The sequence below is a fragment of the Isoptericola sediminis genome, from assembly GCF_013085345.1.
Classification (GTDB): Bacteria; Actinomycetota; Actinomycetes; order Actinomycetales; family Cellulomonadaceae; genus Isoptericola; species Isoptericola sediminis.
The window spans coordinates 1-190,459 of record NZ_JABFAJ010000019.1 but is presented as its reverse complement, the minus strand read 5'-3'; the positions used below and the strand labels follow the sequence as shown (position 1 = coordinate 190,459).

Annotated in this window: 182 protein-coding genes, 7 tRNA genes, 1 other RNA gene and 1 pseudogene; 78 read left to right on the top strand and 113 right to left on the bottom strand. The window is 72.8% G+C overall.

Annotation, left to right across the window (positions count from 1 at the left end; all coding sequences use genetic code 11):
- Window positions 1–60: 60 nt before the first annotated feature.
- On the bottom strand, window positions 61–1,476 hold the full coding sequence (tig, locus tag HLI28_RS11165; RefSeq protein ID WP_171247641.1) for a trigger factor: 1,416 nt from the start codon (window positions 1,474–1,476) through the stop codon (window positions 61–63).
- A 223-nt stretch (window positions 1,477–1,699) separates the two neighbouring features.
- Window positions 1,700–2,125 (bottom strand): DUF4190 domain-containing protein, encoded by a 426-nt coding sequence (locus tag HLI28_RS11160; RefSeq protein ID WP_171247616.1) that lies wholly within the window; start codon window positions 2,123–2,125, stop codon window positions 1,700–1,702.
- Between the two features lie 64 nt (window positions 2,126–2,189).
- Here HLI28_RS11160 and HLI28_RS11155 point away from each other — a divergent pair, with 64 nt between their 5' ends.
- The 5 genes from HLI28_RS11155 to HLI28_RS11135 all read left to right on the top strand — a co-directional run bounded on the left by HLI28_RS11155 (window position 2,190) and on the right by HLI28_RS11135 (window position 6,760).
- Window positions 2,190–2,648 (top strand): YidH family protein, encoded by a 459-nt coding sequence (locus HLI28_RS11155; RefSeq protein WP_343035798.1) that lies wholly within the window; start codon window positions 2,190–2,192, stop codon window positions 2,646–2,648.
- Complete coding sequence (locus HLI28_RS11150) at window positions 2,645–2,995, top strand: DUF202 domain-containing protein (RefSeq protein WP_171247615.1); 351 nt, start codon at window positions 2,645–2,647, stop codon at window positions 2,993–2,995. Before HLI28_RS11155 ends, HLI28_RS11150 begins: the two co-directional genes overlap by 4 nt.
- 74 nt (window positions 2,996–3,069) lie before the next feature.
- Window positions 3,070–3,855, top strand: coding sequence for a methyltransferase domain-containing protein (locus HLI28_RS11145; RefSeq protein ID WP_171247613.1), 786 nt, complete (start codon window positions 3,070–3,072; stop codon window positions 3,853–3,855).
- Complete coding sequence (locus HLI28_RS11140) at window positions 3,852–5,525, top strand: FAD-dependent oxidoreductase (RefSeq protein ID WP_171247612.1); 1,674 nt, start codon at window positions 3,852–3,854, stop codon at window positions 5,523–5,525. The genes HLI28_RS11145 and HLI28_RS11140 overlap by 4 nt, the downstream gene beginning before the upstream one ends.
- The gene (locus tag HLI28_RS11135) at window positions 5,522–6,760 is read left to right on the top strand and encodes a cytochrome P450 (protein ID WP_171247610.1); all 1,239 of its coding nucleotides are present in this window, start codon (window positions 5,522–5,524) and stop codon (window positions 6,758–6,760) included. Before HLI28_RS11140 ends, HLI28_RS11135 begins: the two co-directional genes overlap by 4 nt.
- On the opposite strand, the gene HLI28_RS11130 is transcribed toward HLI28_RS11135, so the two are convergent.
- Window positions 6,703–7,113, bottom strand: a complete 411-nt coding sequence (locus HLI28_RS11130) for a hypothetical protein (RefSeq protein ID WP_171247608.1) — start codon at window positions 7,111–7,113, stop codon at window positions 6,703–6,705. The genes HLI28_RS11135 and HLI28_RS11130 overlap by 58 nt on opposite strands.
- Before the next feature lie 41 nt (window positions 7,114–7,154).
- Here HLI28_RS11130 and HLI28_RS11125 point away from each other — a divergent pair, with 41 nt between their 5' ends.
- Entirely contained in the window at window positions 7,155–8,282 is a 1,128-nt protein-coding gene (locus HLI28_RS11125; RefSeq protein ID WP_171247607.1) for a lycopene cyclase family protein, read from the top strand.
- A 239-nt stretch (window positions 8,283–8,521) separates the two neighbouring features.
- Here HLI28_RS11125 and HLI28_RS11120 read toward each other — a convergent pair.
- Window positions 8,522–8,598 (bottom strand) — tRNA-Pro (locus HLI28_RS11120).
- A gap of 161 nt (window positions 8,599–8,759) precedes the next feature.
- Here HLI28_RS11120 and HLI28_RS11115 point away from each other — a divergent pair.
- The 5 genes from HLI28_RS11115 (at window position 8,760) to HLI28_RS11095 (ending at window position 12,465) form a co-directional block, all read left to right on the top strand.
- Window positions 8,760–8,830: transfer RNA gene (locus HLI28_RS11115), tRNA-Gly, on the top strand.
- 506 nt (window positions 8,831–9,336) lie between these two features.
- Window positions 9,337–10,269 (top strand): cysteine synthase A, encoded by a 933-nt coding sequence (gene cysK, locus HLI28_RS11110; protein ID WP_171247605.1) that lies wholly within the window; start codon window positions 9,337–9,339, stop codon window positions 10,267–10,269.
- A 5-nt stretch (window positions 10,270–10,274) separates the two neighbouring features.
- Window positions 10,275–10,907: a serine O-acetyltransferase gene (gene cysE / locus HLI28_RS11105; RefSeq protein WP_171247603.1), complete on the top strand. Its 633-nt coding sequence runs from the start codon at window positions 10,275–10,277 to the stop codon at window positions 10,905–10,907.
- Window positions 10,908–11,098: 191 nt separating this feature from the next.
- Window positions 11,099–11,455: a GntR family transcriptional regulator gene (locus HLI28_RS11100; RefSeq protein ID WP_171247601.1), complete on the top strand. Its 357-nt coding sequence runs from the start codon at window positions 11,099–11,101 to the stop codon at window positions 11,453–11,455.
- Entirely contained in the window at window positions 11,452–12,465 is a 1,014-nt protein-coding gene (locus tag HLI28_RS11095; RefSeq protein WP_171247600.1) for a DUF1648 domain-containing protein, read from the top strand. Before HLI28_RS11100 ends, HLI28_RS11095 begins: the two co-directional genes overlap by 4 nt.
- A gap of 3 nt (window positions 12,466–12,468) precedes the next feature.
- On the opposite strand, the gene HLI28_RS11090 is transcribed toward HLI28_RS11095, so the two are convergent.
- Window positions 12,469–12,858, bottom strand: a complete 390-nt coding sequence (locus HLI28_RS11090) for an MmcQ/YjbR family DNA-binding protein (protein WP_171247599.1) — start codon at window positions 12,856–12,858, stop codon at window positions 12,469–12,471.
- 108 nt (window positions 12,859–12,966) lie between these two features.
- Between HLI28_RS11090 and HLI28_RS11085 the strand changes: the two genes are divergently transcribed.
- Window positions 12,967–13,998, top strand: a complete 1,032-nt coding sequence (locus HLI28_RS11085; RefSeq protein ID WP_171247639.1) for an LLM class F420-dependent oxidoreductase — start codon at window positions 12,967–12,969, stop codon at window positions 13,996–13,998.
- Window position 13,999: 1 nt separating this feature from the next.
- Here HLI28_RS11085 and HLI28_RS11080 read toward each other — a convergent pair whose 3' ends face one another.
- Window positions 14,000–14,329 (bottom strand): MGMT family protein, encoded by a 330-nt coding sequence (locus HLI28_RS11080; protein ID WP_171247597.1) that lies wholly within the window; start codon window positions 14,327–14,329, stop codon window positions 14,000–14,002.
- A 64-nt stretch (window positions 14,330–14,393) separates the two neighbouring features.
- Between HLI28_RS11080 and HLI28_RS11075 the strand changes: the two genes are divergently transcribed.
- The gene (locus HLI28_RS11075) at window positions 14,394–15,701 is read left to right on the top strand and encodes a GNAT family N-acetyltransferase (RefSeq protein WP_171247596.1); all 1,308 of its coding nucleotides are present in this window, start codon (window positions 14,394–14,396) and stop codon (window positions 15,699–15,701) included.
- A 9-nt stretch (window positions 15,702–15,710) separates the two neighbouring features.
- Here the strand turns inward: HLI28_RS11075 and HLI28_RS11070 are convergent, their stop codons facing one another.
- Both HLI28_RS11070 and HLI28_RS11065 read right to left on the bottom strand, forming a co-directional pair.
- Window positions 15,711–16,709, bottom strand: a complete 999-nt coding sequence (locus HLI28_RS11070) for a DNA-formamidopyrimidine glycosylase family protein (RefSeq protein WP_171247594.1) — start codon at window positions 16,707–16,709, stop codon at window positions 15,711–15,713.
- Window position 16,710: 1 nt separating this feature from the next.
- Complete coding sequence (locus tag HLI28_RS11065; RefSeq protein ID WP_171247592.1) at window positions 16,711–17,172, bottom strand: ribose-5-phosphate isomerase; 462 nt, start codon at window positions 17,170–17,172, stop codon at window positions 16,711–16,713.
- A 74-nt stretch (window positions 17,173–17,246) separates the two neighbouring features.
- Here HLI28_RS11065 and HLI28_RS11060 point away from each other — a divergent pair, with 74 nt between their 5' ends.
- A complete protein-coding gene (locus tag HLI28_RS11060) occupies window positions 17,247–19,259 on the top strand; it encodes a M13 family metallopeptidase (RefSeq protein ID WP_171247591.1) in 2,013 nt (670 codons plus the stop codon).
- A 90-nt stretch (window positions 19,260–19,349) separates the two neighbouring features.
- On the opposite strand, the gene HLI28_RS11055 is transcribed toward HLI28_RS11060, so the two are convergent.
- The gene (locus HLI28_RS11055; protein WP_171247590.1) at window positions 19,350–20,390 is read right to left on the bottom strand and encodes a hypothetical protein; all 1,041 of its coding nucleotides are present in this window, start codon (window positions 20,388–20,390) and stop codon (window positions 19,350–19,352) included.
- Between the two features lie 210 nt (window positions 20,391–20,600).
- Between HLI28_RS11055 and pepN the strand changes: the two genes are divergently transcribed.
- Window positions 20,601–23,174 (top strand): aminopeptidase N, encoded by a 2,574-nt coding sequence (gene pepN, locus HLI28_RS11050; protein ID WP_171247589.1) that lies wholly within the window; start codon window positions 20,601–20,603, stop codon window positions 23,172–23,174.
- A 242-nt stretch (window positions 23,175–23,416) separates the two neighbouring features.
- Here the strand turns inward: pepN and malQ are convergent, their stop codons facing one another.
- Complete coding sequence (gene malQ, locus HLI28_RS11045; RefSeq protein ID WP_171247587.1) at window positions 23,417–25,591, bottom strand: 4-alpha-glucanotransferase; 2,175 nt, start codon at window positions 25,589–25,591, stop codon at window positions 23,417–23,419.
- 152 nt (window positions 25,592–25,743) lie between these two features.
- Between malQ and HLI28_RS11040 the strand changes: the two genes are divergently transcribed.
- Window positions 25,744–26,742 carry a mechanosensitive ion channel family protein gene (locus HLI28_RS11040; RefSeq protein WP_343035797.1) on the top strand — a complete coding sequence of 333 codons (999 nt, stop codon included), beginning with the start codon at window positions 25,744–25,746 and terminating at the stop codon, window positions 26,740–26,742.
- Window positions 26,743–26,817: 75 nt separating this feature from the next.
- Here the strand turns inward: HLI28_RS11040 and HLI28_RS11035 are convergent, their stop codons facing one another.
- Window positions 26,818–27,057, bottom strand: coding sequence for a PTS sugar transporter subunit IIB (locus HLI28_RS11035; protein WP_171247583.1), 240 nt, complete (start codon window positions 27,055–27,057; stop codon window positions 26,818–26,820).
- 126 nt (window positions 27,058–27,183) lie between these two features.
- Here HLI28_RS11035 and HLI28_RS11030 point away from each other — a divergent pair, with 126 nt between their 5' ends.
- The 3 genes from HLI28_RS11030 (at window position 27,184) to HLI28_RS11020 (ending at window position 30,266) form a co-directional block, all read left to right on the top strand.
- Window positions 27,184–27,567 (top strand): globin, encoded by a 384-nt coding sequence (locus tag HLI28_RS11030; protein WP_171247582.1) that lies wholly within the window; start codon window positions 27,184–27,186, stop codon window positions 27,565–27,567.
- Window positions 27,568–27,686: 119 nt separating this feature from the next.
- Window positions 27,687–28,583 (top strand): acyl-CoA thioesterase, encoded by an 897-nt coding sequence (locus HLI28_RS11025; RefSeq protein WP_171247580.1) that lies wholly within the window; start codon window positions 27,687–27,689, stop codon window positions 28,581–28,583.
- A gap of 69 nt (window positions 28,584–28,652) precedes the next feature.
- Complete coding sequence (locus HLI28_RS11020) at window positions 28,653–30,266, top strand: DUF2867 domain-containing protein (RefSeq protein ID WP_171247578.1); 1,614 nt, start codon at window positions 28,653–28,655, stop codon at window positions 30,264–30,266.
- Between the two features lie 100 nt (window positions 30,267–30,366).
- Here HLI28_RS11020 and HLI28_RS11015 read toward each other — a convergent pair whose 3' ends face one another.
- From HLI28_RS11015 to HLI28_RS10980, 8 genes are all read right to left on the bottom strand, one after another.
- Window positions 30,367–30,864: an acyl-CoA thioesterase gene (locus HLI28_RS11015; protein WP_171247576.1), complete on the bottom strand. Its 498-nt coding sequence runs from the start codon at window positions 30,862–30,864 to the stop codon at window positions 30,367–30,369.
- 37 nt (window positions 30,865–30,901) lie between these two features.
- A complete protein-coding gene (locus HLI28_RS11010; RefSeq protein ID WP_171247574.1) occupies window positions 30,902–32,578 on the bottom strand; it encodes a GTPase in 1,677 nt (558 codons plus the stop codon).
- Window positions 32,575–34,638 (bottom strand): dynamin family protein, encoded by a 2,064-nt coding sequence (locus HLI28_RS11005; protein ID WP_171247572.1) that lies wholly within the window; start codon window positions 34,636–34,638, stop codon window positions 32,575–32,577. Before HLI28_RS11005 ends, HLI28_RS11010 begins: the two co-directional genes overlap by 4 nt.
- Window positions 34,639–34,822: 184 nt before the next feature.
- On the bottom strand, window positions 34,823–36,505 hold the full coding sequence (gene ettA / locus HLI28_RS11000) for an energy-dependent translational throttle protein EttA (protein ID WP_171247571.1): 1,683 nt from the start codon (window positions 36,503–36,505) through the stop codon (window positions 34,823–34,825).
- 83 nt (window positions 36,506–36,588) lie between these two features.
- Window positions 36,589–37,098 (bottom strand): single-stranded DNA-binding protein, encoded by a 510-nt coding sequence (locus HLI28_RS10995; protein ID WP_171247570.1) that lies wholly within the window; start codon window positions 37,096–37,098, stop codon window positions 36,589–36,591.
- A gap of 53 nt (window positions 37,099–37,151) precedes the next feature.
- Window positions 37,152–38,735 (bottom strand): GTP-binding protein, encoded by a 1,584-nt coding sequence (locus tag HLI28_RS10990; RefSeq protein ID WP_171247568.1) that lies wholly within the window; start codon window positions 38,733–38,735, stop codon window positions 37,152–37,154.
- Window positions 38,732–40,387, bottom strand: a complete 1,656-nt coding sequence (locus HLI28_RS10985; protein ID WP_305065886.1) for a GTPase — start codon at window positions 40,385–40,387, stop codon at window positions 38,732–38,734. Before HLI28_RS10985 ends, HLI28_RS10990 begins: the two co-directional genes overlap by 4 nt.
- Window positions 40,388–40,469: 82 nt before the next feature.
- Window positions 40,470–40,790 (bottom strand): DUF3467 domain-containing protein, encoded by a 321-nt coding sequence (locus tag HLI28_RS10980; protein WP_171247566.1) that lies wholly within the window; start codon window positions 40,788–40,790, stop codon window positions 40,470–40,472.
- A 132-nt stretch (window positions 40,791–40,922) separates the two neighbouring features.
- On the opposite strand from HLI28_RS10980, the gene HLI28_RS10975 reads away from it, so the two are divergent.
- The 8 genes from HLI28_RS10975 (at window position 40,923) to HLI28_RS10940 (ending at window position 46,237) form a co-directional block, all read left to right on the top strand.
- Window positions 40,923–40,996 (top strand) — tRNA-Arg (locus tag HLI28_RS10975).
- A gap of 659 nt (window positions 40,997–41,655) precedes the next feature.
- Window positions 41,656–42,294 carry an oligoribonuclease gene (orn, locus tag HLI28_RS10970; RefSeq protein WP_171247564.1) on the top strand — a complete coding sequence of 213 codons (639 nt, stop codon included), beginning with the start codon at window positions 41,656–41,658 and terminating at the stop codon, window positions 42,292–42,294.
- 58 nt (window positions 42,295–42,352) lie between these two features.
- A tRNA-His gene (locus tag HLI28_RS10965) sits at window positions 42,353–42,428 on the top strand.
- Window positions 42,429–42,521: 93 nt separating this feature from the next.
- Complete coding sequence (locus tag HLI28_RS10960; protein WP_171247562.1) at window positions 42,522–42,998, top strand: GyrI-like domain-containing protein; 477 nt, start codon at window positions 42,522–42,524, stop codon at window positions 42,996–42,998.
- Window positions 42,999–43,094: 96 nt separating this feature from the next.
- Entirely contained in the window at window positions 43,095–43,928 is an 834-nt protein-coding gene (locus tag HLI28_RS10955) for an ABC transporter ATP-binding protein (protein WP_171247561.1), read from the top strand.
- Window positions 43,925–44,563 (top strand): ABC transporter permease, encoded by a 639-nt coding sequence (locus HLI28_RS10950; protein ID WP_171247560.1) that lies wholly within the window; start codon window positions 43,925–43,927, stop codon window positions 44,561–44,563. The genes HLI28_RS10955 and HLI28_RS10950 overlap by 4 nt, the downstream gene beginning before the upstream one ends.
- 1 nt (window position 44,564) lies before the next feature.
- Entirely contained in the window at window positions 44,565–45,248 is a 684-nt protein-coding gene (locus tag HLI28_RS10945) for an ABC transporter permease (protein WP_171247559.1), read from the top strand.
- Window positions 45,249–45,322: 74 nt separating this feature from the next.
- Window positions 45,323–46,237, top strand: coding sequence for an ABC transporter substrate-binding protein (locus tag HLI28_RS10940; RefSeq protein WP_171247557.1), 915 nt, complete (start codon window positions 45,323–45,325; stop codon window positions 46,235–46,237).
- 93 nt (window positions 46,238–46,330) lie between these two features.
- Here HLI28_RS10940 and HLI28_RS10935 read toward each other — a convergent pair whose 3' ends face one another.
- Window positions 46,331–47,245 carry an ATP-grasp domain-containing protein gene (locus tag HLI28_RS10935; protein WP_171247555.1) on the bottom strand — a complete coding sequence of 305 codons (915 nt, stop codon included), beginning with the start codon at window positions 47,243–47,245 and terminating at the stop codon, window positions 46,331–46,333.
- Window positions 47,246–47,310: 65 nt separating this feature from the next.
- Window positions 47,311–48,795 carry a dihydrolipoyl dehydrogenase family protein gene (locus tag HLI28_RS10930; RefSeq protein ID WP_171247553.1) on the bottom strand — a complete coding sequence of 495 codons (1,485 nt, stop codon included), beginning with the start codon at window positions 48,793–48,795 and terminating at the stop codon, window positions 47,311–47,313.
- A gap of 215 nt (window positions 48,796–49,010) precedes the next feature.
- Between HLI28_RS10930 and HLI28_RS10925 the strand changes: the two genes are divergently transcribed.
- From HLI28_RS10925 to HLI28_RS10905, 5 genes are read left to right on the top strand one after another with little or no spacing between them, the layout of a single operon-like run.
- Window positions 49,011–49,604, top strand: coding sequence for a biotin transporter BioY (locus HLI28_RS10925; RefSeq protein ID WP_171247552.1), 594 nt, complete (start codon window positions 49,011–49,013; stop codon window positions 49,602–49,604).
- A complete protein-coding gene (locus HLI28_RS10920) occupies window positions 49,605–51,020 on the top strand; it encodes an AMP-binding protein (protein WP_171247551.1) in 1,416 nt (471 codons plus the stop codon).
- Entirely contained in the window at window positions 51,017–52,114 is a 1,098-nt protein-coding gene (locus HLI28_RS15985) for a thiolase family protein (RefSeq protein ID WP_216077614.1), read from the top strand. Before HLI28_RS10920 ends, HLI28_RS15985 begins: the two co-directional genes overlap by 4 nt.
- Window positions 52,111–52,803, top strand: coding sequence for an energy-coupling factor ABC transporter ATP-binding protein (locus tag HLI28_RS10910; protein WP_171247549.1), 693 nt, complete (start codon window positions 52,111–52,113; stop codon window positions 52,801–52,803). Before HLI28_RS15985 ends, HLI28_RS10910 begins: the two co-directional genes overlap by 4 nt.
- Window positions 52,800–53,405, top strand: a complete 606-nt coding sequence (locus HLI28_RS10905; protein WP_171247548.1) for an energy-coupling factor transporter transmembrane component T family protein — start codon at window positions 52,800–52,802, stop codon at window positions 53,403–53,405. The genes HLI28_RS10910 and HLI28_RS10905 overlap by 4 nt, the downstream gene beginning before the upstream one ends.
- 1 nt (window position 53,406) lies before the next feature.
- Here HLI28_RS10905 and trmB read toward each other — a convergent pair whose 3' ends face one another.
- From trmB to HLI28_RS15795, 5 genes are all read right to left on the bottom strand, one after another.
- Window positions 53,407–54,213 carry a tRNA (guanosine(46)-N7)-methyltransferase TrmB gene (gene trmB / locus HLI28_RS10900; RefSeq protein ID WP_171247547.1) on the bottom strand — a complete coding sequence of 269 codons (807 nt, stop codon included), beginning with the start codon at window positions 54,211–54,213 and terminating at the stop codon, window positions 53,407–53,409.
- 35 nt (window positions 54,214–54,248) lie between these two features.
- The gene (locus HLI28_RS10895) at window positions 54,249–54,656 is read right to left on the bottom strand and encodes a pilus assembly protein CpaE (protein ID WP_171247546.1); all 408 of its coding nucleotides are present in this window, start codon (window positions 54,654–54,656) and stop codon (window positions 54,249–54,251) included.
- A gap of 103 nt (window positions 54,657–54,759) precedes the next feature.
- Complete coding sequence (locus HLI28_RS10890; protein WP_171247544.1) at window positions 54,760–55,392, bottom strand: hypothetical protein; 633 nt, start codon at window positions 55,390–55,392, stop codon at window positions 54,760–54,762.
- Window positions 55,393–55,467: 75 nt separating this feature from the next.
- Window positions 55,468–56,334 (bottom strand): hypothetical protein, encoded by an 867-nt coding sequence (locus HLI28_RS10885; protein WP_171247543.1) that lies wholly within the window; start codon window positions 56,332–56,334, stop codon window positions 55,468–55,470.
- Between the two features lie 251 nt (window positions 56,335–56,585).
- A complete protein-coding gene (locus tag HLI28_RS15795) occupies window positions 56,586–57,290 on the bottom strand; it encodes a CPBP family glutamic-type intramembrane protease (protein ID WP_171247542.1) in 705 nt (234 codons plus the stop codon).
- Between the two features lie 36 nt (window positions 57,291–57,326).
- Between HLI28_RS15795 and HLI28_RS10875 the strand changes: the two genes are divergently transcribed.
- Both HLI28_RS10875 and HLI28_RS10870 read left to right on the top strand, forming a co-directional pair.
- A complete protein-coding gene (locus tag HLI28_RS10875) occupies window positions 57,327–57,971 on the top strand; it encodes a DUF2975 domain-containing protein (protein WP_171247540.1) in 645 nt (214 codons plus the stop codon).
- Window positions 57,968–58,261 (top strand): helix-turn-helix domain-containing protein, encoded by a 294-nt coding sequence (locus tag HLI28_RS10870; protein ID WP_171247538.1) that lies wholly within the window; start codon window positions 57,968–57,970, stop codon window positions 58,259–58,261. The genes HLI28_RS10875 and HLI28_RS10870 overlap by 4 nt, the downstream gene beginning before the upstream one ends.
- Before the next feature lie 48 nt (window positions 58,262–58,309).
- Here HLI28_RS10870 and HLI28_RS10865 read toward each other — a convergent pair.
- The 3 genes from HLI28_RS10865 to HLI28_RS10855 all read right to left on the bottom strand — a co-directional run bounded on the left by HLI28_RS10865 (window position 58,310) and on the right by HLI28_RS10855 (window position 58,919).
- Window positions 58,310–58,385, bottom strand: a tRNA-Lys gene (locus HLI28_RS10865).
- 71 nt (window positions 58,386–58,456) lie between these two features.
- Window positions 58,457–58,532, bottom strand: a tRNA-Lys gene (locus tag HLI28_RS10860).
- A gap of 90 nt (window positions 58,533–58,622) precedes the next feature.
- A complete protein-coding gene (locus HLI28_RS10855; RefSeq protein WP_171247537.1) occupies window positions 58,623–58,919 on the bottom strand; it encodes a GroES family chaperonin in 297 nt (98 codons plus the stop codon).
- 178 nt (window positions 58,920–59,097) lie between these two features.
- Here HLI28_RS10855 and bcp point away from each other — a divergent pair, with 178 nt between their 5' ends.
- The 4 genes from bcp (at window position 59,098) to HLI28_RS10835 (ending at window position 62,576) form a co-directional block, all read left to right on the top strand.
- Complete coding sequence (gene bcp, locus HLI28_RS10850; RefSeq protein ID WP_343035796.1) at window positions 59,098–59,580, top strand: thioredoxin-dependent thiol peroxidase; 483 nt, start codon at window positions 59,098–59,100, stop codon at window positions 59,578–59,580.
- Between the two features lie 36 nt (window positions 59,581–59,616).
- Window positions 59,617–59,701 (top strand) — tRNA-Leu (locus HLI28_RS10845).
- A gap of 90 nt (window positions 59,702–59,791) precedes the next feature.
- Window positions 59,792–60,049, top strand: coding sequence for a DUF6221 family protein (locus tag HLI28_RS10840; protein WP_171247534.1), 258 nt, complete (start codon window positions 59,792–59,794; stop codon window positions 60,047–60,049).
- Window positions 60,050–60,260: 211 nt separating this feature from the next.
- Window positions 60,261–62,576 carry a glycosyl hydrolase gene (locus HLI28_RS10835; protein WP_171247533.1) on the top strand — a complete coding sequence of 772 codons (2,316 nt, stop codon included), beginning with the start codon at window positions 60,261–60,263 and terminating at the stop codon, window positions 62,574–62,576.
- A 72-nt stretch (window positions 62,577–62,648) separates the two neighbouring features.
- Here HLI28_RS10835 and trxA read toward each other — a convergent pair whose 3' ends face one another.
- On the bottom strand, window positions 62,649–63,026 hold the full coding sequence (gene trxA, locus HLI28_RS10830; RefSeq protein WP_171247532.1) for a thioredoxin: 378 nt from the start codon (window positions 63,024–63,026) through the stop codon (window positions 62,649–62,651).
- Window positions 63,027–63,170: 144 nt separating this feature from the next.
- Between trxA and HLI28_RS10825 the strand changes: the two genes are divergently transcribed.
- Window positions 63,171–63,740 carry an NUDIX hydrolase family protein gene (locus HLI28_RS10825; RefSeq protein WP_171247531.1) on the top strand — a complete coding sequence of 190 codons (570 nt, stop codon included), beginning with the start codon at window positions 63,171–63,173 and terminating at the stop codon, window positions 63,738–63,740.
- A gap of 27 nt (window positions 63,741–63,767) precedes the next feature.
- On the opposite strand, the gene HLI28_RS10820 is transcribed toward HLI28_RS10825, so the two are convergent.
- The gene (locus tag HLI28_RS10820) at window positions 63,768–65,393 is read right to left on the bottom strand and encodes an ATP-binding cassette domain-containing protein (protein WP_171247530.1); all 1,626 of its coding nucleotides are present in this window, start codon (window positions 65,391–65,393) and stop codon (window positions 63,768–63,770) included.
- 148 nt (window positions 65,394–65,541) lie between these two features.
- On the opposite strand from HLI28_RS10820, the gene HLI28_RS10815 reads away from it, so the two are divergent.
- Together HLI28_RS10815 and HLI28_RS10810 are read left to right on the top strand one after the other, a co-directional pair.
- A complete protein-coding gene (locus HLI28_RS10815) occupies window positions 65,542–66,486 on the top strand; it encodes an ABC transporter ATP-binding protein (protein WP_171247529.1) in 945 nt (314 codons plus the stop codon).
- Complete coding sequence (locus tag HLI28_RS10810; RefSeq protein WP_343035795.1) at window positions 66,483–68,120, top strand: ABC transporter permease; 1,638 nt, start codon at window positions 66,483–66,485, stop codon at window positions 68,118–68,120. The genes HLI28_RS10815 and HLI28_RS10810 overlap by 4 nt, the downstream gene beginning before the upstream one ends.
- 76 nt (window positions 68,121–68,196) lie before the next feature.
- On the opposite strand, the gene HLI28_RS10805 is transcribed toward HLI28_RS10810, so the two are convergent.
- The 3 genes from HLI28_RS10805 to HLI28_RS10795 all read right to left on the bottom strand — a co-directional run bounded on the left by HLI28_RS10805 (window position 68,197) and on the right by HLI28_RS10795 (window position 70,807).
- On the bottom strand, window positions 68,197–68,718 hold the full coding sequence (locus HLI28_RS10805) for a DUF1697 domain-containing protein (protein ID WP_171247528.1): 522 nt from the start codon (window positions 68,716–68,718) through the stop codon (window positions 68,197–68,199).
- Window positions 68,719–68,810: 92 nt separating this feature from the next.
- Entirely contained in the window at window positions 68,811–70,487 is a 1,677-nt protein-coding gene (locus tag HLI28_RS10800) for a VC_2705 family sodium/solute symporter (RefSeq protein WP_171247527.1), read from the bottom strand.
- Window positions 70,484–70,807, bottom strand: coding sequence for a DUF4212 domain-containing protein (locus HLI28_RS10795; RefSeq protein WP_171247526.1), 324 nt, complete (start codon window positions 70,805–70,807; stop codon window positions 70,484–70,486). Before HLI28_RS10795 ends, HLI28_RS10800 begins: the two co-directional genes overlap by 4 nt.
- Before the next feature lie 275 nt (window positions 70,808–71,082).
- On the opposite strand from HLI28_RS10795, the gene HLI28_RS10790 reads away from it, so the two are divergent.
- The 7 genes from HLI28_RS10790 to rdgB all read left to right on the top strand — a co-directional run bounded on the left by HLI28_RS10790 (window position 71,083) and on the right by rdgB (window position 77,181).
- Window positions 71,083–71,544 carry a hypothetical protein gene (locus HLI28_RS10790; RefSeq protein ID WP_246246648.1) on the top strand — a complete coding sequence of 154 codons (462 nt, stop codon included), beginning with the start codon at window positions 71,083–71,085 and terminating at the stop codon, window positions 71,542–71,544.
- A 62-nt stretch (window positions 71,545–71,606) separates the two neighbouring features.
- The gene (locus tag HLI28_RS10785) at window positions 71,607–71,936 is read left to right on the top strand and encodes a hypothetical protein (RefSeq protein ID WP_171247525.1); all 330 of its coding nucleotides are present in this window, start codon (window positions 71,607–71,609) and stop codon (window positions 71,934–71,936) included.
- Window positions 71,933–73,627: a sodium:solute symporter family transporter gene (locus HLI28_RS10780; RefSeq protein ID WP_171247524.1), complete on the top strand. Its 1,695-nt coding sequence runs from the start codon at window positions 71,933–71,935 to the stop codon at window positions 73,625–73,627. The genes HLI28_RS10785 and HLI28_RS10780 overlap by 4 nt, the downstream gene beginning before the upstream one ends.
- Window positions 73,614–74,948: a histidine kinase gene (locus tag HLI28_RS10775; RefSeq protein WP_171247523.1), complete on the top strand. Its 1,335-nt coding sequence runs from the start codon at window positions 73,614–73,616 to the stop codon at window positions 74,946–74,948. The genes HLI28_RS10780 and HLI28_RS10775 overlap by 14 nt, the downstream gene beginning before the upstream one ends.
- Window positions 74,949–74,953: 5 nt before the next feature.
- On the top strand, window positions 74,954–75,745 hold the full coding sequence (locus HLI28_RS10770; protein WP_171247522.1) for a response regulator: 792 nt from the start codon (window positions 74,954–74,956) through the stop codon (window positions 75,743–75,745).
- A gap of 34 nt (window positions 75,746–75,779) precedes the next feature.
- Entirely contained in the window at window positions 75,780–76,517 is a 738-nt protein-coding gene (gene rph / locus HLI28_RS10765) for a ribonuclease PH (RefSeq protein ID WP_171247521.1), read from the top strand.
- Between the two features lies 1 nt (window position 76,518).
- Complete coding sequence (rdgB, locus tag HLI28_RS10760; protein ID WP_171247520.1) at window positions 76,519–77,181, top strand: RdgB/HAM1 family non-canonical purine NTP pyrophosphatase; 663 nt, start codon at window positions 76,519–76,521, stop codon at window positions 77,179–77,181.
- 91 nt (window positions 77,182–77,272) lie between these two features.
- Here rdgB and HLI28_RS10755 read toward each other — a convergent pair whose 3' ends face one another.
- The 5 genes from HLI28_RS10755 to clpS form a co-directional block, all read right to left on the bottom strand.
- Window positions 77,273–77,644, bottom strand: a complete 372-nt coding sequence (locus HLI28_RS10755; protein WP_304603536.1) for a DUF3054 domain-containing protein — start codon at window positions 77,642–77,644, stop codon at window positions 77,273–77,275.
- 26 nt (window positions 77,645–77,670) lie between these two features.
- Window positions 77,671–78,477 carry an MBL fold metallo-hydrolase gene (locus HLI28_RS10750; RefSeq protein ID WP_171247519.1) on the bottom strand — a complete coding sequence of 269 codons (807 nt, stop codon included), beginning with the start codon at window positions 78,475–78,477 and terminating at the stop codon, window positions 77,671–77,673.
- A complete protein-coding gene (gene murI / locus HLI28_RS10745) occupies window positions 78,474–79,277 on the bottom strand; it encodes a glutamate racemase (RefSeq protein WP_171247518.1) in 804 nt (267 codons plus the stop codon). Before murI ends, HLI28_RS10750 begins: the two co-directional genes overlap by 4 nt.
- Window positions 79,278–79,370: 93 nt before the next feature.
- Window positions 79,371–80,051: a DUF2017 family protein gene (locus HLI28_RS10740; protein ID WP_171247517.1), complete on the bottom strand. Its 681-nt coding sequence runs from the start codon at window positions 80,049–80,051 to the stop codon at window positions 79,371–79,373.
- Window positions 80,048–80,362, bottom strand: coding sequence for an ATP-dependent Clp protease adapter ClpS (gene clpS / locus HLI28_RS10735; RefSeq protein ID WP_171247516.1), 315 nt, complete (start codon window positions 80,360–80,362; stop codon window positions 80,048–80,050). The genes HLI28_RS10740 and clpS overlap by 4 nt, the downstream gene beginning before the upstream one ends.
- Window positions 80,363–80,459: 97 nt before the next feature.
- Here clpS and HLI28_RS10730 point away from each other — a divergent pair, with 97 nt between their 5' ends.
- The gene (locus HLI28_RS10730; RefSeq protein ID WP_171247515.1) at window positions 80,460–81,890 is read left to right on the top strand and encodes a nicotinate phosphoribosyltransferase; all 1,431 of its coding nucleotides are present in this window, start codon (window positions 80,460–80,462) and stop codon (window positions 81,888–81,890) included.
- Window positions 81,891–81,920: 30 nt separating this feature from the next.
- On the opposite strand, the gene HLI28_RS10725 is transcribed toward HLI28_RS10730, so the two are convergent.
- The 9 genes from HLI28_RS10725 to HLI28_RS10685 form a co-directional block, all read right to left on the bottom strand.
- Complete coding sequence (locus HLI28_RS10725; protein ID WP_246246667.1) at window positions 81,921–83,702, bottom strand: DEAD/DEAH box helicase; 1,782 nt, start codon at window positions 83,700–83,702, stop codon at window positions 81,921–81,923.
- A 65-nt stretch (window positions 83,703–83,767) separates the two neighbouring features.
- Window positions 83,768–84,085: a DUF3039 domain-containing protein gene (locus HLI28_RS10720; RefSeq protein ID WP_171247513.1), complete on the bottom strand. Its 318-nt coding sequence runs from the start codon at window positions 84,083–84,085 to the stop codon at window positions 83,768–83,770.
- Window positions 84,086–84,503: 418 nt separating this feature from the next.
- Window positions 84,504–85,286 (bottom strand): glucosamine-6-phosphate deaminase, encoded by a 783-nt coding sequence (gene nagB, locus HLI28_RS10715; RefSeq protein WP_171247512.1) that lies wholly within the window; start codon window positions 85,284–85,286, stop codon window positions 84,504–84,506.
- 22 nt (window positions 85,287–85,308) lie between these two features.
- Window positions 85,309–86,622: an extracellular solute-binding protein gene (locus HLI28_RS10710; RefSeq protein ID WP_171247511.1), complete on the bottom strand. Its 1,314-nt coding sequence runs from the start codon at window positions 86,620–86,622 to the stop codon at window positions 85,309–85,311.
- Window positions 86,623–86,704: 82 nt separating this feature from the next.
- Entirely contained in the window at window positions 86,705–87,700 is a 996-nt protein-coding gene (locus HLI28_RS10705) for an ROK family protein (protein ID WP_343035793.1), read from the bottom strand.
- A gap of 1 nt (window position 87,701) precedes the next feature.
- Window positions 87,702–88,607, bottom strand: coding sequence for a carbohydrate ABC transporter permease (locus tag HLI28_RS10700; protein WP_171247510.1), 906 nt, complete (start codon window positions 88,605–88,607; stop codon window positions 87,702–87,704).
- Window positions 88,604–89,545, bottom strand: coding sequence for a carbohydrate ABC transporter permease (locus tag HLI28_RS10695; protein ID WP_246246646.1), 942 nt, complete (start codon window positions 89,543–89,545; stop codon window positions 88,604–88,606). Before HLI28_RS10695 ends, HLI28_RS10700 begins: the two co-directional genes overlap by 4 nt.
- Before the next feature lie 99 nt (window positions 89,546–89,644).
- Window positions 89,645–90,991, bottom strand: coding sequence for an extracellular solute-binding protein (locus tag HLI28_RS10690; RefSeq protein ID WP_171247508.1), 1,347 nt, complete (start codon window positions 90,989–90,991; stop codon window positions 89,645–89,647).
- A 74-nt stretch (window positions 90,992–91,065) separates the two neighbouring features.
- A complete protein-coding gene (locus tag HLI28_RS10685) occupies window positions 91,066–92,220 on the bottom strand; it encodes an ROK family transcriptional regulator (protein WP_171247507.1) in 1,155 nt (384 codons plus the stop codon).
- Between the two features lie 175 nt (window positions 92,221–92,395).
- Here HLI28_RS10685 and HLI28_RS10680 point away from each other — a divergent pair, with 175 nt between their 5' ends.
- The gene (locus HLI28_RS10680; protein ID WP_171247506.1) at window positions 92,396–93,364 is read left to right on the top strand and encodes a DUF4349 domain-containing protein; all 969 of its coding nucleotides are present in this window, start codon (window positions 92,396–92,398) and stop codon (window positions 93,362–93,364) included.
- 185 nt (window positions 93,365–93,549) lie between these two features.
- On the opposite strand, the gene HLI28_RS10675 is transcribed toward HLI28_RS10680, so the two are convergent.
- From HLI28_RS10675 to HLI28_RS10625, 11 genes are all read right to left on the bottom strand, one after another.
- Window positions 93,550–95,358, bottom strand: a complete 1,809-nt coding sequence (locus tag HLI28_RS10675) for a BCCT family transporter (RefSeq protein ID WP_171247505.1) — start codon at window positions 95,356–95,358, stop codon at window positions 93,550–93,552.
- A gap of 199 nt (window positions 95,359–95,557) precedes the next feature.
- Window positions 95,558–95,926, bottom strand: a transfer-messenger RNA (tmRNA) gene (gene ssrA / locus HLI28_RS10670).
- A gap of 143 nt (window positions 95,927–96,069) precedes the next feature.
- Window positions 96,070–96,576 carry an SsrA-binding protein SmpB gene (smpB, locus tag HLI28_RS10665; RefSeq protein WP_171247504.1) on the bottom strand — a complete coding sequence of 169 codons (507 nt, stop codon included), beginning with the start codon at window positions 96,574–96,576 and terminating at the stop codon, window positions 96,070–96,072.
- Between the two features lie 98 nt (window positions 96,577–96,674).
- Window positions 96,675–98,219, bottom strand: coding sequence for a peptidoglycan DD-metalloendopeptidase family protein (locus HLI28_RS10660; RefSeq protein WP_171247503.1), 1,545 nt, complete (start codon window positions 98,217–98,219; stop codon window positions 96,675–96,677).
- Between the two features lie 6 nt (window positions 98,220–98,225).
- Entirely contained in the window at window positions 98,226–99,137 is a 912-nt protein-coding gene (gene ftsX, locus HLI28_RS10655) for a permease-like cell division protein FtsX (protein ID WP_171247502.1), read from the bottom strand.
- A gap of 3 nt (window positions 99,138–99,140) precedes the next feature.
- Window positions 99,141–100,043, bottom strand: a complete 903-nt coding sequence (ftsE, locus tag HLI28_RS10650) for a cell division ATP-binding protein FtsE (protein WP_171247501.1) — start codon at window positions 100,041–100,043, stop codon at window positions 99,141–99,143.
- A gap of 259 nt (window positions 100,044–100,302) precedes the next feature.
- A complete protein-coding gene (gene prfB / locus HLI28_RS10645) occupies window positions 100,303–101,412 on the bottom strand; it encodes a peptide chain release factor 2 (protein ID WP_171247500.1) in 1,110 nt (369 codons plus the stop codon).
- 22 nt (window positions 101,413–101,434) lie between these two features.
- Complete coding sequence (locus tag HLI28_RS10640) at window positions 101,435–101,803, bottom strand: ankyrin repeat domain-containing protein (protein WP_171247499.1); 369 nt, start codon at window positions 101,801–101,803, stop codon at window positions 101,435–101,437.
- Window positions 101,804–101,862: 59 nt separating this feature from the next.
- On the bottom strand, window positions 101,863–103,080 hold the full coding sequence (locus HLI28_RS10635; protein WP_171247498.1) for a globin domain-containing protein: 1,218 nt from the start codon (window positions 103,078–103,080) through the stop codon (window positions 101,863–101,865).
- A 44-nt stretch (window positions 103,081–103,124) separates the two neighbouring features.
- Window positions 103,125–103,580, bottom strand: a complete 456-nt coding sequence (locus HLI28_RS10630; protein WP_171247497.1) for an RrF2 family transcriptional regulator — start codon at window positions 103,578–103,580, stop codon at window positions 103,125–103,127.
- Between the two features lie 84 nt (window positions 103,581–103,664).
- The gene (locus tag HLI28_RS10625; RefSeq protein WP_171247496.1) at window positions 103,665–104,780 is read right to left on the bottom strand and encodes a magnesium and cobalt transport protein CorA; all 1,116 of its coding nucleotides are present in this window, start codon (window positions 104,778–104,780) and stop codon (window positions 103,665–103,667) included.
- 112 nt (window positions 104,781–104,892) lie between these two features.
- Here HLI28_RS10625 and HLI28_RS10620 point away from each other — a divergent pair, with 112 nt between their 5' ends.
- The 3 genes from HLI28_RS10620 to HLI28_RS10610 all read left to right on the top strand — a co-directional run bounded on the left by HLI28_RS10620 (window position 104,893) and on the right by HLI28_RS10610 (window position 106,820).
- On the top strand, window positions 104,893–105,654 hold the full coding sequence (locus HLI28_RS10620) for an HNH endonuclease family protein (protein WP_171247495.1): 762 nt from the start codon (window positions 104,893–104,895) through the stop codon (window positions 105,652–105,654).
- A 52-nt stretch (window positions 105,655–105,706) separates the two neighbouring features.
- Entirely contained in the window at window positions 105,707–106,396 is a 690-nt protein-coding gene (locus HLI28_RS10615; protein ID WP_171247494.1) for a hypothetical protein, read from the top strand.
- 70 nt (window positions 106,397–106,466) lie between these two features.
- Window positions 106,467–106,820, top strand: a complete 354-nt coding sequence (locus tag HLI28_RS10610; RefSeq protein ID WP_171247493.1) for a hypothetical protein — start codon at window positions 106,467–106,469, stop codon at window positions 106,818–106,820.
- A gap of 96 nt (window positions 106,821–106,916) precedes the next feature.
- On the opposite strand, the gene HLI28_RS10605 is transcribed toward HLI28_RS10610, so the two are convergent.
- The 7 genes from HLI28_RS10605 to HLI28_RS15980 form a co-directional block, all read right to left on the bottom strand.
- Complete coding sequence (locus tag HLI28_RS10605; protein ID WP_171247492.1) at window positions 106,917–108,638, bottom strand: vWA domain-containing protein; 1,722 nt, start codon at window positions 108,636–108,638, stop codon at window positions 106,917–106,919.
- 159 nt (window positions 108,639–108,797) lie between these two features.
- A complete protein-coding gene (gene cysM, locus HLI28_RS10600) occupies window positions 108,798–109,712 on the bottom strand; it encodes a cysteine synthase CysM (protein WP_425483391.1) in 915 nt (304 codons plus the stop codon).
- Entirely contained in the window at window positions 109,709–110,329 is a 621-nt protein-coding gene (locus HLI28_RS10595; protein WP_171247491.1) for a GyrI-like domain-containing protein, read from the bottom strand. Before HLI28_RS10595 ends, cysM begins: the two co-directional genes overlap by 4 nt.
- Before the next feature lie 121 nt (window positions 110,330–110,450).
- Window positions 110,451–113,297, bottom strand: a complete 2,847-nt coding sequence (locus HLI28_RS10590; RefSeq protein ID WP_171247490.1) for a hypothetical protein — start codon at window positions 113,295–113,297, stop codon at window positions 110,451–110,453.
- Window positions 113,298–113,462: 165 nt separating this feature from the next.
- Window positions 113,463–114,290: a hypothetical protein gene (locus HLI28_RS10585; RefSeq protein WP_171247489.1), complete on the bottom strand. Its 828-nt coding sequence runs from the start codon at window positions 114,288–114,290 to the stop codon at window positions 113,463–113,465.
- 270 nt (window positions 114,291–114,560) lie between these two features.
- The gene (locus HLI28_RS10580) at window positions 114,561–115,343 is read right to left on the bottom strand and encodes an FAD:protein FMN transferase (protein WP_171247488.1); all 783 of its coding nucleotides are present in this window, start codon (window positions 115,341–115,343) and stop codon (window positions 114,561–114,563) included.
- A 5-nt stretch (window positions 115,344–115,348) separates the two neighbouring features.
- Complete coding sequence (locus tag HLI28_RS15980; RefSeq protein ID WP_343035792.1) at window positions 115,349–115,573, bottom strand: FMN-binding protein; 225 nt, start codon at window positions 115,571–115,573, stop codon at window positions 115,349–115,351.
- Between HLI28_RS15980 and HLI28_RS15975 the strand changes: the two genes are divergently transcribed.
- Window positions 115,563–115,871, top strand: a complete 309-nt coding sequence (locus HLI28_RS15975; RefSeq protein WP_343035791.1) for a hypothetical protein — start codon at window positions 115,563–115,565, stop codon at window positions 115,869–115,871. The two genes, HLI28_RS15980 and HLI28_RS15975, sit on opposite strands and share 11 nt — an antisense overlap.
- 65 nt (window positions 115,872–115,936) lie before the next feature.
- On the opposite strand, the gene HLI28_RS10570 is transcribed toward HLI28_RS15975, so the two are convergent.
- From HLI28_RS10570 to HLI28_RS10485, 19 genes and pseudogenes are all read right to left on the bottom strand, one after another.
- The gene (locus HLI28_RS10570) at window positions 115,937–117,349 is read right to left on the bottom strand and encodes a ferredoxin reductase family protein (RefSeq protein WP_171247486.1); all 1,413 of its coding nucleotides are present in this window, start codon (window positions 117,347–117,349) and stop codon (window positions 115,937–115,939) included.
- Window positions 117,350–117,447: 98 nt separating this feature from the next.
- On the bottom strand, window positions 117,448–117,873 hold the full coding sequence (locus HLI28_RS10565; RefSeq protein ID WP_171247485.1) for a hypothetical protein: 426 nt from the start codon (window positions 117,871–117,873) through the stop codon (window positions 117,448–117,450).
- Window positions 117,874–117,899: 26 nt separating this feature from the next.
- Window positions 117,900–118,382 carry a pilus assembly protein gene (locus HLI28_RS10560; RefSeq protein WP_171247484.1) on the bottom strand — a complete coding sequence of 161 codons (483 nt, stop codon included), beginning with the start codon at window positions 118,380–118,382 and terminating at the stop codon, window positions 117,900–117,902.
- The gene (locus HLI28_RS10555; RefSeq protein ID WP_304603508.1) at window positions 118,379–118,729 is read right to left on the bottom strand and encodes a TadE/TadG family type IV pilus assembly protein; all 351 of its coding nucleotides are present in this window, start codon (window positions 118,727–118,729) and stop codon (window positions 118,379–118,381) included. Before HLI28_RS10555 ends, HLI28_RS10560 begins: the two co-directional genes overlap by 4 nt.
- Before the next feature lie 68 nt (window positions 118,730–118,797).
- Window positions 118,798–118,992 carry a hypothetical protein gene (locus HLI28_RS15570; RefSeq protein WP_246246658.1) on the bottom strand — a complete coding sequence of 65 codons (195 nt, stop codon included), beginning with the start codon at window positions 118,990–118,992 and terminating at the stop codon, window positions 118,798–118,800.
- Between the two features lie 633 nt (window positions 118,993–119,625).
- Window positions 119,626–120,687, bottom strand: a pseudogene (locus HLI28_RS15565) (recombinase family protein); the annotation flags it as partial.
- Window positions 120,687–121,007 carry a hypothetical protein gene (locus HLI28_RS10545; RefSeq protein ID WP_171247481.1) on the bottom strand — a complete coding sequence of 107 codons (321 nt, stop codon included), beginning with the start codon at window positions 121,005–121,007 and terminating at the stop codon, window positions 120,687–120,689. The pseudogene HLI28_RS15565 and the gene HLI28_RS10545, both read right to left, overlap by 1 nt.
- Window positions 121,008–121,022: 15 nt before the next feature.
- The gene (locus HLI28_RS10540) at window positions 121,023–121,205 is read right to left on the bottom strand and encodes a hypothetical protein (RefSeq protein WP_171247480.1); all 183 of its coding nucleotides are present in this window, start codon (window positions 121,203–121,205) and stop codon (window positions 121,023–121,025) included.
- Window positions 121,206–121,359: 154 nt separating this feature from the next.
- A complete protein-coding gene (locus tag HLI28_RS10535; protein ID WP_171247479.1) occupies window positions 121,360–121,611 on the bottom strand; it encodes a hypothetical protein in 252 nt (83 codons plus the stop codon).
- A 357-nt stretch (window positions 121,612–121,968) separates the two neighbouring features.
- Complete coding sequence (locus tag HLI28_RS10530) at window positions 121,969–122,211, bottom strand: hypothetical protein (protein ID WP_171247478.1); 243 nt, start codon at window positions 122,209–122,211, stop codon at window positions 121,969–121,971.
- A 203-nt stretch (window positions 122,212–122,414) separates the two neighbouring features.
- A complete protein-coding gene (locus tag HLI28_RS10525) occupies window positions 122,415–123,686 on the bottom strand; it encodes a hypothetical protein (protein ID WP_171247477.1) in 1,272 nt (423 codons plus the stop codon).
- The gene (locus HLI28_RS10520) at window positions 123,683–123,895 is read right to left on the bottom strand and encodes a hypothetical protein (RefSeq protein ID WP_171247476.1); all 213 of its coding nucleotides are present in this window, start codon (window positions 123,893–123,895) and stop codon (window positions 123,683–123,685) included. Before HLI28_RS10520 ends, HLI28_RS10525 begins: the two co-directional genes overlap by 4 nt.
- 208 nt (window positions 123,896–124,103) lie before the next feature.
- On the bottom strand, window positions 124,104–126,125 hold the full coding sequence (locus HLI28_RS10515) for a bifunctional DNA primase/polymerase (RefSeq protein ID WP_171247475.1): 2,022 nt from the start codon (window positions 126,123–126,125) through the stop codon (window positions 124,104–124,106).
- Window positions 126,125–126,523 (bottom strand): hypothetical protein, encoded by a 399-nt coding sequence (locus tag HLI28_RS10510; protein ID WP_171247474.1) that lies wholly within the window; start codon window positions 126,521–126,523, stop codon window positions 126,125–126,127. The genes HLI28_RS10515 and HLI28_RS10510 overlap by 1 nt, the downstream gene beginning before the upstream one ends.
- Window positions 126,520–126,666: a hypothetical protein gene (locus HLI28_RS10505; protein ID WP_171247473.1), complete on the bottom strand. Its 147-nt coding sequence runs from the start codon at window positions 126,664–126,666 to the stop codon at window positions 126,520–126,522. Before HLI28_RS10505 ends, HLI28_RS10510 begins: the two co-directional genes overlap by 4 nt.
- A 767-nt stretch (window positions 126,667–127,433) precedes the next feature.
- Window positions 127,434–128,000 (bottom strand): DUF4145 domain-containing protein, encoded by a 567-nt coding sequence (locus HLI28_RS10500; RefSeq protein WP_171247472.1) that lies wholly within the window; start codon window positions 127,998–128,000, stop codon window positions 127,434–127,436.
- Window positions 128,001–129,260: 1,260 nt separating this feature from the next.
- The gene (locus HLI28_RS10495) at window positions 129,261–130,139 is read right to left on the bottom strand and encodes a type II secretion system F family protein (protein WP_171247471.1); all 879 of its coding nucleotides are present in this window, start codon (window positions 130,137–130,139) and stop codon (window positions 129,261–129,263) included.
- Window positions 130,136–130,993, bottom strand: coding sequence for a type II secretion system F family protein (locus HLI28_RS10490; RefSeq protein WP_171247470.1), 858 nt, complete (start codon window positions 130,991–130,993; stop codon window positions 130,136–130,138). The genes HLI28_RS10495 and HLI28_RS10490 overlap by 4 nt, the downstream gene beginning before the upstream one ends.
- A complete protein-coding gene (locus HLI28_RS10485) occupies window positions 130,993–132,255 on the bottom strand; it encodes a TadA family conjugal transfer-associated ATPase (RefSeq protein WP_343035789.1) in 1,263 nt (420 codons plus the stop codon). Before HLI28_RS10485 ends, HLI28_RS10490 begins: the two co-directional genes overlap by 1 nt.
- Window positions 132,256–132,473: 218 nt before the next feature.
- Here HLI28_RS10485 and HLI28_RS10480 point away from each other — a divergent pair, with 218 nt between their 5' ends.
- The gene (locus tag HLI28_RS10480; protein ID WP_171247469.1) at window positions 132,474–133,019 is read left to right on the top strand and encodes a hypothetical protein; all 546 of its coding nucleotides are present in this window, start codon (window positions 132,474–132,476) and stop codon (window positions 133,017–133,019) included.
- Window positions 133,020–133,163: 144 nt separating this feature from the next.
- Window positions 133,164–134,375: an aminotransferase class I/II-fold pyridoxal phosphate-dependent enzyme gene (locus HLI28_RS10475; RefSeq protein ID WP_171247468.1), complete on the top strand. Its 1,212-nt coding sequence runs from the start codon at window positions 133,164–133,166 to the stop codon at window positions 134,373–134,375.
- A 222-nt stretch (window positions 134,376–134,597) separates the two neighbouring features.
- Here HLI28_RS10475 and HLI28_RS10470 read toward each other — a convergent pair whose 3' ends face one another.
- From HLI28_RS10470 to HLI28_RS10460, 3 genes are read right to left on the bottom strand one after another with little or no spacing between them, the layout of a single operon-like run.
- Window positions 134,598–135,215, bottom strand: a complete 618-nt coding sequence (locus HLI28_RS10470; protein ID WP_171247467.1) for a LysE family transporter — start codon at window positions 135,213–135,215, stop codon at window positions 134,598–134,600.
- A gap of 28 nt (window positions 135,216–135,243) precedes the next feature.
- Window positions 135,244–136,584: an LCP family protein gene (locus HLI28_RS10465; protein ID WP_343035788.1), complete on the bottom strand. Its 1,341-nt coding sequence runs from the start codon at window positions 136,582–136,584 to the stop codon at window positions 135,244–135,246.
- Between the two features lie 56 nt (window positions 136,585–136,640).
- Complete coding sequence (locus HLI28_RS10460) at window positions 136,641–137,870, bottom strand: multidrug effflux MFS transporter (RefSeq protein WP_171247466.1); 1,230 nt, start codon at window positions 137,868–137,870, stop codon at window positions 136,641–136,643.
- 96 nt (window positions 137,871–137,966) lie between these two features.
- Here HLI28_RS10460 and HLI28_RS10455 point away from each other — a divergent pair, with 96 nt between their 5' ends.
- The gene (locus HLI28_RS10455; RefSeq protein ID WP_171247465.1) at window positions 137,967–138,749 is read left to right on the top strand and encodes an SOS response-associated peptidase; all 783 of its coding nucleotides are present in this window, start codon (window positions 137,967–137,969) and stop codon (window positions 138,747–138,749) included.
- 4 nt (window positions 138,750–138,753) lie between these two features.
- Here HLI28_RS10455 and HLI28_RS10450 read toward each other — a convergent pair whose 3' ends face one another.
- Both HLI28_RS10450 and HLI28_RS10445 read right to left on the bottom strand, forming a co-directional pair.
- Window positions 138,754–139,794, bottom strand: a complete 1,041-nt coding sequence (locus HLI28_RS10450; protein WP_171247464.1) for an adenylate/guanylate cyclase domain-containing protein — start codon at window positions 139,792–139,794, stop codon at window positions 138,754–138,756.
- A 65-nt stretch (window positions 139,795–139,859) separates the two neighbouring features.
- On the bottom strand, window positions 139,860–140,720 hold the full coding sequence (locus HLI28_RS10445) for a biotin--[acetyl-CoA-carboxylase] ligase (protein WP_171247463.1): 861 nt from the start codon (window positions 140,718–140,720) through the stop codon (window positions 139,860–139,862).
- 134 nt (window positions 140,721–140,854) lie between these two features.
- On the opposite strand from HLI28_RS10445, the gene HLI28_RS10440 reads away from it, so the two are divergent.
- The 12 genes from HLI28_RS10440 to HLI28_RS10385 all read left to right on the top strand — a co-directional run bounded on the left by HLI28_RS10440 (window position 140,855) and on the right by HLI28_RS10385 (window position 153,250).
- On the top strand, window positions 140,855–142,432 hold the full coding sequence (locus tag HLI28_RS10440; RefSeq protein ID WP_343035787.1) for an acyl-CoA carboxylase subunit beta: 1,578 nt from the start codon (window positions 140,855–140,857) through the stop codon (window positions 142,430–142,432).
- A gap of 25 nt (window positions 142,433–142,457) precedes the next feature.
- Window positions 142,458–143,000, top strand: coding sequence for a hypothetical protein (locus tag HLI28_RS10435; RefSeq protein WP_171247462.1), 543 nt, complete (start codon window positions 142,458–142,460; stop codon window positions 142,998–143,000).
- On the top strand, window positions 142,997–143,236 hold the full coding sequence (locus HLI28_RS10430) for an acyl-CoA carboxylase epsilon subunit (RefSeq protein ID WP_171247461.1): 240 nt from the start codon (window positions 142,997–142,999) through the stop codon (window positions 143,234–143,236). Before HLI28_RS10435 ends, HLI28_RS10430 begins: the two co-directional genes overlap by 4 nt.
- Window positions 143,233–143,790, top strand: coding sequence for a hypothetical protein (locus tag HLI28_RS10425; protein WP_171247460.1), 558 nt, complete (start codon window positions 143,233–143,235; stop codon window positions 143,788–143,790). Before HLI28_RS10430 ends, HLI28_RS10425 begins: the two co-directional genes overlap by 4 nt.
- A 38-nt stretch (window positions 143,791–143,828) precedes the next feature.
- Window positions 143,829–144,611: a tyrosine-protein phosphatase gene (locus HLI28_RS10420; RefSeq protein ID WP_171247459.1), complete on the top strand. Its 783-nt coding sequence runs from the start codon at window positions 143,829–143,831 to the stop codon at window positions 144,609–144,611.
- The gene (locus tag HLI28_RS10415) at window positions 144,608–146,356 is read left to right on the top strand and encodes a DUF885 family protein (protein ID WP_171247458.1); all 1,749 of its coding nucleotides are present in this window, start codon (window positions 144,608–144,610) and stop codon (window positions 146,354–146,356) included. The genes HLI28_RS10420 and HLI28_RS10415 overlap by 4 nt, the downstream gene beginning before the upstream one ends.
- Window position 146,357: 1 nt before the next feature.
- The gene (locus HLI28_RS10410) at window positions 146,358–147,278 is read left to right on the top strand and encodes an AEC family transporter (protein WP_171247457.1); all 921 of its coding nucleotides are present in this window, start codon (window positions 146,358–146,360) and stop codon (window positions 147,276–147,278) included.
- Window positions 147,279–147,383: 105 nt separating this feature from the next.
- Window positions 147,384–148,046 carry a Maf family nucleotide pyrophosphatase gene (locus tag HLI28_RS10405; RefSeq protein ID WP_171247456.1) on the top strand — a complete coding sequence of 221 codons (663 nt, stop codon included), beginning with the start codon at window positions 147,384–147,386 and terminating at the stop codon, window positions 148,044–148,046.
- 158 nt (window positions 148,047–148,204) lie between these two features.
- Window positions 148,205–150,013, top strand: coding sequence for an ATP-binding protein (locus HLI28_RS10400; protein WP_171247455.1), 1,809 nt, complete (start codon window positions 148,205–148,207; stop codon window positions 150,011–150,013).
- Window positions 150,014–150,025: 12 nt separating this feature from the next.
- A complete protein-coding gene (locus HLI28_RS10395) occupies window positions 150,026–150,526 on the top strand; it encodes an NUDIX domain-containing protein (protein WP_343035785.1) in 501 nt (166 codons plus the stop codon).
- Window positions 150,523–152,541, top strand: coding sequence for an endonuclease/exonuclease/phosphatase family protein (locus HLI28_RS15970; RefSeq protein WP_171247454.1), 2,019 nt, complete (start codon window positions 150,523–150,525; stop codon window positions 152,539–152,541). Before HLI28_RS10395 ends, HLI28_RS15970 begins: the two co-directional genes overlap by 4 nt.
- A 184-nt stretch (window positions 152,542–152,725) precedes the next feature.
- Window positions 152,726–153,250: a hypothetical protein gene (locus HLI28_RS10385; RefSeq protein ID WP_171247453.1), complete on the top strand. Its 525-nt coding sequence runs from the start codon at window positions 152,726–152,728 to the stop codon at window positions 153,248–153,250.
- Window positions 153,251–153,380: 130 nt separating this feature from the next.
- On the opposite strand, the gene HLI28_RS10380 is transcribed toward HLI28_RS10385, so the two are convergent.
- Window positions 153,381–154,829, bottom strand: a complete 1,449-nt coding sequence (locus HLI28_RS10380; RefSeq protein ID WP_246246645.1) for an NAD(P)H-quinone dehydrogenase — start codon at window positions 154,827–154,829, stop codon at window positions 153,381–153,383.
- A gap of 59 nt (window positions 154,830–154,888) precedes the next feature.
- Here HLI28_RS10380 and HLI28_RS10375 point away from each other — a divergent pair, with 59 nt between their 5' ends.
- Both HLI28_RS10375 and HLI28_RS10370 read left to right on the top strand, forming a co-directional pair.
- The gene (locus HLI28_RS10375; protein WP_171247451.1) at window positions 154,889–155,740 is read left to right on the top strand and encodes a purine-nucleoside phosphorylase; all 852 of its coding nucleotides are present in this window, start codon (window positions 154,889–154,891) and stop codon (window positions 155,738–155,740) included.
- 13 nt (window positions 155,741–155,753) lie between these two features.
- Window positions 155,754–157,520, top strand: coding sequence for a phospho-sugar mutase (locus HLI28_RS10370; RefSeq protein WP_171247450.1), 1,767 nt, complete (start codon window positions 155,754–155,756; stop codon window positions 157,518–157,520).
- Between the two features lie 153 nt (window positions 157,521–157,673).
- Here the strand turns inward: HLI28_RS10370 and HLI28_RS10365 are convergent, their stop codons facing one another.
- From HLI28_RS10365 to HLI28_RS10310, 12 genes are all read right to left on the bottom strand, one after another.
- Window positions 157,674–158,492 (bottom strand): siderophore-interacting protein, encoded by an 819-nt coding sequence (locus HLI28_RS10365; RefSeq protein ID WP_171247449.1) that lies wholly within the window; start codon window positions 158,490–158,492, stop codon window positions 157,674–157,676.
- A 53-nt stretch (window positions 158,493–158,545) separates the two neighbouring features.
- Window positions 158,546–159,283, bottom strand: coding sequence for a deoxyribose-phosphate aldolase (deoC, locus tag HLI28_RS10360; RefSeq protein ID WP_246246644.1), 738 nt, complete (start codon window positions 159,281–159,283; stop codon window positions 158,546–158,548).
- A complete protein-coding gene (locus tag HLI28_RS10355) occupies window positions 159,280–160,383 on the bottom strand; it encodes an adenosine deaminase (RefSeq protein WP_171247448.1) in 1,104 nt (367 codons plus the stop codon). Before HLI28_RS10355 ends, deoC begins: the two co-directional genes overlap by 4 nt.
- Window positions 160,384–160,446: 63 nt before the next feature.
- A complete protein-coding gene (locus HLI28_RS10350) occupies window positions 160,447–160,695 on the bottom strand; it encodes a hypothetical protein (protein WP_171247447.1) in 249 nt (82 codons plus the stop codon).
- A gap of 41 nt (window positions 160,696–160,736) precedes the next feature.
- Entirely contained in the window at window positions 160,737–162,032 is a 1,296-nt protein-coding gene (locus tag HLI28_RS10345) for a thymidine phosphorylase (protein ID WP_171247446.1), read from the bottom strand.
- Complete coding sequence (locus tag HLI28_RS10340; RefSeq protein WP_171247445.1) at window positions 162,029–162,424, bottom strand: cytidine deaminase; 396 nt, start codon at window positions 162,422–162,424, stop codon at window positions 162,029–162,031. Before HLI28_RS10340 ends, HLI28_RS10345 begins: the two co-directional genes overlap by 4 nt.
- A 4-nt stretch (window positions 162,425–162,428) precedes the next feature.
- Window positions 162,429–163,724 (bottom strand): ABC transporter permease, encoded by a 1,296-nt coding sequence (locus tag HLI28_RS10335; protein WP_171247444.1) that lies wholly within the window; start codon window positions 163,722–163,724, stop codon window positions 162,429–162,431.
- A complete protein-coding gene (locus tag HLI28_RS10330; RefSeq protein WP_171247623.1) occupies window positions 163,721–165,007 on the bottom strand; it encodes an ABC transporter permease in 1,287 nt (428 codons plus the stop codon). Before HLI28_RS10330 ends, HLI28_RS10335 begins: the two co-directional genes overlap by 4 nt.
- Window positions 165,008–165,063: 56 nt before the next feature.
- Window positions 165,064–166,584: an ABC transporter ATP-binding protein gene (locus tag HLI28_RS10325; protein WP_171247443.1), complete on the bottom strand. Its 1,521-nt coding sequence runs from the start codon at window positions 166,582–166,584 to the stop codon at window positions 165,064–165,066.
- 116 nt (window positions 166,585–166,700) lie between these two features.
- Window positions 166,701–167,801, bottom strand: coding sequence for a BMP family lipoprotein (locus HLI28_RS10320; RefSeq protein WP_171247442.1), 1,101 nt, complete (start codon window positions 167,799–167,801; stop codon window positions 166,701–166,703).
- 174 nt (window positions 167,802–167,975) lie between these two features.
- On the bottom strand, window positions 167,976–169,154 hold the full coding sequence (locus HLI28_RS10315) for an amidohydrolase (protein WP_171247441.1): 1,179 nt from the start codon (window positions 169,152–169,154) through the stop codon (window positions 167,976–167,978).
- Window positions 169,151–170,266 carry a mannose-1-phosphate guanylyltransferase gene (locus HLI28_RS10310; protein ID WP_171247440.1) on the bottom strand — a complete coding sequence of 372 codons (1,116 nt, stop codon included), beginning with the start codon at window positions 170,264–170,266 and terminating at the stop codon, window positions 169,151–169,153. The genes HLI28_RS10315 and HLI28_RS10310 overlap by 4 nt, the downstream gene beginning before the upstream one ends.
- A 169-nt stretch (window positions 170,267–170,435) precedes the next feature.
- On the opposite strand from HLI28_RS10310, the gene sdhC reads away from it, so the two are divergent.
- From sdhC to HLI28_RS10290, 4 genes are read left to right on the top strand one after another with little or no spacing between them, the layout of a single operon-like run.
- Complete coding sequence (gene sdhC / locus HLI28_RS10305) at window positions 170,436–170,816, top strand: succinate dehydrogenase, cytochrome b556 subunit (protein ID WP_171247439.1); 381 nt, start codon at window positions 170,436–170,438, stop codon at window positions 170,814–170,816.
- Entirely contained in the window at window positions 170,816–171,268 is a 453-nt protein-coding gene (locus tag HLI28_RS10300; RefSeq protein ID WP_171247438.1) for a succinate dehydrogenase hydrophobic membrane anchor subunit, read from the top strand. The genes sdhC and HLI28_RS10300 overlap by 1 nt, the downstream gene beginning before the upstream one ends.
- A gap of 58 nt (window positions 171,269–171,326) precedes the next feature.
- Window positions 171,327–173,162 carry a succinate dehydrogenase flavoprotein subunit gene (gene sdhA / locus HLI28_RS10295; protein ID WP_171247437.1) on the top strand — a complete coding sequence of 612 codons (1,836 nt, stop codon included), beginning with the start codon at window positions 171,327–171,329 and terminating at the stop codon, window positions 173,160–173,162.
- Complete coding sequence (locus tag HLI28_RS10290) at window positions 173,162–173,935, top strand: succinate dehydrogenase iron-sulfur subunit (RefSeq protein ID WP_171247436.1); 774 nt, start codon at window positions 173,162–173,164, stop codon at window positions 173,933–173,935. Before sdhA ends, HLI28_RS10290 begins: the two co-directional genes overlap by 1 nt.
- Before the next feature lie 69 nt (window positions 173,936–174,004).
- Here HLI28_RS10290 and HLI28_RS10285 read toward each other — a convergent pair whose 3' ends face one another.
- From HLI28_RS10285 to sigE, 7 genes are all read right to left on the bottom strand, one after another.
- A complete protein-coding gene (locus HLI28_RS10285) occupies window positions 174,005–175,015 on the bottom strand; it encodes a YihY/virulence factor BrkB family protein (RefSeq protein WP_343035783.1) in 1,011 nt (336 codons plus the stop codon).
- 67 nt (window positions 175,016–175,082) lie between these two features.
- A complete protein-coding gene (locus tag HLI28_RS10280; RefSeq protein WP_171247435.1) occupies window positions 175,083–175,646 on the bottom strand; it encodes a 2'-5' RNA ligase family protein in 564 nt (187 codons plus the stop codon).
- Complete coding sequence (gene trpS, locus HLI28_RS10275) at window positions 175,643–176,698, bottom strand: tryptophan--tRNA ligase (RefSeq protein ID WP_171247434.1); 1,056 nt, start codon at window positions 176,696–176,698, stop codon at window positions 175,643–175,645. The genes HLI28_RS10280 and trpS overlap by 4 nt, the downstream gene beginning before the upstream one ends.
- An 80-nt stretch (window positions 176,699–176,778) precedes the next feature.
- The gene (locus tag HLI28_RS10270) at window positions 176,779–177,243 is read right to left on the bottom strand and encodes a twin-arginine translocase TatA/TatE family subunit (protein ID WP_171247433.1); all 465 of its coding nucleotides are present in this window, start codon (window positions 177,241–177,243) and stop codon (window positions 176,779–176,781) included.
- A gap of 48 nt (window positions 177,244–177,291) precedes the next feature.
- A complete protein-coding gene (locus HLI28_RS10265; RefSeq protein WP_171247432.1) occupies window positions 177,292–178,650 on the bottom strand; it encodes a S1C family serine protease in 1,359 nt (452 codons plus the stop codon).
- Entirely contained in the window at window positions 178,647–179,540 is an 894-nt protein-coding gene (locus HLI28_RS10260) for a zf-HC2 domain-containing protein (RefSeq protein WP_171247431.1), read from the bottom strand. The genes HLI28_RS10265 and HLI28_RS10260 overlap by 4 nt, the downstream gene beginning before the upstream one ends.
- Window positions 179,537–180,091: an RNA polymerase sigma factor SigE gene (sigE, locus tag HLI28_RS10255; protein WP_246246643.1), complete on the bottom strand. Its 555-nt coding sequence runs from the start codon at window positions 180,089–180,091 to the stop codon at window positions 179,537–179,539. The genes HLI28_RS10260 and sigE overlap by 4 nt, the downstream gene beginning before the upstream one ends.
- An 83-nt stretch (window positions 180,092–180,174) precedes the next feature.
- Between sigE and HLI28_RS10250 the strand changes: the two genes are divergently transcribed.
- A complete protein-coding gene (locus HLI28_RS10250) occupies window positions 180,175–180,825 on the top strand; it encodes a class I SAM-dependent methyltransferase (RefSeq protein ID WP_171247620.1) in 651 nt (216 codons plus the stop codon).
- Between the two features lie 98 nt (window positions 180,826–180,923).
- Here the strand turns inward: HLI28_RS10250 and HLI28_RS10245 are convergent, their stop codons facing one another.
- From HLI28_RS10245 to HLI28_RS10235, 3 genes are all read right to left on the bottom strand, one after another.
- The gene (locus tag HLI28_RS10245; RefSeq protein WP_171247429.1) at window positions 180,924–181,091 is read right to left on the bottom strand and encodes a DUF3117 domain-containing protein; all 168 of its coding nucleotides are present in this window, start codon (window positions 181,089–181,091) and stop codon (window positions 180,924–180,926) included.
- A gap of 102 nt (window positions 181,092–181,193) precedes the next feature.
- Window positions 181,194–182,126 (bottom strand): dihydropteroate synthase, encoded by a 933-nt coding sequence (folP, locus tag HLI28_RS10240; protein WP_343035782.1) that lies wholly within the window; start codon window positions 182,124–182,126, stop codon window positions 181,194–181,196.
- Window positions 182,123–182,902, bottom strand: a complete 780-nt coding sequence (locus HLI28_RS10235; protein ID WP_171247428.1) for an LOG family protein — start codon at window positions 182,900–182,902, stop codon at window positions 182,123–182,125. Before HLI28_RS10235 ends, folP begins: the two co-directional genes overlap by 4 nt.
- 154 nt (window positions 182,903–183,056) lie before the next feature.
- On the opposite strand from HLI28_RS10235, the gene HLI28_RS10230 reads away from it, so the two are divergent.
- Window positions 183,057–186,134, top strand: coding sequence for a prealbumin-like fold domain-containing protein (locus tag HLI28_RS10230; protein ID WP_171247427.1), 3,078 nt, complete (start codon window positions 183,057–183,059; stop codon window positions 186,132–186,134).
- 308 nt (window positions 186,135–186,442) lie between these two features.
- The coding region (locus HLI28_RS10225; protein WP_171247426.1) for a prealbumin-like fold domain-containing protein at window positions 186,443–190,459 on the top strand (4,017 nt) is incomplete at its 3' end.

Sequence of the window (190,459 nt, the reverse complement as noted above, 5' to 3'; positions counted from 1 at the left end):
GACGACGGCCCGTACCCTCCGCGCGGAGGGTACGGGCCGTCGTCGTGCGGTGCGGGACCGTCAGGCCTTGGCGGCCTCGTCCGCGGACTCGCCGGAGTCCGCCGAGTCGGGCGAGTCGGCCGACGCCGCGGAGTCGCCGGACTCCGCGTCGGCGATCTCGGACTGCGCCGCCTCGGTGGCGGCCGCAGCGGCCTCGTCGTCCTCCTCGGAACCGATGAACTCGGTCAGGTCGACGACGTTGCCCTCGGAGTCCTTGACCTCGATGTCGCGCAGGGCGACGGCGAGCGCCTTGGACCGCGCGACCTCACCGACCATGGCCGGGATCTGACCGGACTGGTCGAGAGTCTGGATGAACTGCTGCGGCTCCATGCCGTACTGCTGCGAGGCCTGCACCAGGTACTCGATCAGCTCGCCCTGGCCCACCTGGACCTCGAGCTTCTCGGCGAGGGTGTCGAGCAGGATCTGGTTCTTGATCGCCTTGGTGGCGTCCTCGGTGACCTCGGCGCGGTGCTCGTCGTCCTCGAGGCGACCCTCCTGCTCGAGGTGACGGTTCACCTCGGCCTCGACGACACCGGACGGCACCGGCACCTCGACGGCGTCCAGCAGCTTCTCCAGCAGGGCGTCGCGGGCGGCGACGGCCTGGTTGGAGGACTTCGACGACGCGACCTGCTCGCGCAGGTCCGCCTTGAGCTCCTCGAGGGTGTCGAACTCCGAGGCCATCTGGGCGAAGTCGTCGTCCGCCTCGGGCAGCTCGCGCTCCTTGACGGAGGTGGCGGTCACCGTGACGGTCGCCTCCTCGCCCTGGTGGTCGCCACCGGCGAGGTTGGTGGTGAAGGTGGTGGTCTCGTCGGCGGAGAGACCGGTGAGGGCCTCGTCCAGGCCGTCCAGCATGTTGCCGGCACCGATCTGGTAGGAGACGCCGGAGACCGAGTCGACCTCCTCGTCGCCGACGACGGCCTTGAGGTCGATGACGACGTAGTCGCCCTCGACGGCCGGACGGTCGACGCCCACGAGGGTGCCGAAGCGCTCGCGCAGCGAGTCGAGGCGCTCGGCCACGTCCTCGTCGGAGACCTCGGTGGAGTCGACGGTCAGCTCCATGGCGGACAGCTCGGGCAGCTCCAGCTCGGGACGGACCTCGACGTGGGCCACGAACTCGAGCTGGCCCTCGCCGGCCTTCTCGGGGATCCCGGTGACCTCGACCTCGGGCTGACCCAGCGGGCGCAGCTCCTCGGCGCTGACGGCGTCGCGGTAGAAACCGGAGAGGCCCTCGTTGACGGCGTGCTCGATGACGGCACCCCAGCCGACGCGCTGGTCGATGATGCGCGGGGGGACCTTGCCCTTGCGGAAGCCGGGGATGTTCACCTGCTCCGCGATGTGCTTGTAGGCGTGGTCGATGCTCGGCTTGAGCTCGTCGTACTCCACCTCGACGGTCAGCTTGACCTTGGTGGGCTCCAGGGTCTCGACGGCGCTCTTCACTTCGATGGTCTCCAACTGTCGGGTGCGTGCGCGCGCGTCGTGCCGGAGCGGGCCGGCGCGGTGTGCTGCGGCGCGGGGATGCTTGCGATGCTTGTCGAACGACGCCCGGAGGACGGGCGCACGGGCAACCCGACGATCATACGCCACGCGCCCCAGGGGACGACACCGCCGGTCCAGTGGCACACCCCACGGTGTGGCGCCCCGCCCCCCCGGGAGACGGCCCTCAGAGGCCGACCGGCGCCAGGGCGACGGGGACGAGGAAGAGCATCATGAGACCGAGCGTCGCGACGCCGACCCACCCGAGCACGACGCCGGCGATCGCGATGCCACGGCCCTCCTGCGGGGCGTGCGGGGGCGCGTTGCTGATCTGTCGCAGCGCCACGTGACCGAACACGACGGCCAGGACGCTGCCGACCCAGCCGAGCCACAGGATGCCCAGGACCAACGAGGCGACCGCCAGGCCGTTGGTGCGGCGCACCGGGTAGTGCCAGCCGGCGCCGGGATGGCCCGGCGCCGGACCGGCGGGGCTCGGGTACGACGGCGGTGCGGCGGGCGTGGCCGACGAGTGCGGCGGCACCGGCCGCGTCGGGCGCTGCTGCGGGTGCTCGCCGCCGTCGGGTACGGCGTACGGGTCGTTCGGCACGGTCACGACGTCGACCCTAGCGGTCGCGACGGTCCAGCGGTGCGGCACCCCGCGCCGGTGGACCGTCCGGGTGCCACGATGGCCGGGCACGCCCGCTCCCGACCCGGAGGCCACGTCGACCATGCCGCACGAGAACAGCTCGGACGAGCGCCGCGACGCCCGGCGTCCGCGCACCGAACGCTTCCCGCGGTGGGTCTACGCCCGGGGCGACGAGCCGGACGCGCGCTTCTCCCTGGCGAACGAACGGACCCTGCTGGCCTGGATCCGCACCTCGCTGGGCCTGATCGCGGCGGGAACGGCTCTGGAGGCCCTCGACCTGCCGATGGAGCCGCACCTGCGGCTCGCCGCGGCGGTGGTGCTGCTGCTCGCCGGTGTCGCCGTCCCCCTGGTGGCCGCTGTCGAGTGGGCCCGGACCGAGCGGGCGATGCGACTGAGCGGCGAGCTGCCCGGCGCGACGACCGGGTTCCTGCTCGTCGTGACGATGGCCGTCGTCGGCGTGCTCCTGCTGCTCGCGCTGCTCCTGCGATGAGCGCCCCCTCCGCCCCGGATCCGGCGGGACCGGAGGTCCCGGGCCGCTGGGCCGAGCGCACGGCGCTCGCCTGGCGGCGGACCCTGATGTCCTTCGCCGCGGCCACGCTCGTGGCGATCCACGCCTTCCCCGCCGTCCAGGGTGCCAAGGCGCTGGCCGGAGCCGCCGTCGTCGCCCTCGTGCTCGTCACGCCGGGCTGGTGGTTCACCGCGCGTCACGCCCGCCACACGCGGGCCGGTCTGGAGCAGGAGGTTCCCCGGCTGCGGCACGGGCGCCGGATCGTGACCGTTTGCGCCGCCACGAGCCTGCTCGCCCTGGGCGCGCTGCTGCTCGTCCTGCTCGCCTGAGGAGGTCGCGGACCGTGAACCGGACACGTCCGCAGGAGCCCGGACATCACGGACCGACGCCGTAGGCTGAGCCCGTGCTACGCAAACGCCCCGCCGCCGTAGGCCCTGTCGAGACGCGCGGAGCGCAGCTCGCCGACGAGTTCGACCGCGCCGCCGACCGCTACGACCTGCTGACCCGGCTCAACCCGGGCTACCACGACGCCCTGCACGCCGCGGCGCGCGAGATGGTCTCGCTGCTGCCGCGGCGCTCCCGCGAGGAGCCGCTCGTGCTCTGGGACCTGGGGTGCGGTTCCGGGCTGTCGACGCGCGCCGTGCTCGACGCGGCCGGCGAGGACACCCGCGTCGTCGGGCTGGACGCCTCCGCCGGGATGCTGAGCCGCGCCCGGGCCAAGGCCTGGCCGCAGGGTGTGCGGTTCGTGCAGGCGTTCGCCCAGGCCCTGCCCGAGGTGGCGAGCGACCACGGCCAGCGGGACGCGGACGGCGCGTTCGCCGCCTACCTCCTGCGCAACGTGCCCGAGGACCAGCGCGACGAGGTCGTGGCCGCGATCCACGACGAGGTGCGGCCCGGCGGCTGGGTCACGCTGCAGGACTACCACGTCAAGGGCGACCGCGTGGCCCAGGCCGTCTGGACCGCCGTCTGCTGGGCGCTCGTCATGCCCCTGGCCGTCGTCCTGCGCGGCAACCCGTCGATCTACCGCTACCTGTGGCGCAGCGTCGTCGACAACGACAGCACCGCCCAGCTTCAGGCCCGCCTCGAGCGGGCCGGCCTCACCGACATCCGCTGGCGCACCGGCACGGGATGGCAGCGGGGCATCCTGCACACCGTCCTGGCCCGCCGACCCGAGAAGGACCTGACATGACCCGGCCCGTCCCGCCCGGCCGCGACGGCGCGGCCGTCCTCCACCCGGCAGCATCCGGCGCCGAGCGCGTCGCCGACGACCAGCACGTCGTCGTCGTCGGGGGCGGCATCGCCGGCCTCGCCGCGGCCGCGATCCTGGCCGAGCGGGGTGCGCGGGTCACGCTGCTCGAGGCCTGCGACCAGCTCGGCGGCCGGGTCCGCGCGTGGCCCGTCCAGGAGCACGCCGAGGACCCGGAGGGGCCCGCGGACGGCGACGGCCGCACGATGAGCCGCGGCTTCCACGCCTTCTTTCGGCAGTACTACACGCTGCGTGCGCTGCTGCGCCGCTCCGACCCGGAGCTCGACCACCTGGTGCCCGTCGCGGACTACCCGCTGCGCCGCGGCGACGGCCTGACCGACAGCTTCGCGGCGCTGCCGCTGACCCCGCCGGTCAACCTCGCGGCCTTCGTCGTGCGGAGCCCCACCTTCCCGGTCTCGGCGCTGCCCAAGGTGCACCTGCCGAGCGCCATCGAGCTCGTCTCGGTCTCCTACCCCGCGAGCCACGAGCGCTACGACGGCGAGTCCGCCCAGGACTTCCTCGACCGCCTGCGCTTCCCCGAGGGCGCACGACACCTCGCCCTGGAGGTGTTCGCCCGGTCCTTCTTCGCCCATCCGACCGACTTCGGTGCCGGCGAGCTGGTGGGCATGTTCCACACCTACTTCGCGGGGTCGTCGGAGGGTCTGCTCTTCGACGTCCCGGACGACGACTACGACACCGCGTTGTGGGCCCCGCTCGGCCGCTACCTCGCCGGGCTGGGCGTCGACGTCCGCACGGGCACCCGTGCCGAGTCGCTGGCGCGGGCCGAGGACGGCACATGGCACGTGCACGCCACCTCCGGGGACCTCACCGCGGACGCGGTCGTGGTCGCCACCGATCCGCGGGTGACCCGCGAGCTGCTGGCGCCGCTGGCCGACGAGGCGGACGGCGGCGCCGGGACCCCGGAGCGCCAGGACTGGCACCGCCGGGTGGCCGCGGGCCGCAACGCACCGCCCTTCGCGGTGCTGCGACTGTGGCTGGACGGCACGGTCGCGCCGGAGCGGGAGGCGTTCCTGGGCACCAGCGGCTACGACCTGCTCGACAACGTCACCGTCCTGGAGCGCTTCGAGCAGGGAGCGGCCGACTGGAGCCGTGAGCACGGGGGCTCGGTCGTGGAGCTGCACGGCTACGCCGTCGACCCGGAGCGGGACCCCGACCTGGCCGGCGACGGGCCGCGCGGGCTGGACACCGAGCGGCTGCGCACCCGGCTCCTGGAGGCCCTGCACGAGGTCTACCCCGAGACGCGCACCCTGCAGGCGGTCCACGAGGAGCTCCTCGTCGAGGACGACTGCGGGCTGGTCGGCACGGGCCCCTGGCGCGACCGGCTGACCGTCGACACCCCGTACCCGGGCCTGGCCCTGGCCGGGGACGGCCTGCGCGTCGACTGGCCGATCGCCCTCATGGAGCGCGCCGCCGTGACCGGTGTGCTCGCGGCCAACCACCTGCTGCAGGGCTGGGGCGTGCGGGGCGAGGACGTCTGGACCGTCCCGCTGCAGGGCGTGCTCCGGCGTCGACCGGACCTGTCGGCCGCGGGCGCCGCCGTCGCCCGGACCGCGCGGGCCGTGCGTGACCGCCTCCCCGTCGGGCGGCGATGACGGCGCGACGGCGGGCGGTGCGCCCGGGCGAGCCGAGCTCACCCCGCGTGGAGCGGCAGGGCGCCGACGGCAGCCCCGGGGTGAGCACCGTGTGGCGTATCCGGTCGCTGGAGGCCGCCCGGCAGGTGCTGCGCGCCCGGCACGCCACGACCCAGGCCGGCTTCACCGCGGAGGCGATCCCCCAGGGCCGGCTCAAGCACCACCCGATCCTCGTCTCCGACGGGCCGCTGCACGACGAGCAGCGCCGCAAGGTCGCCCGGTTCTTCGCTCCCGTGGTCGTGGCCGAGCGCTACACCCCGCAGATGGAGGAGTGCGCCGACCGCCTGCTCGGCCAGACCCCGCCGGGCGGCCGCCTGGAGCTCGACGAGCTCGCGCTGCACTACACCGTCGAGGTCACCGCCGAGGTGGTGGGGCTCACCGAGTCGTCGGTGCCGCGGATGTCGCGCCGCCTGGTGAGCTTCTTCCGCCAGCCGCCCTTCGACATCACCCGCCGCGACCTGGGCCGCACCCGACGCCAGTGGATGCGGGCGGCGTTCAACGGGCTGCTGCCGATCGGGCGCTTCTTCCTGGCGGACGTGCGCCCGGCCATCCGGGAGCGCCGCCGCGAGCGCCGCGACGACATCATCAGCCACCTGGTCGACGAGGGCTACACCGACGTCGACATCCTCGTCGAGTGCGTCACCTACGGCACGGCCGGCATGGTGACCACGCGCGAGTTCGTCACGATGGCCGCCTGGCACCTGCTGCGCGACGACGCGCTGCGCGAGCGGTACGCGGTCGCCGGGCAGGAGGAGCGCTTCGCGATCCTGCACGAGATCATCCGGCTGGAGCCGGTCGTCGGGCACCTGTACCGGCGCGCGCAGGACCCGATCTGCGTCACCGACGGCGACGGCTCGTGGACGATCGAGGCCGGGGACCTCGTCGACGTGTGCGTCCGGTCCGCCAACGCCGACCCGCAGGCGCAGGCTCCGGACGAGGACGGCCTGGACCTGTGCCCGGGCCGCTCCCTGCCGCGCGGCGTCAACGCCGCGGGGCTCAGCTTCGGCGACGGCGCCCACAAGTGCCCGGGCCAGCCGCTGGCGATCCTGGAGTCCGACGTGCTGCTCACCCGGCTCCTGGCACGCTCACCGCGTCTCGTGCGGGAGCCCGAGGTGGGCTGGGACGACCTCATCGAGGGCTACACGCTGCGGGGGCTGGAGCTGGAGCTGCCGGCCACCTCCTCCGGCAGCCGGTGACGGTAGGTCCACGACGTCAGGGCCGTCACGAGCACCGCGAGCAGCACGCCGACGAAGATGTGCAGCGCCCGCAGGTCCCCGCCGAGCCGGCCGAGGGTGAACTGCACGGTCACCAGCACCGCCACCGCCAGGGCCAGCGCCACGTTGACCGGACCCGCGGAACGCCGGAGCACGAGGTAGACCACGACGGCCAGCCAGGCGACCCCCAGGGTGACCCAGGCGCCCACCCGGTGCTGGTCGAGGTAGCCCGGCTCTCCGCCGAGGTAGGCAGAGGCCCAGCCGGCCTGCGCGATGACGCAGCTGATGAGCACGGTCGCGGCGCTGCGCAGCCAGATCAGGTGCGGGTGGGGCATGGCGATCTCCTGTCGACATAGGGTGTGGCCCGGAGGTGGACATGGCGGACGTGGCAGTGGTCGGGCTGGGCCCGGCAGGGCGTGCCCTCGCCTCGCGGTGCGCGGCCCGCGGCCTGTCGGTGATCGCGGTCGACCCGCGGCCCACCGCGACGTGGACGCCGACGTACGGCCTCTGGGCCGACGAGCTCGGCGACCTGCCCTCCTCCGTGGTGCGCGCACGCGCCGAGAACCCCGAGCTGAGGGCCCTCGGCGCGCATCCGCTCGAGCGCGCGTACCTCGTCCTCGACAACGCGGCGCTGCAGACGGCCCTGCCCCTGGACGACGTCGAGGTGCGCGCCGGACGACTCGACGACGCGCAGGTCGGCGCCCTGCGCGCCGAGGCCGCGGTGGTCGTCGACGCGCGCGGCGCGCGACCCGGGGGCCTGCGCCCCGACGACCCGGCGCCGATGCAGACCGCCTACGGCGTCGTCGTGCCGGACGAGGCTGCCGAGCCGGCCCTCCAGGGTGCCGAGTCGCTGCTGATGGACTGGCGCACCGACTGGTCGGCGCAGGAGCGACCGACCGCCACCCCGACCTTCCTCTACGCCATCCCGGTGGGTGCCGGCCGGATGCTGCTCGAGGAGACCTGCCTGGCCGCCGCGCCGGGGCTGCCCGTCGCCGAGCTGCGGACGCGGCTCCGACGGCGCCTGCTGGCCCGCGGCGTCGACCCGGCCGTCGTGGACCACCCGCTCGACCGGGAGGTCGTGCGCATCCCCATGCGCGGCCGCGACGCTCCCCCACCGCCGGGGGTCCTGGCGGTCGGGACCGCGGGACGCGGCGGGCACCGCATCACCGGCTACTCCGTCGCGCACTCGCTGCGCCGCGCCGACGAGCTCGCGGGGGCCCTGGCGCAGGGGGACGTGCCGGACGAGGCCGACCCGATGGACGCCGCCGAACGCCTCCGCGAGGTCGGCCTGAACGCGCTGCTGCGGCTGAGCACGCAGGGCACGCTGGAGCTCTTCGAGGGTTTCGGCCGCCTCCCCGCCTCTCGGCGTCGCGAGCTCCTCGCCCGCAGCTCCGGCGCGGGCGAGCTGGCGCGCACCATGTGGGGGATGTTCACGCACATGCCGTGGGCCGCCAAGGGAGAGCTGGTCCGCGCCTCGCTGGGCACCACGCGGCCGCGCGGCTGACCCACGCTCCGTCGCGCACGTCGTCGCCGCGTCACCGATGCCGAGGACCTCGTCGGCTGCGTCCACACCCCGCTCCTCGCTCTCGGGCCCAGCCTTGCACACGGCCGTCCCGGAACGCGGCACGGGTCGCGGCGGTGCCACGATCTGCCGAGCATGCACCCGACCTGGTCTCGATGCCCGCGGAGACGCGTGAAGGGCCGCCGGCCCTCCACGACGCAGGTCGACGGCCCTTCGCTGTCTGGTCGGGGTGACAGGATTCGAACCTGCGACCCTCTGCTCCCAAAGCAGATGCGCTACCAAGCTGCGCCACACCCCGTGGTACCCGTCCGCCCGGGGACGGCGGGTCCGGTGGGTCAGTGTAGTGCGCGACGGCGGCACACCCGCCGCCGTACCGCGTGCGGAGGTACGGGTGCGACTTTGCTAGGCTGGCGCCCGCCGTCCGACGGGTTCGCCGTCGCGACCTGCTGTCGGACCGGTGCGGGCGTAGCTCAATGGTAGAGCCTCAGTCTTCCAAACTGATTACGCGGGTTCGATTCCCGTCGCCCGCTCGCTGACGTCGGAACGGCCCCGGTCACCGCGGTGACCGGGGCCGTTCTGCGTCCCGGCCCCCTCCACGCATGCGTGGGCGGACGTCGCCGGGTGCCGCTGGAACCCATCGAACCGCTCGATATGTGAGCGTGATCTTGTCGATCGGACCGTAGATGGTTAGGCTCGTCACTGCGGGACGTCCGACGCCCGCCGGAGCACTGCGCCACCGCACACCGCGCGCGAGGAGGAGGGACGCACGATGACCATCGCACCCTCCCCCGTCTCCGGCCCTGACACCTCCGCCGCCGCTCTGCCCGAGCGGCGGCCGACGTGCGTCCGCCCCGCTGCCTGCTGCTGTCGGTAGAGCGTCCGCCTCACGCCTGACCCCCCGGGGTCGTGGCGACCGCGCGACGCTCGCAGCCCGCTGGCCCCTGGAGACACCCCGGACGGCCCCGGCCGACGGCGACCTGCCGTCGGCGACCGGACACGACCACCGCATCACCCGACAAGTGAGGAACCTCCACCCATGACCATCTACGAGGACGCGACGAAGCTCATCGGCCGGACCCCGCTGGTGCGGATCAACCGCCTCACCGAGGGCGCCGGGGCGACCGTCGCCGCCAAGCTCGAGTTCTACAACCCGGCCAGCTCGGTCAAGGACCGCATCGGCGTCTCGATCATCGACGCGGCCGAGGCCTCCGGCGAGCTCCAGCCCGGCGGGACGATCGTCGAGGGCACCTCCGGCAACACCGGCATCGCCCTCGCCTTCGTCGGCGCCGCCCGCGGCTACCACGTCGTCCTGGCGATGCCCGAGACCATGTCCAAGGAGCGCCGCGCGCTCCTGCGCGCCTACGGCGCCGAGCTCGTCCTGACCCCCGGCTCGGAGGGCATGAAGGGCGCCGTCGCGGCGGCGGAGAAGATCGCGGCGGAGCGCCCCGGCGCGGTCCTGGCCCGGCAGTTCTCCAACGAGGCCAACCCGAAGATCCACCGGGAGACCACGGCCGAGGAGATCTGGGCCGACACGGACGGCGAGGTCGACATCGTCGTGGCCGGCATCGGCACCGGCGGCACCATCACGGGTGTCGGCCAGGTCCTCAAGGAGCGCAAGCCCGAGGTCCAGATCATCGCGGTCGAGCCCGAGGAGTCCCCCATCCTCAACGGCGGCGCCCCCGGCCCGCACAAGATCCAGGGCATCGGCGCGAACTTCGTCCCGGAGATCCTCGACACCGAGATCTACGACGAGGTCATCGACGTCAACGCCGAGACGGCCGTCGAGTGGGCACAGCGCGCCGCCCGCGAGGAGGGGCTGCTCGTCGGCATCTCCTCCGGTGCGGCCCTGGCCGCCGCCGCCCAGGTCGCGAAGCGCCCGGAGAACGCCGGCAAGACGATCGTCGTCATCATCCCGAGCTTCGGCGAGCGCTACCTGTCCACCGTGCTGTTCGCGGACCTGCTGGACTGATCCCCATGTCCGACTCCCCGGCGCGCGCGTTCCTCCGCCTCCTCCGCGAGGACGCGGAGGTCGCGCGCGCCCAGGACCCGGCGGCGGACTCCCTCGTCTCGGTGATGCTGACGTACCCGGGCGTGCACGCCGTGTGGCACTACCGGATCGCCCACGTGATGTGGCAGTCGCCCGGCCTGCGCATGCCGGCGCGGCTGCTGTCCCTCGCCTCCCGGCTGTTCACCGGTGTCGAGATCCATCCGGCGGCCCGGATCGGGCGGCGACTGTTCATCGACCACGGCATGGGCGTGGTCATCGGCTCCACGGCCGAGGTCGGCGACGACTGCCTGCTCTTCCACGGGGTCACCCTCGGCGGGCGGACCATGAATCCCGGCAAGCGGCACCCCACGCTCGGCGACCGGGTCATGGTGGGTTCGGGCGCGAAGGTGCTCGGACCCCTGTGGATCGGCGACGACGCGAAGATCGGCGCCAACGCCGTGGTCACCAAGGACGTCCCGCGCGGTGCCGTGGCCGTGGGCGTGCCCGCCCGCAACAAGGTCCCGGCCCCGCCGGTGCCCGACACGTCCTCGAACGGCGAGTCCCGCAGCGTGCCGCGGGTGATCGAGGACCCGTCCCAGCTCATCGAGTACGTCATCTGATTGCGATTCGGCAACGGGACTTGAACGTCTGTGGCCCGTGCCACTAAGAAGGAAAGTGGTGCGGCGCAATGGCGCGTTGCACCACTTACCTGTCTGACGCCCCAACGAGGCATCAGCCCCCTCCTGACGTCAAGAAGTCGTCACGTGAGCATCGCTTGTTCTAGTTGTCATAGAACTAGTATGCTCGTGCCGTGCTCTGGACCATCGACACGGGAAGCGACGAACCGCTGTACGCCCAGCTCGTCGCGCAGACCCATCTCGCCGTCGCGCGGGGCGATCTCGCGCCCGGCGACCGACTGCCCGCCGCCCGTGAGCTCGCCACGTCGCTCGAGCTGAACGTGCACACGGTGCTGCGCGCCTACCAGCAGCTGCGGGACGAGGGACTCGTCGACCTCCGGCGCTCCCGCGGCGCGGTGATCACCGCCGCCGCCGCGCGGGACCTGACCGCCGTCGAGGACGCCCTGCGCGCGTTCGTCGCGGCCGCCCGCGAGGCGCGCCTCTCCCCCGAAGCCACCACCACCCTCCTCCAGGAAGAGCTGAAGCGATGACCACGCCCCTCGACACGGTCCGCACCGACTGGCACGGACGCGCACGCCGCTCGACCCTCTGGTCCTCCGTGGCCGGGCTGGGGCTGACCCTCACGGCAGCGGCCGTCGTGCGGAGCTGGCGGGACGACCTGCCCGCCCGGGTCGCCACCCACTGGGGTCCTGACGGCACCCCGGACGCCACGATGACGGTCACCGGACTCGTGACGGCCGTGCTCGCGCTCACCGTCGGGCTCCTCGCCCTGTTCGCCGTCGTCGGACTGGTCTGGGGCAGCAGCGCCTCGACCCGCCGGATGGCGGCCGGTTCCGCCGTCTGGTCCGGGGGTCTCGGCGCTACCCTGCTGCTGGTCGGCGCCGGCGCCCAGCGCGGGCTCGACGACGCCTCGTCGGCGACCCTGTCGGGCTGGGCGGTGGCGGCGACGATCCTGCTGCCGCTGGTGCCGGCCGTCGTCGCCGCCCTGGTCGTCCCGGGCGACGCCCGGCAGCCCGCCGACGCCCCCGTCCCGCCGGAGGCCGCTCGCGCGCGCCTGGGCACGGACGAGCGGGCCGCGTGGCTGCGGACCGCGCAGGGCGGCACGGGCCTGGCGGTCGGCGCGGCAGCCGTCGTCGGCACGACCGTCCTCGCGGTGCTGACCCGCCAGTGGCCGTTGCTGCTCGTCCCGGCCGTGCTGACCCTGCTGTTCGCCGCGATGTTCGCGTTCCGGGTGCGCGTCGACGCCACCGGCCTCACCGCGCGCTCCGTCCTCGGGTGGCCGGGGACCCACGTCCCGGCGGACGAGGTCGTGGCGGCCTCGGTCGTCCACGTCGACCCCTTCCGCGAGTTCGGGGGCTGGGGCTGGCGCGTCGGGTTCCGGGGCGGACGGATCGGGATCGTGCTGCGCGCCGGTGAGGCCCTGCTGGTGGAGCGCACCGGGGAGCGGTCGCTCGTCGTCACCGTCGACGACGCGGCCACCGGCGCCGCGCTGCTCAACACCCTGGCCGACCGGTCCCGCCAGAACCGCACGCCCCACTGACGGTCAGCGATCAGGGCGGTACCGGGCGACCGTCGAGCGCGGGGCCCGGGCCGCCCACGCGTCCTCGACCGTCTCGGCGAGCACGTCGTCGTCCACCGTCTCCAGACGCACGAGCACCGCGGCGTACCCCTCGAAGTGCGGGATGGTGAAGTGCGACCCGGGATGCTCCGCCAGGACGGCCTGCTTCTCGCCCAGGTCCTCGACGGCGGCCGCGAGGATCGGACCGGCGGGCACCGGATCGTCGCCGAACCGGCGCAGGTCCGCCTTCCGGAACGGTCGCTCCCAGACGAACTGGCGGCCCTCGACCTTCCACACCCGCCACCCGCGCGAGGTGACCTCGGTGGTGCCCGGCAGGTCGAGCGCCGTGCGCGCCACGTCGTCGAGGGTCGCCATCACTCCAGGGTGCGAGGCGCGGGCCGCACGCGCACCTCGGCTACAGTGACTTGTCCGAGACCGCACGTCCCGGATAACACCGACTCGACGAGGAGCCCCATGACCACCCTGCGCATCGGCATCCAGACCGGCTACTGGTCCCGCAAGCCGCCGGCGGGCATCGTCGAGGCCCTGCAGCAGGCGGAGGCCGCCGGTCTGGACTCCGTGTGGACCGCCGAGGCCTACGGCTCCGACGCGTTCACCCCGCTGGCGTGGTGGGGGTCGCACACCTCGCGGCTGCGGCTCGGCACCGGCATCGCGCAGATGGCCGCCCGCACCCCCACCGCCACCGCGATGCAGGCGATCACGCTCGACCACCTCTCCGGCGGGCGCTTCGTGCTCGGTCTCGGCGCCTCGGGTCCCCAGGTCGTCGAGGGCTGGTACGGCCAGCCCTACAAGCGGCCGCTCGCCCGCACCCGCGAGTACGTCGACATCGTGCGCGAGGTGATCGCCCGCGAGCGCCCCGTCACGTACGACGGGGAGTTCTTCACACTGCCTGTCGGCGAGGAGACGCCCGGGGCGACCGGTCTCGGCAAGGCGCTCAAGCCGACCGTGCACCCGCTGCGGTCCGAGATCCCCATCCTGCTGGCCGCGCAGGGGCCCAAGAACGTCGCCCTCGCGGCCGAGATCGCCGACGGCTGGATGGCGGGCTTCTACGCCCCGAGCGCGGACGCCGAGCACCGCGAGCTCCTCGAGGCCGGGTTCGCCCGCCGCGCCGAGGAGCGGTCCCGGCCCGAGGACTTCGAGGTCGCGGCCACCATCCCGGTCGTGGTCCGCGACGACGTCGAGGCCGCGGCCGACCTCGTGCGCCCGCACATCGCCCTGTACGCCGGCGGCATGGGTGCCAAGGGCGCCAACTTCCACAAGGCGTCGCTGGACCGGCTCGGTTACGGCGAGGTCACCGACGAGGTGCAGCGGCTGTACCTGGAGGGCCGCAAGGAGGACGCGGCCCGGGCGGTACCCACGGAGATGGTCGAGGAGGTCGCCCTGGTCGGGCCGCCGGCCAAGGTCCGCGCGGACCTCGCCCGCTGGGAGCAGACGGCGCTGACGACGCTGCTGGTCCAGGGCGACCCGGCGTCCGTGGCGGTCCTGCTCGGCTGACTCAGGGCAACCAGACGGCGCGGCGCAGGTCCACCCGGCGTCCGTCGCGGGTCATCGGGCAGCCCTCGGCGCGCAGCTCGGTCAGGGCCTCGTCGAGGTGGTGGGCCGGCGGCGACCCGGCCGCGTTGACCACCCGCCACCACGGCAGGCCGCCGCCGGCCCGCGCCATGACCTGACCCACCTGTCGCGGCCCGCCCCGGCCGAGGACCTCGGCGACCGCCTCGGCGACGAGCCCGTAGGTCGTGGCGCGGCCGGGCGGGACCCGCTCCACGACCGCGAGCACCTCGGCGAGGTACTCGTCGGCGGGGCTCGGTCCGGTCGCGGTGGCCATGGCGCGAGGCTACCGGTGGGGATATCCCCTGGCGTGCCCCGGAGGGTCGGGCGAGGATCGAGCCATGCGCCTGGACACCCCCCTCCCGGACGGCTACCGCTTCCGGCCGCTCACCGCCGACGACCACCACGACGTGCTCGACCTCGACGCGTGGGCCTTCCCGGTCCCGGTCGAGACCGAGGAGATGGCGAAGATGCCCTCGCCCCTGACCTGGGAACGCGCCGTCGGCGTACAGGTCGACGGGGACACCCCGGACGGCTCCCCGCTGGCGGCGATGCACGCCTCCTACCCGTTCACGCAGTTCCCGGTGCCGGGAGGCACCCTGCCGACCGCCGGGCTGACCTGGGTCGGCGTCCACCCGCAGCACCGACGGCGGGGTCTCGCCTCGGCGATGATCGACCTGCACCTGGCCCGGTGCCGCGAGCGCGGGGAGCCGCTGTCGGCGCTGTACGCGGCGGAGTACGCGATCTACGGACGCTTCGGCTACGGGCGGGCCGCCGACGACGTCCGGGTGACCCTCCCCCGCGGGGCGGCGCTGCGGGACGTTCCCGGCGCGTCCGAGCACAGCGTGCGCATCGAGCACGCGAACGCCGAGCGCCACCGGGACCTGGTGCTCGGCATCCACCGTGCCGCCGGGCAGGACGTCGGCGGGCTCGGGCTGAACCGGCCGGGCTGGGCCGGCCCGGAGACCGCGGAGCTGCAGGCGCACCGCTGGTATGACCCGGCCGCCTTCCGCCAGGGCTTCGAGTCCCGTCGGCTGGTCGTCGTCGAGCGCGACGGCGAACCCCGCGGCTACGCCCTGCTGCGGCGCAAGCTCGACTGGGACGTGACCGGACCCCGCGGCACCGTGAACGTGGCGGAGGCCGTCGCGCTGGACACCGCCTCCTCCCGCGCGCTGTGGGGCGTGCTCGTGGACCTGGACCTCATGAGCGAGACCAAGCCGTTCCTCGTCGCCCCCGACGACCCTCTGCTCAGCCTGCTCGTGGACCGTCGCGGTGCGGACCTGCGGGTCTCGGACAACGTGTGGGTACGGGTCGTCGACGTCCCGACGGCGCTGGCCGGCCGCCGGTACGCGGCCGACCTCGACGTCACCCTGGCCGTCACCGACACCCGCCTGCCGGACAACGAGGGCGTCTGGCACCTGCGGGCCGAGGCCTTCGGCCCGGCGTCCTGCACGGCGTCGGAGACCGCTGCCGAGGACGCCGACCTGGCCCTGGACATCCGTGAGCTCGGCGCCGCCTACCTGGGGGGCACGGCGTTGACGGCGCTGGCGGCCGCCGGGCTGGTCACGGAGCGGACCACCGGGTCCCTGGCGCGGGCGTCGACCGCGTTCGGGTGGCCGGTCGCGCCGATGTGCTCCTGGGTGTTCTGACCGGGCCGCTCAGGCCTGGCAGACCCCGCACCAGTACAGGGTGCGCCCCGCCAGCTCCTTGAGCAGCACCGGCGTCGCGCAGACCCGGCACGGCAACCCGTCGCGGTGGTAGACGTAGAACGCCTGCTCGGCAGGCACCGCGTCCGGGTCGTCATCAGTGTTCTGCCGGGTCCGCCCCCGCGCTCCCGCCCCGGGCGCCGGGGGCGCGCCGGGCGGGGTGTCCCGGTCCCCGGGACGCGTCGTGACGATCCGCCCGGTGCCGGCGCCGTCGCGCATCAGCACCACGAGGTCGTCCCAGATCGCGGTGAGCGTCTCCGCCGGGACCTCGCGGCCCGGCCGCAGCGGGTCGAGGCCGGCCCGGAAGAGCGCCTCGGCCCGGTAGATGTTGCCGACGCCGGCGATCACCGCCTGGTCCATGAGCTGCTGGCCGACCGTGACGCGCGAGCGCCGGACCCGGGCGACGAACGCCTCGCGGGCGGCCTCGGCGGACGCCCGGCCGCCGTCGGACCGGATCGGGTCCGGCCCCAGACGCGCCACGACGTCGTCCTTCTCCGCCGCGGTGAGCACCTCGCAGGCGGTCGGGCCGGTCAGGTCCGCCACCGCGTGCGCACCCAGCAGCCGCACCCGGACGGCGCCGCGGGGCGCGGGCGGGGTCCACTCCCCCGCGGACGTCCGGTCGGGCGGCCCCGCGGGGGTGCTGTCCCGCTCGCCGATCCGCCGGCGAGGCGCCCCGATGGCGTGCACGACGTCGGCGCTGCCGTCGCCGGCGAAGGTCCAGGCGCCGTAGAGGCCCAGGTGGACCCGGAGCCAGCGGTCGTCCCCGGCCCCGGCGTCGAAGCGGCAGAACAGCTGCTTGCCCCACGCCTCGGCTCCCGCGAACGGCACGCCGTCGAGCAGCGCGGCGCCCGCGTCGAACCGCCCCTGCGGGCTGCTGACGGCGACCTGCTGCCCGGCGAAGAGCTCGTCGAGCGTCCGGGCCAGCCGGTGGACGGTGTGCCCCTCGGGCACGTCAGGACGCGGTCGGCCGGGCGGCCTCGTAGGCGGCGAGCTGGTCGATCCGGCGCTGGTGGCGGGCGTCGCCGGAGAACGGCTCCGCGACGAACGCCTCGACCAGCCCGGTCGCCTCGTCGAGGGAGTGCATGCGACCGCCGACGGCGACGACGTTCGCGTCGTTGTGCTGTCGGCCCAGACGTGCCGTCTCCGTCGACCAGGCGAGCACCGCGCGCACGCCCGGCACCTTGTTCGCGGCGATCTGCTCCCCGTTGCCGGACCCGCCGATGACGACGCCGAGCGACCCCGGCTCGGCGACGACGGCCTCACCGGCCGCGAAGCAGAACGCGGGGTAGTCGTCCTGCGCGTCGTAGGTGTGTGCCCCGTGGTCGACGACGTCGTGCCCGGCGGCGCGCAGGTGCTCGACGAGGTGGGACTTGAGCTCGAATCCGGCGTGATCGGCGGCGATGTGCAGACGCATGGCCCCATTGTCCACGACGAGGGCCACGGAGGACGCCGCGTCTCGCCGCCCGGGCGGCCGCGTAGTGTGGCGACATGACGACCGACGCGACCGGGCTGAGGTCCGGCATCGACACCGCTGCACTCGACGAGAACGTCCGGCCCCAGGACGACCTGTTCCGCCACGTCAACGGGCGCTGGCTCGCCTCGCACGAGATCCCGGCCGACCGCGCCATGGACGGCGCGTTCCGGGAGCTGCACGACCAGGCCGAGGACCAGGTCCGCGACATCATCACGGACGCCGGCGAGGCCGTGCGGTCCGGGACCGCCACCGGACCCCAGAAGCAGATAGGCGCGCTGTACGCCGGCTTCATGGACACCGAGCGCATCGAGGAGCTCGGCACGACCCCGATCGTCCAGGAGCTCGCCGCCGTCCGCGACGCCACCGACCGCGAGGGCCTGACCCGGGTCCTGGGCGCCCTGCAGCGCACCGGGGGCGGCGGGGCCGTCGCCTTCGGCGTGGACAACGACGCCAAGGACCCCGAGCGGTACGTGACGATCATGGTCCAGGGCGGCCTCGGCCTGCCCGACGAGGCGTACTACCGCGAGGACCAGTACGAGCCGGTCCGGGCCGCGTACACCCCGCACGTGGCGCGGATGCTCGCGATCGCCGGCGTCGGCACCGACGACTGGGGCGTCAGCCCGCAGGAGGCCGCCGAGCGCGTGGTCGCCCTGGAGACCCGGCTCGCCACGCACCACTGGGACGTCGTCCGCGACCGTGACGCGACGCTCACCTACAACCCCATGTCCTTCGCCGACCTGGTCGAGTCGGCGCCCGGGTTCGACTGGGCGGCCTGGGCCGACGCGCTCGGCGCCCCCGCCGGGGCGATGGACGCCCTGGTCGTGCGCGAGCCGTCGTTCGTCACCGGCCTGGCCGAGCTGTGGTCGAGCCTCCCGCTGCAGGACTGGCAGCTCTGGGCGGCGTACCATCTGGTCACCGCCCGGGCCCCGTACCTCAGCGACGACATCGTCCAGGCGAACTTCGACTTCTACGGCAAGGTCCTCTCCGGCGCCGAGCAGGTGCGCGAGCGCTGGAAGCGTGGCGTGAGCCTCGTGCAGGGCGCCCTCGGCGAGGCCGTCGGCCAGGAGTACGTGGCCCGGCACTTCCCGCCGGAGCACAAGGAGCGCATGGACGTCCTGGTCGAGCACCTCATCGCCGCGTACCGCGAGTCGATCGAGAACCTCGACTGGATGACCGAGGAGACCAAGCAGCGTGCGCTGACCAAGCTGGCGAAGTTCACCCCGAAGGTCGGCTACCCGGTCAAGTGGCGCGACTACAGCGGCCTGGAGCTGTCCGCTGACGACCTCGTCGGCAACGTCCGTCGGGCCCACGCCTTCGAGCAGGACTACGAGCTGGGCAAGATCGGCAAGCCGCTGGACCGCGACGAGTGGTTCATGACGCCGCAGACCGTCAACGCCTACTTCAACCCGGGGATGAACGAGATCGTCTTCCCCGCCGCGATCCTGCACCCGCCGTTCTTCGACCCGGAGGCCGACGACGCCGTGAACTACGGCGGCATCGGTGCGGTCATCGGGCACGAGATCGGCCACGGGTTCGACGACCAGGGTTCGAAGTACGACGGCGACGGCCGCCTCGAGGACTGGTGGACCGAGACCGACCGCACCGAGTTCGAGAAGCGCACGAAGGACCTCGTCGCCCAGTACGACCAGTTCCGCCCGGCCCAGCTCGGCGAGGACGGCCCGACCGTCAACGGCTCGCTGACCATCGGCGAGAACATCGGCGACCTGGGTGGCCTGTCCATCGCGATCAAGGCGTACCGGATCGCACTGGGCGGCTCGCTCGACGACGCCCCCGTCATCGACGGCTACACGGGCCTGCAGCGGGTGTTCCTGTCCTGGGCGCAGGTGTGGCAGGCCAAGGGCCGCGACGCCGAGGTGGAGCGCCGCCTGGCCACCGACCCGCACTCCCCCAACGAGTTCCGCTGCAACGGGGTGGTGCGCAACGTCGACGAGTTCTACCGCGCCTTCGACGTCACGGCCGACGACGCGCTCTTCCTGCCCTCGCAGGAGCGCGTCAGCATCTGGTGACGGCCACCGGCTGACCACCGCGGCGGACGCACCGACGCCCCGGACCCTCAAGGGTCCGGGGCGTCCGTCGTCGTGCCGGAGAGCTACCGGTCAGAACGTCCCGACGCCGGCCCGGGCCAGGGAGAACCCGTTGCCGCTGGGATCGTGCTGGCAGTACATGCCGTCGGTCTCGCTGGTGCAGGTGAAGTCGCCCTCGGTGCGGGACTCGCCGTAGGGCAGCTGCTCCATGTTCTTCGGCGCCTTCTTGGGCTTCTCCCCCTTGGCCAGGCACGGCAGCGAGACCTCACCGCCGCCGGTCAGCGTGACGGCGTACCCGCTCGTCCCGTCGCAGTCCTCCACCGGGACGGGCTGCTGGTCCCGCTCGGCCAGACCGCAGGTGACCTGGTCGGCGTAGACCTCGCAGGTGATGTTGCGCGACGGCGAGGCGAACTCGGTCACCAGCTCGCCCGGCCCGGAGTCGGCGTCCTGCTCGGCACCGTCCTGACCGTCGCCGTCGCCGTTCGCAGCGCCCTCGCCGGCGGCCTCCGCGGTGCCCTCGGCCTGGGTGTCGGGGAGGTCCGATCCGCCCAGCGCACCCACCGCGAACACGAGGGCGACGACGAGGAGGACGGCGTCCAGCGCGATGAACGCGATCCAGCCGGCGCTGAGCCGACGGCCCCGCCCGCCGACGGACGGCTGCTGCGTCGTCCCGGACGGCGGGGTGCCGCCGGGTGCGGCCGACGGCTGCTGGTAGGCGTACTGCTGCGGCGTGTAGCCGTACCCGTACTGCTGCGGAGGCATCCCCGCGGGAACCCTCGACGGGGCCTGCTGCGGGGGCACGGGAGCCGAACCCGCCACGGGGGCGGTCGCGTTCCACGCGGTCGTCTGCGCGGCGTGCGGGGAGGGGGACGCGGGCGAGGCCGTGGACGGCGAGGACGCCCCCGGGGCCGGGGGCACGGGGGCGTGCGGACGGGTCGCCTGCTCGTCCGGTGTCGCCGTCGTCTCCCGCCGACCGGCGCCGCGCGGCGCGAACGACGGCGGCGCCGCCGGGGCGGCGGAGGCCCGTCGGGACGCCGCGGCGGGCGAGGACGCGCCACCGGGCTCCTGGGGACCAGGGCCGGGCGGCGGGGGTGGCGGCACCGTGCCGGACATCAGCTCTCCCTCCCGCGCCGGTCGGTGCCGACGCGTCACATGCACCGAGCAGGATGTCACGATCGCGTGTCGGGGGTCGAACCCTTCCCCCGGACACCGGCTGAAACCTCGCGAATCCGTTCGGTCGGGCACCCAGGAAGTGGCATGATCGTCGGCGTGCCGCGACGACCTCGCGACACGCCGCCACGACCACCATGCGAGGGAGCACCCGTGCCCGGAGAGAACCTGACCCGTGCCGAGGCGATCGCACGTGCCGACGTCGTCACCGCCGTCGAGTCCTACGCGATCGACCTGGACCTGACCACCGGACCCGACACGTTCGCGTCGACCACCGTCATCCGGTTCTCGGCCACCGAGGGTGCGGGCACGTTCCTCGACCTCGTCGCCCCGCGGGTGCACGAGATCGTGCTGAACGGCCGCTCGCTCGACGTCGACGCGGTGTTCACCGACTCGCGGATCGCCCTCGACGGCCTGGCCGCCGAGAACGAGGTGCGCGTCGTCGCCGACTGCGCCTACATGAACACCGGCGAAGGCCTGCACCGGTTCGTCGACCCGGTCGACGACGAGGTCTACCTGTACACCCAGTTCGAGGTCCCGGACGCGCGCCGCGTGTTCGCCACCTTCGAGCAGCCCGACCTCAAGGCACCCTTCCAGCTGTCGGTGACCGCACCCGCCCGCTGGCAGGTCGTCGCCAACCAGCCGACCCCCGAGCCGACCCCGGCCACGCACGCGACCGACACCGGCGTCGAGGCGGCCCGCTGGGAGTTCGGGCCGACCCCGCGCATCTCCACCTACCTCGTGGCACTCGTCGCGGGCCCCTACGCCGTCGAGCGCGGCGAGGCGACGTCGTCGGACGGCCGCGTGGTCCCGCTCGGCGTCTACTGCCGCGCCTCGCTCTCCGAGCACCTGGACGCCGAGGCGATCATGGAGACCACCCGGCAGGGCTTCGGCTTCTACGAGGAGACGTTCGGCGTCGCCTACCCGTTCGACAAGTACGACCAGCTGTTCGTGCCCGAGTACAACATGGGCGCGATGGAGAACCCGGGCTGCGTCACCTTCACCGAGTCCTACGTGTTCCGGTCCCAGGTCACCGACGCGATCCGCGAGCGCCGCGTCGTGACGATCCTGCACGAGCTGGCGCACATGTGGTTCGGCGACCTCGTCACCATGAAGTGGTGGAACGACCTGTGGCTGAACGAGTCGTTCGCCGAGTACGCCTCCACCCTCGCCACCGCCGAGGCCACCGAGTGGGAGGCGGCGTGGACCACGTTCAACGCCATGGAGAAGACCTGGGCCTACCGCCAGGACCAGCTGCCGTCGACGCACCCGATCGTGGCACCGATCAACGACCTGGAGGACGTCCAGGTCAACTTCGACGGCATCACCTACGCCAAGGGCGCGTCGGTGCTCAAGCAGCTCGTGGCGTGGGTCGGCCGTGACGAGTTCGTCGCGGGTGTCTCGGCCTACTTCCGCAAGCACGCCTGGGGCAACACCGAGCTGCGGGACCTGCTGGTCGAGCTCGAGGCCACCAGCGGCCGCGACCTGTCCGCGTGGTCGCAGGCCTGGCTGGAGACCGCCGGGGTGAACACGCTGCGCCCGGCGATCGAGCTGGACGCGCACGGCCGCATCACCTCGTTCGTCATCGAGCAGTCGGCGCACGAGGACTACCCGACGATCCGCCCGCACCGGCTCGGGATCGGCTTCTACGACTTCGACACCGCCGGGAACGTGGTGCGGACGCGGTCGGTCCAGGTGGACGTCGACGGCGAGCGGACGGAGGTGCCCGAGCTCATCGAGCTCGACCGGCCGGCCCTGGTGCTGATCAACGACGACGACCTGGCCTACGCCAAGGTGCGGCTGGACGACGCCTCGTTGACCTTCGCCGTCGAGAACCTGTCGCGGATCGCCGACCCGCTGGCCCGCTCGCTGGTGTGGAGCTCGGTGTGGGACGCGGTGCGCGACGGCGAGACGCCGGCCTCGGCGTACGTCGACCTGGTGCTGGGCAACATCGCCGCCGAGACCGAGTCGACGACGGTGCGGACGACCCTGGCGCAGCTCGGCCTGGCCACCCGCACGTACGTGGCGCCGGAGCGGCGTGCCGCGACGCTCCAGCGGGTCGGCGACACGTTGTGGGCCCTCGCCCAGAAGGCCTCGCCCGGCTCCGACCTGCAGCTGCAGCTCGTGAAGTACTTCTCGGCGCTGGGGTCCACCGAGGACCACGTCGCACCGCTGCGCGGCCTGCTGGACGGGTCGGTCGTCCTCGAGGGGCTGTCGGTGGACACCGACCTGCGCTGGGAGCTGCTGCAGGGACTGGTGCTGCTCGGCGCCGCCGACGAGGCGGAGATCGACACCGCCCAGGCCGCGGACGACACCGCGACCGGTCGTCAGGCCGCGGCCCGGGCCCGTGCGACGATCCCGACGACCGCCGGCAAGGAGCGCGCCTTCGCCTCCGTGGTCGACGACTCGGACGCACCGAACGCGATCATCCGCGCCACGGCCTCCGGGTTCGTGCACGTGACGGACCCGGCGGTGCTGGAGCCGTTCGCGCAGCGTTACGTCGACGCCCTGCTGCCGATCTGGGACAGCCGCAGCTACCACATCGCCGAGGAGCTCGTGGAGGGTCTCTACCCGGCCCCGCTGGCCTCGGTCGAGCTGCGGGACACCGTCCGCGGCTGGCTCGAGACGCACCCCGACGCACCGGCGGCGCTGCGCCGCATGGTCGTCGAGGGGCTCGCCGGTACCGAGCGGGCCCTGGCCGCGCAGGCGGTCGACGCCGCCTCCTGACACCCCTCCGTGGAGGAGGACGCGGGCTCGGCCGGATCGCTCCGGCCGGGCCCGCGTCCGTCACCGCGAGTCAGCGCGATTCCTCGCGAGTCAGCACGTCGAGGGCCGAGTCAGGACGCCGCGGCCGAGGCCCGCGTCCGCACCCTCGCCGGTCTGACTCGTCGAGAACCGTCCTGACTCGCCGCCCGCGGCGCTGACTCGCGGGAGCCGGTGCTGACTCGCGACGGGTGGTGGCGACCTGCCTAGCGGGCGGAGGCCACCGCGGCGAAGAGCGAGCGGAGCCGGGCGTTGTCGAACAGGTCCTCGACCAGCACGTTGTTGCCCGCCGAGTCGCCGAGCGGCACCTTCCAGTTCGGGTACTCGGTGTCCGTGCCCGGCTGGTTCTGCGAGCGCCGCTCCCCCACGGCGTCGACGAGCTGCACCCCCACCAGGGCAGCGCGTGACCGGCGCAGGTACCGGTGCAGCCCCTCGACGACCTCGCGCTCGGACGGCGAGTCCCCGACCAGTCCGCGCTGGGACAGGGCCACCACGGCCGCCTGCCGTTCCGCCCGCGCCTGCGCCCGCAGGACCTGGGGGTCCTCCGTGAGCAGTCCGAGCCGGTCGCGCAGGTCGACGTGCTCCCCGGCGAGGTACCCGGCCGTGGGCGGCATGTCGTGCGTGCCGACGGTGGCGAAGGTCAGGTGCCGGTAGTCCTCCGGAGGGGTGGGCCGCCCGTCGGACTTCTCGAACCAGAAGACCGAGGTACCCAGCACCCCGCGCGAGGCGAGGTAGTCACGGACCCACGGTTCGAACACGCCCAGGTCCTCGCCGATGACGACGGCGCCGGCCCGGTGGGCCTCGAGGCAGAGGATCCCGACCAGGGCGTCGTGGTCGTAGCGCACGTAGGTGCCCTCGGTCGGGCGCATGCCGTCCGGCACCCAGAAGAGCCGGAACAGGCCCAGGACGTGGTCGACGCGCAGGGCGCCGGCGTGCCGCAGCGCCGTACGCAGCATGTCCCGGTACGGGGCGTAGCCGGCCTTGGCGAGCATCCGCGGGTTCCACGGCGGCTGGGACCAGTTCTGCCCCTGCTGGTTGTACATGTCGGGCGGGGCGCCGACGCCCACGCCTCGCGCCAGCACGTCGCCGAGGGCCCAGACGTCCGCGCCGTCGGGGTGCACACCCACGGCGAGGTCGTGCATGATCCCGAGCCGCATCCCGGCCTCGAGGGCGGTGCGCTGCGCGGCGTGCTTCTGCTCGTCGAAGACCCACTGCAGCCAGCAGTAGAAGTCGATGCGCTCGGCCAGCCGCTCGCGGGCCGCCGCCACGGCCGACGACGCCGGGTCGCGCAGCTCGTCGGGCCACGGGGCGCCGGCCAGCTCCTCGGTCAGGGCGCACCACGTGGCGAAGTCCTGCAGCCCCTGCCCCTGCGAGGCGACGAACGCCTCGTAGGCGGCCTGCCGGGCCGCCCGGCGGGGGGCGGTGTGCACGACCTCGAGGGCTGCCTTCTTCGCCTCCCAGACCGCGTCCCGGTCCAGCGCGCCGGCGTCCGTGTCCAGGTCGCGCACCGGGTCGGCGGCCCACTCCACGAGCGACCGGTCCGCCGCGGAGAGGTAGGCGGTCTCGAGGATGTCCTCGACCCGGACGTAGATCGGGTTGCCGAACCGGCGCGACGTCGGCAGGTACGGCGACGGCGTCATGGGGACCGTGGGTTCGGCCGCAGACAGGGGGTTCACCGCGACGAAGTCGGCGCCGGCCTGGTGCGCCGTCAGCCAGGCCAGGTCGGCCAGGTCCGCCAGGTCGCCCATGCCCCACGAGGTGCGGGACCGGACGGAGTAGAGCTGGGCGAGGACACCCCAGGCCTGGTGCTGCTCCAGGTCGTCGCCCAGCTCGAGCCGGGCGGGGGTGACCACCAGCGTGGCGGACCACTCCTGCCCCTCGGTCAGGGCGTGCAGGGTGTGCCAACCGAGCGGCAGGCCCTCCGGCACGGCGAAGGTCGCGCGCCCGACCGGGCGGCCGTCGACCTCACGCGGCGGGACGAAGACGTCACGCTGCTCCAGGTCCCGGCGACGCCGCAGCTCGTGCGGCCGGGCCTCGGGCTCGGCCCCGTCGAGCTCGACCCAGACGTGCACGGACGCGCCGTCGCTGACGTGCACGGCGACGTCGCGCGGCTCGCCCTGGCGCACCACGACGGTCGGGGGCAGCACCGCGCGCCACTCCTCGTCGCGGGCCCGGCGCAGGCTCTGGGACACCTCCTGGCGCGTCGTCGCGGCGATGCCCAGCGCGGTCAGCACCGCGACGAGAGTGGCGTCGGAGACGTGGGCGACGCCGCCGCCGAACTGGTGGTACTCGGTGAGCACACCGTGCGCCGCGGCGAGCTCGTGCAGCTCGCTGGGCGCATCGTCGTCGGAAACGGCCGAGGTCTGGTCGTCGAGGCTCACACGACGATCCTGCCACCATCGGCCCGGCCAGGCCGACACCGCGCGCCGATCGAGGCGCTTCCGCCCAGGTCGGCCGACCCGTCTGGCCGCCGGGACGGCCTACCGAGCCGCGTCGGCAGGACGTTACCGTGTCCTGCGTGCGTGATGAATCCGTGATCTTGTCCCTGTCGTCCGACACCACCCCGGCGCCCGAGCCCAGCACCTCCGAGGGGGTGCTGGAACTGACCCAGGAGGCCGGCAGCTCCTTCTGGCAGTGGTTCACCGGCTGGCCGCTGCAGGTCGTCCTCATCCTGCTGGTCGGCACGATCGTGCTGGTGGCGCTGCGCCGCGTCATCCGGCACACCGCCGAGCGCATCGCGACCGGCGGCGACAAGGCCCCCGCCACGTCGCAGCGCGACGCGAAGAGCTGGTTCGGCTCCCCGCTCGTGGAGGACGCCATGACCGTGGCGAACCCGCTGTCCAACGCACGGCGCGCCCAGCGTGCCCGCACCGTGGGATCGGTGCTCACCTCCACGGCGAACATCGTCGTCGGCGTGGTGGTGCTGCTCAGCGTGCTGTCGGTGGTGGGCTTCGAGGTGGGACCGCTGCTGGCCTCCGCCGGTGTGGTCGGTGTCGCCATCGGTTTCGGCGCCCAGTCGCTGGTGCGCGACTTCATCTCCGGCATCTTCATCCTCATCGAGGACCAGTACGGCGTGGGCGACTGGGTGGACCTCGGGTCCGGCGCCGAGGGCGAGGTCGAGGAGGTCCAGCTGCGGACGACCAAGCTGCGCGCGCTGGACGGCACGCAGTGGTGGGTGCGCAACGGCGAGATCCTGCGCGCGGGCAACCGCACGCAGCGCTGGTCGCGCGCGCTGGCCGAGGTGCACGTGCCGGTGGATGCCGACGTCGACGGGGTCCGGGCGGCGCTCGGCCGGGCCGGCGACACCGTCGCGCGCAGCGAGGAGCTCGGTCACGAGCTGCTCGAGCAGCCGTCGGTGCGCAGCGGCGTGGACTCGGTGTCGGACTTCTCGATGTCCTTCACGATCATGGCGCAGACGCGACCGGGCGCCCAGTGGACCGTGTCCCGGGCGCTGCTGCGGGCCGCGCAGGACGAGCTGCACACGATGGGCGCGGTGCGCGGCGAGCGCGTCGACGCCCCCGACAAGGCCTGATCGCAGACTGCTGCGGGCGGGTCCGGACGTCGCGACGACGCCGCGCCGGACCCGTCCGCCGGGGTCGCCGTGCCGTCAGGCCGAGGCGAGCCGTCCGTCGAGCTCGGCCGCGAGGTTGTCGGCCTCCGGGCCGACGATGACCTGGATGATCCGACCGGACCGCACGACGCCGAACGCCCCGGACTCCTTGAGCGCCGGCTCGTCGACCTTCCCCGGGTCAGACACCTGGACGCGCAGCCGCGTGATGCACGGCTCGAGCTCGACCACGTTCGTGGTCCCGCCGAGTGCTGCGAGGATGTTCTCCGCCTTGCTCATTCGGTCTCTCCCCAAGGTGTCGTCGGATTGCGCCGTTGCAGTTCCGTGATCAGCCTAACCCCTCGCCGCCTCCGACGGTGACCTCGGCCACGGTGGCACGGCCCCGTCGTCTGGGAAGATGTGCGCGTGACGACCCCCACCTTCTACGACGACGTCGGCGGACACGAGACGTTCGTCCGGCTCGTCGACGTGTTCTACGAGGGCGTGGCGACCGACGAGGTGCTCCGCCCGATGTACCCCGAGGAAGACCTGGGCCCCGCGAAGGAACGTCTGACGATGTTCCTCGAGCAGTACTGGGGCGGGCCGACGACGTACAGCCAGCAGCGGGGACACCCCCGGCTGCGGATGCGCCACGCGCCGTTCAAGGTGAACCCCGACGCCCGGGACCGCTGGCTGGCGCACATGCGCACCGCCGTCGAGTCCCTGGACCTGGCACCGGCCCAGGAGTCCCAGCTGTGGGACTACCTGGAGCGCGCGGCGTTCAGCCTCATCAACACCTTCGAGGAATGATGCGGAGCGAGGCGAGGGTGGGCCCGAGGAACGAGGGCCCGTCCCGACCCGAGCACAGCAGCATCCCGAGCAGCACCCGGCACCACCCCGCCCCGACGACCCGAGGAATGTGAACGAGCGTGAGCGACGCCCCCCACGGCCCCCTGGACCGGCTCCTGGCCGCCCTCGACCTGCGCGAGATCGAGGGCTGGGGCCCACGCGGCGAGGAGGACGTCTGGCGGGGTGAGTCCGTGCCCGGTCCCGGGCGCCGGGTCTACGGGGGCCAGGTCCTGTCCCAGGCGCTGCTGGCCTGCGGCCGCACGGTGGAGGACGACCGGCTGCCGCACTCCCTGCACGCCTACTTCCTGCGGGAGGGGGCGCTGGACTCGCCGATCGACTTCGCCGTCGAGCGGCTGCGCGACGGCCGGTCCTTCAGCGCGCGCCGGACGCACGCCATCCAGGCGGGCCGACCGATCCTGTCGCTGACGGCGTCGTTCCAGGTGGACCAGCCCGGCTACGAGACGCAGGCCGCCATGCCCGCCGACGTCCCACCGCCGGAAGAGGTGACCTCGGCGTTCGAGGCCCTGCGCGGCATCGACCACCCGGCGGCGCGGTACTGGGCGTTCGACTCGGCCTTCGAGCTCGCGCACATCGGGGGTGCGCTCTACGTGGGGCCCGCCGACGACCCCCGACCGGAGCAGATGGTCTGGATGCGAGCACGGCACGCGATCGACTCGGACGACCTGCTGCTGCACCGGGCGCTGCTGGCGTACGGCTGCGACCAGGTCATGCTGGAGCCGGTCCTGCGGGCCGCCGGCAAGTCCTGGGCGGACGTCGGCGGCACCGTGCCGATGGCGTCGCTGGACCACGCGATGTGGTTCCACCGGGACGCCCGGGCCGACGAGTGGCTGCTGTACGTCCAGGAGTCGCCGGGGGCGCAGGGCGGTCGCGGCCTGGGCCTGGCCCGCGTCTACGACCGCGCGGGCGCCCTGGTGGCCACGATCGCCCAGGAGGGCATGGTCCGCCTGCCCGCCTGATCCTCACCGCGTCGCGGCCGGCGCAGCGTTCAGGCTGTGCCCGAGGCGTTCGGGCGGCAGACTGACGAGGTGCGAACCGACGACTCCCCTGCCCCGGACCCGGTGACGGCCGCGGTCCCGACCGCCACCCCCGCCACCGTCGCCGTCACCGGCGTGACCGGTTACGTCGGCGGACGGCTGGTGCCCGAGCTCCTCGAGGCCGGGTACACGGTCCGCGCCCTGACGCGGAACCCCGACCGGCTCGCGGGCCGCCGCTGGGCCGACGACGTCGAGGCGGTGCGCGCGGACGTCTCCGACCTGGATGCGACGCGGCAGGCGCTCGACGGCGTCGACGTCGCCTACTACCTGGTGCACTCCCTCGGGACCGGGCGCACCTTCGAGGTGCGCGACCGCCGCAACGCCCTGACGTTCGCGCGCGCCGCCCGGGAGGCGGGCGTCGGACGGATCGTCTACCTCGGAGGTCTCTACCCGGACGTGCCCGAGGGTGAGCTGTCGCCGCACCTGTCCTCCCGCAAGGAGGTCGAGGAGATCCTGCTCGCCTCCGGGGTGCCGACGACGGTGCTGCGGGCCGCGGTGATCCTCGGCTCCGGGTCGGCGTCGTTCGAGATGATGCGCTACCTGACCGAGCGACTCCCCGCGATGACGACGCCCCGCTGGGTGGACAACCGCATCCAGCCGATCGCGATCCGTGACGTGCTGCGCTACCTGGTCGGAGCGGCCGCCATGCCCGCCGACGTCTCCCGCGGGTTCGACATCGGCGGCCCGGAGATCGTCACCTACCGGGAGATGATGCAGCGCTACGCCGAGGTGGCGGGTCTCCCCCGGCGTCTCATCGTCGGCGTCCCGGTGCTGACACCGCGGCTGTCGAGCCACTGGGTCGGGGTCGTGACGCCGGTGCCGTCCGGGATCGCGCGGCCCCTGGTCGAGTCGCTGCAGCACGAGGTGGTGTGCCTCGAGGACGACATCCGCCAGTACGTCCCCGACCCGCCCCACGGACGACTGGACGTCACGCGCGCCCTCGAGCTGGCCCTGACGCGCATCCACGACGGCGAAGTGACGACCCGGTGGACGTCGGCCTCGGTCCCGGGCGCGCCGTCGGACCCGTTGCCGACGGACCCCGACTGGGCGGGCGGGTCGCTCTACGTCGACGAGCGCAGCACGGTCGTCGAGGCGCCGAGCGAGGTGCTGTGGCAGGTCATCGAGGAGATCGGCGGCCAGGACGGGTGGTACTCGTGGTCGCTGGCCTGGAGGATGCGGGGCCTGCTGGACCGGATCGTCGGCGGGCCGGGACTGCGCCGCGGCCGCCGCGACGAGCACCGCCTGCGGGTCGACGACGCGCTCGACTTCTGGCGGGTCGAGGCCCTGGAACCGGGCCGTCGGCTGCTGCTGCGGGCGGAGATGCGGCTGCCCGGACTGGCCTGGCTGGAGCTCCGGGTCGACGAGTCGGCTGCCGAGATGACCGACGAGGACACGACGGGGCCTGCTCCCGAGGAGGCCGACGGACCGCACCGGACGTACTTCGCCCAGCGGGCGCTGTTCTACCCCCACGGCCTGCTCGGCCAGGCGTACTGGTGGTCCGTGGCCCCGTTCCACGGGATCGTGTTCGGCGGCATGCAGCGCAACGTCGCCCGGGCCGCCGAGCAGCGGGCCGCGAAGCAGCGGGACGCCGACGCGGGCGCCTGAGCGCCCCGCGAGCGCCGGCCCGCCGCGTTGTGGGCATGAAATCTGCAGCTCCGGACAGGTCCAGAGCTGCAGATTTCATGCCCACAACGGGTGGGGTGGGTCAGCGGCGTCGGCGGAACTCGATCGGGTCCTCCGCGAACCGCTCGAAGACGGCCCGCTCCTCGGGCGTGATCCGCCGCGGCCGACCCGAGGCGGCGTCGATCACCACGATCGTCGTCGTGGCCCGGGTGTAGGGCTCCAGCCCCGACGCGGGACCCGTCCGCGGGAAGCCGCCGTGCGCCCCGTCGTACACCTCGTAGCAGACCTCGAGGGACGCACCCCCGATCGCACCGATCCACATCTCCACGCGGACGGGGTCACGCGTGAATCCCAGCGGACGCAGGTAGTCGGCCTGCTGGCCGGCCACCAGGGTGTGCGAGGTCGCGTGCGGACCGGTGGCCAGAACCGCTGTCGGCCACGGGTCCTCGGCCTCCGGGTGCCGCCAGAACGCGGTGATCCGCGCGTCCTCGAGCAGCCGGAGCATCGCGACGTTGTTGACGTGCTGGTAGGCGTCGAGGTCCGACCAGCGCAGCGAGACGGGGACGTGCAGACGAGTCATGGCGGCATCGTCGCACGCTGACGGCAGGCGGCCGACCTCAGGCGGCGGCGACCGCCGCCGCCTCCCGGCACGTCGCCAGCGCCTCCATCTCGGCCGCCACCGGGCGGCGGACCTCGGTCTCGGCGACCTCGCTGACCGCGGCCCGGAGCCGCCGCCGGACCCGACCGGCGCGCCGTCGGGCACCCAGGGCGCCCGCCCCGCGGGAGAGCAGGGCGAGCAGCAGGCCGGCCACGATCCCCCCGAGGGCCAGTGCCGTGGGCCACGGCAGCTCGAAGGTTCCGCCGCCCCGGTCCGTGAGGTCCACGGTCAGGTCCGGCACGAGCAGCGGCGGCAGCTGGAAGTACGACAGCGCGGCCGCGAGTCCGAGCCAGCCGAGCCCCACCACCGCCGCGGCGAGCAGCAGCCACTGCAGCACCCCGACGACCCGCCACCACAGGGGACGACGTTCCTCCTCGAGACGCGTGCCCGCGACGGCCTGGTCCAGGGAGTCGGGCAGGCGGTCGATCGCCGTCGACCCGCGGTCCCGGGCGGCCAGCACCCAGGCGTCCGGCGCCCCCTCGGTGACGTGGTCGACGTAGGAACGCACCGCGGTCGCGGTGGCCGCCCGCACGCTCGGCCGGGTCTGCGGCAGGGACGTGCGCGCGAGATCCGGACGGTCGACCGGAACGCGCAGGTCGTCGCGTCGCAGTCCGAGCCGGCGCAGGGGGTCGTGGCGAGTCCGCCCGATCCAGCGGGTGACCGGCCAGCCGGTGGCCAGCCGCGCGTCCCGACGCGCCGACCTCCGCACCGCCTCGACCACGGTCGTCGCCCCGGCCGCGTCCTCGAGAGCGTCCACGAGCGCGCCCTGGGCACGGTCGGCGGCCCGGGCCGGCGGGGCCTGCCCGCTCGCGTCGAGGACCCGTCCGGCCACGGCTCGCACGTCGGCGGTCAGCCGGGCGGTGGACGCCTCGCGACGACGCGCCGCCTCGGCCAGCAGACCGCGCAGCGCGTCGATCCCCTGCCCGGTGCGGGCCGACACCGGCAGCACCCGGGCGCCACCCAGACCGTCGGCGGCCACCAGACGACGCAGGTCCGCGAGGAGAGCGTCCGTCTCCGCCGACGACAACCGGTCGACCTGGTTCAGCGCGATCACGACCACCTCGGACCGCCCCGCCAACGCGCGCAGGTATCGCTCGTGCAGCGCGGCGTCGGCGTACTTCTGCGGGTCGACGACCCACACCAGCAGGTCGGCCCGTTCCACGAGACGCTCGGCACGCACCCGGTGCTCGACCACCACCGAGTCGTGGTCGGGCAGGTCGAGCAGCACGAGACCCGTCGAGATGCCGGCCGGCCGGGTGCGACGCAGCACGCCGGTCGCCGGCGCCTGGCCCTCGACGGGTTCCATCTCGTGCCGACGCGGCACGTCCAGCCAGTCCAGCAGCTCGTCGGCGCCCTCGCCCCAGACCGCGGCGAGCGCGTGCGCCGTCGTGGGCCGCTGGACGCCCGGCTCGGCGACGTCGGCGCCGGCGACGGCGTTGAGCACGCTCGACTTGCCGGACCCGGTGGCTCCGGCGAGCGCCGCGACGGTGTGCTCGGCGCTCAGCCCGCCGCGTTCGCGGGCACGCTCGACCACGCCGCGCGCCGAGTCCGCCAGCTCGCGGTCCAGCCGCCCCTGCCCGGCCTCGACGGCACGGTCGAGCGCCGCGGTCCGGGTCGACAGGTCGGGGGCCTTCATGCACGGTCCTTCCGTCGCCAGCGCTTCCAGAACGGTCGGCGGGGTTCCTCCCCGGACGCCGTGGCGCCCGTGTCCCGCCCGGCGAGCGTCCCCGGCACGCGGGGGACCCCGTCGGGACCGGTCGGGGGGCGCAACGTCCCGGCACCCCGCAGCAGGCCCCCGCTCCAGGGCCGGGTGAGCCCGTCGGCCGGGCGCTCGCGCCCCGAACGTTCCGTCCGCGACGCCTCCGCGACGTCCTGCGCCGCGTCCCGGAGGCGCCGTCCGTCGGCCCGGTCGGCGCCGAGGGCGTCGAGCTGGGCGGTGTAGCGGGCCGCCTGCCCGCGCAGCACGGTGTCCACGCGAGCGGTGAGCCGTTCCTTGGCCTGCGCCGCCAGTCGCCGCACCGCGTCGTCGCCGAACACCGCCTCGAGCAGCTTCTGCCCGGCCACGGCCGTGCCGCCGGCGATCCCGATCTCCAGGCCGGTCAGCCCGGCGGTCGAGGCGAAGACGACCACCATGAGGCTCACGCCGAGGGCGTTGACACCGAAGGACAGGGCGCGGGCGGTTCCCCGGCGCCCCTCCCCCTGCTCGCGCACCAGGGCCAGGACGTCGCCCTGCCAGCCGCGGATGGCCTCGGCCACCTCGGCGCGCAGGTTCGGGGCGGTGCGGGACAGCTCGAGGCCGTCGAGCAGGGCGGAGCCGGCGACGTCGTCGCGCCAGTCCGCGTAGGTGCGTTCGGCAGCCTGCTCGGCCCCGTCGAGGAGCACGGACTCCAGGCCGTGGGCGATGGCCTGCTCGACCTGCGGCGCCTCCTTGGGCCGGCCCCGGAAGAACCGGCCGACGGCGTCGCGGACCTTGCCGACGCCGGCCTCGAGCGACCGGAAGAACTCGCCGGTGCCGATGAAGTCCTGCCACCGGGCGAGGACCTCCCCGCGCAGCAGGGCGCCGTCGGACGTGGCGGCCTCCACCTGGCGCAGCGCCTCGCGGTGGTGCCGCTCGACGGCGCCGCGCAGTCGGGCGTCGGCCGCCTGCTGGGCGTCGGCGGCGTCGGCCAGGGCGTTGGTGCGGCGCACGAGGTCGTCCACCACGCCGTCACGGGTGGCGGTGATGACGCGGGCGCGCGAGTCCGGGTCCCCGCCGACGCCGGACAGCCAGGTCGCCAGCTCGCTCACGGCGGACTCGGGCAGCAGCCCGTCGATCATCCGCTCCTCGCCGACGGCGCCCGTCTCGGGCACGACGAACAGCGACGCCTCGCCCAGGCCGTGCTCGGTCATGAGGCGCCGCAGGTCGGCGGCGACCTCCTCCGTCCCCGGGTCGACACGGTCGAGCACGAGGGCGACCTGCGCCCGCCGCGACGCGGCGGTGGTCAGCAGCTCCCAGGGGACGGCGTCCGCGTACCGCGCCGCGGTGGTGACGAACAGCCACAGGTCGGCCGCGCCGAGGAGCTGGCCGGCGAGCTCGCGGTTGGCCTCCTCGACGGAGTCGACGTCCGGGGCGTCGAGCAGAGCCAGCCCCTGGGGCAGGTTGGCGCTGGGCACCAGGCGCAGGGTCCGGGTCCGCGCCCCGGCCCCGTCGTGGTCCGGGGACGCCTCGGTCGACCCGCCGTGCGTCGCGACGCGTGCGAGCCCGGGCAGCACGCGGTCGGCACCGAACCAGCGCGCGTCCAGAGGATGGTGGACGAGCACCGGTGACCGGGTGGTGGGTCGCAGCACGCCGGGTGTCGTGACCTGTTCGCCGAGCAGGGAGTTGACCAGGGTGGACTTGCCCGCGCCGGTCGACCCGCCGACGACGGCGAGCAGGGGTGCGCGCTCGGCCCGGAGCCGGGGCAGCAGGTAGTCGTCGAGCTGGTCCGTGGCCCGCGCCAGGTCCTCGCGGGCGTGGGCAGCCCCCGGGACCTCCAGGGGGAGCCGCAGCGCGCCGAGCCGGGCGCGCAGCCCCTCGAGCGCGTCGACGAGGGCGGCGGTGGTCGCGTCCGAGGTCAGCGCCGAGCTCGCCGAGACCGGCTGCTCGGCGGGTGCGGTGGTGTCCTCGAGGGTCGACGACGGCTCGGCGGGTTCCTCCTGCGGGCCGGTCTGCGTCATGTGCCCAGTCTGCACACTCCGGACGTTCGGTGCAGGGACGTCCCGGTGTCCGTGTCGTCCCCTGCTGCGGCCCACCGGGTGACGATGCTGGTCAGGAGCGTCGTCGCTGCTCCGTGACCCCGAGCACGGCGAAGCCCGTGACCCGACGTCGTCGAGGTCACGGGCTTCGTCCGCGAGGGGAGGATCAGTCGCGGGTCAGGCGACGGTAGGTCACGCGGTGCGGCCGGGCCGCCTCGGCGCCGAGCCGCTCGACCTTGTTCTCCTCGTAGGAGGCGAAGTTGCCCTCGAACCAGTACCAGTTCGCGGGGTTCTCCTCGGTGCCCTCGTAGGCCAGGATGTGCGTGGCCACGCGGTCGAGGAACCAGCGGTCGTGGGACACGACGACGGCGCAGCCGGGGAACTCGAGCAGCGCGTTCTCCAGCGAGCCGAGGGTCTCGACGTCCAGGTCGTTGGTGGGCTCGTCGAGCAGCAGGAGGTTGCCGCCCTGCTTGAGGGTCAGCGCCAGGTTCAGACGGTTGCGCTCACCACCGGAGAGCACCCCGGCCGGCTTCTGCTGGTCGGCGCCCTTGAAGCCGAAGGACGCCACGTAGGCGCGCGACGGGATCTCGACGTTGCCGACCTGGATGAAGTCCAGACCATCCGAGACGACCTCCCACAGGGACTTGTCCGGGTCGATGCCGCCGCGGGACTGGTCGACGTAGGAGATCTTGACCGTGTCGCCGACCTTGAGGTCGCCACCGTCGAGGGGCTCCATGCCGACGATCGTCTTGAACAGCGTCGTCTTGCCGACGCCGTTGGGCCCGATGACGCCGACGATGCCGTTGCGCGGCAGCGTGAAGCTCAGGCCGTCGATGAGCTGGCGGTCGCCGAAGCCCTTCTGCAGGTTCTCGGCCTCGAGCACGACGTTGCCCAGGCGCGGGCCGGCCGGGATCTGGATCTCCTCGAAGTCGAGCTTCTTGGTTCGCTCGGCCTCGGCGGCCATCTCCTCGTAGCGGGCCAGCCGCGCCTTGGACTTGGTCTGGCGGCCCTTGGCGTTCTGCCGCACCCACTCCAGCTCGTCCTTGAGACGCTTGGCGAGCTTCTGGTCCTTCTTGCCCTGGACCTTCAGACGCTCCTGCTTCTTCTCCAGGTAGGTGGAGTAGTTGCCCTCGTAGGGGTAGAGCCGGCCGCGGTCGACCTCGCAGATCCACTCGGCGACGTGGTCGAGGAAGTAGCGGTCGTGGGTCACCGCCAGGACGGCGCCCGGGTAGGTGGCCAGGTGCTGCTCCAGCCACAGGACGGACTCGGCGTCCAGGTGGTTGGTGGGCTCGTCCAGCAGCAGCAGGTCGGGCTTCTCGAGCAGCAGCTTGCACAGCGCGACGCGGCGGCGCTCACCACCGGAGAGCACCGAGACCTCGGCGTCCGGCGGGGGGCAGCGCAGCGCGTCCATCGCCTGCTCGAGCTGGCTGTCGAGGTCCCAGGCGTCGGCGGCGTCGATGGCCTCCTGGAGCTCACCCATCTCGGACATCAGGGCGTCGAAGTCCGCGTCGGGCTCGGCCATGAGAGCGGAGATCTCGTTGAACCGGTCGACCTTCGCCTTGATCGGGCCCACGCCCTCCTCGACGTTCCCGAGGACGGTCTTGGACTCGTTGAGCGGAGGCTCCTGCTGCAGGATGCCGACCGTGTAGCCCGGGGAGAGGCGCGCCTCGCCGTTGGAGGGCTGGTCGAGCCCGGCCATGATCTTGAGGATCGTCGACTTCCCGGCGCCGTTCGGGCCGACGACGCCGATCTTGGCGCCGGGCAGGAAGTTCAGCGACACGTCGTCGAGGATGACCTTGTCGCCGTGCGCCTTGCGCGCCTTGTACATGGAGTAGATGAACTCAGCCACTGGCTTGCTTCCACCGTTCGATCGCGCTTCGTCTGGGGTTCCGGCAGGCACGCCGCCTCGCGGCGTGCGGCCGGTGACCCAGCCTACGCGACGGCGGCCTCCGCGGCGGGATCGAGGGCCTCATCGGGGTCGTCGGCCCCGTCGCGATCCGCCGCCGCGTCGGAACCGTCGTCCCACGGGTCGGCGGAGGCCGTCGGGCCGGCCGGCGCCCGCTCCGTGGCCGGGTCGTCGTGGGTCACCTTGGTGAACCGCGTCAGGCCGCGGGTCGCGTCGGGGCCGACGGCGTCGGCGTCGATGATCAGCGCGTACCGGTCCCGGCCCTCCTTGTCGACCCACTCCTCGGTCGAGGGGCGGCCCGTGACGACGACGGGCTGTCCCGGCGTGATCGACTCGCAGATCGTGCGCGCCGCACCGCGGAAGGCCTTGACGGTGAACCACGTGGTCCGTCCGTCGCGCCACTCCCCCGTGGCGGCGTCACGCAGCCGCCGGGTGCTGCCCACCCGGAAGCTCGTCCACGGCACGTCGTGGGCCGACAGGTGCAGCACCGGGGTCGTCCCGACGTAGCCGGTCACGGTCACCTTCGCGTCGCTCATCGCGTCCTCCTGGGATCCTCGGGCCGGCGCGGTGCCGGCCGTCCGCCCCAGGTTCACGTCACCGCGCCGGCTCGGTCCCCCTCGTCGGTCGCGTCGGTGGACGACGCGGCGATCTCGTCCGCTGTGGGTAGCCGGTGGCTCCCGGTCAGCGGTGCCGCCGACGGCAGCTCCCGCACGGACAGGGCGCGCTCGCGCACCTGTCGGTGCTCGCCGAGCACGCGCTCGGTGGGCTCGCCCAGCCGGGCCACCAGCACGTCCCGGACGGCTCGTCGCCCTTCGGAGCGCACCTCCTCCTGCCGACGCCGAGCCTTGCGACGACGCTGCACCACCCGCACGACCGCGAGCACCCCGGCCGCCACCACCAGGGCACCGCCGGACGCCGCCAGCACCAGCCCCCACGGCTGGGCCAGGGACAGGACGTCGCCGAGCGCGAGCCCACCGACCACCCCGAGCACGACGCCCAGGGCGAGGCAGACCCACGCCACCCGGCGCAGCGTCCGCGCGTGCCGCGGGCCGCTCACGTCCAGGTCGACCTCACGCAGCGCCGCGGTCACCGCGGCGCGCAGCTGGTCGGCGGAGGCGGCCGACTCGGCCAGCGACCGCTGCCACCCGGGACGCAGCGACGCCCCGGCGCGGGTCAGCCAGCGTGCGCGCGCCAGGGCGATCGCGTCCCGGTCCGGCGCGGGCAGCTCCGGCATCCCGTACCGGTTGCGCACCGCGGCACCCACCTGGCTGGCCACGGCGTCGAGACCGGTCGCGGCCACCACCGGTTCGAGCTCACGGTCGACCGCCGCGTCGAGCCGCCAGGGCACGTCCGCCGGCGTCTGCGCCAGCAGCGCGGCCCCGGCGGCGTCGAGCTCGGCCGCGGCCCGCCCGGCCGCGACGGACCGGCGCGCGCAGGCCTCCTCGAGCACCTCGCGCACCCGGGCGACACCTTCACCGGTACGCGCGGAGACCGGCTGGACGAAGACGTCGTGCAGGCCGTCGTCGGCGAGCAGCCGCTCCAGGTCCTCCACCAGGTTGTCACGCTGGGAGTCCGGGACGGTGTCGACCTGGTTCAGGACCACGACCATCGAGGACTCCGAACCGACCTGGGCACGCAGGTAGCCGGAGTGCAGGGCGTCGTCGGCGTACTTCTGCGGGTCCACGACCCACACCAGCAGGTCGACCAGCGGCAGCACCCGGTCCACGACCTCCCGGTGGGCCGGCTCGACGGAGTCGTGGTCGGGCAGGTCGAGCAGCACCAGACCCGCCATGGCCCCGGCGCCGTCCCCCTCGAGGACCTCGGAGTGGGTGATGCGCCGCTCGCGGTCGACGCCGACCCAGTCCAGCAGCGGATCGGCCTCGTCGGACCACGAGCAGGCCGTCACGCGGGCGGTCGTCGGCCGCTTGACGCCCACGTCGGCGAACGACAGCCGGGAGATCTTGTTGAACAGGCTCGACTTGCCCGATCCGGTGCCGCCGGCGAGCGCCACCACGGTGTGGTCGACGCCGAGGTCGAGGCGTTGCCGCACTCCCTCGACCGCGGTCCGGACCCGCTCGGCGGTCGCGGCGTCGAGACGCGGGCCGGCGAGGTCGAGGGCCCGGGCGAGGTCCTCGGTGCGGGCCCGCAGGGTCGCGTCGTGCGAGGGGTTCACGTGAGCCTCCTCAGCTCGGCGAGGCGCAGGCGCAGCGGGGACGCAGCGTCGTCGGCCAGGTGGGGTGAGTCCAGGCCCTCCAGGACGGCGTCGACCTCGCGGTCGACGACGGCGGCGGCCCGGTCGGCGAGGTCGTCGCGCAGTGCGTCGACCTGGTCGTCCAGCACGTCCCCGAGCACGCGGTCCAGCAGCCGGCGCGCGTCGTCGCTGCCGGCCGCCGCGGCGAGCAGCAGGGTCGCCAGACCGCGCTCCCCGAACGCCCGGGCGGCCGCGGTGACGGGCCGGGACGGCTCGGCGCCGAGGACGTCGGCGACCCGACGGTCGGCCTCGTCGGCCCAGGCGGAGACCGTCGCGGGGACGGCCTGCTCGCGGTCGGTCGCCCGGTCGTCGGCGTCCGGCAGTACGGCCGCGCCACCGGGCGGCGCGGCCGGACCGTCCAGCACGGCACGCAACCGGTCGGCGACACGAGCTCCGGAGGCCGTGAGGGTGTGCTCGGCGGCCTGCCGGATGTCCTCGCGCAGCAGGTCCAGCCCGGCTGAGCGGATCCGCCCGGCACGACGCGTGCTGCGGACGTGGTCACCGCGGAACTTCAGCCGGTCGATCCGGGCCGTGCCCGACAGCTCGCGCCACCGTGCCTCGACCGCGGCCCCCGCGACGACGCCGGCGCCGACGGCGTCCCGGGCGAGCCCCCGGGCGGCGGGCACCTCGGCCTCCACGGTGCGACGGAGCGTCGTCGCGGCCGCGGCCTGCGCCTCGACGGCGTCGGCCAGGGACGTCACCCAGCCCGGCAGGGCGTTCAGGGATCCCTTGAGCGTGCGCACCACGACGGCACGGGACCGCTCCGGCCCGGCCAGCATCGTGAGCCAGCGCTTGACCTGGGCGACCGGCTTGTCCTCGAGCAGCCCCTCGTGAGGGCCGACGTCGGGCACGACGAACAGCGGCGTGTCGACCATGCCGTGCGCACGGAGCCGGCTCATGAGGTCCCCGCGGATGGTGACCAGGTCCTCGCGCGGGACGCGGTTGAGCACCATCGCCACGGAGGCGCCGCGTTCGGTCGCCCGCGCCAGGGCCTGCCAGGGCAGCGCGTCGCCGTACCGGGAGGCCGTGGTGACGAACAGCCACAGGTCGGCGGCCTCGAGGAGCTGCTGGGCCGTGGACCGGTTCTCCTGGACGAACGAGTCGAGGTCGGGGGCGTCGAGCAGAGCCGTGCCGCGGGGCACGCCCTCGTGGTGCACGACCCGGGACAGCTCGGTGACCGGCCCCTCGGCGATGACGTCGGCGTCGGCCGGGTTGAAGGCGAGCACCGGTTCACGGGTGGTCGGACGCAGCACGCCGGCGGCGGAGATCTCCTCCCCCAGCAGCGAGTTGTACAGCGTCGACTTGCCGGCGCCGGTGGAACCCGCGACGACGACGATCGCGGGCGAGCTGAGCTCGGCCATCCGCGGCAGGAGGTGCTCGTCGAGCTGGGCGAGCAGGCGGTCGCGCGAACCCTCCGCCTCAGCGGCTCCGTCGAGGGGCATGGGCAGCCGCACCGCGGCGACGTCGCGCCGCAGGTCCTTGGCGACGTCGTAGACGGTGAGACCGATCTCCGCGTCCGCATCGGCGCCGGACCGTCCACCGAGGAACCGGCTCGAGCGCATGGAGGTAGTCACGCCAACATCCTGGCCTGCCGGGCGGTCGGTGCCAAACGCGCGCGCCGACCGGCCGACGTTTCCGCCGTCCGGACCAGGGCGGTCAGTCCTTCGGGCCGGACCCGTCCGCCTTGTGACCCGTCTCCCGCTCCCACGCGTCGAGCTGCTGGGTCAGGGCGCGCGCCAGCTCGAACACCTGCTGCGGCGGGATCCGCACGCGGGAGACGACCCGGGCGGGCATCACCCTCCCGCCCGTCTCGGCCCCGGTCGTCTTGTCGACGGCCGCCTTGGCCGGGGACTTCGCGGCGACGAAGTCGAGGACGAACGAGGCCGACGTGTGCCACACGGAGGCGAAGTCGGCGGGCACCCCCGTCTCGTGCTCGGTGGGCAGGTCGACCTGGAGCCGGAGCTCGCTGCTGGCCATGACGGTCCTCTCGCGACAGGGAGTCGGTCCCCTCGACCGTACCCGCCCGGACCCCCGACGACGGGGACCGACGGACCGGGAGACCCCGGCCGCGCCGGCCCGTCCCGGCCCTCGGCTAAACTCGGCACGCTTGCCTCCGTAGCTCAGCTGGACAGAGCGGGTCACTTCTAATGACTAGGTCGCGGGTTCGAATCCTGCCGGGGGCACCGACACCGCGACGCACGACGTCGTCGGCTCACCGACCGCCCTCGTGACCGGGACATCCCGGCCATCACCTCTCCTCGGCGCCGGGCGCACCATCCCCGTCGCACGCCGGCTGCCGGGCGCCACCCCGGCCGGCCGCGGTGGGTGAAGTCGGGCCCGCAACGTACTCCGGACGCCTCCCTCGGCTCCCTGTCAGAAAAGACCGTGCATGCGGTCCACCCCTCGAGGCATCCTCGAACCACACCGCGGTGACGTCGTCCGGACCCTTCCGGGCGCACGGGTGGCCCCTGGCCCGGGCCATGTCTCCCCACGTCACGAAAGAAGTCGATCCATGCATCCCCTCGAAGCACATGCCGTCGCCCGAGCCCTCCACGAGGAGCGGCAGGCGGAGGCAGCACGTGCCCGGCATGCCCGGGAGCGGCGCGCCGCCCCGCAGGCGTCAGCATCCCCGCGGCGGCCGCGACTGCGGCACCTGTTCCCGGTGCGGCGGCCGTCCGTCGGCCACGTGTCCGGCGCCCGCGTGGCATGACGCCCCGGCACGACCACCCGTCCACCGAGCCCCGGCGGACCGCGACCTCTCCGAGCGTCCGGACCGCCGGGGCTCCCTGCTGCGGCGGGCCGCTCCCCCGACCCGTGCCGCGCGGAACGTAGGCTGATCCCCGTGAGCCCGAGCAACCCGAACGACCGCATCGTGTGGATCGACTGCGAGATGACCGGCCTCGACACCCGGGCGGACGCCCTGGTGGAGGTGGCCGCCGTGGTCACCGACTCCGAGCTCAACGTGCTCGGGGACGGCGTCGACGTCGTCATCCGACCGCCGGCCGAGGCCCTGGAGCAGATGAACGACTTCGTGCGCGAGATGCACACGACGTCCGGCCTGCTCACCGAGCTGGACGCCGGCACCACGCTGGCCGACGCCGAGGCCCGCGTGCTGGCGTACGTCCGCGAGTACGTGCCCGAGGTCCGCAAGGCGCCCCTGGCCGGCAACTCCGTGGGCACCGACAAGGTGTTCCTGGAGCGGGACATGCCCGAGCTGACGGGCCACCTGCACTACAGGATCGTCGACGTGTCCTCCGTCAAGGAGCTCGCCCGCCGCTGGTACCCGCGGGTCTACTTCGCCTCCCCGCCCAAGGACGGGGGCCACCGCGCGCTGGCGGACATCCTGGAGTCGATCGACGAGCTGCGGTACTACCGCGAGGCACTGTTCGTGCCCCAGCCCGGTCCGGACACCAAGACCGCACGCCAGGTCGCTGCCCGGATCAAGGAGACCTCGGTCACGAACTCGACCTCGATGTCCTGATCACGTCCCTGACCATGTACACTTTTCGACGGCCGCAAAGCTCTGCGCGGCGGCCGTGGTGGCTATAGCTCAGTCGGTAGAGCGCCTGGTTGTGGTCCAGGAGGTCGCCGGTTCAAGCCCGGTTAGCCACCCCATCGAGACGGTCTCGGCGCGACGCGCCGGGACCGTCTCCTCGTCTCCCGGCTCGCTAGGATCGATCCCACGCACCGACGCGAGGGAGTCCGACCATGTCCGCACCGTCGTTCACCGACCCCACGATCGAGACCCGCGGCGAGCAGCACCTCGCCGTGGTCCGCGAGACGGTCGCCCTCGCCGACATCCCCGCTCTCTACGACCGGGCCCTCCCGCTGATCTTCGCGGCCCTGGGCCGCGCGGGCGTCGAACCCGTCGGGCCGCCGCTGGGCATCAGCCACCGCATGCCCGCCGAGACCCTCGACCTGTCGGTCGCCGTGCCGGTCGCGGAACCGTTCGCCGACGACGGCGAGGTCGCCGGCGAGACCCTGCCCGCCGGCCGGGCGGCCACGGTGCTGGTGCGCGGCGAGTACGACCAGATCGCGCCCGCCTACGAGCACCTCTTCGGCTGGGTCGCCGCCCAGGGCCTCGTCCCGACCGGGATCGCCTGGGAGCAGTACCTCACCGAACCGTCGCCGGGCGGCGACCCGTCCCGCACCGAGACGCTCGTCGGCGTCGATCTCGTGGGCTGAGAGCCGCCGCGACCGGCGGGTTCGCTCGCACACCGCGCCCAGGTGTGATCGGCTGGGGCCGGTATCCCCGCGAGCGCCCGGAGGCGAGCAGACCCGATGATCGAGTTCCGGTCGGTCACCAAGACCTATCCCGACGGCACGCACGCCGTGGACGACTTCTCCCTGGTCGTGCCCGCCCACACCACGACGGTGCTGGTCGGTTCCTCCGGCAGCGGCAAGACCACCCTGCTGCGGATGATCAACCGCATGGTGGAGCCGACGTCGGGCACCATCGAGATCGACGGCGAGTCGATCGCGGAGCGCGATCCCGTGCGGCTCCGGCGCAGCATCGGGTACGTGCTACAGAACGGCGGCCTGCTCCCCCACCACCGCGTCGTCGACAACGTCGCCACCGTGCTGCGGCTGGAGGGCACGCCCAAGCAGCAGGCCCGGGACCGCGCGATGGAGGTGCTCGACGTCGTCGGCCTGGACCGCTCGCTGGCCACCCGCTACCCGAGCCAGCTCTCCGGGGGCCAGCAGCAGCGCGTCGGGGTGGCGCGCGCGCTGGCCGCCGACCCGAACATCCTGCTCATGGACGAGCCGTTCGGCGCCGTCGACCCGATCGTGCGGGCCGAGCTGCAGACGGAGACGCTGCGCCTGCAGCAGGAGCTGCACAAGACCGTCGTGTTCGTCACCCACGACATCGACGAGGCGTTCCTGCTCGGGGACCAGGTGGTGATCCTCGAGACCGGTGCGCAGGTCGCCCAGATCGGCTCCCCGAGCGAGATCATCGAGAACCCGGCGAGCGAGTTCGTGGCCAGCTTCATCGGCACCGAGCGGGGGGCGCGGGCGCTGCGCACCAAGGAGACCGGTCACGGCACGGTGCTGGTGGACGCCACGGGTCGCACCCAGGGCCGGCTGGTCGGGGACGACGACGAAGGCACCGCATGAGCTGGGTCGTCGAGAACCTCGACCTCATCGGTCGGCTGACGGTCGAGCACCTGCGGCAGAGCGCGCTGCCCATCGTCCTGGGGCTGCTGCTGTCGATCCCGGCGGGCTGGTTCGCGTTCCGCTTCCGCCTCACCCGCGGCGTGGTGCTGACGGCCGTGGGCCTGCTGTACACGATCCCGTCGCTGGCGCTGTTCGCGCTGCTGCCGCCGCTGCTGGGCATCAGCTTCCTGTCGGAGGTCAACCTGATCGTCGCGCTGACGATCTATGCCGTGGCGATCATGACCCGGTTCGTCGCCGACGCGCTGTCCTCCGTCGAGCCGTCCGTGCGGCAGGCGGCCGACGCCGTCGGGTACGGCACGTGGCGGCGGTTCTGGCAGGTGGACCTGCCCCTGGCCGGCCCGGTCGTGCTGGCCGGCCTGCGGGTGACCGCGGTGTCGACCATCTCGCTGTGCACCGTCGGCATCCTCATCGGGATCGACAACCTCGGCTACCTGTTCACCAACGGCTACCAGCGCCAGATCATCCCCGAGATCCTCGCCGGCGTGGTCGCCGTCGTCGTCATCGCGCTGCTGGTGGACTGGCTGCTGGTGCTCGCGGGGCGGGCGCTCATGCCCTGGACCCGGAAGGGGGCGTGAGATGGACCTCTTCGCCGACGCGATCGCCTGGATCTTCTCCCCCGAGGCGCAGTCGGGTTCGCTGCCCCTGTCCGAGGCGATCTGGACGCACCTGGCGTTCACGTTCGTGTCCGTGCTCATCGCCGCGGCCGTGGCCGTCCCGGCCGGCTGGCTCGTCGGGCACACCGGCCGGGGTCGCGAGGCCGCGGTCGCGCTGTCGGGCGCGGCGCGGGCGGTGCCGTCGTTCGGTCTGGTGCTGCTGCTCGTCCTGGTCTTCGGGGTCACCCACAAGGTGGGGGCGTCGACGACGGCGTTCGTGCTGCTGGCGATCCCGCCGATCCTCGCGGGCGCCTACTCCGGCGTGGAGGCCGTGGAGCGCCGGGTGGTCGACGGCGCACGGGCGGTCGGCATGACGTCCCGCCAGGTACTGGGCAAGGTCGAGATCCCGCTGGGTCTGCCGCTGCTGATCGGCGGCCTGCGCTCGGCGACCCTGCAGGTGGTGGCCACGGTGACGCTCGCCGGGTACGTCGGGAGCTGGGGGCTGGGCTTCTACATCGTCCAGGGCATCCAGATCCGCGACTTCGCGCAGATCCTCGGCGCGGCGCTGGTCATCGTCGTGCTCGCCGTCGTGCTCGACCTGCTGTTCGCGCTGCTGGAGCGCGCGGTCGTGCCGCACGGCGTCGCGGCCCGACGCTCCGCCGACTGAACAGGACGAACCGGGCACCCCGTGCTTGACTGGGACGGCCCACGCCGACCTGGCACCTGGAAAGAGGCACACAGATGCGCACCACCCGACGCACCACCGCACTCGTGGCCGGCGCAGCAGCGGCACTGCTGACCCTCACCGCGTGCGGAGGCGACTCGGACCCGCTGGAGCAGGACACGGGCGACGGCGGCGAGGAGACGTCCTCCGACACGATCGTCGTCGGCTCGCAGGCCTACTACTCGAACGAGATCATCGCCGAGATCTACGCCCAGGCCCTGGAGGCCGACGGCTTCACCGTCGAACGCAACTACTCCATCGGCCAGCGGGACGCCTACATGCCGGCGCTCGAGGCCGGCGAGGTGCAGGTCTTCCCGGAGTACACCGGCAACCTGCTGCAGTACTACGACCCGGAGACGACCGCGACCTCGGCGGACGACGTCTACGCCGAGCTCGCCGACGCCCTGCCGGAGTCGCTGACCGTGCTGGACCAGTCACCGGCCACCGACCAGGACTCCTACAACGTGACGGCCGCGTTCGCCGAGGCCGAGGGGCTGACCTCGATCGGCGACCTCGCCGGCCTCGACGACCTCACGCTCGGCGGTCCGGCCGAGCTCGAGGAGCGCCCGTACGGTCCGCAGGGGCTGTCGGAGGTCTACGACGTCGACGTCGCGTTCGAGGCCACCGGTGACACGACCGTGCAGGACCTGGTGGCGGGGACGGTGGACGTCGCGAACGTCTTCAGCGCCGACCCGCGCATCCAGACCGAGGACCTCGTGACGCTGGAGGACCCCGAGGGTCTGTTCCTCGCCTCCAACGTCGTGCCGCTGGTCAGCACCGACGTGGCCGACCAGGTGGCGGACGTGATCAACCCGGTCAGCGCCGCCCTGACCCCGGAGGGTCTGGTCGACCTCAACGTCCAGTCCACCGAGGAGCAGCGCTCCAGCGAGGACATCGCCGCCGACTGGCTCAGCGAGAACGGTCTCGCCTGACCGTCCCGCACGCACATCGAGCGTGCTCCCCGGGCCCTCATTCGCTCAGGAAAGGGCCCGAGTGAGCACGCTCGATGCGTGTCCGGGGTGGCCTCAGCCGAGGCGGGCGACGATCGCGTCGGCGAGACGCTCCGCCGTGCCGGCGTCGCCGGCGTGCTTGAGCCACAGCGACGGCTCGGTGAGTTCCAGCTCGATGACGGTCGGGGTGCCGTCCTCGCCCGTGACGAGGTCGACCCGGGCGTAGAGGAACGGCTTCGTCACCCCGAGGCGGTCGTGCGCCACGGCGATCGCCCGGCGGGCCACGTCGACCTGCGCCGCGGTGGGCTCGACCGGCTCCATCTGCTCCTTGCGGTACAGCCCCGCGGTGGGCCGGCTCGGACCGGTCAGCAGCGCGTTCTTGCGCACCGCGTGCTGCACCTCGCCGTCGACGAAGACCAGGCAGGTCTCCCCGGCGGTGTCGACGCTGGTGACGTAGGGCTGGATCATCACGGCACGGCCGTCGTCGAGCAGCGCCTTGGCGTGCTCGATCGCCAGGGCCCGCGACTCGGCGCTCACCGGCTGGTAGCGGCCGGTGTCCTTCGCGCCCGCGGACACGACCGGCTTGACCACGAAGTCGCCGAAGGCCGGCATCCGGGTGTGGATGGCGCGCTTGCCCAGGTGGCGCTCGGGGTCGAGCCAGATCGTGGGGATCACCGGGACGCCCGCCTCGTCGAGGGTCTGCAGGTACGTCTTGTCGGTGTTCCAGGCGATGACGTCGGCGGCGTTGGCCAGGTTCGGCACCGACCGGGCCCACTCGATGAACTCGTCGCGGCGCGGGGAGTAGTCGTAGGTGGATCGCACCACGACGAGGTCGTAGGACGACCAGTCGACGTCCGGGTCGTCCCACACGACCGGCTCCGCGGTCACGCCGCGTGCGGCGAGCGCGGGGAGGATCGGACGGTCGTCCGCGTCGAGGTCGGGCAGGACGGAGCAGGTGGCGAGTCCGACTCGCTTCGTCGTGGTGGTCACGGGCCCCAGGATATCGGGGCCTCGCGGGACCGGGCGCGACCGACCGGCAGGCGGACCGCCCCGGCTCACAGGCCGTAGGCCTCCAGCAGGCGCAGCCACATCTCGCTGACCGTGGGGAAGGCGGGCACCGCGTGCCACAACGTGCCCAGCGGCACCTCAGCCACGACGGCGATGGTGGCGGCGTGCAGCATCTCGGCGGCGTCCGGCCCGACGACGGTCGCCCCGACGATCACCTCGCGCTCGCTGTCGACGAGCACCTGGACGCGTCCGCCGTAGTGCGGCGAGGTGACCGCGGCGCCGGCGACGCCGCCCAGGTCGACGGAGACGGTCCGCACCGGCAGGCCGGCACGGGTCGCCTCGGCCTCGGTCGGACCGACCCAGGCGACCTCGGGGTGCGCGAACACGACGTGCGTGCGCGCCCCGTGGTCGGCCCGGGCGGCGTACCGGCTCCACCCGGTGCCCGGCGACGCGGCCGCCGCCTCGCCGTCCCCGCCGGACCCGTAGAGGGCGGCGATCACGTCCCCGGCCACGCGCGCCTGGTACTTGCCCTGATGGGTGGTCCCGACCCGCCCCGTCACGTCGCCGCACGCGAACAGCCACGGGTGCCCGACGACGTCGCCTGCGACGCCCTGGACGGCGGTCGAGTCCTCGATCGTCAGGGGCGTGCCCGGCTCCAGCCCGACGCTGTCCAGCCCGACGTCCCCGGTGCGGGGGCGCCGGCCGGTGGCCACGAGCAGCTCGGCCCCGGTGACGGTCCCGGGCCCGTCGTCACCGGCGACCGTCACGGTGACGGGCCCTCCGGGTGCGGGCCGCTCGACCCGCTGGGCCTCGACCCCGAGGCGCACGTCCACCCCGGCGGCACGCAGCGCGTCGGCCACCATCTCCCCGGCGAAGGGTTCGGCGCCCTCGAGCAGCCCCTCCCGGGCGAGCAGGGTGACCCGCGCGCCGAGGTCGGCGTAGGCCGTCGCCATCTCGACCCCGACGACGCCCCCGCCGAGGACCACCAGGGACTCGGGCACGGCCTCGGCCGCGGTGGCCTCGCGCGAGGTCCACGGGTTGGCGGCGGCGAGTCCGGGCACGTCCGGGACCACCGGCGCGCTCCCCGTGGAGACGACGACGGCGCAGCGCGCGGCCAGCCGGTGCGTCTCCCCCTCGGCGTCGTCGTCGACACCGGTGGCCGGGACCACCTCGACGAGACGTTCACCGACGAGACGGCCGTGGCCCCGCACCAGCGTGATGCCCACCGAGGCGAGCCAGTCCTCCTGGCCGGAGTCGTCCCCCTCCCCGGTCATCTCGTCGCGCCGGGCGAGCACCGCCGACACGTCCAGCGGGCCGGGGTCGGCGACGCCGGCCGCGTCGCGCGCCACCTGCCGAGCCGCCCCGGGGTGCAGCAGCGTCTTGGAGGGGATGCATGCCCAGTACGAGCACTCCCCACCCACCAGCTCGGCCTCGACGACCGCGACGGACAACCCGCCGCGCGCCGCCCGGTCGGCCGCGTTCTCCCCGACGGGGCCGGCCCCGATGACGATGACGTCGTAGGTCTGCTCCATCGGTGCATCGTGTCGCGTCGCGGCGGGTTCCGCAGCGTGAGTCGTGCTGCGGTGTCCCACCACCCGGGGACCGCGAGGTTGGGCGAACCCGACAACCGCTTGTGGGATTCGTGCACGATGGTAGGGCCGGGCTGGCCGACCGGACCGGCGCCCCGCACGCGGCGGGGACAGCAGAGTGGGATCGCCCCCGCACCGCGCACGACGAAGGAGCGCCGTTGACCGACACCGTCGCCGGGACCACGACCCGGACCACCACCACCGCCGACGCCGCGCGGATCGCGACCTTCGCCGCCCTCCTCGCCGTCCTCGGCCTGCCGGGGTCGATCGCGCTGTTCGGCAACGCCGTCCCGATCACCCTGCAGACGCTGGGGGTCATGCTCGCCGGGGCGATCCTGGGCGCGCGGCGCGGTGCGCTGGCCGTGCTGACGCTGCTCGCCCTCGTGGCGGCCGGGCTGCCGCTGCTCGCGGGGGGCCGCGGCGGGCTGGGCGTGTTCGTCGGCCCCTCGGCCGGATACCTCGTCGGGTTCGTCGCGGGCGCCTTCGTCGTGGGCTGGCTCGTCGAGCGGCAGCGCCGCGTGACCTTCCTCGGGGTGCTGGCCGCCGCGCTCGCCGGCGGGGTGGGCGTCGTCTACGCCGTCGGGATCCCCGTCCAGGCCGCGCTGACGGGCGTCCCCCTGCCCGAGACGGCGATGCTGTCGCTGGCCTTCCTCCCCGGGGACGTGCTCAAGGCGCTGGCCTGCGCCGCCGTCACCGCCGCCGTGGCACGGGCCTACCCGTCGGCGCTGCGCCGGCCGGGTCAGGAGGGCTGAGTGCCGGTCGCCCACCACGTCCTGCGCCACGCGCACGGCCCCGCCGCCGACCGGGTCGCCGTGCGCGGCGGCGAGCGCAGCCGCACCTACGCCGAGCTCGCGGCCGACGTCGTCGCGGGGGCCGGGCACCTGCGGGCCACCGGCACGGTCACCGGCGACCTCGTGGTGCTGTCGCTCCCCGACCCGCTGGACACCCTGGTCGCGCTGCTGGCCGTGGACCACGCGGGCGGCGTCGGACTGGTCGGCGACCCCGCCTGGCCCGGGCACCAGCGGTCCGAGGTGCTGCGCGCCCTGGCTCCGGCCACCGAGGTGCGCACCCCGCTCCCCCGCGGCCACGGCGGTCCTCCCCCGTCCCCCGGGCCCGCGCCGGACGCCTCGACCCCCGCCTGGGCCGGGTTCTCCTCGGGCAGCACCGGGCGCCCGCGGGCGGTGGTGCGCAGCCGCGGGTCGTGGACGGCGTCGTTCGAGCACGTCTCCCGGCTGACCGGGACCCGCCCCGAGGACACGGTGCTGGTCACCGGGCCGCTCACCAGCTCGCTGCACTGCTTCGCCGCGGTGCACGCCCTGGCGACCGGTGCCGGCGTGACGCTCGCACCCTCCGCCCCCGCCACGACGGCGGCGCTCGCCGCGGCCGACGTCGCCCACCTGGTGCCGTCCCGTCTCGACGACGTGCTCGACGCGCTCGACGCCGGGATGCCCTCCCGGCTGCGCACCGCCGTGGTCGGCGGGGCCGGGACGGACCCCGTCCAGCACGAGCGGGCCCGCGCCCACGGGGTCGAGGTCGTCACCTACTACGGCGCGGTCGAGCTGAGCTTCGTGGCGATCGACACCGGAGCCGGGCTCGTCCCGTTCCCCGAGGTGGAGGTCCAGGTGCGTCCGCAGCCGGGCACCCGCCTGGGCGAGGTCTGGGTGCGCTCGCCCTGGACGGCGACGGGGTACCTCGCCGGCGCCTCCGGTCCGCTGCGCACGGAGGACGGCTGGTGCACGGTCGGTGACCTGGCCGACCTGCCGACCTCCGGCACCCCGTCGCTGCCCGCCGACGGCGCGCTGCGGCTGCGCGGCCGTGGTGACGGCGCGATCCTCACCGCCGGCGCCACCGTGGTCCCCGAGGACGTGGAGGCGGCGCTGCGCCCGGTGCCCGGGGTGCGCGACGTCGTGGTCGTCGGGGCGCCGCACCGCCGGTTCGGCGCGGTCGTCGTCGCCGTGGTCGAGGCCGACGACCGGTCCGGCCTGCGCGCGCACCTCGAGCGCGTCGCACGCGCGACCCTCACCCCCGCGCAACGGCCCCGCCGCTGGTACCGACTCGCTGCGATGCCCCGGACCTCCAACGGCAAGGCCGCGCGGTCCGCGCTGGGCGCGGCCGTGGCGGGACACGACCCGTCCGCGCGCGTCGGCGACCTCACGGTGCTGCGGTGAGCGTGGTCGTCGCGGCACGCCGCACCTGGGTCGGGCGTCCTGCCGCCGGGCACGCCCACGCGGACGAGACACGGCTGGCCGCCGCGGTGCTCAGCGCCGCGGCGCAGGACGCGTCCGCCGGGCGGGTGGACGACGTGGTGCTGGGCAACGCCGCCGGGCACGGCGGGAACGTGGCCCGGCGGGCGGCGCTCGCCGGCCTCGGCCTCGCCGTGCCCGGGATCAGCGTGGACCGGCAGTGCGCCTCCGGGCTGGCGGCCGTGGCGACGGGCGCGGCGCTGGTCGACGCCGGTCACGCGGACGTCGTGCTCGCGGGCGGGGTGGAGAGCACGACCCGCGCCCCGGCACGGTCGCACGGCCGCCTCGACTACCGCCGGGCCTCGTTCGCCCCGCCCCCCTGGGCCGACCCGGAAGCGGGTGAGGCCGCGGACCGGCTCGCCCGCGCTCGCGGCGTCACCCGCGAGCGCCAGCACGCCTACGCCATCGCCTCGCACCGCCGCGTGCGCGCGGCCCACGAGGCCGGGCTGTTCGGGCCGGAGGTCACCGGCGTCGGCGGCCTGGACCGCGACGAGCACGCCCGACTCCTGCCCGGCCGGGTCCTGGACCGGCTGCCGGGCGCCTTCGGCCCCGACGGGTCGGTGACGGCGGCCTCGGCGGCCCCGGCCGCCGACGGGGCCGCCGCCGTGGCGATCGTCCCCGACGGAGCCCCCGGGCTGCGCGTCCGCGGTGCGGCCACCGTCGCGTGCGGTCCGGACATGCCTCTGCTCGCGCCGGTGCGGGCGGCGCGCACGGTGTGCGAGCGCGCCGGCGTGGGCCCGGCGGACCTGGCGGCGGTCGAGGTGGTCGAAGCCTTCGCCGTCCAGGCGCTCGTGGTGGCCGAGGACCTGGGGCTGGACCCGCTGGGTGACCCGCGCTGGAACCCGGACGGCGGCGCGCTGGGGGCCGGGCACCCCTTCGGGGCGAGCGGGGCGATCGCCGTCGTGCGGCTGTACTCCCGCCTGGTCCGCGGCGGTGCACCGGCCGGGGCGCTGGGCGTGGCCACGGCCGCCGGCACCGGGGGCGTCGGCGTGGCGCTGCTGCTGGAGGTCGTGCGATGAGCGAGATCGTGCTCGACGACGTCCACGTGCGGCGCGAGGGCCGGCACGTGCTGCGCGGGGTGTCGGTGCGGCTGACCGAGCGGCGGGTGGCGGTGATCGGCGCCAACGGGTCCGGCAAGTCGACCCTGGCCCGGCTGCTCAACGGACTGGTGACCCCGACGTCGGGCCGCGTGCTGGTCGACGGGCTGGACGTGCGGCGGCACGGCCGGGCCGTCCGTCGCCGGGTCGGGTTCGTCTTCACCGACCCGGACGCGCAGATCGTCATGCCGACCGTCGCCGAGGACGTCGCCTTCTCGCTGCGCGGCTCGGGGCTGTCCCGCGCGCAGGTCCGGGACCGGGTGGCGGCCGAGCTGGCACGGCACGGGCTGGCGGACCACGCCGACCACCCGGCTCACCTGCTCTCGGGCGGGCAGAAGCAGCTGCTCGCGCTGTCGAGCGTCCTCGTGACCGCCCCCGACCTGGTGGTGGCCGACGAGCCGACGACGCTGCTGGACCTGCGCAACACCCGGCTGATCGCGGACCGGCTGGCGGCCCTGGAGCAGCAGGTCGTGCTCGTCACCCACGACCTGGACCTCGTGGACGGCTACGACCGGGTGCTCGTGGTCGACGAGGGTCGCGTCGTGGTGGACGACGTCCCGGCCGTGGCCGTGCCGGCCTACCGGACGCTGATGGCGGCGCCGGTCCGATGACCGGGACCACCTCCGCGGCCCCGACCGGCGGCTCGCCCGTGCACCGGCTCGGCGCCGGCCCGAAGCTGGTGGCGCTGTGCCTGTGCTCGCTCGCGCTGCTGGGCGTGCACGGTCCGCTCGGGGCGGGGGTCGCCGTCGTCGGTGTCGTCGCGCTGCACGCGCTCGCCCGTCTCGGCCCGCGCGTGCTGTGGGCCCACGTCCGCCCGCTGCGCTGGGTGGTCGTGTGCCTGCTGGCGGTGCAGTGGTGGCTGCTGGGCCCGGTCGAGGCCGTCGTGCTCAGCACCCGGCTCGTCGCCCTGGTGGCCCTCGCCGGCCTGGTGACGGCCACCACGGCGACGCAGGACGTCCTGGACACCCTCGAGCACGCGCTGCGGCCGGGCCGCCGGTGGGGCGTCGACCCCGAGCGGGTGGCGCTCGTGCTGGCCCTGACGCTGCGTTCGGTGCCGGTCCTGGCGGACCTGGCCGCGCGGGTCCGGGACGCCCAGCGGGCACGGGGCCGGGAGGCGGACGTGCGCGCCTTCGCCGTCCCGCTGGTCGTCGGGTCCCTGCGCCGGGCCGACGCGCTCGGCGAGGCCCTGCGGGCCCGCGGGCTGGACGACTGAGTCAGACCCGGACGTACTCCAGGTCCGTCACCGAACGGCCGGCGTTCAGGCCCTTGCGCTCGAAGCTGGTCATGACCCGGCCCTCGAAGCGCGGGGCCCGGCCGCCCGGTCCGTGGGCGTTGCGGAAGCCGTCGGCGGCGTCGCCGACCTCCAGCATGACCTCGCCGTACTCGGCCCAGTCGGTCGCCAGCCGCCACCGGCCGCCGGGCCGGATCGCGCGGGCCGCCAGCTCGGCGAAGGCCGGGGTCACGAGACGGCGCTTGTGGTGCCGCTTCTTGGGCCACGGGTCCGGGAAGAACACCCACAGCTCGTCCAGGCTGCCCTCCGGCAGCCCGTGACCGAGCAGCTCGGCGGCGTCGACCTGCATGATCCGCAGGTTGTCGAGCTCGTGCCCGGGGTCCCCGCCGGCCACCGCCGGGTCGGCACCGGCGTGCCCGGCCCGCACGATGGTCTGCGCGACACCCGGCCGGTAGACCTCGACCGCCAGGTGGTCACGCTCGGGGTGGGTCGCCGCGGCGTGCACGACGCACTCGCCGAGGCCCGTCCCGATCTCGAGCACGAGCGGGGCGGTGCGGCCGAACTCCGCGACCGGGTCGAACTGCCAGTCCGGGTGCACCGAGAGGTCCCGGTGCTCGCGCGGGACGTCCACCAGGTAGCGGTGACGGCGCGTGTCCCACGCCTTCTGCTGCCCCGGGGTCAGACGCGCGGTGCGCCGCACGAAGCTGAGCGGACGGCGATGGTGACGGGTGTCGACGGTGTCCGGAGCGTCCTGGGGGACCTCCGGCTTCTCCTGCGATGGGTTCGGCACCGGACCAGGGTAGTCGTGACCGCGGCCCGTCCGAGTCACACCGAGGACAGCCCGATGAGCGCCAGCAGCGCCTCGCCGTAGGCGTCGGACGCGTCGCGGGCCTCGAAGACGCGCTGCTCGCCGAGCAGCTCGACCTCGACGGCGAAGACCTCTCCGTCGTACCGCAGGGCCCGGAAGGTCCTGCCGAGCAGCTCGCGGAGCTGGTCCTCGCGCGGCAGCCACAGCGTGTCGTCGAGGTCGACGGAGTCCAGCGCCCACTCGGTGGTCCCGTTGAAGCCCAGGATCGTGCCGGTGTCGAAGTGGTGCGCCTCCACCACGAGCGTCGAGACCGTGAAGACGTCCTCGAGGAGGTCGGGCGCGTCGATGTGGAAGCGGTCGCCGTCGGCGGGCTTCCAGAGGAGTCCCGCGTCGCGCAACCGGGTGGCGAGCTCCGTGGAGATCATCACCCCATCGTGCACCGTCAGGCCGTGGACGCCAACGGGTCGCCGTCGGCTCGGGCGGCCCGGCCGGGGTGCGCTCCCGGCCGGGCCGCGGCTCGTCGACGGGTCAGCCCTGCGGGTGGATCCCCACCTGCTGGACGGGCTGCGGCCCGGACTCGTACAGCACGGGCTTCACAGGTCCGTGCACGAGCTCGTTGACCTGCACGTCGACCAGGTCGTGCCCCGCGACCTGCGAGACGTCCGTCAGGTGGATCCTGACCTGCACGGCGCTTCCGCGGGGCAGCCCGGTGCTCCCCGGGTCGCGCAGCACGGCCTGCCCGCTGACGACGGCCTGCTGCCCGGCACCGTCCACGACCGCGTCCGGGAAGGCCAGGTGGCCGTCATGGCCGTCATGGCCCCCGCCGTGACCGCCGCCTTCACCGCCGACCATGACGCGGTGGACCTCGAGGTCCGCCAGGCGCAGCCCGTCGGACCCGGGCGTCTGCAGGACCAGCGAGCCCCAGCAGTCGATGGTCGCGCCCTGCGGCCGGCACGACGTCACGCCGTCACCGTCCGTCCCGCTGTGCGCCGTCAGGGCGATCCGCAGCCCGCCGTCGCGCAGCGCGGACGCCGGGTTGACCGCCGTCACGGTGACCCCGGGGGTGGACTCCCCCTCCGCCGCCGCGGCCACCTGGGCGGTCGCTCCGACGAGGAGCACCGCCAGCAGGGTCCGCGACAGCCTGCTCACCATCCTGGACATGTCCCACTCCTCTCCGCCGGCCGGCCGGGTCGGGTGCCACCCGTGGCGGCACCCGACCCACGCGGCCCGGCCGGATCAGCCCCGGCCGAGGGCGTTGCCGCCGCCCTGACCGCCGTTGCCACCTCGGGGACGGTCGGCCGGCCGGCCGCCGTTGCCGCCACCGTTGCCGCCGCCCTTGTTCCCGACGTTGACCACCAGGGTGACCGTGTCGTCGACGCCGTCGCCGTCGCTGTCGCTGAGCGTGCCGGCATCGGTCGCCCCGAGCCCGACGGCCGGCGTCGTGACGGTGATCAGGTACTCACCGCCGACGGGCTTCTGCCAGTTGTAGCCGTAGACGACCCGGCCCGTGGAGTTGACCTCCGCGCCGTAGGCGATCTCGTCCGCCACCACGACCGAGCCGTCGGTGGTGCGGATGTCGAGGGTGGCCCCGCCGTCCCAGGCCCGGACCTCCGGGTACGGGGACTCCTCGACACCGAGCGTCCCGTAGTGGGACTCACGGTCCAGCAGCGTCGGGTCCAGCTTCACCACCGTGTATCCCGGCATCGGGAACGCGGTCGGGTCGGCGAACAGGCCGATCTCCACCCGGATGGGCGTCCCGGCCTTCAGGGGGGCGTTCTGCAGGTTGTCCCCCCACTCGGCACCGACGGTCAGCGTGTCGGCCGCGGCCTCGGCGCAGTCGGCCTGCCAGGTGGCGATCCCCTGGACCCAGTAGTCCAGGTGCTCGTCGGGGATCCCGTCACCGTCGGTGTCGACGCCCTTCGTCCCGGCCGGGTCGACCGAGTCGTCGCCGTCCGTGCAGGTCCCGCCGAACGGCGACCCGGCCGAGCCGGGCACGAAGACGGTCGGGACGGACAGGTTGTTGGCCCCCAGCTCGCCCTCGTCGCCCGGGGGATGGGGCGGGCCGCCGCCCCCGGGCGCCGCCTGGACGCCGGTGATGCTCATCGTCGTCAGCAGGACCGCTCCCGCGACAGCTCCGACGCCACGTCGCGTCGACCTCGTCATCATGATCGTTCGCCTCGCTCCCGTGCGCGGGATCTCGACCACCGAGGGGCCACGCTGGTCCGGGGCGGCACCGGATCCCTGAGATGTCCTTCGATCGTCGCGCCGGACATCCCTGTCCGTACAGTGCAGGACGACCCCGTGCGACCGGGACCTTGGACGCTGACCCGACAATGCGGTCACGGCGGTCCGGGTCACCCGTGCTGGACCACCAGGGCCACGATCACGGTGGCGTTCCAGCACGAGTGCGCCACCACCGGCGCGGTGAGGCGCCCCGTGCCGACGAAGAGCGCCGTGTAGGTCGCCCCGGCGACGAGGATCGAGACCAGGTCGGGCACGGTCGCCGGCAGGTGCAGCACGGCGAAGAGCGCGACCGAGACCACGACGGCCACGGCCCGGGCCCGACGACGGTCGGCGAACACCTGCGGGACGGCACCGACGAGGACGCCGCGGAACCACAGCTCCTCGGCCAGCCCGCCACCCACCACGCCCAGGACGAGCGCGCCCACGACCGCCGACCAGCCGCCCGACGTCAGGCGCAGGACCTCCTGGACGCCCTCGTTCGCCACGCCCCCGGCCAGCGGGACGAGGACGCCCAGCTCGAGCGCCAGCCGGGGCGGGACCGTCGCCAGGGCCAGCAGCGTGTCGCGCCGCCACCGACCGGCCCCGATCCCGACGGCGGCGGGCCCGACCCCGCGGCGTCGCAGCCACCACGCGGCCGTCCCCGCCGCCCCCGCGAGCTGGACGGCGGCGAGGCCGACCAGCACGACCGGTCCGAGGTCGGTGAGGACGCCGACGACGATCGGCGCGCCCACGAACCACAGCAGGCAGCCGACGAGGAAGAGGGTGACGGTTCCGGCCCGGGTCCGGGCGCTGGTGCGGGAAGGGACGGTCGACATCAGGCACCTCACTGGCATATCGATTATCGTGATGCCATGACCCTAGCGTATCGATTGTCGATATGGCGTCGTCGGCGGACCGACGACGCCTCCACACCACGACGGACGGCCTCGCGCGCCGTCACCCTGCTGACCGTGCTGGCCGCCGTGGCCGCCCTGCTCGCCGGGACCGGTGCGCTCGTCGCGGACAACCTGCTCGTCCCCGTCACCTGGCAGGCGACGACCACCGCGAGCGACGACGGCCGCCACCTGCTGGGCGGGACCACGACCTCGACGCTGACGATCGTCGAGCCCACGGCTGGCGAGCGCCTGTGGGTGTTCGCCCCCGCCGTGGCGTGGTGCCTCACCGCGGTCGCCTGCGGGCTGCTGCTGCGCCGGGTCGTCCGGACGACCGAGACCGGCGACGCCTTCCACCCCGACAACGCGCGGCACCTGAGGCAGGTCGGCACGGTCGTGCTGAGCGGGGGCCTGCTGGCCGCGGCCGTCGCGACGGCCGGCCATCTCGTGCTCGTGCGCGGCGCCGTCGCCGCCGGCTCCCTCACGGCACCGGGGGCGACCGACCCGGCGGGCGAGGTCGTGGTGCCCGTGACGGCGTTCGCGGTGGCCGCGACCCTCTGGGGGGTGGCGGTGCTGCTGCGGCACGGGGCCGCCATGCGGGACGAGCTGCGAGGACTGGTGTGACACCACGCGACGACGCCACGGACGGCCCCCCGCACCGCGTGGTGGCCCACCTCGACCGGCTCCTCGAACGTCGTGGGCTGACCCTCGCCCAGCTCGCCGAGTCCGCGGGCGTCACGGTGGCGAACCTCTCGGTGCTCAAGAACAACCGGGCCCGGGCGATCCGCTTCTCGACGCTCACGGCGGTCTGCGACGCGCTCGGGTGCCAGCCCGGCGACCTGCTCAGCGTGGACCCCGGCCCGGACGGCGACGGTGACCGCCAGGCCGGCACGGACGGCACGGACGGCGCCTAGGGGACAGCACGAAGGCCCCCGGCGCCGGAGCGACGGGGGCCTTCGCGGTGGTGCGCCATCAGGGACTCGAACCCCAAACCCGCTGATTAAGAGTCAGCTGCTCTGCCAATTGAGCTAATGGCGCGACACGACGGCGTCGAGTGCTCGATGCCGGCCGCTGTGCACGCGGAGACCACGTGGTGAGCTCCGCGTGCGTGGTGCGCCATCAGGGACTCGAACCCCAAACCCGCTGATTAAGAGTCAGCTGCTCTGCCAATTGAGCTAATGGCGCGTAGCGGTATGGAACTCTACCAGCACCGCGGCGCGGGGTGACAACCGGATCTCGCCGCGCGGTGTGTGACCTCCGCGACAGCGGCGCAGGTCACAGGTACAGACCCGTCGCCCCGCCGTCGTCGGACCGCTCGGCGACGGCGTGCACGTCGCGCTCGCGCAGCAGCACGTAGTCGGTGCCACCCAGGTCGACCTCGGCACGCTCCTCGGGGTCGTAGAGGACCCGGTCGCCGACCTCGACCTGGCGCACGTGCTCGCCCTTGGCCACGACCTTCGCCCAGGCCAGCCGCTTCGGACCGCTGGCGGTGGCCGGGATGACGAGCCCGGCCGAGGACTGCCGCTCGGCCGAGTCGATCTCGGGGTCGACCAGGACCCGGTCGTGGAGCATGCGGATCGGCAGCGGTTCGACGGCCTGCTCGCCGTCCCCGGCCGCGGTGGGAGGTGCTGCGGGACTCACGGGGTCCACGCTACGCGAGAACCGTCCGCGCACCGCATCGCCCGACGTCGTCGCGCGACCTGCGGATAGGCTGAGCGACGGTCCCGTCCCCGCAGCACCAGGAGCACCCGTGACCCGTCTCGCCACCGGCGACACCGCCCCCGACTTCACCCTCCCCACCGCCGACGGCAGCACCGTGTCGCTGGCCACGCTGCGCGAGAGCGCCGAGCAGGGTGTCGTCGTGTACTTCTACCCCGCGGCGATGACGCCGGGGTGCACGAAGGAGGCCTGCGACTTCCGCGACTCCCTGGAGGCGCTGCAGGGGGCCGGGTACGCCGTCGTCGGCATCTCCCCCGACGAGCCGGCCAGGCTCGCCGCCTTCGCCGAGCGCGACGGCCTGACGTTCCCGCTGGCCTCGGACCCGGACCACGAGGTCCTGGAGGCCTACGGCGCCTGGGGCGAGAAGAAGAACTACGGCCGGACCTACGTCGGCGTCATCCGCTCGACGGTGGTGGTCGGCACCGACGGGACCGTCGAGCTCGCCCAGTACAACGTCAAGGCGACCGGGCACGTGGCACGGCTGCGCACGAAGCTGGGGATCGACGCCGCCTGACCCGGGCACGCCGCCCCGTAGGATCGGGGTGGCCACGCGCGAGTGGCGGAACAGGCAGACGCGCCAGGTTTAGGTCCTGGTGTCCTCGGACGTGCGGGTTCGACTCCCGCCTCGCGCACCATCCCGCGCCGCGCGGGCCGTCGCGGCGTACCGTCGAGGATGACGGCGCGCACGCGGCGCGAGCCGTCGCGGCGGTGAAGGGAGCGACGTCATGTCCACGCTGAGCGCATTCCTCAAGGCCCGGATCTCCGAGCTGCTGGAGCACGAGGGCAAGCACCGCGGGGAGCACGGTCACGTCCCGCTCACCCCCGAGCGCGAGGCGGAGCTGCGCGAGCTCCACGCCCACGCCGACCAGTACGAGCAGGGCCTGTTCGGTCCCGCGCAGGCCTCCTGGGCCGAGGGGCTGATGCGCGAGAGCGCGGCAGACTTCTCCGACCACCCCGACTACCGGGACGAGTGGCGACCCTGACGAGCCGCTCTCGAGCCGGGTGGCGCCCCGACGGGTCCGCCGCACCCTGCTGACCTGCACGCTCCCAGGGACTGAGACATTGGTTGCACGTGTCACCACCGTGTCACTAGGGTCGTGGGATCGCTCCCACGCGATCGTTCGGAGCCGGTGACGACGCCGGCGAGGCTGCCGACGGTCGTCGAGGCCGAGCGACCGACCGATGAGGTGAACGATGACGTTCTGGAACTCCGCCCGGCGTCGGCGCACTGCACGGATCGCGGTGCCCGCGCTCCTGCTGGCCGGCATCGTGTCCGCCACCGCTCCCCCGGCCTCGGCCGACGTCGTGGACGTGGGGTCGGGCAGCTACACGACCGACCCCGTCGGGCCGACGCCCGAGGGCTGCGCCGCCGTGACCGCTGACGCCCGCGCCTTCGTCACGCCGGACGCGCCCAGCACGCCGCTGCCCACCAACGACTGGTGGTCGTCGCTGGCGTACAAGTTCTCCGACTGCCGCTTCAGCACCCCGCTGCACGCCCACCCGGCGTCGTTCAAGCCCACGAACACGGGCCTCGGCATCGGCTACACCACCGAGCCCACCCTGAGCACCAACGAGTACCACTACGCCTACTCCCAGGACGTGCTCGCGGGCGTCAGCGGGCTCTCGGCCCAGGACGTCAAGGTGGCCGACTGGACCGACTGGACCGTGACCCCCGTGTGGGACGACGGGCAGCAGGCGCTGCGCGCGACCATCGGCCACGGGCTGCCGATCTCCTGGTTCGAGGCGACCGGCGGCGACGCACAGCTGACCACGCAGGGCCCGGCGTCCGTCTGGCTCGACGAGCCCGGCCGCATCGGGTTCACCTCCGGCGGCAGCGACTACCTGGCGGTCGCACCCGAGGGCGTGAGCTGGAGCGTGCGCGGCCGCTCGGTCACCGCGCCGACGCAGCGGTACGCGATCGCCGTGATGCCGGACGTGAGCCCGGCGCAGCGCGACGCGCTCGTGGACGACTACACCGCGGCGGGGCGCGCCCCGGTCACGTCGACCCGCATGGACTACAGCTACGACGAGGCCGCCGGCCAGGTCACCACCACCTACACCTTCGAGACGACCCCGTGGCCGGGTGCCACCGACGCCGGCACGGTCGCCGCGCTGTACCCGCACCAGAGCGCGTACCTGCAGGGTGCGACGCCCGCGACCGGCACCTACACCTCGGCGCGCGGTGACATGACCGTGCTCACCGGCGTCGACTCGTTCACCACGGCCACGCCGTTCGGCGGCGTCCTGACGGAGGTCCCCGCCGTCGCGACGGGCACCGGGGCCGAGCAGGCGGAGCTCGAGGCGCTGCTGGACCAGATCTCCGACCCGCTGGACCTCCAGCGGACCGACACCTACTGGACGGGCAAGGCGCTCGGCCGGGCGACCCGTGTGATCGAGATCGCCGACCAGCTCGGCCGCACCCAGCAGCGTGACGAGGCCCTGGCCTCGGTGCGCTCGGTGCTCACCGAGTGGTTCACCGCGACGCCCGGCAAGACCGAGCAGGTGTTCGGCTACGACGCCGAGTGGGGCACGCTCATCGGCTACCCCGGGTCGTACGGCTCGGACACCGAGCTGAACGACCACCACTTCCACTACGGCTACTACATCGCGGCCGCGGCGACCCTCGCCCGGTTCGACCCCCAGTGGGCGGCCGACTACGGCGGCATGGTGGACCTGCTCATCCGGGACGCGAACAACTACGACCGCACCGAGAAGCGGTTCCCGTACCTGCGCGACTTCGACATCTACGCGGGTCACGACTGGGCCTCCGGGCACGCCGGCTTCAACGCCGGGAACAACCAGGAGTCCAGCTCCGAGGGCATGAACTTCGCCGGTGCCCTGGTCCAGTGGGGCGAGGCCACGGGTGACACCGCGGTCCGCGACGCCGGCGCCTACCTCTACGCCACGCAGGCCGCGGCGATCGAGCGGTACTGGTTCGACTCCGAGGGCACCACGTACCCCGACGCGTTCGGGCACCCCGTGGTCGGGATGGTCTGGGGCGACGGCGGCGCCTACGCCACGTGGTTCAGCGGCGAGGCCGAGATGATCCAGGGCATCAACACCCTGCCGATCACCGGGTCCCACCTCTACCTCGGCACCTCGCCCGAGACGGTGCGCGCCTCGTACGACCACCTGGAGCAGGTCAACGGCGGCCCGCCGACCGTCTGGCAGGACATCCTGTGGCAGTACCTGGCCCTCGGCGACGGGGACCGGGCCCTGTCCCTGCTGCAGTCGACGACGTTCACCCCCGAGGAGGGCGAGACGCCCGCGCACACCTACCACTGGATCGCGAACCTGGCCGCGCTCGGCACGGTGGCGACCGACGTGCACGCCGACGACCCGATGGCGGCGGCCTTCGACGGGACGGGCGGCCGCACCTACGTGGCGTCGAACGTCACGGCGACGGACCAGACGGTGACCTTCTCCGACGGCACCGTCGTGGACGTGCCGGCGGGCCAGGTCGTGGCCACCGGCGCCCGGTCGTTCAGCGGGGGCGGCTCGACTCCCTGACGCCACTGCGCTGAGACGACGAACGGCCGCCCCGGGACCTGTCCCGGGGCGGCCGTTCGTCGTGCGGTGGTCTCAGTTCTGCTGCTGACCGTTCTCCGCGGCGGCGATCTGGGCGCGGACGTCGTCCATGTCCAGGTCCTTGACCGCGTCGACGACCTGCTTGAGGGCGGGCGCGGGAAGCGCACCGGCCTGGTTGAAGACCATGATGCCCTCGCGGAACGCCATCAGGGTCGGGATGGCGCTGATGCCGGCGGCAGCGGCGATCTGCTGCTGAGCCTCGGTGTCGAGCTTGCCGTGCACGACGTCCGGGTGCTCCTCGCTCGACGCCTCGTAGACGGGCGCGAACTGGCGGCACGGGCCGCACCAGGAGGCCCAGAAGTCGACCAGCACGATGTCGTTGTCCTTGATCGCCTGCTCGAAGGTGGAGTCGGTGAGCTCGACGGTGGCCATGCGAAGTCCTCTCGTTGGGATGTGCTGCTACGGGTGCGAGCAATAAAACCCCACTGGGTATTCCCGGCCCGTCGCGTCCGGCCTCCGACCAGCAGATCACACCTGCGCAGGCCCCAGCCACCGCGCGACTGGTAGAAACGAGGGGTGACCGACACCGCCGAGTTCCCGCCGGACGACGACAACGGGCCCGAGTCCGCCCCCACCGGCTGGCTGACGCCCGAGGACCTCGCCGCCGTGCGCGCGCAGCTGCCCCTGGTGTACGTCGACGCCGTCCCGGTACGCGTCGACGACTCGGGCGACGTCGTGGCCGTCGGGCTGCTGCTGCGCGCCAGCCCGCTGGGCAACATGACCCGCGCTCTGGTCACCGGACGGGTGCTGTACCACGAGCGGGTGCGCGACGCCCTGCTGCGACACATCGAGAAGGACCTCGGGCCCGTCGCGCTGCCGCGCGTGCCGGCCTCGCCGCAACCGTTCACGGTCGCCGAGTACTTCCCCACCCCCGGGATCACCCCGTTCCACGACCCCCGCCAGCACGCCATCTCGCTGGCCTACGTCGTGCCCGTCACCGGGGACTGCCGACCCCAGCAGAACGCCCTGGACCTCGCCTGGCTCACGCCCGAGGAGGCGTGCAGCGACACGGTGCAGGCCGAGATGGTCAACGGCCAGGGCACCCTGGTGCGCCAGGCGATGGCGCACGTCGGACGCCTCGACTGAGCCGGCCCGGGAACGAGCGGCCCGCCGTCAGCCGAGGTCGAGGACCGGCCAGCCGGCCAGGTCCGCGCGCATCCGCCGGTCGTGGGTGGCCACGACGACGGCCGCCGGGGTGCGCTGCAGCGCCGGCGTCAGGGCGTCGACCAGGTCGACGGACAGGTGGTTCGTGGGCTCGTCGAGCACGAGCAGGTGGGGGGCGTGCAGCAGCGCCAGCGCCAGGTCCAGACGGCGCTGCTGCCCCACGCTGAGCTCGGTCACCGGCCGGTCCAGCTCGTCCTCCGTGAGCAGCCCCAGCGCCGCGACGGGCACCACGTGGTCCGGGTCGAGCTCGCCGCGGTCCAGGAGCGTCAGCGCCTCGGCCGCGTAGGTGTCGAAGCCGCTCCGTGCGCCGTCGGGCACCCGCCCCTCCTGGGCGACGGTGCCGAGACGCACCCCCGGCCGCAGCGTGCGGGTACCGCGGGCCAGCGTGCCCGTCCCGGTGAGCGCCGACAGCAGGGTGGACTTGCCCGTGCCGTTGGGCCCCACGACGAGGAGCCGGCCCGACGGCGGGACCGCCAGCCGCGTCCCGGGCAGGTCGAGCATCAGGCCGCCGTCCGGGGCCACGACCCGGGGCGAGCGCAGCTCGACCAGCGGGTCGCCGGGGTCCCAGCCCGGCGACATCGCCGGCAGGTCCGGGAAGGCCAGCTCCAGCGGCGGGGGCGGGACGTCGAGCGCCTCGGCCTCCAGCTGCTCCACGAGGCGGTCGGCCGCCTTGACGTGGATGCGGGCTCGCGTCCCGCGGCGGTGCTTCTGGGAACCCTTGGGCGGGCGCCACTCGTCGGAGAGACCCTCGTAGGACCTGTCCCGGCGGAACCACAGCGTGGCGGCGCGTTCCTGCTCCGCCCGGTAGCGCTGCTGCCAGCGGGCGAGCATCTGCGCCTTGCCGAACCGGTAGGCGTGGTAGCCGGGCTGCCCGTACAGCACGGGCCGGCCGTCCATCGAGGGGTCGAGGTCGTAGACGGCGGTCGCGACGTCGTCCAGCAGCTGCCGGTCGTGCGTGACCAGCACGACGCCGCCGCGCCACGTCCGCAGCTGCTCGGTCAGGTAGTCGACGCCGGAGTCGTCGAGGTGGTTGGTGGGCTCGTCCAGCAGCAGCAGGTCGGCCCGTTCGACGAGCCGGCACGCCAGCCGTACGCGGTAGCGCTGCCCGACCGACAGCGTGTCGAGCCGGCGGGCGTGGTCGCGGACGGCACCCAGCCGGGTCAGCGCCTCGTCGACGCGGCGGTCGGCGTCCCACGCCGCGAGGTGCTCGACCCGGCCCAGCAGCTCCCCCAGCGCGCGCAGGTCGCCACGGTCGTGGTCGAAGGCCTCGGCGGCCCGCTGCAGGTCGGTGGCGAGCGCCCGCAGGTCGGCGAGGGTGTCGGCGACGAGGTCGCCGACGGTGCGGCCCGCCGCCTCCGTGAGCTCCTGGGTCACCAGCGCCGCCGACCCGTGCCGCTGGAGTCGTCCGCCCTGGAGCGGCAGGGTGCCGGCGAGCAGGTGCAGCAGCGTGGACTTGCCGGACCCGTTCTCCCCCACGACGCCCAGGCGCATGCCGTCGGAGACGCGCAGGTCCACGCCCCGGAGCACGGGGTGCTCCGGGTAGGCGTAGGAGAGGTCGGACGCGACGAGCTGCACCGGACCAGCCTAGGCACCTCGACGTGGGCACCCGACCGCTCGGCGGGCCGGCGACCGCTCGCAGGTCGGCGATGCGAGTGTCCCGGTGATGGAGTGTGCTGTGGTCAGGCCGCCGTGTCCGGCGGCAGGCACCCGAGAGGACCAGCACATGAGCGGATCGGACCCGGTGATCGAGGTCGTCGGGCTGACCAAGTCCTACGGCAGGTTCCCGGCGCTGCGGGGACTGGACCTGCAGGTGGAGCGGGGCCAGGTGCACGGTTTCCTGGGCCCGAACGGTGCCGGGAAGTCCACGACGATCCGGGTGCTGCTGGGTCTGCTGAAGGCGGACGGCGGCACCGTCCGGATGCTGGGGCAGGACCCGTGGTCGGACGTCGTCGCGCTGCACCGGCGCCTCGCCTACGTGCCCGGCGACGTGTCGCTGTGGCCGGGCATGACCGGCGGCGAGGCGATCGACCTGCTCGGCTCGATGCGGGGCGGCCTGGACGAGACGCGGCGCACCGACCTGGTCGAGCGGTTCGAGCTGGACCCGACCAAGCGGGGCCGGCAGTACTCGAAGGGCAACCGGCAGAAGGTCGCGATCGTCGCGGCGCTGGCCTCGGACGTCGAGCTGCTGATCCTCGACGAACCCACCAGCGGCCTGGACCCGTTGATGGAGGCCGTGTTCCAGGAGGTCATCAGCGAGGCCGGGCAGCGCGGGGCGACCGTGCTGCTGTCCAGCCACATCATGGCCGAGGTCGAGACGCTGGCCGACCGGCTCAGCATCATCCGCGAGGGACGGATCGTGCAGACCGGCACCCTCAAGGAGCTGCGCGGAGACGTGCGCACGACCGTGCGCGCCGTGCTCGAACGGGCTCCCGCCATCGACGAGCTGTCCTCGCTGCACGACGTCCACCTGGACGGCGACCGACTCACGGCGACGGTGGAGTCCACCCGGATCGGCGAGGCGATGACCTTGCTCACCGGGTACGGTCTGGTCTCGCTCACCGTCGAGCCGCCGTCGCTCGAGAGCCTGTTCCTGCGCCTGTACGAGGACGAGCAGGCGTCCGCCCCGACCGGGACGACGACCAGCGGCGAGACCGGGACCGCACCGTGAGCACGACGGCCACGGCCCACCACCCGGCGCACGCACAGCCCCGGGGCGGCCACCTGACCGGCACCGCTCCGCTGCTGCGCACGTCGCTGCGGCACGACGGGCGGCTGCTCGCCCCGTGGATCGCGATCGCCACCCTCTTGTCCGCCTCGTCGGTGCTGGTCTACCCCTGGGTGTTCCCCACCCAGCAGAGCCGTGAGGGTCTGGCGGCCGCCGTGGGGTCCAACCCCGCTCTCGGCCTGATCTTCGGCCCGGCCTACGACCTGTCCACCGCGGACGGTTTCAACGCCTGGCGCGCCCTGGCCCTCGGCGGCTTCCTGTCCGCCCTCGGTGCGATCTTCGCGGTGATCCGGGCCACCCGGGCCCAGGAGGACTCCGGCCAGGCCGAGCTGCTCGCGTCCGGCGTGCTGGGGCGCGGCAGCCGGCTGCTGACGGGCGCCGCGATGGCGTTGATCGGCTCCCTCGTGCTGGGCGTGGTCGCCGCTCTGGTCACCGTGCTGTGCGGCGGCGGGTGGGAGGCCACGCTGCTGCTGGGTGCCACCTTCACCGCGACCGGCTGGATGTTCACCGGCGTCGCCGCGGTGACCGCGCAGCTCGGTGCCGACGCCCGCACCGCCAGCTCGATGGCCGTGGGCACCCTCGGGGTGCTGTTCGTGCTGCGCGGTTTCGCCTACTCCGTCGACGCCCCGGGGTGGACCTCCTGGGTCAATCCCCTGTCGTGGATGACCGAGACCCGTCCCGCCAGCGGGAACACCTGGTGGCCGCTGTCGCTCGCCGTCGTCCTGACCTTGGTGCTCCTCGCCGTCGCGTTCACCCTCCAGGCCCGTCGCGACTTCGGCCAGGGCACGATCACGCCCGGCCCCGGCCCGGCCCGCGGGAAGGACACCACGGCCTGGCGCCTGGCCGTGCGGCTCAACCGCGGCCCCCTCGTCACCTGGGCCCTCGCGTCCCTCATGCTCGGTGTCGTCTTCGGCTACCTCGCCACCTCGATCACGGACATCTTCGGCGCGGACCCGGCCGTGCAGCAGATCCTCGCCGCCGGCGCCACGAGCCCCGACGAGCTCACCTCGGCGTTCGTCGTCACGATCCTCAGCCTGGTCGGCATCATCGCCGCCGTCCCCGGTGTGCAGATCATGCTCAAGGTCCGCAGCGAGGAGACGGTCGACCGCGTCGAGCCGATCCTGGCCACCGCCGTCTCACGGACCCGCTACTACGCACGTCACGTGCTCCTCGCCCTGGGGGCGTCGAGTCTGTACGTCCTGGTCGCGGGGGCGGTCATCGGATGGCTCGCCGGCACCGCCGACATCGGCGTCGGCGTCGGCGACGTCCTGCGCCAGGCCGTGGCCACCGTGCCCGCCGTCTGGACGGTCGTCGCGGTGTCCGTGGCGGTCGTCGGCGCCCGGCCGGCCGTCGCCCTCGTCGCCTGGGTCGGCGTCCTCGTCTCGTTCCTCCTCACCCTGCTCGGCCCGACGTTCGGCCTCGACGACTGGGTGCTCGGTATCAGTCCCTTCTGGCACGTCCCGGACGTCAGCGCCGCGGACGTCGACCTCACGGGGCTGGGCTGGATCAGCCTGGTCACCGTGGGGTTCCTCCTCGTCGGGTTCGTCGGCTTCCGCCGGCGGGACCTGGCCCGGTGACCGCCCGCGTCGAGGATCCCGCGGCGCCACGATCCGCCCGTCCGCGCGACGCGGACCTGGACGCGGCGTCCCGGGATCAGCCGCCGAACCGCTCCACGAGCCCGGCCAGGGTCGGCACACCGCGCGACGTGGCGCGCCGGGCCCCGGCCGCCTCCAGGGCCGGTGTCCCGTTGCTCTGCCGGTCGCGGTCGTTGTGCACGACCGCCCAGCCCGGTCCCCGGTCCACGACGGCGCACCGGCGGCGTCCCGCCTCGTGGGCCAGGACGTCGTCGGCGATCACCACGGTGCCCGGGAACAGGGTCAGCTCGCGGCGGTGCGCGTCCGGTCCGGCGTGCCGGTCCACGACCTGCTCGAGGAACGCGAGGGGGCGCACCAGGACCAGGTCGTCGTAGGGGGTGCGCACGGCCAGCGCGGTCAGGACGTCGTCCACCACGGCGTCGGGGTCGTCGCCCGCGAAGACCATCGTGCCGTTCGACCGGTACGGCTCGGCCACGGCCGCGCCGGCCTCGGCGAAGGCCGCCCGCAGGTCGGCCGTGGTGGGCTGCGAGCGCTGACCCTGGTTCAGGTTCCGGAAGAAGGCCACGTGCACGTGATCCATCCTGCCTCAACGGTCCGCTCTGACCCGACGCGTCCGGGCCCGGACCCCCCGTGGGGTCCGGGCCCGGACGTCGAGCACGGGGACGACGTCCCCTACTCGGTCTCCGCCACGGGGGACGTCACCCGGCGCGCCGGGTACCGCAGCTCCTCGACCATCTCCTGCACGTGCTCCGTCGGTGGCGTCGTCAGCTTCGAGACGACGACCGTGACGACCACGTTCACCAGCGCACCCAGCGCGCCGATGCCCTCCGGCGAGATGCCGAACAGGAACTCGTGCGACGACGTCCCGAACACCTCGAGGGTGTAGATCATGTACGCCCCGGTGAACGCCAGGCCGGAGATCATGCCGGACGCCGCCCCGACGGCGTTGGCGCGCTTCCAGAAGATCCCCAGCACGAGGATCGGGAAGAACGTCGACGCCGCCAGCCCGAAGGCGAAGGCGACCACCTGGGCCACGTACGCCGGCGGGTTGATGCCGCCGTAGATCGCCACCAGCACCGCGGCACCCATCGCGATCCGCCCCACGAGCAGGCGGCGCGAGTCCGACGTCGGCTTCTTCACGACCCGGAAGTACAGGTCGTGCGACACCGAGGAGGAGATGACGAGCAGCAGACCGGCCGCCGTCGACATCGCGGCGGCCAGGCCGCCGGCCGCGACCAGCCCGACGATCGGTGCGGGCAGCCCGGCGATCTCCGGGGTGGCCAGCACCAGGATGTCGTTGTTGACGATCAGGTCCGCACCCGAGGCGGGGTCGTTGCTCAACGTCGTGATCGTCGACGCGGAGTCGGAGACCGTCACCAGCCCCGTGGCGGCCCAGTTGTTCACCCAGGCCGGCAGGGCGTCCACCGCCACCCCGTTCACCGACTGCATGAGGTTCAGCTTGGTGAACGCCCCCACGGCCGGGGCCGTGGTGTACAGCAGGCCGATGAACACCAGCGCCCACAGCGCGCTGAACCGGGCACCGCGCACCGACTTCGTGGTGTAGAAGCGGATGATGACGTGCGGCAGACCCGCCGTGCCGATCATCAGCGACAGGGTCACCAGGAACACGTCGAGCTGGGGCCGCACGGCGAACGCCTCGGTGTACTGCTCGAGGCCGAACTCCTGGCTCAGCGCGTTCAGCTCGTCGAGGATCTGCCCGAACGTCACCTGCGGCACCGGGAAGCCGGTCATCTTCTGCGCGATCGTCCACGCCGGGATGAGGTAGGCGACGATCATCACCGTGTACTGGGCGACCTGGGTCCAGGTGATGCCCTTCATCCCGCCCAGCACCGCGTACAGGAAGATGACGCCCGCGGCCACGGCCACGCCGCCCTCGATCGTGAGGTTGAGGAACCGGCTGAACACGATGCCGCCGCCGCGCATCTGACCCACCACGTAGGTGAAGGACACGATGATCGCGGCCACCGCCGCGATGAGCCGCACGTACTCCGAGTACCGGTCCCCGACGAACTCGGGGACGGTGAACTTGCCCCACTTGCGCAGGTACGGGGCGAGCAGCAGCGCCAGCAGCACGTAGCCGCCCGTCCAGCCCATGAGGTAGACGGAGCCGTCCGACCCCAGGAAGGCGATGAGGCCCGCCATGGAGATGAACGACGCCGCGGACATCCAGTCGGCGGCGACGGCGGCACCGTTCGCCACGGCGGGGATGCCCTGGCCCGCGACGTAGAAGCCCTTGGTCTCGCGGACGCGGCTGCGCCACGCGATGGTCAGGTAGGTCCCGAAGGACAGACCCACGAAGACGAGGGTCCAGATCTGGATGTCGCTCACAGCCGCCGGCCCTCCTCGTCACGCTCGGCCACGCCGTACTCGTCGTCGAGCCTGTCCATGCGCAGCGTGTACACGAGGATCAGGACGATGAACGTGTAGATCGAGCCCTGCTGGGCGAACCACAGCCCCAGGGGGAAGCCGAAGACCTCGATCGTGTTGAGCTGCTCGATGAACAGGATCCCGCACACGAACGAGACCAGGAACCAGATGCTGAGCAGCACGATCATCAGCCGCAGGTTCTTCTTCCAGTACTCCTGGCGCCACCCGTTGTCGGGCGGTGGCCCGGGATCCGGCGAGCTGCCTCGCTCGGTGTCGACCATCGGACGCTCCCTTCGTCGCGTTCCCCCGGACGTCGTCGTCCGGGGCACGTCCGTCCTCGTACGCACCCGAGCGAAGCGCAGCGGTGACCGCGGTCACAAGACCTTCACACCCCGGCGGCAGGGTCCGTCCCGCGAACGGTCGGCAGACGGCGCCCACCGGTCGCCCCCGCGCGACCGCACCGCTCGGGCGGCCCGACCGACCGCCCGCGGGACGAACCGTGCCGCTCACCGACTCCCGGGCTCCCTCCCGCCGTCCGGGACCTACAGTCGGACCCATGGCCTCGACGACGAGCACCTCCCTGGGCAACCTGCTGCGCGCCGGCGGACGCACGCCGGCCCGACGGACCCGGGTCTTCCACCCGGGCAGTCTGGGCATGCTGCTCGGGGCGCTCGCCGTGATCGTCGGCAGCCTCCTGCCCTGGGTCATCACCCCGGTCGGCACCCTGAGCGGCACCGCCGGCCCCGGGCTGTGGACGCTGTGCGCAGGCTTCGTCGCCGTGGCCGGCGCGGTGATCCCGCGCCGCTGGGTCGCGATCTCCCACAGCCTCGTCGCCGGCACCTCCGTGGCCTTCGTGGTGGGCTGGCAGCTCGTGCGGCTCGGCGAGGTCAGCGCGGCCACGGACTCCTGGGGCCAGGCCATGCCCGGCATCGGCCTGGTCATGGCGGCCGGTGGTGCCGTCGTGCTGCTCGCCACGGGTGTCCGGGTGCTGCGCTCCCCCGCCGTCGCCGCGTCATGACCCGGCGGGGCGCCCCGTCCGGCTCTTCCCCGCCGGCCCGGCGCTCCGTACAGTGCTCGGTCATGGACGACGACGTCGGCACGCGGGACACGCCCGCCGAGGTGGATGCGACCTTCCGCACCCTGCGACGCGTCGCCGTCGGCTACTTCGTCGTGTTCCTGCTCGGCGTCGCGGCCTTCCCGGTGCTGACGCTGACCCTCGACTGGTGGTCGCAGGCACGCCTCGTCGGCGGCATGAGCCCGGGCTTCCTCGTGGCTGCCTTCGGGCTGTACGGCTTCTTCGCCGTGCTGGGGATCGCGGCCGCCCGGCTGTCCTCGGCCGTGGAGCACCGGATGCTGGGCGAGGCCGCCCAGCCCGCGGACGACACCGTGGACGAGGAGGACGCCCGGTGACGCTGGCCAGCGGTCTGACGCTCACCGTCGTCCTGGCCCTCGTGTCGGTGGTCGCGCTGGTGATGCGCCCGCGCGGGACGTCGACCGTCGACTTCTACCTCGCCGGGCAGCGCGTGGGCGTGGCGACGAACGCGTGGGCGATCTGCGGCGACTACTTCTCCGCCGCCTCGTTCCTGGGCGTGGCCGCCGCGGTGTACGCCACGGGCCTGGACGGCGCCTGGTACGCCGTGGGCTTCGCCGCCGGGTTCGTCCCGGTGCTGCTGTTCGTCGCCGCCCCGCTGCGCCGGTTCGGCGAGTTCTCCATCCCGGACTTCCTCGGCCGGCGGCTCGGCTCGGAGCGGGTGCGGCTCGTCGCGGTCGGCGTGGTCCAGCTGGTGATCCTGTCCTACCTGGTCCCCCAGACGGTCGGGTCCGGCATCACCTGGGAGCTGCTGGTCGGTCAGGGCGTGGCCGGGCTGAGCCCGTACGCCACCGGCATCGTGGTGTCCACGGCGGTGGTGGCCGCCCTCGTCTCGTTCGGGGGCATGCGGGGCACCACGTGGACGCAGGCGGTGCAGTTCCTGCTGCTGCTCGGGGCGCTGCTGTGGCTCGCCGCGACCGTGATCGGCGAGGGCTTCCACTACGGCGACGCCGTGGAGCAGATCTCCACGGCGCCGCTGGGGAACCCGGCGCCGGACGGCGGGCTGGCCACGGAGCCCAACGCCCTGCACCCGGGCGAACCCGCGGTGTTCGGCGAACCGGGTGCCCGCTACGACGTGCTGGGCCAGATCGCGCTCATGGTCACGCTCGCGATGGGCACCGCCGGGCTGCCGCACGTGATGAACCGGTACTTCACCTCCCCCACCGGCAGCGCCGCCCGCACCACCACCGTGTGGGTGCTGTGCCTCGCCGGGGTGTTCTACGCCGTGGCGGTCATGCTGGGCACCGCGGCCCGCGAGATCGTCCCTGGCGCCGTGGCCGACAACCCGTGGCTCGACGAGCTCACCGTGGACGGCGTGCTGACGGTCCCGGAGCACGCGCTGCCGGTGCTGGGGCGGATCTACGGCGGTGACGCGGGGCTCGGCGTCGTCGCGGCCGGTGCCCTCATCGCCGTGCTGTCGACCATCGCCGGTCTGCTGCTCGCCGCGGCCGCGTCCTGGGGCCACGACGTCTACGAACGCCACCTCAACCCCCGCGCCACCCAGCGGCAGGCCGTGCGCGCCGGGCGCATCACCACCCTGGTGACCGCCGGCACGGCGGCCGGGATCGGGCTGGTGCTGAGGCCCGAGGCCTTCGCCGCCTCGACCCCCTCGATCGTGGCCACGATGGTCACCTGGGCGTTCGCGGTGGCCGGCTCCGCGCTGACCCCCGTGTTCCTGCTGTCGATCTGGTGGCGCCGCACCACGGCGGCCGGCGCCGTGGCCGGGATGACCACCGGCGTCGTGGTCGTGATCGCGATGCTGACCGCCGGGACGGTCGCCGACGGCTCCCCGTGGCCCGACCTGCTGCTCGCCCCGACCCTGCTGGCCGCACCGCTGACCACCGTGGTGACGGTCGTCGTCTCCCGGTCCACCGCGCCGCCGCCCGACGTCGAGCGGTCGTGGCTGATCATGCACGGCACGGCGGCCGACCGGCACACGCAGGCACTGGCCCGGCTCGTCCTCGCCGAGTCGCGCCGACGGCGCCGGGAGGTGCGACGTGCGCGGCGGTAGCTGGCTGCTGGCGGCGGTGCTCGTGGCGGCCTGGGGGCTGGTGTACCTGGTCACCCAGGTGCTGGTCACGCCCCCGCTCGGCGTGCTCGCGACGATGGTCGCCGGTCTCGTGGTGAGCACCGTCGTCGTCCTGGGCTACCCGTCGGCCCTGCGCGGACCGCGGTCCGGGTCCGGCACCCGCACGCGGGCCTGGCGCCCGGCCGCCCGGCCGCAGGACCCCCGCGGCCTGCGCGACGGTCTGACGATCGCCGCGGCGGGCCGGTCCGTCCCGCTGCGGAACGGGCTGACCCGGGACGCGGCACGGCGCACCGCCCAGCTCATCCGGCCGCTGCTCGGCGGGGACTCGATCGCCATCACCGACACTGAGCAGGTGCTCGCGTTCGTCGGCCCGGGCAGCGACCACCACAAGGTCGGCCAGGCGATGCAGACCCGCGTCTCCCGGCTCGCGCTCGGCAAGGGCCGCACCGTCGTCGTCCACGCCCGCGAGGGCATCGGCTGCCCCGAGCCCGGTTGCCCGCTGCGCACCGCCGTCGTCGCCCCGCTGGCGGTCGCCGACCGGATCGTCGGCACCCTGAAGGTCTACCGCACCCAGGACGAGCCGGCCCCGCGGGTGCTGGTGGACGACATGGCCTCGATGCTCTCCCTGCACCTGGAGCTGGCCGAGATGGACCGCGAGCGCCACCTGGCCTCCGACGCCCAGCTCGACGCCCTGCGGGCGCAGATCAACCCGCACTTCCTGTTCAACATCCTCAACACCATCGCTTCCAAGTCCCGCACGGACCCGGACGAGGCCCGTCAGCTCCTGCTGCGGCTGAGCGACTTCTTCCGCTACGCCGTCCGCCAGGACGGGCACTTCGCGGAGTTCAGCCAGGAGTACTTCTTCGTGCGCACCTACGTGTCGCTGGAGCAGGCGCGGTTCGGCGACCGGTTGCGGGTGCGCTACGACATCGACCCGCAGGTGCTGACCTCCCGCGTGCCGGTGCTGGTCATCCAGCCGCTGGTCGAGAACGCCGTCAAGCACGGGATCGCCGACTCCGTCTCGGGCGGCACGGTGCACCTGCGGGCCCGCGTGGACCCGCTGACCCGCACGACCTCGATCCGGGTCAGCGACGACGGCGTCGGCATGCCGCCGGAGACGCTGGAACGCCTCCTGGCCGGCCGGCGACCCGACCCCGCGGCGTCGGGCGCGCACCACTCCGGGGTGGGGATGTGGAACATCTCCCAGCGCCTCGACGCGTTGTTCGGGGACCGGTACTCGTTCGACGTCGCCTCGCGGCCGGGCAAGGGCACGACCGTCGACCTGCGGATCCCGCTAAGGTGACGCCCGTGCGACCGAAGGCGCTGATCGTGGACGACGAGGCCCCCGCCCGGGCCGAGCTGCGCTACCTGCTCGAGGAGGTCGGCCAGGTCCAGGTCGTCGGTGAGGCCACCAACGGCGAGGAGGCCCTGCTGCTGCTGGACTCCCTCGACTACGACCTCGTGCTGCTGGACGTGCGCATGCCCGGCGGCTCCGGCCTGGAGGTCGCCGCCGCCCTGCGGGACCGTCCCCGCCCGCCCAAGGTCATCTTCACCACCGCCTACCCGGACCACGCCGTGGACGCCTTCGACCTCGCGGCCGTGGACTACCTGCTCAAGCCGTTCGACGCCGACCGGCTGCAGCGTGCCCTGGAGCGCGCCCTGCGCACCGACGGCGGAGGCACCGTGGAGCCGGCCGCCGACCGGGGCGACGACAGCGCGACGAGCCCGCCGCCCGGTCCGCGCCCGCCGTCGGGCGGCGACGCCGACACCCTCGTGCGCATCCCCGTGCAGCGCGACGGCCGCACCGTCCTGGTCGACGGCGCCTCGATCGTGTACGCCAGCGCGGCCCGCGGCTACTCCTACCTCAAGCTCGCCGACGAGCGGCTGCTGGTCACGATGTCGCTCAACGAGCTGGAGCGACGCCTGCGCGGGCACTTCTTCCGGGCCCACCGGTCCTACCTGGTCAACCTCGACCACGTGCGCGAGCTCGTCCCGGACTTCCAGGGCTCTCTCGTGGTCGTCATGGACGACCGGCAGCGGTCCCGGGTCGAGGTCTCGCGGCGTCACGCCCGCGAGCTGCGGCGACGGTTCGGCATGTGACGGGTGCCCGGCCCGCCCCGTTAGGGTGAGGGCCATGACCACGCGTGCAGACGGCCGTACCCCTGACCAGCTCCGCCCGGTGACGATCACCCGCCACTGGAGCGAGAACGCCGAGGGCTCGGTGCTCATCGAGTTCGGCAAGACCCGCGTGCTGTGCACCGCGTCGCTGACCGCGGGCGTTCCGCGCTGGAAGAAGGGTTCCGGCGAGGGCTGGGTGACCGCCGAGTACGCGATGCTGCCGCGTGCGACCAACGAGCGCAGCCCGCGCGAGTCCGTCAAGGGCAAGATCGGCGGCCGCACGCACGAGATCTCGCGTCTCATCGGCCGCGCGCTGCGCGCCGTCGTCGACGTCTCGGCGCTGGGCGAGAACACGATCGTGCTGGACTGCGACGTGCTGCAGGCCGACGGCGGCACCCGCACCGCCGCGATCACCGGCGCGTACGTGGCGCTCGCCGACGCCGTGGAGTGGGGCACCCGGCACGGCGTCATCACCCCGGGCGGCAAGACGGTGCTGACCGGGTCCGTGGCGGCGGTGAGCGTCGGCATCATCGACGGCACCCCGATGCTGGACCTGCCCTACGTCGAGGACGTGCGCGCCGAGACGGACATGAACGTCGTCACCACCGGTGACGGCGCCTTCGTCGAGGTCCAGGGCACCGCGGAGGGCGTCCCCCTCCGCCGCGACGAGCTGGACGCGCTGCTCGACCTCGCGGTGGCGGGCACCACCGAGCTCACCGCCGCCCAGCAGGCGGCGCTGGCCGAGGGCGCCTGAGGTGGCCGGCGCCCCGGCGTCGGCCCGGCTGGTGCTGGCCACGCACAACCGCAAGAAGCTCGTCGAGCTGCTGGCGATCCTGCGCGCCGAGCCCGGGCTGGCCGACCTGCCCGACGACGCGGTCGTCACCGCCGGGGACCTGGACGCCCCCGAGCCGGTCGAGGACGGCGTGACCTTCGCCGAGAACGCGCTGATCAAGGCGCGCGCCCTGGCGTCCGCGACGGGGCTGCCCGCCGTCGCGGACGACTCCGGGCTCAGCGTCGACGTGCTCGGTGGCGCCCCGGGGATCTTCTCGGCCCGCTGGGCGGGCCGCCACGGTGACGACGCGGCGAACCTGGAGCTGCTGCTCGGTCAGCTCGGCGACGTGCGCGACGAGCACCGTGCGGCGGCGTTCGTCTGCGCGGCCGCCCTGGTGACCCCCGACGGCCGCGAGGAGGTCGCGATGGGCGAGATGCCCGGGGTGCTGGTGCGCTCCCCGCGCGGCACGGGCGGGTTCGGGTACGACCCGATCCTCGTGCCGGTCGAGCAGCCGGCCGGCCCGGACGGGACGCCGGGCAGGCGCACGTCGGCGGAGCTGAGCGCCGCCGAGAAGAACGCGATCTCCCATCGCGGCAAGGCGCTGCGCTCCCTGGCTCCGGCCATCGCGGCGGCGCTGCGCCCCTGACCCTGTCCGCCCGTCACCGTTGTGGGCATGAAATCGGCAGCTCGACCCGGGGGTCGAGCTGCCGATTTCATGCCCACAGCGTCCCGGGTGGTCAGGACGTCTGGCGGCGGCGCTGGGCGAGAGCGGCCAGCAGCCGCCAGCCGATCATCGTCAGCGCCAGGAACACCGCGGTGACCAGGCTGAACGACCAGGCGAAGCCCCCGGTGAACAGCGGGCGCAGCAGCAGGCCGAGAGCCGCCGTCGCGAACCAGATCGCCACGCCCGTCGGCCACGGCTGCGCGGGCGCCCGCCACCCGCGGGTCGCGAGCCAGCCGACGGCCAGCCCGATCACGAACGGCGCGGCCACGGCCACGACGTGACCGGCCGACCCCGCCGAGGCGTGGCTCGCCGTGCCGACGAGGGTGAAGGCCAGCACGCACACGAGGTCGGCGATCACGGCCGGCCAGACGGGAAGCTTCTGCACGGCGTCGAGCGTACCCACCCGCCGGCTCAGAGCGTGTGGACGCCGCCGGCGACGGCGAGCTCCGTCGGGCCGTCGAACACGCCGCGGGCCTCGGCGAGCGTGTCGGCCGGGTCCGTCCACGCGGGCAGGTGCGTCAGCAGCAGCCGGCCGACAGCCGCCTCGGCGGCGACCTTCCCGGCGCGCCGGCCCGTGAGGTGGATGCCGCGCTCCACGCCGTCGTCACGTCCCTCGAGGAACGCCGCCTCGCACAGCAGCAGGTCGGCGCCCCGTGCCCCCTCGACCAACCCGGGGCACATGTCCGTGTCCCCGGAGAACACCAGGGTCGCGGACTCCCCCGCACGGTCCGACGACGGCCCGGTCACCCGCACGCCGTAGGCCTCGACCGGGTGGTTGACCCGGAACGGCTCCAGCGTCATCGGGCCGACCCGGACCGGCGACCCGGGCTCCCAGGTGCGGAAGGCGTACTCGGTGGCCATGTCCTCGCCCGGTTCGAGCCCGTACATCGCCGCGGCCCGCTCGCAGGTCGCGGACGGCCCCAGCACCGGCAGCTCGCGCGGGACCCCGGTGCGGACGACGCCGCGCTCCGGGTGGTACTTGAGGTACACGTACAGCCCGCTCAGGTCCGAGCAGTGGTCGGGGTGCAGGTGGGACAGGCCGATCGCGTCGAGGTCGGCCGGGTCCACGTGACGCTGCAGCGGACCCAGCGCACCCGACCCCAGGTCGAGCACCACGTTCCAGGTCCGCTCCGCGTCGTCGGCCTGCACCAGGTAGCAGGACGCGGGCGAGTCCGGCCCCGGCAACGAGCCGGAGACACCGACGGTCACGAGTCTCATGCAGCCTCCACGAGGTCGACCTCCGGTCCGAGGAACCGGCGGGCCAGGTCCGCGAACGGTGCCGGGCTCCCGGTCGCGGCGAAGCGGTGCTCCGGCGCGGGAGCGTCCAGCGACCGCTCCAGGTCGTGCGCCACGAGCTTGCGGTACACGTCCAGGGCCGTCTCCTCCGCCGAGGACACCAAGGTCACGTCCTGTCCCATCACGTACGAGATCGGGCCCGCCAGCAGCGGGTAGTGCGTGCAGCCCAGCACCAGCGTGTCCACGCCGGCCGCCCGCACCGGGGCGAGGTACTGGGTCGCGATGTCGAAGACCTCCGGTCCCGACGTCGTGCCCTCCTCGACCAGCCGGACGAACTCCGGGCACGCCTGGCTCGTCACCTCGATCCCGGGGGTGACGGCGAAGGCGTCGTCGTAGGCCAGCGAGTCCACCGTCGCCTTGGTCCCGATGACACCGATCCGACCGGAGCGGGAGGCGACGACGGCCCGGCGCGCCGCCGGCAGGATCACCTCGACCACGGGGATGCCGCGGCGGACGGTGTACCGCTCGCGCGCGTCCCGCAACGCCACCGCCGAGGCGGAGTTGCAGGCGATGACGAGCATCTTCACGCCGTCGTCCACCAGCCGGTCCATCACGGCGAGCGCCATGGCACGCACGGCGGCCAGCGGCTTGGGCCCGTACGGGCCGTTCGCCGTGTCGCCGATGTAGTGCAGGCGTTCGTGCGGGAGCTGGTCGAGGATCGAGCGGGCGACGGTGAGACCGCCCACCCCGCTGTCGAAGATCCCGATCGGGGCGTCGTTCACGGCTGGCAGCCTAACGTCGCGACGTCCTGAGCACCGGTTTCGTGATCGGAGCCACGCGTGGCACGCACCACAGCACCGGGCCGCCGACAGCCCTCAGTCCGTGCCGCGGCGGGCCCTGAGGTCGGCGAGGAGCTCGTCCATCAGGGACTCCTGGGCGAACCCGGCCGCGACGAACACCCCGCCCCAGTAGACGCGCTGCTCGGCGTCGAACCCCGACGCCTCGTCCGGGTCCCCGTCGTCGCCGTCCTCGTCCTCGTCCTCGTCCTCGTCCTCGGACATCAACCCCGACATGACCTCGTCGTGCAGCCGTTCGACGTCCCCGTCGTCGTCGAGGCCGAGCCGCTCGGCGAGCACGAGCCGCACGTCCGTCAGGGCGGCGGCGAAGTCCTGGGCGCCGTCGCGCTCGACGAGCACCTGGTCGCCGTCCCCCGGGTCGGTGACCGGTTCGACGGACGGGTCGACGGTCTCGGCGAACCCCCGCAGCCGGGCGACCTTGCCGGCGGCCAGGTCCGTCTGGGTCAGGTGGCGGAACTCGGCGGCGACCTCCTCGTCCTCCCGGTGGGCGTCCGGCAGCAGCCGCTGGACGGCCGGGTCGCGCGGGACGCGAGCGACCCCCGTGAAGGCGACCTCGGCGGACTCCGCGGCGTCCTCGGGCAGCCCCGAGTCCGCGCTGAGCAGGTCGGCGACGTCGCGGGCGACGCGCGCCAGCACCTCGCGCTCGACGGGCTCCCAGGTGGCGACGTACCCGGCAGGGGTGGACCGGAACGGCGTCATGCCCCCTCCCCTGCCGCGCCCGGCGCGTCCGACTGCTGCATGGTGGCCCACAGGCCGAACCCGTGCATCGCCTGCACGTCGACCTCCATGCGCTCCTTCGGGCCGGTCGACACGACCGCCCGGCCCTCGTGGTGCACCTGCAGCATCAGGGTGCGTGCCTTCGCCTCGGGGTACCCGAAGTAGCTCTCGAAGACGTACGAGACGTAGCTCATGAGGTTGACCGGGTCGTTCCACACGATGGTGACCCAGGGGTCGGCGAGTCCGAACACCTCCTCGGTGCTGGTGTCCTCCTGCGTCGCCGCTTCCGTCATGCCACCACCCTACGGGGACGGCCGCGCGGGGGCGGGACCGCACGCGCCGCACCCGTTCCTCCTGCCCGAAGCGGCGCGCGCGCCGTACCGTAGGGGCATGACCGACGAGCGACGGGCCGACGACGACCCGGCGACGAGCCCCCTGACCGTCCCGCCGTCCTCCTCGGACGTCCCCCTGACCGCACCCCGGCCCTCGCTCGGGCTCCTCACCGACCGGTACGAGCTGACGATGCTCGCGGCGGCGCTCGCCGACGGGACCGCCCACCGCCACTGCGTCTTCGAGGTGTTCACCCGTCACCTCCCGGCCGGCCGACGGTACGGCGTGCTGGCCGGCACGGGCCGGCTGCTCGAGGCGCTGCCCGCCTTTCGTTTCGGGGACACCGAGCTCGACTTCCTGGCCCGGCAGCGCGTGGTCGACGACCGGACCCTGGAGTTCCTGCAGGACTTCCGGTTCACCGGGACCGTCACCGGCTACGCGGAGGGCGAGACGTTCTTCCCGGGGTCGCCCGTGCTGCAGGTCGAGGGCACCTTCGCCGAGGCGGTGGTGCTGGAGACGCTGGTGCTGTCGATCCTCAACCACGACTCCGCCATCGCCTCGGCCGCGTCCCGGATGACCAGCGCCGCGGTGGACCGTCCCGTGATGGAGATGGGCTCGCGGCGCACGCACGAGGTCGCCGCTGTCGCCGCCGCCCGGGCCGCCGTCGTCGGCGGGTTCGTCGGGACGTCGAACCTCGAGGCCGGCTACCGCTACCGGCTCGAGACGATCGGTACCGCCGCCCACGCGTTCACGCTCCTGCACGACGACGAGAGCTCGGCGTTCTCCTCCCAGGTCTCGTGGCACGGGGTCGGGACGACGTTGCTGGTGGACACCTACGACGTGCGGCGCGGCGTGGACCGGGCGATCGAGGCGGCCGGCACCGGGCTGGGGGCCGTCCGGCTGGACTCCGGCGACCTCGGGGCGATGGCGATCGACGTCCGGGCCCGGCTCGACGAGCTCGGGGCCACCGGCACCAAGATCGTGGTGACCTCCGACCTGGACGAGCACGCCATCGCCGGCCTGGCCGCCGCACCGGTGGACGCCTACGGCGTCGGCACCGCGCTGGTGACGGGTTCGGGCGCCCCGACCTGCGGGATGGTCTACAAGCTCGTGGCGCGCGCCGACTCGGCGGGCCGGCTGCAGGCGGTGGCGAAGGCCTCGGCGCACAAGTCGACCGCGGGCGGGCGCAAGGCGGCCGCCCGTCGGCTGGACGAGGACGAGCGGGCCGTCGAGGAGGTGCTGTTCACGGGTCCGGACGAGGACGTCGTGGCGTGGGAGCCGCCCGAGGAGGCCGCCGACGGCGGCCGACTGCGCCCCCTGCAGGTGCCGCTGGTCACGGACGGAGCGATCGACTCGCGGTGGGTCGGCGCCCACGGGGTGAGCACGGCGGCCGAGCAGCACACCAGGTCCCGCAACGAGCTGCCCCGGGGAGCCCGGCGGCTCTCGGCCGGCGACCCGGCGATCCCCACGGTCACCGAGTCGTTGTCCTGACCGGCCGCAGCGGGACCGCGGGAACGCGCGTCAGCGCTTGCCGACGAACCAGCCGCGCACGGTCTCGACCCGGGCGTCGAGCTGGTCGGCGGTGGCCAGCGGCACCTCGGGACCGCCGCAGCGCCGACGCAGCTCGTTGTGCACCTTGCCGTGCGGGGTCCCGCTCTTGCGCGCCCAGGCGGAGACCAGCTTCGACAGCTCCTTGCGCAGCGCCGCCGCCCGGCGGTGCTCCTGCTCGGACTGCTCCAGGACGGCCTCGCCGCTGGTGGCGCCGTCGCGGCCGCGGGTCTGCGCCGCCTGACGCTGTCGCAGCAGCGTGGAGACCTGGTCGGCGTCCAGCAGCCCGGGGATCCCCAGGAAGTCCTGCTCGGCGTCCGAGCCGATGTCGCCGCCGGTGCCGAACTCGCCGCCGTCGAACAGCACACGGTCGAAGGAGGCCTGCGCGTCCAGCGCCTCGAAGGAACCCGTCAGCTCGCCGGACGCCTTCTCCTCCTTGTTGGCCGCGGCCAGCAGGGCGGCCTCCGGGTCGTACTCGATCCCCTGCTCCTCGGCCGTCTGCGGGCGGTCGAGGGCGTGGTCGCGCTCCGCCTCCAGCTCGTTGGCGAGGCCGAGCAGCAGCGGCACGCTCGGCAGGAACACCGACGCGGTCTCGCCGCGCTTGCGGGCGCGGACGAACCGGCCCACCGCCTGGGCGAAGAACAGCGGCGTCGAGGTGCTCGTGGCGTAGACGCCCACGGCCAGCCGGGGCACGTCGACGCCCTCGGAGACCATGCGCACCGCCACCATCCAGCGGTCCGTCCCGGCGGAGAACTCGTCGATGCGCGCCGAGGCGCCGTCGTCGTCGCTGAGCACGACCGTCGGCGAGGTCCCGGTGATGCGGGCCAGGTGCCCGGCGTAGGCGCGGGCGTCGGCCTGGTCGGTGGCGATGACGAGGCCGCCGGCGTCCGGGACGGAGCGGCGCATCTCGGTCAGCCGCCGGTCGGCCGCCGCCAGCACCGAGGGGATCCACTCGCCGCGCGGGTCCAGGGCCGTGCGCCACGCCTGGGAATGCATGTCCTTGGTCATGTCCTCGCCGAGGCGTGCGCTGACCTCGTCCCCGGCGCGGGTCCGCCAGCGCATCTCGCCGGAGTAGGTCATGAACAGCACCGGGCGCACCACGTGGTCGCGCAGCGCGTCGCCGTAGCCGTAGGTGTAGTCGGCCCTCGAGCGCCGGATGCCCTCGGCGTCGGCCTCGTAGGTGACGAACGGGATCGACGCCGTGTCCGACCGGAACGGGGTGCCGGTGAGCGCGAGACGTCGCGTGGCGTCCTCGAACGCGTCCCGGATGGCGTCGCCCCAGCTCAGGGCGTCACCCCCGTGATGCACCTCGTCGAGGATGACGAGGGTGCGGGCGGCCTCGGTGCGCGCCCGGTGCAGGGCGGGCTTGGCGGCCACCTGGGCGTAGGTCAGCGCGACGCCGTCGTAGTGCGACCCGTGCTTTCCCTGGGCGTTCTTGAACGACGGGTCGATCCGGATGCCCACCCGCGCGGCGGCGTCCGCCCACTGGTGCTTGAGGTGCTCCGTCGGCGCGACGACCGTCACCCGCCGGACCACGCCGGCGTCGAGCAGCTCGGTGGCCACCCGCAGGGCGAACGTGGTCTTGCCGGCGCCCGGCGTGGCGACGGCGAGGAAGTCGCGGGCCGAGCGCTGGTGGTAGAGCTCCAGGGCCTCGGCCTGCCACGCCCGCAGGTTCGACGCCGTGCCCCACGGGGCACGACGCGGGTATGCGGGGCTGAGGTGGGAGGCGGCCGAGACCGAGGGCGACTGCGGCAGCGGTTTGGCCGGCTCGGCGGCGGCGGCGAAGAGGTCGACGGACTCCGACTCGGGGACCGGCAAGCTCACGACTCGGAGTCGGAGTTGCCGTCGTCGCCGTCCTGCGGGTCACGCAGGCCGTCGTAGATCTCCTTGCAGATCGGGCACACCGGGAACTTCGCGGGGTCGCGGCCCGGCACCCAGACCTTGCCGCAGAGCGCGATCACGGGCTTGCCGGACATCGCCGACTGCATGATCTTCTCCTTGCGCACGTAGTGCGCAAACCGCTCGTGGTCACCCGGCTCCGCCGACTGCTCCCGCGTGTCGGGGCGCTCGAGCACGCTCGTCCCCGACCCGGTGTCCTGCGAGGGGTCGGCCGGCGGGGTGGAGAGGGGCTCGCTCATGCGCCCCATCCTACGTGCCGGACATCGTGGGTCGAGGCGAACCGGCACCTCCACCGAGGCGTCCCGGACGGGTCACGAGTCAGGTCCGCACGCGCCGGGTCAGGGCACGTTCCGCCGAATCAGGGCGCTGCTGCGCGAGTCAGGACGGTCCTCCGCGAGTCAGGGCGGGCGGGACGAGGAGGTGCGCCCGCCGACGGTTCGGCCCGGGCGCACCGGGGCGCAGCGCGCGGAACGTCACACCGTGACGTGCTCCGCACTGCCGACCCCTGACCCGCGGCAAAGAGTCCTGACCCGCGACCGAGCATCCTGACCCGCGACCGGTCGCCCTGACCCGCGACCGATGGCCCTGACTCGCGGCGGAGCGTCCTGACTCGCGGCGGAGCGTCCTGACCCGCGACCAGGCATCCTGGCCCGCGGGTCAGAGGCCCTGCCAGGCCGGCTTGGAGTCGTACGTCTGCCGGTAGTAGCTCGCGAGCTGGAGCCGCGAGGCCGCGGCCTCGTCGACGAGCACCGTGGCGTGCGGATGGAACTGCATCACCGTCGCCGGCCACAGCGCCGAGACCGGCCCCTCGACCAGCTGGTGCACGGCCTCGGCCTTGTGCCGGCCCGTGGCCAGCAGCACCAGGTGCCGGGCCTCCATGATCGTGCCCAGCCCCTGGGTCAGGCAGTGGGTGGGCACCTGCTCGACGTCCCCGTCGAAGAACCGCGCGTTGTCCACCCGCGTCTGGGTCGTCAGCGTCTTGATCCGCGTCCGCGAGGCCAGCGACGACCCCGGCTCGTTGAAGGCGATGTGCCCGTCCGTCCCGATCCCGAGCAGCTGCAGGTCCACTCCCCCGGCGTCAGCGATCGCCCGCTCGTACGCCGCGCACGCGGCCGAGAGGTCCGACGCGAGCCCGTCCGGTCCCTGCACCTGGTCCGCCGGCCAGTCCACCCGCTCGGCGATGTCGGCGGCGATGACGTTGCGGTACCGCTCCGGGTGGTCGGCGGCCAGCCCCACGTACTCGTCGAGCATGAAGCCGCGGGCCTGGGCGAACGACAGCCCGCTCTCGGTGTGGCGTCGCGCCAGCTCGTCGTACACCTGCGAGGGGCTGGACCCCGTGGCCAGCCCGAGCACCGCCTGCGGCCTGCGCCGCAGCAACGCCTCGATCGCCTCGGCGGCCAGCACCGCCAGCTCCTGGGCGGGAGCGATCACGACCTCCATCGAGGTCTCCTTCCTGCGTCGGTCATGCGCCGTCGTCGGCCGTGCCGTCGAGCAGCGGGGTGATGAGCGCGTCGTACTCCCGGGCGACCGCGGCGACGTCGCCGCCGCGCGCGATCTCCTCGAACAGGTCCTCGTAGAGACCTCGGGACTCGATCTCCGCCCAGCCGGGCGCCGCCGGGGTGAGCCGTGAGGCCTCCGCCGTCGCCACCAGTGTGCGACCGAAGACGTCGTCGGTCATCAGGTCGGTGAACCGGGTGTCGGCGGGGCCCAGCCCGGACTCGGCGAGCATCGTCTGGTACGCGTCCGAGTAGACGACGCGCAGCAGGTCCTCGGAGAGCGCGGCGTTGCGGGTCAGCGACGAGATCGCCAGGTTCGAGCCGCCGGCGAACACCGGCGCGACCCCGCCGTCGACGCCCGGCAGCGCGAACACCCCCCACGTGTCCTCGTCGGCCATGCCGTCGCGGACCTCGACGCCCTGGTCGTCCCGGACCAGGTCCCCCATCTCCCAGCGGGCCCACGAGGGGGCCATCATCGCGGCCGCCGCCGGGACGCCGGACTCGACGCCGTCGTTGAGGTACTCCCAGTAGCCGGTGTCGACCTCGGTCGTGGGCAGGAACGAGGCGTGCCGGTAGACGTCCTGCCAGGCCTCGAGCCCGGCCACCGTGTCCGGGTCGGACAGCGTCGAGACCCACGAGCCGTCCCGTTCGACGGCCAGGTCGCCGCCGTGGGCGAACACCCAGGAGATCCCGTTGCGCCAGTCCTGGCCGCCCAGGGCGAACCCGGCACGACTGCCCGTGGTGAGCGTCGTGACGGCGTCGCCGAACTCGCCCAGCGTCTCGGGCACCTCGACCCCGGCGCGGCGCCACACGTCCTTGCGGTAGAAGACGTGGCGGGAGCCGAAGTAGTACGGCAGGGCGTACACGGTGCCCGCGACCGACCCCGCCTCGACGAAGGACGGCAGCAGGTCGTCCCCGCCGAGATCGGCGTACAGCGCCGGCGAGATCTCGCGGAACGCGCCCGCATGGGTGAACGTGGGGGCCTGCGTGTTACCGAGCTCGACGACGTCGGGGGTGGCGGAGGGATCGCCCAGGGCCCGGTGGAGGTCGTCGACGAGGGTGGGCCACTGCTTCTCCTCGATGGTCAGCGTCGCGCCGGGGTTCCGTCGCTCGAAGGTGGTCACGAGGTGGTCGCGCAGCTCGTCGCCGGTGTCGGCACCCACGAGCCACAGGACGATGTCGTCCGAGACCTCCGGCTCGGCCTCGCCCGCCCCGCACCCGGCGGTCAGCGTGGCGAGCACGACGGCGGTCGTCGCGGCCAGGGCGCGGCGGAGTCGCACGGTCGACGGTTCCTCTCGGTCGTGCCCGCGTCGGTGGTGTGCCGGACGGGCGGGGGTGTCGGTGGGCCGGTCGGGACGCGCCTCAGCGCAGGTCGGGCACCCGGGCGGCGTGCCCGCGCCCGACGACGGCGGCACCGACCGCTCCCACCGGGACCCGGCCGGGGGCCAGGCGGACGCGGCCGGGCAGGTCCAGGCTGCGCAGGAACCCGGAGGCTGCGGACTCGTCCTCGAGGGCCTCCTGCACGGCCTCGAGCAGCGGTTGCCCGAGCTGGGAGACGCCGCCGCCCAGGACGACGTAGCGCACGTCGACGCTGAGGACGAGGAGGCGGACGGCGGCCGCGACGGCGCTCGCGTACCGGTCGCGCACGGCGACGGCCCGCGGGTCCCCGGCCTCGGCCGCCTCGAACAGCTCGACCGGGGCGGGCCGGCCCGACGTCGTCGGCCAGACGGCGCTGATCGCCGAGCCCGAGGCGTAGAGCTCGAGACAGCCGCGCTGGCCGCACGCGCACGGCGGACCGGCGGGGTCGACGGGGACGTGACCGATCTCGCCGGCCGCCCCGTGGCTGCCGCGTCGGAGCCTGCCGTCCAGCACGACCCCGGCGGCCAGACCGGTGCCGAGGGCCAGGAAGGCCAGGTCGACCGGACCGGAGGCCGGGTCGGCGACCTCGAGGAGGTGGGCGGCCCCGACGGCGGCGACGTTCAGGTCGTTCTCGACGCCGACGCCGATCCCGCCGAGCCGCGCGGAGAGCAGCGTCGCGAGCTCGAGGGCCTCCCCGTCCAGGCCGAGGTTGACCGCGTGGCGCACGCTGCCGTCCACGGCGTCCACCAGACCGGGGATGCCGACGCCCACCCCGGTGACGTCCTCGACCGGGACGTCCGCCGCGCGGGTGACACCCTCGACGGCGCGCACGGCGCCGTCGAGGACGCCGCGGGGCCCGGGGGCCGTCGGGAGGCGCGTCTGCGCCGCGACGGTGCCGTCGGGGGCGAGCAGGACGGCGAGCGTCTTGGTGCCGCCGATGTCCAGGCCCACGCTGGGTCCGGGCGACGCCGGAGGCGTCGCCGTGCCGTTCTCGTCCACGTCAGCCCTTCACCGCCCCGGAGACCAGACCCGAGGTCATCCGCCCCTGCACGAACAGGAAGAAGACGATCACCGGCACGGCGATGAGCGTGGAGGCCGCCATGACCTCCGCCCAGTTGATGCCCCGGTTGGCCGACGCCGACAGGAAGCTGCGCAGCCAGATCGGCAGCGTCTGCGCCGACTCGGCGGGCAGGATCACCAGCGCGGTCGTGAACTCGTTCCACGCCTGCAGGAACGCGTACACCCCGGAGGCGACGAGCCCGGGGGCCAGCAGCGGGAACGTGATCCGCAGGAAGGCGCGCGGCCGTGAGAGCCCGTCGACCATCGCGGCCTCCTCCAGCTCGATCGGGACGCCCGCGACGAACCCGCGCAGCATCCAGACGGTGAAGGGCACGAGCATGGCCACGTACAGCACCGAGATGCCGATGACCTGGTTGAGCAGACCGAGGCTGGACATCATCTGGTACTGGGCGATGAACAGACCCTCGGCCGGCAGCATCTGGATGAACAGCACCGCGAGGATGAAGCTCGTCCGGCCCCGGAACCGCCACCGGCTGATGGCCAGGGCGGCGAGGAACGCGAAGGCCAGCACCAGCGTGATCGTCAGGAACGTCACCATGACGCTCATGCCGAGGGCGTTGAGGAACCCGGAGTCGGTGAGCACCGATCGGAGGTTGGTCAGCGTGAAGCTGACGGGCAGGAGCTGCGGGGTGTCGGCACCGAGGATCGCGTCCGGGGTGACCGCCGAGTTCATCATCCAGTAGACGGGGAAGACCCACACCAGGGCCATCAGCAGGCCGAGGGCGCTCAGCAGGATCTTGCCCGGCCGGATCCGACGACGGCGCACGGGACGTCGCTCCCCGGTACGTGCCGCGGGGGCTGCGGTGTCCGCAAGGACGGCGCTCATGCCGCGTCCTCCTTCATGAGATAGCGCACGTACGGGCCTGACAGGACCATCGTGAGCACCAGGACGAAGAGCGAGACGGCGGCGGCGCCGGCGAAGTCCTGGCTGCCCACCCCGAGCTCGTAGATGTAGTTGCCGAGCAGGTTCGTCTCGGAGATCGGGGCGCCGGCGTCCTGCAGGAGCCGGATCTGGGCGAAGACCCGCAGGTCCCAGATGATCTGCAGCAGCAGCACGATCGCGATGACCGGCCGCACGAGCGGCATGATGATCCGCCACAGGATCTGCCGCGAGCCCGCACCGTCGATGCGGGCGGCCTCGAGCACCTCCTCGGAGACCTGGGTGAGCCCGGCGTAGATGGACAGGGCCACGAACGGCACCGACATCCAGATGACGACCAGCGATGCCACCAGGAAGAACGTCCAGACGTTGCCGAGCCAGTTGTACCCGTCGAGGTTCTCCCGGCCGAGCTGGACGAACATCCAGTTCACGACGCCGTTGCGGTCGTCGAAGAGCCAGCGGAACACGGTCACGGCGGCGACCAGCGGGGTGGCCCAGGCCAGCAGCAGGGTGATCTGCATCGACATGCGCACCCAGCCGGGCACCGCCCGCATCAGCACCGCGAGGCCGAGGCCGAGACCGACGGTCACCAGGGCGTTGACGAGGCAGAACGCGATGGACTTCGCCACCACGGACCAGACCTCGGGGTCGGTGAAGATCCGCGTGTAGTTGTCCAGGCCGATGAACTCCGGCGGGGCACCGAACTGCTGCATGAGCCCGAACTCCTGCAGCGAGGTGATGATCTGCCAGTAGACGGGGTAGCCGAGGCCGACCAGGAGGGCGGCGACCGCGGGGATCAGCAGGAGATAGGGGGTGGCCGGCGTGCGCCGACGGCGGATCGCGATGCCGTCCGATCCGGCGGTCCTGCCAGTGGTCAGGGTCATGCGGTCCTCCTTCCCGGTCATGGGACGAGCGGGGTGGCGGCCTGGTCGTGCGGCGCCACCCCGCCCGTCAGGGTGTTGCGTGCGGTGACGAGCCGGTCGTCAGCCCGCCTGGCCGTTGAGCATCGGCGTGATCGTCTCGTCGTACTCGGCGGCGAGCTCGGCCACGTCACCGCCCTCGGCGATCTTCTGGAAGAGCTCCTCGTAGACCGAGGCACCCTCCACGGCGGCCCAGCCCGGGGCGGCCGGCGTCAGCTTCGAGTTCTCGGCGGTCTCGACGGTGACCTCACCGAACTTGTCGGTCTCCATCACCGAGGTGAACTCCGTGTTGGCCGGCCCCAGGCCGTTCTCGGCGAGCATCGTCTGGTACTCGTCCGAGTAGATGACCCGCAGGAGGTTCTCGGCCAGCTCGGGGTGCTGCGACTGGGCCGAGACCGCCATGTTCGAGCCACCGGCGAAGACGGGGGCCACGCCGCCGTCGACGCCCGGCAGGGCGAAGATGTCGAACTTGTCAGCGTCCGCCATACCGTCGCGGACCTCCTCGCCCTCGTCGTTCTCGGTGAGGTCACCGATCGACCAGCGGGCCCAGCCCGGCGCCATGATGGTCGCCGCGTCCGGGGCGCCGCCCTCGGCGGTGTCGTTGAGGAAGTCCCAGTAGGCCACGTCACGGTCGGTGGCGGGCAGGTTCGAGGCGCCCTGGTAGACGTCCTGCCACTGCTCGAGACCGGCGATCGTGTTCTCGTCGGAGAGGGTGGAGACCCACTCGTCGCCCTCCTTGACGGCGAGCTCGCCGTCGTGGGCGAAGATCCACGAGATGCCGTTGCGCCAGTCCTGGCCGCCGAGGGCGAAGCCGGACATGTCGTCGGTGCGCAGCTCCTTGACGGCCTCGCCGAACTCGTCGAGCGTCGTCGGGACCTCGAGGCCGGCGTCCGACCAGATGTCCGCGCGGTAGAACATGTAGCGCGAGCCGAAGTAGTAGGGCAGCGCGTAGACGGTGCCGTCGACCGAGCCCGCCTCGACGAAGGACGGCAGCAGGTCGTCCCCGCCCAGCTCCTCGTAGAGCTCCGGCGAGATCTCGCGGAACGCGCCGGCGTTGGTGAAGGTCGGGGCCTGCGTGTTGCCGAGCTCGACGACGTCCGGGGTGTTCTCGGCGTCAGGCAGCGCGGTCGTGAGCTTGGTGACCAGGTCGCCCCAGTCCTGCTCCTCGATGGTGAGCGTCGAGCCCTCGTTCTCGGCCTCGAAGGTCTCGACGAGGTACTCGCGCAGCTCGTCGGGGGTGTCGCCACCGGCCACCCACATCGTGAGGTCGGCGGCCTCCGGTTCGCCGGCAGCCTCGGACTCCGTGCCCTCCGAGCCGGTGTCGGTGGTGTCGCTGCTGCAGGCCGTCAGCGCCAGGGTCAGGGTGATCGTCGAGGCCGCGGCGGCGGCGACGAGTCGGGTTCTCTTCACGGGATGGTTCCTTCCACGGTGTTGCGGGGACGGCTCTGTTCGCGCCGCCGATGGATGAGGTTCGGAGGGACGGGTCACGAGACGCCGAGCTGGGCGCCCAGGACGAGGACGGCCGCCCCGGCCAGGACGACGTCGTCGTCCAGGGCGGCCATGCGCAGGTCCAGTCCGGCCGACGTGGCCGGCATGGTCCGCGCGGTGATGGTCTCGAGCGCCGCGGTCCGGAGCGGTTCCGCGAGCAGCTCGGGCGGGCCGGCGAGGATGACCTCGCCGAGGTTCAACGCACCGACGACGGGTGCGAGGGTCTTGCCGAGGGTGCGGCCGACGTCGGCCAGCACGGCCTCCGCCTCGTGCGCGTCGAGCCCGTCGGTCGCGCGCCGGAGCGCCGGGGCGGACAGGACCGTCTCGAGGCAGCCGCGCCGCCCGCAGGCGCACGGCTGACCGCCCTCCTCGACGACGGTGACGTGCCCGAGCTCGCCGGCGGCGTCACCGGCACCGTGCACGCGGGCCCCGTCGACCATGACGCCGGCGCCGACACCCTTGCCGACGGTCAGCACGATCATCGAGTCGCCGCCCCCGCCGTAGGTGTACTCGGCGAGCGCCGCGGAGTTGGCGTCGTTGGCCACGTGCACCGGGAGGCCGAGGCGGTCGGTGAGCAGAGCGGCCAGGGGCAGGTCGCTCCACTCGACGTTCGGCGCCTCGACGACGCGCCCGGTGTCGTCGACGACACCCGGCGAACCGACACCGATGCCGATGACGGGGCGGGTCGCGGACGCGACGAGGCGCCGGGCGAACCGGGCCAGCAGGTCGACCAGGTCCTGTCCCCGCCGGCCGTCGACCGGCAGGACCTGGCGGTCGACGGCCTCGCCGGTGAGGGTGAGGACGGCGCCGCGCAGGACGGTGTCGTCGGAGAGGTCGAGCCCGACGATCTGGTACGCGTCGGTCCGCATCCCCACGAGGATCGCCGGCTTGCCGACGCGGCGTCCGGGCTGCGTCCCGAGCTCCTCGACCAGGCCCTCGGCGAGCAGGACGCCGACGAGGTCGGAGACCGTGACCCGGGTCAGGCCCGTGGACCGGGAGAGGCCGGCCCGCGAGGTCGGCCCCTCGTGGAACAGGTGCTGGAGCACCAGCGACCGGTTGTGCGCCCGAGCGTGCTCGGGGAGCACCTTGGAGGTCGCTCGCAGACCGCCGCCCAGGCCCCGTCGGCTGGTGCGCGTCGTTGTCGTGGTCATGTTTGTTAGTAGAGCGTCCTTACAGATCGCCTGTCTATCGTACGGAGCCCTTCGTTATTTGATCGTTACCTGCGCCGAAGTCGTCCCGGACCGGATGTCACGGTCCTGGCACGGTCGCATCACGATCGGTGCGGAGGACCGGATCCTCGCTGGTCAGGGGCCTAGAGTCGGGGTCATGCCGACCCGCGCACTCGGTCGCCGAGCCACCGCCCTCACCATCGCTGCGATCCTCACGTTCGGGCTCGCTGCCTGCACGGGCTCCGACGAGAACGTCTCCGTCGGCGTGGACACCGCCACCGACGACGCGGCGGGCGCGTCCGCCGCCGACGCCGCGGCGGTCGCCGAGGAGTCCGTCGTCACCGAGGCGGACCGGACCGCCGCCGTCGACCGCGAGGTGGTGGTCACCGGGTGGATCGAGATGACCTCCCCCGACCCCTCCCGCACGACGGCCGAGCTGACCCGGATGGTCGAGGGGGCGGGCGGACGCGTCGACCAGCTCAGCGAGTCGCCCGACCTCGACGGCGAGCCGGGCCCCGCGTCGATGACCGTGCGGATCCCGGCGGCACGGACGACCAGCGCCGTCGAGGCGCTCTCGGAGCTCGCGACCGTCCAGCACGTGGAGGTCACGAAGGACGACGTCACGAGCCAGGGACAGAACCTGGACGCGCGGATCTCGGCCCTGACGACCTCCACGAAGCGCCTGGACGAGCTGCTGTCCCAGGCGACCTCGACCGAGGACCTGCTCGAGGTCGAGCGGGAGCTCGCGGCCCGCCAGGCGGAGCTGGACTCCCTGGTCGCCCAGCGCGAGGCGCTCAGCGACCAGGTCGCGATGTCGACGCTGCACATCCAGATCACCCCCCGGACGGCTCCGGTGACGGCGCCGGCGAGCGGGTTCGTCGACGGGCTGGAGACCGGGTGGAGCGCGCTCGTGGCCGCCGCGAAGACCGTCGTGCTCGTCCTCGGCGTGCTGCTGCCGTGGCTGCTGCCGATCGGTGCCGTCGGCCTGATCGTGTGGTTCCTGCGTCGGCGGCGGTCCTCCGCTCCCCCGTCCGGGCCGGGCCGGGGCGAGGACGACCCCCGGGGTCCGGGATCGCCCGCCCCGAGCACGGGCGCGCCGGACCGCGAACCCGAGCTGGTCGGCTGACCTCAGCCGGCCACCGGGCCGGCGGACCCGGGTGCGCCGGCAGGACGACGCCCGCCCCTCGAGCAGGTCACGTGCAGGTCTGGTGCACGGCCGAACGGTGTGCACGGCCGAGGGGCCCGGGACGTCATGCCCCGGGCCCCCTCGGCCCTGCGACCTCGGCCGCGCCGCCGTGCGACGGCGACCGGTCAGTCGGTCCTGGTCCCGGTGTCCGGCTCCCCGGACCCGGTCTCGATCTCGGTCTCGGACGGCGCTGCACCGTCGGTCGCGGAACGTTCGGTCGCCGCAGCGCTCCCGGTCGTCGCCCCGGACGACACCGCGGCCCCCTGCAGCGCGGCCGCACGTGCCGACGCTCCGCGTTGCCCCGCGCCGGCGCGCCCCATGAAGCGCCATCGGGCCATCAACCCGGCGAACTGGGCCTCGACGGCGGTATGGCGTTCGGTCCGCAGCGACTTGTAGAGGCTGAAGACCATCAGGAAGTTCAGGATGAAGATCGGGAGCCCGATCACCGTGATCACCTGTTGGAGCGCGGCGAGACCGTCCCGGCCGGTCACCCCGCCGAGGATGATCAGCGACGCGGCCAGCATGCCCTCGCTGACTCCCCAGAACACGCGCTGCCGGGTGGGACCCGAGTCGGCGGTGCCCACGCAGAGCATGTCGACCACCAGGGACGCGGAGTCCGACGACGTGGCGAAGAACAGGGCGACCACGATGACGGCGATCCCCGAGACCAGGGTGGCCGCCGGGTAGTTCTCGAAGAAGGTGAACATCGCCAGTGCCACGTTGTCCGCCACGGCCTCCGAGATCGCGCCTCCGCTGCCGCCGATCCCGTCGAGCTCCATCGCCGACCAGCCGAAGATGACGAACCACACCATGGTGAACACCGACGGGGCGATGAGCACGCCGCCGACGAACTGCCGGATGGTGCGGCCCTTGGAGATGCGCGCCAGGAACACGCCCATGAACGGTGCCCACGTGACGGTCCACGTCCAGTAGAAGACCGTCCAGCCGCCCTGCCAGCCCCAGCCTCCCTCGCTGGTGAACTGCGACATCGCGTCGTTCCAGAAGGCCAGCCCGATGAGGTCCTGGGCGTAGACGCCCACGCTCTCGGGGATCTGGCGCAGCAGGAACAGGGTGTCCCCGGCGATGAGGACGAAGATCATCAGGCCGACGGCCATGAGGATGTTGATGTTCGACAGGCGCTTCACGCCCTTGTCCAGCCCGGCCACGATGGAGCTCACGGCCGTGATGGTCAGCACGGTGATGACGACGACCTGCAGCAGCGTGCCGTTCTCGATGCTCGGGAAGAGCGCGTTGACCCCCGCCCCCACCTGGGAGGTACCGAGACCGAGGGAGACCGCCAGACCGAACAGGGTGCCGAGCACCGCGAAGATGTCGATCGTCTTGCCGATCGGTCCGTGGATGCGCTCCTTGAGGAAGGGGTAGAACACGGAGCTCACGCGCAGCGGCAGCTTGTACCGGTAGACGAAGTAGCCGAAGGCCAGGCCCGGCAACGTGAAGATCGCCCAGGTGTGCAGGCTGAGGTGGTACAGCGAGATCGACATCGCGTCGCTCGCCGCCTCGGCGGAGTACGGGGCCACGTCGTCGAACGGCGGCGTCGAGAAGTGCGAGATCGGTTCCGCCACGCCCCAGAACATCAGCACCGTGCCGATGCCGCCGGCGAAGAGCATCGCGAACCACGACAGGTTCGAGTACTCGGGCCGTGATTCGTTGTCACCCAGGCGCAGGTGACCGTACTTGCTCAGGGCCACGTAGGCGAGGAACACCAGCCAGAACGTCACGCCGATGATGAAGAACCAGCCCAGGTTGGTGACGATCCACTCCCGGCCGGCTCCGAAGGCGTCACCGATCTGCGTGGGGAACACCAGCAGCAGGAGCAGGAACAGCACCATCAGGCCGGCGGAGGTGAAGAAGATCGTGGGGTTCGTCTCCAGGCCCAGCCGCCGGGCGAGCCTGTCGAGTCGTGCTTCGGCCATGGCCGACCTCTTTTCGCACTCGGGCGGGTGGTCCCCGTCACGCCGGGATTCGTCCACCTTGGCGAAGGCGGACCACGCTGTCCACCGCTAGCGCGAATTCGTCGGACTCGTCGGGCCGGCCGTCTTCCCTGACCGACCGCGGCCCCCGGGCACGACGAAGGCCCGCCTGACGTGGTGTCAGGCGGGCCTTCGTCGTGACGAGTGGAGCTGCCGGGAATCGAACCCGGGTCCGGTAGCGCTTTTCCAGGGCTTCTCCGGGCGCAGTCTGCTGCGATTTTCTCGGCCCCCGCACTCACGCAGACAAGGTGCGGACGGGCCCAGTCATCTGGAAGTCCCCGCCGCCCCGATGACGAGGGCGACGAGCAGTGGCTCTCTAGATGACGTGAGCTACCGGGTCGAGAGCGCTCCCGGGCTCACGGACTTCGGAGCTCGCTCAGGCGGCGAGGGCGAAGTCGGTGCGCTTGTTATCGGCACCTATAGGTTTGCAGGCAAGCGTTAACGAGATGAGCACTGCATCCTCGGCCCGCTTCCCCTGGAAGCACGACCACCGTCGAAACCGATCAGCCCCTATGGATTTGTCAAGATCCGCACCGGCCGTGGCGGACCACCGCCGGTCTGTCCATCGTAGTGGATGAACGCCCCAGGTCGCACAGATATTTCCGCACCGGGGCAGCGCCGCCGCGAGCCGCGGCACGGTGCGCCGCAGCGCCGTCAGCCGAGCAGCTCCTGGCGTCGCATGGCGCGCTGGGCCTCCCGCAGGTCCTGCTTCTCGCGCAGGGCCTGGCGCTTGTCGAACTCCTTCTTGCCGTGGGCCAGCGCGATCTCGAGCTTGGCCCGCCCGTCCAGGAAGTACAGCCGCAGCGGGACGATCGTCTTGCCCTTCTCCCGGGACTTGACCCCGAGGCGGTCGATCTCGTCGCGGTGCAGCAGCAGCTTGCGTCGACGGCGCGGCGCGTGGTTGTTCCAGGTGCCCTGGAAGTACTCGGGGATGTGCGCGTGCTCGAGCCAGACCTCGTCGTGGTCGACGGTGACGTAGCTCTCGGCCAGCGACGCACGCCCCATGCGCAGTGCCTTGACCTCGGTCCCGGACAGGACGATCCCGGCCTCGAGCACGTCCTCGATCACGTAGTCGTGGCGGGCCTTCTTGTTGTTCGCCACGACCTGGCGCGGATCCGCCGACTGCTGCTTCTTCTTGGCGCCCTTGGACTTGTTGGACACGGTCTCCTCCTCCCTGGGTGACGCGACGCTCCAGGATACGCGGCCCCGGACCCGGGACCAGCGGATTTTCGCTCAGGGCGGTCACGCCGCTCCGCAGGTCAGTTCAGCCAGCCCCGCATCGGGTCGACCGTGCTGCCGTTGAGCCACACCTCGAAGTGCAGGTGGCACGCTCCGGAGGACCCGCTGCTCCCGGAGTACCCGATCACCTGGCCCTTGGAGACCTTCTGCCCGACGTAGACCACGTCGCGCGACAGGTGCAGGTACCGGCTCATGACGCTGTCCCCGCGGTGCCTGCCGTGGTTGATGAGCACGTTGTTGCCGGGGCTCGACCCGTAGTAGGCCTGCTCCACGTACCCGCTCTGGGCGGCGTAGATGGGGGTGCCGCAGTAGCTGCGGATGTCCGTGCCCGCGTGCAGCCGGGTGTAGCCGTACATCGGCAGGTAGCGCATGCCGTAGCTGCTGGTCACCACCCGGTAGTTCGTCGGCCAGCCCAGGAACGGACCCGAGGGGGTCGACGAGCCGCCGGAGCTGGACCCGCCTCCGCCACCCGAGCTCGAGCCACCGCCGGAGCCCGAGCCGGAGCCGCCTCCCCCGCCGCCCGAGCCGCCGCCGGAGCCGGAGCCTCCCCCGCCGCCCTGGCCCGACCCGCCACCGGAGTCCTGCTGGCCGCGCTCCGCCGCACGCTGCTCGGCGGCGCGCTGCTCGGCCTCTCGCTCGGCCTGCCGGCGTGCCTCGGCCTCCTGGCGTCGGCGCTCCTCGGCCTCGCGACGCTTGCGCTCCTCCTCGAGCCGACGGTCGCGCTCGGCCTGCTTGGCGATGATGTCCTTGATCTCGGACTGGAGCTGGTCGCGCTCGGCCTCGTTCTCCTCGAGCTCCGCGATCGTCTCGTCCCGCTGGTCCGCGATCGTGGCCTTGAGCCGCTTCTGCTCCTCGATGAGCCGCTCCACCTCGGCCTTGCGTTCCGCCGCCTGCTGCTCGGCCTCCTGCGCGACCACGACGTTCGCGTCCGCCTCGGCCTTGAGGACCGCGATCGTCTCCCGGATCGCGTCGAGCCGCGCCTGCTGGTTGCGGGCCACGGTCTCGGCCTCCTGCAGCTCGGTCACCGAGCGGGACCGGCTGCGCGCGGCCGACGCCGTCACGGACAGGTCGTCGAGGAACTCCTCCGTGGACTGCGCCCCCGTGACCAGCCCGATGGTGCTGGCGTCGTCCCCGCGGCGGTAGGCCTCGCGCGCCATCGCGGCGACGTCGTCCCGCGCCTCCTCGACCTTGCCCTCGCCGGCCTCGATCTCCTGGGCGACGGCCTTCTCCTCGTCCTCGGCGTCGGCCAGCCGGTCGGCGAGCACCGCCGCCTTGCGGCGGGCCTCGGCGAGGGCGGCCTGCGCCTCGGCGAGCTCGGCCTGCGCCACCGGCAGACGCCCCTCGACCTCGTTGAGGTCGAGCACCGCCTGGGCGAACTTGTCGTTGGTGTCCTCGAGCTCGTGCTGCAGGTCCTGGCGCTCCTCGCGCTTCTGGCGCTGCTGCTCCTCCGCGGCGGCACGCTGGTCGTCGAGCTCGTCGGCGACGACCGGTGCCGTCGGGCCGATCAGCAGCAGTGCGGCCAGCACCCCGGCGAGGGCGCGGCGCAGGCGGACGACGTCGGGCACGGCGGATCACACCCTCGTGTAGCGGTGGAGGGTCACGGCGGAGGACACGGCGGCGACCGCCACGGCCAGGCCCAGCAGCAGCGGGGCGATGGTGAGCACGTCGGCCGGAGTCACGTGCTCGACCCAGTCCACCGACGCGGCGAGCCAGTCGACGACGAGGTACTGCACGGCCGCCCAGAGCCCGACGACCGCCAGGACGGCCCCGAGCAGTGCCGCGATGGCGCCCTCGAGCATGAACGGCAGCTGGACGAACAGGGTCGAGGCACCCACGAGCCGCATGATCCCGGTCTCGCGCTGCCGGGACACCGCGGAGAGCCGGATCGTGGTGATGATCAGCAGCGCCGCCGCGACGAGCATGACGACGGCGAGACCGACGGCCACCAGCGAGGCACGGTTCAGCGCCAGGAACAGCGGGTCGAAGATCGCCCGCTGGTCCTCGACCACCTCGACGCCGTCCCGACCGGAGAGCACCTCGTCCACGACCTGGTACTGCTCGGGGTCGGCGAGCTGAAGGCGGAACGAGGCCTGCATGTCGTCCGCGGTGAGCTGGGTGCCCTGGTAGCCGTCGGGATACTGGGCGGAGAAGGCCTCGAAGGCGTCGGACTTCGACTCGAAGTACACCGTGGACACGACGCCGTCGAGCTCGGTGCTGATCGTGCGCTCCAGGGTGCTGATCTGCTCCGGGCTGGCCTCGCCCTCGGCGCACGTCGGCTCGGTGGAACCCTCGGGGCAGAGGAAGACCGAGACCTCGACGAGGTCGTACCAGTCACCCTTGAGCTTGTCGATCTGCACCTGCAGCAGCGCGGCGGCTCCGACGAACGTCAGGGAGACGAACGTCACCAGCACCACCGAGACCACCATCGTGGCGTTGCGGCGCAGACCACGCAGGACCTCGCCGAAGACGAACTGCAGGCGCACCGCTCAGGCCTCCTCGGCCCGGGACGCCCCCGACATCGCCCGGACCTCCTCGTCGTCGGTCTCCGCCGGCGGCGGGTCCACCCCCCGGGCCGCGGCCTGGTCGGCCGCACGTTCCGCGGCGACGTCACCGGGTTCGGGGCGCACCGAGATGCGGCGGGCGGGCACCCCCCGCCCGGGAGCGTCCAGGACGGCGACGGGGCCGACCTGCGGCAGGATCTCCTCGCGGCGGCCGTAGACGGCGTCCTTCTCGTCGCGCACGACGTGCCCGGTGGAGAGCTCGACGACCCGGCGGCGCATCTCGTTGACGATCTCGTCGTCGTGGGTCGCCATCACCACGGTGGTCCCGGTGCGGTTGATCCGGTCCAGCAGCCGCATGATGCCCTGGGAGGTCGTCGGGTCGAGGTTGCCGGTGGGCTCGTCGGCGAGCAGGATCTTGGGCCGGTTGACGAAGGCGCGGGCGATCGCGACGCGCTGCTGCTCCCCGCCGGACAGCTCGTGCGGCCGCCGCTTCTCCTTGCCGTCGAGCCCGACCCACTCCAGCACCTCGGGCACGGTGGTGCGGATGTGGTGGCGTGGGCGCCCGATGACCTGCAGCGCGAAGGCGACGTTCTCGTAGACGGTCTTGTTCGGCAGCAGCCGGAAGTCCTGGAACACCATGCCGATGCCGCGGCGCAGACCGGGCACCCGCCAGGGCGAGAGCCGGGTCAGGTCGCGCCCGGCGACGTACACCCGCCCGCCGGTGGGGCGCTCCTCGCGCAGCACGAGTCGCAGGAACGTGGACTTGCCGGAGCCGGACGCGCCGACGAGGAACACGAACTCGCCCCGCTCGACGTCGACGGAGACGTCGTCGAGCGCGGGTCGCGCCCCCCGTGCATAGACCTTCGAGACGTTCTCGAACCGGATCACGGCGTACCTCCCACCGGGTGGATGCCTGCCAGGCGCAGGCGTTCACCCGATCCGAGAGTCGCACGCGAGATCCTGCCCCCGATGGCAGACACGCGGCGTGTCGCGGGCACCGGTCCGTTGCTGGCCGCAATCGTCCGGGATTGTCCGGTGGGCCGGGCCGGCACACCTCGTGCCGGGTCAGGGCGGAACGCGCCGAGTCAGGCCCGACCGTGGCGCGTCAGGGCGTAACGCGCCGAGTCAGGGCCGGGCCGGACGGACCTCAGTTCTCCGACTGGTTGCGGCGCCAGCGGATGCCGGCCTCGATGAACTCGTCGATCGCGCCGTCGAACACGGCCTGGGTGTTGCCGGCCTCGTGCTCGGTGCGCAGGTCCTTGACCATCTGGTACGGGTGCAGGACGTAGGAGCGCATCTGGTCGCCCCAGCTCGCCTTGATGTCGCCGGCGAGCTCCTTCTTCTTCGCGGCCTCCTCCTGCTGACGGAGCAGCAGCAGGCGGGACTGCATGACGCGCAGCGCCGCGGCGCGGTTCTGGATCTGCGACTTCTCGTTCTGCATCGACACGACGGTGCCGGTCGGGATGTGCGTCATGCGCACGGCGGAGTCGGTGGTGTTCACCGACTGGCCGCCCGGCCCGGAGGACCGGAACACATCGATCTTCAGCTCGTTCTCGGGGATCTCGATGTGGTCCGTCTGCTCGATGAGCGGGATGACCTCGACCGCGGCGAACGACGTCTGGCGCCGTCCCTGGTTGTCGAAGGGCGAGATGCGCACCAGGCGGTGGGTGCCGGCCTCGACCGACAGGTTCCCGAACGCGTAGGGGACGTTGACCTCGAAGGTGGCGGACTTCAGGCCCGCCTCCTCGGCGTAGGAGGTGTCCATGACCTTGGCCGGGTAGCCGTGGCGCTCGGCCCAGCGCAGGTACATGCGCATGAGCATCTCGGCGAAGTCCGCGGCGTCGACGCCGCCGGCGCCCGCGCGGATCGTCACGACGGCCTCGCGGGCGTCGTACTCGCCGCTGAGCAGGGTACGGACCTCGAGGGAGTCGAGCTCCTTGCGCAGCGCGGTGATCTCGGACTCCGCCTCGGTCAGGGAGTCGGGGTCGTCCATCTCGTGGCCGAGCTCGACCAGGGTCTCGACGTCGTCGATCCGCTGGGACAGCCGCTTGACCCGCTCCAGCTCGTCCTGCGCGTGCGAGAGCGCGGAGGTGACCCGCTGCGCGTTCTCCTGGTCGTCCCAGAGGTCGGGAGCGGCCGCCTGCTCGGAGAGCTCGGCGATCTTCGCCTCCAGGGCAGAGGGGTCGCTCACCGACTCGATGGACTCGAGGGTGGAGCGGAGCCCCTTGATCTCGGCGGGGAAGTCGATAGTGGCCACGAGGAACCAGCCTACCTTTCGCTCACGACTCCCCCGGCACCGGCTGACCGAACATCTCGGCCGTGGTCCGGGCGCTCGGCCGGCCGGCGTCGACGTCGGCCCCGGCCTCGACGAGGACGTCGATCACGTGGGGGTCGCCCTTGAACACGGCCCCGGCGAGCGGCGACTGCCCCCGCTCGTTGAGCCGGTTCACGTCCGCCCCGCGCCGGGCCAGACCGCGGACGAGGTCGGCGTGCCCGTGGTACGCCGCCAGCATGAGCAGGGTGTTGCCGTGGGCGTCCGCGTGGTCCACCGGCACGCCGGCGTCGACGAACTCCAGCAGGAGGTCGGCGCCGGCCCGGGCCAGCTCGAACATCTGGTTCAGATCGACGGGGAGCTTGTCGTCGGCCATACCTCGAGCCTAGTGGACCGGGCCGGGCCGACGGCGCCCCGCCGGCCCGGCCCGCCGGCTCAGGCGGCCGCCACCTCCTCGCCGGGACCGAACACCTCGTGGTGGATGCGGCCCGCCGGGACGCCCCTGCGCAGGAGCTCGCCGCGGACGAGGCTCATGAAGGGCAGCGGGCCGCAGACGTAGACGTCCGCGTCGGCCGGCAGGTCGACGCCGTCGAGGTCGAGGTAGCCGGGGCGCAGGCCGTCGCCGACGGGCCGGGCGCCGAGGTCCTCGTACCACCGGTGCAGCGTCGCCGAGGGAATCTGGTCGACCAGCCCGGCCAGCTCGGCCCGGTGGGCGTGGCGCGCCGGGGACCGGTCGGCGTGCAGCACCGTCACGGGGCGGTCGGTGCCGGTGCGGCGCAGGTGGTGCAGGAACCCGATCATCGGCGTGATGCCGATCCCGGCGGACACGAGGACGAGCGGCCGCGTGCTCTCGGTGAGCCGGAGCTCGCCGAAGGGCATCGAGACCTCGAGCATGTCCCCTTCGAAGACCGTGGCGTGCAGATGGTTCGACACCTCCCCGGCCGGCGCGATCCGGTCACCGTCGTGCGACGCGGGGATCGCCTTCACCGAGACGCTCCACGCGCCCGGGTCCGCCGCGCCGGTCAGGCTGTACTGCCGGATCTGCCGCGCGCCGTCGGGCAGGCGGACGGCGACCGACAGGTACTGACCGGGCCGGCCGGCGGGCAGTGCGGCGCCGTCGGGGTCGGCGAGCTCCAGCGAGATGGTGTCGGGCGACTCCTGGACCCGACGCCGCACCCGGACCGAGCGCCAGACGTCACCGGTGGCGACACCCGCCTCGTCGTAGAGCCCCTGCTCGATCTGGATGAGCGCCTCGGCCATGTGCCAGTAGACCTCGTCCCACGCCGCGGCCACCTCCGGGGTGACGGCGTCGCCGAGCACCTCCGCGATCGCCTCGAACAGGTGGTCGTGCACGATCTGGTACTGCTCCGGGAGGATCCCGAGCGAGGCGTGCTTGTGGGCGATGCGTGCGAGCACCGACCTCGGGTCCGGCCCGTCCTCGTCGACGAGGAGCGTGGCATACCCGGCGATCGAGGCCGCGAGCGCCCGCTGCTGGTCGCCCTGCGCCTGGTTGCCGCGGTTGAACAGGTCGCGTTCGAGCTCGGGGTGCGCGGCGAACATCTTGCGGTAGAACAGCGGCGTGATGTCGCCGATCGCGGCCCCGACCACGGGAAGCGTGGCACGGACGACGGCGGTGGACTCGGCAGTGAGCATCGGGAGGGATCCTTCCTCGGGTACCTGCAGGGTGGCGGGCGACGTCACGGCGTCGACCCGGCGGGCGGTCCGGCTCCGAGGGTGAGGAGGACGGACCGGGTCGGTGGGGCGGCCATGTCGGCGATCGTCAGGGGGTCGAGCACGGCGAAGAAGGCCTCGCGCGCGCGGGCGAGCGCGCCGCGCAGCCGGCAGCCGTTGCGCAGGGGGCACGGGTTCGCCCCCTCGCAGTCGACCACCTCCCCGTCGCCCTCGAGGTCTCGCGCGATGCGACCGATCGACATGCGCTCGGCGCCGTCGGCCAGTCGCAGCCCGCCGGCGCGACCGCGGCGCGCCTCGACGACGCCGAGGCGCGCGAGCCGGGTGACGACCTTGGCGGCGTGGCTGGCCGGCACGTGCAGCTCCTCGGCGAGCACGCCGGTGGTGGCGTGCTCGGCCTCGCCGAGCACGGAGAGCCTCATGACGATCCGGAGGCCCAGGTCGGTGAACGCCGTGAGCTGCATGTCCGGCACCGTATCTAAAGACGCATCTCAGATTCGCCTTTTGATCGTGTGCATCACGTCACAGGCTGCGGAGGCCGTCCCGGACTACATCCACCGGCCGCGCTTGAACACCACGAACAGCACGACGGAGAACGCCACCATCAGGGTGACCGCCATCGGGTACCCGAACACCCAGTGCAGCTCGGGCATCACGTCGAAGTTCATGCCGTAGACGGCGGCCACGAGGGTGGGCGCGAAGAGGATCGCCGCCCAGCCGGAGATCTTCTTCATGTCCTCGTTCTGCCGGTGCGCCACCAGCGTCGCGTTGACGTCGAGGATCTGCCCCAGCGCCTCGCGGTACTCCGCCACCCGCGCGGTGGCGCGGGTGAGGTGGTCCGAGACGTCCTGCAGGTAGGTCTGGAGCTCGGTCGCGATGGCGGGCTCGGCGGACCCCGCGCGCAGCGCCTCCACGACCTCCGTCATCGACGAGGTCGCGTGCTGCATGTCGATGACTTCCTGGCTGAGCCGGTAGATGCGCTCGGCCACCGCGGCGTCGCCGCTGAACACCTGGCGCTCGATCTGCTCCTTGTCGATGGCCACGCCCTGCAGCACGGGGGTGTAGCCGTCGACGATGGCGTCGAGGAACCGGTAGACGACCGCCTCCGGACCGAGCCGCAGCAGGTCCTCGCCCGGGAGCAGCGCCCGGGCCTCCTCCTCGGACCCGAACGTCGACTCGTCGAGGCGCTCGGCCGGCGTGCCGTCGATCCACCGTCCGTCCTGGCAGAGCACGGCGACGGCACCCGGGCGCACCAGCACGTGGAACTCGGCGAGGACGACGTCCTCCTCCGCGTCGACGTACCAGGCGGAGCGCACCACGAGGAACAGCAGGTCGCCGTAGCGTTCGACCTTGGGTCGCTGGCGGGCGTGCAGGAGGTCCTCGACCACCAGCGGGTGCAGCTCCCAGGCCTCGGCGAGCTCGTGGATCGCGGCCGTCGTCGGCCGTGGGTAGAGCGACATGGTCATGCGGTCGGAGGCACCGTCGGCGAACCGCAGTCCGTCGGCCACGCTCGCACCCTCGGGGGCCGGGCTCGGGCGTCCGTCCTCGACGTAGCGGGTCAGGTGCGGGACCTCCGCCACGGCGGGCGTCGCCGCGACGCCCGACCGTCGGCGCAGCCTGTCCCTCCGGCGCGACGGCGGGTCCGTCTTCTCCCCCTCGACCATGCAGCCACCCCTCTCCTCGACCGTGAGCATACGCACGAGATGTCGGCCCAGCAGGGGCGGCACCGGCGTGGGCGCCACGCCCGACGCCGCCGGACCTGCTGAGGTGTGGGGCATGCGCACCGTCCTCAGCTGGGTTGCCGTCCTTCTCGCCGCCTTCGTGCTCGTCCAGGTCACCGGGTTCGGGAAGAACCTCGACCTCGACTCCCTCGCCGACAGCGCGGGGGCCATCATCCGTGACGCCGCCGAGGACGCCGCGTCCCTGGACGACACCGAGCCGGGCTCCGGGGACGGGGGGTCCGGTGACGACGGCTCGGTGGACGTCAAGGAGGTCACCCGGCAGCTCGACGGGCTCACCGTCAAGGGCAAGGCCCCGCAGACCGGCTACGACCGCGACGACTTCGACCACTGGACCGACCCGGACGGCAACGGCTGCGACGCCCGCAACGACATGCTCGCCCGCGACCTGAGCGACGAGAAGGTGGACGACGACGGCTGCACCGTCCTGTCCGGGACCTACGACGTCGAGCCGTACACGGGCGAGAAGGACCGCGCCTTCGAGCGCGGCAGCGACGACCTGGCCGTCTCCCTGGACGCCGAGCACGTCGTCGCCCTGCAGAACGCGTGGATCTCCGGCGCCCACGACTGGAACGACAACCGCCGCGAGAAGTTCGCCAACGACCCGGCGAACCTGCTCATGGTCGACCCCGGCGAGAACCGCACCAAGGGAGCCGCGAACGCCGCCGAGTGGCTGCCGCCGAACAAGGCGTTCCGCTGCGAGTACGTCGCCACCCAGATCGAGGTCAAGGCCGCGTACGAGCTCGCGATCACCCAGCCCGAGAAGGACGCGATGAACCGGGTTCTCGAATCCTGCTGACGATCCGCCGCCGCGCCGTGCGACCGCGGGCGTTCGGAGCAGACTGGACGTCATGGGCGACGACAGCGGACAGGACGCCCCGCGGCGGGGACGACGCCGTGCACTGACGGCGGCGCTCGCGTTACCGGTCGTGGCGGGCCTCGCCGCCGGCGCGGCGGTGCTCGTCACCGGTGCGCACCGACGGCTGGGCGCCACCGAGCCCGAGACGCGCGCCTGGTTGCCCGGCGACGAGCTGATGACCGGCGGCGTCGTGCAGGCCGACCGGGCGTGCACGATCGCGGCCACCCCCGCGGAGGTCTGGCCCTGGGTCGCCCAGATCGGGCAGGACAAGGCCGGTTTCTACTCGTTCGAGGCGCTGGAGAACCTCGTCGGGTGCCAGATCACCGGTGCCACGACCATCCACCCCGAGTGGCAGGACGTCCACCCCGGCGACGCCTTCCGGCTGCATCCGGACGTCGCGCTGCGGGTGGCCGACGTGAAGCCCGGCAGCGACCTCGTCGTGACGTCCCAGGGCGCCGACGGCGCGCCCGAGGGCCACGACTTCACGTGGGCCTTCCACCTGGAACCGGTGCACGTGGGCCCGGCGCCGGCGACGCGGCTGCACCTGCGCGAGCGGTACGAGTCGGAGCGGCCGGTCGACCGGGCCGTCTCCGAGGTGCTCAGCACGGTCAGCGCGGTGATGAGCTGGCGCATGATGCACCGGCTCAGCGAGCTGGCGACCGCTCCGCCGCGGTCCGGCTGAGCCACCTTCCACGACACGAGCAGGATGCCTCGTCGACGAGCCAACGGTGACAGCGAGGAGGGTGATCGGTATGAAGGAGACCGAGGTCGAGCGACGGTTCGCCGACCATCTCACCGCTCAGGGCTGGGAGGTCACGCTGGACGACCCTGGCTATGTCGACGTCATCGCGAAGCGCCCCGAGGAGATAACGCTCGTCGCGGAGACAACAGGTCACACCAGCAGTCCCGGACTCGACGTGGACACGATGGTCGGCCAGCTGCTCCGGCGCATGACGGACCTGAGCAGTGCGACGCGCTACGCCGTCGTCGTCCCGGAGGACGTGGTGCCGAAGGTGCACCGCATCCCGCGCGAGGTGCTGCGGACGCTGCGGATCGAGGTGTGGAGCGTCCCCGCGTCGGGAGCACCCGAACGCATCGACCAATAGGTACGTCGCGGCGGATCGTGGTCGTGGCCGGTACCCGGACGGTGGCGTCCGGGTACCGGCCACGCCGGTGTCAGGCAGAGGCGGTCGAGTCGGCCGTCACTGCGGAGCGGGCGGGACCAGGCAGGCCACGGGGTCCGACAAGTTGCCGGAGCCGTCGACGGCGGTGATCTGCGCGTCGCCCTGACCCTTCAGCGCCCAGTCGACGGCACCTGAGCCGGCCTTCTCGCGGGGATCGGCCCCGTTGGCCTCGGTCCACTTGATGTTGGTCGGGTTCGCGTAAGGGCCGAAGACGGTCCCGGTGCCGTCGTCGATGACGAAGACGTCGAGGGACTCAGCGCCCCAGACGTCGTCGGTCGCCGTGACCGTGTAGAACCCGTCCTGGTTCTGTCCCTGGCCACCCTCGCCGGGGGCGGCGGGGATCTGTCCGCCCGGGTTGGGTCCGGGCTCGCACGTGGCCGTCGGCGGCGTCGTGTCCACCCACTCCTTGGTCACGTCCACCGTGGCGGAGTCACTGTTGACGGTGACCGTGGCCGAGATGGTGTCGGTGCCCAGGCTGTTCGGCTCGACCGGGACGCTGTAGGTGAAGGTCACCTCACCGTCGGCGTCGGTCTCGCACGAGGCGGGGGCGCACGTCCCGGTCGCCCCGGCGTTCTGCCCGGTCACGGCGAACTCGACCGGCCATCCCGCCAGCTTCCCGGCGGGCCCGTCCACCGTGGCGGTGACGGTGTGCTCGTTGTCCGACCCGAGCTCGTTGGTGGCGGTCTCGGGAGTCAGGGAGAACGCGTACACGTCGTAGGTCTCGCACTGCGTGACCGTCTGCTCCGAGGACGCATCGCTCTTCGGCCCCGTGCCGGTCGCGGACGCGCACACCTCGTGCGCACCCGGCGCCTGGTCGGCCGCGGTGGCCGTGAAGTCCGTGCTCCCCGGACCGTCGAACGGAGGCGTCTGCGTGAGCGTGTCGAAGGACGTGCTCACCGTGTCGACCTCGAGGGCGACGTCCGTCATCGCGGTGTCGGTGACGTTCTGGACGATGTCGGGCAGCGTGGCCGGGTTCGGCACGTTGGTGCAGGTGCCGCCGGTCGCGTCGGCCATCGCCTGGAGCGTGCCGTCCGATCCGCCGGCGCAGCTCGCACCGCTACCGACAGCGAAGGAGTAGATCGTGGCACCCGCGGAGTCCAGCGCGGCAACTGCCGCATTGAAGTTGCCGCCGCCCAGGTTGGATTCGCCGTCGGACAGGAAGACGACGTTCTTGGACGCGGCCGTGGACGCGGAGACGCTGGTGCCCGCCGCTGTCAGTCCGGCGCTGAAGTTCGTGTCGTTGGGGTTGACCGCGCGCGGGGTGTAGAGGTTGACGCCTCCGATCACGATCGAGCCGATGACGACGTCGACTCCCGGGTCGTCCGGAGCCACGATCGGCTGGTTGCCGGCGGCGCCACTCATGTCCGCGGACGCGCCGCCGCGCCCGAACACGCTGACGCCGACGTCCTTGCCGGACCCGTCGGCGACCACCGCATTGTTGAGGTTGGTGACGGCCTGCTTCTCACAGTCCAGCACGGTGCCGCCGACCGATCCACAGCCGGCGCCGGTGCTCCCGCTGACGTCGACGACATAGGTCCAGTGCACGTTCGGCTCGCCCTCGCCGATCGAGGCACTGCCTTCGACGGGGACGTCGACGGTCGTCGACCCCGTCGGGACCAGGAACGTGTCTCCCGTGGTCGGGGTACTGACCGTCACCGACAGGTCAGCCCCGTTGGCCAGCGTCGTCGAGTCGGTCCCCGCCACCGCGTAGCCGGCCATCATCACCCCCGCTGCAGCCATTCCGAGAACGGCCCCTGCACGCATCGACCGCTTCATGGGTCGGCCCTCCTTCCGAGGTTCTGAAGGCGGCCCTGCGGTCGCCCACCAACCTGGCGACCATGACCTACGCGTGCCTACGAGAGCGTCACGACAACGTCACCAGCGCGTCACGCGCGACTCTCAGGCGGGGAACACGCCGCTGGAGAGGTACCGGTCGCCGCGGTCGCAGACCACGAAGACGATCGTCGCCCCCTCGACCTCCTCGGCCACCTGCAGGGCGGTCCAGCACGCGCCCGCCGCGGAGACCCCGCCGAAGATGCCCTCCTCGCGGGCCAGCCGGCGAGCCATCTCCTCGGCGTCGGTCTGGGAGACCTCCACGGTCCGGTCCACCGCCGACGGGTCGAAGATCCTCGGCACGTACTCCGGCGGCCAGGCGCGGATCCCGGGGATCCTCGAGCCCTGCGCGGGTTGCGCCCCGACGACCTGGACACCGGGGTTGCGCGACTTCAGGAACCGCGAGACCCCGGTGATCGTGCCGGTGGTGCCCATCGCGGACACGAAGTGCGTGATCCGTCCGTCGGTCTGGCGCCACAGCTCCGGACCGGTGCCGACCTCGTGGGCACGCGGATTGTCCGGGTTGCCGAACTGGTCCAGGACCCGGCCGCGCCCCTCCCGCTCCATCCGCGTCACGACGTCGCGGGCCTCTTCCATGCCACCCTTCGCCGAGGTGAGAACCAGCTCGGCTCCGTACGCCTTCATCGTCTGGATCCGCTCGGTGGAGGCGTCCTCGGGCATCACGATGACCAGGGGGTAGCCGCTGATCGCCGCCGCCATCGCCAAGGCGATCCCGGTGTTGCCGGACGTGGCCTCCAGCAGGGTGTCGCCGGGAGAGATCTCCCCGCGCTCCTGAGCGCCCCGGATCATGCTGATCGCGGGCCGGTCCTTCACCGAGCCGGCCGGGTTGTTCCCCTCGAGCTTGGCGAGCAGCACGTTGCCGCGGCGTTCGTTCTCCGACCCCGGCAGGCGCTGCAGACGCACCAGCGGGGTGTCGCCGATGACGTCCTCCATCGTGGGGTACGTCGGTGGGTTGCTCACCCGCCGGAGTCTACGGCGGCCGAGCTCACGGGCTGCCGGATGATCGTCCGCAGCCGTTCAGGCGCCACTCGCCGCGGGTCGGACAGGTAGATCTCGTGATGACGTCCGGCCAGCGCGCGCCCGGAGCCCTCGATGAACGCATGCAGGGCGTCCACCGTCGGCGCCTCGGCGGAGTACGGGCCGACATGCAGCACCTGCGCGGCCTCGCCGTCGCCGAACTGCTCCAGGCGGACGTCCGCCGGCAGGTCGCGTGCCGCCGTCGTGCGCTCGATGATCTCGGCCGCCGGGACCGCCGAGACCTCCTCGGGCAGGCTGATCATCATGGTCCAGAGCCACGCGGAACGGGGGAGCTCGCGGAAGCGCTCGATCTCCTCGGCCCACCACAAGCCCTCCAGCGGCATGACCGTGTACGCGGTACCGGTCTCCTCCTTGACCGCGGCGCGCAGGGCATAGGCGACCGGGTAGAGGCTCGTCACCGCGTCGAGGTACGCCGTACCCCCCGGTTCCCCCGCCCCGTCGACCAGCAGGTACGGCCGCGGCGGGACGGTGAGGAACTCCGGTGCGCGCGGCGCAGAGTACAGGGCGCGCAAGGACCTCTTGAGGTCGACGGCGGTCACGGCCTCAGCGTCTCGCCCGGCGCGACGTCCCGCACGCCGCCGGTGATGACGGTGCCGGCGAAACGGCGGCCGACCCCTGCCGCATCCACGTGCGGCAGGGGTCGGTGCGAGGTCGGAGTGCCTACACCGTCGTGTCCCCGAAGTCATAGGTACCGGTGTACTCGTCCGACGAGGTCGACGTGACCGCCATGGCGTCGGCGAACCGGCCGGCCGCACCTGCGCCGGCCGCAGCCGAGGCAACCCCGTAACCGGCCTCGGCCTCCGCTTCCACCTCGGCCTCGCTCTCGCTCTCGAGGATCGAGTCGCGTCCTTCCCGCTCGGACTCGTCGGCGGCCTCGGTGTCCTCGTCGTCGATCAGCAGGGTCGGGTCGGCGGCGTCGGCGGGGTCGGTCTCGACCGACACCTCGAGCTCGACGAGACACAGGTCCTCGCCCTCTGCCTCAGCCTCGTTGTCGACGCCCGACTCGGTCGGGACCCCGGCGACGGCGATCGCCACCGCCACCCCGCGGCACTTCGGGTCCTCCGCCCGCGCGTACGCCGTCACGGTGCCCGCCTCGCCTTCCGGCGGCACCGTCAGCTCGATCGTGATGTCGGTGCCCACCGTGCTCGCGGCCGCAGCCGAGAACAGCGTGGTCTCCACCTGCGCGTCCTGGTCGAGGGTCTCGTACCCGGCACCGCTGGTCCCGGCGGCGGCCGCTCCCGCGTTCCACCCGACCTCGGCTTCCGCCTCTGCCTCGGCCTCGACCTCGAAGAGGAGGTCGGACTCGTCGACGACGGGGTTCGGGAGGCCGTTGCGGTTGCCTGCGGCGGCGGGCCCGGGACGATCGATCTCCTCGGAGGTCACCTCGCGGCCGTCGAACACCTTCGTCGACGTCGACGTCGCGGTCGCGGCCTCCGCCGGGGTGGGCAACAGGCCGTTCTCCGCCTGGGCCCCGACCGCCGCGGCGCCGGCCGCCGCCGCGTTGAAGCCGGCCTCGGCCTCGGCCTCGGCCTCGACCTCGCTCTCGATCTCGATCTCGAGGTTGCCCGGCTGCGGCACGACGTCACCGTCGGCCGCGAGCTGGGGCCTGTCGTAGGTCTCGACCTGGGGGATGTCCGCCTCGGGCGTGGTGGACTCCCGGGGTTGAGCGCCATCCTCGCTGGTCGCCTCGCGGGTCAGCTCGGCTTCGCTCGTGGCGTCGCCGGTCGCTGTGGGGTCGGCGGTGGCTGACGTCGAGGGGTCGAGGTCGGGCTCGGCGGTCGCCTCGGCGCCGGTCAGGGCCGCGGCGTCCGCCTCGGCCTCGTCCCCCTCGAACGGCACGTCGTCGGTGTTGCGCTGCTGATCCTCGTCCGTCACATGATTTCGGCGGACGGTGTCGCCGGTCTTCCCGCGGGTGCTCGTCGAGGCAGCCGTCGATCTGCTCGTCCGCGAGGTGGCGGTGAGCCCTGACGCACCGCCAGCGCCGGACGCCACCGTCGCCACGGCGGCGCTGCCGTTCCCGGTCTCGGCTTCGGCCTCCGCCTCCGCCTCGGCCTCCGCTTCGGCCTCGAACAGGCCCGCACCGGGCTTCTCCATGCCGGAGGACAGGGTCGCCGGCGCCTCCGACGTCCACGCAGTGGTCGTCGTGGTGCTGTCCTCGTCGAGGAACAGCGCTGGGGTCTCGCGGTTGACGGGTGCCGCGGAGGTGGACACGGCCGTGCCGACCCGCCCGGACGTCGTCGCGAAGTCGCCGACGCCGCTTCCGATCGCACCGCCCGTCGAGGCGGCGGCCGCCGCGCCCATGTCGACCTCGGCTTCTGCCTCGGCTTCTGCCTCGGCCTCGGTCTCGGCCTCGGTGTCGAGCTGCAGCGCAGGGGTGTCGCTCGCGGAGACCGTCTGGATGACATCTTCCTCGCCGGTCGCGTCGCCGGCGTCGTCCCCCTCGGAGTCCTTCCGCTCGTCGCGATAGCCGACCTCGGGCGAGATCGGGGCGGTGGAGCCGCTCGTCGCCGACGAGGTATCCGCTGCCCGACTGGCGTCGGCCGCCACCGGTCGTGACACGCCGTCCTCGAACAGGTACACGTCCGTGCCGACCGCACCGCTGGCCACAGCCGTCCCCGCGGCGGCACCTGCCGCGCCGTTACCGGTCTCGGCCTCCGCTTCGGACTCGACCTCCGCCTCGGCCTCACCGTCGGCAGACAAGAGAGGTGACGGCGACACGGCCGCCCAGCCGACCTCGGCGTCGGTCGAGGTGTTGGACGAGCTGATGTCCGTCGCGAACGGCGCGGGCCGGCGCGTGGTCAGCGTCGTCGACGCCGAGGTCTCGGCGCCCGACAGCGCGCTGTTCCCCGAGGCGGCCCCCGCACCCGCGACACCGACGGCACCGGCCGCCGTGCCCGGTGCCACCTCGACCTCGACCTCCGACTCGGCCTCACCCTCGGCCTCGGCCTCGAGGTCGAAGTCGGTGTTCGCCCCGGGTTCGTCGGTCACGATGAAGTTCGCGGTGACGGTCTCGCCTGCCGCGCCCGTCCCCCCGTCCTCGGCGTAAGGCGTCGCCTCCAGCAGGTACTCCCCCTCCACCAGGTCGAGTGCCAGCAGATCGGTACCGTCCTCCGGCCCGACCGTGAACGGGGCCTGGTCGTCGACCACCACGTCCCCGTTGATCTCGAACACCACCGACCCGGGCTTCGCATCGTCCTCGAACCGCGCCACGATCGTGTACGGCGGAAGGTCGTCGGTCGCGAGGACCGCGAACGCGCCCAGCTCGTCGATGAGGGCGTCACTGGTCGCGTCGACGACGTCGAACCCGTCGATCGCCACCACCGAGGAGTCCGTCGTCGTGATTTCCGTGGTCGACTCCTCGGTCTGGACCACGGCGGCGACTCCCTCCGGTCCGACGAGGAGTGCCGACGCCGCAGCGGCGATCACCGCCACAGTCAGCAATGTCTTGGGGTGCGCCGCCGCGCGTCGGGAGCGCGCGTCGAGGGTCGGGACGTCGCTGTCCACCACGGAAACCTCTTTGTCAGGATGTTGGGGAAAGATGCGCTCGAACGGGACCGAGCTTGACCGAGCGTAGCGAAGTTCACACTTTCTGCACGTTCGGCAGTCCATCCCGGGGACCAATCGCGGTCGTTACCGGGGATCAGCCACACCTGTGACCGGCGGTCGCCTGATCTACATCCCGACGAGCACCACGAGCTCGTAGACGTCGATCCGCTCGCCGTCCACCGTCAGCTCGAGCACCATTGGGCTCTCCCCCGGCGCCGTACCGGTGATGTTGAACCGCCAGGCCGGCAGGAACGAGTGCCGCACCTCCGGGTCGACCTCGCTGAAGTCTCCAGGCGAACGGGCCGGACCCAGGTCGACCGGGCCGTCGACCGCGATCACGGCGTCGTCGTGGTCGGCCACCTGCCACGCCGTGTCCGGGAACCCGGCGTTCGCGGGCAGGACCAGCTCCACTTCCTCCCCCACATCCAGGTTCACCTGCTCGCCGTGGTTCAGCGCCTGGAGGTACTGCGGCTGGTAGGAGAACAGCTCCCCGCCGCAGCGGTTGGCCACGGCGGCGGTCTCGGCCGCGCAGGCATCGTCGACCACGTCGACCGTGTACTCCGCGACGTCGACGCGTTCGCCGTCGACGACCAGCTCGAAGCGCAGCCGCGTGCGGCCCAGATCGCCTCCCACGAACCCGAAGACGGTCGTCGAGATGTGCGGGTCGCCGGGGTCGCCGGACCCTGGAGGCGGAACCTCGTGCTCGCTCGTGGTCAGCCGCAGCACCGCGTCATCGACCTCGACGAGCTCCCACGCCTGGTCGGGGTGGAGGTTGTTGCCGTCAAGACCGACCCAGAGCTCCTCCTCCGGCTCGACCGCGGCGAGCCACCCGCTGTCCCAGGCGGACAGGTCGAGCGGCAGATCGCGGTAGTCGGACCCGAGACAGCCCGCGACCAGCAGGGCCGACGCGGCCGACAGCACCAGGCCGGCAGGTCGTCCACGCGATCGGGCCACGCCCCCATCACCCCATCTGTCACGATGCGAGAGACGTCTTTGTCCGCCCTGGCACGTCAGCGTCGAACGTGCACGGTCGCCGTGTGACTCATCGTCGATGACAAAGAGGACCGAGGCGCGTTCAGCCGGGAGAAATCACCCTCATCACCCGGTGGCGCCCGGTGTGCCGGGGCCATGCGCGCAGGCGGGACATGGCGCGAACCGGATAGGCCTCTGACGCGGCCGCCCCCCACCGTGCGGCGACGTTGCCCGGCAGTCGTCCACGGCGGATCATCGGGACCCGACGGCGGCGAACGGCTCGGCACGCCCGTCCGCCCAGACCACCAGCCCCGTCTCCCCCGCCCGCGTCCGGAGCCAGTCGCGGCCGTCGGCACCGAGCGCGAAGGCACTCGTGGCGTCGATGTCCGCCCACGTCAGGCTCGGCCCGACGACGGTCACGGACGCGAGCGCCGTCGGCGTCCGCCCGGAGCGCGCATCCACGACGTGGTCACCCCGGTGCGCGAGCCCGGAGGTCGCCACGGCGCCGTCCCGCACCGGCACGACGGCGACGAGCCGCGCCGGGGCGTGCGGGTCCTCGATCCCGACCCGCCAGGGCTCGGCGTCGTCGCTGGCCACGCGGCACACCATGTCGCCGCCGGCCGAGAGGCAGAAGTCCGTTCCCTCCAGTGCGCGCAGGTGCCGGGTGGCCCGCTCGATCGCCCAGCCCTTGACGACCCCGCTCGGATCGAACGTCTCCGTGCCGTCCGGGTGCCGTTGCACGACGTCGAAGGCGCCGTCGGACGCCCGGCGCGCCTCCTCCCCCAGTGCCAGCACCTCGACCACCTCGTCCGGCAGGGCGTCGGCGTCGATCTCGCCGCGTGCCAGCCGGCTGATCACCGAGTCGGGCCGGTAGGTGCTGAAGGTGGCGTCCACGTGCTGCAGCTCGGTGACCACCAGGTCCCAGGCCAGGTCCGCCGTCGGCCCGTCGGCGTGAACACCACGCAGCGCCAGGCTGATGGGCATCCCCATGACGTGCACGACCCGGCGGCGGACCGCCGGCTGGGTGGTCGCCATGCCGCTCACAGCCCCGCCTGGTCGAGCGCGCTCTGCAGCGACTGCGTGTACCCCGTGCTCGTCACGGTGGCGCCGCTGACCATGTCGATCGAGGCGCTCTGGGCGTCGAGCGTCTCCTGGACGAGCACCGGCAGCGCGTACCCGTTGATCTGGCGGTCCTTGCCGTTGTCGTCCGGGTACAACGGGACGTCGACGGCGGTGATCTCGCCGTTCTTGACGGTGATCTCCACCTGGAGCGGGCCCCACCGGGTCTGGACGACGTCGCCGGACGCCGTCGTGCTGCCGGACCCGGACGACGACCCCGAGGAGCCGGAGCGGCCGGAGCCGGACGATCCCGAGCTGCCGTTCGAGGACCCGGACCCGTTCGAGGTGTCGGTCGACCCGGAACCCGTCGACCCGCCGCCCGAGTCCGTCGTGCCGCTGCTGGTCGACCCGGAGCTGCTCGTTGATCCCGACGTGGTCCCGGTCGCCGCCTGCACCACCGACGTCGAGGTGCTCAGCGCGTCAGGGTCGGTCGAGGTGCGATAGCCCAGCAGCAGGACCAGGACGGTGACCGTCGACAGTACCCAGAGGACGATCTTCTTCATCGCGCGTCACCATCCGAAGTCTTCGCTGTGGAGCTGCTCGGCGGGGACGCCGGCAGCGAGGGCGGCCTCGCGGACGCTCTGCGTCCAGGCGGGCGGTCCGCAGACGTACACGTCACGCTCGGCGACGTCGGGCACCCAGCCGCGCAGGACCCGCTCGTCGTCGTCGCCGTCGAACCCGGGCCCGACCCACGAGCCGTCGGCCCGGCGTCGTCCGGGCAGGCGCACCACCCCGAGCCCGCGCGTGGCGGCGAGGTGGTCGAGCTCGGCCGCGAACAGCGGGTGTTCGCGGTACCGCTCGATGAGCACGGCCTCCCCGGGGGCGTAGTCCAGGCCCTCGGCGAGCGCGCGCAGCGGTGCAAGCCCGGAGCCGGCACCGATCAGCAGCACCTTGCGCCGGGTGCGCGCGCGGCGGGTGAGGCGGCCGTAGGCTCCCTCGACGACGACGCGGGTGCCCGGCTGCAGGTCGGCGGCCGCGGTGCTGGCCGGACCGACGGCGGCGACCGTCACGCGGGCGGAGCGGGACGTCGGGGCGCTGGAGACCGAGTACGGCTTGCCCCGGGTCCAGCCCTGCTGGCCCAGGAACCGCCAGACCAGGAACTGCCCGGGCTCGACCAGTCGGTGCAGGCGCCGGCCCGTCAGGTGCACGGACACCACGCCGGGCGCCTCCGGCACGACGCCGGTGACCTGGATCTGGTGACGCCAGGTGCGCCAGGCCGGCAACGCGACCCGCCACACGAGGACGGCGGCGAAGACCAACGCCCACACCGTCCACCACACGGCGGTGACGGCGGGGCGGGCGAGGAACTGCTGCCCGGTCCAGAGCTGGTGCGGCAGGGCGAGCGCCGCCCCGAGATACCCGTACAGGTGCAGCAGGTGCCACGACTCGTAGCGCAGCCGGCGTCGGGCGGCCCGCACGCTGGTGACCACGACCAGCACCAGCGCCACGGTCGCGCCGACGGCCAGCAGCATGCCCGGGTACTGCCACATCAGCTCCCAGAACGTCGCGGGCCATGCGGTGATGCTCCCCGCGGCGTACCCCCAGGTGATGAGGACGAGGTGGGCGACGAGCAGGTTGAACGACCACAGGCCGACCAGCCGGTGGATGCTCACGAGCCGGTCGCGCCCGAACGCCGCCTCCAGCGCGGGCACCCGGGCCATGAGCAACACCTGGGCGAGCAGCAGCGCCGCCGACGCCAGCCCCGTGATCTGCCCGAGCGAGGTCAACGCGGTGTCCCAGGCCGTGAGGGCCTGCAGACCGCCGTCGGCGGCCCACATCCAGTCGACGCCGAGCAGCGCGAGCCACAGCGCCGCCACGGCGACGTACCGGACGGCCGCGTCACGCCGGACGCGGGACCGCGGAGGGTGCCGGTCCGCCACGAACGGGACGGAAGGGCCGGGGTGGCTCGTCGTCGCTGTCATAGGTCCACAGTGCGCGGCCTACCCGGGGAGAGCCTGCGACGAACCTACGAATTGCCTGGGGATCGCGGCGGCGGACGCCGACGACCGACAGAACCTGCTCAACCTGCGCGTGCCGTTGCCGTGGCGGTCACGGTGATGCCACCGCCGAAGGCTTCGGTGAACCACCGAATCAACGGCGGGTGGGAGGTGGCGACCAGGCTCACGCGGGCGCTGCGGCCGTCCGGCGTGGCGGCCTCGTGCACCCTCACGCCGCGCAGTCCCGGGGCCGAGGACGCCGGTTGCACGGCCAGGTGCTCGGCCACCGCGGCGCGCACACCGTCGTCCGTCAAGGTCAGCACGCCCGACCCGTCCGGGGCCATCGCCTCCCCGTAGTAGGTCTCCCGGGCCATCGAGTCGGCACCTGCCACCGCCAACGAGTCCGCCAGGTCGAACAGGTGCTTGCGGTCCAGGTGCACGGACGCGGCCGAGGCCACCATGCCGACCAGCATCAGCCCCACCGCGACGAAGCCCGCGGTGAGCAGCATGATCCGCCCTTCCTCGCGTGCCGCCGTCACGGCCGGGCCCCGACGTGCTCCTCGACCGGTGCGACGTGGGCCGCCTCGACCGGGATGCTCAGCGGCACCCAGTCCTGCAGCGCGGGCGGCGCCAACGGCAGCGGCACCTCGACACGGACCCGCACGCCGACCGTCGCCCCCGGTGTCAGGCACGGGTTCGCCGAGCACTCGAGCTCCAGGACATCGGCGCCGTCGACGACAAAGCCCTGATCTGCCAGCGCCACCTCCGTCGCCGCCCGAGCACGTGCGGCACCGGTCGCCGACGACTCGGCGGTCACCACGGCCCGCGCGGCATCGCGGGCCGCGCCCTCGACGGCGAACCCCGCGGCGTGGATCTGGCCGACGGTGACGACCAGGTACACGAGCGGGACGAGCAGCAGCACACCCACTCCCAGGAACTCGACCACGGCGGCACCTTCCTCCCCCGACCCGGTCGGTGACGACTCGGGGTGGTCGGGGCCGTCTGGACGCCCGGTCATGCCGACTCGTCCACGGCATGCCCCTCGACGGTCATCGCACCTGACGGGCCGAGCAGACCCACCACGGGCAGCGGCGCAGTGACCGTGACGCGGACGAGGTCCAGTCCACCGCGCCTCGTCGTGCCGACCACGACATCGCCCGCGTACCGCTCGCTCAGCGCCGACGCGAGCAGGTCCCTGGTCCGCTGGGCACCGGCACCGAGGTCGTGGTCGGTCCGCGCCGCCAGCCGTGCGCCTTCAGCCGCCGCATCGATCGCGACGGCCCGGACGTGCAACGCCAGCGCGACCTGCACGACGCCGAGGAAGAGCGCCACGAGCAGCGCCGAGACGAGAGCGAACTCCGCCACCGCCGAGCCGCGCTCACCGTCGGAACGGCCGGCCGCCGAGCCGTCGGCTCGTGCCCACGACCCGGACGTCACAGACCCGTGACGCTCTCGATCGCCTGGGTGAAGGCGTCCTCGAGCAGCGGACCCGCCAGTGCCCAGAGCGCGACGACCAGACCTGCCGTCATGAGCGTGACGAGGACCCAGCCGGGGACGTCGCCGCGTTCCGGGTCGTCGGCCTCGGGCAGGTGCCGGTCGGCCGTGCGTTCGGGCGGGTTGGTGGTCATGGTGCATCCTTTCGTCGAGGTCACAGACCGATCTGCAACGTGGCCAGGGAGGGGAAGACGGCGAAGACGACCGTGATCGGCAGGATGAGGAAGACCACCGGCACCATCGTCCCCGTCGCCCTGTGTTCCACCGCCCAGGCCACCACCCCCGCCGTCCCCGGGGCCGAACAGGCGCGGGTCCACGCTCCCGGACACCTCGAGCTGCCGCGGGACGCCGCCCTCGATCTGGCTCATCGTGACCTTCACGTCCAGCAGCGCGAGCACCTCCGCGCGACGCTCGGCAGGCAGGTTCGGCAGCCGCTGCGCCGCCCGGGTCGCCAGGGCTGCGAGGTCGGTCAGGCGCTGAGCCCGCGCTGCCGCGTCAGCCTGGACGACTCGTAGGACACCCAGCCGCTCGGACAGTTCGGCGTGCTCCCGCTCAACCTGCGCCAGCGCCTCGCGCAGCGGAGCCGGGTCCTCGGCGAGCAGCAACTCCCGCGCGGCGTTCACCCGCGCTCGCTCGAGCCGGGCTACCTGCTTCTCAAGCCGGTCGAGTTCGTACTCGCCGGACTCGTCGGGCTCGGCCTGGACCCACTGGGCGGCGAGCGTCCGCAGCCGTTCCGGGTCGCCCAGCAGCGACACGACCTGCTGCCAGACGGCCTCGTTGACCGCGTCGGCGTCGACCTGCGGGCACGAGCAGCGCTCCACCCCGACGCCGCGGTGCCGACGCCCGGTGCAGCGGTAGACGGCCCGGCCCTGGTGGGCGAGCCACGCCCCCGTGTAGTGCTTGCTGCACGCGCCGTACAGCCGCGCCGTGAGTTCGAGCGAGCGGACCCCGGAACGCGGCCTCCCAGTCGCGCGTCGGCCGAGCTGCCTCTGGATCGCCTCGAACTCCTCGCGGGTCAGTGGCGGGTCGTCCAGGAGCGTCTCGACTGGCTCCCCGTGTAGTGGCTTGCCCTCCCGGTCCAGCCGGGTGTGACGTCCGCCGCGGGCAGAGTCGGCCTGGCCCCAGACCCGGCGGCCGTCCCACAGCACCGGGTTGGAGAACGTCTTACGTACGACCTCGTAGGACCACCTGCCGCCCTTGCGCGAGCGAAGCCCGAGGTCGTTGAGCCGGTCGGCGACCTCGCCGGAGGACAGCCCGTCGCGCACGAACCACAGGTGCACGGCTTCGATGATCTGCCGCTCGCGCTCGTCCGGGACCGCGCGCGCTTCACGCTTGGAACCCTCGAGCCGCCAGCCGAACGGCGGCTGTCCACCAGGCCACCGACCCGGGGTCCGGGCTGCGGCACGCTGGCCCGCGACGGTGCGCTGCACGATCCGGTCGCGCTCGGCCTCTGCGACTGAGAGCAGCACGTTCCGGGTGAGCCGCCCCTCGATCGTCGACAGGTCCATTCGCTCCTTGACCACCGCGACGGTCACCCCGAGTTCGGACAGGGTGTCCATCTCGGCGACGCCGTCGTGGACCTTGCGGCTGAACCGGTCGAGCGCCGCGACGACCACGGCGTCGAACTTGCCCTCGCTGGCGTCCTGCAGCATCGCGCGCCAGGCCGGGCGGTCGCGGTCGGTACCGGACCTGCCGCCGTCCGTGTAGACCTCGACGACCTCCCAGCCCTGGCGTTCGGCGTAGTCGCGGCACAGCCGGTCCTGGTCGGCGAGGCTCGTGTTCTCGACCTGGTCGGCGGTCGAGACGCGCCGGTAGACGGCGGCCCTCATCACGCGCTCCTCTCGTCCTCGGAGCGGATCGACACGAAGTCGGGGGTCGTGGTGACCGCCTGGATCTGGCCGGAGGTGAGGCCGACGTAGGTGGCGGTCCGGATCAGCGCGTCGAGCGCTCCCTGGTACTGCACCACCTCCTGCAGCGTCTGGTGGCTCAGGCCCTGGGTCTGGTAGCCCTGGTCGAGGAGTTCCATCTGGCGGTTCGTGTCGTGCCGCAGGTCGCCGAGGCTCCGGCGGAGGCGGTCGGCGGCAAACTTCACGTCCTGCAGGACGTGGGCCTGCTCGACGGTCTCGACGTGAACGGTCTTGGTGTCCATCGCTCTCAGCGCTCCTCAGGAGACCCGGCTCGAGCTGGCGATCTCGAACTCGAAGTCGAGTTCGTTGAGTAGCCGCTCGGCGACGTCCCGGGCGTGCTGCGGGTCGGTCGCGTAGACCGTGATGGAACGGCCCATCTCGAAGGTCAGGTCCTCGAAGTAGACCTCGTAGTCGCCAGCGGCGACGGTCGCGGTTTCCATTGTTCTCAACTCCTGGGTGGTTCTCGTTGGAGGAATTACCTCCAATTCCAGATAACCACCTGAAATCAATTACCCACAAGATATGTTGTAGTTGTGTTCTCGGGCAGGAGCCTTCTGACAGGCCACCCCACCCAGGACACGTCGAGACCCTCTGTCAGCCGTTGCCGAACTTCGCTCGGCGCTCGGCCTCGCGCTGACGGCGACGCTCCGCGATCTCGTCCTTCTTGGTCCTGTGACCCGGCTGCTGGCGCTTGCCCGCGTCGCGCTGCTGCTGGCCGATCCGCTCCAACACGCGGTCGAGCATCCGCGACAGCGCCGCGACGTCACGCGCCGAGTTCGTCTCGTCGATCTGGCGCGCCAGCCTGTCGCGCAGCGCGACCAACGCCGCCAGCTCGTCGCCCTTCACGGCCTCCTCGAGGCTCGCTGCCCAACTCTCTATTCGTCGTCAAGTGAATCGCCTCCTACGGAATTGGGTTGCGAAGGGGTCTCCTCGGCTCTCCGTCGACCTTCCAGTTCTCGATCGGCTTCTGCGGCGTATCCGGGTAATGCGACTCACGGGAAGGCCCTCCGGCAACGACGGCCGGAATGAGACTTGAACTCAGTGGTGTGGAACGAAGTCTCGGGGGGAGATCGCAGTATCTCTCGGGTGCGTCGACGATTACGGGGGAAGGTTCCCTCCCCCTGTCAGTCGGGGACGGCGGAGTCGAAGCGGGAGCACCGTGCGGGTCGTCGGCTTGCCGGCACCCCCGCCTCGAGCGTCCGTTCACGCCTTGTCGCCGGTGTCCTCGTCCGGCGGCGTGGGCGGGTCGAACTCGATCGCCTCGGTGCGGTGGTCCAGCCGGAACGTCCCGACGTCCGGGCGTGAGGCGTAGGTCAGGTTGCCCCACCAGTCGGTCTTCATCACCGCCGGGGTCTGGTCCGGGACCTCGTGGCCCTGGTTGTCCACCTTCGGCTTCATCCGCTGCTTGATCTCGATGACTGCTTCGACGTAGCGCTTGCTCGGCATCTTGCCGCTCCTTGTCTGTGTGTTCGTGCTGGTCGGTACTGCCTGCCTGGTACTGCCTGGTGTGGGCAGGGGTTGGTGGTCTACCCACCCCTGCCCTGGTCCACCCCCGGGGAATCCCTCCCGGGTAGGCGGGCCACCACCCCCGGCCCCCGGGGTGACTGAGAGGGGGAGCCACCTCGAGGGGCTGGGAGCCGGGGCGGTCCTCACTTGAGGTACTGCGGCTTGCGCGCGTCCTTGACCGACTTCTTCACCGCCGCCTGGGCTTCCAGCGCCGCGGCTTCCTTCTCGGCCCGGGCCTGGGCGACGGCCTCGAAGGCCTGCGCCTCCTGCTGAGCCGCGGCCTGCGCCGCCTGCTGAGCCGCCGCGGCCGGGTACTCGTCGTACAGGCTCGCGACGACCCCCAGCAGTTCGACGACGCTGACGCCGCCGGTGTCCCGGTCGAGCTGCTTGATCGGCAGGTCGTCGGTCTCGATCACCGGGTTGCCCGCGAACCGGTTGTTGAAGGGCTGACCGGTCGTGGCCCACGTGGCCATCTCGTCCACCTCGTCGGCCTGGACGATCGCGTCGATCAGGGCCTGGGCCGCCGTGTGCACGTTGGCGCGGGCCTGGTCGTGCTGGGTCTGCCAGGTCGGGTCGGCCGCGACCTTCAGGTACTCGCGGTGGTAGTCGGCCGAGATCAGGCTGGCCTGGTCCTCGGCGGTGTCCAGGAACGCCCGGGCAGCGTCGCGGCGAGCCACCACCGCGTCGTAGTTCGGCGTCGGGTCGGTGGGGTACTCGCCGGTGTCGCGCAGGATCTGCGCGGCCCTGCGCCGGTCGGCCTGCTTCGCCTCGACCATCGCGGCCGAGCCGTCGCCGGTCGCGTCCAGGTCCTTGACCGCGGCCTTGTACTTGGCCTTGAACTGGTCCCACTCGTCCACGAGCGGCTGCAGGGCCGCCGGGACCTTCCCGGCCGGGGGCCGGTTGGAGGGCTCGAGCGCGGGGGCCGCACCGAGCGGACCGGAGCCGGAGCGGAGCTGGCTGTTCGGACGGTACTTCATGGTTGTTCCCTTTCGTTGCGTCGCCGGTGTCTCCGACGTCGCGGTGGTGGTGAGCGGTTCGACCTGCAGCGTCCGGCCGCAGGAGGTCTCGACTTCGCGTCCGGCAGCGCCGGGTGCGAACAGGTGGTGGCCGCAGTCGCCGGGGCAGGCGACCCGGAGCGTGCCGCTGGGGCCGGGCTCGCTCACGACCTGCACCACGCCGCGCGGGCGACGCTCGGAGCGGCGTCGGGCCGGGGGGCCGTGCTTGACCCGGCCGACCTCGTCCACGTCCCAGCCGACTGCCCGCGCCAGGCGGCGGGCCTCCTCGGGCTCGCCCTCGTTCCAGGTGTTGCGGATCGTGGTCGCGTGCCGGCTGTCGTGGCCGGGCAGGAACTTCCCGCCCCTGGTGAGTCCGCCGCACCCGCAGGAGCAGTCCCGGCCGGGAGCTGCGTGTCTCATTTCGACCCGCCCCCGTCGCGCTCGCGCAGCATCCGGGACCTGGCCCGCAGCCGGTGGGTCGCGCAGAGCCCGGCGGAGAACACGTCGCGGTCGCATGCCTCGACGAGGCACTTGCGCTCCGGCGTGCTCAGGGCAGGCCACCCGCACACCTCGTCCAGGTGCTGCTGGACCCAGTCGCCCACGGTCTGGTCCTCGGCTGCCTTGCTCACGGGGTGCTCCTTCGCTGAGTGGTGGTACCGGGTCGGACGCTCCGCGAGCGCCCCTGTGAGGACCGTCGGTTCCCGTGGTTCCCGCTTATAAAGCGCGGGAACCGAGGAACCGCGTCCGGGCTGGTTCCCGGGAACCGCTGGGAACCGACCGGGAACCGAGAGGAACCGCAGGTCAGAGGGGGTGCGGGCTGGGAACCGATAGGTGTCGTCACCACGTCTCGTCCACCTCCTCGTCGGACAGGCGGTTCCCGGCCGGTTCCCCGGGCTCCTCGGTGTCCTCGCGGTACCCGCGGACGACCTCGTACTCGTCGCCGGACTTCCTGCGCAGGTACTCCTCGCTGACCAGCAGCGAGAATGCGCGTCCCTTCGCTTGTGCCTTGCCCGGGACGTTGAACTGCCCGTTCTCGTCCTTGCCCTTGACGACGACCGACCGGGTGGCGGGTCCGTAGGTCTCGAGCCAGACGCTGATCCGCTCCATCAGGTGGGTCGGGCGGAACTCGTCGGGTTCAGCCTCGGCGTGGTGGTGCTCGACGAGTTCGGCCTCGTGCACCAGCGGGTCCGCGTGCCGCGTCAGCACCAGCTTCGTGTGCGGCACCTGGTGCCGGTGCGCCTCACACGCCAGCACGAACCGGGACTGGCTGTCGCCCTGGCGAGTGAGCCTCCAGACGGCGTCCACGTCACCGGACTTCGCGGAGCCGCCGCGCTGGCCCTTCGTCTCGTCCTTACCGGCGTGGTCCATCCGGATCAGCGAGACACCGCGCTGCTTCAACGCGAGGCCGAGGTGGCGGTACATATTGAGCCAGGTGTCGTTGTCGTTCTCGGGGCCGTCGACGGCGCGCGAGACGGTGTCGATCACGACCACCTCGACGTCGTGCTCGTCGACGTACTCGAGCAGCCGCTGTGCGCCGAGCCGGGTGTCGAGCCCACCGAGGACCGGGAACGACAGCAGGTGCAGGTTCGACAGGTCGAGTGACTCGTCGTGGCCCATCGACTCGAGCCGGGGCAGCAGGTCGCCCATCGGGTCGTTCTCGTAGTCGAGGTACAACACCCTGTGCGGGCGTGGCGGGGTGGAGCCGAGGACCTCGGTCCCGCACGCGATCCCGACCGCGACCTCGAGCATGAGCAGCGACTTGCCGACCTTGGGCAGCGAGTACAGGACCACAAGCCGCCGTGCGGGCAGCAGCGGGTAGACGATCCAGTCCTCAGAGCTGCCGCCCTCGCGGTACTGCCGCCAGGCTTCGGCCCAGTCGAGCGCCGTGAGCGTGGACGGCGGTTCGGCGTCGGAGTCGTCGTCGGCGACCTTGCGGGGCCGGGCCTCGCCGCGGCGGAGGCCGGAGCGGAGCGTCGCGCGGGTCTCGTCCTTCCCGAGCCCGGCTTCGAGCGCGACTTCGGTGAGGCGCTCCTCGACCTCGGCCCGGTCCAGCAGGCCACCCCCCACCATCCGGCCGAGGTAGTACGCCTTCGCGTTGAGGGTCCCGTTGCGCTGCCCGTTCACGGCGTCGGCGAGGTCCTCGCAAGCCGCGTCGAGCGCAGCCAGGGCCTGAGCCTCGCTGACCGGCGCGTCGCCGTCGTCCCCCGGGTCGGGGGTGGTGGCCTGCAGCAGTTCGAGCACCCAGTCCGGCAGCGACTGCGGCTCGGTGTCGTCGGCGACCTCGTAGCGGCGTCCAGAGACGTGAGTGGAGCCAGGCGCGACGACGAACCCGCCTGCACCACGGACGTCCACCTCGAACCCGAGAGCACGCAGCGCGTCGGAGTTGCGCACCTCGACGTCGTCGGGCACTCGGAACCAGTAGTGGAAGCCCTTGCCGGTCCTGACCTTGAACGTGCTTGGCACGTCGTGGCCGTACGCCTTGCAGAGCCGCTCGAGCTCTCGCTTGCGGTCGGCGTCCAGGACGACGAGCCCGGACGGCCCGCAGGCGACCCCGAGGTTGCCGCCGAAGCGGTCGAGCCAGCGCCGGACCTCCGCGGGTTCGGAGGTCGCCCTCGCCTCCCAGCCGGTGATCGTGGGGTGCTTGCCGGCACTCGCGCAGTGGTCGCGGCTGCAGGTGCACTCGCCGTCCGACGTCACCCGGCGGAGCGGGAACAGCCGCACGCCCTCCGGCAGCCCAGCGAAGGGGTCGCGCTGGCCGTCCCGTGAATCGGGAGTGGTCGCCGGTGCGTCCGCCGGGGTGTCGGAAGTTCCGTGAGCGCGGACGGCCTGCAGCGTGCGGGAGTCGAGACGGGGAGCCATCAGCGGTCACCCCCGTCGACCTCAGCCTCGAAGCAGGCGCGGCACAGGCCACCGACCACGAAGACCCGCACCCGGGGCCTGCCCGGCTGGAAGTGCAGGAGCTGGAACCGGATGACCTGGAAGTCGCCGGGCTTGGAGCCTCGGGACACCGGCGGGACGTAGGTACGGCACCTGTCGCAGGTGCGCCCCTCGAAGGGGTCGCAGAGAGGGCCGACCGGCTTGCAGAGCATCATCGTGCACGCGGCGGGCCAGGACCCGACCGGCAGACGGTTGAGTTCGCGGGAGACCCGGCGGTGGCACTCGTCCACCTGGGCGAGCATCCAGGCCGTGGGCTTGTAGTTGGTGTCGGGGCCGAAGTAGCGAACTTCGCCGTCCTGGGAGGGCAGCCGTGAGTTCATCGCGGGCCACCTCCCCGACGCTGCGTCGCGGGCGGGGTGTCGGTGGTCGGCTTCTCGTCGCCGAACAGCAGCGTGGCGAGTGCTGAGATCTGGGCTTCGCTCAGCGGACGGTAGGTCCATCGAGCGGTCGCTTGAGTAGGCATGGGTCAGGTCCCTGAAAGATCCGTCGTTAGCCCACGAGGCGTCGCCTCGCTTCGGGATCGGGAGCCTGCCCTGGCGGCTGGCCGTCCGCGGCATTCGCGGCGCTTCCGTTGACTCGGGACTCTGCCTGCCCTGGCGGCTGGCGGGTACCGGTGCGGTGTGCCCTACAAGTTCCACGAAAGCACAGCAGCCACCCCTGCAACAAGTAGACTCACGAGACGGACTAAACGCGTGTGAACACAGACCGACCCCCGCCTCGAGCACGAGGAACGCGGGGGTCGGTCCGTGACGGACGTGTTCAGGGGCACGCCTACACGACGATCGGACCACGCGACGTCACCGCCGGACAAGGTCCTCGTTATCGTCCCACTTTGCCGCGCAGCGGGCGTCGGGGCGTCCGGGTAGCGTCCAAGGTGACCCCCGGGAGGGCATCGTGGCGAAGCGCAAGGGGAAGTTGACGGAGAGGGAGCGGCTGGGCAAGGCCGAGAAGGCTAAGCGCGCTCGGGACGCCGCCTACCGAGCTGCACTCGGACTCTCGGAGGGGGACCCACTGCCCAAGGAGATCGGCACGGTCGAGGGGCACGGTGGCGCGCAGCACGTCCGGCGGCGTGCGGCACCCGAGCGCTCAAGCACCGACCGACGCCGCCGGGCATGACCCCAAGGCCCGGGCGACGGCCGGGTCTGCCGCCACTGGTCGATTGGGAAGATTGGGCTGGAATCAACAACCCGTGTCTGGCTGGGGTGGAGGTCGCCAGCCTGGCCGGTCCGGTCAGGCTTCGTTCTCGCCGTCAAGTGGGATGCCCTGGTCGCGTTTGAGCTGCGCAGGCATCTCGTACGTCAGGTGGATCAACTGTCGTACGAACCTCCCGAGGCCACTTGCCTCGGCGGCGGTGACCTCGTCGTAGTCCTCCGGGTGCGCTCCCTCGTTACCGAGCTGGTTCAGGTGGTCGGCCCAGTCCCACAGGCCCTCGTGCAGCTTGCCAGAGGACTTCATGTGCTTCAGCGCGGGCTTCAGGTGTCGCTCATTCTTGGCCTCGTCGTCTCCCTTGTCCTTGATGAAGAGGTGCAAGGCGGAGCGAAACATCACGGCGGCTGCGCGGTTCGCCCCGATGCTCAGGCAGCGCATGCCCTCGTCGTACGCCGACGCGACGGCGAGTGGGACCTGGGGGTCCAGGACGCCCGCACCCGGCGGCGGGTAGACATGTTGCAGGTTCCTTTCCATATGGCCGTACCGCTCGGTGACCACGACCGTACGGTCGGTGCAGCCGTTGCAAGTCAGGACGTCGACGCGCTCATGCAGGTCGGCCGCAGAACCCCTGCCCCTGCGCAGGACCACTCCCTCTCCTTCCACGGTGAAGTTGGAAATGCGTCCGCACCGCGGGCACGGCCCTGACGGGTCGGCGGGAGTCGGGAGGCTGTCGGGATTCCGCGCTGTGTCTGCCATGCCCGTAATGGTGCCACCAGGGGCCGACAGCCGGGCCGGTTCAAGGTGCTTTCCGGTCATTCTCGTGAGCGACCGAAGCCCGGCAAGTGGCGGGCGGCCCGGAAGATCTTCACCCGTTCCCGGCGTGTCGAACCTCGACGAGCCGCGCCGAGGCGAAGGCACCCGGTCTGGCGAGAACTGCTAGTCGTGACGCTGCGACCGGCGGAGCAATCGCCGGTGATCGACCGAGCGTCCGGCCTGTCCGACCAGGCGGCGACGCCTCATCTTGTTCGGTCCGGGTGGCGCACTAGAACCAGTCAACTTCTCAGGCCGCACTGACGCACCCGGAAGCAGTTCAGCCAGTATCTCCATTCGCTCCTTGGCCAACTGCTGTTGAACACGTCGCGTCTCCCTAATGTCCCTCCGAACCGCGTTGTCGGTGTGTGCTCGAGCGTCCTCTAATCGCTGGGGGAAAGCACTTTGCCGCACCGAGGCTCGATCGACGTCGGACCGTGCTTCATAGTAGAGCATGGCGTTCTCAAAGTCGCGTGGACCAAAAGGAACGGTTGAATCAAACAGGCCATGCTCTTCCGCACGCAATCTCACTCGTTCCAGCCGCTCACGAGCCTCCTTCAAGAGGCCTTCCTGACGCTTGCCCTTGGCCCTAAGCTTCCAATACTCAAAGCGCATCTTCGCCCGGTGGCGTCTAAGGCGCCAGATAATCTTGCGGGCATCTCGTGAGTTGCCTGCGAACGCAATGACCGCCAAGATCATCACGGGCTCAAGGAGAACTGCTACCGCCAGTACCATAACGGCCGCTAGGGCAAACTGTTGACTCCATTCCGCGACCTGTTCGCCACGCGCCAGTCGCAGAATCGCGATAAGGGAAACCAGTTCCGCACCAAACGCGAGCACAAGGGCCGACGCCCTCGAGATCGCAATGCTCCGCGCCGCCCCTACAGTCGCGGAGAGCGAGCGAACAATCTCGGTTCGCGCATTGATAGTGACCGGCAGCGCTAGCACAGGTAGGACGGTTGCTACGACGACCCAAAATTCCACCACAAGTGCAGGCTAGCCGTTTTGTTGACCCCTACCCGGTGGACGGCGGGGTCTGGGCGGGCGAAATTCCCACGCGGACGGTCCTCACTCCCGGAGCAGGCAGTATCCGGAATTTCATGGGAGGGAACACCACCTGACGGGCACCATCATGGCGACCTCCTTCTTCCCGCCGGCCTCCATCAGCGCCCGACGCCCGGACTCCCGGACGTCCTGTGCCTGGGCACGGAGGACGTCTGCCAGAGGTGTGCCGCGCTCCAGCGCGACGGCCACGCCTTCGGCGAACCGTGACAGCGTCGGCAGACCGGTGCGGTCGGCCATCGCCGTGAGAGCGGCCGTGATCGGGGCTCCCGCCCGGACGTCGGCCAGCATCGCGGAGAACTCGCCGGACAGCTCGCCCCGGGCAGTCGTCGCGACCCGCTCGAGCGCCGGCACCGGCCCCTCGCCGGCCGTGACTGCGAGCGCCAGAAGCTCTGCGACGGTGGGGAACTCGGCGAGCATCCGCTCCTCCCGCCGCCGTGCAGCACCGGAGAGCCTCTGGTCACAGCCGACGAAGCCGGTCGCACCGGCGAGCAGCACCAGGACGGCCAGCACGACGACCGAGGAGCCTCGGGTCGCGGCGAGCAGGACAGCCAGCAGGAGACCGCCGGCCAGACCCAACGTCGTCCACACGAGCTGCCGTGCGCGGAACTGCTCGACGGTCTCGCGCAGACCGGCACGGTCCAGCCGACGCTGGACGTCCTCTCGCGTCGAGCCGAACCGCTCGAACCACGCGGCGGCGTCCTCGACCCACGGGGCGAGGAGCTGCTCGAGCACCCCGAGAGGGCCGCGCGTCGCCTGCTCGCGCAGCAGCCCCGAGGTCGCGTCCCGGGGCCGCAGGGTCGGGGCGAGCCGCTCGTCGAGCCTGATCCGTCGCCCCCGGACGCCGGAAGCCACCAGCAGCAGGCCGCATCCCGCGAGGAGGCCCAGCAGGGCACCGGTCACGATCGGCGTCATCGCAGCACCCGACCTTCCTCGGGCAGCCGGCCGATCCGGCGCATCGCGCGGTATGCCACGACGGAGCAGGCCGCACCGGTCAGCAGCACCGCGACCCCTGCCGCCGAGTTGTACGCCTGCGCCGTTTCCGGACGACTGGCGAGCAGGGCCAGCACGACCCACGGTCCGGCGGCTGCCACCCGCGCACCGTTCACCGTCCAGGACTGACGCGCCTCGAGCTCGCCACGGGTCTGCAGGTCCTGGCGCAGGAAGCTCGACAGGCTGCGCAGCAACCGACCGAGGTCCGTCCCGCCGACCTCACGTGTCAGGCGGAGGGCCTCGATGATGCGGTCAGCCACAGGGTCGGCGAGGCGGTCCTTGAGGAGATCGAGGCATTCGCCGAAGCGCCCGGTCGCCCGGTGGTCGGCAGCGAACTGGGCGAACGGCTCCCGCAGGGCCTGCGGCCCACGTTCGCCGAGCTGCGCGACCGCCTCCGGCAGGGAGAGACCGGCCCGCACGCCGCTGGCGAGGTGGTCGACGACGTCCGGCCACACCTCGCGCAGGTCGTCGCGGCGTCGGCGTGCCCGTGCCCGGACCAGCGCCTCCGGCGCCACGACCGCCATGACCGCGAAGCAGGCGGCGATGGCCGGGGACCGCGTCAGCACCAGCCCGAAGAGGAGGACGACGAGGGCGAGCCCGATGCTGAGGACGTAGAGGGCCGCCGGGGTCACCGTCGGCGCACCGGCCTGGACGAGCAGGTCCTGCACCGTGCGGTGTCGGCGACTGTGCCGCCGGCCGCGCTCCGGCTGCTCCCAGCAGGACCACCAGAGGCAGAACAGCCCGGCGCCGCCGACGAGCCCGACGACCACACCCATCAGCGCTCCCCGGCCAGCAGCGCGTGCACGTCGACGCCGACACGCTCGAACTTCTCGACCTCGGCCGGGAAGCCGTCCCCGCGCACGAGCTCACCACCGGCCGAGGCGGGCCTGCGACGGAAGAGCTGGGCCGTCTCGACCCGCCCTTCCTCGACCCGTCCCGTCACCACCACGATCTCGCGACACTGCCGCACACCTCCCGGCGTCACCCCGAGGTGCACGACCACGTCGAGCGCGCTCGCGACGGTCGGCGTGACGAACCGGTCCGAGATGTTCTCACCGGCGAGCAGCGGAAGCGTGCACATCTTGGTGATCGCCTCACGGGCCGAGTTCGCGTGCACGGTTCCCGTCCCGGGGACGCCCGCGTTCAAGGCGATGAGCATGTCGAGGCTCTCGGCCTCCCGCACCTCTCCGATGACGATGCGGTCCGGCCGCATCCGCAGCGCCTCCTTGACCAGACGACGCAACGGGATCTCCCCGGTCCCCTCGAGACTCGGTTGCCGGCACTGCATCGCGACGTGGTCGCGCACGGGCAGTCGCAGCTCGAAGACCTCCTCGCACGAGATGACGCGTTGACCGGCCGGCGTGGACCCCGCCAGAGCGTTGAGCATCGTCGTCTTGCCCGCCTGCGTGGCACCGGAGACCAGGATGTTGGCCCCCGCACGGACGGCCGCGTCGAGGAAGGCGGCAGCGTGCGCGGTCAACGAGCCGAGGCGGACGAGGTGGTCGAGGTGGTGGGCACGCACGACGTGCTTGCGGATGTTGACAGCCAGGTGCTCGCGGGTGACGTCCGGGATCACCACGTGCAGGCGCTCGCCGCCAGGCAGGGTGGCGTCGACGAACGGCGAGCTCAGGTCGAGCCGGCGCCCCGAGGACTTGAGCATCCGCTCGACGAGGTCCCGGACCTGCTGGCCCGTGAGCAGCGTCGTCGTCAGCTCGCTGACTCCGCGACGCGCGACGAACACCTGGGCCGGGTTGTTGATCCAGATCTCCTCGATCTCCGGATCGTCGAGGTAGGGCTGCAACGGACCGAACCCGCCGAAGGTGTCGATGAGCGCACGAGTGGTGGCAGCCGGGTCGACCAGCGGCGGAACGACCCCGAGGGTGGCCCGGTCCCCGTAGTCGGCCACGGCCTCCCCGACCAGGCGGTCGAGTCCGTGGCGATCGGTCACCGGGTCGATGCCACGGCGGCGCACGAGCTCGCGGACCTCGCCGGTCAGCAGGCTGCCCGCCTCGTCGTGGGTCAGAACGTCGGCGTCCACCCGTGGAACCTCTCCGTCGGGGTCAATCGGGCAAATCCACTCAAGCGCGACCGAGCGTAGCGAAGTTCCCGCCCGCTGCGCCTGGGGCCATCCACCCTGTGGACAACTGCGAGCGGGGCGGAACCGGTGTGACCGCAGGACCGGGCTCGTCCGGCATCACTGTCGCGAGCCGAGATCCCCGAGGCGAGGACCACCGAGCATGGCTAGCGTGAAGTCCGATGGAAGTGATGACCACGGTTGCGACGCTGCTGGCAGGGGTCGCGGCGATCGCCGCCCCCATCCTCGCGTTGCTCTCCCGAGCGTGGTCTGGCGAGTTCTCCGCTCGTAAGCTCCACCGGCTGCAACGACTGGCCACGCTCCGCGCGACGCTGGCCGAACAGGGCCAGGCCACCGGCGTGCTGGATGAGCGGATCGCCGAGGAGATTCGACAGATCCAGAGGGAGACGGTTCTGGAACGGGACAACCATCTGAGGCAGAAGCTGTGGAAGAAGGCGCCAGGGAGGCGGTTCGTCTCAGGACTGTTGGTCGGAGTCGGAATCGCCTCCGCACTTCTTGGATGCATCTACTTCATCGTGTCGATCTTCGAAGGCCCGGCGACGGGTCCTCAAGACCTCGGAGCGAGCGACTTCCTGGTCAGCGGCGCAGTCTTTGTCGCACTCGGCCTGATCACGATCATTCCCACCGTCCGCTGGAGAGCTCGCGTGCTCGATCGGCTTCTCAGCACCCACCTGGCGAAAACCGCGGAGGGGTATGAGGTGCCCTGACGGGCGTGCGCCGGTGACATGGCGCCCGAGCAACGTCGCCAGAGATCGATGCAGCACCGCGGGGAAGCGGTGCACGATGCCCGGCGGTCCGATACCCGGCTCGGTCCAGCCCGCCGACCGACCTCCGTCGGTAGTGTCGCCTGCATGACGTCCACACCTCGGTGGCGCCAGGTCGCCGCCGCCACCGGCCTGCTCTCCGACGACGGGACGATCGCCCAGACGATCTTCGCCGAGATGACGGTGCTGGCGAACCGCACCGGCGCGGTCAACCTCGGCCAGGGCTTCCCCGACGTCGACGGCCCGGACTACGTCAAGGAGGCCGCCAAGGCCGCCATCGACGCCGGTCGCAACCAGTACGCCCCCGGCGACGGCGTGCCCGAGCTCCGCCACGCCATCGCCGACCACCAGCGCCGCCGCTACGGCCTCGACGTCGACCCGGACACCGAGGTCCTGGCCACCACCGGGGCGACCGAGGCGCTCACCGCCGCGATCCTCGCGCTGACCGGGCCGGGCGACGAGGTCATCACCCTGGAGCCGTACTACGACTCCCACGCCGCCGCGATCGCCATGGCCGGCGCCACCCACGTCCCCGTGCCGCTCACCGCCGACCTGCGCCTGGACGCCGACGCCCTGCGCGCCGCGGCGACCGACCGCACGGCGATGATCCTGGTCAACACCCCGCACAACCCGACCGGCACCGTGCTGACGCGCGCCGAGCTGGAGCAGGTCGCCGCCGTCGCCCGCGAGCGCGACACCCTCGTGCTCACCGACGAGGTCTACGAGCACCTGGTGTTCGACGACGCCGTGCACGTCCCGATCGCCACGCTGCCGGGGATGGCCGAGCGAACCCTGACGGTGTCGAGCTCGGGCAAGACGTTCAGCCTCACCGGCTGGAAGGTCGGCTGGATGCACGGCCCCGCGGACCTCATCACGGCGGTGCGCACGCTCAAGCAGTTCATGACCTACACCTCGGGGTCGGCGTTCCAACCGGCGATCGCCCTCGCGCTGGCCGACGAGGAGACCCCGCGCGCCCTGGCGGCCTCCCTGGCGGAACGCCGCGACCTGCTCTGCGCCGGCCTGGAGCGGGCCGGTTTCGACGTCGTCGTCCCGCAGGGCACCTACTTCGTGGTGGCCGACGGCGCGGCGCACATGGAGCGGCTCGGTCTCGAGGACGGCCACGAGCTGTGCCTGCGGCTGCCCGAGCTGGTGGGAGTGGTCGGCGTACCGGTCTCGGCGTTCTGCCGACCCGGGTCGACGGCGGCGCAGACGATGCGCTCCCGGGTGCGGTTCACGTTCGTCAAGCAGCCCGAGGTGCTGCGCGACGGCATCGAGCGGCTGGCCGCGCTGACCCGCTGACCCGAGTCCTGACTCGCCGCGCATCGCCCTGACCCGCGGCACACGGTCCTGACTCGGCAGGGACCGACCCTGACCCCTGCCGAGGTCGTACCTTCCGTCACGTGGTCGTACCCCGCGGGTACGACCACGTGACGGAAGGTACGACCCGGGCGACGTGGCGACTCGGGCGACGTGGCGACCTGAGCGACGCGGCGGCCCGGGACGGGACCGGGCGAGGCGGGGTCAGGCGCCGGCGACGAGCGAGACCGCGACGGCCACCATGATCACCGCGATGACGCCGTCGACGACCCGCCACGCCCCCGGCCGGCGCAGCACCGGAGCCAGCAGGCGGGCTCCGTAGCCCAGCGCGGTGAACCACACGATGCTGGAGAGCACGGCACCGGCGCTGAACAGCCAGCGGTCGTCCCCGTAGGTGGCCGCCACCGATCCCTGCAGGACCACGGTGTCCAGGTAGACGTGCGGGTTGAGCCAGGTCAGCGCGAGGGCCGTCAGCAGCACGGGGCGCAGGCGCCGCCCCTCGTCACCGGACGCGCCGTCGGTGGCAACGCGCAGTCCCTCCTCGCCGCGCAGCGCCCGCCGGGCGGCGAGCGCCCCGTACCCGAGCACGACGGCGGCACCCGCCCAGCGCGCGACGTCGACGATGACGGGGTTGCGCTCGACCAGCGCGCCGAGGCCCGCTCCCCCGGCCGCGTACAGCACGGCGTCGGAGGCGGCGCACACGAGCACCACGACGCCGACGTGCTCGCGGCGCACCCCCTGGCGCAGCACGAACGCGTTCTGGGCGCCGATGGCCAGGATCAGGGACAGCCCGAGGCCGAAACCCGCGAGGAGGACCAGCACACCGGGCACCCGACGAGGACGCCGTCGCTCAGCCGCACACGCCGGGCAGCAGCGACGGGCTGGGCGACGGGCTCGGCGACGGGTCGGAGGTGCCGGGGTTGTCCGCGCTCACGGTGCCGCCCTGGCCACCCCCGCCGGCGCCGTCACCGGACTCGTCGACCGCGCCGTCGGACCCCGCAGACCCGGTGCCCTCGTCGGCGGTGGTCTCCGCCTCGACCACACCGTCCTCGGGCGAGTCGCTCGGCGTGGGTGTGGGCGTGGGCTCGCCGTGCAGCGGGACGTCGTCGGCGAACCGCTGCCACAGGTCGGCCGCCTCGTGGGTCCAGACCACGCGGTTGGCGTCGGTGGGGGCCTCGACCACCGGGACCGACTCGAAGACGATGCTGGACGGGTCGACGTTGCGCAGGCTCCAGGCCAGACCGGCCAGCGCGCTGGGGCTCGCCAGCTCCGGGCTGGTGGACATCGACTTCAGCGACGCCCGCACCATCCGGTACAGCTTCGGGGTGTTGGTGATGAGGTTCTGGTCGAGGACCTCGCGGAGCATGGAGTCCACGAACGCCTGCTGACGCTCGATGCGCCGCAGGTCGCTACCCAGCTCGAGCCCCATGCCCTCGCCCTTGCGCACCCGCAGGAACTGGATCGAGGTCTCACCGTCCAGCACCTGGCGTCCGGCGTCGAGCTCGAGGTCGCTGTACCGCGAGTCGCCGATCACCGGTTCCGGCAGGCACATCGGCACCCCGCCGAGGGCGTCGACGATGTCGACCACGCCGGCCATCTTGACCACGACGTGGTCGTCGATCGTCAGGCCGGTGAGCGACTCGACGGTCAGGAGCGTGCAGGCCGCAGCCGCGGTGAGGTCCTGCTCCGGTCCCCCGCCCAGGGAGAACGCGGTGTTGAACATCGCGTTGCTCTGGGGCGCGGTGGAGCTGCCGTCGGGGCGGGGGCAGGACGGGATGTCCACGAGCGAGTCGCGCGGGATGGAGATCGCCTCGATACGGGTCCGGTCGCCGCTGATGTGCATCACCAGCGTGCTGTCGGAGTGGAACTCGTCCCCGGAGCCGGCGATCGCGGCGTTCTCCGCGTCGCGGTAGTCGGTCCCCATGACCAGGATGTTCCGGTCCTGGCCGGCGAAGGGGTCGCTCGGGTCGGCCGGCTCGTCGGAGGCCGCGGCCACCGGGTCGCGTTCCGGTCGCTGCCGGCCGATCAACGCGTCGACGTCGGAGACCTCGATCTGCGACTTGAGGTCCACGTAGGCGGCGATCGAGGCCGCTCCGACCAGCGCGAGGACCGCGGTCACCCCCAGGGCGACCCAGCGCAGTACTGGGTGCCCGGCAAGGTGTCCGAGATGCCGGGGACTGGATTCCTTCACCCTGTCACCCTAAACCGACGCCTCCTCGCACGGGCGGTCGACGGCGTGTCCCGGGCTCAGGCGAGGTGGACCCACCCGCCACGGCGGAAGGCGGGCGTGGCGAAGGCGAGCACGCAGATCGCCGCGGTCCACGCCCCGAGCATGACCGTGGTCATCGCGACGGCGTCACCGCCGAGGACACCGACGAGCGGCGAGACGGCACCGGCGGTCCCGGCCTGCACGGCGCCGATGACGGCGGCCGCGGACCCGGCCCGCTCACCGTGGCGGGACAGCGCGATCGCCGAGGCGTTGGCGGGGATGAGCCCCTGGAAGGCGAGCACGATCCACAGCAGCGCCAGCAGGCCGAGCAGGCCCCCGAACTCCGTCCGCGCGACCACGACCAGCCCCACGGCGAACACGCCCTGCAGCACCAGCGCGGCCCGCAGCAGGCGGATCGGCGCGACCCGGCGCACCAGGGCGGCGTTGATCTGGGCCGAGACGACCAGGCCGAGACCGTTGAGGGCGAAGAGGAGGGAGAACTGGGTGTGGCTGAGGCCGTAGTACTCCTGGAAGACGAACGGCGAGCCGACGACGTAGCTCATGAGCACGGCCTGGCCGAGGCCGGGCAGGACCGCGAGCCCCATGAAGTGCCGGTCGCGCACCAGGTCCCGGTAGCCGCGCAGCACGCTGCCGGCTCCGCCGGGCTGGCGGCGTGCCGCCGGCAGCGTCTCGGGCATGGCGCGCCAGACGACCACGGCCAGGCTCGCCCCGCCGACCGCGAGGACGGCGAAGACCCAGCGCCAGCCCGCGGCGGCGGCGACCGCGGAGCCGAAGGTCGGCGCGAGCATCGGCGCCACGCCGATGATGAGCATGAGCCGCGACAGGATGCGGGCGGCCTCCGCCCCGACGAAGCGGTCGCGCACCACGGCCATCGCGGCCACGGTGCAGGCGGCGTTGAAGAACCCCTGCAGCAGCCGCAGGACGATGAGTGCCGACATCGTGGGCGCCAGGGCGCACAGCAGCGAGGTCACCACGTGCAGCGCCAGCCCCCACACGAGCGGGGCGCGGCGTCCGAACCGGTCCGAGAGCGGCCCGATGACGAGCTGGCCGGCGGCGCCGCCGATGAGCATCACCGAGACGGACAGCTGGGCGTAGGAGGCCGTGGAGCCGAGGTCGTCGGCGACCTCGGGCAGCGACGGCAGATACATGTCGACCGTGAAGGCCGGCAGGGCCGCGAGAGCACCGAGCATGAGGATCCAGCGGAACGGCGAGCGGGCGCGCTGGAGCACGGTGGTCTTCTCGGGCATGGGCTTCATGCTATCGAAACGATACGACGATCACGAGGGCCGCTCGCCGTGACCCCTCTCACCGCCGATGTCGGCGGTCCGGGGGACGATGACCTCATGTGCGGCCGCTTCGCCTCCTTCACCGACGCCCAGGACCTCGCCGACGAGCTCGCCGTCGCCGAGATCGCGGACGACGCCCGCCTGCTCGGGCCACGCTGGAACGTCGCCCCGACCGACTCGGTGCGCATCGTCGTCGAACGTCCCCGGCGCGAACCCCTGCCCGACGGCGGCACCACCGCCGGGGAGATCACCCGCTCGTTGCAGGTGGCCCGGTGGGGGCTCGTCCCCTCCTGGGCGAAGGACCCCGGGATCGGCGCCCGCATGATCAACGCCCGCCGCGAGACCCTCCTGGAGAAGTCCGCGTTCGCCAAGCCGCTGGGCGTCCGGCGCTGCCTCGTCCCCGCCGACGGGTACTACGAGTGGCGGAGGCTCGAGGCTCCGCCCGGCACCCGCAGGACCCCGAAGCAGGCGTACTGGATCCGGCCCGCCGAGGGTGAGGTCGCCGCCTTCGCGGGGCTCTACGAGTTCTGGCGGGACCCCACCCGCGCCGACGACGACCCCGACCGGTGGCTCGTCTCCACGACCGTCATCACCACCGCGGCGGCGGACGGCCTCGAACGCATCCACGACCGGATGCCGGTGGCCCTGCCGCGGCAGGCGTGGGACGCGTGGCTCGACCCGTCCGTCGACGCCGAGCACGCGAGCGCCCTCCTGGAGAACCCCTCGGCACCGATGCACACCCGGCCGATCGGACCCCGCGTCGGGAACGTCCGGTTCGACGACGAGGGACTCATCGCCCCCGACCCGGAGCCGCGGGACCCCGAGCCGGTGCTGCTCTGAGGCCTCAGCCGGTGTAGGCGCGCTGCAGGCGCACCGGGGTGATCTCCCCCAGGCCCTGGACCTCCCGCGGCGCCTGCGCCGTCAGGGCGTAGCGCGCCGACGAGGCCAGCAGGGCGGCCGTCGGCGGGTCGACGAGCACGGTCGCCGGCTCGGCCAGCTCCGAGATGCGCGAGGCCAGGTTCACGTCCGGGCCGAACACGTCGCCGAACCGCGACAGGACGCGCCCCCAGACGAACCCGACGCGCACGGGGATCTCGTCGGTGGAGTGGGGCGCGGCCAGCCCGAGGGCGCACTCGGCGCCCGTGGCGACGTCGTCGGCGACGAACAGCACGGCGTCCCCGATCGTCTTGACCACGCGACCGCCGGCCTCGGTGATGACGTCCCGGGCGCGGGACTCGAAGAGCTGGACGTACTCGGACAGCTCCTGCGACCCGAGGCCGGCCGTGCGCTTGGTGAAGGACACGATGTCGGCGAACCCGATCGCCCGGCGCAGCGGCAGCTGGTCACCCGGCAGCCGGGCCTCGTTCGAGCTGCCGAACTCGGTGGCGAACCGGCCCATGAGCGCGGCGAGCTGGCGGCGCCAGGCGTGCTCGAGCTGCCGGGCCAGCACGTCGGCGAACCCGGGGATCCGGTCCACCGCGGCCAGGCGCGCGCTGACGTCGTCCAGGGCGTAGCGACGACCCAGGTGCTCGACGAACGCCTCCACCTGCCACAGCGCCAGGCGGTCCGAGGTGTGCCCCAGGGACCGGACGAGGGTCATCTGCGCCTGCTGGTCGAGCTGCCCCTCCTCGATGAGGGTGCCGATCTCGCGCAGCGACTCCATGTCGGCGGCCGTGAAGCGCGCCTCCTCCGGGTGGGTGACCGGCAGACCCAGCCAGCGCCAGTAGTTCTCGACGAACTCCGTGGAGAGCCCCGTCCCCGCCACGAGGTCGGCCAGCGTGTACACCCGCGGCCCGCCCAGGATGGCCTCGTCGGTGCGGCGGGCCGTGTCGGCACGCTCCTGAGCGGTGCGATCACGCGGGTCGGGGGAGGTCTGGCTCGTCACGGGGCCACTGTAACGGGGGTCACCTGTGCGGGACCTGGACGTCCGGGGGCGGTCCGCGCCGGGACTCAGACCGCGCGCAGGTGGTGCACGTCGCCCGCGGTGACGACTCGCTCCCCGGCGGCCGTGGCCAGGACGAGCGCCCCGTCGTCGGCCACCCGGACGGCCTCGCCGTCGACGACGTCGCCACCGCCCGCGAGCTCGGCCCGCACGGCCCGGCCGAGCGTGGCGCTGACCTCGGCGTACTCCCCCGCGAGCCCGGCCTCGACCGCGTCGCCCCCGGCGGCCTCCCAGCGGGCGACCAGCGTGAAGAGCTCCCCCGTGAGCCCGACGAGCAGCTCACCGCGGTCGAGCTCCTGGCCCGCCAGCGCCAACGACGTCGCGGCCGGCACCGGCAGCTCGTCGACGGACTGGTCCACGTTGAGCCCCACGCCCACCACGACGGCGGTGCCCTCGTGGCCCTCCCCGGGGTCGGCCGGGGCGGCGTCCGGCACCACCTCGGCCAGGACACCCGCGACCTTGCGGTGCCGGCCGAGTCCCTCGCACTCCGAGGGGGCCGGCAGCAGCACGTCGTTGGGCCACTTGACCCAGGCCGACACCCCCTCGGCGCGCAGCGTGCGCGCCAGGGCCAGCCCGGTCAGCAGCGGCACCCAGCCGAGCTCGTCGGCCGGGACCTGGGGGCGCAGCAGGAAGGACACCGTCAGCGCCGCCCGCGGCGGCGTCTGCCACGCCCGGCCGGCCCGACCGCGCCCCGCCTGCTGGTGCTCGGCGACGAGCGCCGCGGGGATCTGCGTCCCGGCGCGCGCCCGGGCGACGAGGTCGCTGTTGGTCGACGCAGCGGTCTCCACCAGGTCGACCCGGGCGAGGGGTCCGGTCGGAGCGAGCAGGACGGGTCGCAGCGCGGCGACGTCGAGAGGTGGGCGCGTCATGTCTCCATCGTGGTGCCTCGCGGCGGGTTCTCGGGACCATTCGGGTCGAGTTGTAGGAATCCTCCAAGATCACCGGGGTCGACACGGCCTGTCGCGCATCGCCCCGCGCGCCGGGGAGTCCTAGGGTCGCCAGTGTGAAGACCACTGCCGAGAAGCTCGCCGAGCTCGACCGACGCCGCGCGGCCGCGGTCACCGAGCCCGAGGAGAACGCCCGCACCAAGCAGCACGCGCGCGGCAAGAAGACCGCCCGCGAGCGCATCGACGACCTGCTCGACGAGGGCAGCTTCACCGAGCTGGACGCCCTGGCGATGCACCGCAGCCGCAACTTCGGCATGGACAGCAAGCGCCTGCCCGGCGACGGTGTCGTGGTCGGCCACGGCACCATCGACGGCCGCCAGGTCTGCGTGTTCTCCCAGGACTTCACCGTCTTCGGCGGGTCTCTCGGCGAGGTGCACGGCGAGAAGATCGCCAAGGTCCAGGACCTCGCGCTGCGGATCGGGGTGCCGATCATCGGCATCTCCGACGGCGGCGGGGCCCGCATCCAGGAGGGTGTGGCCGCGCTGACGCAGTTCGCCGAGATGTTCCGCCGCAACGTCGCGGCCTCGGGCGTCGTCCCGCAGATCTCGCTCATCCTCGGGCCGAGCGCCGGCGGCGCCGTGTACTCCCCGGCGCTGACCGACTTCATCGTCATGGCCGACCAGACGTCGAACATGTTCATCACCGGCCCGGACGTCATCAAGACCGTCACCGGCGAGGACGTGGACTTCGAGACGCTCGGCGGTGGCCACACGCACAACGCCACCTCCGGCGTCGCGCACTACCTGGGTGCCGACGAGGACGACGCGATCGACTACGTGCGCCACCTGGTGGGGTACCTGCCGCAGAACAACCTCTCGGACGCGCCCACGTTCCCGCCCGAGGAGGAGACCGCGCTGGAGGCCACGCCGGACGACGAGGCGCTGGACGCGATCGTCCCGGACGGCGACAACCAGCCGTACGACATGCGCACGGTGGTCGAGACGGTCCTGGACCCGGACTCGTTCCTCGAGGTGCAGCCGCTGTACGCGCAGAACGTGCTCGTCGGGTTCGGCCACGTCGAGGGTCAGAGCGTCGGCGTCATCGCCAACCAGCCGCAGTCGATGGCCGGCACCCTGGACATCGCCGCCTCGGAGAAGGCCGCCCGCTTCGTGCGCACCTGCGACGCGTTCAACATCCCGGTGCTGACCTTCGTCGACGTGCCGGGGTTCCTCCCCGGTGTCGGCCAGGAGCACGACGGCATCATCCGCCGCGGCGCCAAGCTCATCTACGCCTACGCCGAGGCGACCGTGCCGCTGGTCACCGTGATCACCCGCAAGGCGTACGGCGGGGCGTACATCGTCATGGGGTCCAAGCAGCTGGGCGCCGACGTCAACCTTGCGTGGCCGACGGCGCAGATCGCCGTCATGGGCGCCTCGGGGGCCGTGAACATCCTGCACCGGCGGGCGCTGAAGACCGCGGCGGCGGACGGGCAGGACGTCGAGGCCGAGCGGACCCGGCTCACCGACGAGTACACCGACGCGATCGTCAACCCGTGGGACGCGGCCGAGCGAGGCTACGTCGACGCGGTGATCCGCCCCTCGGAGACCCGCGTCCAGGTGGTCCGGTCGCTGCGAGCCCTGCGCACCAAGCGCGCCAGCCTGCCGCCGAAGAAGCACGGCAACATCCCCCTGTGAGGGACGTGTCTGAGAAGATCGAGCGATGAGCCACGAGGACGCCACCCACGGACCGGCGCCGCTGGGCGACGTCGACCCGGACCCGATGCACCGCGCCGTGGACTCGCTCGCCGAGGCGCTGCACCGGTACGTCGACGCGGCCGTCGGGGTGCGGGCCGAGTTCGGCGCCACCGAGGCCGACGAGGACCCGCGGATCCTCGCGCTGGAGAACCAGGTCGGCACGCTCAACGCCGCCCTGTTCGACACGCTGCACGACGCGCTGGGGATGCACCCGGACCTGACGACGTCGGTCTGGGAGCCCGAGCCCGGCACGCAGGTCGAGGACGAGTCGGAGGACCTGCCCGAGGGGACGGTCTCCGCGGAGGTGTTCTACCTGGGCTTCGTCGTCGCCGACCCGCCGCCCGGGGCGTCGATGACGCTCGACGGCGTCATCGAGCTGCTCGACGAGGCCGGTCAGGACGCGGCGACCCGGATGACCGAGGGCGGGTACCAGGTGATGGAGTGGGCCGCCTCGCGCGGCCTGGCCCCGGGTTTCGGCAACGACCCCGACGACGAGGAGGACGCATGACCCCCCAGGTACGCGTGGTGCGCGGGGCGCCCGACGATCTCGAGGTCGCCGCGCTCGTGGCCGGTCTGGCGGCCGTGTCGGCGCAGGACGACCTGCCCGACGACGTCGCGCCCGTGGACGAGTGGACCAACCACGCCCGGAACCTGCGCGGCAACGGTGCGGCCACGGCCCGCAGCTTCGGCGGCCGGTCCGGACGCCACAACATGGACGCCTGGCGCTGGAGCTTCCGGTCGTGAGCGTGCGCTGGCAGCAGGTGGACTCGGCCGCCGCCGTCGACGCACCGCTGGGCGACCTGCCGACCCCCGAGCGGCCCGGCTGGCTGCGTCGCTGGCTGTGGGCCCCCGCCCTGGCGGCGAGCGCCGGCGTGTACGCGACGCAGCGCCTGGTCGAGAACCCCTCCGGTGAGCTCGAGCTGGGCCTGATGCTGGCACTGCTCGCCCTGCTCGCGGTCACCGCCGTGGCGGCCCTGGTCCGCTACCGCGACGACCAGCGGCTCGCCCGCGAGACCCGAGGAGTGGAGGCGCTGCGCCGGGACGCCCGGTCGACGACGGGCTCGGTGACGGTCACCGAACGTCCCGTCGGCGACGGCGTCATGCTGCGGGGACTGCTCAGCTACCCCCGCGACGGCGACACGGCCGAGGACACGTGGTCGCTGCTCGTGTCCGACGGCGACCCCCTCGGCCCGCGCCCGGGCGATCCCGTCGCCGTGTGGTGGGCCCCGGGCTCCGACGACGTCGTGGCCCGCTACCACCGCGACTGGGCCGACCAGGTCCGCCGCCGGACCCGCTGATCCCCCGGCCCCTCCCGGCCGCCCGCTAGGTTGGGCGAATGCGTGACCTGCCCTGGGACGGCTGCCCGAACGTCCGTGACCTCGGAGGTCTGGTGACGCCACTGTCACCGACGGGCCGGACGCTGACGGGGCGGGTCGCGCGCGGGCCGCGCCGTGAACGGCTCACGGCGGCGGGCTGGACGGCGGCCCGTGCCTGGGGCGTGCGCACCGTCGTGGACCTGCGCTGCGCCGACGAGGTCGGCCCCCGCGACGGCGACCCCGTGGTCCCGCAGGCGGCGCACGACGGCGTCACGGTGGTGGCGGCACCCACCGAGGACCGCGCCGACCCCGAGTTCCGCCGGACCTGCTTCCCGATCCTCGACTCCCCGGAGTACTGGCCGCACAACTGGCGGATCCTGCCGGACCTCGTGCGCACCGCCCTCGAGGCGGTCGCGGACGCCAGGCCCGGGGTGCTCGTGCACTGCTCCGCGGGACGCGACCGCACGGGCATGATCAGCGCCCTGCTGCTGGGGCACGCGGGTGTCTCCCCGGACGACGTGGCCGACGACTACGCCGCGTCCGTCCGCGCGATGGCGGGCCGACCGTCCCACGCACCGACGGCGGACCGGCAGCAGACGTGGACCACGGCACAGGTGGAGTCCTGGGTGTCACGCACGACGCCGCTCGTCGCCGAGGTGGCGGCACGCACCGAGGAGGCGTTCGACGCCGTCGGCCTCGCGACGGAGCACCGCCGACGGCTCCGCGCGCTGCTCACCGCGACCACGGCGGGGGACGACCGGAGGGAATCCCCTCGACACGCTGGGATAGCCTCGGTCGGGTGACCCACGACACCCTCGGCGCCGCCACCTCGAGCGCCACCGCGCCCCGCACCCCCACCGCCCTCGACGCCGCCGCGGACGCCTACGTCCTGCGGTCCGCCGCGCTCGACCCGATCGCGGCCTCGTTCATGGGCCTGCCCGGGCACGACCACGAGCTGCCGGACTTCTCGCCCGCCGGTCACGAGGCACGTGCCGACCTGGACCGCGCGATCCTGCGCGAGCTCGACGAGCTGGAGGCCGCCGGCGAGGCACCCGTCGACGACGTGGACCGGGTCACCCTGGCGGCGATGCGCGAGCGCATCGGCCTGGGCCTCGAGCTGCACGCCGCGGGCGAGGTGCAGGCGATGCTGAACAACATCGCCTCCCCGGTCCAGGAGCTGCGCGACGTGTTCGACGTCGTCCCCACCGGGACCGTGGAGGCCTGGGAGAACATCGCCGCGCGGCTGAACGCCGTCCCGGAGGCGCTGGCCGGCTACACCGCCTCGCTGCGCTGGAGCGCCGAGCGGGGCCGCGTGGCGGCGATCCGTCAGGTGCGCGCCGCCGTCGGGCAGGCCCGCGACCTCGCGGGTCCGGAGTCGACGTTCACCGCCCTGGTGCGGGGTGACGACGCCGCGCGCGTGCTGGACGACTCGGCCGCCTGCAGCCTCGTGCGGGCCGAGCTGGAGCGGGGTGCCGCCGCCGCGTGCGCGGCCTACGGCGAGCTGGCGGACTTCCTGGAGCACGAGCTCGCACCGCAGGCCCCGGAGCACGACGCCGTGGGCCGCGAGCGCTACGCGCTGGCCTCCCGCGCGTTCCTCGGCGCCACGGTCGACCTGGACGAGACCTACGAGTGGGGGCTGGCCGAGCTGGCCCGCATCGTGGCCGAGCAGGAGGCCGTCGCCCGGGAGATCGCGGGCCCGGACGCGACCGTCACCGACGCCGTCGCGGTGCTGGACGCCGACCCCGAGCGGCAGCTGCACGGCACCGACGCGCTGCGCACCTGGATGCAGACCACGGCCGACGCGGCGATCGAGGCCCTGGCCGGCACGCACTTCGACATCGAGGGCCCGGTCCGGACCGTCGAGTGCCGCATCGCTCCCACCCAGACCGGGGGCATCTACTACACCCCGCCGAGCGACGACTTCTCCCGTCCGGGCCGCATGTGGTGGTCGGTCCCGCCGGGCGTCACGGAGTTCACGACCTGGCGCGAGACGACGACCGTCTACCACGAGGGGGTGCCGGGGCATCACCTGCAGTGCGCCGCGGCGGTGTCCGCGTCGGACACGCTGAACCGGTGGCGCCGCCTGGCCTGCTGGGTCTCCGGCCACGGCGAGGGCTGGGCGCTGTACGCCGAGCGCCTCATGGCCGACCTCGGGCACCTGGACGACCCGGGTGACCGGCTCGGCATGCTCGACGCCCAGCGGCTGCGGGCGGCCCGCGTCGTCCTCGACCTGGGCGTGCACCTGGGCAAGCCGTGCCCGGAGGAGTGGGGCGGCGGCACCTGGGACGCCGAGAAGGCCTGGCACTTCCTGACCTCGAACGCGGACATGGACGCGGACTTCCTGCGCTTCGAGCTGGACCGCTACCTCGGCTGGCCGGGCCAGGCGCCGTCGTACAAGGTCGGCCAGCGGCTGTGGGAGCAGATCCGCGACGAGCACCGCGCGGCGGCCGAGGCCCGGGGCGAGGAGTTCGACCTGCGGGCCTTCCACGCCCGGGCGCTGGGTCTGGGGTCGGTCGGGCTGGACGTGCTGCGCTCCTCGCTCGCCTGACGTGCAGGGGGTCCTCACCGGGTTCGCGATCATCGGGTTCGTCGTCGCGGCGGGCTACGTCGCCGCCCGGCTGCGGATCGGTGGGGTCCACGCCCGGGAGGCGCTGAACCGGGTCGGGTTCTTCATCGCCTCCCCGGCCCTGCTGTTCACGATCGTGGCCGACGCCGACCTGGGCCGGCTGCTGGGGGCCCCACTGCTCGTCCAGCTCGTCGCGGCGCTGACGGCGGCCGGCGCGTTCGTGGTCGTCAACCGCCTCTGGTGGCGGCTGGAGGTCCCCGAGACCGCGATCGGCGCGCTCGGGTCGGGATACGTCAACGCCGGCAACATCGGCCTGCCGGTGGCCGCGTACGTCATCGGCGACGCCACGGCGGTGGTGCCGATCATCGGCCTGCAGCTGCTCGTCGTCTCGCCGCTGGTGCTGCTCCTGCTGGACTCGGCCACCAGCCGACGGGTGTCGCTCGGGTTCGTCCTCAGCCAGCCGGTGCGCAACCCCATCATCCTGGGCGCCCTGGCCGGGGCGGCGGTCTCCCTGACCGGCGTGACGGTCCCCGACGTCGTGCTGGCCCCGCTGGAGATCCTCGGCGGCGCCGCGGTGCCGATGATCCTGCTGGCGTTCGGCATGTCCCTGCACGGCTCGCGGCCGCTGCGCGGCGAGGAGGGCCGGGCGCCCGTGGTCCTGGCGACCGTGCTCAAGGCGCTGGTCATGCCCGCGGTCGCGTTCGCCGTCGCGCGGTTCGGGTTCGGCCTGGACGACGAGGCGGTCGCGACGGCGGTGACGCTCGCGGCCCTCCCGGCGGCGCAGAACATCTACAACTACGCGGCCCGGTTCCGGCGGGGCGAGGTGCTGGCCCGGGACACGGTGCTCATGACGACCCTCGCCTCGCCCGTGGTGATGATCGCCGCGGCCGCCCTGCTCACCTGACGTCGCTCCGGACGTCGTGGGCATGCCATCTGCGGCCCCGCCCCCGACGAGAGCTGCAGATCTCATGCCCACAACGTCGGGGGTGGGGCGGGTAGGGTGCCGAGCGTGACGCGACTCGTCCTGGCCAGCCAGTCCCCCGCCCGCCTCTCCACCCTGCGCAGCGCCGGCGTCGACCCTGCCGTGATGGTGAGCGGCGTCGACGAGGACGCGGTGCTCGCCGCGGCCCGGGAACGCTACCCGGACCTGCCGCCGTCGGACGCCGTGCTCGTCCTCGCCCAGGCCAAGGCCGAGGAGGTGGCCCGCCGGATCGAGGAGGGCGACGCGGGCGACACCGACGGCCTGGTGCTGGGCTGCGACTCGATGCTGGAGATCGACGGCGAGGTCGTCGGCAAGCCGGCCGACGCGGACGAGGCACGCGAGCGCTGGCGCACCATGCGCGGCCGGTCGGGTGTGCTGCACAGCGGCCACTGGGTCGTCGACGCCCGCGACCCGGACGACGGCGGCACCGGCGCGACCATCGGCGCCACGAGCTCGACGACGGTCTGGTTCGCCGACCTCGACGACGAGGAGATCGACGCCTACGTCGCCACCGGCGAGCCGTTGCACGTGGCGGGCGCCTTCACGATCGACGGTCTGGGCGGCCCGTACGTCGAGCGGCTCGAGGGCGACCACCACGGCGTGGTCGGGGTGTCCCTGCCGCTGCTGCGCGAGCTGCTGGCGGAGATCGACGTGCCGTGGCACACCCTGCGCGACGGCACCGGAGCCTGACGAAACCGCCAACGCACGCCCCTCCCCCGGGCCCCCGGACCCCCGGTCCATGTGGGATGTGCACAAACGGCCGTGACCGGCGTTGGCACCCGGCACAGACTTCTCCCCGAGGGCGCGGGGAGTACGGGCTGAGCGGTCGGTGCGCGTTACCGTGAGCCGTGCCCTCCATCAGCAAGGTCCTCATCGCCAACCGTGGTGAGATCGCCGTCCGCATCGCCCGTGCCTGCGCCGACGCCGGCATCGCCTCCGTCGCGGTCTACGCCGACCCGGACCGGCAGGCGCTGCACGCCCGGCTCGCCGACGAGGCGTTCGCGTTGAACGGCGCTCGCGCCGCCGACACCTACCTGGACGTCGACAAGCTGCTCGACGTCGCGCGCCGCTCGGGCGCCGACGCCGTCCACCCGGGCTACGGGTTCCTGTCGGAGAACGCCGGCTTCGCCCAGGCGGTCCTCGACGCCGGGCTCACCTGGATCGGCCCGCCGCCCGCCGCGATCGAGTCGCTCGGCGACAAGGTCAGCGCCCGGCACATCGCCCAGCGGGCGGGCGCCCCGCTCGTCCCCGGCACCGCCGACCCGGTGGCGGACGCCGCCGAGGTGCGCGCCTTCGCGGCCGAGCACGGCCTGCCCATCGCCATCAAGGCGGCCTACGGCGGCGGTGGCCGCGGCCTGAAGGTCGCCCGCACCGACGACGAGATCGAGGAGCTGTACGACTCCGCGGTGCGCGAGGCCGTGGCGGCCTTCGGCCGCGGCGAGTGCTTCGTCGAGCGCTACCTCGACCGTCCCCGGCACGTGGAGACGCAGTGCCTGGCCGACGCGCACGGCAACGTCGTGGTGGTCTCCACCCGCGACTGCTCGCTGCAGCGCCGCCACCAGAAGCTGGTCGAGGAGGCCCCCGCCCCGTTCCTGACCCCGGAGCAGGAGGCCGAGCTCGACCGCGCCTCGCGCGCCATCCTGCGCGAGGCCGGGTACGTCGGGGCCGGCACGTGCGAGTTCCTCGTGGGCACCGACGGCACGCTGTCGTTCCTCGAGGTCAACACCCGCCTGCAGGTCGAGCACCCGGTGACCGAGGAGGTCACGGGCATCGACCTGGTGCGCGAGCAGCTCCGGATCGCCGACGGCGAGGAGCTCGGCTACGACGGCACCACGGTGCGCGGCCACAGCCTCGAGTTCCGCATCAACGGCGAGGACCCGGCCGCCGGGTTCCTGCCGGCCCCGGGCACCGTGTCCACGCTGCGCTGGCCCTCCGGGCCGGGCGTGCGCGTCGACACCGGCGTCGTCGAGGGCGACAGCATCTCCGGGCTGTTCGACTCGATGATCGCCAAGCTGATCGTGACCGGCGCGAACCGCACGCAGGCCGTCCAGCGCGCGCGTCGCGCCCTGCGCGAGCTCGAGGTCGCCGGCATCCCGACGGTGGTCCCGTTCCACCGTGCGGTGCTGGAGGCGACCGACTTCGTCCCGGCCGCCGGCGAGGACGCCACCGCCGACGACTTCGCCGTGCACACCCGGTGGATCGAGACGGACTTCGCGGGCGAGCTCTCGTCCCTCTCCACCGCCGCCCCGGCACCCGCCGCCGACGGCGAGGAGGCGGTCGAGGAGGCCCCCGAGCGCGTCGTCGTCGAGGTCGGCGGTCGCCGGCTCGAGGTCGTGCTGCCGGCGGGTCTGGGCATGGCCGCGGGCCGCGCCCGGCGCGCCGACGCCGCCCGTCCGGCACGCCGCGCGCGCCGCAACGGCCGTGCCGCGGGCGGCGGCAACGCCGGCACGACCCTCGCCTCCCCGATGCAGGGCACCATCGTCAAGGTCGCGGTGACCGAGGGCGACGAGGTGGCCGAGGGCGACCTCGTCGTCGTGCTCGAGGCGATGAAGATGGAGCAGCCCATCACGGCCCACCGGGCCGGCATCGTCACCGCGCTGACCCTGGAACCGGGCGTCGGCGTGTCCGCGGGCACGGCCATCTGCGAGATCTCCTGACCCGTGCGCCCCGTGCTGCCAGGTCCTGCGCACCACCGACACCCCGGTGACGGCTGGGTGACCTGCGGCGACCACCGCCACTGGGGGCTGCACGGGGCCGCCGGGCTGTTCCTCGTGCGCCACGACGTCAGCGCCTCCGGCGAGGTGACCGACGTCGTGCTGCAGCACCGGGCCACGTGGTCCCACGAGGGCGGCACCTGGGGCATCCCGGGCGGAGCCGTCCACCCGACCGAGTCCCCCGAGGCGGGTGCCCTGCGCGAGGCCGCCGAGGAGGCCGGGATCGACCCGGCCGGGGTGCTCGTCGTCGGCGAGCACGTGCTCGACCACGGGGTGTGGACCTACACCACCGTGGTCGGTCACGTGGCCGACGGCGTCGAGCTGGTCCCGGCGGCGACCGACCACGAGAGCATCGAGGTGGCCTGGGTCCCGGTCCCGGCCCTGGCCGAGCTGCCGCTGCACCCCGCGTTCGCCGAGGCCGTGCCGCGCCTGCTCGCGATAGCCTCCCGAGGGTGAACCCGACCTCGCGCGACCGGCACCTGCTCGTGCTGCTCGCGCTGGTCACGGCCGTGGTCGCCGAGCTCGTCCGGGCGAGCGGACCGCTGCTCGACCGCGCCCTGGCCGACGGCGTCGCCACGGCATCGGTCGCCGCGGTGGTCACGTACCTCGCGCCGACGGTCGTCGTCGCCGCGCTGACCCTCGGCCGGCCGGTCACGGGGCGCACCGTGCTGGTCGCGGTGTCCGTGCTGGTGGCCGCGCGCCTCGCCCTCGAGCTGCTCGGGACGCGGATCGCCGCCGTGCCGCTGGCCCCCGAGCTGGGCGTGGTCCGGTTCTACGGCGGGCTGGGCACCGTCGCCCTCGGCCTCGGCACGCTCGTCCTGGTCGCCGCGCTCGCCTCCGGGACCCCGCCCGCGGCCGCCGGCACCGGGCAGGACCGCGGCGGCGCGCCGGGTTCCCTCGTGGCCCGCGGCGTGACGCTGGGTCTGCTCGGCTCCGCCGCCGTGCTCGTGCTGCTGGACACCTGGGACGCCGTCTGGCGCGCGGACGTGGCGGGCTGGACCGTCACGGCCGCTCTCGGCGCCGGAGCCCTGTGGACCGCGGTGCGCCTGCGCCGCGGCCCGGCACGGCCGGGCGCCCGGGGGCTGTGGCTGCTCGGGCCGTTCGTCGCCCTCGGGGTGCAGTCGTTCGCGAACCCGGCGTTCGTCGCCGCGACCACCGAGCTGCCGATGGCGGCCGCGGCGGCCGGCACGGCTCTCGCAGCCCTCGCGGTCGGGATCGCGCTGTCCGTGCACCGCCCCGTCGTCGGGCCGTGGGCGTCCGCCGTGACCTTCGTCGGCGGCACCTGGCTGCTGTTCCTCACCGTGCCCCGCCTCGCCGACCCGCCGATGGTCTGGTCGGTGACGTTGCTTCTCGTGGCGGCGGTGCTGCCCGCTGCCGGGGCCCGGACGCTGACCGCCGCGTGGTCGCGACCGGCCCGGGACCTCGGCGGCCGGCGGCTGGTCGGGGTCACGGCGGCCACCGGCCTGGGCACGGCGCTGCCCCTGCTGCTCTACCAGGTGCACTTCGACGTCCCCCTGCCGGTGCCCGCGGGCCTGGTGCCCGTGGTCACGGCCGCGACGGTCGCCCTGCCCTCCCTCATCGGCTCACGCCGGCTGGCCCGCCTGACCCCGACCGCGGGGCCTCTGCTCACCGGTGCGGTGGCCGCGCTGGCGGTGGTCGGCGTCGTGGTGACGGCCACCGCGGACACGGGCCGCGACGGTGCGCCCGGTCCCGGCCCGGCGGACCGCGGGCAGCTCACCGTGCTGTCCTGGAACGTGCACTACGGCGTCAGCGCCGACCCGTCGGTGCGCCTCGGCGAGATGGCCGAGGTCATCCGCTCCTCCGGCGCCGACGTCGTCGCCCTGCAGGAGGTCTCCCGCGGCTGGGTGGTCGGCGGCGGGGCCGACATGCTGACCTTCCTGGCCCACGAGACGGGCCTGGAGCACGCGTTCGTCCCCGCGGCGGACCGACGGTTCGGCAACGCCCTGCTGTGGGACCCGGCCCGCGTCACGGCGAGCGACGTGGAGCGCGTCGAGCTGCCGTACGGGGAGGGCCCGCAGGACCGGTCCGCGCTGGCCGCGACGTTCCGTCCACTCGACACGGCCGGGCCGGCGAGCACCGAGCAGGTCCGCGTCGTGGTCACGCACCTGCAGCACCGCGAGGAGAACGGGGCGACCCGGCGCGACCAGCTCGAGACCCTCGTCGCCGCCGAGCCGGTCGACGGCCCCTACCTGCTGGCCGGCGACCTGAACGCCGAACCGGGCTGGCCCGAGCTCGAGGTCCTCGCCGACGCCGGGCTGGTCAGTGCCCAGGACGCCGCCGGCGACCCGGCCGCACTGACCTCGCCGGCCGCTGCTCCCCGCTACCGCGTGGACTGGGTCTTCGTCTCCGCGGACCTGACCGTCACGTCGTTCGAGGTGCTGGACGTCGTCGCCTCCGACCACCGGCCGCTCCTGGTGACCGTCGAGGGCGCCGACGGGACGGCGGGCTAGAGGTTCCCGGCCGAGGCGAGACGGGGCCCGCCCGAGCCGAGCGGTGCTGCCGGGTGATGTCGACCCTAGAAGTCCTGCGGAGCCCGGCGTACTGTGATAAAGGGAATCCGCATCGACGCAACGGGGGCGTCGGCCGGGTCCGGGGACGCCCAGGTATCAGCGGTTCCCTGGAGAGGAATCGATCATGTTCACCCAGCGAGTCGCCGCTGCCCTGGCAGCGGTGGGGGCGGCGGTGCTGCTCGCCGCGAGCCCGGCCATGGCCGCACCCAACGGCAATCCGCACTTCATCGGGAACTTCATGGACGCCTCCCTCGGCGGCGACTACTCCCTCACGGTCTCCTTCAAGGAAGCGGGCCTTCCCAGCGGCGCCGTCGAGACGGTCACCGCAACCGCCGATCTCGAGGCGACGTACCAGTGCATCAACGGCGGGGGCAACAACCCGGCCGACCCGAAGAAGACCACGATCAGCACGACGGTCTCCGGCAGCGACGAGTTCACGGCCGGGAAGAACGGACAGATCAAGGGGTCCGTGACGCTGCAGGTCGTTCCCGCCGACGAGGCGCTGGACTGCCCGAACGGACAGACCTCCACGCTGACCGCCGGCACCTGGTCGAACATCTCCATCGAGGACGAGACGAGCGGGGCCTTCTACTCGTTCGGCGACGAGTCGTTCTCGTTCGGGGCTCCTGTCGGCCACGGCAACAACTAGGAGAACGGACACCGCATCAGGAGCCGGGCAGCGGTCCGGCTCGCACGACGCCGCCCCCTTCCCGTCGCCGGTTCGCCTGCCGACGACGGCGAGGGGGGCGGTTCCGCGTCCGTCGCCGACGGGCCCGGTGTCAGTCCGTCAGCTGGCCGTGCAGCACCCGTGCGGTCTCCCCGATCGTGCCCGTGAGCGACGGGTAGACGGTGAACGCGTCCGCGACGTCGTCGATCGTGAGCCGGTGGGAGACCGCGAGCGTGATCGGGAAGATCAGCTCGCTGGCGCGGGGGGCCACGACGACGCCGCCCAGTACGACCCCGGCCTCCGGGTGGGCGAACAGCTTCACGAAGCCGTCGTGCACGCCGTGCATCTTCGCGCGCGGGTTGCGCGCCAGCGGCAGCGTCGTGGTGATGTAGCGGGACCCGCGCTCGCGCAGCCGGGCCTCGGACTCCCCCACCGTGGCGATCTCCGGGGCGGTGAAGATGTTGGCGGCCACCGTGCCCAGCCGCAGCGGCGCGACGGCGTCGCCGAGGGCGTGCGCCATCGCGACCCGGCCCTGCATCGCCGCCACGGACGCCAGCGGCAGCACCCCCGTGCAGTCTCCCGCGGCGTAGACGCCGCGCACCGAGGTGCGCGAGACGCGGTCGACGTCGACGTGACCGGACGGGCGGACCGCGACGCCGGCCTCGGCCAGCCCGAGCCCCTCGGTGTTCGGCACACCGCCGACGGCGATGAGGACGTGCGAGCCCTCGACCACGCGGCCGTCCTCCAGCGTGACGGCGACACCGTCGTCGGTGCGCTCGGCGGCGGCGGCCCGCGAGCGCGACATCACGGTCATGCCGCGGGACCGGAACACGCCCTCGAGCAGCTCGGCGGCGTCCTCGTCCTCACCGGGCAGCACCCGGTCGCGCGAGGAGACGAGCACGACGTCGGAGCCGAGCGCCTGGTACGCCCCGGCGAACTCGGCGCCGGTGACGCCCGACCCGACGACGATGAGCCGTTCCGGCAGCTCGTCCAGGTCGTACAGCTGGGTCCAGGTGAGGATGCGCTCGCCGTCCGGCTCGGCCGTCGGCAGCGTGCGCGGCGTGGCACCGGTGGCGAGCAGCACGATGTCGGCGTCCAGGGTCTGCTCGGCGCCGCCGTCGGACGGGGTGACCACCACCCGGCTGGGGCCGTCGAGGCGCCCGGAGCCCTCGACCACGGCGACGCCCTCGCGCTCGAGACGGGACCGGATGTCGGACGACTGGGCGGCCGCCAGGGCCAGCACCCGGGCGTTGACGGCCTCCAGGTCGACCAGCGCCCGCCGGGTCTCCTGGTCGTCCCCGGGGACGACCGGGGACCCGCCGGTGCGGATGCCGAGCTCGGGGGCGGACTCGGCGAACGTGAGCCACTCGGCGGTGGCGATCAGCGTCTTGGAGGGGACGACGTCGGTCAGCACGGCCGCGCCGCCGAGCCCGTGGCGCTCGACCACCGTCACCTCGGCTCCCGCACGTCGGGCCACGAGCGCGGCCTCGTAGCCTCCGGGGCCGCCGCCGATGACGACGACGGTGCGGTTGGGTCCGGCAGGGGCAGTCTTCTCGGCCATCACGGGTGCCATTGTGGCAGCACCGGCGGACCGCCGTTCGCAGGGATACCCTCGGGTCCATGAGCACCACACCTGCTACGACGCCGGATCTCGACGATCCGGCCACCGACCCGTTCGACGTCGCCCGCGCAGCAGCCGACCACATCGCCGAGGTCACGGGCGTCAGCGGCCACGACGTCGCGCTCGTCCTCGGGTCCGGTTGGGGCGGCGCCGCCGAGCTGGTCGGCGACGTCGTGGCCGAGTTCCCCACCCACGAGATCCCCGGGTTCGCGCGGCCCTCGGTGGACGGGCACGTCGCCACGACCCGCTCGATCCGGGTCGAGCGGCCGGACGGTTCCACCCGCAACGCGCTCGTCATCGGCGGACGTACCCACCTGTACGAGGGCCGCGGGGTCCGGCGCGTCGCGCACGGCGTGCGGACCGCGGCGGCCACCGGCTGCACGACGGCGGTCCTGACCAACGGGTGCGGCGGCCTGCACATGGCCTGGCGCCCCGGGCAGCCCGTGCTGATCAAGGACCACCTGAACCTGACCGCCACCTCCCCGCTGGAGGGGGCCACCTTCGTCGACCTCACCGAGGTCTACTCGGCGCGGCTGCGCGACCTGGCCCGGACCGTCGACCCGGAGCTGCCGGAGGGCGTGTACGCCCAGTTCCCCGGCCCGCACTACGAGACGCCCGCCGAGGTGCGGATGGCCGGCGTGCTGGGCGCCGACCTCGTGGGGATGTCCACCACGCTGGAGGCGATCGCGGCGCGGCACGCCGGCATGGAGGTGATGGGGATCTCGTTGGTGACGAATCTCGCAGCCGGTGTCAGCCCGCACCCGCTGTCGCACGCCGAGGTGCTCGAGGCCGGACAGGCCGCCGGCCCGCGGATCAGCGACCTGCTGGCCCGCATCGTCCGCGAGATCTAGGGGGAAGACCAGGATGACGGAGTCCTTGGACGAGCTGCTCGTCCGCGTCGAGCACTGGATTCGACACGACATCGACGACACGGACGTCGACGAGCTGACCCGCCTGGTCGGGTACGCCTCCGCCGACGGCGGCACCCGGCACCCGTCGGCGCTGGCGGACCTGCGGGACCGGTTCGACGGCACCCTGGAGTTCGGCACGGCCGGTCTGCGCGGCACGATGGCGGCCGGCCCCAACCGCATGAACAGCGCCGTCGTGGTGCGTACCGCGGCCGGGCTGGGCGCCTACCTGCACGACACGCTCGGCCCCGGTGCCGGTCCGCGCGTCGTGGTCGGCTACGACGCCCGCCACCGGTCGGCGACCTTCGCCCGGAACACCGCCGCGGTCCTGACGGCCGCCGGCGTCGAGGTCCTGCTCCTGCCGGCCGCGCTGCCGACGCCGGTCCTCGCCTACGCCGTCCGGCGCCTGGACGCCGACGCGGGCGTGATGGTCACCGCGAGCCACAACCCCGCCGCCGACAACGGCTACAAGGTCTACCTCGGGGGTCGTGTCGTCACCGACGAGGGACAGGGCGCCCAGCTCGTCTCGCCCCACGACGAACGCATCGCGGCTCACGTCACGGACGTGGGCCCTGCCGACGAGGTCCCACGCGCCGACGACGGGTGGACCGTGCTCGGGCGGGAGATCGTCCAGGAGTACCTCGCCTCGCTGGCGCCGCTGCGCACCGCCGCACCGGACGCGGCCGCGAACCTGACGATCGTGACGACGTCGTTGCACGGCGTGGGCGGGCCGATGCTCGCCCGGGCCCTCGGCGACGCCGGGTTCACGCGCGTCATCCCCGTCGAGGAGCAGGTCGCGCCGAACCCCGACTTCCCGTCGGTCGCGTTCCCGAACCCCGAGGAGGCCGGGGCGATGGACCTGGCGCTCGGGCTGGCGATCGACTGCGGCGCCGACCTGGTGATCGCCAACGACCCGGACGCGGACCGCTGTGCGGTCGCGGTGCTGGACATCACCCAGGGCACCCACCAGGGCGTGGAGACCGCACGGTCGAGCGGCTGGCGGATGCTGCACGGCGACGAGGTCGGCATCCTGCTCGGCAGCGAGGCGGTGGCCCGCTCGGTCGGCCGTCCCGGTTCGACGGTCGCGAGCTCGGTGGTGTCCTCCCGTGCGCTGGCGCGGATCGCCGCCGACGCCGGGGTGGACCACACGACGACCCTGACGGGGTTCAAGTGGATCTCCCGCGCACCCGGCCTGGTGTTCGGCTACGAGGAGGCGCTCGGCTACTGCGTCGACCCGGAGCACGTCCGGGACAAGGACGGGATCAGCGCCGCCGTCGTGGTGGCCTCCCTGGCCGCACGGCTCAAGGCCTCGGGTCGCACGCTCATCGACGCGCTCGACGACGTGGCCCGCGCGCACGGCCTGTTCGTCACGGGCCAGCTCTCGGCCCGGTTCAGCGACCTGTCCGAGATCCCCGCCGCCGTGTCACGGCTCCGGGCCGAACCGCCTCGCGAGCTCGGGGGGTCACCGGTGCGGGTCGTCGCCGACCTGGCGGACGGCTACGAGGGACTCCCCCCGACGGACGGCGTCCTGCTGCTGGCCGAGGACGACACGCGGGTCGTGGTGCGCCCGTCGGGCACGGAGCCGAAGCTGAAGTGCTACCTCGAGGTCGTCACGGACGTCGGGGTCGACGCGACGGCGCTCGACGTCGGCACGGCACGGGTCGAGGCCCGGGAACGGCTGAACTCCCTCGCCAAGGAGATGAACGCGGCGCTGGGCTTCTGACGCCACTCGCCCTCCGCCGACCGCGTCACCATCACCATCACCATCAACAACGAGCGTGCTCGTTCGGTCCCTCATCTCATCGGATGAAGGACCGAACGAGCACGCTCGTCGGTCACGAGGGGGTGGTCACGGAGGGGATCTCCTCGGGGGCGGTCAGGACGGGGTGGCCGCGATGGCGGCGTCGTCCTGCTCCACGGCGGACTTCCAGTCCTTCTTCACGGCGCGCCAGGACTCGTCGTCGTGACCACGTCGCCAGTAGCCGGACGCCGACAGCAGCTCGCGCGGCACGCCCAGCACGGTGCGGGCCCACCGGCGCAGCTCGCGGACGCTGCCGGCCTCGCCGTGCAGGAACGCGTGCGGGACGCCGTCAGGCAGCTCGCCGGCGGCGTGCAGGCCCCGGACGGTGTCCTCCAGCGTCGCGGTCCCGCGGTGCACCCAGGTCAGCGTGACGTCCGCCGCCGTGTCGACCGGCAGCTCGTCCTGCGGACCGGCCACCTCGACGACGGCGTGCGCCCGGGCACCTTCCGGCAGCGCCTCGAGCGCTGCCGCGACGGCGGGCAGCGCCGACTCGTCACCGACGAGCAGGTGCCAGGGAGCCGCGGGGTCGGGCGCATAGCCGCCGCCGGGTCCGAGGAACGTGACCTCGTCCCCCGGCCGGACCGTGGCGGCCCAGGGCCCGCCGAGGCCCTCGTCGCCGTGCACCACGACGTCCAGGTCCCAGGAGGCGCCCCGGACGGCACGGATGGTGTAGGCCCGCACCACCGGCCGCGCGCCCTCCACGGGCGGCGGCCCCAGCACGAGCTTGACGTACCGGTCGGTGCACCCGGTCGGGTCGACGTCGGGCAGGTCGCCCCCGGACAGGGTCACCCGGACCATGTGCGGGGTCAGCCGGCGCACGGCGCTGACCGTCGCGGTCCTCGGCGTGCGCCGGTCCGCGGGCGGAGCACCGCGGCTCGCCGTCGTGTCAGTCATGGTAGGCAACCCTAACCTCCGACGGCGGACCCGTCAGCGGGGGCGGCCCCGGATCAGTAGCCGTCGGTCCCGGCGGGCGCCTCGTCCGCACCGCCCTCGTCGAACCCGGCGAGCACCGCACCGGTGCCGGAGAGCCCGAGCCGGGTCGCGCCGGCGGCGATCATCGCCTGCGCGTCGTCCAGGGTGCGCACGCCGCCCGACGCCTTGATCCCGAGGCGGCCGCCGACCGTGGCGGCCATCAGCTCGACGGCGTGCACCGAGGCCCCGCCGGACGGGTGGAAGCCCGTGGAGGTCTTCACGAAGTCGGCCCCGGCGGCCTCGGCGGCCCGGCAGGCGGCGACGATCTCGGTGTCCGTGAGAGCGGCGGACTCGATGATGACCTTGAGGATCTTGTCCGACGGCACGGCGGCACGGACCGCGGCGATGTCCTCCTGGACGAGGTCGAAGCCGCCGGCCTTGGCCGCACCGATGTCGATGACCATGTCGACCTCGTCGGCACCGTCCAGCACCGAGCGCGCGGCCTCGGCGGCCTTGATCTCCGAGGCGTGCTTGCCCGAGGGGAACCCGCACACCGTGGCGACGGCGAGCCGGCCACCGGCGGACTCGACCGCGTGCGAGACGAAGGTGGGTGAGACGCAGACGGAGAAGACCCCGAGCGCGGCACCCTCGGTGACCAGCGCGGAGACGTCGGCGGCCGTCGCCTCGGGCTTCAGCAGCGTGTGGTCGACGTAGCGGGCCAGCGCGGCACGGTCGGTCGGGACGGTCGGGTCGGTCATGGGTTCGGTGCTCATCGCAGAGCCCCCTCGATCTTCTGGTAGCCGGGCAGGATCAGGTCGTCGACGAGCGCGCGCCGCTCGTCGTGGTGGATGAAGGCGCTCCACGCGGCCGTCATGGTGACGTCGGCGAGGTCGTCGATCGTCCAGCCCGCCTCCGAGACGAGCAGCCGCATCTCGTGCGACATCGACGTCCGCGACATCAGCCGGTTGTCCGTGTTGAGCGTGACGGCGAAGTCGAGCTCCTTCAGGCGGGTGATGGGGTGGTCGGCGACCGTGGTGACACCGGGCGCGGCGGCGGTCTGCAGGTTGGAGACCGGGCACACCTCCAGGGCGATCTGGTGGTCGCGGACCCAGTGCGCGAGCCGGCCGAGCGTGGCGGACCGGTCGTGCTCCGAGAAGACGATGTCCTCCATGATCCGCACGCCGTGCCCGAGCCGGTCGGCCTGGCCCAGGTGCACCGCCTGGGAGATCGACTCCAGGCCGGCGGCCTCACCCGCGTGGATCGTGGTCGGGAAGTTCTGCTCCGCCAGGAAGCGCCACACCTCGGCGTGCCGGTCCGGGGCGAAACCGTCCTCGGGGCCGGCGATGTCGAAGCCGACGACCCCGGCGTCGCGGTAGGCGACGGCGAGCTCGGCGATCTCGACCCAGCGGTCGGTGTGGCGCATCGCGGTGACGAGCTGGCCGACCCGGATGGTGCGGCCCTGCTCGGCCGCCTCGCGCACACCCTCGTCGATGCCGTGCTGCACGGCCTCCACGGTGTCGGGCAGGGACATCCCCCGCTGCAGGTGCTGCTCGGGCGCCCAGCGCTGCTCGGCGTAGACCACGCCGTCGGCGGCAAGGTCCAGCACGGCCTCGCGTGCCGCCCGGGCCAGCGCCTCCGGCGTCTGCATGACCGCGATCGTGTGGTCGAAGGTCTCGAGGTAGCGCGGCAGCGACCCGGAGTCGGCGGCGTCGCGGAACCAGGTGGCGAGCGCGTCGGCGTCGGTCGCGGGCAGCTCGTGCCCCACCGCGTCCGCGAGCTCGAGCACCGTCTGCGGCCGCAGCCCGCCGTCGAGGTGGTCGTGCAGCAGGACCTTGGGCAGATCGCCGATGGCGTCGAGAAGGGCTTGCGTCATGGCCCCCAACCTACCTGCGCCCACGGCGCGGCGGAGGACTCCTCCGCGGCGCCGTGAGCGGACTCACGCGGACGCGGTGCCGCCGAGGTCGTCCGGATCGTCGGACGGCACCTCGATGTCCTGCTCGACCACGTCCGCCTCGTTGGCGGACCCCTCCAGGTCCGGCCGGGGGAAGCCCGGGTGGTAGTCCTCGACCTCGGCCTCGTGCTGCGGCCGCGCAGGCGGCGCCCCGGCCTCCTCGACCAGGCTCGTGGTGTCGTCGGGGGTCTCCAGACCCGCGTCCCGCCAGGCGTCGTTCGGGGTGGTGCTCATGCCCCCATGGTGTCGTGCCGAGCGCCTCGACGCGAGGTGGCTCAGTGCAGACGGTCCAGGACGATCGGACGACGCGACACGGCCGTGCCGACCGCGCCCAGCGACCACCCGCCGTCGAGCGCGTCCAGGGCACGCTCGAACCGCTCGGGCGTGTCCGTGTGCAGCGTCAGGACCGGCTGACCGGCCGCCACCTGCTCGCCCGGCCGCGCATGGATCTCGACGCCGGCGCCGGCCTGCACCGGGTCCTCCTTGCGGGAGCGACCCGCACCGAGGCGCCAGGCCGCGACGCCGACGGCGTAGGCATCGAGCTCGGTGACCACGCCGTCGCGGTCGGCGACGACCTGGTGCTGGTGCGTCGCCGTCCGCAGCGGCGCGTCCGGGTCACCGCCCTGCGCGGCGATCATGCGCCGCCAGACGTCCATGGCCCGTCCGTCGCTCAGGGCGCGGCGGACGTCGTCCTCGTCCGCGGGACGGCCGGCCGCGGCGAGCATCTCGACGGCCAGCGCCACGGTCAGGTCGACGACGTCGTCCGGGCCGCCGCCGTCGAGCACCTCGACCGACTCCCGGACCTCCAGCGCGTTGCCGGCCGTGCGCCCGAGCGGGACCGACATGTCGGTCAGCAGGGCGACGGTGCGGACCCCGGCGTCGGTGCCCAGCTCGACCATGGTGCGGGCGAGCTCGCGCGCCTGGGCCAGCTCCTTCATAAACGCGCCGGAGCCGACCTTGACGTCCAGGACGAGCGCGCCCGTGCCCTCGGCGATCTTCTTGGACATGATCGAGCTCGCGATGAGGGGCACCGCCTCGACGGTGCTCGTCACGTCCCGCAGCGCGTAGAGCTTCTTGTCCGCCGGGGCGAGTCCCGCACCCGCGGCGCAGATGACGGCGCCCACGTCGTCGAGCTGGGCGAGCATGTCCTCGTTGCTCAACGCGGCGCGCCACCCGGGGATCGACTCGAGCTTGTCGAGCGTGCCGCCCGTGTGGCCGAGACCGCGGCCCGAGAGCTGCGGGACGGCCACGCCGAACGCCGCGACCAGCGGGGCCAGCGGCAGGGTGATCTTGTCCCCCACGCCACCGGTCGAGTGCTTGTCGGCCGTCGGTCGCGTCAGCGAGGAGAAGTCCATCCGCTCGCCCGAGGCGATCATCGCCTGCGTCCAGCGGGAGATCTCGCCCCGGCTCATCCCGTTGAGCAGGATCGCCATCGCGAGGGCGGACATCTGCTCCTCGGCGACGACACCCCGCGTGTAGGCGTCGATCACCCAGTCGATCTGGGCGTCCGACAGGTGGTGGCGGTCCCGCTTGGTGCGGATGACGTCGACGGCGTCGAACGGTTCGCTCATCGTTCCAGGTCCTCCGGTCCGAACGCCTGCGGCAGCAGGTCGGACATGGGTACGACGCCGAGAGGCGTCTCGACGATCAGGTCGGCACCGCCGTGCTCCCACAGCAGCTGGCGGCAACGGCCGCAGGGGGTGATGACGCGGCCGCGGGCGTCGACGCACGTGAAGGCGGTCAGCCGCCCGCCACCACCGGTCACCAGGGCCGAGACGAGGGAGCACTCGGCGCACAGCGTCACGCCGTAGGCGGCGTTCTCGACGTTGCAGCCCACCAGCAGCCGGCCGTCGTCCGCGTACGCCGCGGCGCCGACGGCGTACCCGGAGTACGGCACGTAGGCGTGGCGGGTCACGTCGGTGGCGGCCGACCGCAGGGCGTCCCAGTCGATCGAGGACGTCACGGCGCTACTCCTTCGTGTAGGGCCTGGCCAGCGCTGCTGGTGGCCGCGACCGGCCGACGAGCCCGGCGACGGCGAACAGCGTCACGATGTACGGCAGCATCAGCATGAACTGGCTCGGGACCGGCGACCCGACGACCGAGAGCACGTTCTGCAGGTTCGTGGCGAACCCGAACAGCAGGCCGGCCAGGGCCGCCCGGATCGGGTTCCACTTGCCGAAGATCATCGCGGCCAGGGCGATGAAGCCCGCACCCGCGGTCATCTCGCGGTTGAACTGGTTGATGGAGACCACCGTGTAGAACGCACCGCCCATGCCGCCCACGGCACCGGCGATCAGCAGCGCGCGGTACCGGGTGCGCAGCACCTCGATGCCGACGGTGTCCGCGGCGCGCGGGTGCTCGCCCACGGCACGCAGCCGCAGCCCCCACCGGGTGCGGAACAGGCCGTACCAGACGAGGAAGACGACGACGGGCATCAGGTACACGACGATCGTCTGGTCGAACAGCACCGGGCCGATGACGGGGATCCGCTCGAGGAACGGGATCGGCAGGCGCTCGAACCGGGTCGTGGAGTTCAGCGTCTGGGTGTTGGGGACCAGGACCAGCGAGTAGAAGAAGCTCGTCAGGCCGATCACCAGCACGTTGAGGACCACACCGACGATGATCTGGTTCACCCGGTAGGTGATCGTGAAGACCGCCAGGACGAGGCCGACCAGCGCGGCGGCGATCATGGCCGCCACCAGCCCGGCCCACGGGCTGTTGGTCAGCGACCCCACGACCGCCGCGGTGAACGCACCGGCCAGGAGCTGGCTCTCGATGGCGATGTTGATCGTGCCCGACCGCTCACCGATGACACCGCTCAACGAGCCGTACACCAGCGGCACGGACAGCGCGACGGCGCCACCGAGGAGCCCGACGACGGACAGGTCGCGCGGGCTGCCCGCGGCGGCCCAGGCGAGGAAGCCGAAGAGCAGGGCGGCGGCGTACACGCTGGTCACCCACAGCGGCGTCCGGCGACCGTCCCGGGTCGCCAGGACCGAGACGACCAGCAGCGCCGCGGCGACGGCGGCGCACACCCAGGCGGTGCCCATGCCCGGGATCACGTACACCGGGATCTGGAAGAAGTCCGTCGGGGTGGACAGGGCGAAGCGTGCGCTGCCCTCGCGCGGGGCGAGCAGCATCAGCAGGGCGTACAGCGCCAGCACGACGGCCAGCGCGATCGGCGTCTTCCACGAGATGGTGCTGACGGTGCGGGGCGCGTCCGGCGCACCCGTGGTGGCGCCGTCCACGGTCGGGGCGGTCATGCCGCCACCTCCTTCCGCGCGGCCTGCGACCGCTTCTTCTTCGGCTTGCTGCCCGGCTGCGGGAGCCGGAAGATCGCGCGCACCAGCGGCGGTGCCGCGATGAACAGCACGATGAGGGACTGCACGACGAGCACGATCTCGATGGGGATGCCCTCGGCGGCCTGCATCGCGGAACCACCGGCCTTGAACCCGCCGAAGAGGATGCCCGCACCGAGCACGCCGATCGGGTTCGAGTTGCCCAGCAGGGCCACGGTGATGGCGTCGAAGCCGATCCCGGCGTCGATGTCCGCACCGAACCCGGTGGTCACGGTCCCGAGGACCTGGGTGACCCCGGCCAGACCGACCAGCGCACCGGCGACGAGCATCACCGAGACGGTGGACCGCGAGACGTCGATGCCGGCGACCCGCGCGGCGCGCGGGTTCTGCCCCACGGCCCGGTAGGAGAAGCCGACGGCCGAGCGGTTGAGGATCCACCACACGACGGCGACGGCGATCAGCGCCAGGATGAAGCCCCAGTGCAGGTTGTACCGCTCACCGAGGAGCGGGGGCAGCTGTGCGGACTCGGGTGTCGGCGGGGTCTTCGGGTTCGCCGACCCCGGTGCCTGCATCAGCCCGGGCGTCGCCAGGAAGTACGACAGCAGGTAGAACGCGACGTAGTTGAGCATGATCGTCACGATGACCTCGTGGGCCCCGGTGCGCGCCTTGAGCAGACCCGCTATACCGGCCCACAGGGCGCCGGCGAGGATGCCCGCGACCAGGGCGAGGATCAGGTGGAGCGGGAACGGCAGCCCGGTGACGCCGAACCCGACCCAGCCGGCCGCGGCGGCGGACATGAGCATCTGGCCCTGACCACCGATGTTGAGCAGGCCCGCGCGGAAGGCGATCGCCACGCCGAGACCGGCGGCGATCAACGGCGTCGCGTTGGTCAGCGTCTGCGTCAGCGGCCGGATGGCTCCGGCGAACGTCTCGGCCTGGAAGTTGTACACGGCCCCTTGGAAGAGGGCCGAGTAGGCGCCCCCGACGGCCTCTCCGACCGCCGCGAACGTGTCGGAGGGCCGGGAGAAGAAGTAGCCGGACGCCTGCTGGACGGCCTCGTCGGTGACGATGATCATCAGCGACCCGGCGAGGACGGCGAGCAGGATCGCGCCGAGCGACACGGCCCAGCCACCGGAGATGATCCGGTGGAAGGCGTCCTGCCAACGGTCTTCGTCGGCCTCACGGGCACGTTCCTGCTCGAGCGCCTCGGCGAGGCCCGGGTCGGCCGCGGGGTCGACCTTTTCCATGTCGGCCGCGAGCCGGTTGTCGGAGGAGTCGGCGGAGTGCCGGTCCGGAGTCTCGCTCACGCGGCGTCTCCTTCGCTCTCGGGCGCGACGCCGGCCATCATGAGGCCGAGCACGTCGCGCGGGGTGTCGGCGGGCACGATGCCGACGACGCGACCGCGGTACATGACCATGATCCGGTCGGCGAGGGCCACCGCCTCGTCGAGCTCCGTCGAGACCACGACGACCGGGATCCCCTGGTCACGGGTCTCGACGATGCGCTTGTGGATGAACTCGATGGAGCCGACGTCGACGCCGCGGGTCGGCTGGGCCGCCACGAGCAGCCGCAGCTCGCGGGACATCTCCCGCGCGAGGACGACCTTCTGCTGGTTGCCGCCGGACAGGCGGCCGACCGGCAGGTCGATACCCGTCGTCCGGACGTCGAACTCGTCGACCTTCTCGCGCGCGAACTCGTCGCGCAGGCCGAGCTGCAGGGACCCCGCCCGCACGAACGGTGCGCCGTCGGTCCGGTCGAGGATGAGGTTCTCGGCGATGGTGAACTCGCCGACCAGGCCGCTGGTGCTGCGGTCCTCGGGCACGAAGCCGACTCCCGCGTCGAGGACCTTGCGGACGCTGCGGCCCTTGAGCTCCTCGCCGTCGAGCCGGATGGACCCCTCGAAGTCCGGGTACAGGCCGATGAGCGCCTCGGTGAGCTCCGTCTGCCCGTTGCCCTGCACGCCCGCGACCACGAGGATCTCGCCGCCGTGGACGGTGAAGCTGACGTCGTCGACGACGACCTGGCCGTCCGGGCGCGCGACCACGAGGTGCTCCACGGCGAGCTCGTTCTCGCCGTGCCGCGGGGGCTCCTTGTCGACGGTGAGCTGGACCGCCCGGCCGACCATGAGCGAGGCGAGCTCGTTGTCCGACGCGGTCGGCTCGGCCTCGCCGACGACCTTGCCGTGCCGGACGACGGTGATGCGGTCGGCGACCTCGCGCACCTCGCGCAGCTTGTGGGTGATGAAGACGATGGCCTTGCCCTCGTCCTTGAGCTGACGCATGATCGCCATCAGCTCGTCGGTCTCCTGCGGGGTGAGCACCGCGGTCGGCTCGTCGAAGACGAGCACCTGGGCGTCACGGCTGAGCGCCTTGATGATCTCCACGCGCTGCTGGACACCGACGGGCAGGTCCTCCACGAGCGCGTCCGGGTCCACGTGGAACCCGAAGCGGTCGGCGGTGCTGCGGACGGTCTCGCGCGCCGCCGCCAGGTCGAGGATGCCCGGGCCCGACGTCGTCTCGTGGCCGAGCATGACGTTCTCGGCCACGGAGAACACCGGCACGAGCATGAAGTGCTGGTGCACCATGCCGATCCCGGCGCCCATCGCGTCGCCGGGGCCCTCGAAGTTCTGGACCTCGCCGTCCAGGAGGATCTCGCCCTCGTCGGCGTCGTAGAGCCCGTACAGGACGTTCATCAGCGTGGACTTGCCAGCGCCGTTCTCGCCCAGGAGGCAGTGGATCTCCCCCGGTTCGACCACCAGGTCGATGTGGTCGTTCGCCACCAGCGCGCCGAAGCGCTTGGTGATCCCACGCAGCTCGAGCCTCATCGCGGTCAGCCGCCCTTTCCTTACGTTTCTGCCGGCCAGCCTAGGCCGCGCCGCACGGCGGGACACGGTGGGCGAACCCACCGTGTCCCGCCGTGCGGCAGTCGGTCCTCAGCCGGTCACTCGGCCAGGTACGACGTGACCTCGAGCTCGCCGTCGATGATCTGCTGGCGCAGCTCGTCGACCTCGGTCATGAGCTCCGGGTCCACCTTGTCCTCGAAGTCGTGCAGCGGAGCCAGGCCGACGCCCTCGTTCTCCAGCGTGCCGACGTAGGTCTCCGGGTCGAACTCGCCCTGACCCGCCGCGAGGACGGCCTCGTAGGTGGAGACGTCCATCCGCTTGAGGATGGAGGTCAGCACGTACTCCTGGGTGGTCGGGTCCGTCTCGTAGAAGTCGGCGTCGACGCCCACGAGCGCGACGTCGCGCCCGGAGTCCTCGATCGCCGCGATGGCCGACTGGTAGATCGGGCCACCGACGGGGAGGATCACGTCGACACCCTGGTCGAGGATGTTCTTCGCCGTGGTCTTGGCCGTCTCGTTGGCGGTGAAGCCGCCGGTGAAGGCACCGTCCTCGCCACCGGAGTAGCCGATGACCTCGACGTCCGCGTCGTTGACCTCGTTGTAGTGCTCGACGCCCTGCTTGAAGCCGTCCATGAAGATCGTCACGGTCGGGAACGGCTGGCCGCCGAAGGTGCCGACCTTGCCGGCCTCCGAGTAGCCCGCCGACAGGTAGCCCGCCAGGAACGCGGCCTCGGCCGTGTTGTACAGCAGCGGCTTGATGTTGTCCGCGTCGGTCTCGCCGTCGAAGTCGTTGTCCGCGGCGTCGTCGACGAGGATGTAGTGGGTCTCCGGGTTGGCGTTCGCCGACTCGACCGTGTCGGCCGAGAGCGCGAAGCCCACCGACACGATGGCGTCGCAGCCCTGGTCGACCAGCGACTGCAGGTTCGGCTGGAAGTCGGTCTCGGACTGCGACTGCACGTCCGTCAGCTCGGCGCCGAGCTCCTCGGCCGCCTGCTGGGCGCCTTCGAAGCTGAGCTGGTTGAAGCTCTTGTCGTCGAAGCCGCCCTGGTCGGAGACGATGCACGGGGAGAAGTCGACGGCCTCGGTCTCGGCCCCCGTCTCCGTGCTCTCGTCGGCCGTGTCCTCCGGGGCCGCTCCGCACGCCGCGAGGGTCAGCGCGGCCGCGCCGGCGAGGGCGGTGAACTTGATCGCACTCTTCACCTGTCGCTCCTGTCGATGAGGGTGGTGGGTGAGCCCGGGATCGTCCCCGTCTCACGATCAGAGATGACAGCCTAACCATGCGTGCGGGCCCGCAGAACCACGAGCCCAACCCGTGTCCGAGTCGTTATCGAATGGGAACAACGGCGGAATGACGTACGTCACAGCCGGTCGGGATCACCCGAGCGCGACCCTCGCCAGGACCCGCGCACCGATCGCGATGGCACGCTCGTCGACGACCAGGTCGCCCTGGTGGATGTCGTACCGACGCTGCCCCGGGGTCGCGGTGCCGAGCCGTGCCATCGCCCCGGGCACCTTGGTCAGGTACCAGGCGAAGTCCTCCCCGCCCAGGGACTGCTCGGTGAGCACCACGCCGTCCTCGCCGAGCACCGCGGCACCCGCCGCCTCGAGGGCGGCCGTGACCTCGGCGTCGTTGTCGACCGGCGGGACGCCGCGCAGGTGGTAGACGCTCACCTCGACGTCGTACGGGGCCACCACCTGCTCGACGGCGTCGAGCAGGACCTGGCCGGCGCGCTCCCACGCCCGCACGTCCAGGCACCGCAGGGTGCCCTTGGCCACCCCCGTGGCCGGGATGGCGTTGTGGGCGTTGCCCGCCTCGACGGCACCCCAGGTGAGGTTGACGCCCGAACGCGGGTCCAGCCGTCGCCCGAGCACCGCCGGCACCTGGGTGATGACCTGGCCCAGGGCGTAGACGACGTCACCGGTCAGGTGCGGCCGGGAGGTGTGCCCGCCGCTGGAGGAGAGCGTCACGGTGACGAGGTCGGAGGCGGAGGTGATGGGGCCGATGCGCGTCCCGAGCTGCCCGACGTCGAGCTTCGGCTCGGTGTGCACCGCGACGATCCGCTCCACCCCGTCCAGGACACCCTGGGCGAGGACGTCGTGGGCCCCGCCGGGCATGATCTCCTCGGCCGGCTGGAAGATCAGGCGGACCCCGGTCTCCAGGAGGCCCTCCTCGGCGAGCCGCGCCAGGGCGAGACCCGCGCCGAGGACGACCGCCGCGTGGACGTCGTGGCCGCACGCGTGCGCCACCCCCGGCACGGTCGAGACGAAGTCGCAGCCGCACACGTCGTCCAGGGGCAGGGCGTCGATGTCGGCGCGCAGGGCCGTGCGCCCCCGGCCCGGGACGTCCGGGCCGACGTCGCACGTCAGCCCGGTCCCGTCCAACAGCCGGGGCTGCAGCCCGGCGGCCCGCAGCCGCTCGGCGAGCACCGCGGTCGTCCGGACCTCCTGACGTGCCGTCTCCGGGTGGGCGTGCAGGTCACGGCGCACCGCCACGACCTCGTCCTCCAGCGCGGCGACGACCTCGTCGAGGCGCGCCCGGGCCGCCGCGCTCACAGCAGGTCCTCCCGCCCGTGGTCGCGGACCGCGTCGACCATGCTCCGGACCTGCTGGGCGCGGGCACGGGTGGTCACCAGGACGGCGTCGGGGGTGTCGACGACGACCACGTCGTCGATGCCCAGCAAGGTCACGGTCCGGCCGCTCGCCGGGACGACGACCGACCCGGCGCTCTGGACCCGGACGACGTCGGCGCTCTCGCCGAGCACCTTCGACCCCGCGTCGTCGTCGGCAGGCAGCAGCGCCGCCAGGGAGTTGAAGTCACCGACGTCGTCCCAGCCGAACGGGCCCGGGACCATGGCGACGCCGCCGTCCGCGGCGACCGGCTCGGCGACGGCGTGATCGATGGCGATCCGCTCCAGCCCCGGCCAGGTCTCGGCCAGCACCCGCTCACGGTCCGGCGTGTCCCACGCCGCGGCGATCCGGCGCAGCCCGTCGTGCAGCGCCGGGCGCTGCGCGGCCAGGTGACCGAGCAGCACGTCCGTGCTCGCGACGAAGATCCCGGCGTTCCAGCGGTACTCCCCCGAGGCCAGGTAGGTGCGCGCCGTCTCGGCGTCCGGCTTCTCCGTGAACCCGCTGACGTGCACGGCGCTCGGCGCCCCCTCGAGGCCGAGGGGCTCGGCCCCGTGGACGTAGCCGAACGCGGTCGAGGGGCGGGACGCGGCGATGCCGATCGTCGTGACGTACCCCGCCCGGGCGGCCTCCACCGCCTCGCGCACCGAGCGTTCGAACTCGCGGGTGCCGGAGATGACCTGGTCCGCGGCGAAGGACCCGAGGACGACCTCGCCGTGGCGTCGCTCCAGCACGGCCGCGGCCAGCCCGATCGCCGCCATCGAGTCGCGCGGCGACGGCTCGGCCAGCACCTGGTCCTCGCCGAGGCCGGGGAGCTGGGCGCGCACGGCGGCGGCGTGCGCCGTGCCCGTGACGACGACGACGCCGTCGGGACCGGTGAGCGGGGTCAACCGGTCGGCGGTGCCCTGCAGCAGGCTGCGCCCGGAACCGGTCAGGTCGTGCAGGAACTTCGGGGCGCCCGCGCGCGAGAGCGGCCACAGACGGGTCCCGGACCCCCCGGCGGGGATGACGGCACGGAACCCGGGAATAGCAGAAAGCATGTTCGCAGCATAGTGACGCCGGGCGTCGGGACGACGTGACCCCTGTGGGATCGATCACAGATCCACCACGCGGACGCCATTTTTCCGGCGGCCGTGACCCGATCGCAACCGGGTGTCACTACAGTGTCCTCACGTAACCCCGCCAGCATCCGCCAATGGAGGCCCCACCGTGCCGACTGCCCCCGCTGGCACGCTCTACCGCGGCCGTGAAGGCATGTGGTCCTGGGTCGCGCACCGCGTGACCGGCGTGTCGATCTTCTTCTTCCTCCTCGTGCACGTGCTCGACACGTCGCTCGTGCGCGTCTCCCCCGAGGCGTACAACGCCGTCATCGGCACCTACCAGACGCCGATCATGGGGCTGGGAGAGGCCGGCCTGGTGGCCGCGATCGTCTTCCACGCGTTCAACGGCCTGCGCATCGCGCTCGTCGACTTCTGGTCGGAGGGGGCCCGCTACCAGCGAGTCATGCTCTGGGTCGTGCTCGGCCTGCTCGTCGTGACGATGGCCGGATTCCTGCCCCGCCACCTGATGAACGTGTTCGGAGCCGAATGATGACTACGCAGACCGACATCCCCACGCCCCGCTCCCCGTACGTGCGCCGCAAGACCACGCGGGGCAACTACGAGCTGTACTCGTGGGTCTTCATGCGGGCCTCCGGCGTCCTCCTCGTCGTGCTGGTCTTCGGGCACCTCTTCGTGAACCTCATGGTCGGCGACGGCGTCAAGGCCATCGACTTCGCGTTCGTCGGCGGCAAGTGGTCGAGCCCTTTCTGGCAGATCTGGGACCTGCTGATGCTCTGGCTGGCCATGATCCACGGCACCAACGGCGTGCGGACGATCATCAACGACTACGCCCAGCGGGACGTCACCCGCGGCGTGCTCAAGAGCCTGCTGTACCTGGCGTTCACCATCACCGTCGTGCTCGGCACGCTGGTGATCTTCACCTTCGACCCGTGCCCGCCGGACGCCCCGGCGGAGCTGCTCGCCTCGTTCTGCACGGCCTGAGCCGCGCGCACCACCCCACCCGCTGAACCACCACCGTCCGCAGGAGGCATCGGAACCGATGCAGACCCACCAGTACGACGTCGTCATCGTCGGCGCAGGTGGCGCCGGCATGCGCGCGGCGCTCGAGGCGTCCAAGGGCGCCCGCACCGCCGTCATCTCCAAGCTGTACCCCACGCGCTCCCACACCGGCGCCGCCCAGGGCGGCATGTGCGCCGCCCTGGCGAACGTCGAGGAGGACAACTGGGAGTGGCACACCTTCGACACGATCAAGGGCGGCGACTACCTCGTCGACCAGGACGCCGCGGAGGTGATGGCCAAGGAGGCCATCGACGCCGTGCTCGACCTGGAGCGGATGGGACTGCCGTTCAACCGCACGCCGGAGGGCCGGATCGACCAGCGCCGCTTCGGCGGGCACACGCGCAACCACGGTGAGGCGGCCGTGCGTCGCGCCTGCTACGCCGCGGACCGCACGGGTCACATGATCCTGCAGACGCTGTACCAGAACTGCGTGAAGCAGGACGTCGAGTTCTACAACGAGTTCTACGTGCTGGACCTGCTCACCGACCACGACCTGACGACCGAGCAGATCGAGGACGGCGCCGAGGTCAACGCCACCGGCGTGGTCGCCTACGACCTGGCCACCGGCGAGCTGCACGTCTTCCAGACCAAGGCGGTCGTGTTCGCCACCGGCGGCGCGGGCAAGATCTTCAAGACGACCTCCAACGCCCACACCCTGACCGGTGACGGCATGGCGCTGGCCTACCGCCGCGGCCTGCCGTTGGAGGACATGGAGTTCTTCCAGTTCCACCCCACGGGTCTGGCCGGCCTGGGCATCCTGCTGTCCGAGGCGGCCCGCGGCGAGGGCGGCATCCTGCGCAACGCCGACGGCGAGCGGTTCATGGAGCGCTACGCCCCGACCATCAAGGACCTCGCGCCCCGCGACATCGTGGCGCGGTCCATGGCGAACGAGGTCCGCGAGGGCCGCGGCGCCGGCCCGAACAAGGACTACGTCCTGCTGGACCTGACGCACCTCGAGCCGGCGCACATCGACGCCAAGCTGCCGGACATCACCGAGTTCGCCCGCACCTACCTCGGCATCGAGCCGTACACCGAGCCGGTGCCCGTCTACCCCACCGCGCACTACGCGATGGGTGGCGTGCCGACGAACATCAAGGGCGAGGTCCTGCGCGACGGCCACAACGTCGTCAAGGGGCTCTACGCCGCCGGTGAGGTCGCCTGCGTCTCCGTGCACGGGTCCAACCGTCTGGGCACCAACTCCCTGCTCGACATCAACGTCTTCGGCAAGCGGGCCGGCCGGTCGGCCGCCGCCTACGCGCAGACCGTCGAGCAGCACCTGCCGATCGTCGAGGAGCCGACGGCACGGGTCGAGGCGCAGCTCTCCGAGATGCGCGACCGCCCCGACGGCGAGCGCGTCGCCGACGTGCGCCAGGCACTGCAGGAGACGATGGACGCCAACGCCCAGGTCTTCCGCACCGACGAGTCGCTGAACAAGGCCGCCGCCGAGATCCGCGAGCTGCAGAAGCGGTACCGCAACGTGTCGGTCCAGGACAAGGGCTCGCTGTTCAACACCGACCTCCTGGAGGCGATCGAGCTGGGCTTCCTGCTCGACATCGCCGAGGTCACCGTCGTCGCGGCGCTCAACCGGCGCGAGTCCCGGGGCGGTCACTACCGCGAGGACTTCCCGGACCGGGACGACGACAACTACATGCTGCACACGATGGCGTACCGCCGTCCGACGTCGGCCCCCGACGCCGCCGACGGGCATGTCGCGGGCTACTTCGACCACGTCGAGGACTTCGGGGACTACAAGGTCGTCCTCGGGTCCAAGCCCGTCACCATGACGCGCTACGAGCCGATGGAGCGGAAGTACTGATGACTGCTGTTCTCGAGAACTCGACCGACACCTCCGGCTCGGAGTCGCAGGCGGGTGCCGTCTCCTCCTTCCAGGTCACGCTGAAGATCCGCCGGTACAACCCGGAGGTCGCCTCCGAGCCGTACTGGGAGGAGCACACGGTCACCGCGCACGGCACCGACCGTGTCCTGGACGCCCTGCACAAGATCAAGTGGGAGCTCGACGGCTCGCTGACGTTCCGCCGGTCCTGCGCGCACGGCGTGTGCGGCTCGGACGCCATGCGGATCAACGGCCGCAACCGGCTGGCGTGCAAGACGCTGCTGAAGGACATCAACCCGGACAAGCCGATCACCGTCGAGGCCATCAAGGGCCTCCCGGTGCTCAAGGACCTCGTGGTCGACATGGAGCCGTTCTTCGCCTCCTACCGCGAGATCATGCCGTTCCTCATCACCTCGGGGAACGAGCCGAGCCGGGAGAACATCCAGTCGCAGGCCGACCGCGACCGGTTCGACGACACCACCAAGTGCATCCTGTGCGCGGCGTGCACGTCGTCCTGCCCCGTGTTCTGGACCGACGGCCAGTACTTCGGCCCGGCGGCGATCGTCAACGCCCACCGGTTCATCTTCGACTCCCGCGACCAGGGCGGCACCCAGCGCCTGGAGGTCCTCAACGACAAGGAGGGCGTGTGGCGCTGCCGCACGACCTTCAACTGCACCGAGGCCTGCCCGCGCGGCATCGAGGTCACCAAGGCGATCCAGGAGGTCAAGCGGGCGATGATCACCCGCGCCTTCTGAGCACCTGCCTCACGCGGTGAAGCCCGGCACGACGACCGTCGTGCCGGGCTTCGCCGTCTGCGCAGCGGGTCAGGGGGCGTAGCGCCCGCGGCGCACCCCGCGGACCACCGGGCTGTACGGCTTCCCGTGACCGGCGCCCTGGCGCGCCATGCGCTCGATCTCCTCGGCGTGCCGCATCGCCTCGACCTCCTCCTCGGCGCGGACCACCTCGTCCATCCGCGGGGGGTCGTGCATCCAGGCGCAGATCATCAGCAGCACGCGGGACAGCACGTTCGCGAGCAGCAGGATCGTGCCGAGGGTGACGAAGGAACCGAGCAGGATGTTGCTCGACACGCTCGACGTCACCAGCGAGGTCCCCGCCGAGCGCAGCGCTCCCGAGACCGCCGCGGCGACCAGGCACCCGATGACCATGTCCCGACGCCGGCGCGGCCGGACCCTGCTCAGGACGCGCACCATGAGGAAGACGACGACGGCGTCCAGCACGAGGGCGACCGCCAGGCTCCCGGCGGAGAGCAGCACGCCCAGGGCACCCGAGTCACCGAGCCAGTCCTCGACCTGGGTGGTCACGATGCTCGCGGCCGCCGTCACGACGATCATGGAGCCGAGCAGGACGAACCCGGCGAGCTGCCAGACCTTCGCCAGCACGGGGTTCACCCCGACGACGGGCGCGTCGAACATGGTGCGGATCGAGTGGCGCAGCGCGCCCATGAAGCTGATGGCGGTCCACAGCAGCACCACGGCGGCGACGAGCGTGGTCACGTTCCAGAGGTCCTGGACGACCAGGTCCGCGGGATCGAGCTGGTTCTTGCCGTCACCGATCAGCCCGGGCAGCCACAGCTCGATCTCGTCGATCACCGCGTCCCTGAGCTCGGGGTCGCCACCCAGGGTCCTCGAGAACACCGAGTATCCGATCGTCAGACCCGCACCGAGGGCGAACAGCGCCGTGTAGGCGATCCCGCCCGACAGCAGGTTGCCGCGCCGGGCCATGTACCACTGCAACGCGCGGACCTCACGCCGGTCCTTGACCCAGCCGACCAGGCGCGTCGCCCGGCCCTTCCACCGATCGAGACGTTCGGACACGCCCTCGACCCTAGCCGCCGGTCCCGTCGGCGGTGGGGCCTTGCCGTCGGCGCGGCGGCGACCGCGGTCAGGACGGCCGGAGCATCTGCTTCCGGCCGCGCAGCGTGAACGGACGCTGGGGACGCCAGACGCCATCGTCCCCGTGCTCGTACTGCCAGATCTCCGAGACCTCGAAGACGGCCTCGTAGCCGGCCATCTCGTCGAAGGCACGGTCGAGCGCGGGTTCGGGCACCTCGTGGGCGATCGTGACGTGCGGGTGATAGTTGAACCGGAGCTCCTGGGCGAGCACCCCGGACCGGGTCTGCTGCTCGAGCAGCTCGCACTCGGCGATGCCCTCGGCCAGCGTCATGAACACGACCGGGGACACCGGCCGGAACGTGCCGGTACCCCGCAGGTGCACCCGGAACGGAGGCATCTCGTCGGCGACCTTCCGCAGGTGCTCGCCGACGGTCGGCATGTCGGCACGGTCCACGACGGTCGGCCCGATGACGGTGATGTGCGGCGGGATCGCCTGGGCCAAGGGGTCCTCGAACCGCGACCGGGCGTCCTGCAGCTGCGAGGCGTACGGCTCGGGCACCGCGATGGCGATGCCGATCCGCACCTGGCCGGGGCCCCGGGGAGGGATCCTCACCGGACGCCCCGCGGCAGCAGCCCGAAGCGGTCGAAGAGCCGGTCCTTCACCCCGCCGGCGATCTCCCGCGCCCGGGCCGCGCCGTCGTCGAGCACCTTGTCGAGCTCCGCCGGGTCCGACAGGTAGGTGTTCGCGCGCTCCTGGAACGGCTCGAGGAAGGCCACGACGGCGTCGGCGAGGTCGACCTTGAGGTACCCGTACCCGCGCCCGTCGTACTCCGCGGCGATGTCGTCCACCTCCCGGCCGGTCACGGCCGAGTAGATCGACAACAGGTTGGAGATCCCGGGCTTCTTCTCCCGGTCGAAGTAGACGGCGTAGGAGTCGTCGGCGTCGGTGACCGCCGACTTGATGGCCTTCGCGGCCTTCTTCGGGTTCTCCAGCAGCCAGATCACGCCCTTGCCGCCCGCGTTCGACTTCGACATCTTCGCGGTGGGGTTCTGCAGGTCCTGGATCTTGGCGGTGGCCGTGACGATGTGCGCCTCGGGCACGACGGCGGTCCCGGCGCCGAACCGGGCGTTGAGCCGCTCGGCGAGGTTCCGGGTCAGCTCGAGGTGCTGGCGCTGGTCCTCGCCGACCGGCACCAGGGCGGCGTCGTAGACCAGGATGTCCGCCGCCATCAGCACGGGGTAGGTGAACAGCCCGACGGTGGTGCCGTCGGTGCCCTGGCGCGCCGACTTGTCCTTGAACTGCGTCATGCGGCTGGCCTCGCCGAACCCCGTCTGGCAGCTGAGCAACCAGGCGACCTCGGTGTGCTCCGGCACGTGGGACTGGACGAACAGGGCCGAGCGGGCCGGGTCGACGCCGCCCGCCAGGTACTGCGCGGCCGTGGCCCGGGTCCGCTCGCGCAGCGCCGCCGGCTCCGGGTTGACGGTCAGTGCGTGCAGGTCGACCACGCAGTACAGCGCCTGGTAGTCGTCCTGCAGCGCCACCCACTGCGTCAGCGCACCCAGGTAGTTGCCCAGGTGCAGCGAGGAGTCGGTCGGCTGCATGCCGGACAGGATGCGCGGGCGGGTGCCGGACGGTGCGCCCGGTGCGGAGGGGGATGCGGACATGGTCTTCATTCTGGCAGGTCTGACGGGTGGGCCTGAATCACCCGGGAGGTCGAGGTCGTGGGACGCGCGGGGCGAGACCGTCACGTGGCCTCGTCGTCGAAGGGTGCGGGCCCGTCGAGGGGCGCGTCGCCCGGGGGCCGTGCGGGCGTGGGCGGGCCGGCCGACGCCATGGGCACGGCGGTGTTGCCGGCCACGCCCAGGCCTCCTGCCGTCGCCGTCGCCCCGGCCGCGGCCCCCGCCGCCGCACCGGCCCGTGCGGACGCCCGCTGCGCGGGTCGGGCCGGAGGGTCGTCGAGCAGGGCTTCCTTGACGATGCGTCGGGGGTCGTACTGACGCGGGTCGAGCTTCTGCCAGTCGACGTCGCGGAACTCGTCGCCCAGCTCGTCGTCCACCCGGGTCTTGGCGTCCTGCAGCATCACCTTGCCCTGACGGACCAGCCGCCCGAGCTGCGCGGCGTAACGCGGCAGACGCTCGGGGCCGACGAGCACCAGCGCCAGCACGATGATGACGACGAGCTCGCCCCCGTTGATGCCGAAGACTCCCACGTCCGACAGCCTAGTCCGTCCCGACTCGCGGGCGGTACCGCGCCGTCCTCATTCGCTGGCGCGCTCCTGCAGCACCACCCGCACCTCGCGCTCCTCGCCGTCGCTGCGCACGCGCAGCGTCACCGCGTCGCCGGGCTGGCGGGCCCGGATCGCCACGATCAGCTCGTCGCTGCGGGACACCGGCCGGTCGTCGATCGCGAGGATCACGTCGCCGGCCCGCACGCCGGCGACGTCGGCCGGGCCGTCCGGCGTGACCGGCGGGATGCCCTCCTGCGCCTCGGTGGACACCTGGACGCCCTCCCCCGAGTACGAGGTGTCCAGCAGGACGCCGATGACGGGGTAGGTGGCCTGGCCGGTCTCGATGAGCTGCTCGGCCGTGGTGCGCGCCTGGTTGGCCGGGATCGCGAATCCCAGGCCGATGCTGCCGGTGGCCTGCGTCGCACCGGGCGGCTGGGCGATCGCGGAGTTGATGCCGACGACCTCGCCGTCGGCGTCGACCAGCGGTCCCCCGGAGTTGCCCGGGTTGATGGCCGCGTCGGTCTGGATGGCGTCGATGAACGCCGTCGTCGCCTGGTCGCCCGCCTGCACCGGACGGTGCAGGGCGCTGACGATCCCCGCGGTGACGGTCGAGTCCAGCCCGAGCGGCGCACCGACGGCCAGGACCGCGTCACCGACGACGACGTCGTCGGAGTCGCCGAGCACCAGCGGGGTCAGTCCGTCGACGTCGATCTTGACCACGGCCAGGTCGTAGTCGCTCGTGCGCCCGACGATCTCGCCGTCGTGCTCGCTGCCGTCGGCGAGCACGACCACGACGTCACCGCCCCCGCCGGCACCCGGCGCGACCACGTGGTCATTGGTGAGGATGTACCCGTCCTCGCGCAGCACGAACCCGGACCCGGAGGAGCCCCCGCCCCCGGAGCGGGTGATCTCCAGGGACACCACCGAGGGCAGCACGCCGGCCGCGATGGCGGCGTGCGACCCGGCCGGCCGCGAGTCGTCCGCACCGTCGTCCTGCACCCCGGCGCTGACCGGGAGGTCGGCGCTGACCGGGGCGTCCTCGCCCGCGCGGTCGGTGATCCGGCCGCCGAGCAGCCCGCCGAGCAGGCCGACGACGAGCGCCAGGACGACGACCAGCGCCGTCCGCCCGGCGCCGAGGGACACCGGACGCCGACCGTGGGCGGCGTGCGGCGGTGGAGCGGCCGGGGCCGTCGTGGGGGCCACCGGCGCCTGCGGAACCGTGGGTCCCGCCTCGTGCTCGACGTGCTCGTCGGCGGGCCGTTCCTCGGGGCGGTCGGCGACGGAGTCCTCGGCAGGACGTGGCGCCCGGGCGGCGGGCGTCGGCGCGGGGTCGGGGCGACGGGCCGGGGGCTCCGGGGTGGCGAAGAGGTCGTGGTCCGGGGATGTCATGGGAGGGTGAGGGCTCCAGTCACGGTCGACCAGCCGCGGGTGATCTGCGGCAGGACTCCGGCGTCGTAGTCACGTTCCGGGAAAGCGGCGACGATCTCGGCGAGGACGTCCTCGGGTGCGTCGGTGGTCACCTCGACGACGACGTCCCCAGCCTGCCACGCCACGTGCCAGGGGTCGCGCGAGAGGACGACGACGTCACCGGGGCCGGCCTCGCCGGCCCGGACCGACGCACCGGTCTGCTCCGCCAGCCGCCCGACCTGCTGGCGGACGACGACGGGGCCGTCGGGACCGGTCAGCTCGATCACGCAGGACGTCGCCCCGGCACGCACGACCGCCACCTCGTAGCCGGGCGGCAGCGACGACGGCGTCGCGAACCCGGTGCCGCCGAGGCCGGCCTCGCTCACCGGCTCACCGGCGGCCGCGTCCGACCCGGCGAGGGTCGTCAGGGCGGACACGCGCGAGGTGTCCGGCGTGACGACCGGCGCCTGACCGAGCACGAACAGCGCACAGCCGAGCACGCCTGCACCTCCGGCACCGACGAGCAGGGCCCGACGCCGTCGGCGGCGTCGCTCGGCGCCCACGACGTCACCCGTCAGGGTGGTGTGCCACGCCTCCGGCGCAGCCCACCCCGTGTCCCGCTCCGGGGCTCGCAGCGGGTCGCCGTCCGCGGGCGGGATCGAGGCGGACAGGTCCAGCAGACGCTGGGTGAGCTCGGCCGTGGGGTGGACGTCCGCGGCGGAGGCCAGCCGGCGGCGGGCCGCACGGGCGGACTCGAGCTCGGCGGAGCACAGCGGGCAGCACGCGACGTGGGCCAGGGCGCGCTCCGCCTCCCCCGGCGGCAGCTGCCCGTCCGCGAGCGCGCTCACGCGGTCCCCGAGGTGGGCGTTCATCGGACCACGTCCGCGCGACGGTGGTCCAGGACGTCCCGCAGCTGGGCACGGGCCCGGTGGATCCGCGACCGCACGGTCCCGATCTTGATGCCGAGCGTGACCGCGATCTCCTCGTAGCTCAGCCCCTCGATGTCGCACAGGACGACGGCGGCGCGGTACTCGGGCCGCAGCCCGTCCAGCGCGGCCTGGACGTCGTGGTCGAGGTTGCCGTGCTCGTACCCGCGTTCGGGCCGGCTGCGGTCGTCGGTGGACTGGACGCGCGAGGCGTCCTCGCCCATGGCCTCGAAGCGGATGCGCTTCTTGCGCCGCACCTGGTCGAGGAAGAGGTTCGTGGTGATGCGGTGCAGCCAGCCCTCGAACGTCCCGGGGGTGTAGCTCGACAGCGACCGGAACACCCGCAGGAACGTCTCCTGGGTGAGGTCCTCGGCGTCCTGGCGGTCACCGGTCAGCCGGTAGGCGAGCCGGTAGACCCGTGCGGAGTGCTCGCGCACGATCTCGTCCCACGTCGGTGGGACCCACGTGGCGGTGCCGCCACCGGCTGTCTCGGTCATCACGGTCATCGTGCCATGCGAACGTGTGAGCAACCTGGGAGGTTCCCACGTACCATCGGCCCAGCGATCAGGGGGGCCGAGTCATCTTCACCGAGGCGGAGGCCCAGGACGACCGCCGGGTCGCCTGGGCGTTCAGCGAGTCGTTCCTCACCGAGGACGCGACGCTGCGGCGTGCCCGCGAACGGGCGTTCGGGCTGGGCTGCCCCACCATCTCCCCCGGCACGGGTGCGTTGCTGCGGGTGGTCGCGGCGGCGACCCAGGCACGGACGGCGGTCGAGATCGGCAGCGACGCCGGTGTGACGGCGCTGTGGGTGCTGCGGGGCATGCTGCCCGACGGTGTCCTGACCACGATCGACCCGGACCCGGCCCGACAGCGCGCCGCGAAGGCGGTGTTCGCCGACGAGCAGGTCGCGGGCTCCCGCACGCGCGTCATCACGCGACCTCCGCTGGACGTCCTGCCGCGCCTGACCGACGGGGCGTACGACGTCGTGCTGGTCGCCGTCGACGCCCTCTCGCTCGCTCCGCACGTGGAGGCGGCCATCGGGCTGCTGCGGCCCGGCGGTGTGCTGGGCGTCGTCGACGCGGCGCTCGCCGGCCGTGCCACCGACGCGGAGGGCCACGGCGAGACAGCCGCGGCCGTCCGGGCGGTGGCGCTCGCCGTCCGCGCGGACGACCGGCTCGTCCCGGCGATGGTCCCCACCGGGGACGGGCTGCTGCTCGCCGTCCGGCGCTAGGGACGCCCGCACCGGTCCCGGAAAGACGCGACGGGCGTGGTCCGGGGGCCGCACCCCGTCCCACGCCCGTCCGTCACGGGAGTCTGCTGCCGATGTCGTCAGCCGACGACACCCTGGAGGGCCTCGCCCAGCTCGCCGGCCTCGGTCGCGTTCAGCTCGACGACCAGCCGACCACCGCCCTCCAGCGGAACACGCATGACGATGCCGCGTCCCTCCTTGGTGACCTCGAGGGGCCCGTCGCCCGTCCGCGGCTTCATCGCAGCCATGTGTGGCTCTCCATTCCGTTGTCCGGTTCCTCCGCCCCGTTACTGCACGTGGCAGGATGAGGTGCGTCTCACCATTCTACTGGCCGACCCGGACAGCCGGTGTCAGGCGAGGCCGCGCAGCGCGACCCGCGGGGGCGCCTCGTCCCGCACGGCGGCGACCATCTCCAGCGCCTGGCGGGTGGCCGCGACGTCGTGGCTCCGGAACACCTGCGCGCCGTGCCACGCCGCGAGCGCGGTGGCGGCGAGGGTGCCCGGCAGCCGCTCCTCCGGGGCGAGGTCCAGGGTCTCGCCCACGAAGTCCTTGCGGCTGAGCGCCATGAGCACCGGGTACCCGAGCGCGACCAGCTCCGGGGTCCGGCGCAGCAGGTGCAGGGAGTGCCACGTGTTCTTGCCGAAGTCGTGGGTGGGGTCGACGAGCACGGACGACGGCGGCACGCCGCAGGCGACGGCCCGCTCGGCGCCGGCCCGCAGCGTGGCCAGCACGTCGTGCAGGACGCCGTCGCGGGGGTCGCCGGCGTCGGCCCCGTCGGCGACCGGATAGGCCACCCGATAGGGGTCGGTCCGGGGCTGCGCCCCGCCGGTGTGGGAGCAGACGACCCCGACCCCGGCCGCGCCGGCCACCTCGACGAGTCCCGGGTCGTGCCCCGCCCAGGTGTCGTTGACGAGGTCGGCCCCGGCCTCGATCGCCGCCGCCGCGACCTCGGAGCGCCAGGTGTCGACGCTCAGCAGCAGCTGCGGGATCTCCTGGCGGACCCGGGCCAGGAAGGGGACGACCCGGTCGATCTCCTCCGCCGCGCTCACCGCAGGTCCCGTCCCGGCGCGGACCCCGCCGACGTCGAGGATCGCGGCGCCGTCGTCCCAGGCCCGGTGGGCGGCGGCCAGCGCCGCGCCGTCGTCGGCGAGCCGCGCCGGGGCGTAGAAGGAGTCGGTCGTGCGGTTGACGATCGCCATGACGACCGGTCGCCGCGCCCCGTCGGCGTCCCGGCCGACCTCGCGACCACGCAGGACGAGCGGGGTGCCGGCCGGTGGGATCACGCGCGACGCTCGGCGGCGAGCTGCCGCCCGCGGCGGATGACGTGGGAGACGGCGTCCTCCGCGCTGTCGGTCACGTACAGCAGGTCCAGGTCGGACTCCTTGATCATGCCGCGCGCGGCGACGACGGTCCGCAGCCAGTCCAGCAGGCCGCCCCAGTAGTCGCTGCCGACGAGCACCACGGGGAACTCGGTCACCTTGTGGGTCTGGACGAGGGTGAGGGCCTCGAAGAGCTCGTCGAAGGTGCCGAAGCCGCCGGGCAGGACGACGAACCCCTGCGCATACTTGACGAACATCGTCTTGCGGGCAAAGAAGTACCGGAAGCTCACGCCCCGGTTGACGTGCTCGTTCATCCCCTGCTCGAAGGGCAGCTCGATCCCCAGGCCGACGGAGGTGCCGCCCGCCTCGGCGGCACCCTTGTTCGCCGCCTCCATGATCCCGGGCCCGCCGCCGGTGATCACCGAGTACCCGGAGGCGACCAGCAGCTTGCCGACCAGCTCCCCGAGCGCGTAGTCGGGGTGGTCGGGTGCGGTGCGGGCCGACCCGAACACCGACACGGCGGGACCGACCTCGGCGAGCGCACCGAAACCCTCCACGAACTCCGCCTGGATGCGCATGACACGCCACGGGTCCGAGTGGACCCACTCGGTCCCCTCCCCCGGTGCCAGCAGGCGCTGGTCGGTGGTGGAGGTCGGGATCTGCGTGCCCCGCAGCAGCAGCGGTCCCTTGCGGTACCCGCGGCCGGTCTCGGGAACACCCTCGTCGGTGCGTTCGCTCATGGATCGAGCCTATGACCAGTTCCGGAATCTCGGAGCGGGTGATATCCCCACCCTGCACTGTGTGCGTGAAGAGAACGTGGATACGCTCCAAGCGGACTTGACATTCGTCACACCTGCCGGTATGTGGGCAGATCGGATAGATCGGACGAGACACATGCGCATCAGGAGTTCACACCGCAACGACGCGACAGCTCCACGCCGGGCCCGCTTCTCCGGTCCCGTCGCCGCACTGGCCGCCACGACGCTCGCCCTCGGGTCCGTCGTCGCGCTGAGCACCAGTGCCTCCGCCGTCCCGAGCACCTTCGAGATCGACGGCAACCAGACCACCGACGCCACGCTCGACTGGGAGACCGCCGACCCGGACGTCATCCAGGACCCGATCGGCAACGCCGACACCACGACGTTCGCCGGGTCCAACAAGGAGGACCCGAACAACCCGGCCCAGGGCTGGCCCAACTGGAGCGCAGGCAACCCGGGCACCAACTCGGGCAAGTCCGACCTCGGCAACGTCCTGGTCGACAGCGAGGTCGTCAACGACGGCGACGAGTACACCCAGTGGCTGCATCTCGCCTGGGACCGCGACGGCGACTCCGGCACGGTGAACTACTACATCGAGCTCAACCAGAAGGACAACCTCGACATGATGAACCCCGACCGCACGGTCGGAGACATCAGGATCGTCGTCGAGGAGGACGGCAACAACGACCTCATGTGCATCGGGGTCGACACCTGGAACGGCTCCGAGTGGGCCGACCGGCAAGCGTGTGACGGCCTGTTCACCTTCGCCGTCAACTCGGAGTCGATCCTCGACTACTTCGACTCGGCGAACGCCGACGAGAACGACATGATCAGCGCCGACCGGTTCGTCGAGATGTCGCTGAACCTCACCGAGCTCGGCATCGGCACCCTGTGCCCGGCAGCCGGGTTCACGACGCTCAACATGCGGACCGAGACCGGCGAGTCCCTCAACTCGGCGCTCAAGGACCTCGCCACGGGTGAGATCGACGTACCGAGCCTCTGCGCGGACCTGACGATCGTCAAGGAGGACGAGGCCGGCAACCCGCTGCCGGGCGCGACCTTCACGATCTTCCCGGACCCCAACGACCCGGAGAGCATGGAGCCGTACGAGTTCACCGTCGGTGAGGACGGCACGTTCAAGCTCCCGGAGATCGGACAGGACCTGTGGGGCACCGAGTTCACGATCACCGAGATCGAGGCACCGGAGGGCTACCTGCTGCCGGCCGAACGGTCGCAGACGATCACGGTCGGCCCGGCCGAGTCCGCGACGGTCACGTTCACCGACCCGAAGCCGTGGGAGCCGCTGGAGATCGACGTCACGGCCGAGCAGTTCGTCACCCGCACGTGGACGAACGACAAGAAGGTCGACGGTGAGAACGAGGTCCTGCTGCCCGCCGAGCAGGAGTCGATCGAGCTCGACTACATCATCGAGGTGTACGAGAGCGACACGATGCTCGAGGAGGGCGGTCGTACCGTCGAGGTGACGGTCGACAACCCCAACGAGGACCCCGTCACCGGGATGCTGACGGTCGACCTCGAGGACAACTTCTGCACCCTCGAGGGCACCGACCTCGACATGTGGGAGAACGAGTTCGCCAGCGGCCCGAACGTGTTCGAGGTCGTCTGCGACGACCCGCCGCTGTACGGCGAGGTCGAGGCCACGGTCACCTGGGACCGCGGGGACTACCCGCAGACCCAGGACGATGTCGACGACCCGGAGAACGCTCCCCAGGGCGAGGCGTCCGACAGCGTCCAGCTCATGGAGGTCACCACCGACAACGGCCTGCCGGCCGTGGACGTCTACGACGACTTCACCAACCCGGACCTCGAGCCCGAGTACCTGCAGACCGTCACGGCCACCGGGAGCGAGCACACGACGGAGGTCAAGTTCTCCCAGGTGATCGAGGTCCCGCTGGGTGAGTGCGTCGAGGTCGTCAACGACGGGTACATCGTCGCGGTCGAGGACGGCCCCGACGGCGACCGGATCGACTCGGACACCGAGATCGTCGATGTGTGCCGCGAGCCGGGAGCCGACCTGACGATCTACAAGGTCGACGAGAACGAGGAACCGCTCCCCGGCGCGACCTTCTGGATCAGCCCGAACCCGATGGACCCGGAGGGTGAGGACCCGTACGAGTTCATGGTCGACGACAACGGGATGTACACCTTCACCGACGTCGTCCACTTCGGCGAGTACGAGGTGACCGAGGTCGTGGCCCCCGAGGGCTACCTGCTGCCGGCCGAGCGGAGCCAGGACGTCACGCTGGCGTCCGGTGACGAGAAGGCGCTCACCTTCGTCGACCCGATGCCGTGGGAGCCGCTCATGGTGGACGTCGACGCGGAGCAGTTCATCGACCGGACGTGGACGATCGACAAGGAGGCGAGCGCCACCAAGATCCACCTGCCCGCCGACAAGTCCACGGCGACGGTCGACTACACGATCGAGGTCATGGAGAGCGACCCGTTCCTCGACCCGGACGTGGACGAGCCGAACCGGATGGTCTCCGTGGTGGTCGAGAACCCGAACGACGAGCCCGTCACCGGGATGATGACCGTCGACCTGGACGGCGAGGTCTGCACCCTCGACGGCACCGACCTCGATGAGTGGGAGCACGAGTTCGCGAGCGGTACGAACGACTTCGCGGTCACCTGCTCCGACCCGCCGCTCTTCGGCACGGTCGAGGCCGTCGTCACCTGGGACCGCGGGGTCTACCCGCAGACCCAGGAGGACGTCGACGACCCGGAGAACGCTCCTGCGGGCGAGGCCTCCGACAGCGTCGAGCTCGCCGAGGTCACCACCGACAACGGCGTGACGTCGGTCGACGTCTGGGACGACTTCACCAACCCCAACGAGGAGCCGATGCTGCTCCAGACCGTCGAGAGCACCGGTGGCGCGAACACCACGACGATCGAGTTCTCCCGGGACTTCGACGTCGCAGCCGGCGCGTGCATGACGGTGGACAACGTCGCCTTCATCGTCGAGACCGGGGCCGGTGCCGACGGTGAGCGGATCGACGAGGACGACGCCTCCGTCGAGATCTGCCGTGACGCTCCGAAGCCGACGCCGACACCGACGCCCACCCCGACGCCGCCGACGCCGCCGCACGAGCTGCCGCGGACGGGTGCTGACATGGCCATGGCGGCCCTCGCCGCCCTGCTGCTCATCGGGACCGGCGCCGGGATCATGTTCGTCCGCCGCCGCAACCAGGGCTGAGTCCCTCACACCGGAGCCGGTGGCACCGTCCCTCGGGGCGGGGCCACCGGCTTCGTCGTGCCCGGCCGCTCCCCGCTCTCCGTCGGCGGTCGCCCATCTTCGGGGCCGCCCGAAGCGCGCCGACCAGCTCGGCGCGCACGCCACCGGAGCCCTGGCATCACAGCGTTCACGACCCCGATGCGCGACGACCGGGTGAACTCCGCATCCTGCACTGTGCGCGTGAAGAGAACGTGGATACGCTCCTAGCGGACTTGACATTCGTCACACCTGCCGGTATGTGGGCAGATCGGATAGATCGGACGAGACACATGCGCATCAGGAGTTCACACCGCAACGACGCGACAGCTCCACGCAGGGCCCGCTTCTCCGGCCCCGTCGCCGCACTGGCCGCCACGACGCTCGCCCTCGGGTCCGTGGTCGCGATCAGCACCAGTGCCGCCGCCGCCGTCCCGAGCGACTTCGAGATCGACGGCAACCAGGTCACCAACTCGACCATCGACTGGCAGACCGCCGACCCCGACGTCGTGCCCGACCCGATCGGCAACAACGACACCACCACGTTCGCCGGGTCCGACAAGGAGGACCCGAACAACCCGGCCCAGGGCTGGCCCAACTGGTCACCGGGCAACCCGGGAACCAACTCGGGCAAGTCCGACCTCGGCAACGTCCTGGTGTACAGCGAGATCGCCGAGGACAACGGGGACTACACCCAGTGGTTGCACCTGGCGTGGGACCGCGACGGCGACTCCGGCTCGGTGAACTACTTCATCGAGCTCAACCAGGAGCCGAACCTCGACGCACTGAACCCCGACCGCACGGTCGGTGACATCAGGATCGTCGTCGAGGAGGACGGCAACAGCGGTTTCACCTGCATCGGCGTCGACACCTGGGACGGCTCGGACTGGAGCAACCGGCAGGGCTGTTCCGGAGACCTCTCCGACGTGGCCGTGAACACGGAGTCGATCACCGACTACTTCAACTCGCCGAACGCGGTGAACGGCGAGATCACCGCCGACCGGTTCGTCGAGGCCTCGCTGAACCTCACCGACCTCGGCATCGGCAGCCTCTGCCCCGCGGCCGGCTTCAGCACGCTGAACATGCGCACCCAGACCGGTGAGGCCGGCGGCTCCGCGCTCAAGGACCTCGCCACCGGCGAGATCGACGTGCCGAGCCTGTGCTCCGACCTGACGATCATCAAGGAGGACGAGGACGGCGAGCCGCTGCCCGGCGCCACCTTCACGATCAGCCCGAACCCCAACGGCGGCGAGGACCCCTTCGAGTTCACCATGGGCTCCGGCAGCTTCACCTTCCCCGAGATCGGCCAGGACCTGTGGGGCACCGAGTTCACGATCACCGAGATCGAGGCGCCCGAGGGCTACCTGCTGCCGGCCGAACGGTCGCAGACGATCACCGTCGGACCGGCCGAGTCCGCCAGTGTGACCTTCACCGACCCCAAGCCGTGGGAGCCGCTGGAGATTGACGTCACGGCCGAGCAGTTCGTCACCCGCACCTGGGAGAACGACAAGCAGGTCGACGGTGACGACGTCCTGCTGCTGCCGGCCGATCAGGAGTCCGTGGAGCTCGACTACGTCGTCGAGGTGTCCTGGAGCGACACGATGCTCGACCAGGGCGGCCGCACGGTCGAGGTCACGGTCGACAACCCCAACGACGAGCCGGTCACCGGCAACCTGAGCGTCGACCTCAACGGCGACTTCTGCCAGTACATGGGGACCGACCTGGACGAGTGGGAGAACGCGTTCGCCAGTGGTGAGACCGTCCTGTCGGTCGAGTGCCCGAACCCGCCGCTGAACGGCGAGGTCGACGCCACCGTCACGTGGGACCGCGGTGTCTACCCGCAGACCCAGGACGACGTCGACGACCCGGAGAACGCTCCCCAGGGCGAGGCGTCCGACAGCACCACGATCATCACCACCGACAACGGCCTGCCGGCCGTGGACGTCTGGGACGACTTCACCAACCCCGACCTGCCGCCGACGTACCTCGGCATGGTCGAGGCCACGCAGGACGCGGGCTCCGAGGAGTTCCCGGTCAGCCAGGTGATCGAGGTCCCGCTGGGTGAGTGCATCGAGGTCACCAACGACGGCTACATCGTCGAGGTCGAGGCGGGCGCCGACGGCGACCGGATCGACACTGCCACGGAGGTCGTCGAGGTCTGCCGCGAAGCCCCCGCCGACCTGACCATCTACAAGGTCGACGAGAACGAGCAGCCGCTGCCCGGTGCCGTCTTCACCATCAGCCCGAACCCGATCGACCCGTCCGGTGACGACCCGCTCGAGTTCAGCACCGGCGAGAACGGGATGTACACGTTCTCCGACGTCGTCTACTTCGGCGAGTACACGGTCACCGAGATCAAGGCGCCCGAGGGGTACTTCCTGCCCGCCGAGCGCAGCCAGGTGGTCACCCTCGCCACCGGCGACGACAAGGCCCTCACCTTCGTCGACCCGCTGATCTGGGAGCCGCTGGAGATCGACGTCACCGCGGAGCAGTTCGTCACCCGGACCTGGACGAACGACAAGGAGGCGGACGCCACCCGGATCGACCTGCGGGCCGACGAACCCTCGGCCACGATCAACTACACGGTCGAGGTCATGGAGAGCGACACGTTCCTCGACCCGGACGCCGACCCGGCGCGCGCGGTCACGGTCACGGTCGACAACCCCAACGCGGACCCGGTCACGGGCATGCTCACCGTCGAGCTCGACGGCGAGTTCTGCACCCTCGAGGGCACCGACCTCGACATGTGGGAGAACGAGTTCGCCAGCGGCATGAACGAGTTCATGGTCGTCTGCGACGACCCGCCGCTGTACGGCGAGGTCGAAGCCACGGTCACCTGGGACCGCGGGGACTACCCGCAGACCCAGGGCGACGTCGACGACCCGGAGAACGCTCCCCCGGGCGAGGCGTCCGACAGCGTCGAGCTCGAGGAGGTCACCACCGACAACGGCGTGATGGCCGTGGACGTCTGGGACGACTTCACCAACCCGGACCTGGAGCCCGAGTACCTGCAGACGGTCACCTCGACCGGCGGGGCGAACACCACGACCATCGAGTTCTCGAAGGAGTTCGAGGTCCCGCAGGGTGAGTGCATCGACGTCGACAACACCGCCTACATCGTGGAGACCGAAGCCGGCGCCGACGGTGAGCGGATCGACGAGGACAGCGCCACGGTCGAGATCTGCCGCGACGCCCCCGCCGAGCTGAAGATCGTCAAGGCCGCCCAGAAGCTGCACGAGGACGACGAGGACGTCTGGCTGCCGGGCGCCACCTTCGAGATCATGCCGAACCCGCTCGACCCGGAGAGCGAGGACCCGCTGGTCGTCGTGACCGGTGAGGACGGGACGTACACGATCGAGCAGATCGCCGACTTCGGCGAGTACACGGTCACCGAGACCGCGGCTCCCGAGGGCTACCTCCTGCCCCCGCCCAGCGAGCGGGAGCGGATGGTCGAGCTCCTCGAGGGCGAGACCACCGAGGTCTACTTCGTCGACCCGCTGCAGTGGGAGCCGCTGGACATCGAGGTGATGGGCAAGGGTGAGCAGTTCGTCAGCCGCACCTTCACCGTCGACAAGGAGGCCGAGACCCACCCGGTCAAGCTGCCGGCCGACCAGGCACGGACCACCGTCGAGTTCATGGTCCAGGTGGTGGAGGGTCCGACGACCCTCGACGACGCCACCCTCCAGGCCTCGGTGGAGGTCTCGAACCCGAACGACAACCCGGTGATGGCGACCGTGGCTGCGACGTTCGAGGAGGAGGCGTGCCTGATCGACGCCGAGGACGCGGACGAGGCGATGGACGGGATCCAGTTCTGGTTCCCCTCCGGCGAGAGCCTCATGACGCTCACGTGCGAGAACGTGAACGACTTCGAGGGCGTCCTCGCGGCGACCGTCACCTGGGACCTCGGGGAGTACCCGCAGACCCAGGAGCAGGTCGACGACCCGGAGAACGCCGGCGAGGGCAGCGCGTCCGACGCGGTCGACATCGACCCGACCGTCGTCGACAACGGGCCGACCTCGGTGGAGGTGTGGGACGACTTCACCACGCCGGACCTCGCACCGACGATGCTCGGGACCGTGAAGGCGAAGAAGCCCGGAGCCGTCACGGAGTTCCCCGTCAGCACGACCGTCACCGTCGAGCAGGGCAAGTGCCTGGACGTCACCAACGAGGCCTACCTCCTCGCCGGCGACACCGAGCTCGACCGCGACTCGGCATCCGTGGAGGTCTGCCGGGACGTCCCGGTGACGCCCCCGCCGACGCCGCCGCTGCCGCGGACGGGTGCTGACATGGCCATGGCGGCCCTCGCCGCC

Bases quoted from the DNA above. Each gene is read 5' to 3' on its own strand.
- HLI28_RS10430 (WP_171247461.1), top strand. From the start codon at position 142,997: ATGACCCCCCAGGTACGCGTGGTGCGCGGGGCGCCCGACGATCTCGAG.
- HLI28_RS10495 (WP_171247471.1), bottom strand. From the start codon at position 130,139: ATGACGCCGATCGTGACCGGTGCCCTGCTGGGCCTCCTCGCGGGATGC.
- HLI28_RS11090 (WP_171247599.1), bottom strand. From the start codon at position 12,858: ATGGCGACCCTCGACGACGTGGCGCGCACGGCGCTCGACCTGCCGGGC.
- HLI28_RS10995 (WP_171247570.1), bottom strand. From the start codon at position 37,098: ATGAGCGACGCGAAGGTGACCGTGACCGGCTACGTCGGGACGACCCCG.
- HLI28_RS10730 (WP_171247515.1), top strand. From the start codon at position 80,460: ATGACCGACGAGCGACGGGCCGACGACGACCCGGCGACGAGCCCCCTG.
- HLI28_RS10885 (WP_171247543.1), bottom strand. From the start codon at position 56,334: ATGAGCATCACCGGCGTCCAGGCGGCGCCCGGGGGCGGCGGCCCGCCC.
- HLI28_RS10740 (WP_171247517.1), bottom strand. From the start codon at position 80,051: ATGACGCCGTTCCGGTCCACCCCTGCCGGGTACGTCGCCACCTGGGAG.
- HLI28_RS10980 (WP_171247566.1), bottom strand. From the start codon at position 40,790: ATGGCCAGCAGCGAGCTCCGGCTCCAGGTCGACCTGCCCACCGAGCAC.
- HLI28_RS10345 (WP_171247446.1), bottom strand. From the start codon at position 162,032: ATGAGCGAACCGTTCGACGCCGTCGACGTCATCCGCACCAAGCGGGAC.
- HLI28_RS10525 (WP_171247477.1), bottom strand. From the start codon at position 123,686: ATGAGACACGCAGCTCCCGGCCGGGACTGCTCCTGCGGGTGCGGCGGA.
- HLI28_RS10510 (WP_171247474.1), bottom strand. From the start codon at position 126,523: ATGAACTCACGGCTGCCCTCCCAGGACGGCGAAGTTCGCTACTTCGGC.
- HLI28_RS11135 (WP_171247610.1), top strand. From the start codon at position 5,522: ATGACGGCGCGACGGCGGGCGGTGCGCCCGGGCGAGCCGAGCTCACCC.
- HLI28_RS10545 (WP_171247481.1), bottom strand. From the start codon at position 121,007: ATGGACACCAAGACCGTTCACGTCGAGACCGTCGAGCAGGCCCACGTC.
- HLI28_RS10875 (WP_171247540.1), top strand. From the start codon at position 57,327: ATGACCCTAGCGTATCGATTGTCGATATGGCGTCGTCGGCGGACCGAC.
- HLI28_RS10950 (WP_171247560.1), top strand. From the start codon at position 43,925: ATGAGCTGGGTCGTCGAGAACCTCGACCTCATCGGTCGGCTGACGGTC.
- HLI28_RS10245 (WP_171247429.1), bottom strand. From the start codon at position 181,091: ATGGCTGCGATGAAGCCGCGGACGGGCGACGGGCCCCTCGAGGTCACC.
- HLI28_RS10230 (WP_171247427.1), top strand. From the start codon at position 183,057: ATGCGCATCAGGAGTTCACACCGCAACGACGCGACAGCTCCACGCCGG.
- HLI28_RS11010 (WP_171247574.1), bottom strand. From the start codon at position 32,578: ATGAAGGCCCCCGACCTGTCGACCCGGACCGCGGCGCTCGACCGTGCC.
- HLI28_RS10835 (WP_171247533.1), top strand. From the start codon at position 60,261: ATGACGTTCTGGAACTCCGCCCGGCGTCGGCGCACTGCACGGATCGCG.
- HLI28_RS11080 (WP_171247597.1), bottom strand. From the start codon at position 14,329: ATGGCCACCGCGACCGGACCGAGCCCCGCCGACGAGTACCTCGCCGAG.
- HLI28_RS10790 (WP_246246648.1), top strand. From the start codon at position 71,083: ATGGCCTCGACGACGAGCACCTCCCTGGGCAACCTGCTGCGCGCCGGC.
- cysE (WP_171247603.1), top strand. From the start codon at position 10,275: ATGTCCGACTCCCCGGCGCGCGCGTTCCTCCGCCTCCTCCGCGAGGAC.
- HLI28_RS10620 (WP_171247495.1), top strand. From the start codon at position 104,893: ATGCGCACCGTCCTCAGCTGGGTTGCCGTCCTTCTCGCCGCCTTCGTG.
- HLI28_RS10540 (WP_171247480.1), bottom strand. From the start codon at position 121,205: ATGGAAACCGCGACCGTCGCCGCTGGCGACTACGAGGTCTACTTCGAG.
- clpS (WP_171247516.1), bottom strand. From the start codon at position 80,362: ATGACGGAAGCGGCGACGCAGGAGGACACCAGCACCGAGGAGGTGTTC.
- HLI28_RS10905 (WP_171247548.1), top strand. From the start codon at position 52,800: ATGACCGGGACCACCTCCGCGGCCCCGACCGGCGGCTCGCCCGTGCAC.
- HLI28_RS10260 (WP_171247431.1), bottom strand. From the start codon at position 179,540: ATGAACGCCCACCTCGGGGACCGCGTGAGCGCGCTCGCGGACGGGCAG.
- HLI28_RS11095 (WP_171247600.1), top strand. From the start codon at position 11,452: ATGACCACGCCCCTCGACACGGTCCGCACCGACTGGCACGGACGCGCA.
- HLI28_RS10795 (WP_171247526.1), bottom strand. From the start codon at position 70,807: ATGGTCGACACCGAGCGAGGCAGCTCGCCGGATCCCGGGCCACCGCCC.
- HLI28_RS10530 (WP_171247478.1), bottom strand. From the start codon at position 122,211: ATGCCGAGCAAGCGCTACGTCGAAGCAGTCATCGAGATCAAGCAGCGG.
- HLI28_RS10265 (WP_171247432.1), bottom strand. From the start codon at position 178,650: ATGACATCCCCGGACCACGACCTCTTCGCCACCCCGGAGCCCCCGGCC.
- HLI28_RS10910 (WP_171247549.1), top strand. From the start codon at position 52,111: ATGAGCGAGATCGTGCTCGACGACGTCCACGTGCGGCGCGAGGGCCGG.
- HLI28_RS11075 (WP_171247596.1), top strand. From the start codon at position 14,394: ATGCGCCTGGACACCCCCCTCCCGGACGGCTACCGCTTCCGGCCGCTC.
- HLI28_RS11150 (WP_171247615.1), top strand. From the start codon at position 2,645: ATGAGCGCCCCCTCCGCCCCGGATCCGGCGGGACCGGAGGTCCCGGGC.
- HLI28_RS10815 (WP_171247529.1), top strand. From the start codon at position 65,542: ATGAGCGGATCGGACCCGGTGATCGAGGTCGTCGGGCTGACCAAGTCC.
- HLI28_RS10330 (WP_171247623.1), bottom strand. From the start codon at position 165,007: ATGGAAAAGGTCGACCCCGCGGCCGACCCGGGCCTCGCCGAGGCGCTC.
- HLI28_RS10385 (WP_171247453.1), top strand. From the start codon at position 152,726: ATGTTCACCCAGCGAGTCGCCGCTGCCCTGGCAGCGGTGGGGGCGGCG.
- HLI28_RS10605 (WP_171247492.1), bottom strand. From the start codon at position 108,638: ATGGCTGCAGCGGGGGTGATGATGGCCGGCTACGCGGTGGCGGGGACC.
- HLI28_RS11015 (WP_171247576.1), bottom strand. From the start codon at position 30,864: ATGACTCGTCTGCACGTCCCCGTCTCGCTGCGCTGGTCGGACCTCGAC.
- HLI28_RS10480 (WP_171247469.1), top strand. From the start codon at position 132,474: ATGGAAGTGATGACCACGGTTGCGACGCTGCTGGCAGGGGTCGCGGCG.
- HLI28_RS10435 (WP_171247462.1), top strand. From the start codon at position 142,458: ATGAGCCACGAGGACGCCACCCACGGACCGGCGCCGCTGGGCGACGTC.
- HLI28_RS10560 (WP_171247484.1), bottom strand. From the start codon at position 118,382: ATGACCGGGCGTCCAGACGGCCCCGACCACCCCGAGTCGTCACCGACC.
- HLI28_RS10580 (WP_171247488.1), bottom strand. From the start codon at position 115,343: ATGGCGACCACCCAGCCGGCGGTCCGCCGCCGGGTCGTGCACGTCATG.
- HLI28_RS10840 (WP_171247534.1), top strand. From the start codon at position 59,792: ATGTCCACGCTGAGCGCATTCCTCAAGGCCCGGATCTCCGAGCTGCTG.
- rph (WP_171247521.1), top strand. From the start codon at position 75,780: ATGACCACGCGTGCAGACGGCCGTACCCCTGACCAGCTCCGCCCGGTG.
- HLI28_RS10895 (WP_171247546.1), bottom strand. From the start codon at position 54,656: ATGATCTCCACGGAGCTCGCCACCCGGTTGCGCGACGCGGGACTCCTC.
- HLI28_RS10940 (WP_171247557.1), top strand. From the start codon at position 45,323: ATGCGCACCACCCGACGCACCACCGCACTCGTGGCCGGCGCAGCAGCG.
- HLI28_RS10235 (WP_171247428.1), bottom strand. From the start codon at position 182,902: ATGAGCGAACGCACCGACGAGGGTGTTCCCGAGACCGGCCGCGGGTAC.
- HLI28_RS10325 (WP_171247443.1), bottom strand. From the start codon at position 166,584: ATGAGGCTCGAGCTGCGTGGGATCACCAAGCGCTTCGGCGCGCTGGTG.
- HLI28_RS10445 (WP_171247463.1), bottom strand. From the start codon at position 140,720: ATGACGCGCCCACCTCTCGACGTCGCCGCGCTGCGACCCGTCCTGCTC.
- HLI28_RS10700 (WP_171247510.1), bottom strand. From the start codon at position 88,607: ATGAGCGCCGTCCTTGCGGACACCGCAGCCCCCGCGGCACGTACCGGG.
- HLI28_RS10350 (WP_171247447.1), bottom strand. From the start codon at position 160,695: ATGAGCACCACCCCGAACGACGCCTGGCGGGACGCGGGTCTGGAGACC.
- HLI28_RS10420 (WP_171247459.1), top strand. From the start codon at position 143,829: ATGCGTGACCTGCCCTGGGACGGCTGCCCGAACGTCCGTGACCTCGGA.
- HLI28_RS10375 (WP_171247451.1), top strand. From the start codon at position 154,889: ATGAGCACCACACCTGCTACGACGCCGGATCTCGACGATCCGGCCACC.
- HLI28_RS10475 (WP_171247468.1), top strand. From the start codon at position 133,164: ATGACGTCCACACCTCGGTGGCGCCAGGTCGCCGCCGCCACCGGCCTG.
- HLI28_RS10960 (WP_171247562.1), top strand. From the start codon at position 42,522: ATGTCCGCACCGTCGTTCACCGACCCCACGATCGAGACCCGCGGCGAG.
- HLI28_RS15795 (WP_171247542.1), bottom strand. From the start codon at position 57,290: ATGTCGACCGTCCCTTCCCGCACCAGCGCCCGGACCCGGGCCGGAACC.
- HLI28_RS10680 (WP_171247506.1), top strand. From the start codon at position 92,396: ATGCCGACCCGCGCACTCGGTCGCCGAGCCACCGCCCTCACCATCGCT.
- HLI28_RS10890 (WP_171247544.1), bottom strand. From the start codon at position 55,392: ATGTCCAGGATGGTGAGCAGGCTGTCGCGGACCCTGCTGGCGGTGCTC.
- sigE (WP_246246643.1), bottom strand. From the start codon at position 180,091: ATGACCGAGACAGCCGGTGGCGGCACCGCCACGTGGGTCCCACCGACG.
- nagB (WP_171247512.1), bottom strand. From the start codon at position 85,286: ATGGAGGTCGTGATCGCTCCCGCCCAGGAGCTGGCGGTGCTGGCCGCC.
- HLI28_RS10455 (WP_171247465.1), top strand. From the start codon at position 137,967: ATGTGCGGCCGCTTCGCCTCCTTCACCGACGCCCAGGACCTCGCCGAC.
- HLI28_RS10365 (WP_171247449.1), bottom strand. From the start codon at position 158,492: ATGACTGACACGACGGCGAGCCGCGGTGCTCCGCCCGCGGACCGGCGC.
- HLI28_RS10930 (WP_171247553.1), bottom strand. From the start codon at position 48,795: ATGGAGCAGACCTACGACGTCATCGTCATCGGGGCCGGCCCCGTCGGG.
- HLI28_RS10630 (WP_171247497.1), bottom strand. From the start codon at position 103,580: ATGCAGCTCACGGCGTTCACCGACCTGGGCCTCCGGATCGTCATGAGG.
- HLI28_RS10610 (WP_171247493.1), top strand. From the start codon at position 106,467: ATGAAGGAGACCGAGGTCGAGCGACGGTTCGCCGACCATCTCACCGCT.
- HLI28_RS10615 (WP_171247494.1), top strand. From the start codon at position 105,707: ATGGGCGACGACAGCGGACAGGACGCCCCGCGGCGGGGACGACGCCGT.
- HLI28_RS10805 (WP_171247528.1), bottom strand. From the start codon at position 68,718: ATGGATCACGTGCACGTGGCCTTCTTCCGGAACCTGAACCAGGGTCAG.
- HLI28_RS10785 (WP_171247525.1), top strand. From the start codon at position 71,607: ATGGACGACGACGTCGGCACGCGGGACACGCCCGCCGAGGTGGATGCG.
- HLI28_RS11005 (WP_171247572.1), bottom strand. From the start codon at position 34,638: ATGACGCAGACCGGCCCGCAGGAGGAACCCGCCGAGCCGTCGTCGACC.
- HLI28_RS10695 (WP_246246646.1), bottom strand. From the start codon at position 89,545: ATGACCCTGACCACTGGCAGGACCGCCGGATCGGACGGCATCGCGATC.
- trxA (WP_171247532.1), bottom strand. From the start codon at position 63,026: ATGGCCACCGTCGAGCTCACCGACTCCACCTTCGAGCAGGCGATCAAG.
- HLI28_RS15570 (WP_246246658.1), bottom strand. From the start codon at position 118,992: ATGACCACCAACCCGCCCGAACGCACGGCCGACCGGCACCTGCCCGAG.
- HLI28_RS10635 (WP_171247498.1), bottom strand. From the start codon at position 103,080: ATGCTCACTGCCGAGTCCACCGCCGTCGTCCGTGCCACGCTTCCCGTG.
- HLI28_RS11065 (WP_171247592.1), bottom strand. From the start codon at position 17,172: ATGCGTCTGCACATCGCCGCCGATCACGCCGGATTCGAGCTCAAGTCC.
- trpS (WP_171247434.1), bottom strand. From the start codon at position 176,698: ATGTCCGCATCCCCCTCCGCACCGGGCGCACCGTCCGGCACCCGCCCG.
- HLI28_RS10505 (WP_171247473.1), bottom strand. From the start codon at position 126,666: ATGCCTACTCAAGCGACCGCTCGATGGACCTACCGTCCGCTGAGCGAA.
- HLI28_RS10750 (WP_171247519.1), bottom strand. From the start codon at position 78,477: ATGAGACTCGTGACCGTCGGTGTCTCCGGCTCGTTGCCGGGGCCGGAC.
- HLI28_RS10565 (WP_171247485.1), bottom strand. From the start codon at position 117,873: ATGCTGCTCACCGCGGGCTTCGTCGCGGTGGGGCTGATGCTGGTCGGC.
- deoC (WP_246246644.1), bottom strand. From the start codon at position 159,283: ATGAGCACCGAACCCATGACCGACCCGACCGTCCCGACCGACCGTGCC.
- HLI28_RS10335 (WP_171247444.1), bottom strand. From the start codon at position 163,724: ATGACCGCCCCGACCGTGGACGGCGCCACCACGGGTGCGCCGGACGCG.
- HLI28_RS10720 (WP_171247513.1), bottom strand. From the start codon at position 84,085: ATGAGCGAGCCCCTCTCCACCCCGCCGGCCGACCCCTCGCAGGACACC.
- HLI28_RS10955 (WP_171247561.1), top strand. From the start codon at position 43,095: ATGATCGAGTTCCGGTCGGTCACCAAGACCTATCCCGACGGCACGCAC.
- HLI28_RS11055 (WP_171247590.1), bottom strand. From the start codon at position 20,390: ATGTCCGGCACGGTGCCGCCACCCCCGCCGCCCGGCCCTGGTCCCCAG.
- HLI28_RS10355 (WP_171247448.1), bottom strand. From the start codon at position 160,383: ATGACGCAAGCCCTTCTCGACGCCATCGGCGATCTGCCCAAGGTCCTG.
- HLI28_RS11140 (WP_171247612.1), top strand. From the start codon at position 3,852: ATGACCCGGCCCGTCCCGCCCGGCCGCGACGGCGCGGCCGTCCTCCAC.
- HLI28_RS10515 (WP_171247475.1), bottom strand. From the start codon at position 126,125: ATGGCTCCCCGTCTCGACTCCCGCACGCTGCAGGCCGTCCGCGCTCAC.
- HLI28_RS11035 (WP_171247583.1), bottom strand. From the start codon at position 27,057: ATGAGCAAGGCGGAGAACATCCTCGCAGCACTCGGCGGGACCACGAAC.
- sdhA (WP_171247437.1), top strand. From the start codon at position 171,327: ATGCAGACCCACCAGTACGACGTCGTCATCGTCGGCGCAGGTGGCGCC.
- cysK (WP_171247605.1), top strand. From the start codon at position 9,337: ATGACCATCTACGAGGACGCGACGAAGCTCATCGGCCGGACCCCGCTG.
- HLI28_RS10490 (WP_171247470.1), bottom strand. From the start codon at position 130,993: ATGGGTGTGGTCGTCGGGCTCGTCGGCGGCGCCGGGCTGTTCTGCCTC.
- HLI28_RS10640 (WP_171247499.1), bottom strand. From the start codon at position 101,803: ATGGCCGACGACAAGCTCCCCGTCGATCTGAACCAGATGTTCGAGCTG.
- HLI28_RS10380 (WP_246246645.1), bottom strand. From the start codon at position 154,829: ATGGCCGAGAAGACTGCCCCTGCCGGACCCAACCGCACCGTCGTCGTC.
- HLI28_RS10370 (WP_171247450.1), top strand. From the start codon at position 155,754: ATGACGGAGTCCTTGGACGAGCTGCTCGTCCGCGTCGAGCACTGGATT.
- HLI28_RS10290 (WP_171247436.1), top strand. From the start codon at position 173,162: ATGACTGCTGTTCTCGAGAACTCGACCGACACCTCCGGCTCGGAGTCG.
- HLI28_RS10570 (WP_171247486.1), bottom strand. From the start codon at position 117,349: ATGACAGCGACGACGAGCCACCCCGGCCCTTCCGTCCCGTTCGTGGCG.
- HLI28_RS10855 (WP_171247537.1), bottom strand. From the start codon at position 58,919: ATGCTCCACGACCGGGTCCTGGTCGACCCCGAGATCGACTCGGCCGAG.
- HLI28_RS10460 (WP_171247466.1), bottom strand. From the start codon at position 137,870: ATGCCCGAGAAGACCACCGTGCTCCAGCGCGCCCGCTCGCCGTTCCGC.
- HLI28_RS10945 (WP_171247559.1), top strand. From the start codon at position 44,565: ATGGACCTCTTCGCCGACGCGATCGCCTGGATCTTCTCCCCCGAGGCG.
- HLI28_RS10675 (WP_171247505.1), bottom strand. From the start codon at position 95,358: ATGGCCGAAGCACGACTCGACAGGCTCGCCCGGCGGCTGGGCCTGGAG.
- HLI28_RS11060 (WP_171247591.1), top strand. From the start codon at position 17,247: ATGACGACCGACGCGACCGGGCTGAGGTCCGGCATCGACACCGCTGCA.
- HLI28_RS10685 (WP_171247507.1), bottom strand. From the start codon at position 92,220: ATGACCACGACAACGACGCGCACCAGCCGACGGGGCCTGGGCGGCGGT.
- HLI28_RS11125 (WP_171247607.1), top strand. From the start codon at position 7,155: ATGGCGGACGTGGCAGTGGTCGGGCTGGGCCCGGCAGGGCGTGCCCTC.
- HLI28_RS10310 (WP_171247440.1), bottom strand. From the start codon at position 170,266: ATGCTTTCTGCTATTCCCGGGTTCCGTGCCGTCATCCCCGCCGGGGGG.
- HLI28_RS10625 (WP_171247496.1), bottom strand. From the start codon at position 104,780: ATGGTCGAGGGGGAGAAGACGGACCCGCCGTCGCGCCGGAGGGACAGG.
- HLI28_RS11130 (WP_171247608.1), bottom strand. From the start codon at position 7,113: ATGCCCCACCCGCACCTGATCTGGCTGCGCAGCGCCGCGACCGTGCTC.
- HLI28_RS10300 (WP_171247438.1), top strand. From the start codon at position 170,816: ATGACTACGCAGACCGACATCCCCACGCCCCGCTCCCCGTACGTGCGC.